Here is a 230,686-nt window from a genome sequence, read left to right on the forward strand (position 1 = left end):
GGTACGTACGCCCGCTCTGTGAAGCAAAGTCAAGGCATTAACTAACTCAGCATCCACTTCGACATCGTTCCAAATCTCCGTTCTCTTCGCTGCCACGGTCTGCTTCTCGCGTTCCGTCCACTGCATTAACTCCAGCTTGCGTCTTCTCCATAGATGGGCAGGCTGCTGGCTTAATAGTACTTCCTGTTCTTCATCTGAATCCATAAGGCGTTTCCTCCCGTTCCCCGCATGATCTCCGTCACATTGAACAACGAAAAGAGCACATCCCTGTGCTCTCTGCGTGGCCAAAGGCAAAGGAATGGCTGTGCCATTCCTCAGCATGTTGTATTATTGTACCTTTTTCGATGACGGGCATCAAATGGGTTCTCTTTTTTCGTAAATTCAACTTGTTAAAGTAGCAAAACCGCTATTCATTCAGTGCCAGTTTCAGTGCCTCCAAATTCTGCCGCATTACGCCGATGTAATCCATTCCTGTAGCAATTTCCTCTTCCGTCAACCCTTCAATCGGGTTCAATACTGCCGTTTTGGCCCCTACTTCACTGGCGATAGTCTCTGACACTTTGGATGAAACCAACGTTTCAAAGAAAATCGTCTTCACCTGATGCTCCTTGGCAAAATCAATAACGGATGCCATTTGCGCTGCGGAAGGCTCTTGTTCAGGAGACAGACCGGCAATCGGTACTTGCTGCAGACCGTATTCCTTTGCAAGATAACCGAACGCAGCATGCTGTGTGATGAAATCTTTACGTTTGCTGTCTGCTACAGCTGCCTTGAAATCCTGATCCAGTGCCTCCAGTTTGGCAACATAGGCATCGGCATTTTGCTTGAATTGCTCTGTATGTTCAGGCGCAGCCTGTGCGAGTCCAGCCTCGATATTTCGTACTTCCTTCACGGCAAGTGCAGGTGACAGCCAAACGTGGGGATCAAGTCCACCGTGATCATGATCATGTGTATGTCCTTCTTCTGCTTCGGCGTCATGATCGTGATTATGCTCCTCTGTTGTCGCTTCATCCGCATGGTCATGCGTGTCGGTTGTATCGGCATGTTCGTGATCATGCTCCTCTTCTTCCGATCCTTCCAGCAGATCGATCCCATGACTCGCTTCCACTTGAATGAGTTTGGCATTGCTCAGACTATCCGTAACTTGATCGATCCAGGATTCCATTCCCGCCCCATTATAAACAAGCACATCCGCTTTTTCGATGCTCGCAATATCCTGTGGTGTCGGCTCCCAATCATGTGGCTCCATACCCGCAGGAACGAGTGTATGAACATTAGCCAGATCACCCGCTACATTTTTGGTGAATTCATACATTGGATAAAAGCTGACTTCAACGTTCAGTTTGGCCTCTTCGGTCTCTGCAGGTGCTGGCGTGTTAGCCGAGCTGGTACTGGAATCGGAAGCGGACTGATTTTGTCCACAACCGGCTACGATAAGTGTAAGACTGAATAATAGTGCAAGAGCTGATTTTTTATTGAATTTCATGTGGCGTATTCTCCCTTGAATGTATGAATAGAGTTGCACGTTGTTGTTTTCTCTCTTTACGATGACGTTTACGGTTATATCGTCCAATCAGCTTTTGTGCTGATATACCAATCAATAGAAAGACCAACAGGATGAGAGCAATCGTTCCTCCCGGTGGTGTGTTTAGATGGTAAGAGGTTGTTAGTCCGCTAAAAATACCAATTAATCCAGTGACGACAGCAATAAGGATCGCTGCCGCAAAGCTGCGTGACAATCTCAGTGCCAGGGCAGCGGGCAGTACAATTAAAGCAGACACAAGCAATACGCCGACAATCGGCATGGCTGAAGCAACGGTCATTCCTGTCAGAATGGCAAATGCAAAGGATAAACCTTTAACCTGAATGCCTCCAATGGAAGCTGTCTCTTCATCAAACGTCAAATTGTACAGTGGCCTTCTGAGCACGATGAAAAAAATCAGTCCGATGACGCACACAGCCGCCATAATCCATAACTGCATATCACTAACGGCAACGATGGAACCGAACAGGTAAGAGCTGAATGTCTTGGACAGATTGGTTTTCAGACTCATGAGCACCACAGCAAGGGCCAGACCCGACGTCATAATGATCGCTACAGGCACCTCGCTATATGTCAGGTAATTTCGCCGGAGTTGTTCCACCAGCAATGCGCCGATAATCGCAATCGCAAATCCACAGATCACCGGATCTAGGTTCATCACAGAACCCAGGGCAACCCCTGCCAATGAAACATGGGACAACGTATCCGCCATTAGCACCTGCCGTCGCAGCATCAGATAGACTCCTAAAATTGGAGCAATGACTCCGATCAGTCCGCCTGCCCAGAAAGCACGCTGCATGAATTCGTATTCAAACACTGCCATTCCTCACTTTCTTGCCGCTCAAGAGTAATCGTCCGGTCCAACCGGTTGCCCATCTCTTCTAATCCGTGGGTGACCATAATAATGGTCAGTCCATGAACGTCTGCATAATGGCGCATCAGATCATAGAACCCTTCACGGCTGCGCCGATCCATGCCTGTAGTCGGCTCATCCAGCACGAGTACCTGCGGCTGGCCTGCCAAGGCTCTGGCAATGCAGATTCGCTGCTTTTGTCCACCAGATAGTTCTCCAACCCGGGCGTTGCGATATTCCCACATGCCGACTTCCCGCAAGCTGCGTTCCACAATGGCTTCCTGCTCGGATGTGAATCTGCGGAACAAGCCGAGTTTGCGGTAACATCCGGATCGCACCAGTTCGATCACCGTACTGGGAAATCCACTGTTGAATGATGCTACCTGTTGAGGTACATATCCGATGTTCAACTTACTGCCACGTACGGACTGCACATTCATATGTACCGTGCCGCTCCAGGGCTGTAACAGCCCCAGCAGCAATTTCAGCATGGTTGTCTTCGCAGAACCATTCGGTCCTGTAATGCCGACAAACTCCCCCACATGGATATCCAGCGACAGTTGGTCAATGACTGGCTCTTTGCCGTATCCGAATACCACATCACGCATGGAAGATAGAATCATGGCTTTTCCTCTTTTCGTAAATATTACGATTTAAAAACGACAAAAAAAAATTATCTTGTTTCCCGGTGAATGGTCATTTTCTTTAATCGTGGTGAATACTTCTTCAATTCGATCCGTTCCGGATGGTTACGCTTGTTCTTGGTTGTTGTATAGTTGCGATCTCCGCACTCGGTGCAGGCTAAGGTTACAATGACTCTCATGGATATGGCCTCCTTTGATCTATTTAATCGTAATAATTACTATTTAATGAGTTTAGTCCATGCTTTTATGTTTGTCAACCCTTCACCTACTAAAGTAAAATTTTGTATGCACATCACAATTTCATATGATATACTGCTTTGGTATCATTATAATTTACCTACGGAGGAACTAGATGAAGATCAAAAAATCAACTTTTATTGGGTCATTGGTAGCATGCAGTTTGGCATTCGGTGCCCTGGGTGTGGCAGCTTCAAACGGAATTCAGGATATTGAAGCAGCACTCGACAGCAACATTAGCTTTAAAGTAAACGGTTTGTCTTGGACACCCAAGAATGAAGCTGGAGACAAACTGAATGCATTGGTTTATGACGGTGATGTTTACTTGCCTGTAAGTACCACAGCAGAAGCATTGGGAGCCAACGTATCTCTGAATGTTAGCAACAAAGTTGTAAGTATTACTAATTCAGGTAGCGGTAAGTCTAGTAGTTCAAGTAATAATAACAGCAGTACAGGTACTAAAGGTTCTGAAGATTCAAGTAAAACAAGTAGTTCGAGCACTTCAGGCTCAATCAAGATGACTGGAACTGATGCTCAGATGATAGCCAAATTGCAAAAAGAATCTCTAACACTGATTAAAATGTATGGTAAAGCACTTAAAACGGGCAGTACTAGTGAGTTTGATAAATACATAGATGACAAAGTCATTGAAAATGCCGAGATTGACTTTTTTGATCGAGGCAAGCAGTATCAAAAAGATAAATTCAAGACTAAAGTTAAAGGTCTCATTGAAGCAAATGATAAAAAAACACTGACCAAATATGCAGATCAATTGATTAACATCAAATCAGCTGATTTTAAAGTGATTTCAATGAATGACAAAACCAAAATAAGTCAAAGTTACAAAGCCATTTATTATCCACAAGGGTGGACGGGTTCTTTTGGAGTATATCTTTCCTTTGTGTTTAGTCCGCAAAAAAGCGGCAACGGCGATTTTTATCTTGGCGATTTGTACTTTAGCTAAAATCCTTAATCCAATACAATCATTGATCTTCAGGTGCACCATTGAACTTGAAGATCTTTTTCTTTTCACTTCAACTCCATGCTGGAAATGGATCTTTCAGTTCTCGCCAGTTCATCAGCATCTCTTCTTCGGTTAGGAGTGTCTCATCTAACGTCCGTTCGATCTCCAGTCGGTCCATGTCTATCCCGATGAACACCAGTTTCGTAACCCGATCGCCCCACTGCTCATCCCAATCCGGAATCGGCGGAAGAGTATCACCAAAATGCATTTGTCGCTCTTCGTCACTCATCGCGCCTACCCACAACCCTGCTGGTCCCAACTGCTTGGATGTTCCCGCATGACTGAACGATACCGCCATATGGTTACGTGTAGCCAGCCACATTAAACCTTTGGAACGTACAATGGTCTCGGGCCATTTCGCAATCCAGCGAAGCAAACGCTCCGGATGAAACGGACGTTTCCGATGGTACACAAATGAGTGAATGCCATACTCCTCTGTCTCGGGTGTGTGTTCTTCCTTCATTAATTCGCGGATCCAACCCGCAGACTGGCTTGCTTTTTCAAAATCAAACCGTCCGGTATTCAATATCTCCCTCGGGTCAATCTGTCCATGTGTGGTGCGAATAAGTCGGGCTTCCGGCTGCATCGCGTGTAGTGCTTTCTCAAGTTTGAGTAATTCATCTTCCGATACCAGATCACACTTGTTCAAAATCAGCACATCACAGAATTCAACCTGATCCGTCAGCAGATGAACGATCCCTCGTACATCGTCCTCTCCGGCTTCCTGGCCCCGATCCTTCAACGTTTCTTTGGAATAGAAGTCGCGCCAGAACTGGGCAGCATCCACTACTGTCACCATCGTATCGAGCCGCGTAAATTTCGTTAAATCGATCCCCAGCTCTTCATCAATATACGTAAATGTCTGGGCAACGGGGACTGGCTCACCAATACCTGTCGATTCAATCAATATATAGTCAAAAGAACCATCCAGCGCAAGCCGCTCCACCTCTTTTAGCAAATCCTCACGCAGCGTGCAGCAGATGCAGCCATTGGACATCTCCACCAGCTTCTCATCAATACGTGACAATCCACCACCATCCCGGATCAAACCAGCGTCAATATTAACTTCACTCAGGTCATTCACAATGACAGCGACTCGCATACCCTCTCGATTATGAAGCACATGGTTAAGTAATGTCGTTTTGCCTGCGCCCAGATATCCACTTAAAACCGTCACCGGAACTCGGGGTAGTACTTGTTGTTGTTCTGTCATTTTAATTACTCCCTTCCATTTATCCTCTTAAAACTAAAAAAATCGGAATGCTATGTAGCTTACACTCTACCGATGGGCTGAAAAATAATCATTAATTAATAGTAATTATTACGATTAATAAAACAAACTATAACTGAACATCGTTTCTTTTGTCAACATTAGAAGTTTTTAAGGTCCAGATATGTAAATCGTAAAAATGTTGATTAATTACTGCGAACGAGTATGATGGGGACGGTACAAGCATATATTTTACCAAAGTTCCGGTTCTGGAGGTTTATCCCATGAAAATGGCAGCCAATCTTAAGCTCCTGTCATTCCTGATTCCCTGTGCATTTCTTGTTCCCGTGTTGATCACGATGGCTCCCAATCTGAAAGGAGCATGGAACAGCGAAGCCTTACAAAATATGAAAACAGTATTCATCAGCATTTTCCTCGAAGCCGCTCCCTTTCTGCTCATAGGGGTGCTGTTATCTTCGCTAATGCAATGGTTTGTATCTGAGGAAATGATTCGCAAACTAACGCCTAAGAACCCCGTCGGAGGTGTGCTGGTAGCGGGTCTGCTGGGAATCGTTTTCCCCATCTGCGAATGTGGCATGATTCCGGTCGTGCGACGGTTGATGCATAAAGGCATGCCCCCCTATATCGCGGTGACCTTTATTCTTAGCGGCCCTGTAGTAAATCCAATTGTCTTTACCGCGACCCTGCTCGCTTTTCCTTCCCATCCCGAAATTACGATCGCCCGTATGGGACTGGCCTTTGCTGTAGCAGCTGCGATCGGTGGTCTGGTGTATATGTTCGTCCGCCAGAATCCATTGCGTAAACCGAAGGCTACAGTGACGGAGGTCAAGACACATCCCGGATTTAAAATGGCACAGCCTCATTCCCATTCTACCGATCATGATCACGTGCACGATAAAAACTGGCGCAGCTTTTTCATCCATGCGGGTGACGAATTTGTTGATATGAGCAAATATTTGGTGATTGGTGCTCTAATAACAGCCTGCATTCAAACCTTTATCAGCCGCAGTGATCTCATTTCTCTGGGTAACGGGCCTGTTGCCTCCTATGCCTTCATGATGGGTTTTGCGTATGTATTGTCTCTCTGTTCGACATCCGATGCGTTCGTAGCCTCAGCCTTCTCTCACACGTTTGCGTTAGGGCCGCTATTATCCTTTCTCGTTCTCGGTCCAATGCTTGATTTCAAAAGCACATTGATGCTGCTCTCCACCTTCCGCACCCGGTTTGTTCTTGGCTTGAGCCTGGTGATTATTGCGTTGGTTTTCGCGGGATCGTGGTTGATTAACCTTTTGGCATGAGCATGTATGAATGTATTATCTGATCAAAAGAGGTGATTACATGAACCATCCTGGTTATACAGTGACCAAAGCTCCGGTTACCAAATCTCACCCTATCCAGTGGCATAACCTGATTCGTGCGCTGTGGATCGGCGGGCTCGCCTTATACATCATTCATTTGAATACAACGGATTCTCTTCATTATTACTTGGCGCCGACGATGCAGCGATTGCTACTCTGCTGCCCTGTTCCCTTTTTGTTCATTGCCGCCATCATGGCCTGGCACGGACTATTCGGTAATAGCCAGCTCCATTGCGACTGTGAGCATCCGCCTCCTTCAGGATGGGGACGCAGCTCGCTGATGTATGGATTGATTGCCATTCCATTAGTACTTGGTTTTCTTTTGCCGGATCAGGCACTAGGCAGTTCTATGGCCAGTCAAAAAGGCATGTCCCTAACCTATGGACCTCCGGAAATTCGGCGAAAAGAACCCTTATCTGATACAGTAGAACTGGACATTAAAGATCTATCCAAAAAAACTGCAAATGTTGAATCATCTGTGCCTGCCACGAAAGTACAATTCGTTCCCCCGGATGAGTACAGTCGTGAATTTGCCGAACTGGCAGAGAAGTTATATGCGGAATCAGTCATAAAGATATATCCTGAAATTTTCTCCGAGACATTAGGTTCGATCGATATGTTCCAACGACAATTTGCAGGCAAGGCTATCAGCCTTACCGGGTTTGTATATCGAGACAAAAGTATGGAGCATGAATCTCATTTTGCATTAGGGCGATTTCTCGTGATGTGCTGCCCAGCAGACGCGGCACCCTTTGGTGTGATGATTCATGTCCCGAATGCAGACAGCTATCCTACAGACAGCTGGGTACAAATCGATGGCACCATTGGTTCTGCTCAAGTGAATGGTGAGGACACCATTGAGATTCGGGCGACGAAGGTAACTCCGGTCGATCAGCCATCTACCCCATACATTTATACCAGTGCAGATTCAGTTGTGACGTATGATGAATTGCAAAATAAATAAGAAAAGCCCCGAAGCTATGGAATGCATAACTTCGGGGCTTTAAATTTTATTCCGGCATCAGGTTAACCTTGTATACCTGATATATTATTCAGTTACGATATCATGCACCAATACAGGAGCATCCGCATGATCTGCAATAGTAATGTTCTCTTTGATCTTCGCGATTACGTCTGCTACGTCTTCACGATTCGCATGGATGGTTACGAGTGATTCACCAGCTTTAACCTGGTCACCCACTTTTTTGTTGAGCATCAAGCCCACAGCAAGATCGATCTCGGATTCTTTTGTTGCACGGCCTGCGCCGAGCAGCATTGCTGCAGTTCCGATTTCATCAGCGACGATACCAGCTACATATCCGTCTTTATCCGCTGGTACTTCAACCAGATATTTCGCTTGTGGCAAGCGATCTGGGTGATCTACAACTGAAGCGTCTCCACCTTGATTTGCCAGGAAGTCCTTGAATTTCTCCAGCGCTTTACCGTTCTGGATCACTTCTTTCAATTTCTCCTCAGCATGCTCCAGGGAGTCTGCTTTACCAGCAAGGAATACCATTTGACGTCCAAGCGCCAGACAGAGTTCTTCCAGATCCTTCGGTCCTTTACCTTGCAGCGTAAGAATGGCTTCTTTCACTTCAAGCGCGTTACCGATAGCGAGGCCCAGTGGTTGGGACATATCGGAAATGACAGCCATTGTTTTACGTCCTACATTGTTACCGATGCTTACCATGGCATGTGCCAGTTCTTTCGCATCTTCTGTTGTCTTCATGAATGCACCAGCACCCGTTTTGACATCTAATACGATCGCATCGGCACCTGCTGCAATTTTCTTACTCATGATGGAGCTTGCGATCAGTGGGATGGAGTTAACGGTAGCTGTAACGTCACGCAATGCATAGAGCTTTTTGTCTGCCGGCGTGAGGTTGCCACTTTGCCCGATAACGGCTACTTTATGTTCGTTAACGAGGCGGATGAACTCTTCTTTCTCCAACTCGACGTGGAAACCTGCAACAGATTCCAGTTTGTCCGTTGTACCACCAGTGTGACCCAATCCACGTCCGGACATTTTGGCAACTGGAACATCCAGAGCAGCAACAAGCGGTGCCAGTACCAGCGTTGTAGTATCGCCAACACCTCCTGTGGAGTGCTTGTCTACCTTGATACCTTCGATTGCGGACAGATCAATGGTCTCGCCCGAGTTCACCATGGACATGGTCAAATCTGCGCGTTCCTTATCAGTCATATCCTTGAAGAATACAGCCATCGCCCAAGCGCTGACTTGATAATCAGGGATTTCGCCTTGTGTGTATCCTTGAACAACAAAATCAATCTCAGCTGTTGTCAGTTCTTTTCCGTCGCGTTTCTTAGCAATAATGTCTACCATTCTCATGATGATCTCTCCTTCGTTGTGGGTGATTTGTATAGAACACTTTGTTGTTAGTCCGTTACGGACCCGGATCGTTCTTTCGATCGCTGTTGTCTCCAAGTTTTTTTTATCCATTTTGTAATGGAGAAAACCTGGAGACAAAGGCGAACGCTTCGCTTCTACAGAATCGATTCCGATTCCTCCACTACGCTCGTGGAACAAAAGTTTCGATTAAAATCAATTGATACTGATAAATTAAGTGATTTTTACAGCGTAATTGCTGTTTCCAGTGCTACGACCATCATGTCGTTGAACGTTTTTTGGCGCTCTTCGGCGGAAGTCTCTTCACCTGTCAGCAAGTGGTCACTTACAGTCAGGATCGTGAGTGCGTTTACGCCAAATTTGGCTGCGAGTGTGTACAGTGCAGTTGTTTCCATCTCAACGCCCAGTACGCCGTGCTGCATCAATTTCTCAGTCACGGAACGATCGTCACGATAGAAGGAATCCGAGCTGAATACGTTACCGACGTGAATTTTCATGCCTTTGGCAGTTGCGCGGTCATAGGCTTCTTTCAGCAGTGAGAACGACGCGATGGGGGAGAAGTCATATCCACCAAATACGAGCTTGTTCATGCTGGAATCGGTACATGAAGCTTGAGCAAGGATAACATCACGAACACGTACATGTTCTTGCATACCTCCGCAAGTTCCGACACGAATCAGGTTTTTTACACCGTATTCGCTGATCAGTTCGTTAGCATAGATGCTGAACGATGGAATCCCCATGCCCGAGCCTTGCACCGAGATACGGTGTCCTTGATATGTACCCGTGAATCCGAGCATTCCTCGAACTTCGTTGTAACAAACGACATCTTCAAGGTACGTATCTGCAATAAATTTTGCACGCAATGGATCTCCTGGCAAAAGGATTGTTTCTGCGATATCTCCGGGTTTAGCTCCAATATGTGTACTCATGATTAAATCTCCTCCAGTTATCCATATGATTGAATGAAGGCCAGGAACCGGAACAGCCGAAGGTGTCCCCGTGGTTATCCTGTCCAACTTTATGTTTCAAGAAAATAACAGCTTTCCCCAAGTTCAGTTAAAGATAAAAATGTTGACTATTTCAAATCCTTCAGGAAGCTTGTGCCATATTCAGGCAGTTTCACTCCGAAGTTCTCAGCTACAGTTGCTCCAACATCCGCAAACGTACTGCGCAGTTCAAGCTTTTTGCCCCCACTGAAGCGTGGAGAGTACACAAGCAGTGGCACATACTCACGTGTATGGTCCGTTCCGCGGTAGGTTGGGTCATTACCATGGTCAGCTGTGATGAGCAGCAGATCATCGTCTGTCATTTTGCTGAAGATCTCTGGCAGACGAGCATCATACTCTTCAAGTGCTTGAGCATAACCTTGTGGATCACGACGGTGACCGAACAGGGCATCGAAGTCAACCAGGTTCAGGAAGCTGAGTCCAGTGAACGCCTCATCCATCGTTTCGGACAGTTTGTCCATGCCATCCATGTTGGAGACGGTACGTACAGACTTGGTTACACCTTCGCCATCGTAGATATCTGCGATTTTACCCAAAGCGATCACGTCAAATCCACCATCTTTAAGTTCATTCATCACGGTACGGCCAAAAGGTTTGAGCGCGTAATCATGACGGTTAGCTGTACGCTTCCAGTCACCCGCTTCACCTACAAATGGACGTGCAATAATGCGGCCCAGCATATACGGATCTTCAAGTGTAATTTCACGGCAGAACTCACAGATTTCATACAGTTCTTTCAGTGGAACAACATCCTCATGGGCTGCAATTTGCAAAACCGAATCCGCGGATGTGTATACGATGAGCGCGCCAGTTTCAACATGCTCTGCACCCAGCTCATCCAGAATTTCCGTGCCGCTGGCCGGTTTGTTACCGATCACTTTACGGCCTGTTTTTTCCTCAATGCGTTGAATCAACTCATCCGGGAATCCGTCTGCGAACACGCGGAATGGGGTATCAATGTAAAGACCCATCAGTTCCCAGTGACCCGTCATGGTGTCTTTTCCTCTGGATGCTTCCTGCATCTTGGTGTAAAAGGCTTTTGGTGCATCCGCTACAGGCACACCTTCAATGTCCTTAATATTGGACAGTCCAAGACTGGCCATATGCGGCATCTTCAATCCTCCGCGTTCACGTGCAATGTGACCAAAGGTGTCGACATCGAAATCATCGAATTCCGCTGCATCCGGCGCTTCACCAATTCCCACTGAATCCATAACGATCAGATGTACTCTTTTGAATGTTGACATAACTTAAGCACTCCTTCCAATAATCCGGCTTTTACAAGAACAGTCCGGCGATGATCGCAGACAGCACGCTGACAAGCGATGCACCGTAAAGCAGTTTCAGACCGAAGCGGGCCACCACATTACCTTGTTTCTCATGAAGTCCCTTCACCGCACCGGCAATAATACCGATCGAGGAGAAGTTGGCGAACGATACGAGGAAGACGGATACGATACCTGTTGTTCTGGCAGACAATGTAGTCTGTTTGGTCAGATCAAGCATGGCAACGAATTCGTTGGATACCATTTTGGTAGCCATAATACTTCCCGCTTGAATCGCTTCTTTCCACGGAACACCCATAATGAAGGCAAATGGTGCAAACACATAACCAAGCAGTTCCTGGAACGAAATGCCGAGCACTGCACTGAAGATCCCGTTAACCAGTGCGATCAAAGCAACAAAACCGATTAACATTGCTGCTACGACGATGGCAACTTTGAAACCATCCAAAATGTACTCGCCCAACATTTCGAAGAAGGATTGTTTTTCCTCTTCCTGTACTTCCAATATATCTTCTTCCTCGGAAACCTCATAAGGATTCACGATGGAAGCAATGATAAAACCGCCAAACAGATTCAGCACAAGTGCCGTAACCACATATTTCGGATCAATCATGGACATATAGGCACCGACAATCGACATCGATACCGTGGACATCGCCGAGGCACACAAGGTGTACAGCCGATGTTTCGGCAGCAACCCAATTTGTTTTTTCACAGAAATGAACACTTCAGATTGCCCCAATACAGCCGAAGCAACCGCGTTATATGATTCCAGTTTGCCCATTCCGTTGACTTTGCTTAATACCAGACCAATATATTTTATAACAAAAGGTAAGATTCGGATATACTGCAATATCCCAATGAGCGCTGAGATGACGACGATCGGCATCAATACACTGAGGAAGAACGGCGCGCCCCCACTGTCTGCACCAACGGTAGTCAAGCCACCGAATACAAATGAGATACCGTCATTTGCATAGCCAAGCAAACTTTCAAATACAGTCGCGAAACCGCCAATCAAAAACGTACCGATTTCTGTGTTCAACAATGCGTATCCCAATATAACTTGCAAAACAATCATGATAATTAGTGGACGATATCGGATCTTCTTCTTACCGTTGCTGACCAGATAAGCTAGTCCAAAGACAACAAGTATACCAAGAAGGGCAATTAGGAATTTCATTCTATCTCTCCTTTGAAGGTAGTTAAGCCGGATGATCATTCAGCTCAAAGGTTTCCCATATATGTGATGAATTAACCTTTCAGAAAACGGTTGAAGCGCTTACAATAAATTCGGTTTTTTATAATTCTGTTTTAATTAAAAATATAGAAAATTTGGATCAGCTTTAAAACTTGTTCTCCACATCCATTTATAGATATGAAGAACAAGTTAAACCCTTTTAAAGCATCCAAGCATTCCATCTAGTGGAATTTATCGAGCTAAGTTACTCACGATTTAATAATTAGATGTAGATTGTTCGCCTTGCATGATTTTCACACCGGAACTTGCGCCAATCCGAGTTGCTCCTGCATCGATCATTTTTTGCATGTCTTCCAGACTACGCACACCGCCGGAAGCTTTAACGCCTACATCTGGACCTACGGTACGACGCATCAAAGCGATGTCTTCTGGTGTTGCTCCACCCGTAGAGAAACCTGTGGACGTTTTGACAAAATCAGCTCCAGCTTTTACTGCTGCCTGACATGCACGTACTTTCTCTTCATCCGTCAACAGACAAGTTTCGATAATGACTTTCACCAAAGCTTTACCCGCTGCTGCTTCAACAACTGCACGGATATCCTGTTCAACAACGTCATCTTTACCATCTTTCAAAGCACTAATGTTGATGACCATATCCACCTCAGTAGCACCTTTAGCAATCGCGTCTTTAGTTTCGAATGCTTTGGTCTCGGAAGTGGAAGCTCCCAGAGGGAAACCAATAACGGTACAAATATCTACGCCAGTACCTTGAAGCTGTTCAGCAGCATAAGCAACCCAGCCTGGGTTAACACATACAGAAGCAAATTGATATTGTTTCGCTTCTTCGGTCAATTTGGCCATTTCACTTTGTGTTGCATCTGCACGAAGCAAGGTATGATCTATCATTTTGGCTAATTGTGGTGTAGTCAATTAAATCTCCCCTTATCTGAACTAGTTATTTTCTATATCCCTACCCTAACATGAACATATGTAAAAATCAATATGAACTTTTGTTCATCATTGAAATCTTAACACATTCCATGGAAACTTCATTAAACAAAAGGCTTCCCTCACCAAGATGAAATCGTACAGTATAGCTTCTGTCTAAGAAAGCAAAACATCCGCCCATGTCGCGTGGCAGATGTTGTCATCCATTGAATTATAATCGGAGCAAAGCCTGAGCTGTGTATTGATCTGTTACCAAAATGTTGGCGTAATGACCTTTGAGCGCAGCATGAATGGCTTCTATTTTACGTTTTCCCCCGGCCACGAGAATCGATTTTTCCTTATTTCGCAGCTCGGCCAGGTCAATTCCGACGGTTCTGTTGTTAATCTCATCACTGATCAAGCGGCCCTCGGCGTCAAAAAAACGTGAACAAATGTCACCTGCACCTGAATGCATCAGCAATTGCTGTTCTTCATCATTAAAGTACCCCAGTCTGAACAAAAGTGCATCTTCCTTCACTGTACCTACGGTAAACATGGCAATATTCGCCTGTCGGCCAAGCTCCACGATCCTGCCAATATGTCGGTCTGCTTCTACCATTTTTTTGACTTCAATGTTATCGAAGATCACGGGCAAAGGCAAATATCGGGGAACCGTATGGAAAGCTTCCGCAAATAAATGAACAATTTCTGCCGCATACGTATTCACGTGGGAATGACTTACGCCTCCCTTAAGTTGAACCACTTCCACGCCTTTGACTTGCTTGGGACGAAGCTGACGGGCTACGGCGTTCATGGTTGTCCCCCAGGTTACCCCAATAATGTCCGCATCTTGCACCGTATCTTGTAAGTAATCTGCTGCTCTTTTGCTAATATGTTTCAAAATTTCTTCATCACTCTTCAACGGGGCAAAACATACAAGCGCAGTATCCAGATTATACTTGGCCTTGAGTTCCCCGGCGATAATGTCGATATCCTCCAGCGGGTCCATAATTTCAATGCGAACGTAACCGCGATCTTTCGCATACTGAAGTAACCGAGATACCGTTGGACGTGACACGCCCAGCCTGACCGCAATATCCTGCTGGCTGTAATCCGACTGATAATACAATTTCGCTGCTTCAATGCTTAATCGTTGCTTCTCCAGATCCATTCCCATATGCGCTCATCTCACTCATTCCTATTATCGTTCGATTCACCTTACACCATTGTATTATACATGATTGAGTACCAGGTCACTATCCAGGTATAAAACGTTATAAACGATGCATACTACATCGGTCGCTTATTAATGTCGGCCCTTTTTGGCAAAAAACATCATAGAGAGGAAGAACCGAATGTCTACATTATTGTATATTACTGCCCATCCTCATGATCATGAAACTTCCTTCAGCATGGCTGCAGGTAAAGCGTTTGTGGATGCATATCGTGAAAGCCATTCCTCGGATGAGGTTATTCATCTGGATTTGTATCGCTCGGATATTCCTCATATTGATGCAGATGTATTCAGTGGTTGGGGGAAACTTCAATCCGGCAGCGAATTGACTTCTGAAGAAAAGGCTAAGGTTCAACGTTTGAATGAATTATCGGATCAATTCGCCTCTGCTGACAAATATGTTTTTGTGACACCGATGTGGAACTTCTCTTTTCCTCCAATTATGAAGGCTTATATCGACTCCATCTGCGTGGCTGGTAAAACGTTCCGTTATACGGAACAAGGCCCGGTTGGATTGCTTTCCAACAAAAAGGCACTGCATATTCAGGCTCGTGGCGGCATTTATTCCGAAGGGCCTGCGGCTCAGATGGAATCTGGTCATCGTTACCTGAGCATTATCATGTCTTTCCTGGGTGTTCCGAAGCTTGAAGGCATTTTTGTGGAAGGACATAACCAATATAAGGAACGGGCAGATGAGATCAAACAGCAAGCCATTGAAGAGGCACGTACACTCGCTAAACAGTTTTAACCCTTACTAAACAAATACAGCAACAAACACAAAACCCGCATGCCAACCCATGAATTATTAATTCCATAGGGCGGCATGCGGGTTTTTATTTTTTTATAATAAACGTTAGAGCTTTATTGATGTCCAGCGCTGGCACGGCTCATGGTTTCAAGTTTGCGAGTAATGGCATGGCGGTCCACTTTCAGTCCCCAAATGGCTTCAATAATCTGTTCTTTCTCTTCGGGACCCTCGGCATTTTTCAGTTGCATTAACAGATCATGCATCTGTTCGTTAATACCTTCAAATTGACTCCAAAGATCCTGTCTAACCTCGGTTGAATCCAGATGATGATTAGCATCCACTTCTTCTTTCAATGCTTGCAGAATGGCCTCTTTCCACTCCTCATCACCTAGCTGTTTCGCTATGTTCAGGAGATCCAGATAATCGTCAACAAGAAGTGAGTTCAGTTCAGCATGTGTTTTCATCGTTTATTGCATCCCCTTTGCATCTATTTACCCAGTATTATACTCGGTATTTCGGGATATGCAATACTTGTCGAAAAAAGTTAGTTATTGTATTAGGGACTATTGGATGATTATGGGTCAAAATGAGTGCTTTTTATTACCGAACTTTCGATCTATGTTTAGCTAAAAAGTAAGCTTGGTATGTTCTTGTACCCTTTCTATAAGCAACCGACACAATATAAAGCCGATTACCACATACACACCAATCATGCCCACAATGCCAATCCAACCCAGATGGCTGTAAAGTAGTCCCCCTCCAGTTCCGCTGACACTTGATCCCACGTAGTAGAAAAACAAATACAAGGCATTGGCCTGGGATTTATGCTGATCCGCCACGAGTCCAACCCAGCTGCTTGCAATGGAATGTCCTCCAAAGAAACCAAAGGCAAACAGGGCAAGTCCAATTATTTTGACCCAAAGTTCGGGATGAATGGTACAGACTGCACCGGCCAGTATAATACCTAGTGCGATTCCAAGGACATTCGATCTTCCATACCGATCAGCCAGCCTGCCCATCCAGGTGCTGCTCAACGTACCCATAAGGTACACAACAAAAAGGCTACCGACGATGGACTGGCTAAGATGATAAGGTTCTCCTGTCAATTCAAATCCGATGTAGTTGAACAACGTCACGAAGCCCCCCATAAGAAGAAAGCCCAGTCCGTACAGGCAAAGTAGACGTGGATTTCGACACTGTGACCACAAAAGAGGAATGATCTTTTTGAATCCAGGAGTCGCTTTGACAAAATGGCGGGATGGCGGGATGACAAGCCAGAAAATAACAGCCGCACATAGGCCAAGAATACCGATAAAACCAATTGCAGCACGCCAACTGAACCAGTCTGTGATCACACCGCTGATAAAACGACCAGCCATACCCCCGATCGAATTTCCGCTGATATAGAGGCCCATGGCATACCCTAGACTGGCAGGCTCAATCTCTTCGGACAGATATGTCATGGCTGTCGCGGGCAGCCCGGCAAGTGCAACTCCCTGGAGAATGCGAAGCAGAAGCAGCTCAGTAAATCCAGGGCTAAACGCGCTAATCATAGCAATAATAGATGAGACAACTAAAGCAGTCGTCATAATGAAACGTCTTCCCAATGAATCAGATAAGGAACCGATGAATAACATGGTCAGTGCCATGGCAATCGTCGTAACTGAGAGGGTAAGACTGGAATGTGCAGGCGAGATCGCAAATGCCTCGCTAATCTCGGGCATCAGGGGCTGGAGGCTGTATAGTAACGCAAAAGTTACAAAACCTCCGGCAAACAGCGCAAGACTAATGTTACGAAACGTCTTAGTTCCCTGCTGAATCATGATATTCCAACTTTCTCGGTAGGAAAGCTCCATGATCGGCTGCTGACTGATCGCTTGGCTGAAGCCTTCCATTAATCGTTATTTGATGAACAGTTTACGCTCCATATGAGTCAAAAACTCATATCCATCTGGAGTTACAACAACCGTGTCCTCGATTTGGAAGCCACCAGCGCCGAGCTCATAATATGGTACCTCCACACACAGCACCATGCCAGGCTCCAGTATGCGCTGGTCACCAGGAGAAAGAGTCATGTCGTCATACAGTTCCAAGCCAATGGCATGACCAACATGCTGTCGTCGGTAATGCGGAATTCCCTCACGCTGCACGCGAGACACAGCCGCATGAAAGACGTCGGAAGCCTTGACGCCAGGGCGTACGGTTTCAAGTGCCGTCTCCCATCCACTTTTTACTGCATTAAAATGTTTTTTCATCCAGGGAGTTGGCTCTCCTGCCACAACGGTACGCCCTGTATCTCCCCAGTATCCTTCCAGTTGCAAGCACAGATCAAAGCGGATCTGATCGCCTGACTCGATGGTATGAAAATAATTTTCGATGAGCGGCAGCGCACTGCGCGGACCCGCTCCTACCGCAGTCATTGCAGGAGTCCCACCTGCTTTCATCACAGATAGCCGATAATGGTCAGCAAGCTGCTTCTCATGAACACCGGCTGCGATCAGATCAATCAGCTCTTGCTCAATCCGTTCATTGACTTGGGCAGCCTGTCGGAGCTGCTCGATTTCGAAAGGCGTCTTAACCAAGCGGATTTGGCGAAATAGCTTGTACGCGTGAACAACTGCTCCTTGAGGCGCATCCTCCGTGATCCGTGCCAAAAGTTCAGGAGCGATTCGCATCTCATCGATTCCAATCGGTTGATTCTCGATGTCGAGTTGTTTCAGTGCAGCTTTAAGCGCTTCTATCGGCCCTGGATGAATGACTGTCGTTTGTAGCAGAGAGTAGAACAGATCAATGTCATCCGTAGAAGGTTTGCCTTCGATCGAACCTTCCACGAAGAAGTCACTGTAGGCAAATATATCTACTCCAGTGATACCGAATTGGGCCACAACGCCCAAACGATTCGTCGGAATGACGATACATGGTCGAGCGGATCGGTCGACAGGTAGAATGGCGTAAATCTGCATGGTCCAGTTGCTTGCGCGTAGCTGGGAGCCGATGACATAGTGAATATTTTCCGGAGTTGTTGCGATCAGGGCACGAAGTCCCTGAGTTTTCATTACGTCTTCCGCCCGGTCCCGGTTGAGACCCGAGCTGTGGGATATATGATTTGAATTGTTCATGATTCAGACCTCCTTTTGTTTTTCCTGCCCCCAAACAAACTCTCAAGTCCAGGTACTGAGCGCAATACCAGCTTGATGATCATGAAGAAGGCCAGTGCAAAAGCGATAAGTACGACAGATACAACAGCGATCGTCGGGTCCTGCCACTTTTCCATATAAAGAAACAGTTGTATCGGCAGAGTGTAGCTGTCCTGACGAAGCAGCAGTAGTGCAGCCTCTACCTGGTCAAAAGTGAAGACAAATGCGATTGACCCTGAAAGGAGCAGAGATAGTCTAAGCTGTGGCAATGTGATTGTAAAAAAGATACGCAGTGGCCCTGCTCCAAGGTCTGCTGCCGCCTCTCGGTGTGCGGGTTGCAGGTTGGCCATTGCACTGCCTACAAGTGTTAGCACGAATGGAAGCACGATGACCGCTTCACCCAAAATAAGAGCGAACAATCCGCCTGCAATATGCATTTTGGAGAACAAAATTAGATACGCAATACCAAGCGTAATTTTCGGCATAACCATTGGGGATACAAAAAAGGCTCTTAAGATGCCAGCACCCGGGAAAGGGTAATGTACGATAGCCAGCGCCGCAAGTGTTCCAGTAATCATTGCCAGCAATACCGCTCCAGTGGAGGCAATCAGACTGTTCTTGAATGCAACGAGAAATTGAGTCTGCTCTCCCAGATTCGCATACCACTTCAGGGTAAGACCTTCCGGCGGGAATTTACTTGCCGATCCGGAACCTACTGATGTCAATAGGATCATGAGCAGTGGCAACAGCAAATAAACTGCTACAGCCCCTGCAAATATATAGAGCAGCAATTTAGTGAACCTTTTCGACTTAACCATAAGCCTGCTCTCCCTTCCGGGAACGACGGAACATCAGCATTTCGGCTCCTTTATTGACCAAAAGTGAAACGATGATGGAAGAAACGAGCAAGAATATACTTGCTACCGCAGCCATCGGCCAGTTGGTATCCAGTGTTCGCTGGTAAATAAATACCGGCAGTGTCATGACTCTGCCTCCGCCAATCAGTTGGGGCGTTGTAAAGGCCGTGAGGCATAGCGTGAATACAATCTGTACCCCGCTAGCAATACCTCTCGCTGATAAAGGCAGGGTAATCGTGAGGAATGTCCGCCAGCTTCCTGCTCCCAGATCCTGTGCAGCCGCTTTTAGCGAAGCGTCACTTTGTGACAATACATTCAGGATCGGAAAGACCATGAACGGCAGAAAAATATGAACAAGAGCGACGACCACACCAGTCTCGTTATATATCATACTGAAGCCATCATCCGTGATTCCAAGTCGTATAAACAGCCAGTTTATGAAACCCTGTTTGGATAGCAGCAGCTGCCAGCCATAGGATCGAACAACCGCGCTGACCAGCAGCGGAAGAAACGTAAGCAGCAGCAACAATTGCTTCATGCCCGGTTTCTTCAGGCCGGCAATACAATAAGCTAGCGGGTATGCAAGCAGCAGGCTCCATAGCGTGACCTTGAAGGCAACGCGAAATGTGGTGCCTATCAGCTTCCAATAGTACGGATCGGACAGAAAAGCACGATAAGCATCCCACTCCCAGCCCCGGATGAGCTTGCCATTTTCATAGATATCAAAGCTGTACCTGCCAAAGATGAGCAGACCACCCAGATACACGATGCCCATCAGGGTCAGAGCGGGTAGCAGAAGAAGCAACTGGGTAATCCACCGGCGGTTTTTGGATGAATACAGATTCACGATCCGATCTGTAACCCGATTCATATCCCTTCCTCCTGTACCGGATTAAGCAGCAAAGGTTCGGATAACAAGAGCGCGTCCTCCGGATCAAAGCCAATCTGGATTGGCTCCCCCGGGCTAAAACGTGAGGCTCCTCGCTGATGCAGTACACTGGCCTGAACCAGAAACCCCTCAGCAATCTGGATCGTGTAACGAATATTTGCCCCGCCATACACTGCTTCTATGACACGTCCATCCAGCTTGTTCAGGCAAGGGTTCGCATCCTCTCCAAGTCGAATATATTCGTTGCGAATGGACAACGAGTGCCGGTCACCTATTAGGGCAACCGGGGTGTTCTCATTTGTCTTCACCAGCAGCGAATACCCGAAGCATTCAACCCGGATTCCATTCGTATCCTGTCCAAGCACCGTTGTTGCCAGAAGATTGGTATCGCCGATGAACTTGGCCACGAAGCTGTCTGCCGGTCTTTCATAGATTTCATCAGGCGTAGCATATTGCAGCAGCTTGCCAGCGCGCATGACGCCGATCCGATCTGACATGTTCATGGCTTCATTCTGATCATGCGTTACAAAGATGAACGTACCGCCGAACTCTCGTTGTATGCGTTTCAGTTCGCGCTGCATATCCAGACGCAGCTGCATATCCAGTGCGGAAAGTGGCTCATCGAGCAGCAAAACTTCGGGTCTGTTGATTAACGCGCGAGCAATGGCTACGCGTTGAGCCTGCCCCCCGGATAACTGGGAAACAGCTCGTCTGCCATAATCTCCGAGCTGTACCAGCTCAAGCATTTCGTGTACCTGCTTCCTGATATCGGCTTTCGGTAACTTCTTCACCTTGAGCCCATAGGCGATGTTGTTGAATACGTCCATATGTGGGAATAGCGCAAGCTGCTGAAAAATCATGTTGCTGTTGCGTCCGTAGGCCGGGATGCCGGTTACATCCCGACCTCCCAGCATAATGCACCCCTGATCCGGCTGCTCAAGTCCGCCAAGCATCCGCAGCAGTGTTGTTTTGCCACAGCCACTCGGACCTAACAGGGAAACGAATTCTCCCTTCTTCACCTGTAGTGACACATGGTTAACCGCTGCTCGCTCTCCGTAGGTCTTTGTGACTTCTCTTGTTTCAATGGAAATGAGTTCTTGTTCACTGCTCATCTCTGTTTCCCTCCCGTCCATAACGGGTTCGAAATAGAACCCGTTATCGTGGTTTGTCTGAAAACCATCATTTATTGAAGTTTGGTTTTGACGAGTCGGTCCCATAGATCCTTCCAGGAAGAGCTGTTTTGAGCAAGAACATCCCAGTCAGGACTAATCCCGTTGCTCTGTGTTTCCACGGAGAAGGAAGGATCGTCCTTGTATTTGTCCGGAACGGCAGCAGTCGTGCTGGTTACCGGTGTACCTGTTGCTTCTGCATATTGTGACAGCGCCTCTGCGCTCAGCAGCTCGTTGATAATTTCGTTGGCTACACGTGTCTGCTCAGGTGTTGACCCCTTCACAACCTGAAGTGTGTACGGGAAGGAAATGGCTCCTTCGCTCGGATACGCTACAGCGAGTGGAGAACCGCCGTCAATCCATGTCTGTGCAACCTGTGCACTGAAAGGAGCAATCAGAGCATCTCCCGACTCCAGAAGAGCCTTCAACTGGTCATTGGATGTAACCAATGTGCCGATCTGGTCACTGTGATCTGCCCAGAACTGGAATGCTGGCTCCGGATTCTCATACGATGCGCCAAGCTCCTGTCCTTTGACTGCAAGAAGTGGAGAGATATAGGAATAGAACATGTAGTCCCAAAGTGCCGTTTTCCCTTTGAATTCCTCGTTATCCCACAGATCATTCCAGCTTGTTGGCGGTGTTTTTACAAGGTCTTTGTTATAGACAAGCGCGAAGCTCGAAACTCCCCACACGACACCCTTGTTGTCAGGCTTGTGGAATTGCTCCGGGATATCCTTGATATTGGTCACGATGCTTGTATCCAGTGGCTCCCACATATCATCGTTCAAGCCTTTTGCCGTCGCATCTGCGTTGAAGTAACCAAAGTTGACAACTGGATTGTTGGGATCAGCCTGCTTGCCAGCGACCATTTTCGGATACATGACTGCATTGGATGATTCTTCAAAAGTAACTTCAACATTTGGATGCTCTTTGACGTAATTTGCAACCACTTCTTTTGGAACGACATCCTGATTGGAGCCAGCCCAGATAAACATGGTCAGTTTAACCTTGTCTCCGCTTCCTCCAGAAGAATCGGATCCTCCTGCTGTATTGCTGGAGCTACTTGCTCCACCGCATGCAGAGAGAACCAGTGTACCGGCCAGTGTCAGTGAGGCGAGACTGAGAAAGCGTTTCTTGTTTGATTTAAACATGAGAATTTCCCCCATCGATTTAGTTGGTTTTATGAATTTGACAAAAATTAATTCGTTTTTCCTTCATGTACCTTATCAATGCAATCCTATTTTCTGACGCAATCCTTCCATAATGCCTGATATCTCATGTGGAGATACGGATACGGTCGCAGTTTGCTTCTCCTCCACGGCTCCCATGGTCTGACGCTTCAGGTAGTCTCTGAGTGCCAGCGGAACATTCAGCAGCGCCTGATTCAGCGATACTTGCATCTCGTCAGTCCATATGGCCTCGAACTGTTTCCTTGTCCAGCCATAATCGAATTCTTCCTGCTGCCGTTCCCGCTTGGCCCGCAACTGTCTGGTCTCACTCACGTTCAGGTTCCGGCCTTCTATGACGACACCATACAGTTCAAGAGCTTTTTCCGTCGATACCAGTCCTCTTCTAACATCCTCCAGAACCAGCATTGGATCCCGATCAAATGGATCGCCATATCCACCTCCGCCCTGTGACAGGAACGTCACCGTCTCTCCGGGTTGGAGCAGCAACTCATCAATTCTTCCCAGATGGTGTTCACTTGCACGTCCAGCATTGAGAATCGCTTCCCCATGGGTACCAACACCTCCGCCAAGCCTGCCCCACGGATGAAACTCCATACGCTCCATATTTCTGGCGGTCATTACGGTATCTGGTGTAAGAATTTTGACACACAGGTCGATTCCGCTTCCACCACGGAAGGTTCCAGCACCAGCAGAATCAGCACGAAGGCCATAATGCTCTATGAGCACAGGCATTTCGGATTCTACTGTTTCCGCAGGAATGTTTCGAAGATGACCCACGGCAAAATCCATGCCATCAATTCCGTCCTTCATCGGTCTTGCTCCTGAACCGCCACATATCGGCTGGATCACGCCAACCTTTTTTTTGCCATCTGACGCATCTGTCATCGCCATCATAACGATGCATGCCTGTCCGGCTCCTGCGGCGGGAACCTTACTTGCCTGAGCTTTTCCAAGAGCACCTGTGATGACATCCATTAGCCGAATAAAGGTAGCTGCTCGTGCGCCAACCGCTGCCATCGGCTCCGGGTTGAGAACTGAAGCCGGTGGTGCATAATTTCGAACCATGCGAATCATGCCCGAATTCCATGGAATTGTTGGATCGAGCGTACGGAAATAACGAATGAGTGCGGGAACCAACATGTAATGCCCCTGTTGATTGTGGGTAGGAATATTGAACGAAGCTCTGACCTGAGGGTCGGTTCCGCTAAAGTCCAGATGAATATCACTGCCCGCGATTGTCATTTTGCAGCGCAATCGGATGGGATAACCGCCAGGACCTTTCTCCAGATAGTCCCAGAACTCATACGAACCATCCGGGATCTCCTGTACGATGGCGCGTGCCTTCAACTCAGCATATTCCAGCAATTGCTCAATACCCTGTTGAATCCGCTCTACACCGTAGCGGCCAATAAGCTCCTCTAGTCGCTGCTCCCCCCGATTCAAGGCTGCCATCAGTGCCTTGAGATCACCGAGGTTTTGCTCCGGAATGCGGCTATTGTCCAGAAACATGCGCAGTATCTGCTCATTAAGAACGCCTGCTTCATACAGCTTGACTGGCGCAATTCGAATGCCTTCCATATGAATATCGTAGGCGCTTGGAGATACGCTCCCCGGTACCTTACCACCTACATCGGAAGAATGAACGAAGCACATGCCGTATGCGATGATTTCCCCTTTGTGAAAATAGGGCTTGATCAGATGAACATCCGGTAGATGTGTCACCATGCCTTTGGTGGAATAAGGATCATTGCAGATGACCAGATCGCCTTCCTTCCAGTCTGCAATGCTGTTTATGGTCGCCGCAGCAGGGATGCCAAGGGACAGATTGTAACCCGTCTCCAATGGCGACCCAAACGTTTCCCCGGATGGTGACAAGAGGTAGGTTCCAAAATCGCCCGTTTCTTTAACAAAAGCGGTGAATCCCGTGCGCAGCACAACATTGGCCATTTCCTCCACCGCAGCCTGAATCCGGTTGTTGAAAATTTCAAGAAAAACCTTGTCGCCAATCATTGCTCCACCTCCCCAATCACATTACCGTTACCATCCCGGTATACCGTAAACCCAGGCGGGATGAAAATGGTTGTATCATATTCCTCCACAATAACGGGCCCAAGAATGGGCATATCCAGTGGGATCTGTCCCCTCTTTAGAACTTTTGCTATTCGCTGTTCGTGGTCAAAAGTGATGATCCGTTCTTCTGCTTCACTCTCATCGAATGGCAACTCTGCCGGAGATGCTGTGCTTTGGGTGGGCAGAATGCCAACTATGGTCGCTCTCAGACTAACGAACATCACATCAGCTTCCGGCTGGCTGATGCCAAACACATTTTGGTAGTACATATGGAATTTGATCCTTGCTTTCTCAGGATCGGCGATTTCTTCGGATGTGAGCGTAACCTCCAAATCAAAGGCCTGACCTTCGTAACGCATGTCGGCGCTGTATAAGCAATAGATATGTTCCAGTTTCACTCCGCCGCGGGCTTCCTCTTCAACCCAACTACGCCCTTGATGCTCCAGTCTGGTGTATAGATTCGCTAACTCACCAGGCTCAAGCGTGTGACTGCTTTTGTGCAAGGTATGAACGAAATCATTGCGAAGGTTGGCAACCGTGCAGCCCATGGCACAAAGTGTTCCTGGAGATGGCGGGATCAGCACTCGGCGGATGCCCACTTCACGCGCCATGAGAAAAGCATGCATCGGCCCAGCTCCACCATAGGCGAGCAGCGTAAAGTCCCGGGGATCAACCCCTTTGCGTGCCATGAGCGGAGAGAACTGGGCATACATATTGGCGGTGGCCACATCAAGAATGGCCTGTGCAGTTTGCATGGGACTTAGTCCAAGCCGTTCGCCAAGATTGCCCAGAGCACGTTCTGCAAGCTCGGGGTAAAGATTCATCTGTCCGCCAAGGAATCGATCAGCTTGCAAAATGCCCAGTTGCAGATAAGCATCCGTTGTTGTTGGCTCTTCTCCCCCACGATGATAGGAGGCTGGACCTGGATTGGCTCCTGCGCTTCGTGGTCCCACCTTGAGTACCCCTACGGAATCGAGCCAGGCAATTGAGCCCCCACCCGCTCCAATCGCGGTTACATCCACAGCGGGAATGATGACTGGAAAATCCCCAACCTTATTCTCGGTAGAATAGGCAGGCTCTTTATCGATGAGGGCAACATCAACGCTTGTCCCGCCCATGTCAAACGTGATGACTTGATGGATGCCGGCCTGCTCGGCAATATGGGTTGCTGCGATTACGCCGGAAGCAGGTCCAGACAGAAGAGTACGTACAGGCTCTTTGGCCGCTCTGGCCGCCGTCATGATTCCACCATTGGACATTGTGGACAGCAGATTGGCTTTCAGACCGTAAGCGCCAATTCCTTCTTGCAGACGAAGAAAGTATGATCCCATGCGTTCCCCAACATATGCATTCATGGCTGTGGCGAGTGTACGTTCGAATTCACGCTGCTGCGGCCAAATGGCACTGCTTCTGCAGAGAAACAGGTGCGGATGACGTTCCCTGATTAACTCTTCCGCAAGCTGCTCATGAGCAGGATTGACATAAGCGTGCAAAAAACTGATCGCCAAGGCAGTAACCCCCTCTTCCACCAGCTCGTCTACCGCTTGAAGCAGTTGCTTCTGATCCAGTGGTTGAAGTATGCTACCGCTCGCAAGTGCTCGCTCATCCACTTCCTTAACAAGATGTCTCGGAACAAGCGCATCGGTCTTGTCACCATACAGATTGGTTGTATCCTCGAGTCGTAGCCTCCGAATCTCGAGAATATCCCGGAACCCTTTGGTGACCAACAGACCTGTAACTGCGCCGTTACGCTCAATTAGGGTGTTAACCCCAAGTGTTGTTCCGTGCACAAACAGATCGATCTCATGAAGATCGACTCCGCTTTCCTTGAGCTGATCAAGTGCATTAAAAATCGCCTGTTCCGGAGCTGCTGCAATCGATGGCGTTTTCAGTGCCGCAATCACCCTGCCATGATTGTCCATAACTAGGGCATCCGTGAATGTGCCTCCGATATCTATACCTAATCGATAAATTGTTTTCACAAGTTCAACTCCTTTATCACCGGGTCTCATCCGAAGTTATATTAAGGTTCTGCATGGCAAAATATCGTTTGACATCCTCAATCATCTGGTTAATATGATTCACCATTGCCGCTTCAGCCTGTTCCGGGGAGCCTGCTGCTACTGCCTCCAGAATCCGCTGGTGGTCCACGACCAGTTCGCTACCTACTCTTTGCCTAATATAAGCTGTTTCCAGGAAATCACGGCTTGTCTCCCAGACGAGTTCAACCGCATGCAGCAGAATCTGGTTTTGAGCCGCATAAGCCAGTAGCCTGTGAAATTCCCGGTCTTCCTCGTAAGGAATAATATTCTGGGAAAGCAATTGATGCTGGGTAGCAATAGAGGCTTCCAGTAGCACTATGTATTCTTTGGAGGCTCGTTGTGCTGCCAGGGAAGCAATTTCCCGTTCCAGAGCCCTTCTGGCTACAAGGACATCGAGCAGAGCCTTTTCACCGGAATGGTTCAGCATCTGAATGAGCTGGGAATTTACACTTTTTTGCTGTAAATCCTTCTCCAGAATCTTGATTCGTTCCAGCCCCTGTTCTGTCAGAACCCTTCCCCTCCGGCCCTCCAGTATCGTGAAACCTTCAACGTCCATCTCCATAAGTCTTCTTCCGATTGTAGCCTGACTTAGACCGTACGTTTTGCCCAGGGTATGAACCAACGTGCTGGCCCCGATGGGAGCGCTCGCGTCCCGAAGCTGCTTCAGCAGTTCGTATTCCAACTCCAATTCGTTTAGCTCAGGACCCACTAAATTCACTCCTCATATATAAATAATTGTAGTTTTTTTTGTTGTTACTCACTGATGATTAACGACAGTATACCTTCAATCGACAATAATTTCAATAATTCTTACCCAATTACTATGTATTATTTTTCTCACCATGTACTCCCCGTTTGATCCAAAATAAAAAAAGAGCAATTCACATCCTGTATTCCAGATTTTTTTCTGGAGGACGTAATCTGCTCTTTGTTGAGATTACCTTTAAACTTCGTTTAATTATAAATATTCATTTACGACTTAAGTTGTTGCAGTAGCTGTACGCGGTAGGCTTCACTTTCAAGAGATTGGATCTCCTTGTATTCTTCCGCAGTAAGCACTTTAGGCTCCCCTGCTGCCTTGGCGATCATGTACACCTTGGCGCTTTCCTCCACCACCTGGGTGCGGTAGTAGGCTTCGCGCAGGTTTTTACCTGTCGTGACCAATCCGTGGTTAACCAGAATAAGCGCTGTGTGCTCTTCAACCTTGGCAGCCACCGCATCAGCAAGAAGTTTGGTTGTGGGCAGAACATAAGGAACAAAGCTAATATCGCCTACCAGTGCCGACTGATCAGGGAACAAATGAGGCAATTCATCGAAAACGAGACTCAGGGCGATGGTGTATGCCGGATGTGTATGCACAATGGCTTGAATGTCAGGGTTGACCCGATAGCTATACAGATGCATCAACACCTCGGAGGAAGGGCGTGTTGATCCGGCACGTGTCTCTCCTGTCGCAATATCAATCGCGATCCATTCGTCAGGTTCCAGATCCTCTAGTGCGTAACCACTCGGCGAAAGAAGCATCGTTCCTTCGAAACGGGCGCTCAGATTTCCCCCAGGTCCAACCACCAGTCCCTGAGCAACCGCTCTGCGGGCATATTTGGTCAATTCTTCCCTTACCTGTTGTTCAGACATGTTCTGCTCCACTCCTTTGATTTTTCTTTTTAAGCATTTTACAAAATGCTCATCTAATTGGATTTGCTCGCCAATGTTTGATTCAGGTTTTGGTATCTTACGTAGGCTTCCTGCCATCTTGCGGTGTCTTCTGGCTCATAGGTTTCGGGAGAAAAGGAAGAAGCCATAACTTCTCGCACCTCGGACAAGCTGCTCACTTCGCCATGTGCCAGAAATTGCAGCATGCAATTTCCGGCTGAAGTTGCCTCGGCAGGACCCGCTATCACCGGAATCCCTGCTGCATTCGCCGTAAATTGACACAATAAGCGATTATGCACACCGCCACCGACCATATGAATCACCCGTGGCCGAGTGCCTGTAATTAGCTCCAGTTCATCCAGAGTCTGTCTGAACTCCAGTGCCAAACTTTCGAGAATACAACGTACAATGGCTCCGGTCGTTTCAGGTATTGCTTGCTCGCTAACACTGCACTGTTGCCGGATTCGCTCTGGCATATCGCCTGGTGCCAAATACACCCCGTCTCCGGGCGATACATAACATTGGTGAGCGGTTGCCGAAGCAGCGAGCTGGACCAGTTCCTCATGGGTAAAACGTTGATTCTCCCGTTCCCACTGCCGTTTGCACTCCTGCAATAACCACAGGCCTGAGCGATTCTTCAAGGTTCGCACTTTGCCATTTACCGTGCCCTCATTGGTGAACCCTAGTTGACGACTACGATTATCCAATAAAGGAATGTCACGTTCCACGCCCATGAGAGACCAGGTGCCACAGCTAATAAAGGCAAATTCCGAATCTGTCGCAGGAATGGCTGCTAATGCAGATGCTGTATCATGTGAACCTACAGATATCACTTGCATCGGTTCAATCTTCAACTCTGCACACAAGTCATCCGTTAATTGCCCCAGCACCGTGCCTGGCTGTACGAGAGGTGGGAATAACGTCTCAGGGATACCCAGTCGGCCAATCAATTGTTCATTCCATCGAGCATCTCCGGCATGCAATAGTCCGCTTGTACTGGCAATTGTGTACTCGCAGGCCTGCTGACCAGATAGATAATAGTTAAATAAATCCGGCATCAATAACATGCGCACATCTGGCCGCAGACCTTCCGAGTGCTCGCGCACACTTCCAAGCAGTTGAAATACGGTATTTATCTGTTGTGGCAGGACACCGGACATGGAATAAAGCTCTTCTTCATTCACCATGCGCAGGGCTTCTTCCATCCACTTTGCATTACGCGATTCCCGGTAATGGCGGGGGTTGAAGCATAATCTTCCCTCCCCGTCCACTAATCCATAGTCGACTCCCCACGTATCCACAGCGATGGAACGGACCGGTTGGGAGATGCCTTGTATGCCCTTTACAATCCCTTGTTTCAGTTCGTGGAAAAGTCGCAGGAAATCCCAGTACAATCCATCTCCCAGGTGTACAGGATCGTTACTGAATCGATGCACTTCCTCTAACGAGAGCTTACTCCCGTCAAAGGACCCACGGACCACCCGGCCGCTTCCGGCGCCGTAATCGGCAGCAAGCACATGTGTTGCCTGAGTTCCCATCTCTAATGCCTCCTTCGCTTCCGCGACAAGCCGTTTGGATGTTAACGATACAACGGTCCAAAGACGCTGCATGCCCGGTAATCGGCACTTTCCGGTTCACTTGTGCCGAACAGTCCCCAGGCACGTGGACGGAAAATCTCGGATTCCGGTACATTATGCATACTCACTGGGATACGAAGCATGGAGGCCAGTGTTAGCAAATCCCCTCCGATATGTCCATAAGAGATGGAGCCATGGTTCGCGCCCCATTGATTCATTACTTCATAGACCGAAGTAAAAGCCCCTGAGCCCGTCAGAACAGGTGCAAACCAGGTGGAAGGCCAAGTCGGATCTGTCCGCTGATCCAGCGTATCGTGCACATCCTCAGGCAGGTCGACTGTGTAACCTTGAGCCACTTGCAGTACTGGCCCTAGTCCTTTAACCAAATTGAGACGCGTCATCGTAACAGGCATGCCGCCCTTGGTCAGGAAATCAGCCGAATAGCCGCCGCCCCGGAAATATTCCACGGATGCCGGCCGCCATGAGGTGGCTTTCAGGCAGTCCTGAACCTCTTCGTCTGTAATTTCCCAGAAAGGCTTGAGCACAGGCTCACCCGCTCTTGATTGTTGCCCTGTACCATCCAATGCCGCAGAACCGGAGTTGATCAGATGCAAAATACCGTCCTTTGCGTTTCCTTCCAGCTGGTGCCCTGTCACGCGTTTTACCGAATCCGGGCTCCAATAGGTGCGTACATCTGCGAAGATCTGCGCGGTATGTGTAAGCAGGGAACCAAATAACATCGACACACCATTCAGGCTGTCGTTCTCTGTTGCCACCAGATAAGGCGAGCGTTTGCCATTCCAGTCAAAGGAAGAATTCAGGATGGATTCCAGAAAATCTCCGTTGGGTGAATGATCTGTCCACTGTCGTTGTCCCTGAAACCCGGAGACAATCGCGTGGTGGCCCATAGATTCTTCAGTGAATCCCAGCTCCGCAAGCTTCGGATTGCCAGCCATCAGGTCACGTACGATCTGCGTCATTTTCACAACCGTTTCCCATTCATACTCTTTGCGTTTGCGGTCTGTCTGCAGATGGGCAGGATTGTTGTCCGGTCCTTCACTACAGTTCTCCTTCACCCATGCTAGCGCCCGCTTATACTCCTCAGGATCGTAGATTTCTTCTTCTATACGACGAGTCAGTTCACTCATATCCACATATTCGTTCCGCATGCCCAGATACTCCTGGAAAAAAGAATCGTTCACGATGGAGCCGGCAATACCCATGGATACCGAGCCGATAGACAGATAAGCACGTCCCTTCAAGGTTGCAGCGGCAAGACCCGCACGGCTGAAGCGAAGCAATTTCTCACGAACGTCATCAGGAATCGTCGTATCTCCTCCATCCTGCACATCCTCGCCATAGATACCAAAAGCCGGAATCCCCTTCTGTGCATGGGCAGAGAGCACTGCTGCCAAATATACTGCACCCGGACGTTCGGTTCCATTAAAGCCCCAGATGGCTGTAGGAATAGAAGGAGACATATCCATCGTTTCTGTTCCATAACACCAGCATGGTGTAACGGTAATGGTCACGCCCACGTTGGAGCGACTGAATAGTTCCGCTGCTGCCGCTGCCTCGTTCACACCGCCAATACAGGACTCGGCAACGACGCATTCTACCGGCGAACCATCGGGATACCGAAGTTCTGTTGCGAGCAGCTCGGCAACGGACGTCGCCATGCGCATCGTCTGCTCTTCCAATGATTCACGAACACCCTTGCGTCTTCCGTCAATCGTGGGACGAATACCAATTTTGGGAAATGCCTGTTTATAACGATAATCCTGATGTGTCATACTAAAACGTCCTCCTTCAATGGTTTCATAGAATAGGTACGAATTACTTGTGACTTGTCCGTGTGTATTTTGTTGGGGAAAATTATGGATTCTGTTCCTTCTCTTCACCGATACCCGAGGTAACACACTAGCATTGCATGCCAACGGTCAGTTCTTTTTCTCATTATGAATGCGTTTACAAATACTTGGTTTAATAAACCGCTCTATATTATTGACTCCGTTATGCTGTCCTATTATGGAGTGTGAAGGAAGCGATGTGAGCAAAATGAAGAGCGGTGAGACTGAAATAAATCAACTTTTTTTATGATTAGGGTTATCGGTAACCCTAAGATAGCATGAGCCTATCTTGCTGTCAATCGGCATTATCCTATAGAATGGAAAGACTATGTTGCGGAAAGGTTAGATCCTATTGATTACCATTTATGATATTGCCAAAAAAGCCAACGTCTCCGCCATGACCGTCTCCAAAGTCATTAATCAAACAGGTCGTATTAGTCCGGCTACACGCGAGCGTGTACAACAGGTCATCGAAGAACTTGGTTACATACCCAACTCGAATGCGCGCAGTCTTGTGCTGCAACGGACTCATATGCTGTCACTGCTGATTACGGATATTACGAACCCCTTCTATACAACGCTGGCCCGGGGGGCTGAGGACGCTGCAAATCTGCGTGGTTATCGCCTCTTGTTCAGCAATAGCGACGAGGATTACGACAAGGAGAAAAATTATGTGGAAACCATTCTGTCGACTCGCGTCGATGGTGTGCTGTTTGCACCTGCAGGGGACCGATCGCTGAGTCACTTGAAGCAGCTGCAGGAACGTAGCATTCCGTTTGTTATTTTGGACCGTACTGTCCCGGGAATTACATCTGATGTTATCGCTGGGGACAGCCGAGATGGTGCGCTTCAATTGATTCGTTATCTGACGAATCTCGGACATCGCTGCATTGCTCTGGTTAATGGTTCTTCCGAAGTTTCGACTGCGCGGCTGCGAGAAGAAGGATACATGGAGGGACTCCGGGAAGCCCAGCTGCCCTTTGATGAAGGATTAATCCTTCGAACAGGCTACCGGGATTTCAGCGATGAAGTGGGTATCGACAGTTTGCTTGCACATCAGCACAAACCTACAGCCATATTTGCAGCAAACAACATGCTCGCCATTGGCGTCATTCGACTTTTACGTAAACGGGGGCTGCGTGTTCCCGAAGACATCTCGGTCGTCTGTTTTGATGACCTGGATTTGGCTTCTGCCTTTGATCCCTTTCTCACGGTTGCTGCACAGCCTGCCTATGATTTTGGTGCCATCGGCATGCAAATGCTGATTGACCGAATTGAAGGCAAGGCTCCTGAGGAACCACAGACCGTCATTATGCCATCGGAGCTGCGTATTCGCGCTTCGGCCTCTGTACCTTGCGAATAAAGAGGAAATTCAATCGTAGACCAACCCTGACTTGAGAGAAACTGTTTTGTTGAAGCAAATACAAACAGGACGCATCGGAGAATATATCTCTGAATTGCGTCCTGTTTTTTTTATGAAATAACTCTTATATATATGGATTCTAGCCTTCAGATTGAAGTGCCAGAGCGACTTCTCGAACTAGACCCGGGAACCAATCCATTAATGCTTCGAATGTATATCCCGCCTGCTCTGCTTTGGATGTATCCATTGTCCAGGATTCCGAAATTCCAAAGGGTGACATGTCTTCTTTGATCGTTTCGGTCAATACCTGTGATTGCATGCCTGTTACCGTTTCGATCAAATGCATCATGGCGGAAAGTGTTATCGCCCCTTTGGACGCTGCATTCACAGGTCCAGTAATGGATGAATGTCCAAGCCAAGCGAGAAATCTCGCGGCTTCGGTGGAATTGATAAATCCAATCTCGGCGTTCGGATTGGGCATGCCGATAGGTTTTCCTTTTTGCACATGTTCAATATGAAAATGAAGTCTTCGCGTGTAATCATCAATCCCGAGTACAATTGGTATGCGCATCGCTGCCACCGGGAAATCCGCTTCCTGGAAAAATACAGCTTCCGCTAAACGTTTACCCTCTCCATACGAGAAATCTTCGTGGCTTCCGTATTGCACCGGGTAGGTGTATGGATCGAAATCGGCTTCGGTAAATCCAGGTTTGGGCTCTCCATATACCGAGAGCGTTGATGTCAAAATGTATCTTTGGGTACGTCCCGCAAAAGCTTCACAAGCCGACTTCGCGGCATCTGGCGAGTAGCAGATGTTGTCATAGACAATATCCCACATGTCGGTCTGGGCAACCTCGGCAAGAGATTTCGGGTCTTCACGATCCATTTTAATCCGGTTGACCTCAGGCCCAAAGTCTACATCCGTTTTGCCGCGAGTTGCGACTGTGATCTGAGACTTTCCTTCCCACAGCAAATGATCAACCAGACGTTTGCCGAAGAACCGTGTCCCACCAAGTATAAGTACTTTTTTCATCCGATAAAACCTCCTAACCTGTTCTGGTCATGCGTATCTTATTAAAACCTCCATATGAATGAAGTGCTGTCTGTGTTGTTGCAATTCAGGTATGTTTACCGGGATTTCACAATATGGAGCATAGTGTGTGCTCCCCGCTGGAATTCGTATGAAGTTTTCTCTTCAGAAGTAATATATCCGCGCTCTTCCAGTATAGCCTTTAGTTCATCCATGTGCTCATAACGTTTGCCAGACAAGTCTACTGTAGGGAAGATACGCAGCTCCCGCTTGGTTACTCGCAACAGCTCAAGGATCGTCTGTAGATGGAATTCGGTATTCAGGCGATCTGCATACGTAAACAGGAAATGTGCTGACAATGTTAGGTCGAATTGTTCATCGGCAAAAGGTAACTCCGGCAGTACAGAAGCCACATAACGGTCAGGGAAACGTCTCATATCTGTTACACAGTCAGTGATTGCACGTTTACGTTCTTCTTTTAAGCCATGGATCGAACCGAAATCATCCCATCTATATTTGTCTTGTACTTGTTCCATTTGTTTCATCGTATGTTCAATATCCTGAAGTCCCTTCACTTCCAGTTGGCCGATCTCATGTTCATAGGCAATATCCGTTGCCATGGGTTCTGCACCCCACTCTCGCGCATGGCTACTGAATGAACAAGCCCCACCTGGACAATCGAGAATGGACTTACCTTTAATCTCTTCTACGGTCAGGTTGAACATCTTCGTATATTCCTCGAAGGTTCGCCCGATAAAAATAATCTGTGCCAGCTCCAGGCCGGCTACTCTGCTCTTCTGCTCATCTCTGCTCATCTCGTCTCAGCTCACTTTCCAGAATTAATCGTTAGGAAAAACAAGACCAATCTGCTGCCGGATCTGATCCATCACCTGCATGGTAACGTAGGAACGTTCATACGTGTTCATATCCGATTCCTTTTTGCCCTGCTGAATCAGATTGACAAACTCCTCCACCTCATAATACATCGACGGATGAATTTGCTCGGCAGTGAGTTTTTCCATCGTACCATCATTGTAGCGTATCTCCGCATGTTCGGGTGAACCAATTTTGTCAATGAGGATGCTGCCGCGTTCGCCCATAATTTCACTTGGAACGTGAGAATTGGAGATTTTGGAGTACGTCACTACCGCTTCCATCTCATCATAATTCAGAATAACACTGCCTTGTCCATCTACCCCTGATTCCAGCATCAATGCCTGGGACTGAACTTGTTTAGGCTCGCCAAACAATGTAATCAATGGATAGAGACAATACACACCAAGATCCATTAACGCTCCATTAGCAAGATCGGGTTTGAACGCATTCAGGACGATTCCTTCTTTATACTTGTCGTACCGGGAAGAGTACTGGCAATAGCTCGCCACATATTTACGTACCGGGCCAATTTTATGTAGGTGAGATTGTACCATTTTGAACGAGGGAACAAGGGTCGATTTCATGGCCTCCATGAGCAGAACTCCATGTTCTTGCGCTGTATCAATCATACGACGGACCTCTGCTCCATTGGCGGCCAAAGGCTTCTCGCACAGTACATGTTTGCCGTTTCTCAGAAACAACTCTGCCTGCTCCGCATGAAAGGTATTCGGTGTAGCAATGTACACGGCATCGAGCCCATCACTCGCAGCCATCTCTTCGAGGCTAGTAAATCGAAGTGCAGCGTGATATTGATCTGCAAATGCATTAGCTTTATCTTCAGTTCTTGAGTACACGGCGGTCAATTCGAATCCTTCGACTTGTGCAGCGGCCTCAAGAAGTCTCTCTGTAATCCAGTTGGTACCTACCACTCCAAAACGAACCATTCAATCTACCTCTTTCGTAAATAAATTTCACAATTAAACAGCTTGCCATCCTGTACATTGTAGCCTATATTTCAACCAGATTGAAGGGATGTCCATTTCCAACATATTGATATCTTGCTTTTTTGTTTGAAACTTCGTCGATTCCCATAAATCAGGGGTATAATGAGACTTGAGGTGATTCTTTTGGAAAGTCACAATTCCTATCAATCAGATTCAGTTCCTATAGATGACAAACAGTGGAATGCCATTATCCACAACGATAGCAGCTTTGATGGAAAATTCTATTACGGTGTCAAGACAACAGGCATCTTTTGCCGACCTTCCTGCAAGTCGAAAGCACCCAAATATGAGAATGTCTCTATATTTAACAATCCTGAAGAAGCTTTGGCGCGACATTTCCGTCCATGCAAACGGTGCAAGCCAACGGGCGAGCGAGTTCCCGATCAGGAATGGATTTCCGTTGTAACAGACTATATTGAACATCATTATGCCGAGCCCCTTACACTTGATATTCTAGCAAATGTGAGTCACGGTAGTCCGTATCATCTGCATCGGGTGTTCAAACGGATTACCGGCCTAACTCCGGTGGAGTATATTCAGGAAAAACGAGTCACCGAAGCCCGGAAATTGCTTGAAAGCACCCGGCTTACCGTCACAGATATCGGTCGACAGGTTGGCATAGCCAATCCGGCGTATTTTATTACAGTATTTCGAAAACATACAGGATGCACACCTGCCAATTATCGTGAACAAAGGCGTGATCAATTATGAAGACCAGCTTAGTATACAAAGTACCCAAAACGTTGCTGAACAAAGGAACCGGGTTCCTTAATGGTTATACGCATACGCTGAATCCATACACAGGCTGCGCTTTTGGCTGTTCCTACTGTTATGTAAGGCAAATGCCCGTATCTTTATTTCGCAAAGAGCCATGGGGCAGCTGGGTTGATGTGAAACAGGAAGCCGCCAATGTGTTTGCCAAGGAGCTGAAGCGTGCGAAATCGAAAGGTAAAGTCACTATTTTTATGTCATCTAGTACAGACCCGTATCAGCCCGTTGAATATAAGGAGCAAATCACGCGGTCTTTGCTAGAAGTCATGGCTGAGCATCAACCCGATTTTATATTGGTTCAAACCCGAAGCCCATTGGTGACCCGAGATATCGATCTGCTGCAAAAGTTGGGTGACCGGGTCCGGGTTAGCATGACCGTGGAAACGGATCTGGATGATATCCGCAAGCAGTTCAGTCCTTCAGCTCCGCCAATCGCGGGCAGATTGCGTGCCCTGGAACAACTGCAAGATGCCGGTATCCCCACACAAGCTGCTATTGCGCCAGTATTGCCCAGCAGCGAAAGCTTTGCAGCCATTCTGAGGCCGCTTGTTGATCGTATATGCATTGATGATTACTTTATGGGAGATGGCAGTGAGGGCAAGCGAACCCGGAGACTTGGCATGAAGCCACTTTACGAACAAGTGGGCAAGGAAGATTGGTTCAGTCCTGAGGCATACAAAATGGTAGTCGAGCGAATGAAGGCGCATTTTGAGGAACATGAAATATGGATTAGCCAGGCAGGATTCGAACCCTAATCATGCTTGATATAAATTGAAAATAGCCCTGCTTCCCACGTATCGGGAGTCAGGGCTATACTTCTAACTTAATCGATTATTGATCAAGTGTGTATAATGGAAGATCTGCCGGCAGTGCAGCTGGGCGCTGACATGTGCTATCCATTTTATAAAAAGTCTGCTCATCCGAAGAATCATGGAACGCCCACATCGCTTCAAGCACATGGTAGGCCAGCTCTCCACTTGCTCTATGAGCACGTCCGCTGCCCACGGCATAAGCCATATCTGCAACACCGATGCCACGTGTATTTTCCTGATATCCTGAAAGAAGAGGAACCTCAGTCCATTCCTCATCACCTAGCAAGCGGTAACGAACTGGACCACCGAATGTGTTTGGATCAGGAACCTGTAGGGTTCCATGCGTGCCGTATACTTCAATCGGTGGCAACACACTTCCCCCAAATACGTCAAAACTCGTAATCAGCGTGCCGATAGCTCCCTGCTCAAATTGCAACAATCCGGCTACATGCGTCGGAATTTCAACAGGGATGCTCTGACCCCGCTTTTTCTCACTCGTGATCGTCCGCTGTTCCATCGCTTTGCCCGTCATGCCAGCAATGGACTTGATTGGCCCCAGCAATTGTACGAGCGCAGTCAGGTAATAGGGCCCCATATCAAACATCGGCCCGCCACCGGCTGCATAGTAGAACTCCGGATCTGGATGCCAATGCTCATGCCCACGGCTCATCATGAATGCGGTAGCGGCCACAGGTTTGCCAATGACACCATCCTCTACCACTTTGAGTGCCGTCTGAATGCCTGAACCAAAGAACGTCTCTGGCGCACAGCCTACCAGCAGCCCTTTGCGCTTAGCCGTTTCCAGGACCGCCTGACCCTCTTCACGTGTGACTGCGAGTGGTTTTTCCACGTAGACATGTTTGCCTGCTTCGAGCGCTCGCAAGCATACATCCGCATGAACGGCAGGGATTGTCAGATTGATAATCAAGTCGATCTCAGGGTCTGCCAAAATTTCATCTACCGTGTATACGTTAGGGACATGATAAGCAGCCGCCTGCTCCTCTGCCCTGTTCCGATCTAGATCTGCAACCGCTACAAGATCAAGCACCTCAAATCGGTGACAGTTCTCCATATAAATACCACTGATTTTACCGCAGCCAATAATGCCTACTTTCATTGTTTTCATGCGTGGACTCCCTTCGTGTTCCTAATTGATATAGCGCTTCCAAAACAACTCAACACCGCTTTATGTGGGTCAATATATTTATCTCAACGGATATGAATTAGGTTTAAATTAAATTAGTGATTTTGGTTATCAGCCATTCCTGTGTAAACTTCAGCCACTGCGTCCTTGCGGCTTTGCGCAAGTGCTTTGCCTGCGGCAGTCCATTTGAAACCACTACGCATCATTTCAGTAACTTGTTTCATCTCCACGATATCTGCATGGTGTCCGAGCGAGTTGTAGAACACGCGGCCTGCACCCCAGCGTTTGGTCCAAACGACTGGCATATCTACTGGGCCATTCGCTGCATGCGGACCGTTAACAATTGGGAAGCGTGTCGTTGCCAGCACTTCTACTGCAGGATCCACGTGCAGGTAATACTGTTCACTTTTCACCTGGAAATCTTCAATATGATCCAAGAGCGGACTGGAACCACGTTTCATGTTTACCGTGTACTCCACGCCGTCGTTCCCTGGATGCGCAACCCACTGCCCACCCGTCATGAACTGCCAGTCGACGTTGTTACGGAACGCATCACACATCCCGCCGTGAAGACCCGCAAGACCCACGCCGCTCTGAACAGCCGCAGATACGTTATTGACTAGTTCCTGTTCAATCTGTCCCATTGTCCACAACGGAACGATCAGATCCAGGCCCAGCAGTTTCTCTGCATCCGCATAAGCTTCCAGTGTATCTGAGACATCAACCTCGAGTTGTTCTTCCTTCAAAATGCGTTCAAAAATCGCTGCTACCTGCTCTGGTTCATGTCCATCCCAGCCGCCCCATACGATTAGTGCTTTGCTCATCACCCATCACTCGCTTTCCGGAAGTTAAGTTATTGTCATTCTCTATCGGACCTTATGCAAACTCAAGACCTCTCCGAGGTCAACATCCTAGCTTAAATCTAGCTTATTTATTTCAAATGAGTGCCAACATGATGTCCACTTCACAATTCAGTGGTTTAATGCTTACATTTCTTCTAGCGACACCCAGCGACGCTCTGTAACGGAACGTTCAACAGCTTCTAATACCGCTTGACAGGCAACCCCATCGTGGAAACTTGGTTCAGGCTGCCGTCCTTCGGAGATCGCGGTCACCAGTTCCAGCATTTCATGTGTGAACGTGTGCTCGAATCCAATCGTATGTCCCGCAGGCCACCACGCCTCAGCATATTTGTGTGCCGGATCAGTCGCCAGAACACGGCGGAAGCCCTGCACATCTTCATCGTCCTTCGTAAAATACACTTCCAGTTCATTCATCCGTTCAAAATCAAACCGGACGCTACCGAGACTGCCATTGATTTCAAACGAGTTGGTACTGCGATGACCTGCTGCAAAGCGCGTAGCCTCGAAGCTTCCTAGTGCACCATCTGCAAACCGTGCGAGGAACAACGTGGCATCATCTACCGTTACTTCGCCCTTCGGAGCATCTGCGTTCGAACTGCCTTTGGCACTAAGTCCGGTCATTTCCGAAGCCAGCGGCCGCTCTTTAATGAACGTTTCGCTCATCCCGATTACTTCCTTGAATTCACCCACCAGGAAACGTGCAAGATCAATTAGGTGTGCGCCGAGATCGCCATGTGAGCCGGAACCGGCTACTTCCTTTTGCAGACGCCATACCAGCGGGAACGAAGGGTCCATGATCCAATCCTGAAGGAAAAACGCACGGAAATGATAGATTTTGCCTAGGCGTCCGCTTTGCACCAACTCTTTAGCCAGCTGCACTGCTGGAGAGAAACGGTAGTTGAATCCGACCATGTGCGCAACTCCTGCTTCTTCAGCAGCCTGGAGCATTTCACGCGAATCAGCTAGCGACAAAGCCAGCGGCTTTTCACAGAACAGATGTTTACCCTGACGAGCGGCTTCCAGTGCGATTTCCTTATGGGCATCACTTGGAGCGTTAATATCGATCAGATCGATATCATCACGCCGCACCAGCTCGCGCCAGTCCGTTATACTTTCAGACCAGCCGAACTGACTGGCAGCCTCCTGAACTCCCTGCTCGTTCCGTCCACAGATTACAGACATCTCCGGCTGCAGCGGGGCAGACGGGAAAAACATCGGCAGACTGCGATAAGCGTTGCTGTGGGCTTTCCCCATAAATTTGTATCCAACCATTCCGACACGAAGACGCTTTGACATGGTCACTTCCTCCTTTGGAATATAACTAGCAATGTATTAATTACGGATTGAAGAGGCACGGATGATCAGCTCTGTAGGCAACAACTGCCTTGCTGTTTCTGAGGGAACTTCGGAATTCACTGTTGAAGCTGTTGCTCCCAGTGATCCATGAATAAGTTTGGATGCGGCCAGTTCTCCCATTTCATAAAAGGGAACCCTGACGCTGCTCAGCGGCGGAACCGCCATCTCGGCCGCATCGGAGTCATCATAACCTACAAACGCAGGGAAATCCTGAACCTTGATCCCACGCTCACGCAAACCATGCATAACACCGATTGCCATCCGGTCATTCGCAGCAAATACAGCGTCAATCTCGTTAAGCCGGGCTGCAATGGTGGCAGCTGCCTCCACCCCGCTTCGTCTGCCATAGTTCCCCTCCAGCAACAGACTGGAATCCATATTCATTCCGGCTTCATTCAGTCCGATATGAACGCCCTGAAGCCGCTCCTGACTGTTGGAATAACTATCCGGACCATTAAGAAAGGCGATATTCCGGTAGCCCTGATCGGTAAGGTGACGGATTGCCAGCCTGCTGCCCTCCACATGATCGGCATCCACTTCCATGAATGATTCACCTGCAAAGTGCTGGCTCATAATGCAAAAGGGATGTCCTTCCTGCTGAAGCCTCTGCATGGCTGCCAGTTCCCCATGATCATCTCGTGCGCCGAGAATAATGCAAGCATCCACTTTCTGACGGCGGAACAGATCCGTATAATTCATCACTTCACCCGGTGTCCTGAACATGACCAGCAGGTCCATGCCGTTGTCCCTGGCTTTGCTCCCAATGCCACTCAGCATTTCCGAGAAGAAATACGCCGAGAACAAGTGTGCTTTCGGGACGTAGGGCAACACCACGCCAAGGTTACCGCTTTTACTTCTCGCAAAGCTGCGGGCCAGTGCGCTGGGGACGTAACCCAACTGCTCGGAAGCTTCAATAACCTTACGACGGGTTTCCTCTTTAATAGGACCAACGCCATTAAGAACTCGGGATACTGTAGCTTCCGAAACACCGGCAAGATCAGCCACTTCTTTACGGGATGCCATGGATCTCACCTCCTTCATGTTTCCTGAACACCTGCCAAACCGATGCAATGTATCAAATAATTATGTACGCGCGTACATCTTCTCATGTGTTGTAACCGTTGTCAATGCTTTTAACACAAAAAAAGATGAGGATTTGTGTAAACAAATTCCCCACCTCTTGCTTACTATATAAACTGAACCAAAGAACATTTACACTTGCCACTCCGATGACAGAACAACCTTTCGATCGCTGTTATCCCCAGATTTTTTGAATTCCCGTTTTCAAAGGGAAAATCCGGGGATAAAGGCGAACGCTACGCTTCTTCAGGTTATTTCTGCCCTCTACGTTCTCGTGTAAATGTTTAGTTCAATTTATATATTCTCTTGTAACTTGTCCTATATAACCTTCTGATTCACATGCTTTCACACGCTTTCACATGGATTCATGATGGGGCAGACCAACTACAGTGCAGACCTACATTAGGTCGTCACACCGTTACCAACAGATGATTGACTGAACTCAGCCTGTTCCAAAATGGTGACATGACTTTGAATACGATCTGAAGGCTCAGGTGTAGATTGAAGCTGCCGCACTTTGTGCAGCACTTCCTTATTAGGAAGGAAATGCTGAGAACGGATGAAACGAATCGTTTTGGTTTTGGCACGCATGACAATGGAATCGGTCTCTGCCCGATCATCTGCGAGGTAACGCACTCCCCCAAGAATCTCACCAGGGGTAACACCAGTTGCTGCAAAAATAACATCTTCCGTGCCGATCATATCCTGCATCGTTAATACTTTGTAAGGATTGTCGATTCCCATTTGCAAGCAGCGCTGGAACTCGTCTGCGTTCGCAGGCATCAGGCGACCTTGAATCTCGCCTCCCAGGCAGGATAAGGCGGCTGCAGCAAGCACACCTTCCGGTGCTCCTCCTGATCCGACATACAGATCAATACCTGCCTCTGGGAACGCAGGTGCCATCGCGCCTGCAACATCACCATCGCTTAGGAACTTGATCCGCACACCAACTTTGCGCAATGTCTTGATCGTACTTTCATGTCGTACACGGTCCAGAATCATGACTGTCAGATCTGAGATGTTTTTGTTCAATGCTTCAGCGGCTTTCTCCAATGTCACCTCAACCGGATCTTCGATACTGACCTTGCCCACCAGAGCAGGCCCTACAGCCAACTTCTCCATGTACATATCCGGTGCGTGGAGCAGGTTGCCTTTTCCCGCCACTGCAATAACCGATAAAGCGTTGTTCAGGCCCTTGGCTACGATCTCTGTACCTTCCAAAGGATCTACAGCCACATCAACCTCGGGGCCCTCAGCGTTGCCGACTTCCTCGCCGATATACAACATGGGTGCTTCATCCATTTCTCCTTCACCGATTACCACCGTGCCGCGAATAGACACGGAATCGAACATGGCGCGCATAGCCAAAGTAGCCGCCTCATCTGCACTATTCTTGTCGCCCCGCCCCATCCAGGGTGCTGAAGCTAACGCAGCCAATTCTGTTACTCGGACAATTTCCAACGCCAGTTCGCGTTCCATTTTCCCCACTTCCTTTCCAGTTTCCAAAAGCATACATTGAAAGCGGTACTAAATCCATCGCAAATCCATATGAAATTGATCTAAAACGGGAGTAATAACCCGATTTTGAGAAATCACCCCATTCTGTCCCTCATCGATAAATGAACACATTTACACAGCTTTGAACATGCCATTTTACGAGTCTTATCCACCGTATTATATCTGGTTTGAAGCAGTATATTTCATCTTATATTTTTCGATATTCTATATTCATTGCGTTGAGTGTTTCTCAGGAATAAATCAGAGTTAAAATTTCGTATAACAATGGTTTATGAACATATAATTTGCAATTATAGAGAGGAATCTCATCCGTTCTCAAGTTCGTCGAAAACGATTTATAATAAGACCCCTACAACCGTCCTGTGCTCTTAAAGGAACAATATTGAAGACCATTTAAAAGAGGTTTTTTATTCAAAGATTTGAACTAAAAATTCACCTAAATCCAGCTGTATCCGCCCCTTAAACATGGTTAGCAATATAGATACAGCTTATGGAGGTCATCGAAAATAATAAGTTTACATAATAATTATTACGTTGTTAAAAATTCGATTCTTTTTATTTCCCCTCAAAAGGTCTATTTTTCCTCAGCTTTGTGTCCCACATAAATAAGATCTGACTCTTTGCTCAAACTATGTAGGTTAGCAGGTTTCTGCCTCATCCCCCAACATGGCAACTGCGATTTTCAGAAAATCCTCTTTTTGAATCTGCAAATGACCATATCTAAAATGATATCCCCAACGTGTCTGTCCCCGAGTAAGGATCAGTTGGTCCAGTAAATCAGCGATCTTCACCTGCTGACAAGGATAATACTGAACATTCCTCCGATACGGGACAAAGGAATCTGACACATGGTACGTGTACACCTGATCGTCTATTATGCGCCCTATGGCGGTGAATGCTTGAAGTACCTTGCCTCCTTGCATGCTTGTTCGCGGCGAATAATAGATCAGCCAGTCTCCTGCATTCATTTTGCGCAGAGAAGCTACCTTGCCGTGACAGAGCTGGGCGAAGCCCCCTTCCACCCCCTTTTCCACATGTGATGCAGACACAACGCCGATCCAGTATCGGTTTCCTTTTTCAGATTCAGCCTCAACATCTAACTGATAGGACAGAAATTCTCTCGTTTGAGTCTGCTGAATTTCTGTGCTATTTGCCATCAAATCATGCTTTTCCTTTTCCTGTTCATTCATCTCTGCACCTGTTCTTCCCATGCCTTCTTCAGACGCTCAAGCTGCAAGAAATGATGACGATAATGCATTTCGACCAATGCAAACCATTCCTCTGCATTCAAACCACCAAAGCTTGGATGTGCCAACGTACATTCCTGTGTTGTTTCTTCCAACAGCACTTCCAATCTCCGCATTTCATCCCTTACCTCATTAAATCCTTGAATTATTGATTCTCTTCCATCCGGTTGTAGTGGAGTATACTCAGGAGAATCAGGAACGTGGATACGTATCGGAGGAAAACTTGCTTGCGCAAAAACAGCTTCACCTGTTTCTGTTTTGCCCTGGTTTCTCTTCTTGCCCGAGTCCTCGTCTGCGCTTATACAAAGTTGAACATTGGCTAAATGCATTTTCATCGCAGACTGAATTAAATGCTGGTACATCTGGCCTATCGACCACTCAATCTCACTGGGTTTGTAGCTTAACTGAGCATCGCTCATCAGATCCAGTTCCTGCAAATAACGTTCCAGCGTCAGTTCAAAATCACGTCGAATCTCTTCGTTGTTCCTTGTTATTGTCGTTTCCATACAAATACACAACTCCTTCAATCGGTTATAAACCGATCATACACAAACACTACTGACAGCGTTATGTCAGTAGTGTTTAAGGAGATTGCTTGCTTCCTCGCGAATTCGAATTCTTAATGATTCGGGCTCCAAGACCAGAGCCGAGGCTCCCCATCCAAGTATCCAATGCAATACGTCTTCTGGATTCCTTACACGAAAATCTGCGTATAATCCATCTGTTTGCAGTTCTGCTTTCTCCATGTAGTAATTATTCGCTTCAATCACTCTATTTGCAATTCGACCATGAAACCAAACACGGACATGCACATCACGGTTGTCAGGTGGTGAGTAGCTGTGAATATTAAAACCTGGAGGAAGATCGAATGGGTCTGTGCTAATCTCCAGATCACTCATGCGGGATATACGAAAATGACGAATCTCCTGTCGCAAATCACATCGGGCAATCAGCATCCATGAGCCTTGCATCCAAAGCATCCCGTAAGGGGACGACATACGAACGGTCTTTTGTACGGTTTCATTAATAGTTCCATGCTTATGGTAATGAAACCGGATTTTGAGTTTATTCTGCATTGCCTTTCGGATGATTCCCATATGTTCGATCTCTCGCTCGTGTGTATCACTGTCCGGTGAACGAAGTAAACGGATACCCTGTTGTATCTGTCCCACCTCTTCCCGAAGAGGCACAGGCAGGATTGCTTCAATTTTCGAACGGGACGTAAAGGATGTACTTTTGTAGTAGTTATCGAAGCGCTGTTCGACAAAATCAAGCCCGATTAGAAGTGTAACCGCTTCTTCAGCTGTCAAGCTGATCGGAGGCAAAAAGTATCCTTCCATAAGTGAATATCCTACTCCGGGTTCTCCCACCACAGGAACTCCTGCCTCACATAACGCCTGAATGTCTCTGTATATGGTTCGGACACTTGTTTCAAACAAGAGGGCTAAATCTTCCGCACGTTGAACCTTCCCCCGCTGCAGCTCAAGTACGATAGCCAGCATACGATCCGATTTGTTCAAGAACACACCTCCTTGTATGTAATACTAATTACACTCATCTTCATTGGACATCTATTATAAGTAACATATGGACAATTGAAAAGCATACTAAAGAACAAGTCTTAATTATGGCCGCGTCGACCCATTTTCGTAAGGTGTTTCATTAAACCACAAAGACCAACCCGCAGAGTATAGGTTGGTCTATAAAAACTTTTATGATATTGAAATTCAGAGAAAGCTCGGACCTCACTACTTCCAGGATCATTGGGTAGAACCCCTCCTATCGTGCTCATCAATCACCTTGTTTACCGCTCGTAGTATTCCTCCACAATATCCGTATTGGAAGCCGCCTTCTTCCACAAAAGCCTGCTGAATTGGATGCAACTTCCCTTCCTCTTCACCATGTAACCCTTCAATTGTTGTTATTTCACTGCCAACACATTGATAAGACATAACGAGACAGGAAACCTTCGTAATAATCATCCTTATCTATCGTCCGTTAGAGATAGTTAGCAAGCAATATAGATACAGCTTATGAGTTAATCCAAAATAATAAGCTTACATAATAATTGTTACGTTATTTTAAGTTCATTTTTTTGATGTTTTCTTTTAAAAGGTCGATTTTCTCCCCATCTTTATTCACCACATAAATATGGTCTGGTTTTTTGTCCAAACTTTTACCGCTAATCATCAATTGGTGCCCGCCTTCTATGTTGTATTTTCGAATATATAATCCCGATCCTTCATCTTCATAAGGGTACGCTGCAAAATCATTCCATGTCAGGCTGTCTCCTTTCTCTGCGAGAGTATTTAGTTTTTTTAAGGGAATGGATGTACTCGCCCCCCCCTGATCATTATTTGCCTGACATCCTGAACAAAATGCAACCAAAAGCAACAATACTAAACTGAGTTTTCTAGGAATAAGTTTTGTCATTATTCTTCCTCCTTAAATCTTTATGTGGAATAATTTGTAATAAATATCTTGCTTTTATCACTATTGTACCATAACATAATTACCGTATATTACATTTTTTAGAATTTATTCGAGAGGGGGTTCTCTATTCATAAGCACAGTTGAGTTAAACACATTTCACATCGCATTTGGAATCAAAATATTTAATAAATTTCAGGAGGGGACGTAACAATGAAAAAATTAGTTTCATCTTTATTTGCAATGATCTTGTTATTCACACTAGCGTTACCTGTATTAGCTGAATCAAACAGTTCCAAAAAGGATACTTCTCCCGCAGCTGAAACTCAAACATGGTTGAATTGGTTTGACAAACTCACTAAAGAAGATCAATTAAAAGTAAGTTACAAACCAGCTGAATTAATATCTTTTAACGAGAATGCCCTCCTATCGTTACCTAATGTAGACCCATTAGCTTCTTTCGCTCCAGATACTAAAGAATGGTTGAACTGGTTTAACAGTTTAACAGAAGAAGAACAATTACAGGTGAATTATCGACCTGCTGAATTCGCCTTATTGAATAAAACAGAAGTCACTGTTCATGAAACCCAATACAACAACCAGACTATTGATTCTAAAACAAACTCAAATGATCAATTAACTCTTCAAGCTCTTGAAACAATGCCTACTGGTGGATATGAACACCCTTATTCTTCAAGTGCATGGGAAAATTTGACGGATAAAGCTAATTGCTATGCATACATGTTGAATACATCCACATATTCTGGACATAAATTACAACCAGGTGAACTGGCCGGAAAAGTTTTTACAAGTTTAACTTCTTCGAGCATCATTAGTGCCTCTAAGCTTGACATGCCATATTTAAATAAATCCCTACGAACTTCTACATATAGTGAAGTTCCTGGATACAGAGAGTACAAGGTAGCACTTGTTATTGCACCAAATTATGATTATCATTGGTACAGACAGGATGCTGATGGTGGGTGGTCACATAAGCGTGGGCTAACTGCTATTGATTTTAGAGATGCCAGTGGTAATTCGATTCGTAATCCACAAACAGCTGATCGTAATTATGGAAATGGTCTGAATTATTCGACTTGGGGCGGATGGTACATTATCAAATATTAATCGTTAGAAATAAAGACCGAGCGAAGCGGAGATATGCCCTCCAGCGCCCGGTCTTCTTTAATTCCGTAGTTCAATCACAGGTCAATTACTTTCTTCTCTTCCGTTGTTAAAATGGATGATGATAAACAGGTTTCTCCTGCGGTACGAACTGCACGAAGAATCCCTCCATATCCAGTGCAGCGGCACAGATTACCGCATAATCCCGTTTCGATCTGTTCCTGACTTGGCTGCGGATTGCGGTCCAAGAGAGCCTTAGTGGAAATCACCATCCCGGGTGTACAATACCCGCATTGGAAGCCGCCTTCTTCCACAAAAGCCTGCTGAATTGGGTGCAACTTCCCTTCTTCTTCACCATGTAACCCTTCAATTGTTGTTATCTCGCTTCCAACACATTGATAAGCCATAACGAGACAGGAATTGACCGGCTCTCCATCCATCAGTACCATACATGCACCGCAACGACCAACCTCGCAGGAAACTTTCGTTCCGGTCAGATTCAGTTGCGTCCGTAGTACATCCACAAGACGGGTTGTCTGGGAAATGTGCAATTGTTTCTCCTCGCCATTCACAACGGCTGTCCAGAAATCGCCCAAAGGTTCAGTCATGATGAGCTCACTCCTTCCTGAAGCAAGACGCCAATTGGTTTGATCAGTTGATCGCGCGGAACCGGCAAACGATTAACCCACACCCCTGTAGCCTGATGAATCGCAGCGGTGATGGCCGGAGCAAGCGCCACCGAACCAATCTCGCCAATCCCCCGTGGTCCAAACGGATCTCCCTCTGGCAGATCTTCAATTGCCTCCACCTCCAGGTTGGTGTGAATGTCGCGAATCGTCGGAATCAGGTAGGTGTCCAGATTGGTTGTCATATAGCGACTGTCTTGCATCACAGCATCCTCGGTCAATGTAAAACCCAGAGCCATTACACTTCCGCCTTCGATCTGTCCGATGAATCCCATTGGATTGATGACAGGGCCAGCAGCCACCACATGCCTCGTATCCAGTAATTTGGCTTCCCCGGTTAGCGTGTTTACCTCCACTTCTGCCGCTACTGCCGCATACGTATATAGATAATGCCCCCCCACAACATTGTCCGGCGTGGTCGGATATTCAAATTGAGTATCAAAAATCCAATCTACTGCTTCTCCATGCTTCACCAGATCAACGTAAGAAACAACAACTCTGGAATTCATCGCCGGTTCATTCGCTGTAACTTCTGGAGAAAGCTGTCCCTTGTGCCATACTCCCTCAATTCCAGTAATCAGTTCGGCAGCCGGAATTCCTGACAAAGCAGAGGCTACTGACAAGATTTTGGAGCGGAATGGTGTCTGTAATCGCTGAAGAGCCATCCAGGCCATCGTCGTTGAACGCGAAGCGGTGCTTGAACCACTGTGTGGCACTCGATCCGTATCCCCAATGATTATGCTTAGATCGGATGTTGAGCAGTAGAACAGATCGCAGAGCATCATTTCAAGCGTAGCAATAAGTCCCTGACCGAATTCTTCGTAGCTGAATGCCACCTCAATCTTACCTTCGGCATTCAGAGATAGACGCCCGCCCGCCGGATCGGGAATGCCATAACCAAGCCCTGCTCCGTGCATCGCGATGGCTGCACCCACTCCACGTTTAATCCAGGGAGGCAGAGCAATATCTGTTGGGGGATGCTGATGCTTTTGCCATAACTCCGAACGATCCAGCGCCTCCCATACTTGCGACAGACCATCCGTGACCAGAATCCGTTGATTTAGTGGCCCTGGATCGGTCTTTTCCCTCATGTTGCGTCTCCGAAACTCCCAGGGGTCTATATCCATAATCTCGGCGAGTCGATCCATCTGACCCTCCATTGCAAAGATCGCCTGATTTCCGCCAAATCCGCGAAACTCTCCCGACACCCCATTATTCGTATATACCGAGACACCCTCCACATCTACATGGGGAATAGAATAAGGTCCGAGACAGTGTTCTGTGCAAAAATTCAGGACGGGTGCCCCCAGCGTGGCATATGCTCCGGTGTCTGCGGTAATGCGGACTCGGTGAGCCTGGATCATGCCTTCACGGCTGATTCCGGTCTGCATTTCAATTTTCATCGGATGACGCTTTAATCCTGCACGTACGGATTCTTTGCGTGAATTGTGCATTTTCACAGGACGTCCGGACCTTAAAGCAAGCAGTGCCCCATAAGGCTGTACATTCAGCTCATCTTTCCCACCAAAAGAACCGCCTATCGGAGACGAGACCACCCGAATATCTTCTTCGGAACAGCCAATGATTCGGGCAAGCTGCATCCTGTCCTTGTAACCATGCTGTGTCGCCGCGTAGACATGGAGTCTCCCACTTTCATCAGGAACAAATAACCCGCCTTCCGTCTCCATATAGGCATGCATCTGGCGAGGGGTATAATACGTCTCACTCACAATATGTTCGCATGCAGCAAAGCCCTCATCTACATTGCCTCGTTTGATTTCGGTACGGTGCAGCACATTGCCGGGACCATGTTCATGGAGCTCAGGTGCACCGGGTGCCAGTGCAGCCTCTGGGCTGTCCAGCGGAGTCCATTCTTCATACTCAACCCGGATGGCATCCAGAGCGAGCGCTGCACGTTCCGGGGAGTCCGCAGCAACTGCGGCAATGGCATCACCGACATAACGAACGACATGCTCGCAAAATACAGGCTGATCCGGAGTTGCAATGCCAAACAGGTTCAAACCGGGCACATCTTTCGAGGTGAGTACGGCAAATACACCCTCTATAGCCTCCGCTCCGGTTATATCGATAGATAATATGCGGGCATAGGGGTAAGAGCTTCGAAGGACCCTTCCATGGATCATATCGGGCAGCGTCATGTCTGTCAGATATTGAAGCTGTCCTGTTACTTTGCCTACCCCATCTGGCCGCAGATGCCAGCGTTTCCCACTATTATCCCGATTCAACAGCATGATCTCTCTCCCCTTTCTCCCCTCAGAAGCTGTTGGGCTTACGCTTTGCTTCTCCAAAATGGTTTTCTTCTATGAGCGAAGTGCTTCCCAGAGTCCGGCTCCGAGCATATTACCTGCCGTTTGCTTACGGTACTGTTCTGTAGCAAATGCATCGCTATAAGTCACGAATTCCGAAGCTGCCGAGGCAGCTAGCGATGAAGCTTGCATAACAGAAGCCTCCACGCCAAGAAGCAACTTTTCCGACTCCGTAAGTCGCATGGCCATGCCTGAACCTCCACCTGCAGCGATCGCTATTTTATTCCAGCGGCCATCTGCATCCACTTCTCCGTGAAATGCAATCGTCACCAGCGATGCTGTAAAGGTCTCCCGCCGACCCAGCTTGCGGTAAAATGAAATTTCACGCGTCGCAGATGACTGCTCGCTGGTGACATCAGGGAAAGGCGTATGTTTCATCGGAATATGAATGGAAATTAACACATCATTCGGATTGCGACTGCCGTCACGACCACCGTTCAGCCAAGACGAAAGACTTCGCATCTCCATGCCGTTGTCCGTCATCCAGTACAGCTGTGCATCGTAGACAAGGAGTGCAGGGATCGAGTCACCGACTCCCGATACAATGTTTCCGCCAATTGTCGCCACATTCCGGATAGAAGGAGCAGCGATAGCATTCATTGCAGACTGTAATAAGGGCAGCTGTTGCAGATGAACGTCTGTGGCACAATGACTTAATCGCGTCAGTGCTCCAATGACCAGCTCATCTCCACCCACATATACGCCGCTTGCACCTGGAATACGGGCAAGGCTGATCATATGCTCAGGTACAGGAACAAGGCCGCCCTCCCACTGAGTACGCAATAATGTGGCCCCTGCTGCAAAACAATACTTCCCGGACAGTTCACTCTTTGAAGCTTGAAGCTCATCTAGATTAACTGGCTGCCAAACCGTTGGTTGTGCTCCAGACCCATATGCCGACATGACCATCCTTCCATCTCCCTTCTCTATCTGGAATCTGTCTGCGGGACGTTGGATATGAACGAATGATCCAAATAATTCTTCAAATCATATGGGACTGCAACAATAAGGTCAATTATCTTCACATCATTTTGGATAAATGTATAAATAGACTCTTTGATTTGTGCCTGATGCATTGTTTACTGCGATAAGCTAACACAAGCCATTTCATAACCAATTAGATCAAAACAATAAAGAGGCCAACCAGATGGTCTGGCTGACCTCATTACTGCGAGAAATAATACACAAGGAATCGCTCCTTCTGCCTTGATTTTCATTCATCTTATGCCATTCACATAATCCAAAATACGTTCCAGCTCTGGTTCGGTATCCGCATCCCAAAAGCTAAATTCAGACAAAGATACATGCTTGCCTGCATATTTGGGATTGCGCATGATTTTTCGCGCTCCCTCATCTCCGCTAAGCGACAAAAGAGGCCCCAGCATATGTTCACGAAAGGCGACCGGAGGCTTGCCTCCACCGCCATTGGTAGCTGCTGCATAATCACACAGTTTGTTGGAGGCTAACGACTCAGCAACCCTGTTAATATCTTGTGCCTGCAATAGCGGCTGATCTGCCAAAATTATCATCACACCTTCTGGCTTGTATGCTATAGCAGACAGAATGCCACAGTGAAGGGACATGGCGATACCGTATGCATAGTCGGTACAGATTGCAATCTGAAGCCTCGTGCTCGTATCTGGAGTACAACCATATGATGCTGCATTGAGCCACATGGAGGGGATCCACGCTAATGAATCCTCGGGTTTGACCACACAGATAACTTTCTCCAAATCGGATTTCAAGGCAGCTTCCAATGTCCATGCGGCCAAACATCTTCCATCAGGCATGACGATAGACAGTTTATCCCGCCCCATTCGGCTGCTCTTACCTGCCGCTAGCACGATGCCCGTCAGTCGCATGTGCAATCCCCCTCTGTACTTTGCGACGCTCTGCGGCAACAGCTGCTCTTTTACAGGCAATAAGTTCTGCTGCGATGCTGATTGCGATCTCTTCCGGTCCATCGGCACCAATGGTCAAGCCGACGGGTGAATGCAACTGTTTTAGTGGAGGGAGATCGTTCAGCAAACGTGCTGTTCGCGTTCTGGAGCCCATAATACCAAGGTATGCATAATTCCGATCCTCAAGTAATTCAAGAAACTCCCGTTCTCTCGGAAATTGATGACTCATCAATACGATATAATCCCCGCTTTGGATATCCAGTACAGGTATGATCTCACTTGGGAAACCGCGAACAAACTCAACACCCGGAAAGCGTTCAGCGGTGCAAAAGGTTTCTCGCCAATCTGCTACAACCACACGAAATCCTGCCGATTTGCCCAGACGGGCGACCGGGATTACATCATTTCCGGCTCCAATGATAATCAGACGGGGTTTGGGCACATATTTTGCGGAGATCTGTAAAGGGATATCCCACTTCTCCACCTCAGTCAATCCATGCCTCTGAAGATCACTCTCTCCAGAATTAGATGTGAGATCATCAGCTTCAGACGAATGAATAACGACCAATGATAGTCGCGGTGTCTCCTCTGTAATCAATGTGTTTATTGGATTTAGAGAAGCTCCCTTGACAGCTGGAGAAGAGTATAATGATGTCTGCCTTTCTGCACCCTCAGCGAGCTGAATCACATAATGAATCCGGGTGTATTGATCGTAGAATGAACGGGTTAGCTCCACAGCTGATCCAGATTGAAAATACGCATGCATATGGGACATGATCGACCTGAGTTCACCACATACCGGCTCTAGCAGCACTATAATTAACCCGCCGCAGCCAATCGTTTCTCCCCAGGACATATCATCTTCGGGACGCATATCATACTCCACGAATTCCAACTGCTGTGTATGCAGCACCCGGTCCACCCTGGCCTGCAGATCACTCTCCAGACAACCTGGACTGATACTGCCATACACCACACCTTCTTCGGTCAAAAGCATAGAGACTCCTTGCTTACGGTAAGCATGACCTTCTACCTTAACCGCTGTTGCGAGAACACAGCGCGGTTCCCGCCCTGCAATTGCACACAGATCATGCATTTCCATCGCGTCTCCATCCTTTCAGGGATTTGAATCCGAATCCGAAGAAGTGATTCTGGACCTTCCTAGCGTATATTGAATATCCAACTTTTGCTCAGATAGTTCATTGGGTGAGTTTCATACGGCTGCGTTCGATTAGATGCGTTTCATCAATCTTGCAATACTTTTATCCGATTCACGAAGCACAATGCCACGATCAATCGTTTGAATCTTCCGGTTTTGGAGCACGATGCTTCCATCAATAATAACGGTGTCTACACAGCTGCGAGTTGCGGAATAGACTACACGGGAATACACATCAGTCTCATAGGAAGGGTACGTATGAAAATCATCCAGATCCAGCAGCAATATATCTGCTTTTTTACCCACTTCCAGACTGCCGATTTCCTTGGACATTCCGAGCACTTCTGCTCCACCCATCGTCGCCATACGAAGCACCGTACGGGCGTCCATCACTGTTGGACCGTGAGGCACCTTTTGAATGAGCGCGGTCAGGCGCATTTCCTGGAACATATCCAGATTGTTGTTGCACGGCGCACCATCGGCACCAATCCCTACCGCAATCTGGCGATTCAGCAGATCAGGAATATCCGCTATACCTGAGGACAGTTTCATATTCGATCCAGGGCAGTGGGTGACTTTTACCCCGCGTTTGCGAATAATCTCCTTCTCTTCCTCACTCAGCCACACACAGTGGGCAAGCACCAGTCTTGGGGTAGCTAGACCGATATGATCCAGATAGACAATGTTGCGCATGCCACGCTCGTGTTCTACCAGTTCGATCTCGCCACGATTTTCGGAGGCATGGGTGTGCACTTTCACATGGTACTTATTCGACAGGTCACGCACCTCAACCAATAATTCTTCGGTGCACGAGACGACGAAGCGTGGACAAAACGCATACTGAATACGGCCACCGCCGAATCCATTCCATTTCTCCAGCAAATCGACACTTTGTTGCAGCGAGGTAGCCGTATTTTCACGCAGCGGTTCAGGAACTTCATCCCCGTGATCCATCATCACTTTACCGGAAATCACCCGAATGCCGCTCTGTGCCATCGCCTGAAAAGCCGAATCGGTATGATGCACGGTCTCCATATCCAAAATGGTTGTTGTCCCGCTGGAAATCAATTCGCCCAAGCCGAGCATCGCCGAGTAATAGACAGACTCTTCATCATGCGCTGCCTCAAGCGGCCAGATGCGTTGGCGAAGCCAATCCATCAGCTCCAGATCGTCCGCACGTCCACGGAACAAGGTCTGACATAGATGAATATGCGTTTGGATAAAACCTGGAAGCAGCACTTTGCCTCGAGCATCAATGACCTGATCTGCCTGAACATCGATATGCTCTGCAATTTCTTTGATTTTATTGTCCTCGATCAGCAAATCTCCCGTAAATACATCCTCTTCTGCATTCATTGTGACGAGTTGTGCACCTTTTAGCAGGATCGTTCCCATGATAATCTCCCCTATCCGTATCTATCTGCTTAATTTTATTAATTCTGATCCTGCACAGTTAAGATGATCTTCTTTGGATCTATGCATGATGCTTTACATAAATCACGCTACCACCCGATAGCCATGCCATCTCCCCTGGGATCTGCTGCCCCGCTAATCATGCCATCTTCACGGATGACAATCCCTTGTGACTGCCCCATAATTCCGTCCCACGGCGCTCTGGCTTCGACGTTATGTCCCCATCGGGCAAGCGTGTCACATACGTCGTCATGATAGCGGTTCTCTACTCTCAGCGTGTCACCCTCTTCACCCCAGGTACGCCCATACACCCAACGCGGTAGCCCAATGGCTTCCTGAATGTTCAGACCATAGTCCAGCACACCCGTAAGAACCGATAACTGTGTCTGGGGTTGGCCCTCACCACCTTGCGTGCCTACGAGCATATAAGGTTTCCCGTTACGAGTGACAAGACCCGGCATTAGGGTGTGGAATGAGCGTTTATTCGGTTCCAATACGTTAACGTCCTTCGGATCAAGTGAGAAAAAGGAACCGCGGTTCTGCATGATCACACCCGTATCCCCAGGCACATAAGCAGCGCCAAAATCAAAGTACAGGCTCTGAATAAACGAGACGGCATTGCCTTCATTGTCCACAACCGCTGCGTAAGCCGTATCCTGACCCATCATTTTGGACAGAAAAGGCTGTGCCACAGCAGGTGGAGCGGACTGAATCTCGTTCCATAATTCATCTCCATAAACCTTGGATAACAGATTTTCCAGCGGAATATCCCTGAACTCCGGGTCTGTGAGATAACGATCACGGTCACGAAAAGCCTTTTTAACCACTTCAACCATCAGATGATAGAACTCGGGGGACGTCCGCGCAACGGAAGAGAGATCAATATGTTCCAGCATATTCAACATTATCAGCATCGAGAAGCCCTGTGAATTCGGCGGCATCTGGTGAACTTGATAGCCACGGTAATCGGTAGTGATCGGCTTCACCCACTCTCCCTTGTGAGCCGCGAAGTCCGCTGGAGCGAGCATGCCGCCATCCTCACGAATAGCCGAAGTTAACTGCTCCGCCAGTTCCCCGGTATAAAAAACATCACGTCCACCTGCCTGAATCAGGCGAATGGAAGAGGCAAGATCAGGCTGCAAGAGTAGATCGCCTTCCTGCAAAAGTGTACCAAAAGGGGCAAATACCGCTCGCAGCGATGTATGCCCCATAATGAAATCCTCATCACGTTCCAGCCACAGGCGCAGATTTCGGGATACAGGGCATCCCTTTTCCGCATATTGCGCAGCTGGTTCAAGTAACTGTTCCCACTTTAACTTTCCGTAGCGGGACCAGACTTCCCACCATGCATCTACCATTCCAGGAACCGTAATCGCACTAAGCACGCCTCGTTGAGGAATGGCGCTCATCCCCATCGCTTTGAACGTATCAGCATGAATGCCTGCTGCTGAACGACCACTTCCGTTGTAGGCCGTTATATCACCACTTGTTCCATCGTGAATTAGAAAGAAAGCATCTCCGCCAAGTCCTGTCATGTGTGGGTAGACTACACCCAGTGCGGCACTTACAGCGACAGCAGCATCATAAGCGTTACCACCTTGCTGGAGGATTGCGCTGCCAACCGCACTCGCTAAATAATGTGGGGAGGTAACCATCACCTGTCTGGATATCGGCATCTGGTTCAACATAAGACGCCCTCCTTCCCGGCATACACATCCAGCGCTGCCTGCACGGCCTCGCCTGCTGGCAAGGCGTGACGATGACGCAACAGTACAGCTTCCAGTGCGCCCAGCACATGAAGTACATTTTTGCGCTGGCAGCTGAATCCCATCGTACCAATACGCCAAATCTTGCCTTTCAGTGGTCCAAATGAGCTAGCAATCTCAATACTGAAATCGTTCAGAAGCATGCTGCGTACCGACTCACCATCCATACCATCGGGTATTTTGATACAAGTCACCACCGGAAGTTTAGTGGACATTTCTCCATACAGTTTCAGCCCCATGCCCTGAATCCCCGCAACCAACGCTCGTTCATTAATCCGATGTCTCTGAAAACGGGCATCCAGACCTTCCTGAAGCAAAATTCGCAGTCCTTCGTGAAGACCGTAGAGCATCGAAGTAGCCTCTGTATGATGGTTTAACCGTGCCGAACTCCAGTAATCCTGCAATTGGCTCAGGTCAAAGTAATTACTGGCAATCGTGCGCCCTTCAGCCCGAGCACTTGTTGCATCGCGGAGGCCTCGTTCCACGGTTTTGCGGCTCTTCAGTTTCTTCTCCACACGGCTGTTATACGTTAATGGCGCCATCCCGGATGGGACGGACAAACATTTCTGCGTTCCTCCCATGACTGCATCCAGATGCCAGGCATCTGTCTCCACAGGTGTTCCGCCAATTGTGGCAACCGCATCAACCACAAGTAAAATATCCAGTTCACGACAGGCTTTGCCAATCTCGGCGAGTGGCTGCATTTGCCCGGTTGATGTCTCACCGTGAACCATCGCAACCAAACTCGGCTTATGTGCATGGATCGCCTTAATAACTTCTTCGGGATCAAATACCGTTCCCCACTCTGTTTCAAAAAAGATAACCTCGGCACCACATCGCTCCGAAATTTCAACCAATAGATGTCCGAAACGTCCATAGATGGGGATGAGCACCTTGTCCCCTGGCTGAATCAGACTGACCAGCACGGCTTCAATCCCTGAGCGGGATGTACCATCTACCGGATAACACCACTCATTGTCTGTCATGTATAGTTCACGCAGCATGGCCATCGTCTCATTCATCAGGGAAGTGAACTCCGGATCAAACTGCCCCAGGATCGGGAAGGATAATGCCCTCAGAACTCTTGGGTCGACTTCAACTGGCCCCGGTGTCATGATCGTCCGCAAGGACGGGGACAATTCTTTATAGTTGGACATCTTCACTCAACTCCCGTAACCGTATTTATAGAGTAACTGAACCAGAACCCGGAAACCTTTCATCAGGTCCTCTTCAGCTGTATATTCAAGGGGATTATGGCTAATGCCATCTTGGCTTGGTACAAATATCATCGCTGTAGGACAAGCCGGCTGAAAGATCTGCGAATCATGTCCTGCGCCGCTTGGCAAGTGCATATAGGATAATTGCTCCACTTCACAAATATCACGAATGTCTGACGTAATCTGTTCGTTCATCGGAATAGGTGTGACAGACAAGTGCTCCTCCCAGTTCAGTCCGAGCTGTTGCTCGGCTGCGATTCTGCTAAATTCCTGTAGCATATTGTGCCAGCATCGATCAATGCTCTCTTGCCTGATATGCCGGATATCGAGCGAGAATACGGCCCGGGATGCAACGACGTTACCCACACCCGGATCGGCTGTTATTCGACCCACAGTGGCTACAAGTGGTTCTCCCGCTTCAAGCGCAATGCGTCTTACGGCTGTGATCATCTCGGCTGCACCTGCAAGTGCATCCTTGCGCCAGGACATCGGTGTAGTTCCGGCATGATTGGCTTCGCCACTTACTGTAATGCTAAAGCGTTTCTGGCCTACAATATCCGATACAATACCAATCGAATGGCCCAATCGATCAAGGACCTGACCTTGCTCGATATGAAGTTCGATAAATGCACCGTATGTGTGTGAAGCCATTCTATAGCTACTATCTGGTCCAAAGCCTGCATCATGTATTGCCTGTGCAAAGGTAATGCCTTCTTGATCCTTCAAATGCTGAACTTCTTCCAGCACGCTTACCCCCGTTATACTTCGTGATCCCCAATAAGCGAAGGGGAATCGACTACCTTCTTCCTCGCATAGGGACACGACTTGAAGCGTTCGTTTGGGTGCCCCAAAATTTTTCTGTAGATACTCTAGCGCGAGCACTCCTGCAACTACGCCATATGCACCGTCATACTTCCCACCTTGTACCACGGTATCGATATGGGAACCCGTAACAATCGGCGCCTCTTCCATTCCTGTTCCTGAACCCGTACCGTGCAAAGTTCCATACAGGTTGCCCGATTGATCAAATTCAGGAGCCAACCCGTTCTCCTGCATTTTTGCCGCTAGCGCATGCTGTGCCTTACACCATGCTTGGTCGTACAAAAGACGTGTCACACCTCCCTGGGGATCAGCGCCATATGTAGACAACCAGTCAAGCATGCCTTGCAGCTGCACCTGCTCCAATTGCGGCAAAGCCTGGGTGGGACGTTCCGTACCGGAAGGCGTGTGTACTTCAAAGTCCGTCATGATACCCCTCCGTTCCTTCAACACCAACCGGAACAGATGAGTTAGCACGGATAAATCGTCCCACAGGTTCATCCGACAATCCTGTTTTTGAACTGTATACTCGTGTGCCCCGGCAGAACACCTCTGCAATGCTAGAGGAAAACGTGCTTCCCACATAAGGACTCTGTTTATATGTGTAGTGCAGGTCATCCGTATTTAAGGTGGTACTCTTCTCCCAATCAATCAGTACCAGATCCGCGTCCTTGCCGATGGCGATCTCACCTTTGTTCTCCAATCCAAGCCTTCTGGCAGGTTGCAGGGCCAGGACTCTTCCCAGCAAAGGAAGGGCTACATTTCGCTGAAGATGTCCTTCCTCCAACATGAGCAGCAGCGTACTTTGCGCACCCGAGATGCCACCCCAGATTTCAAAGAAATTATCAGATTGTTTCATCGATGGCGGACAGGGTGAGTGGTCGGATGCAATAACATCAATCAGACCTGCTGCCAGCGCATCCCATAACTGATCTTGCTCAACCTGACTCCGCAATGGCGGCGCACACTTCGCTACAGCTCCCAACCGGACAACATCCTCCTCTGTCAGAGTCAGGTAATGTGGACATGTTTCAGAAGTTACATCCAGCCCGCGCTGTTTTGCCTCTGCAATCAGATCAAGCGCTTCCCGTGTACTGATATGAACAAAATGAAGTGCACATCCGGTTTGCTCCCCATATTGCAGCGCTCGTGACACCGCCCGAACCTCTGCTTCTGCTGGGCGAGATTGCACGTAATCCATCGGGCCGATTCGTCCATCTGCAATACTCCTTGCCCCAAGTTCAGCAACCATCGCTTCGTCTTCCGCATGAAGCGCCAGTACATGGTTTAGCTTTGCAATCTCGTACATGCCATTCAAAAGTGTATCGTCATCCGCTCTGGCGAAGATGTCTTCCCCTTCTCCGCCAGGTTCGGACATAAATGCCTTGAATCCGGCCGCACCCATATCGGCCAAAGGTGCAAGCTCGGCCCGATTGCCGGGAACAAGTCCTCCCCAGAACGCATAATCAACATAGGATTGACCGTCGGCTGCTTTCATTTTCGACTCCCAAGCCTCCGGTCTAATCGTTGGAGGGACACCATTAAGCGGCATATCGACATACGTCGTAATTCCACCAGCAGCCAGTGATGCGGATCCCGATTTGAAACCCTCCCAGCTCGCGAGTCCAGGTTCATTAAAGTGAACATGTATGTCCACAGCCCCCGGCATCACTGTGAGGCCAATTGCTTCTATTATTTCAGTATCTTCATCACCCACCAGGTGTGAGGACAAAGCTGATATTTGTTCACCAGTAATCCCAATATCCAGTTCTTCCACGCTATCTCTCAACACAACCCGGGCCCCCCGGATGATCGTATCTAATCTTGTCATATGGATGACCCTCCTCTGATCAGAACTGGATTTGTATATTTCAGCTTCCCCGGTATGTACTGTAACCTCCAGGCGCAATCAACAGAGGAATGTGGTAGTGACTTGAAGCATCGGATACGGCAAACCGGATCGGCACAACCGTCCATAATACCTGCCCTAATTCTTCAAGAGATCGCTGTGCGTAATATCCCTCAACGTTGAAATGAAGCTCGTAGACCGCTTGCTCAAGCTTCCCGCCTTCAAGCAAAGGTGCATCCAGACGCCCATCGGCATTGGTCAACGATTCAGCAACTTTCATTTTGCTTTCCTTCTCGCCATTCCTGTGTAATACAAAAAGTTCAACCCGCACGCCTGCGGCCGGAACGCCCTTGGAAGTATCCAGCACATGCGTAGTAATCCGTCCTCCAGCTACCGACATCATGCCTCACCTTCTCTCTTCGAGCCCCTCTGGTCAGCCTCTAGATCATCCCTTGTCATTGAGAAACCCTGAAACCCATAAGGAGGCCTGGCCTCGGTGAATACTTTGCCTTCTCCTTCTTTTACTTCCTCCAGCACCGTTTCCCATGTCCGATTGTTGGATTCAAATGAAACCTCACTGAGCTGTCCAAATCGTCGCAATAGCCTTAGTCCAATCTGATAAATTAGATGCTGAATGGATGCCGAACGACACGCATGGAACACGGCTGCAGCTACATCTCTTACCTGCTCCGCCGCTACATAACGTCCGCGCTGATCGTCCATGCCATCTCTCGGGTCTTCGTAACGCCAATTGATATTCAGGAAAATGAACAGTGGACGGTCCCATGTCTCGGGTAAGGTGGTGTGCTCATCCTTGACGAAACCGGCAAATTCACTGCCTTTGACCTTAATCAGCCTGATATCTGCGACACCACTGAAATGATTGTTCAGTTCAACCTGATTTCCTTTTCGCTGCGCTTCAATTGCAGCCGTCGCGCGATCATTCTGGGAATAACGGAATACCAGCTCGCTTGCACGAAGGCTTCCTTCTCTGCGAACAGGCACATCTTCAAAAGGAATCTGATCTGCCGTCATTTGCACTTTGGTCATCTGCGGATATGTCTCCAGAAAACGTCGGCTAACGTAATCGAGAAAACCCTCCACCGTAGCTCCGTAGTAATCCGCAGCATGTTTCAGGATGAAATTCTTCATTGAATCCGTTGCAACGACGCGAGAGTTATCTCCTTCGATAAAAGAAGGCAGAAATTCGTCGCCTTGCACGGCTACTTTAATGTTTAATCCGAACAGGATATTATTCCGTCCGGTGAATGGAGATTCCGGGATGGGCTGAATACCCGTCAACGGTTTGGCGTATGAGCGGTACATCCATACATCTCCTTTGCCGTAATACATGGTCCGTTGCTTTACTTCGGATGGCTTAAATTCAATCTCATGTTCATGACCAATCTGCACCAGCCACTGCTCCAATCGAATGGAAGCAATCTTGAACACTTCCTTCAGGGCGGTCTGGAATTCCTCCTCTCTTCCTCTCCCATTGCGCTTCCGCATGGACTCCAGGATGGACTGAGCTGTGTGACCTTTCACGGCCAATATAAAAGGAAAGCCGAATTGGCTTGTATATTCTTTGTTTAGTTTACTAAGTTCGTGATATTGCTCCGACGAAAGTGAATTAAGCCCTGCACCAGCCTGTTCTTGAACAGAATTGCTGCTCATGCTGATCCGCGCACCGAGATCCGGGTGATTGCAAAGCAACTGCAACTTGACCTTCTCATCGGATGTCTGAACTGTGTTCTTCATGACATTCATCATGTGTTCAAAAGAGTCAAATGGCCGTGAAGGCCAGGAACGCTCCGCCACCCAAGGTGATTCTTCGAATAGTCCGCCAAACGTATGCACGAACTGTGTGATAGACCAGTTGTTAACGAGTTTAATGAAGTCGCCCATGTTAGAACCTCCGGTCTTCTGTGGATTGTTGTTTTTCATTTTAAGTGTCTCTCGATACTGCAACAACAATATTTACGTAATTTTGTAATATAACATAACATCAGTTATGTGATTTGTTAGCAATGCACGGGATTTGGTTGTTCAAATGTAATGAAAAGCTGAAAAACCGCACTTCCTCAAGGGAAATACGGTTTTATCTGACATGCCTGTTTCATTGTCATGCTGCACAACACTTGTTCTGGATAATGATTATGATATAAAAATTGTATTAGAGGGGTCTACTCTTCAGATTAATGATGCTGCGAATACGGCCTTGCCGTAGTTTTGTCCCGCACAAACTTACGGAAGGTGAACACGAGCTTTAATTTCAGCAAATCATTAGTCTTCTTAAAGTCCATTTGCAGCAAACTTCCGACTTTCTCCATCCGATAGGTAACGGTATTCCGATGCACAAATAGTTGCTTCGCAGCTTCGTTAATGAGTCCGTCATTCTCGATAAAAGATTCCAACGTATTCATCAGTACCTGATTGGGATCGCCGTCCCTGGCCAGTAAAGGCTCAAGTACTTTATTGCAGTAATTCTCCATGATGTTATCTGGAACATGTTGGAACACATAGGCGAATTCCAGCATCTCAAACTGGAGAGCCCGATCCTTCATACCGAATCGGCGAGCCAGTTGGCGAGTATCCAGACATTCCTGATAGGCTTCGCGTAGCGACTTCGGCTCATGCTTCATTTTGCTGATCCAGAAACGCGGTGAAGATGCTCCCTTGGCTTCCTGTGCTGCAAGAACATCCCCGAATCGATTAAGCAGGAATGCTGATAATTCCTCTCCATAATCCCGCCCCGTTGGACAGGTATAGATGGATAATATGCCATCTTCGATCTGAAAATGCTGTGAGGCCGTGAATTGCATAAGCGGATTGTACTGTAACTCGCGGTGGATCTGCTTCAGCAGCTTCCCCTCTGCAAAAACAGACGGTTCCAGCGTGATCAACACACATTGATAGGTCCCCTGGAACAGATGAACGCCTTTATTCTCGCTGAGCTTGGTGAGTTCATCTACCGTCATTTTGTTATCTAGATATTGGGTTAATAGTGTGCGCATCTCATCCTGAACGGTGGGGTTAATGTGTTCTCGATAGGTCATATCCATATAGAATGCCAGGACATCCGCAGCTTGCTGAAATAATTCTTCCTCTGCTCTAAGAGACAGCGCTGAGTCTGTAAAGACGAGCAAAAATCCGTATTCTTCATCATTCTGCTTGATGGGTACCCGGTGGCAGCTTCCCTGATTCCATTTCACTCGGTGCATGACGGATTTCCAGGGCCAACCTTGTACTACCGCATCTCCAGCAATACCTTCGCTACCATAGAGCAAATGTCCGCGGGAGCCAATAACCGCAAGTGGATAATTCAACACGGTAACTAGTTCGGCAAATACATTCCGATGCTGTTGCTGCTGCAATGCAAAGTGCATCAATTTTTTTTGTTTCTGCACCACCTCGTGCAGTAAACGATTGCTGCGTTCATGTTCAGCCTTGAATAACGCATTCATCTGGTCGGAAAATGTAAACTGAAACGGCAGTTCCAGCAGCGGTAACCGCAGTCGATCTGCTTCCTCGATAATCCCTTGCGGAATGGCCTGCCAGAAGCGGCCCAATTTAATGCCAAGCCCAGCACAACCGCGTTCGTTCAGGCGGCGCATCAAACGAAGTGCATCGGTCTCGTTGTCTTTCATAATAAATGCGGTTGTGAACAGCAGTTCTCCGGATTTGATCCAATCCGCTATATCTGGAGCGTCCATGACGTTAACGGATTTCATCATCCGCGAAGTCCCTTCCCCACCTGCAACCAGTTTGGCCTCAGACAACGGGTATACCTGTAAAGCCTCTTTAACCGTAAGCTGCATGGACATTACCTCCCATATATATAACGCATAAAGCGGTTTGTATCCTTGATCTGGATGTAACCAAAGGTTATTCACTTAATTTTACCCATTTTATTGCAATGAACCTTGAATGTTGTTAAGTATTATAACATCAATTTCTTTTTAATAGCTTACATGAGAAAAAATAAAACCCATGACACAATTGCAGCAATCGTTGCGCAACTGGCATAGGTTTTATTTTTGAGTTAATACATGTTGAATTACAAACAGGAAAGATCAGATTCCCAATGTTTCATGACTCAGCCATAATTTCATCCGGGACAGTACCTCTTTCATATTGAGCGGTTTGCTAATATAATCCGAAGCTCCTGCCGCGATACATTTATCACGATCTTCTTTCATGGCTTTGGCAGTCAAAGCAATAATAGGGAGCTTCTTGAGATTCAATCTATCACGGATCTGGCGAGTGGTCTCATACCCATCCAACTCTGGCATCATGATATCCATCAAGATGATATCCGGATTCGCTTCTCCGCTCTCTAACATCTCCAGACACTCGTAACCATTCTGAGCTGTTATCACTTTCATGTCATACTGCTCAAGCGCATTTGCCAAGGCATAAACATTTCGAATATCATCATCGACAACGAGAACCTGACGACCATTCAATAATGATTCTTCAAGTGGAGTCAGCAACATCTCGATTTTGGTTGAATTCATTCCTGAAGCACTGTTTATTTCAGGAGCAGTCACAGCAACCTCATTCAAGAACAATCTGGAGTTCTGCATAACCTCAGGCTCTTCCCTTCTAAGCGGGAGGAATAGGGTGAAGACACTTCCTTGTCCTTCGCGGCTCGTTGCCGAGATTGATCCTCCCAACAGATTGGCAAGGGATTGAGAGATCGACAGTCCCAGTCCGGTTCCACCGTATTTTCGAGCTGTGGCTCCATCGGCCTGTTTGAATGCATCAAAGATCTGCAGCAGTTTGTTCTCCGAAATACCAATTCCGGTATCACTAACCGAGAAAGCTATAACATCCGTCTCTGCTCCGTTCCCATCAGGATTGGACAGACTCACTCTGGAAATAGTTAAGGCCACTTCTCCTTCATTGGTGAATTTGAATGCGTTGGAAAGTAAATTTCTCAGAATCTGATGTAATCGCATCTCGTCGGAAAAAATCGTTTCCGGCAGAGGGCTTTGAAGCTGAATACGAAAATCAATTCCTTTTTGCTCAGCCGTTTTCAGGAAATATTGATTCATCGCTTCCGGCAGGCTTCCAAGATAGACATCATCCAAGTCCACTTCCATCTCCCCGGCCTCCACTTTGGAAAGATCGAGAATATCGTTAATCAGATTCAACAGGTCCTTGCCTGATGCATGGATCACCGAAGCATATTTCTGTTCTTCACTGTTTAAGTGCTGATGCTTGTTCTCAGCCAAAATCTCGGACAGAATCAGCATACTGTTCAGCGGAGTGCGCAGTTCATGCGACATATTCGCCAGGAACTCAGACTTGTAACCAGAGCTTGTCCGTAACTGATCCGCTACTTCTGCAAGTTCACTGGCAGAGGTCTCAGCCGCATTTTTCTGCAGTTCCAGACGCTCGTTCAACATGTGCAGTTCTTCTGTCTGCATATGTAACTCTTCCGTCTGAGACACCATCTCTTCGGTCTGTGCCTGCAATTTCTCCGATTGTGTCTGCAATTCTTCATTCAACACCTGGGATTCATCATACAAATGCTGTAATTCCATGCGTGTGACAGTGGAATGAAGCGAGACCCCGAAGATTTCGATCAGTTCGGTTAGCAGCTTTGTTTCTTTTGGTTCGATCTGCTTCATAGAAGCCAGTTCGATTACAGCTATCGTTTTACCTTCAAATACCACAGGTGCTACCGTGAGTGATGCAGCTGACGCATCACCAAGACCCGATGAGATACGAATATAATTTTGAGGCAAGTCGTTCATTTGCAGAACCCGCTTCTCCATTGCACTCTGACCGACTAACCCCTCACCCGGTGCAACGGATACTTTACCGAGGGAACGCTCTTTCTCTCCGTCTGCCGCATACGCAGCTACACGAATGAGACGATTCTCTTTCATCGCATATAACACGCCATAAGGTGCTTCTAGCAGGATCGCGACTTGGTTTAGGAACAAACGTGACAGTCCCTCCAAACTTGTAGGGTTTTGCAGGAGTGTAGCTATGCTGGCAACCCGATCCTTAAGTCGATTCTGTTCCTGTACCGTGTCCAGCAATAAGTTCGTCTCTTTACCTAAATCACCGACCTCATCTTGTGTACGGACAATAATACGCTGTGTGAGATTGCCGCCTTGAGATATGTCGCTGATGGTATGTTTGACTTCACGAAGAGTTTTGACGATATTGCCCGAAATGACAAGCGCTGCGGCAACAGATAATCCGGCAACGGCAGCCCATAAGGTATACATAATGGTAAGCAATGTGGAGCTTCGTGCTGCGAGCTCGGTCACCCGGCTTTCCGTCAGTCGCAACTCTGTATTGCGGAAATTCTCGAACTCGGATCTTAACAGATCAATTTCGCCTTTCCCTGGATCGGAATGGAAAAATTCAATGACTTTCTCCTGATCTCCTTGTCTCTTTAGGGCCACCGAGGCTGATCCGGCAACATCAATCCAACGGATAATATGTGTTTTGATGGTTTCCAGAGTCATCTGCTGGGATGGGTTATCACTAACCAGCTCATACAGTTCGGCATAATTGGAGTTCCACTGGGTTAGAGCTTGATTGTATGGCTCCAAATAACTTTCTTCCCCGGTGATCATGAATCCCCGCTGACCTGTTTCCATATTCAGAACATTTTTCTCAATGGCATTGGTCAGGTTATGCACTTCCAGGTCGTGGTGGCTGATAAAATCGATTTCCTTCTGCGATGCATCAATTTGGGCAGATAACACCAGCAAAACGGCACCAAATAACAACACAACCACTAGATAGCCCAATAGAATTTTGGAGCGTATCGTGAATCTTCTCTTTTTCGACAACGCAGAAACCTCCAATGAAATAAACAATTCCGATCAATTAAAAAAACAGTCGCATATGTAGTTTATATGTATACGTATAGACTGACAAGTATTAGTTCACGAAACCTCACGAGCTAAAAAAACGACCTGCGGATGCAGGTCGCTTGTTTATTAGAATGAAGTTCGCATGATAATGATTGATTAGGCTTTCGGGGCAATCATTTTCGCTGGATCAACATACTGATCGAATTGCTCTTCCGTAAGCAGACCTGTCTGCAAAGTGGCTTCTTTCAGAGACAGTCCTTCTTTATGCGCAAGCTTGGCAATTTTGGCTGCATTCTCATAACCGATGTGCGGATTAAGAGCAGTAACCAGCATAAGCGAATTATTCAGATTATGTTCAATCTGACTGAGGTTAGGCTCAATACCCACCGCACACTTATCATTGAATGCAACGATGGAATCAGCAAGAAGCTGAACAGATTGCAGGAAGTTATAGATAATAACCGGTTTGAACACATTCAACTCGAAGTTACCCTGACTTGCTGCGAAACCAATCGCCGCATCGTTCCCCATCACTTGCGTAACCACCATGGTCATCGCTTCGCTCTGGGTTGGATTCACTTTACCCGGCATAATGGAACTGCCCGGTTCGTTCTCTGGAATACGAATCTCTCCCAGACCACTTCGTGGGCCACTAGCCAGCCAGCGAACATCATTGGCTATTTTCATTAAGTCAGCTGCAAGCGCTTTAACTGCACCGTGAGCGTAGACCACTTCATCATGACTTGTAAGCGCGTGGAATTTGTTTGGCGCGGATACAAAATCCTTGCCGGTATGCTTGCCAATTTCCTTGGCTGTATAATCACCAAAGTCAGGGTGTGCATTAATTCCGGTTCCTACAGCTGTACCACCAATTGCGAGTTCTTTCATATAATTAACACTATCCCGGATCATGCGTTCACTCTTATCGAGCATCGCTTCCCAGCCGCTGATCTCCTGACCGAGTGTAATTGGCGTTGCATCCTGAAGATGAGTACGTCCAATTTTGATAATATCTTTGAATTGTTCCGATTTGTCTGCAAAAGTGGCTTTCAGCACCGCGATTGCCGGCAAGAGCTGATCTTCAACAGCAAGTACACCTGCAACATGCAGAGCCGTTGGGAATGTATCATTGGAGCTCTGGGACATGTTCACATCATCATTCGGATGCAGACGTTCTTCCTTGCCCTTTTGTTCCAGCAACTGGTTACCCAGATTGGCAATGACCTCGTTTACGTTCATGTTGGACTGTGTTCCGCTACCCGTCTGCCATACCACGAGCGGGAAATGATCATCAATCCGGCCTGCAATAATTTCATCAGCAGCATAAGCGATTGCATCCGATTTGGCAGCGGATAATTTACCTAATTTATGGTTACTGGCAGCAGCACTTTTTTTCAAAATGGCAAGAGCACGTACAACTTCCATCGGCATATGCTCGCGACCGATCGGAAAGTTCTCCTTGCTGCGCTGCGTTTGAGCTCCCCACAGCCTGTCGGCTGGTACTTTCATTTCACCTAACGTATCTCTCTCAATGCGGTATTCCACTTGCTTTTCCTCCTCCAAAAAGATGGTTTGGGTCTCTACAAAAATACGTATACATTCTTTTCTTCACAGCATCTTGCATCTGTTGATTCCAAAGTCACCTTTGGGATTTATGCAAAATGCTTTTATGAGCAAAGCTTGTGTATCTTGTCATATTATACATGATTGCCTGACTGGTTTTCACCTTTTCGACAAAAATGTAAGCGCGACGCAAAATGTCCGAGTATTTATTTTTGCGTTTTGATCGGATAAAGACGGCTGGTTTGCTCGAATAATTCTCCCGGCTCAAGACCAATTAGACCGATCTCTTCAGCAGGAATGCCTTGTACATTCGGAGCGTTAACCAGGTTCATCTGTGGCTCAGGACAGAAGAATCCGCCAGACATATTGTTATTCCAGATCATCCAGTGCTTGTATGACGTGCCTACATCGTATACCAACTTGTCACCGGTACGATGATCGGTAAGCTCCATATAGTTTCGCCCATTCTGCGGTTCTGCAGTGTAATGGTTGTCCATGGCTGCAAAAAACGGACTAACACCCTCACCCTTTAATTGCTCTTCCTCTGGTGTAAGCGGTTGAAATTGTCCCGTAGGCAAAGAACGTTCATTTAATTCACGACGCTGACCAATCGTTATTTTGGCCGTGTAATCGGATGCCTGGCTTTCCGGTGCAAAAGGTACGCTAATGGCTGTATGAAATGCGAACAAATTCGGCATACGTTCCTTCCCGTTATTGCGGACATTCAATTGCTGCTGAAGTCCCAGACTACTCAACGAATAACGGAGCGTTACTGTAAAGGTGAATGGCAGGTATTTGTAGAACACATGTCCTTCCTTCACTTCCTGACTAAGCAGAACATAACTCTCCAGCTCGTTAGATCCGTAGCCCTCAACCTTCCACTCGGCATCATGCAGGAATCCGTGCAGATGGTTGCCTGTAGCTGGTTCGTTTATAGGTAGTTGATAGACTTCGCCGTTCCAAGGGAATCGACCATCCTCATAGCGATTTGGTGGAGAAAGAATCGGAATACCGTAAACAGCAGGTGCAGCCATAAACTCGTCCATATGTTCCTGGTCTGGCTCACGCAAATAACGGAATCCCTGCTCTGTATCACGGAAAGCAACAAGGTTGGCACCCACGCTCGGAATAACAGCTGCTTCGAATTGATTAAAACGAAGCCAGACGGCTGGTATACCTCCAAATTGTTCTTCGAAAGCTGCATTTTGCTGTGTCATCGTTATATGTACCTCCTGCATACTAAGGTTATATTATACGGCTCGACTATATCATGACCACGCACAAAATACCAATCTATGATAGAGAACAAATTCATGATAGAACGACAAAAAAGACAGCTACGATGCTCCGTGGCTGTCTCCATCCCCTTATGCTGCCGTAATGGAATCATTCCAGATTTCAATGGAATACCCCTGTATGACATCGGCTCTATTAATCCACATATTTGCCGTGATCCGGAACGGCGGTCTGTTCAAAATCAAGATCGAGTCGCTCCAGCGAATCTCTCAGCATTTCTCCGGTTAAGGAATGACCGTGCCCGGTAACAGCAACTATGGGCTCCAGTCGTCGAATATGCTGAACTGATCGATGAGCCGCTTGCCAATCCGTCGTGAAATATGTGGGTGGACCGTGCAACTGTTTGTCCTGAAGCAGCACACTCCAGAGCGATTCCTGTTTCACAGTGACAATCGCGTCTCCCGCAATCAGGATACGGTCTTCTTTTCGAAATAGCGATACATGGCCCGGTGTGTGACCGGGAGTATGCAGCCATTCCCATCCAGAAACACCTGGGATTGAATGATCATCCGGCAGACTGAATATCCGATCATCGAGATTAATAGCTTCATTAGGATAAGCAAATGACAGCCGTGCCATCAAACCGCCATCTACAGTAGGGTCCGCCGGAGGGTAATCTTTCACACCTGTCAAATAAGGCAGTTCCAGCGGGTGTGCATACACCGGGACACCCCAGAATTGTTCGAGTTCGATGACGGTCCCTACATGATCAAAATGACCATGTGTCAAAATAATCGCAGACGGTGGACCAGGAAAGCGTTCAGTTGCAACATGAAGAATCTGATCAGTGAAACTGGCCATTCCAGTGTCCACGAGCACCCAGTTCCTGCTTCCAGGCTCCCCTATGAACACAACATTAACGAACAGTGTACGCAGACTGAGGATATCGTGCGCGACTTCTTCAAGTCCCGTCATTCCTGCTGTAATCAGATTGTCAGATGCCATTCACGGTTACCTCCCATTCAGGCGGATTGTCTCTCTGGTTCCATTCATCTGTCATAGACTTCCCTTTTCTGGAGTAACTATTCTTTATTCCCAATAAAATAGACGATGGACGCCCTGTTTCAGGCATACACCGTCTAGTATAATCAGCTACATTCCATATTAGAACAAGAACCTCTCGGTCCTATTATGCCGGGTAAGCATCCAGTGCCGCATCAAGCAGTTGATTGTACATATCATCATCGTTTTCAAGCAGCTCGTCCATACGCAGCAATTCATCTTCATCACCGGATTGTTCAGTGAAATGCAGACTATAGTCCCAATCCTTGCCGTTCTTGCTCATAAACGTAATCTCATAAACTGACTTTTCGCCTTCTGCACGAAAAACCGTATTTCCTACATAATTCTTCTCATCTTCACGACGCATCTCTGCACGAATAATCTCAATATTCACAATCGTTCTCTCCTTTAATCTCTCTTCAGTTGCAGGTCTCCACAATTTATGGTAAACCTAGTTTGGTAATTATTATTGGTTAATTGTACAATATATATCGTAGCAACGTATACCTTATTCAATGAGGGAACCTTACTGACTCCTTACATACCTGTAATGAGGACTATAATAACAAACAGCTACGACATTATACCAAACAGGAGGTACAAATAGCATGAACAATTTTGAAACGAATTTACAACAATATGCCGAACTGGCAGTCAAAGTGGGTGTCAATGTCCATCCTGGGCAGACGCTCGTCGTAAACGCACCCATTTCCGCAGCACATTTTGTGCGCCTGATCGTCAAAGCCGCTTATGGCACAGGTGCCAAGTTGGTCAAAGTAAACTGGAGTGATGAGGTTATTACACGTCTTCACTATGATCTCGCACCAGAGGAATCCTTCTCCATTGAACCAAAATGGTTTGCAGGGGAAATGACTGAACTCGTAGAAGAAGGTGCCGCCATTCTGCATGTTATTGCAGAAAATCCGGACCTGCTTGCCGGTGTTCCTCAAGAACGCATCGTGACTAGTCAGAAAGTTCGCGGTAAAGCGATGGAGAAATATCGTTCCTATCAGATGGCAGACAAATTCAGCTGGTCCATTGTGGCAGTTCCTTCCCCTGAATGGGCAGCCAAAGTATTCCCTGATCTTCCGGCTGAGCAGCAAATTGATAAATTGTGGGATGTCATCTTCAAAACCGTTCGCATTGGTGAGAAGGATGCTGTCGCAGAATGGAAAACGCATTTGCTGAATCTCGACTCCCGCGCAGATCTGCTTAACGAGAAGAAATACAAAAAACTTCATTATACTGCCCCTGGCACAGACCTGACGATCGAGCTTCCTGAAGGTCATCTGTGGGTATCCGGTGGAAGCATCAATGAGCAGGGACACGTCTTCGTTGCCAATATGCCTACAGAGGAAGTGTTCACCGCTCCACTGAAAACCGGAGTTAACGGTACAGTTCGCAGCACCAAGCCACTGAGTTATGGTGGCAACCTGATCGACGGCTTCTCCATCACTTTCGAAAATGGCCGAATTGTCGATTATACTGCTGAACAAGGACTCGATTCATTGAAAAGCTTAATCGAAATGGATGAAGGCGCACATTATCTGGGCGAGGTAGCTCTCGTTCCACATCAATCGCCAATTTCGGATACGAATATTTTGTTCTACAACACCCTCTTTGATGAAAATGCATCCAACCATCTGGCTATCGGTAACGCCTATGCCTTCTGTCTGGAAGGCGGCAAAACGATGTCCAAGGATGAATTGATCAGCCATGGCATGAACTCCAGTCTCACTCATGTGGATTTCATGATTGGATCAGGAGAAATGAACATTCACGGTGTCACTTCCGAAGGTAGCGAAGAGCCAATCTTCCTGCAAGGCAACTGGGCTTTCTAATTTAGACGATGTAAATGAGAGAGAGGGTCACTCCTCTCTTTTCCTGCGTATGCGGAGCATTCATGATATGGAGGAACTTGATATGTTGAATTTTGAACAAAAACTGGATCGTTATGCTGAACTGGCTGTAAAAGTTGGAGCCAACGTTCAGCCCGGACAAATCTTCGTTATCAGCGCGATGATTGATACAGCTGAATTCGTGCGTTTGTTGGTGCGTAAAGGCTACGAGGCCGGAGCAAAGAAAGTCATCGTCAAATATGGAGACGAAACTGTCAATCGGCTGCGCTTTGAAATGGCGCCTGAGGACTCTTTCCAAGATGCACCGAAATGGCATGCCGCTGAACTTGAGGAGCTGGCAGCGAACAATGCTGCGTTCTTGACCATATTGTCATCCAGCCCAGACCTGCTAAAAGGCATCGATCCAGAACGCATTTCCACCCATCAGCGTACATACGGACAGGCGATGTCCAAATACCGTCAGTATCAGCAGGCGGACAAAATGAGCTGGACAGGAGTAGCCTGTCCTTCGCCGGATTGGGCCGCCAAAGTCTTCCCTGACCTTCCCCCTGCCGAGCAGATGAAACAGCTCTGGGAAGCCATTTTTGCTGCTGTAAGAGCTGATCTCGAAGATCCTGTAGCGGCTTGGGAGCAGCATATTGAGCGATTGGAGCACAAAGCAGTTGCCCTGAACAGCAAAAAATATAAAACACTGCATTTTGTTTCTCAGGGAACCGACCTTACTGTTGATCTTCCTGAAGGGCACATTTGGGCGCAGGCTGGCAGCATTAACGAACAAGGTACTCATTTTGTAGCCAACATTCCGACAGAGGAAGTATTCACCGCGCCGGCTAAATATGGGGTAAACGGCAAAGTGTCCAGTACCAAACCACTCAGTTATGGCGGAAGTATCATTGATCGTTTCTCCCTTACATTTGAGAACGGACGCATCATTGATTTCCACGCCGAAGAAGGTCAAGATACCCTTGAAAGACTCATTAAAATGGATGAAGGTTCGCATTATCTCGGCGAAGTCGCTTTGGTGCCCTTCCATTCTCCAATCTCGGAAAGTGGTATTCTCTATTACACAACGCTATATGATGAGAATGCATCATGTCACCTCGCTATCGGCAGTTCCTACGCTTTCAATATTGATGGTGGCAAAACCATGTCAACCGAAGAGCTTGCAGCTCGCGGCATGAACTCCAGCATTACACATGTGGACTTCATGATGGGATCGCCGGAAACGAACATTTACGGTGTTACAGCGAATGGCGAGCGTGAAGCCATCTTCCTGAACGGCGATTGGGCTTTCTAAGCCATTTGTATCTGTTATTCTACGATTATTAAATAACACATAGAGGCTGCCCTACTAACCATAATTTACTGGTTAGTGAGGCGGCCTCTCTCTATTTCGGCTATACTTTTTCTGCTTCTGTCGGACTAACCTCCCATTGTATCGCTTCCATATAATGTTGTAAAATGAAATGATACCAATGTTTGTGGATTGTTCACCAGAAAGGAGAACATCATGGCCAATCGGCTCCAATTACTCTTAGCCTCAGATTTCCATAATTTGGGCCCTCAGCTTCAAGAAGAAGTGTACTACGAATACTATAATATGGTACATGGTCTCATCGTTTACATCATCAAAGAACGTGCTGCAGCAGAAGATATCATTCAGGAAGCTTTTATCAAAATCATTAAAAACAAACCTCTCTTTGACAACGAAGTCAAACTGAAAGCCTGGCTGAAGGTTGTCACACGGAATACCGCCATTAATTATCTGAGAAAAAATAAAAATAACCGTAACCAACTGGATACGGATAGTGTTTTTATAGATATGGAGACAATTAATCAGACGGCAGCTTCCGTAGAGAGCACGGTGGAGACTCAAATGATGAAGGAATCCATCGAGTTCTATCTGGAACAGCTTAAGCCGGAATACCGTGTACTCGTGGAGCTGCGCTGGAAAGAGGGTCTTTCCTATCGGGAAATGGCCGATCTGCTTGATACATCCGAAGAGATAGTGAAGCAACGTTTGTTCAGAGCCCGAGGAAGTATTAAGAAGAAATTACATAAGGAATGGGGTGGAAGTATTGAGCAAAGGCAAGTCCGATAAGCATATGGATTCATTTGATTCAGAGCTGGAAGACGATTTTTTTGATGCCGCGTTTGATATGGCTTTTGACGAGGCCTTCCATCAGGCTGTATCTGCCACCCCTGCTTCCCACACCGAACCCATGCGTCAATCCTGGCTCCGAGTTCAAAAGGAAATTGCCCGGGTTGGCATACGCAAGAAAAGAATGCGCACCATACGTTTATCTGTCATTGTTGCTGCGTCCGTGACCATCGGCGCCGTCATCTTCAGTATGCCTACCGGGACGCAAGCCGTCTCCCCTTTTGTACAATCCATCAAGGACTGGGGCAATGGTATGAAATCCATTGTTATCGAGGATCGTACTACTCATTTGGGCGCTGATCCGTCGACAGCCAAGACCCCTCCACCTCCTGAACGCGGAGTTAATGAAGCTCCCAAATTCTATTCTGGAGACGAACCACAAGAGGATGAAGATATAGTTCTCCCCTTCTATGAGACATCACATTTACTTGAAGCTGTTGTTGTAACCAAGGAAATAGCACGCTCGGGATTTATGGGTGATTTTTTGTTATCAAAAGCGATTCCCGAGCGGTTTACAAAGATCAAATTTGAGCTCATGCTGGATACCCTCAATCCCGTCAATCCGGAAGATTATTACGAATCTCAACGCATGAGGATTCGTTATAGCGGCGAAGGCAAAAATGGTGAAGAAGAAGTCATTCAGTTTGATTATGCCTATGTTTCGCCTGGTCAGATCATTGAGGGGCCCATGCTTCGCGAAACAAGTATCGTCAAATTGGCTGATGGCAGCAATGCATTTATGTACCTCGGTCCCCCCTATAATACCTTTCAATGGATGATGGGTTCTGTCAATATGAGCTTATTCGGAACCGTCTCGGAAGAAGAGATGACTGCCATTGCCAATGACCTGCAGGAACAAAAATTTCCAGGTAGTACTCGCAAGTAAATTAAAATAATACGTTGCTTGAAATATGTGTTGTCGTCTCAAGCTTGACCCCATCGTCGGCCGTGTGAAGACTGACGACTCGATAGTAATATCCGGTTATAACCGTCCACTTCGATTGGGCATTCAGGGTCTGCGTTTGCGTTTTCTTCTTGGAACCGGATTGATAGAGTATCCAGGCCGATCCCGTCCAGCGCTCAAGTCGATAATCGACTTGCAGCGATTTCATTTCCGAGAAGGTCGTTGTTGTTGTATTTACAACCGCAGTCAGCCCCCCTCCAGGTGTAACCGTCCCCTCTGCCTGATAAATATAATTTGGGGAAGACAACATATTAACACTTGGTTCCAAGGGCGGTGGTGGTGGAGTAAGCGCGTGAGGCTGGATACTTGGACTGGCTACAGCTACCCCGGCGGTTGGTATAGCAAGAATTATGGGTGCCGATAGTGCTGCAACAATCATGACTTTCAACATGGACGTTATTCTTATTTTCCGCATATGTATCCACCCTTCATTTTCCAAATTTGATTTTGTGTAAATATTAAACGGATGTAGTGGTTAGAAGGTTTCAAAAAAATAAAAGACGCTCCGACTTACATGTCGGCAGCGTCTTTTGGTTCTCTGATGCATCATCGGGTAAATACATACTGAATGGATGAAACCTAAATAATTCCATTCCGTATCCATAAGATAACGTTGATATGAAATTATTCTCACATGCCTCAGACCAAATGACAGGCTACAAAATGATCCGCTCCAACGTTACGGTACGCTGGAATTTGCTGCTTGCAGATATCTTTTGCCCATGGACAACGTGTATGGAACTTGCAGCCAGTTGGCGGATTCACCGGACTGGGGATATCCCCTTTAAGTACAATTCGTTCCCGTTTCAATTTGGGAATCGGCACAGGTACAGCTGATAGCAAAGCTTTCGTATACGGGTGCAGTGGATTGCCGAACAACTCATCTCTGGAAGCCGTCTCGACCATGGAGCCCAGATACATCACTCCAATGCGGTCACACAGATGTTCCACTACACTCAGATCATGCGAAATAAACAAGTAAGCAAGGCCACGCTCTTGCTGAAGCCGTCTGAACAGGTTAATAATCTGAGCCTGAATGGACACGTCCAGTGCAGATACCGGTTCATCTGCGATAATCAGTTTTGGATTTAAGATCAAAGCTCGCGCAATCCCTATCCGCTGTCGCTGTCCACCAGAGAACTCATGGGGAAAACGATCAATATGATAAGATGATAATCCGCAGGCTCCGAGTACCTCCTTGACGAGATCACGAACCTCGCTCGCGGTCGCCAATCCGTGATCCAATACAGCCTCCCCGATCGCATCACCAATACGTATGCGTGGATTTAGTGAACTATAGGGGTCTTGGAAAATAAGTTGAAGCTGCGGACGAATCTTCCGCACTTCCTGCATAGATAAATGATGCAAGTCTACACCTTGAAAACGAATCTGTCCCTCCGTTTTCTCTGTTAAGCGCACGATGGTTCTTCCCACGGTGCTCTTGCCACTTCCGGATTCACCCACTAATCCAAACGTCTCACCTTCATGGATCGTGATGCTGATATCATCGACCGCTTTCACATGGGCTACTGTTCGATTCAATAAACCTTTGCGCACTGGAAAATAGGTTTTGAGATGTTCGATTTCCAATAGAGGTTCAGACATGACTCAACGCCTCCTCATACAGCCAGCATGCAGCCTTCTGTCCGGGCCCAAGCTGCTTCAGCGTAGGCATTTGCGTGGTGCATATCGACATACAGTGCTCACAACGATCAGCAAAATGACATGAATCTTTTAAGGATAGTGGATCAGGTACATGTCCGGGTATCGAATACAATTCGTCCTGCCTTTGATTGATAATGGGCTTAGAGCGAAGCAATCCCTGGGTATATGGATGTTTGGGAGACTCAAACAATTGCACAACTTCCCCCTCTTCTACCACTTTGCCTGCATACATTACAACGACATAATCCGCCATTTCGGCTACAACGCCAAGGTCATGCGTGATCATCAGAATGGAGGTTCCTGACTGGGACTTGATGTGCTGTAACATATCCAATATCTGCGCTTGAATGGTCACATCCAGTGCGGTGGTTGGTTCATCCGCGATTAACAGCTTCGGGTTACATGAGATGGCAATGGCAATCATAATGCGCTGCAGCATGCCTCCACTCAGTTCGTGCGGATAGCTGTTTACAATCTGTTCCGGTCGTGAAATACCAACTTCGGCGATGAGTTCAACCGCTCGTGCACGAGCCTGCTTTTTACTCATTTTCAAGTGTACAATTAGCGGCTCCATCAATTGCTCACCGATCTTCAGAACGGGATTCAGAGAGGACATCGGTTCCTGAAAAATCATGGAGATGTCATTGCCCCGGATGGCGCGCAGCGAAGATTTACTTTCTCGGAGCAGATCCCGTCCACCAAAACGGATCGCACCGCCTACCACCTTGCCTGCCGGTTCTTCAATCAATCCCATGATCGACATAGCGGTTACACTTTTTCCACAGCCCGATTCACCAACGATGCACACCGTCTCCCCTTCACGCACATTCAGGCTTACGCCGTCGACGGCTTTGACATTGCCTTCTTCCGAGTAAAAATGAGTTTCAAGTTGTTCAATTTCAATCATATTTTGCATGAGGCGTGCTCACCTTCTCTTCTGTTTGGGATCTAATACGTCTCGAAGACCATCACCAAAAATGTTAATCGCAATAACGGTCACGAAAATGGACAGCCCTGGCGGAATCCATAACCACGGATGCTGTTGAAAATCAATCATGTTGTTGGCCGCATCGATCATATTGCCCCATGTAGGCGTTGGCGGCATGACACCGAGTCCAAAAAAGCTGAGTACTGACTCGCTTAGAATGGACCCACCGATATTCAGAGTCGCCATGACGATGAGCAGCGGGACAATATTGGGCAGAAGATGGTGAAGCAGTTTGCGACGGTCACGCAAGCCAAGAACAACAGCAGCCTGCATGAATTCACGCTCCCGCAAGCTTAACATCTGTCCCCGTACCATTCGGGCCATACCGGGCCAGTTGACAAAGCTGAGCATCAGCATGACGATATACATTCTGGAATCCGGTGGAACTTTCCAATCCGATAACAACGCGCCGAAAATGAACAGCAGCGGCAATCCCGGAATCGTAAGCAGCAAGTCGGCAATCCTCATAATGACCTGATCAACAATGCCACGATAATATCCGGCGATGGCTCCAAGCAAGGAGCCGATAAATACGGATAGAACCATGGAAGCCAAACCAACAGTGAGCGAGATACGACCAGCCATCAGCACACGGGTAAGCACATCCCTACCAAGCGCATCTGTACCAAGCCAATGATGAATGCCTGGACCTTGTTTCATTGCCGCCATATTGATCTTGTTATCGGTATAAGGTGAGAACAGCGGTCCAATGAAACAAGCCACAAACATCAACAAAACCACGATGAATCCGCCAACGGCAAGTTTGTTCTTGAGCAGTCTTCGGAGCGACAATTTCCATAAAGAAGACTTGGTAGGAACCTTTAAAGGTAAGGCAGCTTCTGCGGCATTTCTCGTTACAGACGATGAAGAGATTGTCATTTTCATAGCCCCCTATTGCAAACGGACACGCGGATCTGCGATGTGATAGAGCACATCAGACAGTAGCGTTCCAATGACGGTCAGGATGGCGATAAACATGGTAAAGCCCATCAGCAGCGGATAATCACGCAGTGAGAAGGACTGCATATATAACTGGCCGATACCGGGCCAGCTGAATATTTTCTCAATAATCAGTGAACCGCCGAATAAGGACGGCAGCTCGAATCCAATCAGTGTAATTGCAGGTAAAAGAGCATTGCGCAAGGCATGGGTATATAACACTTTGCTTTCTTTTAAACCCTTGGCTCGCGCTGTTCGAATATAATCCTGCTTGATCACATCAATCATGTTGCTGCGGAAGTAACGGGTAAGTGAGCCTACCCCAAGCAGGGTCATGACAATTACAGGCAAGGTCATGTGCTGAATCACCTCTTTGACATAGGCCAGACCGGTGGCATTACTTCCTGTAGTCATCATGCCGCCTGGAGGCAACCATTTTAAGTCAACCGCCAGCAGTTTAATCAAAAACAATCCGATAAAGAAGGATGGCACGGACATGGCTGCAAATATGCCTATCATCACGAAGGTATCGAACCACGAGTACTGCTTATAGGCAGCGATCACACCGATAATAACCGCGATGAACCAGGTCAGGAACGTGGTCACCGCAGCTAACAGGAATGAATTCCAGATATATTCGTTGAACAGCGAGAGTACTGGCTTTTGTTGTGCCAATGAATATCCGAAGTCCCCGTGTACAGCATTTTTCATCCAGATGAGATACCGTTCGATAACTGGCTTGTCCAGTCCGTATAATTCGCGCAGTTCGGCCTTGCGCTCAGGACTCAGCTTAATGTTGCTGGAGATGTAATCTCCAGGAGTAAGTGCATACAGGCTGAAAATCAGAACGGAAGCGGCCAGCAAAATAAGAACCATGTATGTCATCCGTTTCACAATGTAAGTGCTCATATCAGGCTCCTTATCAATGCGTCCCCTGCATCTGCGACATCGCAAACACAAGGGACGTTTTGTTTATTTCGGTATTGATGTTTCTTGATTCATACCACCGCTTATTTCAGAGACCATTCCGGCAAGCTGGTTGCAATCCCGCGGTATGGACTGACAGAGAGCCCATCGATCCGACCGTTATAAGCGTAAACTGTTTTTTTGTAACTGGTGAAAATGACAGGCAACTCATCGTTGAGCAACTGGTACAGCTCTTTGTATACTGCCTTGCGTTCCTCTATGTCTGTCGTAGCCAGACCTTTGTTGTACAGCTCTTTCACTTTGGGATTGTCGTACCCTTTCAGCTCACCATCCACAAATTGCAGTACCCCGTCTGAAGGATCCGTTAGCATCGGTGTGGAGAAGGAAGCCACGTCGTAATCGCCGCCCTCCACTTTGGAGACAAGTGAGTTGAAATCCGCGAAGACTTCAGGCTGGAACTGCACGCCAATCGCCTCGAAGTTTTCTTTGGCTACAGCAATGAAGATATCCGTGGCTGGACTTTTCGTTCCGAGGAAATGCAGGGATAACTTTTTCCCGTTTTTCTCACGGATGCCATCCGTTCCAGTCACCCAGCCTGCGTCGTCCAACAATTGATTGGCTTTGTCCGGATCATAGGCGTATGGATTAATACCTTCTTCCGTATAAGACCATGAAATAGGTGAAGTCGGGATGTTGGCAACAGCTCCTGCCCCTTGGTTGGCGTCCACATAGATGGACTGTCGATCCAGGCCATAGGTGATGGCTTGCCGTACTTCTTTTTCCTGAAGCTGTTCATGTTCCAGATTGAGCTGTAAATATCCGTATGTACTTGGTGTGTAAGGCAGAAGGTTGAGGTATGGGATATTTTTCAGCTTATCAATATTCTCCTGGGTAGCCGTGAACGAAGTGAAGTCGATCTCTCCGGTCTCAATAAACTGCCAGGTGTCTCCTTCCGATGTTTTATATATGAAATGCTCGGTTTTCGGTTTGCCCTTGTAGTAGAATTCATTGGCAACGAATCGGACTTCCTGACCCGGAATGAACTTTTCAAGTTTGTAAGGACCATTACCTACAGGTGTTGCATGAAGATTTTTAATGTATTCAAGCTTGCCGAATTGATAGTCTTTGCCGTAGTAGGCTTTGGACAACACCTCTGAGCCCAATGTAAGCAGAGCAGTTGCGTTTGGTTGTTCCAGTGTGACCGAGATCGTTAACGGATCAATGACCTTAATACCCTCAATGTGATCTGCCTTTCCTTCGGTATACGCTTTGCCGCCTTTCACCTTGGTGGAGAAAATATCAAATCCCCCGTCATACGACTTGTCATGCAGAATGGTCCATGTAAAAGCAATATCATCTGCGGTGAGCGCGGAGCCGTCACTGAACTTGGAATCTTTTCTCAGATGAAACGTGTATGTACGCTGATCGTCGGACACATCCCAGCTTTCAGCGAGATCAGGAACAGGCAATCCCTTCTCATCTACGGTCACGAGCGAAGCAAAAAGCAATGAAGCAACGTTGCCATCATATCCGCTCTGATGGAAGTACGGTGTGAAAGCCCCGCTGGGATCCGTAAGTCCCACAATAACCGTATCCGTCCGTTTTTTTGCCGTCTCAGGTAATTGATTCAGGTCCGTTGCCTGAAATGGTGCATCCAGTGCTGCTGAAACCGGAGTGGCTTGTGTACCCGGATTCGTTGTCCCGCTTCCAGCAGTAGTGGTCTCTGCTCCCCCACCTCCAGCACATGCCGATAACACAATTGCACTACTGATAATTAACGATGCCACGGATAAACCTTTCACTCTCATAAAATCCTCCCCAATTCATAAATGATCCATATTTTTCTCGCTCAGCCGTTCCTAATTCCCGAAATAATCCAGAATATATATAATTCCTATGAAATTAGTAAGGTATAAGTTCGATAAGCCCTATTATAAGAACCGCATTCGGTTCTGTAAATAGAGAACCACAAAAAAATATTTATATTAAACCCATTAATATCCACTTTAAAGCGATAAAATAGCCGTATGTTTTGCGCGGATTTCCTGAATAAATTTCAGTTCGGCCACAACAAACATACGGCTGTATCAGAGGAATACTTTTTTTCTAAAAACCACATTTTGATAAACGTTATTGCTCCAAATAATTCATGACATTCGGCAAAATCTGCTCCAGTGCATGAAGACGAAGAGAATACTCAACCAGGCTCTCTCCTTCAAAATGAGCATAGACCAACCCTGCTCCACGAAGCTTGGAAAGATGGTCATGAGTAATTCCTTTGGAGAGCTTCAAGTGACGAACAATTTCTATGAACGAACGCGGTCCCTGATGCAGAAAACGCATGATTTTCAGTCGGTTCTTCTCTCCCAAGCTGCGAATCACACGCAAATGATGGGTCGGAATATACTCATGGTCTCCCATATACAATCTGGAGGAATAATGGCACAGCAGAGTATCCCCAAAATGCAGGATGACATTTAGCGGCTGAAAATGAAATTGTGGTACAAGCAGCAGTCTCTCCAGCCCCTTTATGTCCCGGAACATCAAACCGTTGGTCGCATCGTCGAGTACTTTTTCCTGGGGAGATTGACTTAACTGTTCCTTGCGGTTCAGAACCTCCTGGCGCAGATGTTGTAAGATTACGGGATCAAGCAAGCTAAAATATTGCTCATTCCACCCGGTTAAGACATAGGTCATCTTAGTCTGGAAAGCAGCGATATCATCTGTATACGGGAAGCTGTACCGACTAAAAATGTCATGGAGTTCAAGCACTGTTCGTTGGCTGAACCATTCAATAAAATCCTCCGGCTCCTCGGCTTCCACTTGCAAACAGACAAGCAGATACATCCATTTCCAATCATCATCCACGTTCATATTTTGCAAGACAGCAGCAAGCTCAGGGGTTAGTTGCCCTTCTGTCTCTTGCGCCCAGGCTATAGATAAATCAATCTTTTTATGCGATTTTCGGCAAATATATGTATGCAAACTAGCCATGAATTCAAATACAGGCGTAAATCCAACCTCAATGCGATAGCTCAATCTCAACCTCTCCTATCTTGCAAAGTCGTTCCATTATACCCTGTTTGCAGCCGTGCATGCTACGATTATAGGGTAAACAAAAAGCCGCACAGTGAAATATTCCACCGTACGGCTTCTCAATAGACCGGATCTCCTGTCTCCAAAAATAATACCTTGGATCAGGCTCCTTCGCCTTCAACCATCAGTTCCAGCTTAATGACATTCACACGTGAAATCCGCTTATGTTCGGTCTCTTGAATAACAAAGACATATCCACCATACTCTACCGATTGCCCCACTTCTGGTGGGATGGCCTCTACTCTGGAGTATAACCAGCCGCCAATCGTATCATAATCCGCCCGGTCCATATCCAGCCCAAAGCGTTCACTAACCTCTTCAATCAGCATGAGGCCGTCAATGGAATATTCCATCTCATCCACTTTCTCAATTGATGGACGCTCTTGGTCAAATTCGTCCTGAATCTCGCCCACAATCTCTTCCATGATGTCTTCAAGCGTTACAAGGCCGGAGGTTCCTCCGTACTCATCAATCAGGATGGCAATCTGTGTCTTGCTACGTTGCATCCGCTTGAGCAGGTCACTGATGGGAGTGGAATCGGGTACTGCGAGAATCGGCCGAATCACCGAGATGGTATCTGTAAGCTGAGATCGCATCAGGTCTTTAATGTGAATAAAACCGATAATATGGTCTTTGTCACCGTTATAAACCGGATAACGGGTACGCATGCTTTCACTGGCAATTTCCAGATTTTCCAGCATGGACTGATTGGCATTCAGGCAGATCATTTCCGTCCGCGGAATCATAATTTCACGGGCGGTTGTTGCCGTAAAATCAAATATATTATCAACAAGTGCCAATTCAGTATTGTCAATTAAACCGCTCTTATTGCTTTCTTTCATCAGAATGCGTATTTCATCTTCACTATGCGCTGAGTCATGCTCCGAGGCCGGTGCCATGCGAAACACTCTCAGCAGGCTATTCGCCATACCATTCAATGCCCATATAAAGGGATACATTAATTTGTAAAAGAACGTAAGCAACGCCGCAGACCATAACGTGATCGTCTCTGATTTGCGGATGGCCATCGTCTTGGGAGCAAGTTCCCCGAGTACAATATGCAAAATCGTAATAATAACAAAAGCAATCGCAATGGAAATTCCGTGTACGTATACCGGACCCATTCCAAACGCAGTAAACACGGGCTCTAACAGGTGAGCAATCGCTGGCTCTCCCAGCCAACCGAGTCCAAGTGAAGCAAGCGTTATGCCCAATTGACACGCGGATAGATAAGCATCCATGTTGCGTACAATATTGGAAGCATAAATCGCATTTTTATTGCCTGTTTCCACCAAAGCTTCAATCCGGCTACCACGAACTTTGACCATCGCGAATTCTGCCGAGACAAAGAAACCATTCATCAATACAAGCAAAGCAATTAAAAATAAATTTAATATACTTGGTAAGGGGTCACTCAAATTATCATCCTATTCGCCGTCATTCTTCGGCAAATAGGTCCACCTCCTTCGAAAATGTAGGATATTTGCCATTCTGCCGCTCATATGCAGTTTCAACTTCCCAATGCGTTCACCTCCACCTTCTTCTGTCGAATGACAAGGATATGCTTCTTTTATTATATAATTCTACACTACACAGTCAATCCGTGTCCTATGACAACGAAATGATGCATACAGGCTATTTCATTAACAAATGTACCGAATACGCAGTTTTTTTTACGTTTTACTAACAAATATATGCATCTTCTTGCTTACAGTTTAACTTTTCTCTTACGCTCAGTTAATCATTCAGCGATATACTTCCAAATAGAACAACAATTTTTGATTCCGGAGGTATGTACATTGAAAAGCCATCATGCTATGAAATGGAATGCTCTACTACTCAGCGCGGCTGTTGCGATCACAGCAGTGCCCTGGCAGGTCCATGCTGAACCCGTATCTGCCCAGCTACAGACGACCCAGGCCGCATTTACCATTTTACCTATCGACCGCGCTCAGATTCTCGCAGGCCAAAAGCTGGATTTCCGGGTTGAGCTGAACGGTGCCAAGCTGAATTCGAAAGACATTAAAATTCAAGTTAATGGTTTGTCACCGGACAAATACTTCGGCAAGTCCGGAACATGGACAACCAGCACCGACCTGAGTACAGAATACACCATACGGGATGTTGCCTTCAAAGAGAGCGATTCCATCGTGGTAACCGCCGAAACGACTGCTACAGGCAAGCGTACATATTCACGGGTCGTATACCAAGTGTTCGATCCTTCCAAAGACACAGCCACACTGACAAACGGTGAGCAAGCCAAAAATGTCGTTCTGATGATCGGCGATGGCATGAGTGCCAATATTCGTACCGCCGCACGTGTTGTATCCAAGGGTATTAACGAAGGCAAATTCAAGGGTTGGCTGGAGATGGAACAAATGGATGCCATGGGTATGGTCACCACGTCTGGCATGGATTCCATCGTCACCGATTCCGCCAATAGTGCTTCCGCTTATGCAACCGGTCACAAAACAGCTGTAAATGCCGAGGGTGTCTACCCAGATAATACACCAGACCCTTTTGACGATCCGAAGGTGGAAAACATCGTTGAGCTGGTGAAACGGACACGTGGAATGGCTACCGGCCTTGTAACGACTGCGGATGTGACAGATGCGACACCTGCTGCGATGGCTGTACATACACGTAAGCGCGGAGAACAAGAAGCGATCGCCGGCATGTATCTGAATGAAGCCAATCGACCGGATGTAATTCTGGGCGGTGGACTGGAGTGGTTCCTTCCAGCAGCTGACGGTGGAAAACGCAAAGATGGACGCAATATTGTGGAGGAGTTCAAAAAAGAAGGATATACCTATGTTACAGATGCAACGAATCTGGACAAGTCTGCCTCTACCAAATCATTGCTTGGATTATTCCGCAAAGGCAACATGAACGTATATTATGACCGGGAGTATACTCAACCTAACAATGCAGAAATTGTGGGCAAGGATACAGATCAGCCAACGTTGATGGAAATGACCGACACAGCCCTTCAGGTGCTGGAACAGAACAAGAACGGATTTTTCCTGATGGTCGAAGGTGCATCAATTGATAAACAGGCTCACACGATGGATTTTGAACGTTCCGTATGGGATGCAATTGAATTCGATCAAACGGTTGGTCGGGTTAAGGAATATGCGAAGAAACACCCGGATACGCTCGTTATCGTCACATCCGACCATGGTCATTCCCTTACCCTCAACGGAACGTATAACACGGAAGCCGCCAAAGGTAAATCGGGCGACGAACTCCGTGAATTGATCGGCACATATGCTGATTCCAAGTTCCCGACGTATGTGGATGCAAACGGAGATGGCTTCCCGGATAATCCGGATTCCGAGTGGAAGATTGCTGTTGGCTGGGGCAATATGCCGGATAACAATGAGGACTATCTTGCTAATCCGGTACCAATCAGCCCTACCATTCAGGACCCTAACGTGAAGGACAAAACATGGTATATCGCTAACCCGGACAAAGACCCGGACGGTGTTCACTACACGGGTAACCTGCCTCATGATGAAGGCCAGGAAGTCCACACATTCGACGATGTGCCAATCAATGCCTCGGGACCAGGGTCCCGTCTGTTCTCCGGCTATCTCGATAATACGGATGTGTTCCGTAAGATGGTAACTGCATTGAAGTTGGATGCGTCCAAGTAGAATAACGGTTGAACTAACAAAAGAGTATCCTAGCTCATGCTCAGGCATGGCGGGATACTCTTTTTTCATAATTTTATCTATGATGAGGATTAGCTAGCATGTTTACTTAAAGCTTCGCTTTACTGCTTCTACTAATTTTATTCTGTTTCTGATGCCAACTTATTCTCTATAGGATCACTACGTTCCCATTAACGGTGTCCCAGCGCCACGGCGTGTCTTCCCCTTTGCCAATCTGAAGACCGCCAATCCAAGATGTATCATGTCTTAATAGTGCCCAATCTGCTTCTCCATTCAGCACTTGAATACCGAGTTCGGTCAAAGACAAGACACCGTGACGGAATTCATCATGATGCTGCTGGAAGTTAGGAAAAGCTTGTACACCACTTAATTGAAGTAAAGCATGAGGTTCCTCCGTCATTCTCTTCAGATGAGACCAGTACTCCAGATCACCCATTCCCAAGATATGCAATTGGTCTCCAACATGCTTGAATAATGCATAAGGGCTATCCACGCCCTCTCTTACGGCCTCCAGTGTGGATTGCTCAATTATGCCCAGTCCGTTCGATACAGAAGGCAGACGGGACAGGTGGGCCTTGAATGCAGCCTGTGCAAAAGGGAGCACCGATGTATTTTTCAGTAAGTAGTCCTTGTGATCCTGAATGTCAGATGATGCATACGCTCCCCAAAACTCGCTGCCAGCCTGGATTTCCTCTGCCCCCATCACATGCCAGGTACCTGATAAACGTCCGATCTGTGAGGGTGTGAGTTGCCCAAGTCCCCGAAAATGTTCTATTTCCGGATAGGTATCGATGCATAACAGATTCAGCTTTGTATTCTTCAGGTCCTGTTCCTTGAAATAGTGCAGCAAATACGATAGCATTGCCTGATCATAGAGGTCATACTCAAACCATAGGACGATCTCTTCGTGCTGATGGAATGACTTAAGTGTCTGCTCAAGTTCCTTGATTTTCAAATATTCAGTCTGTGGAATACTCAAGTGCTGCTCCAAATATTGTGCACGTTCACTTCGATCCTTCTCATTCCTCATATTTCTTGTTATCGGTCCAAATGTATAAAGCTCTCGCCAAACCAGAATTTCACCTTGAATCCCGCTTTGTCTTAATCGATCTGCCGCATGGTCACCATTCATAATGTGAAGCATCCCTTTTCCTCCTTCGTATAAATCACTAAATACTGAAATCACATCGGCCACAGGCAATGAACGTCTGAGCCTGGATCTGGCATCATACAACCGTTTCTTCAGAGCCGGAACATTAACCCCAAGGAATTCCGACATTTCCTTGAGCGAGTAGCCCTGAAAATAAAAGAGTTCAACAGCAAGCTGCATGGAAGTTGGCAAAATGGAAATCGAATCGCGCAGGAGGCGATGCACCTCTCCTTTCAAAGCCTGTTCTTCAGGATTATGAGCCTGATCCTCTTCCTGAATTACATCCTGAATCTCCAGGACCGGGACGGTGCCATGCTGCTTACGCCTCATTTGACGGTAACACTGTCTCTCCACGATGACTTTGAACCACCCTGGAAAAGCATCAGGATTGTCCAGTTTGGACAAATTCGCAAAGGCCTCCGTGAATGCCTCTTGTACTACATCTTCGGCCAGGAACGTATCCCCTAATTTTTGATAGGCGACAGCCAGTGCCATCCCGCGAAATTGCGTCACCAGCTGTTCATATGCCTCGGCTTCGCCATTGATTGCTCCATCGATCCATGTCTTCAATATGTTTTGCTCCTTCCTGTGCGCTTGCTGCTTGATGTATTTATCTTTAAGTGCCCTGATTTGAGAAAAAGGTTACTTCTGCTTATATTTAATTTTCTATTTGATTATGCTCTTTATCATCATATAGGAAAAGCTGCCCCGTTTGCGGAATAACATCCGCATTCAAGACAGCCTCTGTATGGCCGTATTATATTATGTTCTTTTTTTCCTACAGATTAACGTCTGCTCGGTTGTTGCGGATAGTTTCCGATCACACCTGGATATTGATACAACAACGGCTCATCGAATGTAGCGTAGTCGAAATTGACCATCAGAAGCATGATCCGTTTTCCGCTGTTCGGGTCACTGATGATGATATGGTCACGACCAGCGGCTTCCAGAATGCCTTGGAAAATGCGTGCATTCCACTCTTTGTTACCTTCGTATGTCATGTAGAATGTTCCACATTTCCCCAGGTTAAGCCGTAAAATATTTTCGATGTAGGATTGTTCAAACTGTGGCGCAGTTGTGGTTACAACTCCACCCGTAGGTGTCATTGGAGCACCGCTTGATACAAGCGGTGGTACGCCTGTGGAGCTAGGTGAAACCATGCCTGGTGTTGGGGACATCATCGGCATACCGTTACCGATTTTATATGATGTTCCTTGGACTTGCGAATTGGCCTGTTGGCCCATAACCTGTGTTGGTTGATAAGGCTGGTTAATCATAATGATTCCTCCCAAAATTTAATATACGGTTGGACAGTCTTCGCCTGTCGGACTGAAGAAACAATGCGCCTTGAAGCGGCCTGTATTTTGCTGGTCATACCAGGTTGGCGGACATTCTCCCACCGGACGGAAAAACCACAGGGAGTTGCTGGCTGGCCAGAAGCGTTCACCATTAATGACACGCTGTGCCAAGCGTATTTCCGATTGTCTTGCCCGTTGGTAGAAATATCCCTTTTGCGTAGATTCGAAGCCACCCGGGTTCTGAAACACCATTCGATTAATGTCCCGAATATCACCGAAATCCAAGCAATCGCCGAGCACCCGGTTTACACCCACATTGCCTACAAGCAGCATGCCTTGTTCGCCGTCACCTTCAGCCTCCGCTCTCATCAGTCTAGCGAGCAGCTTGACGTCTTCCGAGTTGGCTTTAATAACAGCCATATCCTGTTTCCTCCCTTGTTGAACCTCTTCATCACCGTATATCGTATTGTGCAGATGCCCATTCGGTGACACGATTTTATCTTTTTCCCATAAAAAAAGCCCGGAACCTCACCCTATGTGAAGTCCCGAGACATAACATTTCCTATATAACCTGCCTATTCAGGGCTTGGCTTGAATCCAGTAATCGTAAGCATGTACGATATTGCCTTTGTAGGCTTTATACTCGCTTAACAGATCGGGAAGCAGTGCCAGCTGGCGTTCCATTTCCGCTGCTCCCTTATCATAAAATGAAATATGTCTACCTTCAAAATTCTCTTTCAGCTCCACCGAGATCAACAGTGGTTTACCCAAACGATCCGCAATTTTCATTTCCTGACTGACGACGTCGGCAATTCCATTGGAGCCTTCAGCGATGTTACGGAATGCCATCAGAGATATGTGATCCAGTGTTGTGATCATGTATTCACTGACAGACATGTCTCTTCCCGGTAACGGGAACGTATCTAGCCAAACGGCCAGATCGGCACTCGTTTCGAGATCGCTGTCCTTTTTCGTCTCTTCATGGAAATAAGCAATATTGGAAGCCCATTCGGTCAGCAGTGTATCCCGATCATTTTCCCATTCAGGTAAGGTGTATGGTTCAATATCGAGATGGATTCCCTTAAAACGTTCATCCGGTTCAGATTCGGCGTTATAATTTTTCACATAATCGATCAAGCGCTGTATCCGTGGCCGATTTTCCTTTTTACCCCAGATTGGATGGCCGCCCATGGCATGAACCTCAATACCTTGAGCCTGTGCGCGTTTCACAAAACTGCGATAACTGGAGTACGGTTGATCCAAATCAAGCCGGACGTATAACCAATTAATGTTTTGCTCTTTGGCGAACTCCAGAATGTGATCTCCACCGTCATTCGTAACTTGAGAAGCCTGCCAGATATAGGTTCCCCGGATTTCCGGTTGATTGGATGGATTCTCCGGTAATGGTACTTCCTCTGGCTCCAGCTGCCCCCAGTACACGATGTCATGCACAGCTGAACCTGCGTAGGAAGCATGATCTGTGAATGCAGACGCCACTTCCTTTATGACACTCTCCAATTGCGCAGCGCCTTTTCCGGCAAACGTCGTGAACTCTTCCCCAGGCATAGGCTTGGTATTTACCCCAACGGTAATAGAACCATTTCTGGCGTCCGCCCACATCATTTCCTGTTCTACCAAACGTATAATTCCATTGTTTCCTTGCGCGCTGTCACGGTAAGCGAGCAGCGTAATATGATCAAATTGTCCGATAAACCAGTGTGACAACGACTCGTTATCCGCATCGTCAGTAGTTCTGCCACCCGTCACCGTGTAAGAATCCAACCAAAAAGGCAAGTCGACATTCACTTCAACCGCCCCAGCCTGCTTCACCTGCTCCAGCAAGAGCTTCATATTGACAACCCAGGATTGGACCAGCGGCTTGGCATCTTCTTTCCACTGTGGCAGTACATAAGGTTTGATATCCAGGTGAATGGCGTCAAATCGCTCTTCCGGCTTTGCAGCCAGGTTATAATTACTTACCCAGGACGCCAGCTTGAGCATTGGACCTTCACGACCACTCACTGCCCATGACGGATCTCCACCCAGAGCTTCAACTGCAATTCCAGCCTTGCTGGCTTTGGATATAAACGTATGATAGACATCCTCTGACAGATTCATATCCACATTCACATACAGTCTGTTAATCTTATGTTTAGCTGCATTGTCCAGCAGCTCATTTCCTCCATCACTGACAGACTTGGCCTGCCATACCCAGGCTGCTCTTATATCTGCGTCAGCCTCAGCAGTAGATTCAAAGCCTGTCATTATAATCCCTCCAATCAGCAGTAATAACCAAAACACTTTCCGGGATGAGTTCCCGAACATATTCTCCCTCCATTCCTGTACTGTGGTAAAATCACATTTATTATAGCAACCGAGTTACCAAAAACAAATAAGCCCAAGTGCTTAACTTGGGCTTATTTCTGCTATGTTTTCAAAAGTTTACAATTGACCGGAGAAATCCCGGTACTAGTCCTCATATATCATTTTTCGGGTCATGCCCCCGTCAATAATCAGGTTGGTCCCTGTGACAAAGGTATTGCTCGGATCGGACAAATATAAACAAGCGCGGGAGATATCCGAAGGAACACCTACACGCCCTGCCGGGTGCTGTTCATGGTCCTCTGGCTTCAATTTCTCCACATTTCCTGTCTCAATCCATCCCGGACTGATACAATTGACCCGAATTTTGTCTTTACCCAAGGATACGGCCATCGCATGTGTTAACGCCACGATCGCACCCTTGGATGCAGCATAGGCCTCTGTTTCCGGTTCTGACATCAACGCACGTGTTGAGGCCATGTTTACAATCGCTCCACCATTTTCGTTGTGTTTCATATGTTTGGCCGCTTCCCGGCTTGCGAGAAAGCAACTTCGCACATTGGTATTGAGTATATCGTCCCACTCTTCCAGCGTTAGCTCATAGGGAGACTTCCATTTGGAGACACCCGCATTGTTTATGAGCACATCAATCTGCTTGAATTCATCCATTGTCGTTTGAATGAGGTTGGTTATATCCTTCTCTTGACGTACATCACACTGGACAAAGATGGCTTCTCCGCCTTCATTGCGAATCGAAGCTGCCGCAGCAGCTCCTTCTGCTTCCTGATAGTCGGCAAGTACGACTTTAGCCCCTGCAACCGCATAGGCCTCAGCTACACTTCGACCGATTCCTTGGGCTGCTCCCGTCACAACCACGACTTGATCTGTAAATGACATCATCATTTCCTCCTCTATTGGGATGGTCCATTCATCACATAAGTCTACATCAACTCACCGAACATGGACCACAAATTGAATAAAGTCTCTTCTTATATAAAAACACGTTAGCCCCATTAAGAAACGCTTGTCCATAAAAGAATTAAAAAAAGCTTACGCCACTATGGCGCAAGCCAGCCGGTTTATCCGCGTACACGCTCTGAATACAAACGATTGTAGCGTTCAAAGCCTACATAACGCGTTCCCTTGAAAGAGAGTCGACCTTCATCTCCCTCGGCGCACAAGCCGTACTCATCACCATTCACTTTGAATTCGAGACGATCCCCGCTCTCCACTTCAAATGTGATGTAATAATGCGTACGTGCTGTACTTCCTGGTTCAGAGTGCGACTGACTCATCTGCATTCTCCTGCTGGTAATACGTGAAGGTACGGTAAGCAGAGGCTCTGAGTTATTGCGACCCCATCTCCATACTTCTTTCCCTACCGACAGAAGAACAATACCTATAATCAGGACAAATACTACCGGAAAGACGGTTCCAAAAAAATCAAACATCCAGGATGATTCAATGCCCATGTCTCTCCCCTCCGTTCATCAAACCTAGGACAGCCGGAGTCTTGACCCGTCTTCAGTAATATATATGCACGTTAACAGGGAACTTGTTATTTGGATTCAAATCCAATATGTATTAACATATCAATGCTGATCTTCCTAATGAATTCCTTGGCACCAACTGGGATAGCGCCTTGATGAATGAACGTTATCCCAGTTGAAGTACCTATCCCCTCTCTATGCTAATTGAGTAATAACCAGATGTGCCGATACAGGTCTTGTTCCGCCGGCAAGGGGGGTCATGGTTAGTGCCGTTGATTCTCCAGCTGGATTTCGTACAGTCAGTATGGAGTTAATTACTGTTGTTTGCACGATAGCCATCCCAGGCATTTGCGTTGTACCTGTTGCCCGACCGATTACGGTATAGGCGAGATCAGCGCCATTGAGTGTCAATATAAGTTGCCCAGCCTCGTTCATACTTCCTTGAAACAATACAAGATAAGAGCCTATTGCCGCTAGATTAAATGAGCTAGGTCCCGTTCGAGTAATTGTCGTTCCGCTCGTAGGGCCATCTTGTGGAAAGCTGATATCCGTGCCTGGAGCAACTGTTGCCGCATTATCAGGAGGCATCAGCGCAAAGAAATCAGCAAATCCCAGAACGCCTCCGGCTGCACCTGTAGCTCCAGTAACACCCGTTACTCCGGTGGCACCTGTTGGACCTGCAACACCAGCTGCGCCTGTCGCTCCGGTAGGCCCCGCTGGACCTGCCAATCCTGCAGCACCCGTAGCTCCGGTGGCACCCGCTGGACCTGCCACTCCAGCTGCGCCTGTCACTCCGGTAGGGCCCGCTGGACCCGCCACTCCTGCAGCACCCGTGGCTCCGGTGGCACCCGCTGGACCTGCCACTCCAGCTGCACCTGTCACTCCGGTAGGCCCCGCTGGACCTGCCACTCCAGCTGCGCCCGTGGCCCCAGTCGCACCGGGAAAGCCTTGCGGTCCAATAGCACCAGCTGGGCCCGGCACACCCTGAGGTCCTTGTGGACCCACAAGTCCTTGTTCCCCAGGAATACCCTGCACGCCCATCGGTCCGGCTGGACCAGCCAGCCCCTGTGGACCCATGGCTCCCGCTGGTCCAGGCTGACCTTGAGGTCCTTGTGGACCTGGAGGGCCTCCAGCCGGACCCTGAGCTCCAGGTGGTCCTTGCACCCCTTGCTGGCCTTGAATTCCCTGTACGCCCTGAGTACCTTGTGGTCCTGTTGGACCCGTAACCGTAGGCGTAATAATTTTCACTTTAGGTGGCGGACATTTTACCTGAACTATTTTTTTAGCCACCCTCACTTTGCAATCTTTTCTTTTAGATTTGCAAGGACATACCGTTACCTTTTTTCTCTTAGATCGCTTCTTCTCTTCTGAACTGCTCATCGTGTGGACACCTCCCTATAGACATAGTTTAACGTACGTATGTAGTTAGTTTGGTGTATGGACGAAAAACCATATTCAACTAAACTACAACCTATATTTAGGAAAAAGAGGCTATTAACATGGTAGATTAGCCCGATTATAGATGACTAAAATTAAAAAATGGCTCTGATCGTGATAGTATATAGTTTTGATTTATTATGTTTGACCAATTATTTATCTTTCTCTTATAAATCTCTTTCGTGATTTTGATTCCATAATCAAGAGGAAATCCGCACAAAAAAGAAACATCCCCGCTTGGAGATGTTTCCTAATAATCGGACTGTCCTAATCAGAACATTTGACACTTTTTCTATGAGTCTAAGCGTACATCAGATCCATGAATCCGCGTGTTACTTCTCCACCATCCGCTTGCTCCGGTTCATCTGCCTGTGCGTTTTTCGCCATGCAGGCTTTGACTTCTTCCTCAGTGGTACAACGGTTGGCATCATCACATGTGTAGCATAATTGGAGCATGTATCTGGTTAACTCGTCCGCCTGCGTGAATTGAGCTTGTTCATTCGTTCTCATGTTCATCACTCCCATCTCTTCTTGAATTCAATATAACATCATTTGAAGGGATTTATTGTGATTTAATTCACAAAGTAATTAAAATGAAAAGAAACCCGTAGGTTCCTTTTCTTAAGACGTTTTATGCGAACGCAGTTATAGTACTTTCCAACGCACACCGCCGTCTACGGTTTGCAGCAACAGTGATCTTTTGGCATCTGTATTTTCGACCAAAATCCAGCCTAGTTTCGAAGAAACCATTTGGAGCTTGACGATCTCAGGGTACTCTTTAAGAATGTTTTCCAATACTTCACTTGTAGGAAGTGCTTTCCAAGTCTTGCCGGCATCTTTCGTGTAATAAGTCTTGCCTTTCTGCATGACCCAGCCTTCCAAGGGATTTAGAAATGTAGGAGTCAGACCGCGATTGATTCCGGTTTGTTTATTCAGACTGAACGTTGATAACTGCCAGCTCTCTCCGCCATTTGTTGTGAAAAACCCGTTGAACTTGGTGCTTTCCCCTTGAGAACAGGAGATCGACATCCAGGCTGTTTGAGCTTCCCGTCCAAAAAACTGTGGCGAGCTGATGTTAAAATTACCACATCCGTTAAATTTATTTCGGTCAAAGAATGACGGGCCCGCCTTCCAATGTTGGCCACCGTCCGCTGTAACGTACAATTTCGGCGTACCGAACTCTAGAGCGGTCAAGAACCCGTGATCCGAGTCCGAGAACGTCATCCCCGTGGAATAACCCCGTGTAGGGATCTCTGCAGATGCTGGTTTACCATCTTCGTCACTCGAAGTCATCTGATTCCAGGTAATACCGCCATCTTCGGTAAGATACAATTTCTTGTCTTGCTTGCCAATGGAAGTATCCACTGTTGTCAGTATCCAGCCTTTTTCAGGAGAAACAAATGTAATGGCCGTCACTTTATCCGTCTTCGATAAGGAGGACAGACTCCAACTCGCTCCACCGTTATTCGTGCGCAGCACCATCGTATCTGTTCCGCCCATTCCTTCACGAACAATCCATCCATGTGTACTATCTACAAAATAAATGCTTTGTCCATATTGCGGATTAGCCGGAAACTGAACATTTTCCGAAGGTGAGATGTTGGTCCAGGTACTTCCCTGATCCTGAGTATAATACAGACGCAGGGCGTTCCGCGTCACTCCCCACGCTAATCCACCGTTACCATTAAGCAACTGGAAATCGGTTAAACGGGTCTGAATTTGATATTTGGCTGTATCCGAAGCTTGTGTACTGTTTGCGGGGGGAACAACAGTTAAGGTCTGGCCCATATTCCCGTTATCTTCTTGCTCCTGCGGCGGCTCTGCCACCGGGGTCTCTCCCGAATCGGTGCAAGCCGCCAGCAGAGCAGCTATACCGATAGACAGCAATGCTGTCCGCGCGATTTTGATCCATTGCGAACGCAAGTGGTTTCCACCTCTCTCATCCAATAAGCAGGCGCGCATGCCTGTCCATTCATGTTGTTTTTACGATTCATTTGAATCCACTGCTCCTATTCTACCACAAACGTTGTCGAAAAGGTTCATCTCCACTCTCTGGAAGCAGACAGCGATCATTTTACTGCATCTGTTTCTTGTATAAAACATAAACCAGGTTTTCGACGAAATCCTCCGTAAAAAGACATGAAATGTGAAAAAGTTTATAGACATGGCTCGCTTTTCGCACGCTTATCCCTTAATATGGATGGAAGTATACCCCAAAAAGGAGAGGATATGAAAATGGTAAACAGTGCAGCGCTCAAACCAAGTCGTGTCGTTATTGTAGGCATGGGTGCGGTGGGAACAACAACGGGATACACGCTGATGTTAAGACAGCGTTCGTCCGAGTTGGTATTTGTGGATGTGAATCATGATAAGGCTACCGGCGAAATGCTGGATATGAACCACGGTCTCCCATTTACCGGAGGCGTTAAAGTATGGGCAGGCGATTACTCCGACTGCAAAGACGCAGACATCATTATTATTACTGCAGGTGCTTCCCAAAAACCAGGAGAGACTCGCATTGATCTACTGAAGAAAAATGCAAGCATTTTCAAAGAGATCATTGAACGTATTACTGAGGTTAATTCCCATGGTATTCTTTTGATTGCAACCAATCCTGTAGATATTTTGTCCTATACTTCTTGGAAACAGAGCGGTTGGCCCGCTTCACGCGTAATTGGTTCTGGTACTTTGCTGGACAGCGCACGTTTCCGTTATCTTATTGGTAAAAACAAAGGAATTGATCCACGCAGTATTCACGCTCATATTATCGGGGAGCATGGCGATTCCGAAGTACCGGTATGGAGTCTCGCCAACGTTGCAGGAACGAATCTGGATCTGGATGAAGAAACACAACAAGATATCTTCGACCGGACCAAAAATGCAGCTTATGAGATTATTAATGCCAAAGGTGCCACTTCCTATGCAATTGCGCTCGCTTTGGACCGTATTGTAGCTGCCATTCTGGGCAATGAAGGCTCCGTACTGAACGTTTCCACATTGCTGGAAGATTACAATGGCGTATCCGATGTATATTTGGGTGTTCCATGTGTAGTTGATCGCAACGGTGTACGTGAGATTCTGCCACTTCCTTTGAATGAGACGGAGAAAGTCGCTTTCCAAGCGTCTGCCAACAAATTGAAGGAACAGATTGCCGGACTGGAGTAAATCCAATTCCAGGCCTGTGACTAATCACGTTATTTAATAATGATTAAATAGCGTTAAGGTTGTATAACTAAAGGACCACCTGTATCTTCATTGCGAAGATGCGAGTGGTCCTTTGGTCTTATTAATAGCTTACACTGTTGTATATCGTTAAGTTTCAATTGAAGGTCAATGTCTGGGTAGTATATCACCCTATTTCATATGGAAAAGAAAAGTAAACATTGATTTCAATTTAAGTTTACATAATAATTATTCTGTAACAATAAAAACGGAATTATTTTGTAATTTCAGATCACCTCTCATATTTCCATTAAATGTATTAATACTACTCTACCATGAAATTACAAAAAACCTGTCACGTGGACAGGCTTTTCTATCATTACTTTCTTCTATTATATAAACAAAGCTTATCTTTTACATATCAGCCACAAACGCAGGAAGTTTTACATCCAGCAAGGCCATCGCTTCCTCCTTCTCCCGGCTAGTCACGTGGGTGTAAACTGTGGTGGTTTGAATGGAGGAATGACCCAGCAACTCCTGAACCGTTCGCAGATCTGCTCCACGTCTAAGCATCATGGTCGCGAATGAGTGACGCAGTTTATGACTGGAGTAGTTCACACGCTGATTGGAGGCTGATTCCTGCTGAAAGCGTTCAAAGGTTTCGGTCGATATAAGCTGAATACTGCGAATCGACAATCGTTTCCCCTTTTGCGAGACGAATAATGCCTCTTCCTTCGCCCGCCATGGGTCCAGCCGCTCCTGAAGAGCCTGGGATAACAGTTCGGCAACCGTCTCAGGCACAGGTAGTGTACGCCATTTCCGGCCCTTACCGAATACGTCCAGCGTTCGTCGTTCCGCATTATAGTCTTTGCAGTTCAAGGCATGTACCTCTCCGACCCGCAATCCCATGTATCCCATGAGCAGAAAAATAGCCAGGTTTCGTGTACGATACTTGCCTTCGACCGATTGCAAAAATCGTTCCAAACCGCTTTCATCAAGGAAGACGGGGGCCCGATTTTGCTCGGTTTTGGATTTCTTGATTCCGAAAGCGGGGTTATTGGTAACCAGTTCAAGCTCAATCAATGACTTATAAAAACAGTTCACCGCTGCGTGTTTCCGATTCCGTGTCGAGTCACTTACCCCTCGTTCCCGAGCTCGGGACAAGAAGGATAACACATGAAGTTTTTTGACCTGCTCCAGTGACTTTCCATGAATTGAGACGAGAAATTCGGCAACATCACCTGTGTATGATTTTACCGTATGTCCCGTGTAGCCCGCATCTTTCATCCATATGTGAAAAGCTTCAAGCTCATCCGCGTATTGCTCCTGGATCTCTTCGGTCATCATCTGTGTTCGTCACCACACTTCTATTTATTAATCTACAATTACGACATCGATTAGTGGAATGATCGCTTCGGGTTGTCCCTCACTGCGGGTGAGTACAAATGAAGGTAGTGGATTTTCGTGCAGTCCATTCACTGATTCACAGATCTGAACATACAAGTCCATACGCAACGTCTCGCCTTCACCCGGAACATCAATTACAGGCCACGCTTTCTCTGCACAGGATGGCCAGTATGCCAATTCGTTTACCGGCACGATACTTAATTGTTTAATTTCAGGATGCACACGGTATATTCCCGTGGTCTGAGGTTCCTCACCCAGCTTGTCTACCGAAAGTATAGTTCTCGAATGTTCATCCGGAGCCGAATATATCGAATAACACCAAGGTGTTACTCCCCAGGCAATCGCCATGAGACCTTCCTCAAGCAAGGTGTCCGAAAGGTCACCCTCACTGAATTGTTCAATCAGATTATGGCTTCCAGAACCGATCAGATCTTCTACACGTTTCGCCATACGAGGCAGATCTGCGAGAATAAAGCCACCACTACCGTACGAGTCAAACACATGATTATCCCGTGTCCAGACCGTCTCGGGTACTTCGTTCATCTGCACAACTTCGGCTGGAAACAGACATATCGCAACAGTTACCACCTGAGCATATTTCACCATGGCATGCTGCTCGGGCTCCAGTGGTCCCTCTGCGATGCGGGGTGTTTTGACATGCAGTGAAATTCGCAGCTCGTACTCCCCTTCTGCAAAGTCACCCAAATTCAATACGATCGGATGATCTATTCCTTCAATGGGAGTGAGTGAGCATGTACTGTCTGGTCGCAGGGTAACTGCATATTGTACAAATCCCAGCTCCTCCCCATATATGATAATGGCATCTTGCCGATCCGGCGGTGCATCCATATACTGCGCAACAACCGATACCTTGCGTCCATCCTTCAAACGGCGCTGCGGATCAATATCCAATTGAAATTTGTTTGTGTCATCTGGATGTGAAAGGATTAGCTTTGTCTCGGCAAGTACGGCTGAGTCAGCCAATGCAAAACCGAAATTCGAATTATGGTGATGTTGATTGGTATGTAATGGTGTGTTCATGATACATCCCCTCTCCTATGTCTGATGGCATGTCACACCCCCAAATATATGTCATATTTGCCCTGACCGCAACCCCGGTTCCGCTCACAAGGATAGATGTATTACTTATTAGATACCCATATATAACCTTATATATTACCATTTTTTTCGCATTACACGTACTGCTCTCACAAAAAAAGCCCCATACCGCGCCGCTTTGGCGATGCAGTATGAGACAATGCAGTTGACTCTATTAACGTATAGTTTCAGTGTGACAAATTAATTTACTAACCTTTCACGATATCTCTAAAATTTAGAAATCAGCTATGACAGCTATTTCCCCTTTGTTGTTTTGAACGTCTCCGATATACGCCGTGCCGGATTCAAATGACTGTGATGACGACCGTAGGCAAAGTAGATGATTAAACCAATAATTAACCACCCGAAGAACGTAATCCAGGTCAGAGCTGCAAGACGTGTCATGAGATACATACAACCAACAGCACTCAGAATAGGAATCAATGGGACGAAAGGTACGCGGAATCCCCTTTTCAGTTCCGGGTTGTTTTTACGCAATACGATAATTCCCAGACTTACAACCGCGAAAGCAAACAGTGTTCCGATGTTGGTCAACTCTGCCAGATGGCCAAGTGAGATGAATCCCGAGAATAAAGCGACGATGATCCCAGCAACCCAAGTCCCCGTAGCAGGTGTTTGGCTTTTGCCACTGACTTTGGAAAATACCGGAGACAATAGTCCGTCCCGTGACATGGAATAAAGTAAACGCGTCTGACCATACATCATAACAAGTAATACCGTAGTAATTCCCGTAATCGCTCCAAGCGAAACAATCCAGGACAATCCTTTCAACTGCACAAATTCAAAGGCAAAGGCAACCGGATCACTCACATTCAGCATGTGATAAGGTACAATCCCTGTCAGGATCAACGATACAACGATGTAAAGCACGGTACAGATCGCAAGAGATGCAATAATACCGATTGGCAAGTCCCGTTGAGGACGTTTCACCTCTTCCGCAGCAGTAGAGACCGCATCGAAACCAATGTAAGCGAAAAATACCGTTGCCGCCCCTGCGGTTACTCCTGAAATACCAAACGGAAGGAACGGTTGCCAATTATCCGGCTGCACATAGAACACACCCACACCGATAAAGATCAGCACCACGATAATTTTAATCGCTACCATGATTCCGTTGGCACGAGCAGCCTCTTTCACCCCTCGGGTGAGCAGGAATGTAATGATTAACGTAATCACCGCTGCGGTGATATCAAAATAGGTTCCTTTTTCAGGACTAAATGCACTAGTGAGCGCATGGGGTAATTGCAACCCGAATCCAGACAATAACGTTTGAAAATATCCAGACCAGCCGCTGGCAACAGCCGCACTTGCAAATCCATACTCCAGAATAAGATCCCATCCGAGAATCCAGGCAATGACTTCGCCAAAAGCGGTATAGCTATATGTATACGCACTTCCTGAAGCAGGCACACTGGATGCAAACTCCGAGTAACACAATGCAGCGAAAGCGCAGATAATACCTGCCAGCAGAAAAGAAAGTACCAAACCGGGACCTGCATATTTTGCGGCAGCAACACCAGTTAATACAAAGATACCCGTACCGATGATCGCACCTACCCCGAGGGTCATCAGATCAAGCGGACCCAGAACCCTCTTCAACATGTTGCTTTCGTTATCTCCGGTGGCAATCGGTTTTTTTCTAAATAGGGAAGATCGATTCTGGTTTTGGTTCATACACAGTTTCCTCTCGTATTGAAAATGATGAAAGTGTCTCTTTACTTCAAATATTTTGTTTGAGTCATCTGTTCTATGAAAAAGTCCTTTGTTCTATCTTACCGATCAACTACAAAAATCTATCGATTTCTACACTTTGTCGCGTTGCTTTGTTAAATTTATTTTTGGGTGAAGGTATATTTTGTGCGTTCTCGACGAAATTTATCATGATCTGTTGGACAGGGGAGAATATGAAAATCGATTTAAAAGAAAACTGCGTATAATTTATATTATGCGCAGTTTTTTAACAGCTTTTTCCTTTACCAAAACATCATAAACTTGTTGTTACATGCAACTGTGCAATACAGTGCCTTTTCGCCTCTTTTTGCGGTTTATCGCTTGCTCCCCTGTCATGACGTACCATGAACAGGTACGCCAAAGAGCCGCATATTCCTATGCGGCCCATCACTTGTAACGCCATTAGATCTATAAGCCAGATAAGAACATCCACTCTATTCATTCCGGAAGAGAATCACTCTTTCACTCACACGGATCATCTAACTTATGAAAATACAATTCGCTCTGCATCCGACATCTGATATTGAGATAGCAGATATTCCTTGCTGTCTAAAGCCTTCCGCCGAACCTCGTTCAGATCGACATGCAGCAGCTTGCCTTCGCGCTTCACCGGCCGACCTGCTACAAACACGGTATCCACATTGGATGGATTGGCAAATTGAACGATGGCTCCAACCGGATCATGCACCGGGAACAAGTTAAGATCGGTGGTTCGGATCATAATCAGATCTGCTTCTTTACCTGGCGTAAGTGTACCGATCTTCCGCTCAAGTCCCAGAGCCTTCGCCCCAGCAGAAGTTGCAAATCTTAGAACTTGACTGGATTGAAGATTAAGCTCGCCAGGCATTTCACCCTGCAGCAAAAGTTGTTCATTTTCACGGGAACGTTCAGCTTGAAGTGCAAATTTCATCTGGGAGAACATATCCCCACCCGTCGATGTTACAACATCGACTCCGAGCGTTGGAGTTCCTCCATTTTCAAGGAAGTACCCCGTTGCCGGATACCCATGCCCCATCATCATCTCTACTTCTGGTGTGACGGACAGTGAGGCGCCGCTATCGGCCAACATTTTATACTCATCCGTATCCATCGTATTTCCGTGTACGACGTTCAGACCTGGGCTCAGTAAACCAGCCTCATACATTTTACTTATCGAACGATCTACGGATCCCCAGCTTCCAAAGCCAACATGCATTGAACATATCGCATCAAGCTCTTGAGCAAGCTGAATTTCCTTCACTGTGGTATCCCAATGGCTGAACTCCGGACCACGAATTGCAAGGCCGAACGTGAGAAGCTGATCCCGTGAAGAAAAATACTGTTCCTTGACTCTTCTCACATCATTCGAATACGTCAGCTTGCTCTCTCTGTTCCAGTAGGGCGTCTCACCCGGTAGACCATAAGCGAACACCGACCGAATACCCGCATCCTGAAGTCCGCGAATCAGTTCATCCGTATGCTCCGGGGAATACGGCATACTCCAGTCAAGCACCGTGGTCACTCCTGCATTAAGCGCTTCCAAAGAACCGAGCAAATTGGCGATATAGCTGTCTTGTGGCCGGAGTTTACTTCCCATCGCTCCATAGTAGAGATTCTGCAGATAGACCGGAAGTGACCAGTTGGTTCCCGCTGTTTTTACAAGTGATTCCCATACATGCCGGTGCGTATCTACAAGTCCAGGGAGTATGATCATCTCCGATGCATCTATTACTTCCGCTTCAATACAACTCAGGTCGGGCCGGATAGCAGTTATAAGAGAATCCTCAATAAGAACGTCCGCCCGTTTATACTGACCCACCGACGAATCCATAGACAATACACAACCATTTTTCAGTAGATAACTTGTCCCCACAAGACACATCTCCAATCATTGTTTTTTGTTGAATATACGCTTGAATCCCGGATGTTAATCTCTGATGATGAAATGACTAGCTGAAATATTTTAAGTATATAACTATTATATAGAAGAGGATGGAAACATTCAATTTTGATTACAAAAAACCATTGAACATTTCCCGGTTGTCGAAAAGTACCGCAAATCACTCTGTGCATACTCCTTACTCTCATACACTTTACTCTTGCTGCTGATCATTCTTCTGTTTTGCCCTAAATCTTCTAACCTTCATCAGATTACCACACATCTTGTCATCACAATACTTCTGGGTTCTGCTGCGCGTATCGTCATAGAACATCCAGCGACAATCCGCATTGTCACAGATACGAATCCTTCCCCCATCCCCTTCAACTACAGTGATGGCAAAATCGGCTGCAACCTCCGCCATGACCTGCTGCCATTGATTTCCTACAGGGATAAGCGAAAGATTCAGTCCCTCATCTCCAGCGTTCAGTCTTCTTATTACCTGACCTTCCTTCATCATGGCGTTTAGCCATTCCAGGTCTTGGTTCGATAATGCATTTCCGCCAGATAAACGAGTTGCAAGAGCCTGCAATTCATTTCTGAAGTTCCTCAGTGCTCCCTCCTCTTCAGAAGAAGCAGGTACAGATGCATTCAGTTGCCATTGTTTGAGAAATCCTTGCTGCCATTCGGTTTTGCCAAGCCTGTCCTCTGAACGATCCCCACCACGCCAGTCATGGTAATCACTGTTCACAAAATCAGTCCATAGTCTATCCATACGTACCTCCGCTAAAATGTAACTACCTAGATTCAAAAAGATAGTTACAAACATTCATGTTTGGGTTATATTAATTGTAACCACATTTAAGCACTTTAGCTAGTTACCATGAATTCATTTTAGGGAGGAAAAATCAATGACTACAACAGCAACAGAACTATTGCTCATTCAGAAAGATGATACCTGGGATCAATGTAACTGGATTGTACCTTTATCCAAGGCACTCGAAGGACTGACTGCTGAACAAGCAGCCTGGGTTCCATCAGCCGGTGGATTAAGTATCTGGCAGTTGGTTAACCATATGTATTACTATAATCATCGCTTGTTGAGTCGTATTCAGGGCACAACACCCTCTGGTGCACCTGCCGAAAACAATGAATCCACCTTCGGAGATCCGGGCGACCCTTCTGATACTGCTGGCTGGAGTGTACTTGTGCAAAATACAACGCAATTAGCCAGACAACTTCGTGATCAGCTCGCTTCATTAGAAGAATCCGATCTTGAAGCCCCGTACATGGATACAGATGAAAAATGGGCACATGAGCTTGCCCGCTGGGTACTCCACGATGCGTATCATGCAGGACAGATTGTATTATTACGCAGACAACAAGGAAGCTGGAATATCATATTCTAAAAAAACACTTGAACTGCTAGCGCTTACAGGAATAAGATGGACTTATTAATGTTACAGCTTGTTCAATACACAATATAATTGAATAGGATCTTCGGGGTAGGGTGCAATTCCCAACCGGCGGTGATGTTCTTCGGAACCAGCCCGCGACTCGCTGTTTGACCCGATGTAGGGATTCAGCGACTGACTTGGTGTGACTCCAAGGCCGACGGTAAAGTCCGGATGAGAGAAGATCAACACATTGACATGCCGTTACGGAAAGGCTTATTTTCGTACGGCATGTCAATGATTGAGCCCCCGTTTATTTGGTGTATACCAAAACGGGGGCTTTTGTCGATTTTGCCAACTGAAGATTCCGTGTTCTGACGAAGGAGTCCTGAATATGGAAAAGACACAACCTGCATCAACAGTTTACCGCAAGGAACGAAGTAATACCGGATTCTGGCTCGTCGTGCTCGGCGCCGCCCTTTGGGGTGTAGATCCACTGTTCCGTATTATTTTGCTCAAAACGATGACCTCCACGCAGATTGTACTGGTGGAACATATTATTGTCAGCCTTGTGGCGATTCCCGTGTTATGGAAGTTCCGGGCCGATCTGAAAAACCTGCGTGCTCGCCACTGGATTGCCGTGATATTTATCTCCTGGGGAGGATCTGCTCTCGCCACGGTATTGTTCACCCTGGCACTTACGCATAACGATCCCAACACCGTTTTGTTATTGCAAAAGATGCAGCCGCTATTTGCGATTGTTCTGGCTAAGCTGCTGCTGAAAGAAACATTGCCTCGCCGCTTCGGTGGACTGTTTATCATTGCACTTGCAGGAACATACCTGCTCACGTTTGGATTTACCCTTCCCCTTGGCAACTGGGACAATTGGGTTCATGCAGGTAGCCTGTTATCACTGGGTGCAGCTGCATTGTGGGGCGGTTCAACAGTTATGGGGCGGCTGATGCTGGGGCAAACCCGTTATGAAACGGTCACCTCTCTGCGCTTTGTCGTAGCCTTGCCACTGCTGATCTTTATGACGTGGAACGAAGGTGCTGCCTGGACATTCCCTTCCGCTACAGGTGAACAGGCGGCTGTAGCACTTAATATTCTGGGTCAGGCATTACTGCCAGGGTTACTGAGTCTTCTGTTATATTACAAAGGGCTCTCCTCCACCAAGGCCTCAGTCGCAACGCTCGCAGAACTGAGCTTCCCGATGGCCGGTGTACTGGTAAACTGGATTGCATTCCGCACATTAATTACATGGGAGCAACTGGTGGGCTTCATCCTCATCTGGATTGCCCTATTCGCCATCTCCAAACAGCAAGAACGATCAGCGACTCCGGCTGACGGTGCACCAAAGCTCCGTACGGATTGAATTTTATATAAAAGCAAATCAATTAAGGCACTGGACATCCTTTGAGATGTTCAGTGCCTTTTGTCTTTTCGCTATTCCGGTGGTACGATGACTTATGGAATAGTAGATTAAGTCAATTTAGAGAGGAAAGATCATCATGTCTTCGTCTTCATCATTTTCGTATACATCTTACGATGCTATAGGTTTGGCTGAATTGGTTCGCGCACGGGAGATATCTCCTGTCGAATTGCTGGAAGCGGCGTATGCACGCCTGGAAGAAGTGAACCCGCAGCTCAATGCAGTCATTCGTACATATGAAACACGTGCACGTCAGGAAGCGAGTATAGTTCGCCCGGGAGAGCAGCCCTTTGCCGGCGTGCCCTTGTTATTGAAAGATATCTCTCAATCCCTGGAAGGTGAAATTCTCACCTCGGGTTCTCGTCTTCTCAGTGAGCATCGGGCACAGCGGAATTCTAATTTCGTTTCCCGTCTGCGCGATGCAGGCTTCATTATCATCGGACATACCAATACACCGGAATTTGGCCTGAAAAATATTACTGAGCCCCGTCTTCACGGTCCAAGTCGAAATCCATGGAATATTAATCATTCGCCAGGTGGTTCAAGTGGAGGCGCCGCAGCTGCAGTAGCCTCGGGTATTGTACCCCTTGCGGGAGCCAGTGACGGTGGCGGTTCCATCCGAATCCCTGCTTCATTCAGCGGCTTGTTCGGACTAAAACCTACACGAGGACGGACACCTGTTGGACCAGGAGTTGGTCGTCAGTGGCAGGGTGCTTCGATTGATTTTGCCTTGTCCCGCTCCGTTCGCGACAGTGCTGGTTTACTGGACACACTGCAAGTGATTCAGCCCGAAGCTGCGTTTCATGCTCCCCTCTTTCCAGGCAGCTACTTGGCTGATATGAACTATCCTCATCAACGCAAACTGAAAGTCGCTTACACGACAGCTTCGCCTGTAGGAACACCTGTGAGTAATGAAGCCAAAGAAGCTGTATATAAGACGGTTTGCTGGCTGGAAGAACAAGGTCATGAGGTTGAAGAAAAGCTGAGTCCGGTTAATGGAGTCAAATTGATGGAGAACTATTACATGATGAACAGCGGCGAAATGGCGGCGATGATCTCTTCGATGGAACGTTCTATGGGCAGATCATTAACATCTGATGATATGGAGATCGAGTCCTGGGTTCTGACTGAAGCCGGCAAAAAAGTATCCGCTGCCGAATTCGTACATAGTCTGGCTGAATGGGATGTTGCCGCAGCTCAGATGTCCACATTGTTTGAACGCTATGATTTTTATGTCACACCTGTCAATGCTTTTCCGGCACCCAAAATCGGCGAATTGACACCTCATGATGAACAAATTCAGCATCTGATGCGTATTAGCGATTTGGACAAGATCCAGCAGCAGCAGTTGATTTATGAGATGTTTGAACCAAGTCTTACCTACACTCCGTTCACTCAGCTCGCGAATCTGACGGGTCAACCCGCCATGAGTGTTCCTGTGCATCTGACTCCTGAAGGCCTGCCCATGGGTGTACAGATTATGGCAACCAAAGGCCGTGAAGACTGGTTGCTTCATCTGGCTGGTCAGCTGGAAACATCCGAACTATGGGTCGGCATGAAGGGTAATCCACTGTTTCCAGCATAAACGCTGAATACAACCTGTATCATTTTCAATGTGAGCCTTATGTTTGCCAATGTGCATGAAAGCCATGTCAGCTCCGCATACTGAAAGCAAAAACTGCGGAGGAATGTGACGAATGAATATGAATACAACGGAACGCCATAAACAGTCTGTTCGTATCCCGGCCAAAACGGGTTATGCCGTCAAGGTAAATAAAGGTTCATTAATTCGTGTGACCGATTTGGAGGGTCAGCAGGTCGTTGATTTTGTTGCATATGATGCTCAAAATGCCAATAATCGATTAGACCCAGGTGTAACGATGGACGTACTGCGGTCCTACCGGATCAAACCAGGACAGTCCGTGTATTCCAATCAATATCAGCCGTTGCTTAAGATCGTTCGTGACACGGTTGGTGTTCATGATTTTTTTAACTCCGCCTGTCGTCCGGAAATGTATGAAGTATTATATGACAAAAAGGATCATGCCAGCTGCTATCATAACCTAAATCAGGCTCTTGAACCGTTCGGGATCTTGCCACCGGATCAGCATTATCCATTTAATCTGTTTATGAAATCGGTTGTAGATGATCTGGGCAAGATTGATGTCGTAGCTCCTGATTCGCGTGCTGGTGATTATGTGGAGATGGAGGCATTGACCGATCTGGTTGTCGGTTTATCCGCCTGCCCATGTGAAGAAAGCTCATGCAACGGATATCATTGTACAGCCATTCAGCTGGATGTAGAGTCCTTATTAGATTAAGCGACGCACAGCTTGTTCTAATTTGCTCCAGACGGGAATACGATGACTTGTACCCATATGTGTGTGACTTACCGGTACAATTCGTCGAACCCGTTAAGGAGTGAACGCGTATATGTCTGTACTGTTTAGTTATATTATTCTGGGAATCTCACTATCCGCTCCAATTGGTCCGATCAATGCCGCTCAGTTGGATCGCGGAGCCCGCCACGGATTTATGCATGCCTGGATTCTGGGACTGGGAGCCATGTTTGCCGATTTGGTGTACATGCTTCTGATCTACTTTGGAGTTGCCCATTTTCTGGACACACCTTTCATGCGCTCTTTTCTTTGGTCTTTTGGCAGTTTTATTCTGGTGTATACCGGTGTGGAAACACTTTCCAAGTTAAAAGACGGTATCCAAACCTCTTCTACAGCAGAAGCGAGGGTTGGGAAATCTTTTGTCTCTGGCTTTCTCATGGCCCTGTCCAATCCCCTGAATATTTTATTCTGGCTCGGCATTTACGGCTCTATCCTTGCTACAACCGTGAAGCATACCGACACCGCTCATCTGCTACTATACAGTTCTGGTATTTTCATAGGAATCCTTGTCTGGGATGTCATCATGGCTGGCATGGCTAGTCGATTTCATAAACGCAGCAACGAAACCGTTTTGCGCTGGATCTCCATTATCTCAGGGATCTGTCTGATCGGATTTGGCCTGTACTTCGGTTTTGAAGCAGTACGATCTATCTTTTTCTGACATAAAAACTACACTGGACAGTCACCCAACGCCATCCGCATTAATACGTTAACGGTATCATGTGGAATGGAGTTGGGGAATCCATGGCAGAGCTGTACAGTGCCGATGAAATAAATGCATCATTCAAAGGTCTGCCCGAATGGCAGCAGGACGCTTATTCAAAATTTTCCAATATGATTGCAGATGAGGATAATACGTATCCTTGTGTACCCGGACGGATGGGTTTTCTCTCCGGACATTTGAGATACGGATTCACCAGGGATCCGCGTACACAAGCTTCTGCTGAAGACATGGCGGAATTACTTAGTCAATATGGACCCGTATCCCGGGATACGGGACATTATGCTTCTTTGGTTGTCATTTGCGAGACACCGGATGATTTGAGAAACAACACAACAGTTGAGCAGTATCAGTCCTTGTTCTGGGAGATGCTTAACCGGGTAAGTTCACTGGATACTGCCTCCTGGCCTGAACATATTTCGACCGATCCGCATGAAGCCACATGGGAATTTTGCTTTGGCGGGGAGCCTTACTTTTGTTTCTGTGCCACTCCCGCGCACGAACTTAGAGCCAGTAGGCACTTCCCTTATCTTATGTTTGCTTTTCAACCACGGTGGGTGTTTGAATCGATTAATGACAACACACCTCTTGGGAAGAAAATGAAAACCTTGATTCGTAAGCGTTTGGCTGCCTATGATGCCGTTCCTGCTCATCCTTCGCTCATGTGGTATGGGGAACAGGATAATCTGGAATGGAAACAATATTTCCTGCCCGATGACGAGCAGGCCCCTTCCAAATGTCCTTTTATGCGCATGAAGCAAGCCATTAGTAAATTAACGAAATAGCTGATACGAGACACTAATTCAGGATTTTGATGGCTCAGTAGATGGCGAAGGTTGCGGTTTTCGTACTTTGTTTACAATGTAAGTAATCAAGGCTATCAATACAACAAGACCTATACTTGCCAGCAGACCTCTTCTGCTGGCTTTTTCCATAGCCGTGCCAGCAACTGCTGCAAGTATAAGGACCATGGCGATCCATACTTTGATGCGATTCCAACTTGTTGGCTTCATTTTCTTGATATACGTGATACAAATCAGAAGCCAGGTATACATTAATACCAAGCTGCCTGCGGTTGTTACATATTCGAATAGGCTCTTAGGCATCCATAACGCCATGAGAGTAGAAAGAATTAATCCGGCCGCTGTGCATCCTAATGCATATAGGGGCATGTTCTTTTTTCCCCAAGTCTTCGTAAACATCTTCGGTGCATCTCCGTCTTCACCCAATTTAACCAACATGGACGTAATCGCATAGATTGAAGCGACCATCGTGGAGAACCCGGCGATAATCAAAATTCCATTGAGAATATGAACCACGACCGTAAATCCAATCGATGACATCGCTTTGACGAGAGGACTCTCGTCTGGTGTTAATTTAGCAGCAGGAACCAGAAGAAGGATTAAGGCAATCGCCACAACATACAGCGTACTGACGGTTAATAACATCACTCTGCCTGATTTCACTGCATCTTTAGGTTCTTTCAGCTTGGCTGCCATTAAACCCATGACCTCAATCCCGGCAAAGGCAAAAAAGGCATAAATAAACCCGGTCCACACGCCTTTTATTTTGTGAGGGAACCATTCATTCGTTATTTTCTGCGGCGTAATCTTCACATCTAACCAGCCCAGACAAGCCGCTGCTGCAATCGCGATAAAAGCAACCGTTGCAGCTAACTTGATTACGGCGAGTACATTTTCTGTTTGAGTTAACCCTTTGGCTCCCAATGCGGCGATGAACAATCCAATACATGCGTATACTGCCACAAACACCCACAACGGAAACTTGGGAAACCAAAATTGAGAGAATAATCCGAGAGCAGTTAATGAACTGCCCATGATCAGCATTTCGGAAGACCAATACATCCATCCGCTTCCGAAACCGGCCCATGGGCCGAACGCTTCACCGGCATATGTTCGAAAAGCCCCTTCTTTCGGATCTTCTGCCGTCATCTGAGCTAATGCTCCAAATACAAAATAGGTCCCCGCAGCAGCCAGCACCAAAAGTACAAGCACGGATAAACCGGACCAATGAATAGCCAGACTTGTTCCGAGGAAAAATCCGGTTCCCAGCGTACACCCTGCTCCAAATAAGGAAAGACTAATCCAGCTCAGTTTCTCTTCTTCTTTTTGATGCACATGACTTTTCATATGTATCCTCCTTCATGCGTACCCCATTACGGTTTACATATGATGGAGGTTTTATGTCATTAAGGTAAAAAGAAATGAAACTGACTTAAATAAGTTTACATAATAATGTTTACGTTAACTATACCTATTTCTTGCCTAACAACTGTTGAAGATCATCCATTTCTATCTTGGCTTCCGGTTGGAAGTCCTCACTTTTTACATATTGTGCAAGGCTGTAAAGTAACTGGCGCCCTTCTGTCTGTTTAATCAATTTATCATAATTTAGTGCCCCAACAAGCAGCTTACCTTTTCCAACTTGGCATTCAAACAGCAGCCCTAGCTTATGATTACGTTCAAAATTATCGATGGTTTGAACGAAAGGTTGAACATTCTCTGCTACCTTATCCAAAATAACAGACCGTGAATTCATAACGATATGCCACCAAGGATAAGTGGAATGGGTCTCACTTGGAAAGTGCTTCAATGCAGGGTGTGAGTTATTGATTAGAAGGCCTAGTGTGCCGACGGGAACTTGCTTGTTCATGCTTTCCGAAATGGATCGGAACATCGGATAACACCAGAAATCGGTACAATATGTGCCTTCGACTGAACTGTCGTTATCTTCGAGTGTTGGGAGCAGCAGCACGCTCTCACCTTTTTCAAGTAAGGCAATTACTTCATCGGACAATTCCTTATAAATATAGTCTTGTTCAATAGCTGTCACATCATGATCAGGGTATACCCATAGGTCATATTGTTTCCGAATATCGGTACCTGGAATATGCAGGGATAGAGTGATTGGCGTCATCTTTTTCACATCAGGCAGCTTGAACTTTATTTGACTTATTTCAAACCAAGTTTCTCCAGAGACAAAAGAAATCTCGTCTTTTCCTTGTGCAATCCGCTGATCCGAATCACGCATTTCCCACTCCACAGTCTGACCCCTCAATGAATCTGTTCGGTAGTACCTTAATTGAATATGGGCATTGAAATCTTCACCCGAATTGTAGTTAAATTTCTCGAATCGGGCCAGAAGCACTGCATCGGAGCAATACGTCCTCCACTCCTCGGGAGTAACCACCCCTTTCGAATCCATGAAGGCATCCAAAATACCTACCAGTGCGGTCCCCTGTCCACTAAAATCCTGAAGATCGAGCAATTGAAATCCTGCCAGATGATTGGATCGAAATGCCGCCTCAAGTTCTTCCTTATAGCAGGCTACTGCAAGTTTGCCAGAGCTTTTGAAAAAGGGTTCAGCCAGATGTCCCATTCCTTTGGATTGCAATCGTTCCCGAAACACCTCGAAGTTTTTTGCCTTCAGCGATCCGGTATACTTCTCGATCTCTTCATAATTCGGGTACATGGCATATTGTCCAATTTCATGGGAGATGACGGGTAGATGCGGAATGAGCTGTTCTTCAACAGAAGCGGCTTTCACGGTCTTGGCTTCCGTTCCATATTGAATTTGAATTTCCGACTCTTCTGCTTGAATTCCCTCACTCTCCGAAACTGTTCCAACGGGCAAGATCATGTCGTCGTAGTCCTTCAGAGTACCAGGCACGTCGGTTTGAACATGACCCAACGGAGCATCACACATGGCATAGGAGCCGCGGAAAAGTCTATCTTTGGAAAAACGTACGCCACAGTAAAAATCTTCTTCCTCTAGAATCAGCGGAGTGAACTGAAAATTGTTTGAACCCTGGGTGTACAGATGGCGTGGATCAAATGCTCTGTACGCTTTAATAATGGCATTCAGTCTTTCTTTACTGCCCCAAAGTTCATTACCGAGTGACATCATTACAAAAGAAGGGTGATTCCCAAACGCCTTGAGCATGGCAAAGCCTTCACGAATAAGATAGTCCTGTTCAGCCTGATTGTGCTGTGGGTCGAGTTCATCCGTGATTGTACCCCAGAATGGCAATTCAGGTTCCATATAGATGCCAAGCATATCTGCAGCGGTGAACGCTGCTTCAGGCGGGCAACAGGTATGGAAACGATAATGATTTATACCATATGATTTGGAAATGCTCAGGATTCGCAGCCATTCATCCACATCGGTTGGCGCGTAACCTGTAAGCGGGAAGATTAGACCATCATGTTTTCCACGAAGAAAGGTCTTTCGACCATTGATGGTAAAAGCATCTCCATTAGCTTCAAAATCTCGCAGTCCTGTTATGATTTCGGTTGTATCCAGCACATCGCCATGTTCCCCCAACAGAGTAAGGGTCAGCACATACAGATGTGGATCTGAATCACTCCAGAGCAATGCGTCGTCTCCCATCTTGTAGAGCACATGAACTTCGTCCTGGCTGCATGGATAAGTTTGCTCAATCACCACATGATTTCTGTCTGATGCTATATATCCATGAGTCTCTTTTAAGAGGGGCTTGAAGGTTTGCGCAGTAACGGACAATACAGTACCTGGTATCGATGTGGACAATGTACTTGTGATTCTGAATGTTCGCTCTGTAGCATTGGGATAGATCTGTACCTCACCCAAGTGCACATCGTGGTAAAAATGAAGCTCCAGCTTCCCGGTAATTCCGTTCCAGTTGGTCTGAGTATCGATGGATGTAAGATGTCCGCCTTTCGTCGGATATTCCGTATTATCGACTCGGATGGTGAGGGTGTGTTCTCCCTGCGATAGCCCTTCCGGTAAGCTGTATATATGGGGGGTGTTAAGACTATCCTGTGCTCCAACTTCTTCACCATCGACCCATAACTTGGTTATGCGCGTGCGTTCCAGATACAAACTGCATTTCTTGCCAGCAAGCGTTGAAGGTATATCAATCTCCCTTTTCAGCCACACCCATCCTTCATATGCATATTCATCAGTCAAAGACCCGATGTGAGCCACATCATTCTTTCTTCCTTTGCGTGCATGAGAAGTCGTGTTCGGCAGTGTTATGGTATCGTCAAATGGGCCTTGAGCGCCTTGTTTATGTTCATCCAGTTGAAGCTCCCAGCTTCCCTGCAAGTTCATTTTGGTTAACATGATCTTAGCTCCTCTATACTTTATGTATGCAATCTATTCTTCAGTTTACGTATTTCTATTATATAACTGTAATCTTAGTCCACCCATATAATAAAATTTATGCTGAGTATAACAATATGGAAATAATCAAAAGCTTATCGCTGACAAGTTCGTCTCTATAATGACTTAGAAATTCAAAAAAAGTCGCCTAAAAGGCGACTAGTGCTACTTATTTGAGTAGTTCAATTCTCATACGCTGTTAGATCTGACAGTCCCGGCATGTTTACTGGGTTGTATAGGCCTCTGATTCCTCATACAAATCCGCTGGCAAGGCCTGTATGAAAGGCGACCAATCGCCCGCCATGTACAGATGAAGGCGATGCATAGCTCGCGTACAAGCCGTATAAAGAAGTTTGCGTTCATTGTCGCGGCTATAAGCTCCAGACGAAGCATCATAGACCAAGACTGCATCGAACTCAACACCTTTGGCAAGGTACACAGGAATGACCATTACACCTTTTTCGAAGTTGAACGTTTCCTTTGTAACGAGCTGTAAAGCTTCGCCTCCTTGAATCTGTAACGATTCATAGGCCTTGTGGCTTTCGGCGGCGGTCTTCGTAATAATAGCGATGGAATCAAAGCCCTCAGCTCTTAGTGACGCGATATCTGCGACTATTTGTGCATCCAGCTGCTCTCTGTCGTTGCTTCTCGTCAGCAGGGGCTTTGGGCCTTTTCTTTCAAAGGGTACAATTTCATCTCCGTCTGGAAGCATCGCTCTTGTGAATTCAACGATCTCCTTCGTAGAACGATAACTGCGTACTAGGGAGAAAAGGCTTGTTTCGGCTTCACCGTAGAGACGGACTAGTGGTGAATCAGCTGCGGCCAAATTAGTAGCCTGCGTGAAGATCGCTTGCCCGAAATCGCCGAGCACGGTCATACGGGCTCGGGGAAACAGCTTTTTGAGATATTCATATTGAAATGTTGAATAATCCTGACCTTCATCAACGAAGACATACTTGATTTCCGTGTTTGTCCGGACACCTTCTATCATTTCTTTTACATACAAATAGGGAGTCGCATCTTCATGGAACAACGCGTTTTGGAGCAGGCTTTCCTTGGTTTGACTGCATATCTCAGGCCATAGCGAGGGGATAACCGTAGCATTCGTTTTCTCCCGATAAGTGGCTTCGTCAACAAACAATTCGCCATATATACCTTTGATATCAACAAACGAGAATTTCTTGATACCTTTTCTTAGTGGGCTAAACCGTTCTTTCACGATCTTGCGGCCGAGCAGTTCCTCCTCCTTCTGGGCAAAGTCAAAGTCACCTTCATCTTCTCGACGCTTCTTACTTATTTTCTCACGAATTTGGGCGTACTGTTCCGCGATATCAAATACTTCCTTATCTTTATGCAGTACTTCGAAGATATCCGCATACTGATCGTTGTCGAGATAATTCAATTCTTCCTGTACCCACGATTCTTCACGTTCCATACGTTCCAGGGAAGCCAGCTCTTTCAGCAGCCACTCCTGCAAGAGTACAACGCGATTTAGCAAGGGCAGGGAACGATCATAACCGTAAAATTTGTCTCTCATTTGCTCCGCAGTAATCAAATCACGATTTCGAAACCGAATGCTGTTGAATCGCATGCCTTCCTGCCCCAACCAGTTTCCATAGTTCTGCAAGGCCTGCAAAAAAGCATCAGAAGCTTTATATTCGATTCCCTGAAGCCGCGCCTCATAGCCTGGAGTTTCATGCGCGGTCAGTACATATTCAATCTGATCAAAGACATCCTCCGGACGCAACGAAGAGCCGAGCCAATAGTCGAGAAATTGTTGAAAAGTAGTCTGCTGCATATTATCTTCACCGAGCTCCGGAAGGACAGTGGAAATATAACTGCCAAACATCGGATTCGGTGAGAACAGGACGATCTGATCAGCACTGATCGTCTGGCGGTGTTTGTACAATAAGTACGCCACTCGCTGCAAGGCTGCCGAAGTTTTACCGCTACCGGCTGCTCCTTGTACGATAAGCATTCGGCTTGTGTCATTACGGATAATGGCGTTTTGTTCCTTCTGAATGGTTGCCACGATGCTTTTCATTTGTGAATCCGCACCTTTGCCGAGCACTTGCTGCAACAATTGGTCTCCAATCGTTTCATTTGCATCAAACATATTGCGGATTTCTCCGTTATGGATCTGAAATTGCCGTTTGAGCTCTATTGTGCCATCGATTCTTCCGATCGGCGTCACATAGGACGCTACACCGGGGGAAGAATCGTAGTACATGCTCGCGATCGGTGTACGCCAATCATAGATCAGAAAGCTCAATCCATCTTGGTCGACAAAAGAAGATACGCCGATATAGATCTGATCGGTGTGGGCCAGACCTTTCTCCTGAAAGTCGATGCGGCCAAAATAAGGGGACGGGAGCAAACGTTTCATGTTATTCCATTGCTGCGTCAACCGCATGTGACCACGTTCCCGCTCGGCCAATACCGCGGACTGCTGGTTAATGGTGTAGAAGGTCTCTTCGAAATCTTCGTGGGTGCTAGTGTTGATCGTAACTTCTTCCCAAAAGCGCTTGCGAATTTCCGTAGCCTGGTCATGCATTCCGGCAACCTTTGGCTCCAATTCTGCGATTTTGGCCTGCAGTTTGTTCCTTACAGACTCCAGCCGTTCCTGTTCCAGCTGCCAATCTTTTGTTTGCATCTCTCTAACCACTCCTTTTCCTATTTTTTGGATGAAAAAGAGCATTGACAAATCAAAATTCCAGATGTAAAATTAAAGTAGGGATAAAATAAGTACATACTTTAATTTTGTTTGTCAATGGCGCTAACGATTATATCATAGCGTTATTTTTCGTTCAATTCTTTTTTTCGTTTGCCAAAAGATGGCCTTTGAATTTATCAGGGGGTCATCTTTTTTCGTGTGTATTGGGTTTCCCTCTCCCTCATTCCCTAACCGGACAAATGAAAGCACATAATGACAGGTTCTTGAATCAGTCTTCATCTATTATAAGAATCAAGGAGTGGTTAACCGTATGAACTGGATCGAATCATTACAGCTAGCTATTGCATATATGGAAGAACATTTACTCGAAAATATGACAATGGAGCAAATTGCAGCACAAGCTCATATTTCTCCCTTTCATTTTCAACGTACGTTTGCCTTATTAACTGATGTTACCGTAGCCGAATATATCAGACGAAGACGATTAACATTGGCAGCAAATGAACTTATACAGAGTGATCACAAAATCATTGATCTGGCGCTCAAGTATGGCTATGACACTCCTGAATCTTTCTCCAAAGCTTTTCGGAGGCAGCACGGAATTGCCCCCAGTGAAGCGCGTAAGAACAGTACTTCTATCAAATCGTATAATCGTTTGGTTATTCATTTAAGTCTAAAAGGAGCAGAACCGATGAATCACAGAATTGTTGAACAAGCTGCGTTTACATTAGTAGGGATAAAGCAGGCTTTCTCTTATATTGATGGGGAAAACTTACGAGGCATAGCCAAGATGTGGCAGGATGCGTATACGAGTGGTAAAGAAGATCGTTTATTTGAATTGAATAATGGTGTAATTCAAGGATTATTAGGTGTCTGTGTGGATCAGAACGAGATTCAGGAGAAGCAGATGGAATACTGGATTGCTACGTCGTATGATGGTGAAGTACCTGAAGGATTATCATCCTTTACAATTCCAGCTTCCAAATGGAGTGTCTTTGAAGTCGAAGGTCCAATGCCGGAGAGTATGCAGCGTTTATGGAAGCAGATTATTTCTGAATGGTTCCCTTCCAACCCTTACAAGCATGCGGGTATACCTGAACTTGAAGTATATCCAGGACCTCACCAGCTGCCTCAAATCTGGATACCGATAAAATAAAGAGAATGAGAATTATAGTATCCGTTCTTGCCCTCCATTCGGACAAGAACGGTATCCATCTCCATTGAACACTTCACTTCATTTTAACGATGACCTTTCCTTTGGCACTTCCACCTTCAAGATACTGAAATGCTTGCCCGACATCCTTGAAATCATAAACCTTATCAATCACCGGTTTAATGAGACCTTCCTCCAAGTAACCCTTTATTCGCTCTAATTGCAACCCGCTTGGTTTCATAAACAGAAAATGATATCTTGCTTGGTTTTTCTTCTCAAGAGTTGTAATCTTATGGCTCACAATCGATAACAGTGCTGTCTTTAACCAGCCTAAGTTGGCTTCTCGCCCGAATCTCGCGTTCGGCAAACCGGAAATAGATACTATTTTCCCATTCGGCTTAAGTACTTGGAAGGATTTTTCCAGCACCTCGCCTCCTATCGTGTCATACACCGCATCATATCCCGACAGTATTTCTTCAAAATTTTCTTTACGATAATTGATAATACGATCGGCACCAAGGGATTGGACCAATTCGTAACCTCTATCGCTGGCAGTAGTGGCAACATAAGCTCCCATTAATTTGGCCAACTGGATGGCGAACGTGCCAACCCCTCCTGATCCTGCATGAATTAATATTTTTTGGCCTTTCTGAAGGTTCAAAATATCGTAAAAGGCTTGATATGTCGTAAGACCGACCAGTGGTATGGATGCTGCTTCTTCAAAGTTTAAGTTTTGGGGCTTCAGCGCGATGTCTTCTTCATGGACAGCAATGTATTCAGCCAAAGTTCCAATTCTGTCTTTACGAGGTCTGCCATATACCTCATCTCCAGGTTTATAAGCGTTTACCTGTTTACCCACCTTGACCACAACACCGGAAAAATCATTTCCAAGGATCAATGGCATCTTGTAATTCAGCAGGAGCTTTACCTTGCCCTCTTTTATTTTAAAATCAATCGGATTTAAGCTTACTGCATGGATTTCCACCAATACATCATGATCTCCGATTTGAGGAATAGGCATTTCTTTCTGTATCAAGGGAACATTCTTCCCGTATTTCTCAATTACCATGGCTTGCATTTAAATCACTCCATTACGTTTATGAGTTTAAACATATGAACATATTATATCTAGCACGTTAACAAATCAAGCATAATATCGAGATATCCAGACTGGAAGCTGGGATAAGGCTTACCTCTCTTCCAGTCTGAAGTCAAAATCCATCGTAATACGCGTTAAATAACATACCATAATCTTAGGAGACAAGGACCGCACAAATCTTTTTAATTCGGGTCAGTTAGCGGTAAACATCCTGCCAGAACTGCTCCACCGTCAGGGTGGTTACTTACCATAAGTTCGCCTCCATGTTGCTTCATCATTCGTTGTGAGATCGTTAATCCTAATCCACTGCCTCCAGTTGCACGACTTCGAGACGTTTCCCCACGATACAGAGGTTCAAAAACGCGCTCTAATTCTTCGAAAGAGAAGCCAGGTCCGGTATCACGGATAATAAACCTGATTTTATTGCCGTCTTTAAAGCATTGGACTGTTATTGCGCCACCTGATGGCGTATATCTAACGGCATTCTCCAATATATTGTTCATCGCACGCTCCAATACATACGAATCTCCGTTAATACAACAACCGTCAGTTAATTGGTTTAAGATAGAAATATGTTTCTGCTCAGCTTGTGGACTCACACTCTCTATCGATCTTCGGAGGATCTGTGTTAAATCTAGCGTTCTCGTGTTAAGTTCACTTTCTAAGTACTCCATTTTTGTAAAAGTGAAGAGGTCCTCAACCAATCGATCCAATTGAGCGGATTTCTCTTTGCATACGGCAATATATCGGGTGACCTTCTCCGGTGACTGAGCTATTCCTTGTTCCAATCCATCCAAATACCCCCGCAAGGCAAACAACGGTGTGCGTAAATCATGTGCAACGGCTGCGGTGACAAATCTGCGTTCTTCCTCAAGCTCCACTTGTTTACGGTGGGATTGTTCAAGCCCCTTCACCATAACTTCGAATCCATCACGGACTTCGGCAATTTCCGTGATTCTGGATTTAGGTAATTGGACTTCCCAATGTCCTGCTGCAATTTGTCTGGCCGCCTCGCTCATTTTCTCAAGAGGTTTAAGGAGGAATCTTCTCATTTCAACTCCAACCACAAAGAAAGAAAGCAGCAGTCCGAAAAATGCTGCAATCGTTGGAACTCCGTTGGATTTAGGAAGATAAAGAACAACCCTCCCCAGCAATTCCCCCTCCTTTATGACAGAGAACTGTTCGGTCGACGAGAATCGACTGTGACGCTTCGGGCTGGAACGATATATTTCCGAATTAGACGCAGATTCAATCTCCACATCCATCTTTGCTTTGCTCAACTCAGTATGAAGTTCGTTTTGCCAACCGGTATCCGTCCATTTATCCGTACCAACTTCAATCATGTGGATCATCTCACTGAGATGTCTTTGCAGCGTTTCATTTTGCTGTTGGCTTGTAGAGATGCTAAACGACTGAGTGTCCATAAAGTGAGCCGTGACAAAAAAGATCCAAGGCAATGTAAGCAAGAAGAATAAACAAAGCATAGTAAATGTACGAATACGGAGTTTTCTCATGTTACACTCCCTCAAAACGGTATCCTACTCCCCACACGTTGATGAGGAATTGTGGATGGTTTGGATCGGATTCAACTTTTTCGCGAAGCCGGCTAAGATGAACCCGAATGGTATGCCTGTCGCCTACACCTTCCCAAAACTTTGCAAGCAGTTGTTCGTAGGAGAAAACCTGCCTCGGGTGCTCCGCAAATAATCGCAACAACTCATATTCTTTAGGTGTAAGCTCGACTTTTCCCCCTTCGACCAGGACTTCTCTTGCAGTCAGATTTAACTGGATGCGTCCATAATCCAAGATCTTCCCTTCCATGGGTTGCCTGGAAGTAGTGCGCCTTAACACGGCTTTCACTCTGGCAACAATTTCCCCAGGCGAAGCCGTTTTGACGATATAATCATCTCCTCCGAGCGTAAGGCCACGGATCTTGTCCACATCATCACTGCGAGCACTCAAGAAAAGGATTGGAACATTGCTGTCCCCTCGAATTCGACGGCATAGCTCAAATCCGTTTTGTCCCGGCATCATAATGTCCAGTACAATGCAATCTATGGAATGCTGTTGCAGTATGGCCCAAGCTTGTTCCGTATCACAAGCAGTCTTTACGTGAAATTGGTCATTCTCTAGAAAGTCCCTTAATAGCTCGACGATGCTCTGATCATCATCTACAACAAGTATCGTATGATACATACTCATGCTTATCCCACCTCTGCCATCTAGTTTATCATTTTTTCTTCCTTTACCAAGTCGAGACTAAATTCTGTGATGATTTGTTTATAGTTTTGTGACCTTTCTAGGACTTCCTTTGAGATATTCGTTTGTTACGATTCTAACTGTGAGTACGGACGACTTAAAGATAAGGGGATGGATGAAATGTTAACTGTTCAGATCGTGTTATTTGATGGCTTCGACCTATTGGATGCTGTTGCACCTTACGAAGTATTTTGCGCCGCTTCTATGCATACCGACAACGCCGTAAGAGTAGAGATGGTCACGGCTGAAGGTCCAAGACCAGTGACTAGTGGTATGAATGGTTTGACAATTGAAGCGAACAACACTCTTGACCCGGAACGTGGGGGTATCATACTTGTGCCTGGTGCAGCCGGTAATGTTGAAGGAGATGGTCCAGACTCGATTCCTACCATTCTTGGTAAAGCCATGAATACGGAATTGACTACAATGATCAAGACAGCTCTCGACCACAAAGACATCTTAGTCGCTACAGTCTGCGGTGGTTCCCTCTTGTTAGCTATGGGAGGACTCCTGGAAGGAAGATCTGCTGTAACACATCGTTTGGGTATGGATTTACTTGGTGCGACTGGGGCAATTCCTGTCCCGGCACGCGTAGTGGATGATGGTAATCTGGTTACTGGCGGCGGTGTGACCTCGGGGCTTGATGTTGCGTTGTATCTGGTCGAACGTGAACTGGGGCCACGTATCGCACACGAGATAGAGCAGTTGTTTGAGTATGAGCGAAGAGGAACCGTTTGGAGAGCAAAAGGCATTGCACCCAGCACTCACAAGTCGTTGACGGACAACGAACCGAACATTGTAATGAATCAAACGGTAGTGACCTCTGGCATATTGCTTAATGAGAAAACTCAGACAACCGTCTTTGATGGGAATTGGGACACAACAATCGCTACACCTGTCGGTAAACTGGAGGTCAAACTCTACATAAAGACAATTTCTGATGTGATCCAGGGCACAGCAACACAAGGTAACGAAACAATCCCATTTATGAACCCTGTACTCTGCGACAACAAGTTGACCTGGAGCCTGTCAATTACTAAACCTATGCGTTTGAATCTGAAATTCGAAGTTGCCGTGGATGGAGATAAAATGAATGGAATCGCTAAGGCTGGCCTTCTTCCTGCTTCCAAATTAACAGGAAAACGAATAAACTAGCCTGGTTAGCTATGTGCACAAAAAAGAGTTTCGGGGGTTGTAGTTTGATATGAAGAAACGAAGAACGTTATACGGATGGCTGGCCTGCGTCAGTATTTTCTTTATTGTGTATGCTCTAGTGAAGAACTATTGGATAGACCCTGAAGCTTCAAGCTTTTTAAGCCATAAGACCGGTTCGAAGCGCGAGCTTCATCTTCCGATCTGGCTGAATGTCATGTACGTTCATGTTGCGTTTGCATGTTTGGCCATGGCGTCTGGATTACTCAACTTCTCTAATCGGATTTTTGAAAAGAGCCGCAGGTTCCACCGTATAAACGGTTATGTTTACATTGTGTCCGTAGCGCTTGTTGTACTGACTTCCGGTTATATGGCCCCTTACGCTACTGGAGGAAAAATAAGCAGTATCGGTTTCAATGCGCTTAATATCATCTGGCTATTCATTACAATTACCGCTCTCATTCAAATTAAACAGAAACGAATGGTTCAACACCGGAACTGGATGATTCGAAGTTATGCCTTTTGCTTCACGAACATGTTGATTCACCTCATCACTTTCCTTTTTCATCTGGGATTCGGGTTGGCTTATGTTACAAGCTACACTATAAGTATTTATGGCTCTATTGCTTTGCTGCTAGTTATTCCAGAATTCATCATCAGAATGAACTTCAAATTGAAAACAGCCTACGAATAATTTTTCGGAGGCTGTTCTGCATTCTAGGTTGCATTTGCCATGAGTGGAGCTTTACTTAGTTAACATCAGCTTACTGTGGCAGTCAAACGGATCACGGTTAACTCCGGTTTTGCGAAGAAGCGAAGAGGCATTCGGGTGGTTCCAATTCCTCGGTTGACATATAGCTTTAGCGGCTTGCTTTTGCCTTGCAAAGAGTATAGTCCTGCGACATATTTGTGAGCTAATGCAGTTGTGATAAGCGGTTTGATCAAAGGAATTCTGACTTGCCCTCCATGGCTATGGCCGGACAGCTGCAGGTCAATCGGATATGCGCTCAATTGATCCACAACATCCGGTTCATGAACGAGTAGCAGGTTGAAATCCTCTTTACGGAGCGATTGCAGCGTACGCTTAACTTGCGGCTTTCCAAGCAAAAAATCATCGAGTCCGGCTATGTTTATTTTATCCCCTGTGGCGGTACGGATCGTATGCACCTCATTGACCAATACGGTAAATCCCGCGTCCTCCATGTATTGCTTATACTTTTGGCTGCCGCCGCCTCCCCTGTCGTGATTTCCGTAAACCGCATATTTTCCGAGAGGGGCATTTATTTTCGCTAACACTTGCTGTGCTTTCTTTCTATTTTCCGAGCCAAAGCGTGTGTAATGATCCATTAAATCTCCATTGAACACCACGATATCTGGCTTCAGACGATTCATACGATCAACTAAAGATTGAAGCTGAGCCACCGAATAATCGGGACCCAAATGGGTGTCAGAGAATTGCACGATTTGAATTCCATTCATAGATATTGGCACGAATTCATTGTCGATATCCAGGCGAGTTACTGCCAGTGCTTTAGGTTCAATCTCCCTTGCATAACAGCCGATCCCTAATAGAACAAGCAATAATGCAATGGTGACCTTTCTCCATTTCACTTCGTCAGGCTTTCCTTGATCTCATTCCAAATCGGATTGTCTGCCGTACCGCGTACTGGCTGCTCTCCTTTTTCAATGGCATCCCAATACTTCCAGTTGGGCTTCTCACTGCCTAATTCATAGTCCATCCCATCCCATGTATCTTCACGAAATGCATAGAAAGCCCAATGCCATCCGTATTCATTAAAGATAGATATCAGATCCGCCATGTAGCGATCTGCACCTTGAACCATTCGGTTCGTTCCGAATTCCGAAGCTATAATCCGGTTCGCAGGTATGTTATGATCAGAAGCCCACTTGGCGACAGGCTCGACAAATTGTTTCAGAGTCTGACGGTTAAACTCTTTTTCCGTCTTATCATCTCCAACCTTTACGCTCCCCGGATAAGAATACGTAAATCCTTTTTTCTTGTTCTGGCTTGTCATCTCATAAGGCTCATACATATGAAAAGCATACAGCACATTAGGATCATCAATCGGTTTCAGATACGTAAAGGCCCAAGGTGTTGCGTAGAGCCCCGAATCCAGAATGATGGGAGTTGTCTGGTCTACCGTCCTGATCTCTTTGGTTATCGTGTCATAGAGTGAATTCAGATCAGCTGCGGTATGTTCCACTTTGGTATACCACTCTGAATAATCCTGCGTCCAGAAGTCATGAAAACCCGTACCCGTTTCCGGATGAGGCTCATTAATCAGGTTATAGCCGATGACGGCAGGATGATTCTTCAATCGTTGTGCAAGATCCTTCCAAAACTGAGCGGCCTGCTTGTGATATTCAGTATTATTCCAGATCCGATCATCATTTTTGGCCCCGTTGAACTGCCGCCAACGATCTCCTGGTAAGCTAAGCACCGTAATAATCACTTTCATCCCTTTAGCTTCCGCGGCGTCCAGATCCGCTTTGAGTCGGGCAAAATCTTCTTCCACGATACCTTCGTACTTATCCGAGCTGCCTATCAAAAAATCTGCGTTAATATTGGCATCTGGCTTGTCGTTAAACAAAAAATCTCGATCCTTACTCCACTTATCGGGCGCAAGCCGTACAAACTCTATGCCCTGTTCCTTGGCTGCTTCATAGTTGTCAGGGAGGGATGTGGAGTTCATAAAATTAGTCCCTTTTCGCTGTTCATTCCAATAGCTCATTTTCTCCGAAGGAACGGCCTCCTTCTCCTCCTGACTGCTGTTCATCCCTGAAATCTCCAATGGCTTTGGAGAAGCTGAATTAGAACTGCATCCAGCTAGTGCAATCAAAATGGCCGCTGAGAGTAAAACATTTTTTCCGATAGGCCAACTCGATTTGGTTGATATTTTCTTCAAAGTCAATCACCTCGATAGCCATCTTACCCGTTGTCTGTTACGCCAATATGACAAAACGAGCTATTATCCAATCGGAGTTCCATCGGGCAGTTTGATATCTGGTTTTAACAGAACGACATCCCCTTTATCGGGTATTCCTCCCAGAACCAATACTTCTGATTTAAACCCGGCTATCCGGCGCGGTGGAAAGTTGACTACCCCTATGATTTGTTTCCCGATCAGTTCCTCGGCTGCATATCTTTTAGTAATTTGTGCACTAGAATTTTTTATTCCAATGTCTTGTCCAAAATCAATCTCAAGTTTGATCGCCGGCACTTTCGCTTCTGCAAAAAACTCAGCTTTTGTAACGGTTCCGACGCGAATATCCAGTTTCAAAAAATCATCAATGGTAGCCATATATATATTCTCCTCTTCTACTTGTCTAATGGTTAGAATAATTCCTGTAAATTCATGTCAAGTTCGATACTCAGAAACGTTAGAAGTGGTATAACGCAATGATTTTGCCAAAAAATAAACCCCCATGCCGAGTACGGTCATCATCCCGCCTATAAACTGAAACAGAGAGATGGTTTCTCCCAGAAATACAAAGGCGAGTATGATGGCAAGAACAGGCTCTCCAATAATACCCACAGATAAAGTCGTTGCGCCTAAAGATTTCAATAATAGATTAATTAGTAATTGTCCAAAGATGGTTGGAATTATGGCAAGCAACAAGAAATACATCCAATCTGAAGTGTTATATCCGGTCAGGGAGATATGATTGAATAGACTGTAGATAAGCAAGACACTTCCCGCAAGGAAGAAAACAATAACGCTGTACACATTTGCATTGATTTTATGACTTACTTTTTGTCCAGCAAGCATATATGCCGAAACCGCGATTGTACCTAATAAAGATAATCCATCTCCGATCAGTGCCTCTCTTGACACCCCGATGTCGCCCCATGCGATAATGACTGATCCTGCAAGAGCAGTGACCATGCATAGGATGGTAACCATGTGTGCTCGTTCCTTGAAGATGAAGTATGACCCGACCATTACAAATAAGGGCTGCAACGATAAAATGACCAAGGAACTTGCAACAGAGGTATGCACCAATGACTCCATCCAAAATAAGAAATGTAACCCGAGAAAGAGTCCGGCTAACAACACAACACTCCAATCTTTTTTGTTCATCTTAAGGTTTCGAAGACTTTTCCAAGGTACAAAAGGAAGCATTAGTATTACGGTTATGAACAATCTGTACATCCCAGCTACAGAGGTTGGCGTCTCTGAGGACTTTATCAATATGGAAGAGATTGAGATGGACAAAATGCTGATAAATAGCAGCATGTACGGATGAGGCGGATACAACGATTTATTCATTTCTAAACTTGCTCCTTCAAAATGTTCTATCCAAATTCTGTGCACAGGATTATAGTGATAAAACAAAGATTGGATATAATAATATCATCGTTAATGTTTTAATTGTGTAATAATATCGCTATATTATATATAAATATCATCATTCGAAAGGATACATTTAAATGTCAAAGCAGCTTCACGAGATGATCCTTTTCCCTGATGCTTCATTTCCATACATTATGTACACAGCTAATTCCGAGAAAATTATTCCTGAAGGTAGAGGATTTAATGACCTGCATTGGCATGAAGAACTACAGATTACATTGGTTACTCAAGGAAGGTTAGTTATACAGGTAAACGGTATGGATCATGAGCTATTGGCTGGTCAAGCTATCCTAATTAATAAGGGAGTTCTGCATGTTACGACGCATCTGACCCACAACGGACAATATGTGAGCTTTAATTTCCCTGAAAAGCTATTAGCCTTCTACGCGGATAGTGCCATGGAGAAAAATTATGTATTACCTTATACGGACTCTGCCCTGGTTTCGCTAGTAATCAAGGGCGATGTAGAATGGCAACAGATTGTGCTAGATATGTTATGGGATATGAAAAAGAGATTTGATATGAAAAAAAAATGGGGATGGGAATATGAGGTTTCCATCAAAACCGTACAATTGTGGTTAATTTTGATTCATAATATTACGCTTTCCTCCGAGGAGGCGCCCAAATATGTAAAACTTCAGCAAGAGCGCCTTCAACTCATGCTCAGCTTTATCCATCAGCAGTATTCAACGAATATTACCCTGCAAGAAATTGCTGATACAGCACATCTGAGCATCTCGGAGTGCACACGGAGTTTTAAGAAGACCATTCATATGACACCGTATGATTACTTAATTAAGTACCGGATCAAAAAGAGCATGGAGTTATTAATTTCAACCGATTATACAGTAACTGAAATAGCTCATAGGGTTGGTTTTAACCATGTAAATAACTTCATTCAGTCTTTCAAAAAACATCAAAACCAAACGCCTAAGGGTTTTCGGAATTCGAGTAATGAGATCAAACATTAAAGAAAGAATTGATCTGGTGCAATTACTTCACTTTTCTTTTAACAGGAATATGCAGGCACAAGCAGCAAAGGCAAGTATGCCGCTCGCGGCGCTTGAGATGGAAAAAGCTCTTATATAATCCCCAAGGCCGGCCTCGTCAAGGGGCAAACGCAGTGCGGCAGAAAACAACATGCTGATCATTGCCACCCCCAATGTGTTTGCCAAATACATAAAGGTCGTGAACAGCCCTGATCCGGTTCCTGCTGAGGCTGCTGGCACGCGATTCAAGATCGTATTGGCGAGTGGGGTTGTGGCCATGCCCAGACCAAGCCCGTACACCAAGAGAATCAATATATTGTGGAAATGGAATAAATGAACGGCATCCGTATGCAAAGACCACATCAGCAAAAATATACTTCCACCCATGGTAAGTGTCCCTGCTTTCAATACCGTATCCCCCCACCTTTTCCCCATCCGCGAGGACAATAATGAAGTGGCAAAATATCCAAGGCCTAGCGGCAGAAAAACAAGACTGGTTGATTGAACATCGAAATGTAATCCCGCTTGAACATAATAATTTAAGATGAAGAAAAAAGAGAACATGCTCAGATATACAACGATTTCTGTGATGATACCTATCCGAAACGAACCAATTTTGAAAATGGATAGCTCCATTAACGGCGTGCGTCCTTCCTCTTCCCTCCGTTTCTGCCGAAGAACGAATAGGATCAGTAGCAAGAGTGAACCAAACACACAGCCCCAAGTCCATATCGGCCATCCTGATTTTTGCCCAATCGTCAACGGATAAATGAGCATAAGCAAGCCAAGCATGACCACAGCAGTGCCGAGCCAGTCAATACTCTGCTTGTAATGTCCCCGTGATTCGGGAATGATGTGGAGCCCTGCTAGTACAAGCAATCCTATAGGCACATTGAATAGAAAAACGATCCTCCAGCCAAGATTGAACAGGTTCCAGTCCACTAATATGCCACCTAATATGATCCCAAGTGTAAAACCTACACCGATAACAGCACCATAGATGGCAAAAACAAACCCTTTTTCGCTCGCCGGAAAGCTGCTCTGTATAATGGACAAAACCTGGGGTTGGATCATCGCTGCCGATAGACCCTGGATGACACGAATGACAATGAGCAGCGTTGGATTAGAAGCTAGGCCGCCGAACAGACCCATCAAGGTGAAGCCCAATACACCAATCCACAACATGCGTTTTCGACCATATACATCGCCCAGTTTCCCACCCAGAATCAATGCAACTGCAAGTCCTAACGAATATCCAGAAAAAATAAGTTGGGCCTCGCCAAAGCTTGCTTTTACGCTCGACTGCATCATTGGAAGAGCCACCTGTATCATATAATTGTTCAACGAAATCAGCAGTGTCGGCAACAAAATCAGGACTAAAGCCATCCAACGGCGCGGGTCCACCTGAGGTGCCGTGTATACATCTTTTATAACTGTTGCAGATGATTTATGCATGATCATGATCCTCTCCTATCCATCTCTAATTGATAATAATTATCAGTTATTGATGGAAAGAGGGTCTACCTGCATAGGGATTTTCTATCCCTATAAAAGGAGCACGGGCAATTCAGAAGGAATCTCGACATGATCGCCATGTCTGAAATTCCTTCTGAATTGCCCTAATCGGTTTTTATATCCCGCTGAGGTAACATTTTGAGGTGCTCACTGGGGTTATATCCATAAATTTTACGAAAGGCTGTCGCAAAATTACTGACATTACTGTAGCCAACGGATACCGCCGTTTCTCCGACATTCATTCGCTGTACTTCCATATAATAAAGCGCCATTTCCATTCTTTGCTTGCGTACCAGCTCAAATACAGTCATGCCAAAGCGTTCGCGAAATCCCTTTTTAAGCTTGAATTCATTGATCCCGACCTTTCTGGACAGCTCCTGAATGGAAAAGGGTTGTTCAAAATGGCGAATAACCAATTCCCTGGCATAATCAAGATTCGCCAGATCATCACGGCTCAGGAAGCTTTTTTCATTTAGCACCTGATGCCCTTCTACTTCACCAAATAATGCAATCAATTCCATGGATTTGCTCTCCATGTACAACCTTTTCAAGGCTCCATTATACGTGCAATTCAACATATCCGAAACACATCGATGAATCTCTGGTGTATTGGGATAGTTATCAATGTTCCCTTTATAACGCTGCAACCAGGATTGCATTTTCTGCTCCTCGGTTATATCTGCCGCGTAATGCAACAGTTCCTGCGGGGATAAGCGAATTTCAAGCATATGATGCCGGACGTCCGCTTTTTTCTCTTCATATACCAATTCATCCTCGAAAAATAACACGTTGCCTGTCCAATGATGGGTATAGCTTTCCTTCCCTTCCCACTCACAATAGATATTGCCATTAAGACAATAACTTATCTCAAATAACGGACAAGCCTCCTGAATACGAAGTTTCATATCCTGGACATAGGTCACATCGGTTATAACAATTTCCATACCCGGACGGATACGTGTTCTGTGTATGCTTCCTTGGCCTATCTCTTGCGGAATCGTAATATGCTGCTCCCATGTCTGAAGCCGGGATTGTGCTTGTATCAGACCCGTAAATTGATCAAAAAGGCTGTGTACCTCGCTGTTAACTATATTTAGAGTCAAAAAGACACCTTCTTATATCCATTTGGAAATCCTGTGCGCTACTTCCTCTTTGCTAAATTCAATATTTCCCGAGGCCTATAGATAGGAATATATATACCACAAAAATGGAGTTTATCAAAGATGAATCAGGCATGTGTTAGAAACAACACCTGAGAACGCATGGGACCTTATGACTTAAATCCAACATTAAGTCCATATACCGGATGAGGCACATACGGCTCTTCCAAGCAAGCTATTTCTTCTGATGTTAATGCAATCGACAGAGCTTCAACTGCATTTTCGAGATGAGATGTCTTCGTAGCGCCAATAATCGGAGCTGTAACCGGAAAATAGGAAACGGAATTCAATGCTTTTGGGGCTTCTCTAAACTACGTTAGTGCTCTGACAACTTCTCCACTGGAGCCATTTTCCGTCAAGGAAGCAAGATTAACAATTTTATCAACAACTGAATCCGGTTCCTTCTCACCCCTTGGATTTTGTTCAGTTCTCAAATTGCCCGGATCGAACATATTAACCAATATTCCATGTTTTGCTTCCTCAATTGCTATCGTTCTCATTAAAGCCTCCAGCCCTGCTTTGGCAGCTGAATATGCCCCGAATCCCGGATAGTTCAGATTGGCCATTATGGAAGTAATGGATACAATGCGTCCGTATTGCTGAGCTCTCATGATCGGAAGAAATGTTTTGGTCACCAAAAATGGACTATATAAATTGAGGCGGATGTTATCATCCCATGTTTCCAATATCATATCATGAATGGGGATGTGCGCACCTGTACCCCCTGCGTTGTTGATCAATACATCTATCCGTCCTGTCTGCTCCAGCACTTGGTCACGGAGGCGCTGAACGTCATCCTGATCCGTTATATCCGCGGGAATGATCAAAGATTGGCCTCCTGAGTTTTCTATAATTCGTGCCACATCCTGCAATTTTTCTTTTCGACGTCCAACTAAAACAACTTGTGCTCCCTCTTCAGCCAGTTTTATCGCCACAGCTTTACCAAGGCCGGTTCCTGCACCTGTAAAAATGACTACTTTATTCTTCATCAATACCATCTTCAATCCATCCCTCAGATTGTTATTATGAAGCGAACAATTTGAATCATTTTCTAAAATGGCGTACTTAAAGGATAAGAGGAGATCTCTCCACTTAACATCTATTAAATATTAAACGGAGAGTTCTCCTCTTGTCAACATTGTGACTTTAAGACAAGTGTCAGATATGGCGAATGTGATGGATGGTTTCTATAAAAAGAAAAACAGCCCCGTGATTAGGGCTGTAGGGCTGTTCATTGAAAATGTATGTGCACTCATCGTTCAGAAAGGATCATCTGCGAAACAGAGTCACGTTCGACACACTGTATATTGATCCTGTAAGTAGACTCAACAGCCTCTCCTTTTAACATTTGAATGAGTACATGTCCAGCAAAGGAGCCTGCGTCTGTTTTGGGTTGTCGAAAAGTCGTAAGAGGTGGATTTAAGTATTCGGATACATGTATGTTGTCAAATCCAATAATGGATAGATCTTCGGGTATGGAGACCTGATGTTCTTTAAAAGCCTCTAAGCCTCCAATGGCCATTTCATCATTCGCAAAAAAGACTGCCGTTGGAAGCTCTCCCTCCATTAGCAACTTAGCTGCGTTGTAGCCACCTGTTTTCAGAAATTGGCCGCCAAGTCTCCAATTCTCATTCTCTTCCACCCCTGCTTCATGCATAGCTCTCAGATAACCCTGATATCGCATCAGATTACAATCCGAACTTAAAGGCCCGCTAATATAGGCTATTGCGCGGTGACCTTTATCCAGAAGAAAACGGGTTGCCATATAACCACCTTGCTCATCATCCATCAGAACATTTACAATATGCTCACTATGGAGTTCCCGGTCCATCACTACAATAGGAAATCCCGTTTCGGCAGCCTGCAACAACAACTCATCTTCAATATTTTCAGCGATTACAATCACGCCGTCCAGCCTTCTCTCCCTGATAAAGCGTGCAGCTGTCGATCGCTCTCCGCCTAAAGAGCTGCATACGATCAAGTCGTATCCCTGACTTATGGCGCTGGATTCAATCCCACTCACCAAGTCGGAAAAATAGGGGACGGACATATCATGAACAATAACACCAATCGTTTGTGTGTTTTTTCGCTTTAATTCGGATGCGGCTCCATGCTTGATGTAATTAAGCTCACTTGCTGCTGCAAGTACTTTCTGTCTTGTGTGCTCACTTACATGTTTTTTGCCGTTGAGTACATAGGACACGGTTGAACTCGCGACACCCGCTAACTTTGCTACGTCTTTAATCGTTATCATTAAATACTCCCCAAGAAGACTGTTATTGGTTCACTGACACATGAATTCTTATATCTTTCACCGCATTTTAACACAGTCATCTTGGGAAGTGCACAAAAAGTTACAATACAATCATTCTGAAATTTCAAAATATATTATCGATCAGGTCCAAATACAAGATTGGCAGATTGTTTGGCTTGTTCAATAACCTCCATCACCTTCTCGCTATGCTCAAGCATAGCTGTGACTTTCTCCAGATCTTGTTCACGAATCATACGCTCGAATTCAACAAACTCGTCATACATGCGATGAGGATGATCCTTAATATCTACCCGAATCGGCGTTTCCTTATGAAGCGCAAGATCAAAGGATTCACATTTGTTGGCCGAGCTCATCATATGGATATATCCTTTATTCCCTTGGATGTTCATTGCATTAGGGGCTGTGCTGTCTTTGGAGCCTATGCAAACACACTTGAACTCACCGTAGTCCAAAAGCAACATGCCTGAAGTGTCAATTCCGCGTTCCACGTTGGCCCAGTATTCCACCTTCTTCGGGCTTCCGAAAAGCCCTACGACCAGATGAATATTATACAAATTAATATCCATCAAGGCTCCACCAGACATTTCCGGATTAAATGCTGGCAGCACTTCTCCAGCCTGAAAAGCCTCATAGCGGGATGAATATTGGGAATAGTTACACTCCACAATTTTGATGTCACCCAGTTTGCGCAGATTCTCCTTCATGGACAAATAGTTCTTCAAATATTGGTTTGTGATGGCTTCGACCAACACTAGCTGTTTTTGCCGTGCAATCTCTTTAAGTTCAAGAAATTCTTGCAGGTTGGAAGTGAACGGCTTCTCACAGATAACATGTTTGCCGCCCAATATCGCTTCTTTGGCATATGCATAATGAAGATGATTCGGAAGCCCGATATAGATCGTATCCACTTCATCATTCGTAATCATTTCGCTATATTCTAAATGTATTCGACCAATTCCATACTGCTCTTGCAGAGTCAGCAATTTATCCAGATGACTAGGTCTGGAACATATGGCCCCCAAGGTAATCGCAGGAATTTCATGAATAAAGCTCAATAGATCCTTTACAATCATTCCAGCTCCGACAATTCCGAGTTTCATATTAGTTACACTCCTCCATACCTTTTTCTAATATTTCCATAACCGCGATCGTTTCTTGGTCTTGAATAACTTTTTCTTTGCCATGGTTGATGGCTTCATAGATATCGTCGTACACTCTTGCATAATCGCCTTGTTCAGAAGTTACTTTTTCTTCATGATAGATTCCTTCTTCATCCAGATACGTCAGTACGCCATAGTGCTGAGGCATATCCTTACCAAAATCGGGATGTCCTTTGGGAAGATAAAATAACTTCAGATGTTCCTCTTGACGATCCTCAGTTTGTTTTACGAATACCCCCTTTTTGCCGTATACTACAAAACTCGGGCGTGGCTTTAAGCGGAAAAAGCTGGATTTGACTGATACTTTCAGCGAAGAATAATAAAAGTCCAGATCGAAATAATCATTCATTCTGCCAGGACCCAGCAATTGACGAACATCGTAATGTATCTTGTCCGGTTGCCCGAAATAGGATAATACCTGATCAATGGTGTGAACACCGTGCCCGTATAAATAACTTTTGTATTTGGAAAAATGGGTGGTAGCATTCGGAATCTCCGGTCGAAAATAATCGTAATGCATCTCCACTTCCAGCAAATCGCCAAGCTTTCCTGATTCAATCACTTTCTTGGTCGTCAGAAAATCCGAGTCATATCGTCGGTTCTGATAACATTGAATCAAGAGATTTTTTTCTTTGGCGTATTGGAAAATGGATTCGGCTTCTTCTTTGGTCAGCATAAAAGGTTTTTCAACAAGTACATGTTTTCCGTGATCGAGTGCCCTCTTTGCATACTCATAATGGGATTCGGTATGTGTACAGACCACGACCAACTGAATGTCATCGTCATTCATTAAAGCTGCAAGATCATCTGTATACAGAACACCAGGAGCCTTCTCCCACTCCGTTTTCTCCGGATGACGGGCGTATATCGTTTTTACTTTCAAATGATCCCGATTCAATGAAAAAGGAAGATGATAACGATTTGTACTTTTGCCATTGCCAATATAACCGATGGTTAACATATGAATTCCCCCTTAGGCTCTTTTTCATTTATTATAGAAGAAGAAAATCCTCCGGAGGAGCTTTGAAGAAATTACGGTACATTTGACCAATAATTCGTATTTCGGATGCCCTCTCTTTAAACAAAATGTTTACTGGACGCTCTACATCAACGTTATTTCAATGAATCCGGGGTGAACCTGTTGAAAATATTGACCCAATTAACAGACATGAACAACTTTACACCAAATGAAAAAAGCATTGCTTCTTATATTCTGACTCATAAGGAGCTAATGCTTCACTTGAATATTCAAGAGCTTGCCAAAGCTACATACACGTCACATTCTGCCATCAATCGATTGACTCATAAGCTTGGACTTTCGGGGTTTAAGGAGTTCAGCATTAAGCTTGCTCGAGAGTTTCAACAAGATGCTCAGAACATCTCCAATATCGATCCCAATTATCCGTTCGCTCTCGGTGAATCTTCACTCCAGGTGGCAAAAGATATAGCTGAACTAATGAAAGAAACGATTGAGAAAAACTTTGCTTTTATGGATGAAGCCTCTCTAACAGAAGCAGCCCATTTGCTCGATCAGGCGAAACGAATCTTCATCTATGCGTTGGGGGATTCTCAGATTCGCGCGAAGAGCTTTCAGAATAAATTGATTAAAATCAATAAATACGTCGTGATCACAACAGAGCTATCTGAATGGGCCTACCACACCATAAATCTTACCCCACAGGATTGCGCCATTTTTTTGACCTATCATGAAAAATCGCCCATTTTCCTAAAGGCAGCCCAACATTTCTCGCGTGAAAAAATTCCATTTATTACGATTACCGCGAATCATCAAAGTGAGTTGGCCAAAATGAGCACGATCTGTATCCAGGTGCCGAATGACGAAACAAAACATGCAAAGATCGGTACATTTTCATCACAAATTGCCTTTGACTACGTATTAAACGTGATTTATTCCTGTATTTTTCAAATTGACTACGCCAATAACATGCAAATGACTACTTATTCGTTGAAGAATTTCAATTTGGATGAGTGATATGAGAGGTCCGGGTGTAGAACCAGGTAATTACAACATACCAAAAAACCTTCAAGAACGAAGCCTTGAAGGCTTTTTGGTATGGTTTTAGAGTACTTTCTCCAGGAAGCTGATCGTCCGTTCATTTTTTGGATTTCCGAATATTTCATCAGGAGTGCCCTGTTCTACAACATATCCACCGTCCATGAAGACAACCCGATCCGCAACTTCACGGGCAAACCCCATTTCATGGGTCACGATAATCATCGTCATACCTTCGCTCGCAAGATCCTTCATTACACCAAGGACTTCGCCTACCATCTCGGGGTCGAGCGCCGAAGTTGGTTCATCGAATAACATAACGTCCGGATTCATGGCAAGCGCACGAGCGATTGCTACGCGCTGTTTTTGTCCGCCCGAAAGTTGGTTGGGATAGCTGTCAGCTTTATCCGACAAACCAACCCGATCCAGCAAACGAAGTGCCGTATCGCGTGCTTCCTGTTCTTTTAAAATCCCAAGTTCTCTGGGTGCAAACATGATATTTTTGAGCACGCTGAAATGAGGAAACAGGTTAAAATGCTGAAATACCATACCTATGTTCTCGCGAGCTTTGTTAATGTTCGTTTTGGGATCATTTAGATCCCGATCATCTACGATAACCCGTCCAGCTGTGATCTCATCTAACTGGTTAATGCAGCGCAAAAACGTACTTTTACCTGAACCTGAAGGTCCAATGACACAGACAACTTCACCTTCGTTGACCGATATATCGATGCCCTTCAACACATGATTCGTGCCAAAACTTTTCTTTAATCCTTCAACGTTAATTTTACCCACGACGAACCCTCACCTCCAGGTAGTCAGCAATTTTAGTCAATGTGATGATAACAATTAGGTACATAATCGCAACAGTCAACCAAATGTCGAAAGAGGCGAAAGTTCTTGCGATGACAATCTTACCGGATTGCGTCAACTCCACCAGACCAATGACGGACAAGATCGACGTATCTTTCAATGTAATAACCATCTGATTAATAAATGAAGGAATCATAACCCGTATGGCCTGAGGGATTACAATCTTTATCATCGCTTTGCGATAAGGAAGTCCCAATGAACGGGCAGCTTCCATCTGTCCACGATCAATCGATTGAATACCCCCGCGTATAATTTCCGTTACGTACGCCCCTGCATTCAGACTCAACGTGAGAATGGCGGCCAGGAACAGTGGCATGGTGAAGCCCATGGCCTGAGGAATCCCGAAATAAATAAAGAATGCCAAGACGATCAACGGTATCCCGCGGAAAATATCCACAAATACAGTAGCGACCCCACGAAGGAACTTATTTTGACCCACTTTCATAAAGCCAAAGATCAAGCCGATGATAAAAGCGAAAAACAGCGAAATTATCGTATATAAGAGGGTATTTCCCAAACCTTTGAACAGTGCCGGCAGAGATTTTTGGACTAATTCCCAACGACCTTGGTTTGCGACAACGGCATTTTCACCAAGATATTTCTCGGTAATGCGCTTAAATTCACCGTTAGCCTTGATATTCACTAATCCTTCATTAAACATTTTTAGAAGTTCCTGGTTTCGCCCTTTACTTACTGCAAATCCGTAGGAAGCCCCGTCTTCTTTCTTGGTCACGATTTTCAAACCGTTATTCTGATTTGTCCCAAATCTTAGAACTGGTTCATCTTCAAAACATGCAATCGAGTTTCCAGTTTTCACATCATCATACATTTGCGAAGAATCGTCGAATGGAACAATGGTAAAACCATATTTTGAGGCGATGGATTCAGCAAAGCTGTATCCTTCTGTGCCCGTTTTCACGGCGACCTTTTTTCCGCGAAGATCTTCGTAGCTTTTTACAGTATCATTATTGGCACTAATCCCCATAACAACGCCTGATTCATAGTAATGCTCTGAGAAATCAAACTTTTGTTTCCGTTCATCTGTAATACTCATCCCGGCAATAACGCCATCCACCTGATTGGACTCAAGAGCTTGCACAGCCGCATTAAATCCCAGGGCTTTGATTTGATAATTAAAGTTCTGGTCTTTGGCGATCGCATCCAGCAAATCCATATCGATGCCTACATAATCCCCGTTTTCATCTTGATATTCAAACGGTGCAAATGTGATGTCCGTACCGATCACATAGGTTTTACCTGAATTGGAGTTTGCATTGGCATCCCCCGACCATCCGGATAACCCCGCCACTAGGAGCAGAATTAGTGATAGTACAAAAAATGAGACCTTGGTTGTTTTCATATGTCCTCCTCATCTCGGTGTTCTCCGAATCCTAATCATTTTCTTGTCATTGATGTTACTGTCGTACATTTTTAGGTGTCTTTGCACATTATATTGTTATTATTTGCAGTATATTAACAATCAATGCTTTCCCTAACATTCTTCACTTTCCTCCGCAACGTTTTATTTGACATCCATTTAAAGGTCCACGTTATATTTACCCTTCAGGACTACTTTTAAAAACCTAAATTGAACTTAAATAAAAAAAGTCGCCATATAGGCGACTCTATAACAAACAATATGATGATCTTCCGATGACAATTGCCAAGGTATTTAATCTTTCTTTATAAGAATGAACACTTCGGGTTATTCCTCAGCGAATAATTTTGAAAGTGGATTTTCCACTTTTTTATCCAGGGTTACCTTGCCCGTCTTGTCCAACATATAGTACTGATAATAAGCGCTGCTGAATCCAATGGATTGCTGCATCTTCATCATAAATGGTTCAAGACTCCCACTGCTCAGATGATCTTCATTCCAGAAGTAGTGCAGCATCAAACGATTTTGATTATAAGGGTGTTTGATCACATAGGCTCCAGCAGCAGACGGTTGGTTCATAGTCGTTTTCCATTGAAACCCGATATGGGTAGCACGGTCTATAATGCTGGATTTTAATGCTTGTACAAAACCATTTGATTTGGCGTTACCAAGTACAATCAGGTTGCTGGTAGCCAGTTCTTTTTTCATTTTTTGCTTCAATTCCTGCCGGTCCTGGATCAGGTCATACTTCACTCCGGTTAAATCCATAAGAGTTGTCAGTTGGTTTACCATAGCTTCCTGTTGTTTGTTCGCTGCCTTGCTCACCTGATCACTGAGCACAATGGCTAATCGCTCACCTTGAAGGGCTTTATCCATCACACGGCTCATCGTTTCAAAAGGTAAATTCGGAACCTGAGTTAACGCTGATCCATACAGCGATTGAAACTGATCATGCAGGTATGCCGTTTTCTCCTCATTCGACAGTTGATACTCGGGCTTCAGCGTAAAATTAGGCTCATATAAAGCCGTCTTCATATCATCTCGCGCCTCTTTCCCCAGTACATCTTCTATCGTTTGCAGAAGTCCGTCAATCGTAGCGTTTTGGTACACATAACGTTTAAAATACTCTTTCATAAAAGCATCGAATTTCTCTTCCCCGACGGAACGGTACAATTGGTATATCGCTTGACGGCCTTTATCGTAATAAACTGGGCTTGCCCAATCTCCCACCTCGTCATTAGTTGAAGCAATAGCCTTATCCACAGTGGAATCGTCAAATTGGATGGACTTGAAGCCATTCATCGTATCCCCCTGCTTCTCAGAAAAATACACTTTGGAGAAATCTGCAAATCCTTCGTCTAGGAAAGACTCTGTCTCCGAGTTATTCCCGATTAACGCATGAAACCACTGGTGCGCGATTTCATGCACAAATACGGTGTCCTGGTCTGGAGCAGAATTTATTCCGATTTGCCCCATTTGGATAAGCCTTGAATACTCGATAGCTACACCTTCTACATATGATTCAACAATCCGGAATTCAGGATAAGGGTATTTACCGTATTTATCACTGAAAAAATTAATGGCTTTGAATGCTTGATCAACATACCCATCAACGATTTTTTTCTTACCTGACTGGTTGTCAAAATAATAATACTCTACGGTGAGGCCATTCCGGGTTACGCTGTCCACTTTGAAGTTTGGGCTGGCAAAGAAAGCAAACTCCCTCGTATTCTCGGCTACGGTGGATACCACTTTGCGTCCAGTCTCTGCATCATCCCGTGTAGTTATCGTACCAGGCATAACTACCTGATATTGATCGGGAACATTGAACTCAACTTCATAATCCGCGGAAGTATAATAATCCGTTTCGAATGTTTTACTATAAGGTTTGCTATCCCATTCATGCTTGGCCTCATCATAGACTGACATTACAGGGAACCAATGAGCCCCATTGATAATATCTTTGTAATACGATAACCGCTGTGAGCCATAGGGAATCTTCAGATTAAAGTGGACTTGAACCGACACGGATTCACCAGGCTGAAGGGGTTGCTCCAATTTCACCGACATCGCTTGGTCTTTATTACTGAAATCAAGGGCTTGCCCACCGGTCGTCACCTTTTCAATATCAATTCCTCCAAGAAAGTCTTCCGGTTTCTTATCAGGATTATTTTTGCTAATCTCTTCATTGGAATGTTTAAACATGGTCGTCTGTGTCGATTCCGAAAGGTTGGCATCAGCATAAGTATGAAAAACCAGTTGCTTCAATGTATCTTTGCTTGTATTTCGGTAAGTAATGGATTCACTCCCCTCTATGGTCATCTTCTTCTCATCCAGCCGTGCTTGAATTTGATATTGGATAGGCACTTGAGCCTGAATATCTTTTGTGGCCTGTGAAATAGCAGATACAGGAGCTGCATTAGCGGCAGCACTACCCGTACTTATGATTGGGCATGCGGTCAGAATCATAGCGAGTGCGCTGATGGCTGTTATTCTGATTCGATTTGATGTGTATGAACGTGAATGATTGATATAAATCTCTCCCTCGAATGATTTTTGAAGCTCAGAGGCAAGTATAGAAGATCAACCTTACACTGGATTAATGCGTATCTTAAATTTCGTTTAAAAAAAGAAGCTGTTTGTATTAAATGAGCACGCTATATCGGATTGTCTCCGCTTCAATTTCGAAAGCAATATATGACTACGTAATGATGTGAATTATGAGATTCGACACTATATCGTCTGCGTTGCGGATGATTTCTGGCGTCGTAAGGTCATGATGATTAAAGATGCAGCTAATACCGTCAGGATGATTCCGAGCATTTGAAATCCTATAAAACTGAATGTGTCTCCCATGACAATTCCAATCAACAACGATGACAAAATGGTCCCCAGATATCTCGATGTATTAAAAATACCTGAAGCGACACCGATCATATCTTTGGGTGTGCTCTTAAACAAAGCCGCCTGCATACCAACACTGTTGAGCCCATTACTTATACCAAATACAGCTAAGGGCAAGATGACATTCACCACTGGTGAAGTCTTATCCAATGCCACAATCAAGATGGACCCGAACGTCATTAACACCGCTGAAACGATCAAAGCTGGCCGTGTACCTGATTTGTCAATCCAACGTCCGGCAAAAGGAGAACTGATGAGTGAACATAAACCGAGGGTTAGCATCATTAGTCCTGTATGAACTTCGTTCAGATGGCGTACCTGCTGTAAATAAGATGGCACACCAAAAAACAGAGCGTAAAACAGAGTGTTAACCAGCATAAATTGTACATTAACCCAGGTCATTTCAGGATATTTGGCAAATACTTTCAGCGGAATAAAAGGGGAGGCTGTTTTCAATTCATGTCGTATAAAACTTGCTAATGCAAGCAAACCGATCCCCCCTACCATAAGGTGCCAAGTTAAAAGATGTCCGGTTGATTTAACGGAAAGCACGCTCATTAGCAGAGTCACCAATGCGACTGTGAACAAGAGTATGCCTGGCGCATCAATCAGTAGGAACCATTTCTTCATGGACATGTCACCATGGTTGGTTTTGAGGGTCGTTTCTTTGGGAATGGTTTTCCAGGCGAATATAAAGCTTGCGATCACCAATGGATCAATACACCGCCAATAAAAGGGCCTATCGCGGCTGCACCGGACAGGAACATCGCAAGGATAGACAGGGCAGCAGCCTGCTTCTCAGTAACGTGGATTCTTACAATCGCCATTCCGACGGCTACCATCATGCTTGTGCCAACAGATTGAATGATCCGGAATACGATAAGCCAAGAAAAGTCTGGAGATAACGGAGCTAACATGGAGGAACCAAAGACAACAATCAGACCGATAAGGAATATCTTTCTGCGGCCGAACAGATCACTGCACTTGCCCATGACCGGTTGAGCCACAGCACTTGCAATGTAAAAGGAAAAAATAATCCATGACACGGTCGTAACATCAAGTATAAACTCCTGTTGTAGTCTTGCAATTGCTATAGATATCATGGAGGAATTGAGCGGATTCAGCATGATTCCCAAGCCCACAGATATCATTAACCATATATTTCGAGCATTCATTATGTATATCCCTCCTTCTTCTGTTGTCATCTTAATGGAATCCCTTTATTTATTCCAACGCATTTTATGTTATGATTTGATGAACTAAAAGGAATAAGAGAGTGGTGCGAAATGGAACTTCTTCAGCTACGCTATTTTCTGACGTTAGCCCGATGTGAACATGTTACAGAAGCTGCGGGTAAGCTGCATGTCACTCAATCCTCACTGAGCAAGACGATACAACGTTTGGAGGATGACTTGGGTGCACCGTTATTTGATCGATTGGGCAGAAAACTGCGGTTAAACGAATTCGGAAGAACATTCCTTCGACGGACCGAAAAAGCCCTATTCGAATTGGAACAGGGAAAACAGGAAATTGCTGATCTCTCCAACCCGGATCACGGTACACTTCAATTGGCAGTTACTACAGCAAGCACATTACCAGGAATCTTGCGGGAATTCCGAAAAAATAAGCCGAATGTTCAGTTTCATGTACAAATGGTTACGTTGGAAGACATGTGCACGCTTCTCCACCGAGGCGAAATTGATTTTTGTCTGTCTTCCCCTCCAATCCAGGGAGATGATATCGAATGTCAGATGCTGTTCCAGGACCCAATTGTAGTAGCTGTGCCTCTCGGTCATCAATATGCGGATCGAAGCAGCATCACATTAGAAGAGCTTAAGGATGAGTGGTTTGTGGGGGTGAAAAAAGGATATGGTATTCGTGATCTGGTGGACTCCAAATGTCAATCCGTCGGATTCGTACCGAAGTATGTTTATGAAGGAGATGAGCCTGCAAGATTAACTGCACTTGTGGAGGCGGAGATTGGGATTGCCTTTATACCCAATACAGCAAGAAACCCGCAGGAACGAATTGTATATCTCCGGATCGAGGATCAGAACCTGGTGAGGGAAATTGCTTTATTGTCACATAAAAACAGATATATCTCGAAAGCAGCTATCGCGTTTCGCAGCGTAGTCATAGATTATTTTGGTGCAATGTGCAAACCAATTGCTGAATGACCATTACAAAGACCCCGCTCACCGACGTAAGTGAGAGCGAGGTCTTTTGTTATTGGGTATCCGCCCTGCCTATTTCCGCCAAAAGGTTGAACAGTCTGCCTTCTCTGTGATGTTGAAATCAATCATTCTTTCCAGTAATGAAAAATCAACCGGTCCATCCCACCGGATACGTACCAACTCCTTGGTGTGCTCATAACCGGCCTTCACAATTTCATCGGAAAAATGATTAATCCCAGCCTTTTCAGGCGCCACAGCCAAATGATGTTTGGATACACTAAATCCAATAATAAATGTGCCATGATCGGTAAACATGGGCTGATTCCACGCTATTTTTGGTACTAAATTGGGGTGTTTCTTGATAATCCATTCTAAAACTTCTTCCGTACGATCCCGATGTCCCAGGTTATCAATTCGTGCTAGATATTCTGCAAAAACGTCCATATTATCTTCTCCTAACCCAGATTTATTTCGCATACTTCATCTCATATTATCATGAAAATGAAATTGAAAAACCCTTTGGGCCAGATTCGCCAAAGGGTTGAAAGAATATATATTACTCAAGGACTACTTCACCGAAAGCAGGCTGTCCGAGATAAATTTCAGCTGACCTTCAAGCGATACAGGGTCGTTGTATGTATCGGAGGTCGGATCAAGCTGGAACACATGGCCCTCTTTGACCGCAGTTAGGTTTTTCCACACCGTATTATCATAAACAATCTTCGGATCGGTTGTATCTCCTGACCACGGGCTGGTGAAAATGATGTCGCCTGCATATTCCGGTAACACTTCCATCGAGATTGAGGCCCAGCCTGTGCCACTATCAATTGCCTCTGTCTGAGCCCTTTTTGGTGCCTTCAGGCCAAATTCGCCATAGAGTATTTCACCACCACGACCGTAATTATGACCAAATACAAATAATCCTTTGGCGTATGGATTCAAAATGGAAACTGTACGATCTCCCACAGCGGCAAGTATTTTTGGCTTGAGCTCCTTGATCTTCGCTTCCCATTGCGAAATCCAGTCTTTTGCCTGGGCTTCTCTATTGGTTAGTTTCCCCATCTCCAACATGAGATCCTTGAAATTGCGCTTACCATATTGTAACTGTACCACTGGTGCAATCTGCGACAACTTGTCGAGACCCTCCATACTGGTGTATGCGATGATCAGATCAGGCTTTAGGCTGATCAGTTGCTCGGCTGTTGGCTGCTCTCCCAGATCTGTTGCCCCCTCACTTTTGAGCTGATCATTGATGTACTTGTTGTTTATGGCGCCTGACGTTGCACCGACGACTGGAGCATCAAGTGCAACAAAGTACCCTGTTGAAAATGCGGTCAGATCGATAATCCGCTTCGGATCCACAGGTACTTCCACTTCACCTGCATCTGACTGATATGTAACGGTCTCTCCCTCGGCACCTGTTGTGGTAGCGGCATCAGACGCAGAAGTGGAGTCGGTTGATGATTCCGTGTCCGCAGCTCCGGTTGTTGTGGTCTCCGTTGTATTGCTTGTCGTTGCGGACTGACCGCATGCACTCAGTACAAGCAATATAATGAGAGCAGCCAAAAGCCATATCGAGTTTCTTCTTTTCAGCAAAATAAACCCACCTTTTTCAAATGATATTGATAATCGTTATCAACGATACCATGCAATAGTACATTTGACAAGATGCTTTCATATTCGACAAAAGACAAAACAAAAAAACACCCACTAAGGCGGGTGTTTCGACGCATAAAAATGATTTTCAAAACAAACTGCTTCCCCGGTACATTAACGGTTTAATCATTTAACCCTTTACCATCCAGAATTTGCTGTGTAGATTTCTCAACCCTTGACACGCGTGTTTTGGATTGCTTTGGTTGCGAAAAATAAAAAAGGTATGCCCGTTGACGTCCAGGCGTCAATGCTTCAAATACCGTTTTCAAAGCAGGATTTTCATCCAGTTTAGTTTGAAACTCTTCTGGAACAGCATATTCTGTATTCTTTTTGAGTGCCACTTTCAATCCGGCCTTTTCAACCTCAATGGCTTCAAGAATGTACTCTTTCAGGATAGTTTCCATGTCAACGATTTGTTGAAGATTGGTGAACCGGATCTGGCGAGCAGCTTGTACATTTTCTGTTTGTTGAATTAGAATACCCTGCTTATCCTTTAACAAGGCTCCTTTATGGAAAAGAAGCGCACAATACTCCTTAAATCCATGTATGATAACGATGTTTTTATTCTCCAAAGTGTAACAAGGATGCATCCACTTATAGTCTTCTGTCAGGTTGCAGGAAAGAGCGATCTCTCTTAGTTTCTCCGATTCTTCTTTCCACTTCTTTGCTTTGTTTAAATATTCATCCACCTTGGGATTTGTTTTATTAGTTGTCATCAGGGACCATCCTTCATCATGCTAGTCATATTATTGTGTTTACTAAAATAATTCTTCTCTTACATATGATTGCCAAGAGAAAGCAGTTAATTTCATTCGAAACCATGTAGTGTCGCTTAAATATTATGACACCATTTGGCGTCTGGTCAACACTAACTATTATTTAACTCATATACATATGTCCTTTGTCCCACCTCTTATCCCTTACTAGAAAGCCGATAATAAAGAAATCAAAGTGAGAAAGCCCCTAGGATTTGGCGTATTGTAAAATTGCCGCCGCTGCACGGATTCGTAGGTCCTCTTCTTCGCTATGCAATGCCTTTTTTAGAACATTGAGCGCTTCTTGAATAGTGCCTTCATCTACTCTAACTGAAGAATCATTATTTCCTTCATTGGTTTCAGAGGTGATCGAAACCCAAGGTTCCAGTTGAGCCTGAGAAATTGGATGTTCGAATTTCGCAATGATTGAATAATGACTTACAAGTGAAAGTACTTTGTCACTTAACTCTGCTAAGGGAATACGTCCTAGCCAGGTAACACCTCGTCGGTGGCATATGTATTCCTCTCCGGTTCCGTTGGAATCATCGTAAAAATAATCACCCAAATCCCCTACATATGTCCATTCATCATCGTTTATTAAGACATAGTCCCCATCCTGCATGATGTAGACAAAAGTATGGAGCGTATCCAGGACATCACGAAGTTCTGCCTTTCCTATCCTGTAGCGTTGAACTAGTTGCGCTTTCCATTCTTCTGTAGGCTCGTGCTCCAAATCTCCTGTCGCCGGCCAACCAATGCCGATAAAGTTATTCTCCAGGAACGACGTGGTCCAGTCGATCTCTTGTAGTGTAGATTGTATATGAAACAGATTCATATGATTTCTCCTCTATAGTGATTTCAGGATTTAAGACTAAGTATATACTCCAGACATTCGTCTCTGCATTAAAATCAATCAAAGATTGAACTTACTATATATGTTCAACTAAACATTTACACGAGAACGGAGAGGACAGAAATAACCTGAAGAAGCGAAGCGTTCGCCTTTATCCCCGGATTTCCCCTTTTAAAAAAGGAATCAAAAAAATCTGGGGATAACAGCGATCGGAAGGTTGTTCTGTCATCGGAGTGTCAGTGTAAATATTCATTAGTTGAACTTATATAGCTAGTACAAACCTGACTCTGGTTCCGCAGCATCCATTCAATACTTGACTACCTACTACACGTTGTAGTAAATTGTATCTACTACGTAGTGTAGTAATAACCTTCGATATGGACGCATAACGAAGTTAAGGAGTGTTCACCGTGAACCATCTTCAAAAATTATCGGATACTGAAATGGAGCTGATGGAAGTGATCTGGGAGTGTGAGCCACCTGTCACCTCCACCGAACTGCTGAACATGTTTTCCCAAAGGGGTAAAGCTTGGAAGGCGCAAACGATCTCCACCTTTCTCTCTAGGCTAGTAGACAAAGGGGCCCTTACAGCTACAAGGGATGGACGTACCAACAAGTATGTTCCCTGTATTTCGCCCGAAGACTACAAGCTATTGGAGGCACAACAAGTCCTGGATGGATTATATCAAGGCTCTGTAAAAAATTTGATTTCAGCTTTGTATGATGGTGACAAGCTTTCTGATCAAGACATTGCAGAGCTGAGACAATGGTTTTCAGAAAAGTAGGTGTAGTCAATGAATAGCATTCTTGTATTACTGTCTACGCTGACTGTTGCCGGAAGTGTCGTTGTCGCTTTCATTCTGTCTTTGCGCCTTGCTCCCTTTCAAGTCATTCCTGCAAAATGGCGTTTTGGAATTGGGAAAATGGCTTTAGTTTTGTATCTATTGCCCATCTTTCTGGTCTTTAATTGGATTTTTTCGTTGTTCACATCCAGTACTACAGTAAACGAGTTACCCTTAAATGTTCAACAAGTGTTACCTGGAGCATTCAATCCGACTCCTGCCATCCAGGTACAGACCATTTCAGCCAATGTAGCTCTCGCTTTAATATGCTTATGGGTAATCGGGGTCATAGCTTTTGCAGCATGGCAAACATATTGTTATCACAGGTTTCTCAAGACATTAAAACTTACGCGAACTATCGTTCCGAAGAACAGTGAAGTTGCGATGCTGCTCCCTGTAATCAGGGAGAATCTGGGTCTCAAGAGCGAGGTTCGGCTTGCTTACAGCGCTCTAATTCGCAGTCCTTTTCTAATTGGATTGAGGAAACCTACTATTTATCTGCCTCTGAAGAATTCTGAAAGTATGGATATCGGTATGGTGCTCCGTCATGAACTGATCCACTTGAAAAGGAAAGACCTATGGATCAAGGCGCTTATATTAGTAGCCCGTGCATTGCATTGGTTCAATCCATTGGTTCATTTGCTTTCCAAAGATATTCATACATGGAGTGAACTGTCCTGCGATGAAGAAGTTGTAAAGGGAATGACCCTTGCGGATCGTAAACGCTATGGGGAAACCATCCTGAACGTAGTGGCAGGATCAAGGAATTTACCTATACAATTCTGCTCCTCTTTATCCGGGGACGGCAAACAACTAAAAAGGAGATTAAATTTTATGCTTAACGTAAAGAATGTGAACAAGAAAACCTTTGTTATAGCGATATCGACGCTATTTGTTGTTGGTGCAGTTAGTACAGTGACAACGGCTTGGGCTTCCAGCAATACTCCGAGGGTGGTTGCGAGTGAGGAAGCTTCCGCGGTAACGACTCCATCGCAGCAAACTGCTGTCCGTGAAGAAGCTCCTGCAGTAACACGTCCATCAGCTCAAGCGACAGCTCGTGAGGAAGTTCCAGTAGTAACACGCCCATCAGCTCAAGCGGCAGCTCGCGAGGAAGCAGCTAGGGTAACACGTCCATCAGTACAAGCGGTAGCCCGTCAAGAAGCTCCTGTAGTAACGCGTCCATCAGCACAGGCAATTGTGCCTGAAGAATCTCCTGTAGTAGCACGTTCGGCAGCACAACCCACAGTTCGTGAAGAAGCAGCTGTAGTAGCTCGTCCCTCGGCTCAAGCGGCAGTTCGTGAAGAGGCTTCTGTAGTACCCGCGCAAGAATCTTCCCGTCATTAAAAGCATTTTCATGAAATTACAAAATAAATAGGCTTATATAAAGACTCCAAGTAGCCTTCGTTCAATTGTTGAACGAAGGCTGCTTCATTATTGTAGAAAAGATTAGTTTCGCTTGAGACTAACCGGCTACCTTCTCAAACGACAAAGACCAACAACATTTTGTTGTTGGTCTTGCCTGTCTTTTCTTCTCCGTTCAGCTTGCCTCATCACCCATAACTATGGTGACTGGCCTCGACACGACCCCAATCGCGGAAACGGCTGTTTTATTACTGTTCTTTATACACACGTACATAATCCACTTGCATAGTTGCCGGGATATCGGACGCGTTCGGAGTACGGCCACCGTCGAAGTTTCCGCCGACTGCCAAGTTCATAATGAGATAGAACGGCTCATCGAAAGGAGCATTCGGATTGTTCGGTGCAGCTGTGGAATACCACTGCTGGTTAGTGACTTTATAGAAAAACTTGCCGTCTACATACCATTTAATGTTGTCCTCTTCCCAGACTACCGAGTATACATGATAATCATTGGCAAAAGTTTGCCCTTCTGGGAAGTGATAATCGCCACCCGAAGACTGGTTCACCGGCCATTGTCCGCCAAAATGTACGGTACCGCTTACAGACCCAGGTAGACGTCCTCTTGCTTCCATAACATCGATTTCACCTGATGCAGCCCATGTGCCGTATACAGAATCTTTTGGAAGCATCCACAGTGCTGGCCAAACGCCATCACCTGTAGGAAGCTTAGCACGAAAATCTACTCTGCCGTACTTCAAGGAAAGTTTATCCTTGGTGTTAATCTTACCTGAAGAATACTGTGCAAACCGATTCGGATCCTGCGGGAAAGATTTGCTATCATTCATGGCTTTGATATTCAGTTTTCCGTCCTGTACATATACATTTTGGGTGCTATTGGTGTAGTGCTGCAGCTCTGCATTACCCCATCCCCAAGTAGCCGGATCGTTATTGAGATAATATCCTGTTTCATAGTTCCATTTACTTGTATCCAGCGTAGTTCCGTTGAATTCATCCTGCCAGATGAGATTCATGCCCGCGATAGCTGGGTCGGTTGGTGTTCCGATGGAGATATCCTCTTGATCGGATACATCCGGACGCGGAGCATTTGGATTACCGATGAAGGTATAGTTGACGAAGTTGTTGCCAATATTTCCACCCGCCTGTCCGTTCAGCGGATATCCGATACGGATTTGCATATTTTCCTGGATTGGCTGGAACCAAAGACCATAGATATAATCGGCCCAGTATCCCCACTGGTTGGCATCAGACATATTGTTGTAGCCATTAGCGGAGTATGCAAACTTGCTCTGACTGGAGTTACTCAACTCCACCCATTGCCCATTGATGTTAATCTGGTATACAAAGTTGCCCAGTTCCTTGGCGATTGGCGCACCCCCATCAATTTTGGGAAGTGGAATTCCAATGGAACCATTCGCATCTGCTGTGAAGGTTGTTCCTTCGTATGGCGTAATGACATATGAATTTCTTGTAGGTTCATTAAACGTAATGGTATAAACAAGGTTAGCTGAAGAAGTCTTTGATTCCAATTTGACGTTGATCGACTCCGTTACGTTAAACCAGTACCCTCCACCACCGTCGGTGAATTGGCCGAAGTTATGATCATAAATCCAGCCGCTAGCTGCATTATTGTCAATATCAATCCATGTGCTACTGTTTACAGGTTTTACATACACCTTCAAATCATCCGCTACGGCTTCATAGGTTACCGCAGAATCATTGTTGAACGTTGGATATGTAAAGCCTGCACCGCCGGTGAAACTTGCTGTAATTTGCGGCCCTTGTGTCGGATTCATCGCTGTGATGGTTGTTTTGTTAATATTTTGGAATACAAGTTGGTATTCAAGCTTAACACCATTTGCTTTGGAGTACAGCTGAATTTCGGTTGTTGCGGAAAGGGTGAACCAATAGCCATTGAAACCACCATCGCTCCAGTGCCCCCAGTTTTGGTTATAGATATAACCTCCGGCTTGATCAATATCAACCCAGTTGTTACCGACTTTCACATTGACCCCCACATCACTGTAGACATCATTCCACGTAGCGGAGCCTCCATTGAACTTAGGCATAACAAATCCGTAGCTGGCTTTGCCAACGCCTGATTTTGAAATAACAGGTCCATCTGCTGGTGAGAAGTACTCCATTGAGGTAACTGTCGTTCCAGCTGCTTGAACTTTTGAAGTTGGCAGCACGCCAACACTAGCCAGCATCACAACCACTAAGAACAAACCAAGTACCTTTTTCATAAACCGTTTCTCCGTAAAGTGAGATGGTTTCATAATTGCCCTCCTTTGATAGGATAATAGTTTCTCCCAATCTATGCGTATAAAGGTAATCGCTTACATCGGGGAATATCTTTATTCTATCGAATAGGATAATCTGCTGAAAAGGTACAATTATTTTTGTTATATCCCAATTTTTTGGGTTTTGATTCAATTTATATATTTGTACTGTGATATTGCACTTCACGTTCTACCTTTTGGCGCATCATTTGTCGATACTCTGTGGGTTGAATTTCCATCACAAGGCGGAACGCTCGCGTAAAGCTTTTGTAGCTTTCATAGCCTACCATAGCAGCAACTTCAACAATCTTATGATCGGTTTCGGCTAGGAGACGCCGCGCTTTATCCATACGTACATCTCTCAGGTATTCGGCAAAACCTTTGCCAATGTTCTTCTTGAATAGATTTGAGAAATAGGCGTAATTAAGCGACACATGATTGGATACCATCGCGAGGTCCAGCGGCTTATGATAGCTCTCGTGTATAAAACGGATGGCTTCATTTAAATCCTGAGAATTGCGATAACTGTGCTTATATTCAAAATAGAACTGATTCAGTCGAAGCAGCTGCTGTTGCAGGGCTTGAATATAATCGCGAATCCCCGGATAATCAAAGAGATTACGCAAAGATTCAAGATCCAGCGCTTCTTCACCCATGTAGGGGCGAATTACTCGTTCGTATTCCTCCATCATCTGCACTGTGGCACCACAGAGCTGTTGGGTATAGCGAATATGATAGCGTTGCAGCACATTTTTATGAAATATTGCGGAAATGCCCTGAGCAATTTTACCACTATCGTCGGTCCCAACAGACTGGAACAGTTCATAAAGCTCTTCATAGGGGAGTTGCCACTGCTGCTCCATATGCTCAATAGCTGCTGGCAGGATGATATATTGATCTGGAAACAGATAACTATGGTGGAATAGCTCATGTACTTGTGTATAGCTGCCGGGCAACATCTTTAATCCTTGCTGCGGGTCAGTCATAACGGTTATGGCATCGATCATTCCTTCCTTGAGTGCCGCTGGCAAAGCATCCGGATCTATCGTTGCATCCACTGAGAGGATCAGATACGGGCTATGTTGCAGGCAAACGCAACCTTTTCTGCCGAACACACCATAAGCAATAGCTTCCATGCTATGGACGCTGCTGGAACCCGGCTGGTTGATCCAACATTTCTCTCGCAGCAAACATAAGCGATAATTGTGCCAAAGCGAAGGATTTTGTTCCTGGATTTGGAGGATCCAAGCCTCATCGTTTAATGCTCCCCGCATAAACATTCGTAATTCTTTACGATCAGTCTCTCGGGCGAGATGGGAGATATGCTGTATGTTGTGCGTAAGAGCCTGCCGTGTCTGGATTTCTTGCCATACATGCTCTAGTGAAGTTTGCAGATCCTCTCGCTTCAGAGGTTTTAACAAGTATCCCTTTGCCCCAAGTTCGATGGCTTTTTGAGCATATGTAAAATCACTATAACCGCTAATAATGAGGTATTCCACCTCGATGCGCTCCTCTTTGGTCTGTGCCATCAGTGCCAGCCCGTCCATGTCCGGCATCATAATATCAGTAATAACAATGTGAATGTTATGCTGACGCAAAAGGATTAGCGCCTCCATCCCACTTGCGGCACAGTAAATATTGTTCAGCTCCAGAGGAAATTGATGCAGCATCGCCTGCAGACCGTCACGGATGTGCTTTTGATCGTCCACAACCAGAATATTGATCACTCCTACCACCCTCCAAGATTTACATTTTCCCAAGGCAAATGTATCGTTACACAGGTATAAACGCCCTGAACACTATCAATCCAAAGACCGCAATTCTCTCCATAATGAAGCTGCAGACGTTTATTCACATTTTCCAAACCAAGTCCGTTCTTGCTGGTAACAATCGGCGAATCCGAGTCTCCCCGCAGTGCCGCTTGCAGTCGAACTAACATCTCCGGGTCTAACCCCTCTCCATCATCTTGTATCTTAATAAGTAAGCGTTCATTCTCCACTGAAACGGTGATCTGAATACACACACTCCCGCCTGATGGTGCAGCGTGATGCACTGCATTTTCAACGATAGGCTGCATGCACATTTTAGGAATTGCATAGCGGAGCACCTCCTGCGGGAGATCTGCCGTCAACATGATGCTGCCGCCTTCCATTAAATTAATAAATTGAATATAACTTTGAATGTTGGCAAGTTCCTCGCGAAGCGCAACCGTATCGCTGCGCCACTGCATGCTGTAGCGAAGTTGCGAACCTAATGATACCAATGAATTCGCAATAGCAGGTTGTCGTTGAACCTCCGCGAGCATTCGAATAGATTCCAGTGCGTTATACAAAAAATGAGAGTTGATCTGCGAATGCAGTGAATGCAGCTGTGCGTTTTTGGCGATCAATTGTTTATCCACGACCTGTGTCATCAGACGTTTAACCTCATGTAACATTTTGTTGTAGCTCACAGCCACCTCATCGATCTCATCCCCTCTTTCGTTCTCATCTAGGCCGGTATCAATCGTTGCATCCAGTTCTCCTTTTCGTACCTGACGCATTGAAGCCAGTACGCTGTCCAGCCGTCGGAAAATGCGCCGAGTTGTATGTGATACGAGCAGCATGATGAGCAGCAGAACACATAATGTAATCGTTACCACAAATGCATACCAGCTGCGTGGCCCCTTCATCAATGCCTGATGGGAGGCGATATCGACCACATAAGTGTTTAGCGGAGCGATATAGCGGTACAGTGCATAGTAGCTCTGATCACCTACCTTAATCTTAACGGGACTTTCCTGTGGCAGTACATCCAGCTGGCGATGAATACCGCCAAGGATTTCGTCCAGTCCTTCTCCGGCTTTTCGAGAAAACTCATGCTGGGGATTATAGACATATTGGGGAGGATCGCTTTCGTTCATCAAAACAGAAAAGAAGTCTCCCTTGCTCTCCTGGAGAAGGTCGCTGAAAAACATACGGTGCGGAACGCGAATTTCCATAATACTAGGTCGTTTTTTCTCCTGACCCTGAAGGCGAACCAGCCGGTAATAGGATAGCGTATGTTCACCATCCTTAAAAGAAAATAAGCGGTAAGCCGCACCACCTTCATCCCGAAGCTTTGCCCAGTAATCCTGCGGCCAAAATTTCTGATAATGATAGATTTCAGGCCAGATTTCATATAAGTTCGGGTTATCCACGTAAAAGCTGAGCTCACTGATCATTGCATTACTTTGAATGATGTTTTGCATTTGCTCAAATTGGTTTTGCTTAAATTTCACCAGTCGTAGTCCATCCACAAGCATATTGGAATGAATAAAATCCACAAATGACTTTTGAGTGAATGCCGTGTTGGAAGCGTTCTCAATGATATCCATTCTGCTGCGCAATTGTTCGTTTAGCCATGAAACGTGGCTGTTGCCCGCTGACATAGCGTCCTTGTATAGCTGGGTTTCCTGCATGCGAATATATAAAAAGGATACTAAAATAACGGGTATGGCAATCATCAGGCTAAACGCCAGAAACAGCTTTTGGGATATACGGGCATTGCGGTAAAGTTTCCTCATTCTAGTCAGTAGGTAATTCACTCTGAAATCCGCACCACCTTTGTTATACCATATATTACAAGTTAGTCGATAGAGAGCGAGGTTGTTAGGGAATGATTATTCAGCCATCTTGGCTTTTCTCGCTTCCAGCTCGGTCTGACGGTATTCCATTACCTGATTAAAACCGTAATTCACACGGCGGGCCAAGAAATTTTCGAAAATTTTATCAAAAGCAGCTTCATCTTTGGCAGTAATCAGTTCAGGCAGAACTTCTTCCCAATTCTGAGAAATACGCGACCAGGATAAGGCTATATCGGAATCTCCTACAGGATCTATTCCCTTATAGATGCCGCTGTCCATATCCGCCTGTTTGTTCGCGAACTCCTCCATTTGCTTAACGGATAGCGCCTTTTCTGGTCTCCACTGGTTAACGAAGGCAGGGTTGCGCAGCATCCAGTAGGTATCCATGATACCGTATTCCTTTTCCAGACGCTCCCTATCTGAGTCAAGCAATTGGACCATTTCCGCCGTCAACTGCGGTTTGCCATCCCTCATTGCCCATGTTTCGCCTTCTTTACCCAGAAATACATCCCTTTGGCCTTCTTCACTCGCTAAATAGCTCAAAAATCGGATGGCTCGTTCAGGGCTCTTGGTGGATTTGCTAATCATGGTAACCATCCAACCGTCCATGTTACCAGGGAACAGTCTGGCGGAATCACCTTGACTGTTTTGCGGGCCATCCACAGCGATGTAGTATGAGTTTGGATATGCACCTGCCGCCAATATCGGATTGATAGCCGCCATGCCAGTCCACTCGCGAATCATCATAAAATAACGGGAATTACTGGTTTTTTCCTCTACCTGAGCATTCGAATCTACTAGAAAATCCACATTAATCAGGCCACGCTCATAAGCTGTACGGAAGGTTTTCAACCAGGTGATATAGTCTGGGTCGGTCATACGGTCGTTAAATTTCCCGTCCTTTTCATGCGGAATAGCCAGCAGGTTTTGCAGGTACTCGGTCATCCCATAAGAGACATTCCCCTGAGCAAAGAAGGGACTAATGAGCTGACCTTTATACACAGAATACTGATCTTTTAACAATTGTAATGCGTTCAGAAAGCCTTCCGGAGTGCTCAAATCGGGTCTACCCATAGCCTCATAGAGATCCTTTCTTACCAAAAAGGTTTGGTTCGCAGCCGTCAAACCGGTTGTCTGCATTAGGCTGGGACTGAATGAATCATTTGGAATGCCATATGTATTTCCGTTTTCCTGACGATACCACTTCAGTGTACCGTCCCCCGCGACCTTGAAAAAGTAGGGATCATATTGCTCCGCCAGTTCATTTAAGGCATATACCTGATCCCCTTCCCACAACTTATGAATCGCACTTTCCCACGAGCCTATTGTCATCAAATCCGGCAGCTTACCGGAAGTCATCATGAGCGCAATTTGTTCGCTGGCTTCGCCGGATGGCACTTCGAATTTGATGTTAACACCTGTTTTCTCTGTTACAACCTTGGAGGTCGTGCTTTCACCCCATGTGTGACCATACCAGTTCGCGCCCACAAACCAGGTCAAATCCACAGGCGTGGTATCAAGCTTCCATGCGGGTTCATCGGGGTTCGACTTGTATTCAATCGGCTGTTGTTTAGGATGAATGGGCTGTGGGAGTGATGGATTTTCAATTTGCTCTGATTGGGAACACGCGGCCAAAACCAGCATTAAGATTATGGTCCCATAGATGACCATGCTGTGCTTAATGGAACCGGGTTTCATTCCACATCCTCCTTTCTTGACTACAGTTGTGAATTAACCTTTGCATTAATCATCCTATAACCGATTTTACTATCCTTGGATCGAAATGGAAATGCCGCTGGCTACCTAAATATTGGTTTAGATAATTCCGAACTCAGGCACGGCTATTTAAAGAGGATTATTACTCTTTAAATAAAACAAAGGCAGCTGATTACTCAGCTACCTTTGTTTTATTGCCTTCGGGAGAGTCTTCCCGTTAGGTTATAAGTCTCACTCGTAAGCGCCGATATTCACAGCAGCCCCCTGTACTCTCGCTTTCCCCTCAATGTCCAGTGTTCCGATAATTGCGTTGTCCGTGTTCCCGGCATCAATCGCTGGAGATGTAGACTGAAGATGGAAATCGTATCCTGAAGCATTCACAAATTTGGGATCGATGAACAAGGAATGCGCGTCATTGCCAGTTCCCGTTTTATAAGCGGAGAATCCTGTGTAATCTTTATTTTTCCAAGTCCAGCTGGCTCCATTGCTTCCGGCAGGGGCGAAATAAAGATTATAATCCACAACGTTTCCGGAATTTTTGGTGTATTCATTGTAAATCAATACATCTGTAGAGCTTGCTACGAAAATGTTGTTCTTAATGACGTTATTTTGTGTGTCGTATTGAACGTAAAGCTGGCCGCTGCCATCGCCAAGCGTGTCATTTTTGTATACGGTATTGTTAACGATCTTACAGTTTACTGTAGAGCCGCGTTTGGTATCATACCCGCCCATCGCGATGCCGGTGAGTCGGTTGTTGTAGACTGCGTTGCTGCGAACAGTAATATTGCTGGTAGATTTACCGGCATGCTCGGACGCAATCTCGATACCGATATCATTGTTGTAGCTGTAGTTCTGTTCAATAATACTATCCTTGCCACCATCGACATAAATGCCATCGGCCGCATTACTGTTATTCGGAAGTGACTTCCCATACGAAGGATTATTATTGGAAGAGATATTGTAGACCTTGTTGCCCTTCACGAGTCCGTTCCGTACCTGATCGTAAGTCGTATTCGGCGCTTTACCCTCATATCCGATGAGATCAATGCCGATGTTGTCGTTATCGTGGATGACATTATTCGTCACTGAGAAGGTGTCCACGTTACCGTTGAGAACCAGGGATTCGCTGGAGCCGAGCACAAGATTATACAGTTCATTACCATTAATCGTAATATCGTGAATGGATTCCGGTGCCTTTGTTCCATATACGGCGATCCCATGTGCGTCCCGGCCAAGGAGATCACTGCCGGTTGGGGTGGCCGTGTTTTTGATATCATGGACTTTGTTACCAGACAAATTGATGAAGCTACCTGATCCGTGAACATAAATGCCTACGGGCATGACGTCCTTGGTAACTGTAGTATAATTGCGAATTTCAAATCCCTGAAGGGTAACGTAATTCACATCGGTCAGGTCAACCAACCCTTCAATCCCACTAACCGAAAGTCCTGTACCGTCAATAATCGGAGTCTCCGTGCCATCGTTAGTGAATACAATCGGCCCCTGTGAAGCGGAGCCTGAGCGGGTGATCTTCAGCTTCTGGTTGTACACACCGCCACGAACATGCACTGTACTGCCTGCAGGAACAGCATCCGCTGCGTGCTGGAGCGTCTTCCATGGCGCGCTGCTCGTTCCCGCACTGGAGTCATTTCCGTTTGTCGCTACGTAGTAATCTGTGCCTGCTGCGGCAGCAGATGAGGACCATTCAATGCCTGAAACCAGTCCTATCCCTACCGCCATACTTAATCCCACCAGCAATGTTTTACCGAATTTCAACATATTCTCAACTCCCTTTGATCAATTTGGTTGTGTTAGATTAAAATCAGGATTTATTGTTCATGCTCAGCCTGCAAAAGAAGAACAGCCTCCATTGTCGGCAAACTCCCTGTGCCACCAATGCCAAGTGTGGACAATGCTCCACATGCATTGGCAAATCGCAGCAGTTCATCACTTCGCATCCCAAGCAAGTATCCATATATGATTCCTGCGTTGAAACAGTCTCCTGCCCCTGTCGTATCGACGGGTGTCAAAGTGTAAGATCCGGCCGATATTCTACTTTCGTCCAGTTGACGTAGTGTAGCGCCTTTTGACCCTTGTTTGACCGCTACAATTCCTGCCACATCAGGAAGCATGGAATCAAGCACATGGCTTACCCCAGCGGCAGGGAAAATGTGCAGCAGTTCATCCTCGCTGGGAATAAACAAATCAGTTACTGTCAGTAGTGCACTTATGCCCTCGCGGTCCCATTGATTGGATACATCCCAACCGGTATCAAAAGACGTTCTGATTCCATCTGCCCGCAATCTTGTAAAGAGCTCTCGCCAATGAGGTCTCATTCCATCCTGCAAATAATAGGAACCAAAATGAAGATGTGCGGCCTGCTGTAGCAGGGACTCCGGGATATAATCCGGTGTTAACAATGGGATACTGCCAGCGTAAGTTAACAACCCGCGGTCATCGGGTGTGGAGAGCGACAGAGTTACACCTGTCTTGATGCCAGACAATCGGGTAACATGCTCTGTATTTACGCCCATACGCTGCAGCTCAGCTATACAGAATTTTCCGAAATCGTCATCTCCCACTACGCTAACGAATCTCACATCCGCTCCCAGGCTTGCCAGCGCACAGGCCGTAATTGCTGAAGAGGAACCAAGTACAATCTCGAAGCCATCAACCATTTTCTCCCGATTCCATTCCGGCATGACATCCGTTCCCGATACAATGACGTCTACATTTAGCTCGCCAGCAATGACAACAACGGGACTTGTGTGCTGTCTCTGCATCATTTCAATACCGGAACAAATCCCTGTTCCGCCTCATACAGTTCATCGAACATACTTCCGATCTCCTCCAGGGAGCATACAGCAGCAGTTAGTGGATCGAGCATCAGTGTATGGCGAGCCATTTCCCTGTCACTCCTCCGCACAGCTTCCACTGCCAGGTCAAAAAAAGCCATGTTCGAGCGGCACAATGCGGCCAAATGCTCGGGCAGTCTTCCAAAGCGACAAGGCTGAATGCCTTTCCCATCAACGAGACAGGCCACTTCCACCACACCATCAGCCTGCAGATTTTCAATCAGCCCCCGGTTAGGAACGTTACCATAAATGACCTTCGGCTCATTCTTCAATACTGCTTCGATAATCATGGCTGCATATTCATTACTGGATTTCAGCTCAAGCGGTGCCGTTCCCTCAAGCTGTGAAACGATCTGCTCATCATTCTCTGTCCGCCAGATCGGCCAGTTGTCAGCGTAGAATCCAGTAGCTCCGTTATAACCTGAGTTGCAGTGCTGGTCGATAAGTGATTGGCGTTTACGGTAATACGGGATATATTCCGAGAAATGGCCGCTGGATTCCGAAACGAATGCACCCAGGTATTTCATCGCATCAAAGCGGACCGGGTCCTGCCGCAGCAGTTCAGGAGTTTGTATTTTCTCCAGTAATACTGGATACAGATCTCTCCCGGCGTGGGACAGCTCCACGAACCAGGACATGTGGTTAATACCTCCGGCTTTCCATGACATCTCTTCATATGGAACTCCTGCATATTCAGCCAGTTGAGCCGACGTGTTCTGGATAGAGTGGCATAGTCCCACCACCGGAATGTCCGTAATGCGGGAAGTCAGGAGTGTAACCGCCGACATCGGGTTGGTATAGTTTAGAATGATGCAGTCTGGGCAGAGCGCTTCAATGTCCCGCACGATCTCCATCCAGCTGGGAAGGGTACGGAGTGTCTTGAACAGTCCCCCTGGTCCCAGCGTATCGCCAATGCACTGCTTTACCCCATATTTCAGCGGAATTTCATATTCATAACGAACCGTCTCCAGCCCGCCTACTTCAATTTGATTAATCACGAACTGTGAACTGCCGATGACCTCTCTACGATCCGTAGAGGCAATCACCTCCCACGTCTTCCCTGTCTGTTCCACGATCTGAAGCACCAGCCTGCGTGCCAACTCAAGCCGCCGCTCGTCAATATCAACCAGGGCAATAGTGCCACCCTCCAAGCCTTCAATCAGCAGGATATCCATAGCGATCTCTCGCGTAAATGCACTGCCTGCTCCGATAATTGAGATTTTAGTCATAACTCTTCTCCTCACCCGTTATTTCATGCCCGTCATAGCTAGGCCTTTAATAAATTGCTTCTGGAAGATCAGGAACATTATAATAACCGGTATTGTAATCAATACCGCAGCTGACATGACGACGTTGTAATTGACCTGGTGCGTTCCGTTAAAATAGACCAATGCCAACGGAACGGTCATCTTGCTCTCATCATTTAATACAATCAGTGGCCACAGATAGTTATTCCAGGAGTTCATAAACGTGAATATCCCCAACGCTGACAACATCGGCAGAATAAGCGGCATAACGATGCGAAGCATCAGCCTGAATTCGCCAGAACCGTCCATCCTTGCTGCCTCCAGCAGCTCCTGTGGAATCTCTTCTATGAATTGTTTAGCCAGAAATACGCCGTAGGAGCTAACCAGATTGGGCAAAATAATCGCCAGCAAATGGTTAACCAGTCCAAGCTCAGCCGTGATCAGATACGTGGGAATCATAATAACCTGAAAGGGAATCATCATGGTTGCCAGGATCAGAATGAACAGCAGTTTCTTACCTCTAAACTGATGCTTGGCAAAGACATATCCGGCTAGAGCGCTTGTAAACAAGGTCACCACCGTTATGATGACGGAAGTCATCAGACTATTCAGCAGCCACGTGACAAACGGCGCCTCGCTAAAAACCGTTCGGTATCCGTCCAGACTCGGCTTACTTGGAAAAAAACCGGCGGAACCTGAGACGATGTCCATGTTACTTTTCAGAGATGAAAGTACCATCCAGACATAAGGCAAAAGCATAACACAAGCTATAACTGCAAGAACTGCAATAGTAAACCCTTCCCACAGGCTGAATTTACGCGGCATCGGCTTCTACTCCCCTCTCCTCTTAATGTTCCCATTGCGTGCGTCCCCACCGAAGTTGCAGCAGCGTCACAAGCAGGATGATCATTAGAAATACGGTTGCCATAGCAGATGCGTACCCCATATTGGAGCTGGAGAATGCCTGTTCATAGATTTGCAGTGACAGCACTCGTGTTTCGTTGAAGGGTCCGCCCTTGGTCATAATCTGAAATTGTGGGAAGGCCTGAAAATAGGAAACAACTGTCGTGATGGAAACAAACAGCAACGTTCTGCGCAGCAATGGCAGTGTGATGTGAAGAAAGACATGCCATCGGCCCGCCCCCTCCAGCGTCGCTGCTTCATAGTACATATCCGGGATAGAATCCAGTCCAGCAATGAAAAGAACGATATTATAGCCAATATCAGCCCACAAGGTCATCATAATGACGGAGTAGAGCGCATAATGCGGATCACTGAGCCACTGGATCGGCGCCATATTCATCTTGGCGAGAATCATGTTGAACAAGCCGTCATTGTAATTAAACATGGTATTCCATACGATGGCCGTTCCCGCCAGCGGAGCGATCGTGGGAAGAAAGAATATAGTCCGAAAGCCATTTTTGAGCCACGGGATGCGGACTCGCTGAATCGCTGAAGCAATCAAAAGCGTAATGACAATGTTGATCAATACGGCAATAAATACAAATTTGAAGGTTACCCACAGTGACTTCAGAAAGATGGAGTCCTGGAACATGCGAATATAGTTTTCCGCCCCCACGAATATCGCGTTTGAGCTGAGCGGGTCATACTTGAATGCGGATAAGCCCAGGCTCCATGCGATGGGAAGGAAAGCAAACACCCCGAACAGAAGCAAGATCGGTACGAGTGAGATGATGATGAACCTTCGTTTTGCCCTGTAAGCTGTTGACTTTACCGCTGGGTTAACCTTGTCCGCCTTGTTGGTAGATATAGCAGTACTCATGCCCCAGCACCCCTATCACTTATGTTGATCCTGATTATCGTTGATCGTCTGTTCGATGTTAGCCAATCCGTCCTGGACACTCTGTTGTCCACTAGCCATCAGCTGGAAATTGTCGTTAACCTGCTTGAAGAAGAAATCCCGGTCTGCTATTGGGCCGATCCATTGACCTAACGCCAATATGTCCAGCGAAGGCTTTAGATGAGGATTGTTCTTCAGGAATTCCGGGTTTTCGGCAATTTCTTTTTTGGCTGGTACAGTAAAGGTGTCCGTATTCCAGGTCGAGAGGTTGTCCTTCTCCGAGATGAATTGGATGAAATCAAGCGCAGCCTCCTGCTGTTTGCTTTTCTTGGATACCGCAAGCCCCCAACCGGATTCGGCAGCAAAAACGGGTGGATTTTCCGTAAAGGAAGGCACGGAAACGTATTCAAAATCATCAACCTTATAGTTGTTCTGTCCCGCAGCAATCGTCCAGGGACCGCGATAGGTCATGGCTGATTTCCCCTGAAAAAAATAGTCAGAGGTATCCAGCTCACCGCCGAACGTGGTTAAATCCGCAACTTTGTCATCGGCCACGAGCGAGACCAAGGTGGACATTGCTTTCTCCGCCTCCGGTGAGTGGAAATTAACATGTTCGTCTTCACCCATAAAACTTGCACCTTGCTGCAAAATAAGGGATAAGAAAGTAAACGTAATATTGTCTGCTGATACAAAATCGAAACCTTTGACTTTGATTACATTGTTCTCACGGACAGTCAATTTTTTGGCGTAATCCACAAGCTCTGTCCAGTTGGACGGTGCGTGTTCGAAGCCATGGTCTTTGAGCATTTGCGGATGAATCAACATGCCGCCGTTCTCAATGTTGTATTCAAGTGGCAGCCCGTATAACTTGTTGTCTCGCAAATATCCCCCAAGGGGAGCATCATAGTACTCTTTTTTTACATTTTCACTATCAGGGATTTCGACAAGCAGATCGTTCTTGGAATATTCGGGCACCCACGTGCCGAAAAATTCGGCAATATCGGGTGGTTTCTTCGCGGAGAATGAAGCTTTCAGCTTCTGGCTGTATACATCATATGGAAAGGTCTGATACTCGATCGTTATATCGGGGTGTAAGGTCTGGTATTTGGATATTAATTTCTTGTATGCGCCCACAATGGCGTCTTCCTGATGACTCCAAAAGACCAGATTCACCTTACCTTGCGGGTCTGCGGATGTATCGCCGCCTGAAGAGGAGGAGCTGGAACAGCCCGCTTCAGCGAATACAACACAAACCATCGCAATGATCAGCATAAACTTGGAAAAATGCATTCGCATATCCTCCCTTGTCCTGCAAATTAGCCAGCATATGAAGGGAAGGGCGTTTGAGTATTACGCGTATTTAAATAGAAGCAATGTGGTCTGTAGTTGTATGTATCGCAATCTGATGCTCCCGGCACGCCTGCTCAAACCATCCCTCCGGCTGTTTATTCGTAATTACTCCTGTCACCTGAGTTAAGGGAGCAATCGTAAACAAAGCACTTTTCTCAATCTTGCTTTGATCGAATACAGCATAAACTTCGCTGGAACGTTCCATTGTTAATTGGGCAATACGAGCTTCAAGCTCGGAATGCATCGTAAAGCCAAAATTCTGCGTTACTCCGTCCACCCCGAGAAACATTTTCGTAATGTTAATTTTGTCGATCACACTTTCTGCCAGCGGACCGCATAACTCGTAGCTTTTAGACCGCATAACGCCGCCAATGACCACAACCTGAATATCTTCGGCATCAGCCAATTCATAAGCAATATTCACCGCGTTGGTGACAATCGTAATATTACGGTGCTTTTTGAGTGCTTTCGCAATAAAGAACGTCGTTGTACCGCCCGTCAGGCAGATAATGTCTCCCTCTTTAACAAGGGCAGCGGCCGTGGCAGCGATCCGTTCCTTATCCATCCGTCGGAAATCGCGTTTTGCTGCAAAAGGTAGCTCCGATACCGCCGACGTCAGGCCCCCTTCATATATGGCTCCCCCATTTGTTCGAATAATCTCGCCCGCTTTTTCAAGTGCGTCCAAGTCACGTCTTGCGGTTGCTTCCGAGCAGCCAACCGTCTGGACAATCTCTTGCAGCGATATTTTTCCATGCGATTTAATCAGTTCCAATGTTTGTGCTCTGCGCAGTTCACCCTTTGAATATTGCATAAGTCTCTCCTTTAATATGTCTGGGCCTGCATGATATCCGTTAACTTCAGCCCGTGCTAGCTCTATTGTGTAGGATGAAAGGATGGATTGCAATATGTCGACGTGAACTGCATCCCATAAGAAAAGTATCTCTCTAACGGTTATTCATGAGGGATATGAAGCTGATTTTCAAAACCTTCAACCATCATAAAGGTATAATTTGCACCTGATGTTCGTACTCCTCAAACAGAACATAGTCGATGTCACCTGCTTTAGAAGACATTGCATTCGTAGCAGCAGCCGCGACAGCCGTACGCAGTCTGGACTCATCCGAATCGCCGCGCTCTCCTGCATATGCCATGCCGGCAACAAAGGCGTCTCCGCAACCTACCGTATTCACAGGCTGAATGGTTGGCGGCTTCACCATATATGCTTTTCCGTTTAAAATAGCCAGAGCACCGTCACTGCCGAGTGTTATGCACACCTCATCAATGTCTTGATCCGCCAACCTGTGCGCTGCACGGGCCCATTCGCTCACTTTTCTTGGCTTCTGCCCCAGCCATTCGGCCAGCTCCTGCTCATTCGGCTTCACGAAATGGGGTGTTGCACTCAGCCCAATGGTGAAACTTGTTCCACCTGTATCCAGAAAGGCTCTCGCGCCTGCTGAACGAACAATACAAATCAGTTCTGCGTACAAAGTGTCCGGTGCACCTGGGGGTAAGCTTCCAGACATAATAACTGCACTAGACTGGATGGCGAGCTCCTGTACTTTTTTCTTGATCGCTTCAACTTCAGCTTCTGACATATTTGGACCCTGCCCAAGCAGCTCGGTAGAGCTACCACTGGAATCATCCACAATGTTGAGGCAGACTCGTGAGTCTCCCGCTGATTGGATAAAAGCAGTCCGTATCCCTCGTTCAGTCAGATTTCTCTCAATAAATACACCGTTATTGCCGGCAATAATGCCTGTAGCTGTGACTTCACCGCCGAGCTGCCGGATCACCTTGGCTACGTTATTGCCTTTGCCACCTGGCTCATTAACCTGTCTTGTCACCCGATGCACTTGGCCTACGCCAAACTTGTCAACGTACAACGTCCGGTCGATGGCCGCATGGAGTGTGACCGTGGTAATCATCGAACTACGCCGGCTTTGCCAGTGCTTCCGCATAACCGTATTTTCTCCATGGCAAGCCGTTTAACTGCTTCCTTCGCCGGAGCCATGTATTTACGTGGATCATTCTCTTCTGGATGGATTAGAAATACATCTTTGATAGCTTCGGAAAAAGCAATACGCAGCTCTGTGGCTATATTTACCTTGGACATCCCCAGTGCAACCGCCCGATGAATCTGTTCAGCTGGTATGCCCGAACCACCGTGCAGCACCAAAGGAACCGATACTCGATTCGCAATGGTTTCAATTCGTTCAAAATCTATGTTCGGCTGTCCCTTATAAATACCGTGTGCGGTACCGATTGCTGGAGCCAGTGTAGTTACACCAGTACGTTCAACAAACTGCACGCAATCTTCCGGATCTGCTAGGGAAGCATGCTGTTCCTCGACGACAATATCGTCCTCAACGCCGCCAACCTTACCAAGCTCAGCCTCCACGTTTACGCCAGATGCCTGGGCAACCTCCATCACTTTACGGGTTAGGTTCACATTTTCTTCAAAAGGATACATGGATGCATCGATCATAACGGAGGTATAACCTGCTCGTATGCATCGGATAATCGTTGAAAAATCAGTGCAGTGATCCAAATGAAGTGCGATGGGGATATCCGTCAAGTCCGCTGCGGTTTTAGCCGCATGAGCAATGTAATCTGGTCCCAAGTGGTTGACTGTGCCCACCGTAGTTTGAATAATGAGCGGTGATTCGGTTTCTACAGCCGCTTCAACGACAGCCTGAAGCATTTCCAGGGTATGAACGTTAAATGCAGCGATGGCGTATTGATCCCTGCGAGCTGTTTGCAGCATTTCAGTGGACGAGATCAGTGGCATATCCATTCCCCCTTTTAAGGTTTCGTCGTTACATAGCGACGATTTGAACGATCCTGCACCTCCCTTCACGGGTCAGATGAGTATGGGAAACATTTGATAATATCTAGCTTGTGATCATAATAATCTTTTTATTTGATTAAATCAATCATTATTTTGGAAAACTATTGCAATTTAGAGGGATATAAAGGCATAATTATGATTAACACAATCATCAAACTATATATTTGATCGAAAAGATCACAAACTGAAGTTATCAATCTAAATCATTCCCGGGAGGTATTTTTATGAGTTTGACGTATCGTGAAGTAAAAGAACAATATAAGGCCCTACAGCAGACCTACAACTATTTACTGGCCAAGCGCACGGAATTTACTGCCTTTGTCCAAGCTCAAGCGATTACCTCCGTAACCTTTGTTGGCGCCGGGTCCAGCTATTGCTTGAGCGAAGCGGCCGCTTTTTCCTTCCGTTTGCGTGCTGGCCTGCCTGCAATGTCACTTGCCGCTGGTGATCTCATGCTCCATGCAGAACGCTATCGTCCCATGCTGGAGGGTAGCCTGATCATAGCGCCGTCACGATCTGGCAGTACGAGTGAGGTCGTTGAAGCATTGCGTTTACTTCAGTCCGATCAACGTATTCCATTATTAACGATTTCTTGTGTAACGGGCTCGCCGTTATCCAAAAACGCTGATTTCCCTCTGGAACTGCCCTGGGCTTTCGACCATAGCGTTTGCCAGACCCGCACAGTAACCAATCTGTATGCAGCCAATCTGCTGCTTGCCGCTTTTCTTGCTGGTGATGAGGAGCTGATTATCGATATGCAGGAAGCGATTCATCAAGGTGAAGCCTACATGGCACGTGTAGAGGACAGCATCCGCCGTGTCTCCGACTTCAATTGGACGAATACAGTCCTGCTTGCAGACGGTGAACTACAAGGCCTGGCAGCCGAGGGTGCCATCGCTTTGACCGAAATTGCCAAGACACAAGCCCACGCATACCATCTTCTTGACGTTCGGCACGGCCCGATGGTCACCGTGGGTTCGGATACTTTAGTGATTGCTGCCTTGTCGGACAGCGGTATTGAGCATCAACGCAATCTGTTGAGGGATATTAAGGAGCGTGGAGCCACCATTATTACATTTGCCGATCGGGCGATGGGCATCCCGCAGGAGTTCATCGACCTTGAAATCACAACTAGTCATCCGCTTAATACAGCGGTGCGGGGTATTCCTTTCATCTTCATCTCGCAAATCGCTGCTTTGGCTAATGCCGAACGCCATGGTATTAACCCGGATCAGCCCGATGGGCTGGTGGCCTGGGTCAAGCTATAAAAGATAGCTTTGTTCTTTCAATTGGCTTGGAAGGTTGGAAAAGGGGAATTTCAGAGGGAGATTCAAAGACTTCTATTCAGCAGAATAGAAGTCTTTTACTTGAAGGTCAAAAATCAATTTCATGCGTCCCGTGAGATAATTAGGCAAACATTTGATATGAATGATATAACGCTAGAATGATGATTTGGTACATAATAAACCTATAAGAAGGAGGGCTTTAACATGGAAAAAGTAATACTTAACAATGGTGTGGAGATGCCCATTATGGGTTTTGGTGTTTATCAAATTGCAGATCAAAATGAATGCGAACAAAGCGTTTACGATGCCATTATGGCAGGATATCGCCTGATTGATACAGCTGCCTCATATCTGAACGAAGAAGCCGTTGGTCGAGCCATTAAACGAAGTGGTGTCCCAAGAGAAGAATTATTTATTACTACAAAGCTTTGGGTTCAGGATACGGGATATGAAAACACTAAAAAAGCATTCCAAAAATCTCTGGATCGATTGCAATTGGATGTGTTGGATCTGTATTTAATTCATCAGCCTTTTGGCGATGTGTACGGCTCTTGGCGCGCTATGGAGGAATTGTATCGTGAAGGAAAGGTCCGTGCTATTGGAGTTAGCAACTTCCAGATGGATCGTCTGATCGATTTAATCATTCATAATGAGGTAGTTCCTGCGGTAAACCAGGTTGAAACACACCCTTTCTATCAACAAATCGAAAGTGCTGCTTTTATGAAAGAAAATAATGTTCAGATTCAATCCTGGGCGCCTTTTGCTGAAGGAAGAAATGATCTTTTCCAGAATGATGTATTGCTATCCATTGCGAAAAAGGTGAATAAATCTGTTGCACAGGTCGTTTTACGCTGGTTGACACAAAGAGAAGTCGTTGTCATTCCGAAGTCAGTTCGTAAAGAGAGAATTGTTGAGAACTTCAATATCTTTGACTTTGAATTAAGCCAAAATGATATGGAATCAATTACTGCATTAGATACGAATCAAAGTCTGTTCTTTTCTCATAACGACCCAGAAATGGTGAAGTGGCTCGGTACACGTAAACTTGAAATCTGACCCTTTCTATCGATAAAAAAGTCGCCATTTCTGGCGACTTTTTGTGTTCATGCCCTATTGAACTGTTTACTACAATCCAATAAACATATTTCTACTGAACGGTCCCCAATTTCCACCAGTGAATCCGGATCTCCCCTCCAAATTGACAAAGCATGGAAGCAAAATATAAAGAACACCCATAGTCGCGTTAACATTGAAGGTTATAACAAATCTCGTTTTGGAATTATTAATAGGAGCGATCATCCCCCGATCAGCACGAATCGAATTTTCTTTCCCGATGGCTTCTCCCATTCCTAGACTGGCTATATCTGATGGACTAGCCATATTACTTCTTATCCAATAGTTCGATATGTTTGTTGCGGATGCTAAATCCGCTGGCTGATCGTACGTCACTACAATCTGATTGGATGCGACTTGCCTAACCTCCACAACTACAGGATGAGGAGTCATAGCTTCCCTTTCTCTCCCGCCCACGTTCTCGATCCAATAAGGATGTGATGTATTCGAATGATGATTAATTGACATTAGATTAATTCCCTCCATGACTGACTTCAATAGTCATTTGTCCTGAGATAATGTATGTAGGTAAATGACCAATGGTGTCTTACAAAGCACCCCAGATCACAACCAGCCATAGCTTCAAATCCTCAGCACCAAAAAATACACTTCACACAATGATAAAGTGTTTAGTGTATTTGGTGTTAGCCTATTACTCTAATATAATAATAGGGTTGACGAGTATATTAAATTACATTATTTATTTAAAATCGGTATTTCCCCTAGCAGGTTCTTCAAGTTGATTGAATCCCATGGCATATGCTCGGTAATACCCAATCCCACAACATCTGTTTCTTCCGACAATTCTTTGAGCAGATGAAGGAGCTGAGGAATTTGCAAGCTTCCCGCAGGAGAGTACGTATAAGGGCCTTCAGGATTAGCGAATAATAACGAGCGAAAAGCCTTAGGATCAAGCACATCTAGATCCAGGTGAATAGCCAGATGCTTAATGCCGCTTTCTTTGATCCACTGTTTGATGGATGCTGTACTTTTCGTTAATTCTTCGACTCCGGCAGTTTTAATGCCAAGTCTTTGAATCATTTCAGTATCTGATTCTGCAGTCGTTATACCTAATCGTTCAAACGCTTCTGAGATCACTTCGTCTTCCTGTTCTGTAGGTGTTGCCAACCCCGCGATAAAGACATTTTCAGGTTTTAGAGGGATTTTTACATGTTTTGCAAACTCTTCATCCCCTTCTCCCAAAAGATTACCCAGAGGTAACGTATGTCCGTTATCATAACCCGCGTAACCAACCAAATCACTGTGCGCGTCGATCCAGATTAAGCCTAATTCTCCATTATACCGTTCGTTTAAATAGGCAAACGGAGCTTGTTCGACCAAGCAATCCCCACCAAACATGACGATACGGTCAGGCTTGTGAGCATGAATAATATGCTGGGCTGCTTCCAATTGTTCAATGAGCTGTTTTCTCCCATTTACACCATCCTCGTTTTTCAGTGGGGTTCCATCATATGCTTGTACAGGAACTTGAATCAGGGGTTGATCATTATCAGGAGCCAGCCAGGCAAGCAGTTCCGCCCCAAAAGAGTAGTTAGGATTATTTCCCCCTTGCCATTGTGGCATTAACAGACGTATTGTTTTTTGATTCATGTTTTTCTCTCCTTTACTTCAAAGTAAGGTTAGTATAAACTGAACGCAAATCAAAAAGTAGTACGCACAATTATGACAGGTACTACCCGAAAGGATAGCATAAATATGAGCATGGCTGAATATCAAGGTAAGGTTAAACATATTCAAGATACGCCTTTTGGCTACACATTGTCTGTCATTGGCGGCAAATGGAAGATGGTCATCATTTATCTTTTAGCAGAAAACCAACCGGTACGCTTCAATGAACTGAAAAGACAAATTGGAGCGATTACGTTTAAAACACTGAGTTCACAACTAAAAGAATTGGAAGCGGATGGTATGGTCGAACGGAAAGAGTATCCACAAGTCCCGCCTAAAGTCGAGTACAGACTGACCGATAAAGCCGAAACGTTATTGCCCGTTCTGGAAGGTTTATGTGAGTGGGGAGTACAAAATCAAAGTGAAAGAGATGTGTTGGAGGATGATTAACTTTAGAAATAAAACCTATCGCTGTACCTCGGAAATTGTTATGAGCTTACTTAGCGGCAAATGGAAAATTTCTATACTCAATCACTTAACTAAAGGTCCCATTCGGTTTAATGAGCTTCAGCGACTTCTTCCGGACGCAACTCAACGCATGATTACAATGCAGCTCAGAATGCTTGAAAGCGACGGCCTGATTATTCGCAAGGTCTATCCGGTTGCACCGCCAAAAGTAGAATATTATTTGTCCGATCTGGGCGAGGAACTGGCCCCCATGCTACAGATGTTGTGCAAGTTTGGTACGACTTATATCGAGAAATTCCCCGACGAAGTATCCTGCGACAATGATGACTCTCGCCGCGACATCGCTAATGTAAATTAAAGTAGTCGTAATTAGACGGCAGCAGCTCTGTACGAGTACGCTGCCGTCGTCATATCATCTGTCACGAATGGTTTATAGCATTACAACACCAAAAATTGCGTTCCATACCCCTTCCCAGAAACCAAAGCTGCTTCCAGCTCCTCTTGATCTCCTTTGTCCACTAACACCACATTTTCGGGATACAGCTTGCCTAACAAAGCCCACTGTACAAGTTCATTTCCGCCTGTTGGTATGATATGGACTCCATTATCCGTATTTGTCACCAATCCGGAATGCGACAAAATGTCTGCTACCTGATGAATGCTGGTCGATGTTCGCTTCACAGTAGCATCCTTGGAATGGTTGTTCTTTTCAGGCCGATATGAAAATCGATGTCCCCTGAAGAGCTGACCGAGATCCACACTAGATTCTACACTAGATGATACATGACCTTCCCTCTCCAGTCTGAAACGCAAGGTCGTTCGATCTGAATCTGTATTCGGAAGCAGCCGTGCGATGGATGGAAGATCACTATGATCCTCTGAAATGTGAAAGTGATCCTTGCTGCCAGGTATACCCGTTCCTGCTTCGTCGCGTGGTGCAGCATAATAATCGTCATATTCATATTCGAAAGAGATGGCAACTAAATCTTTTGTATCTTCAGTCTCAATGGTTTGTACCGGATGCCACTTCAGAAGATAACGTGCAGCCGTACCAGCCGACTCTCCCAATCCAGCGGGCAACACAGTTCCCAAAGGATATTGAAAGCCGTAACCAGCAGAGGTCAAACTCGAGCTAAGCACACTCTGTGCATATTGAACAATCGCCTTGTGAGTTAATTCCTTCCCGAGCAATTGAGTTAAAAAGACCTTACGGGCAGGCTCCAGAAAACGTAATCCTTTGAATTGCGTGTGTTCCATGACTTCAAACGGTACTTGTTCCCAATTGGCAAAGGGAAGTAATGCATCCCGCAGCAATACAAATTGGTGCAAGTATTCATTATATAACTGCATAACTCTTGGTCCCCCAGCGGGACCCCAAACCTGAGCAATAGTTTCCGGTATCAGGGTATGACCATAGCAATGACTTCTAAATTCCAGCTCTCCTAGGGTTTCCGGTCCATATTGCGCCAGTGCCCTCTTTTCAGAATTAATCTCTCGTGCCCAGAGAACCAATTGTTCACCGATACGTGCCGCCTGTGCCGTAACTTCAACACCTGCCTTATCCTTCAAAGCCAAAGGTCCAAGCGGTAGTGATGAAAGATCACCGGAGATCGCCAAATTGGCCTGAAGGCTGTCCAATAACACCGAAGGATTACCTTCTATCGGTTCGCCCAGCTGAACCAGTATCGCCTCAAGCAGTTTATCCAGCTCTATGACGACCTCTTTTGCTCTATATATGCCATTAGGCAATTTCCAATCCAAAGCCGCATTCTCTCCTGGTCTAATTGAATCCTGTGGATATGTGCCAATGAGAGACTCCACATCTATTGCGTTTCCCCATACGATCCGTTTATCTTTCAAGTGAAGTTGATACGCTGGCATTTTTCCCACCCCTTCAGTACGATTTTTATATTGAACGACAATTCAATTTGCCCTTCGAATGTTAGATTATCAGGTGCCCTGATCGTTGAATAGTACGCACTTTTTTGTATGATCCGATCATTTTTGTGTCGTAGGATACTTTTTGATCCTGCAAAATAAAGGGTCGATTTGTACGACAAACAATGCATCACCTTTCTGATCCTGTGCATTAGAATGAAATACAAGCATTTCAAAAAGAGATGCCCCAGCTAATCTGCATTAGCGTGGGCATCTCTTTATGTTCAACGACCTACTTTGCAGCATATAGGGCCGTCTTAAACTATTTGGGTACTTTACAACGTTTCGACTATTCTCCGCGAACAACACGAAACCCCTGATCCGGACCAAAACCATTTGCATCAAATTTGCCTCGAAAAGCGATCTCGTTATTGTTGACACCACCGATCCAGCCCCCGCCTTTTATTACCCGAAATGAAGCAATTTGGCTCTCAGCATCGCTGTACCAGTCCCAGCACCATTCTCTTACATTGCCAGACATATCGTAGATTCCAAGCTCGTTGGGCTGTTGGGTACCAATCGATTTGGTTTTGGTTTTGTTGCTCTCTATGGCAGGCCAGTTCCAGTCTCCAGTTAAGATTTTGTCCCCGGCGTTCTTCCAATACCATGCGACTTTGTCGGCGTTGTTGCTGCCGCTGTATGTGTAATTCTTGCTCTCCTGACCTCCGCTTGCGGCATATTCCCATTCCGCTTCTGTAGGCAGTCGGTAACCGTTAGTTCCCTCATTAATCGTTACTGTCCATTTTATATTATCGTTATCATTCTTATTATTCTGGTCTTGGGTATCCTTATCGATGTTGTAATGCGGCTTCAAGCCCTCTTGTATACTTCTTTGATTGCAATACTCTACCGCATCATACCAACTCACCATTTCTACCGGTAATTGATCTCCTTTGAATCCGGAGGGGTTATTTCCCATGACATCTTCCCACTCTTTTTGAGTTACCTCATATTTCCCGATATAAAAGTTAGACAGGGTCGCATTTCTTCCAGCAAAATTGGACTTGTTGTTCTTAAACGTTCCACCTTGCACGAATACAAGGTTATCCTCCGGTTCGGGTTTATCCTGCGAACAAGCACTCATCACTACCATTATTGCTATTAAAAAGAACATTAATAGCTTTCTCATTGAACAATCTCCTTTAAACTAATGGGAAAATAATTGGCTATGATACCTATCATTTCGTATCCGGCAACGTCGAAGGCCATTTGTCTGGCTGAAACGGCCTTCAACATATCCGGACTGAAAGTAGAACTGAGGAAAAGGCATTGAGCCTGTCCTTAATGCATAAAAATCTGTTTTACTTACGTTAAATGGGGTTGCTTACCGTGGATTACTTACCACACCGTTACGTTGGAACTTCCACTGCTTTGATATCCTTCTGTCGCTAACACCTGGTATGACCAACTGCTACCCAGATTCATTCCTTTACTTGCCCATGCGTTCACATGGTTGCTGAATGTAATAGCGGAGTTAACTCCGGTCGCTCTCTTCGATTGTCTTACGCTCCAGTACTGGGCAAAGGTTTGTGTACCGTCAATGGAAGGTGCATTGTATCGCATCGTTGTATAGATGTCATATGTTCCTCCGTCACTGGTGACAGTACCTTTAAACGTTCCTGTTGGTCGGTAAGTGCCCCAGCTATCTACAACGTAATATTCAATAAGTGCATTTCTTGTCCACCCGTAGAGTGTCAAATAGCCATTGCCGGATGGAGACCAAACCCCAGCATTATAGTTAATTGTCCGGTTTGGAGATCCAACATTCCAGCCTTTACCAACAACAAAGTTCCCCGTATTTTGCCATGTCACACTGTAATTTCCGCCCGACCCATTCACAGCATTAACCGTACCGCCGCCATCGGTCCAATTCTGCCAATAATCTGTCGCTGCACTTGAGGTTGCTGCAAACACGCCAAAACTCATGGAAGCCGCAAGAATGACCGTCAACATTTTTTTGCTAAATTTAAACATACTCTACCTCCCAATATGATTGTATTTGCCTTATCGACTGCTTTCGTCTGATTCTCGGTTGAAGTTCTCAATTACCATTTGATGCAATTCTTTTTTTACTTTTACCTCCTTTCTGACTAAATTATAGAATGATAGCGGTTACATAAAAACCTGACAAACTAAAGATTAATCTCTAATATGTTTAGATTTATGTCTGTTTTCCTTCTAAAAATCGACTTCTACCTACAGGAAAACAAATATGCAAAAAGCCGCCCAGAAGGGCGGCTGTGAAAGTGATGCTGAGGATATTAGTGATGGATAGACTACACATTAATAAATTATTTTAGCATTACGGACCAGTCCGGGTCTTTGTACCTTTTATCCACTACACGTCTTACCAGGATAAGTTCCTCCGGGATGTGGTCTAACCCCATAATTCGATATTCATAAGGCTGTTGATGATTGCGATCCCCCATGCTAATAAACCCCTCTCTCCAATTATCGGTAAGCGTATTTTTTAAAGTTGACGCTCCCCTCTTATTAACGTCATACTGCTTGCCTGCTGAATCGTATGCTTTCCATTCTTCATTGTTTATTTCGTTATCCATTTCCCCGTAGAACGATACGGCTGTTTCAAATGTGGCATCAGGGTTTTGTGAGTCCTCAAGCGACGTCCCAACCAACTCTATGCGGTCTGTTAATATTTGAAAAGATTTGGGTTCTATCAGCTCCGATGGCCTAAAGGAAATTCTGCTACCGTCTGTTTCCGCGACCGAGTAACCATCCAAAATAAAACGATATGGTTCATGCTCTGGCAAGTACTTGAAAATATAACTCCAACAAATCTTCCCGTCTCCAATGACTGCATAATCAGTAGACATCAGACTAACCATGTCACCATTCTTTCTCGAATTTACCGAATGAATTTCTTCATTCTCTTTAGTTTCAAAGTGAAAGCTCAACATCTGCTTTTCCCATAAATCACCGGGTGACCTTGCCATTGCAGCATCATTAAGTTCAGTCTCCAGTTCAAAACGAACTCCTTGCACCATTCTCGTTAACCTCTTTAAAGTGACTGTCATTCCGTGTGGCGTTGTGTAGCTACCAGACAATTCTTCTATTTTCGTTTGCTGGTTAGCCTCTCTCATATCTATATCAAAGCTAAAGTTCCAATCTCCTTCAATGGAAGGCTCATTCTTGTTGCCAAGCGTCTCGATATTCCCTTCTATCGTAATCTTGTCTGTCTCCAATGGCTCATTGAAGAAAGCAACCATATAATAAAAATCATTTGTGTACCCCATATCGTACATGGTGTCCAAGTCTTTACCGTTAGCATCTTTAATTGTAATGTTGTTCAGATCTCCAAGGAGTAACTTATGGCGATCGTGCTTACCTTTTTTATCAAAGAGTTGAAGAGCCAGCGTCACTCGGGTAGGGTCTGCAACTGCTTCATCAATTACCAGCGTATAACCTTTGTCCTTGACTTTAATGTGAGGATTATGCACTAGTCCCAATTCTTGTGCCCGCAAAAGTCCAATATCCGGGTTATCCTTGGCAAATAAAGACCGGATCATCTCACCAAATGTTGGTACGGAATAAATCGAAACCGCTCCTAGGATGAAAAAGAGGGCTAAAGCTGCTGCTGCCCATCTCCATTTTTTATGGGGATATTTCTTTTTTACCTTCTGCTCCGAAATGGAGGAAAGTGCGTTATCCATAGCAAGTTGTACTGTATCTGGAATGATCAGGTCTTTTCTTTTAGCATTTAATAATTGCTTAATCTCACGGTCAACCGGATCATGAAAATTCATATTTGCCCTCTCCTTCCCCTAGAACGAGCTCTGATAATTGTCGTCTGGCCCTGAATAACCTTGACTTTACTGTTCCTTCAGAAACTTCAAGCACTCTAGCTATTTCCTTGACCGATAAGTCCTCGATATAAAAAAGTGTCACGATGGTTTGAAGCTGTTCATCCAATTCGTCAATTACCTCAAACAGCTCAATTTGTTCAAAATCCCCCTTATAAGATGTCTTTCTCATATCATAAGGGACAAGGGATACTCGCTTTTTTTTCTTAATAATCCGATTACACTCATTGATTAAAATCCGAATGATCCAAGTTTTAAAATAAGTTGGCTCTTTCAGTGTATGTACATTAGAAAAAGCTTTAGCAATGGTCTCCTGTATCGCATCTGCACAATCTTCATCCGTTTTAACGATTGATCTTCCTATAACAAATAGGCTTTGTTGAACAGCACGTATTAAAAATACAAAAGCTTCCTTATCTCCTTGTCTTGCAAGTTCGGCTTTTTCTGATAAATCCACCAATGCTCCCCCTTTCCTTCATTTCTTCTATTGATTAGATCATCCTATACTTGGTTTGGTTCACGAGAAAACAATAATCTTTTTTTTCAATTCTACCCCGTATCTTTTTAATGACTTGATTCGTTTACAAAGAGATACTATTTCTTTCTACGGAGGATTAATATTATGGAAATTTCAAAGGGAGTCGAAATGCTCCATCTGGACTATCATGGGAATGTGATACACCCTATTCTTTTAAAGGATCAAGAAATGACTATTCTAATAGACACTGGTTTTCCAGGTCAATTTAAGGATTTACGTGTGGCAATGGAGAAGGCTGGCGTTTCAATAGACCAATTAAATGCAGTTATTTTGACCCATCAGGATGTCGATCATATAGGGAATCTACCGGAGATTTTACAGACGCGTGGCAACGCTGTTTATGTATATGCACACGAATTGGATAAGCCGTACATCCAAGGGGAACTGCCTCTGATAAAAGATGGTCACCTGGATAATCCGCCAAAGGGCACAGTAAACCATACTTTAATAGATGGTCAGGAACTGCCGTTTTGCGGCGGGATTCGCGTTATTCACACGCCTGGACACACACCCGGTCATATCAGTCTTTATTTGAAGGAAAGTAAAACTCTCATTGCCGGGGATTCCATGTACAGTGTAGAAGGTATACTTGGTGGAATTCACGCCCCGACTACACCGGATATGAACGCAGCAAAGCTCTCGTTGAGAAAATATGCAGATTTCGATATTACATCTGTCATTTGTTACCACGGGGGATTAAGTAATGTAAATGTGAAAGATCAGATAGCAGCACTCAACCAAGATTAAATTTTCAATATACACTATCGGTGAGTATTATTCAGTTATTTTAAAACCAGACTGCTCATTTTGCTGTCATTATAAATCATAAAGACGCTTCTTCAGGTGCTCGCCACCCGTGGGAACGTCTTTTTTCGTTGAAGAGAATAAGCAAATCATTGGACATTTTTGTTGCAAACCCATAATTGTTCGTATACAATAAAACAAATTAGTTGTTCTATAAATATAGAACAAGAAAGAACAGGGGGGAATTCGAGCTATGAACTACAAAGTGGAAGTTGATTTCGCGCCCATTTATGAATGTGTAAGCAGCCTGACGGTTTTCATGAGTAAACAGAATCATAATGCTCTGGATGCTGGAAAACTATGGGTCAGAGAAGTACAAGATCGGTTCGCACCTGCCAAACTACAACAAATGCGGGAGACGATGAAACTTGTAGATGATTTTAGCCTTGCACCTTATATTTGGAGTTGTCCCGGTGAACGCTCAGTGAGTAGTTTTTTGGATTGGCTTGAAGACCTAACCACGGGCCAGCTATATGACATCGCTGCTAATGTGAAGTTGTCCGTTCCCTCCAATCTCCCGGAACTGCGCAGCCGGACATCCGAAGCGCTGCGTGAATGGGATACCCACTATTTCAGCCAAATTGATTCGGCGATTATCGAAGGTCTCGCCTTAGAAGCTGAAACCAGACGGTCCAGTTTAAACGGAACCAATGACTTAGAGGTCTATGAGGAGGCAACAGAAGGTATGCGTCTATACCCCACCCCTCTGCTCAAACAAGTGATTCTAATCCCTCAATATCATGCTCGTCCCTTTGTCACCTCAGCCATCTTTGATGAAGTGATTTTCACAAGTTACTCTGCCGATATTCTCCCACCAGCAACGGGTCGGCCTGAACATCGGTTGTTGCGTCTAACGCGAGCTTTGTCCGACGAGACCAGATTATATATCCTCCGCCTGTTGGCTGGAAGGCAGTTAACATTCACTGAGATCGTTAGCGAGGTTAAACTTTCTAAAAGTACGGTTCACTACCACCTGATTTCATTAAGGGCAGCGGGGCTTGTCATCGTGCATTATAACCAGAAAACGACCTCTTACAGCTTGCGTTTAGAAGCTCTCAACAAGCTTTCGGAACAGATTTCAGCTTATATTGAAGAATGATGATCATGCCCTTTAACCTACGCACACGGAGGAACACTCATGCTTAAGCGCAGTTATTATGGTTTACTAGCGACTGTCACTCTGAGTTCATTTGGTGACGTATTTGGTCTTCTGGCTATGGAATGGCTTGTCTATGAAATAACTGCATCTAAGATGGCCATGGGTGCGATGGCACTAAGCTTTAGCATTCCAGAAGTGGCCATTCGGTTGCTCGGCTCGCCGTTAGCCGATCGGTTACACCGAGGGCGGTTCATGGCAGTGCTTGCTTCTGTTAGGTTGCTTGCTCTCTTATTACCGCTGAGTCTGGGACTCGCAGGACACTTGCAATTATGGCATCTTTTCCTGGCCGCAGGACTAAGCGGGGCATGTTCTGCCCTATTCATGCCCACCGCAATGGCAATTATTCCCGGAGTATCAGATAAACACAAATTGGTGCGTGCATTCGCGGTAATCGACGGCTGCCGTAATGCAGCTGCTTTGTTGGGCCCAGCCTTAGCCGGAGCTCTTACTGCCGTAGCTGGGGCGTTGCCAACGCTGGGCATCAACGCCGTTTGTTACACCGCCGCCATTGCCACGTTGCTCTATCTGCCCACAATGCAGAAGCCAGTAGCAGCTAAGTCCTCATTTTCAATTAAGGCTTATTTCAGAGATATCCATGAAGGTTTCTCCTTTTATCGTAGTTTCCCGGCCATGCTTTCGATTATGGGAATGGTTTCGATCAGCAACATGTCTTCTGTAGCGATCTGGACGATGATGATTCCTTTTGTTCGTGAAGTGTTAAATCGGGATGCCGCTGCTATGGGTACACTCACCACTGCTTCAGCATGTGGCACATTAATAGGACTTTTGGTCATCTCGTGGATGGGTGAAATCAAAAGACGACGGACAGTTATGTTGTGCAGCCTAGCCGCCATCGGGCTTTTTAACGCCTTACTGGGCCTATTCCCGAGTTATCCGTTTGCGCTCGTTGCCTTATGTGCCGCTGGTGCAGCAGGACCTTTCTTTGGTTCTCTCAGTTCAGCTTTGCATGGTACACTTGTCCCCGGACCTCTTCAAGGCCGAGTCAACTCAATACGGTTCCTCATTGGTGGCGGACTACAGCCTGTAGGTGCTTTTGCAGGTGCAGCGGTTGCAGAACTCTATGGTCTGCCTTTCTTATTCTTGTCTTTGGGTCTGCTCCCCTTGCTTTGTTCGGTCGCCGCAGCTTTCCTTCCCAACCTGAAGAATTTAGATGGTGATTTATCTGCTTTACAGAATAGAACACAATTCAATTCTCATAACAAGGTAATTAACACATTATAGAAATATCATTTTTCTAAAATAGGTGAATCTCTGGATTAGTTGTGTGTATCCGCTATAGCTGACTTGTAATCTACAAATCGGATACACACCGCACAAAAAAGAACGACAATCCCGATCAAGGTTTTGTCGTTCCTCATTCATTTAAATTTTCTTTCCTATATCTTCTACGCTACAGCAGTTCGAACTGAAGCTGAGGTTCTGTTATCTCAGTTTTCCCTTCCAGCTGTACAGCGCCATATCCCAATTCCAGAACCGCAGCAATTCGCTCGTTGCCTAACAGGCCAAACTTTTCAGCACGACTCCGGTCGTACATCCAGTCATGCAACGTACTGCGCACACCCAGGCCCTGTTCATGGGCAAGCAAACGAAAATTTTGGATCAGACAGCAGACAGCTGCAAAGTCCTCTTCCCGCTTATGATGATCCGCCTCTTCCTTCACCAGAACCAGAAGATACGCTGGAGCGTGCTCCTGCATTCCCTGCATGAGTTTCCCATTACGATTATCGGCAAAAATAAATCGCCACGGCTCACGAAGTCCATCATTTGGCGCCCACACGGCGTGATTGAGCAATTCAAGGATTAGCTCCTGTGATACCGGTCGATCCAAAAAATATTTCGGACTGTGTATGCCCCCTTGCAGATCGGACAATTCCATATTTACATCCTCCCTTCTACGTAGTCTGACCCTGAAATACAGTCCACTTTTGCTCAGCTGGTGTTCTTTTCCGGCTTCTTGGCGCTTTGTCGTAATATCCCATATGAAGAATGCCAACAAATCTTTCATCCTCACGCAGTCCAATTCCTTTGAAAAAGCCTTCATTCTGAATCATGGACTCTGTATCCCACAGCATTCCTAACCCTTGTTCCCATCCCAGCAGTTGGAAGCTCTGCATCATCCCGCAGGCAGCCGCATAATTGCGATCATTGGTCAGACGATCCGGTCCTACAGTCGACATAACAATGACATGAGCAGGAATATCGGTAAACCTCTTTTTAAACACATCCAGCAGTTTTCCCGGAATCAACTTGCCGAGCTTGCTCTGCGACATCTGTTCCAGCATGCAGTCCACCAACCGTTTGCGTGCTTCGGGGGTTCCGGCATAAACGACACGCCATGAGCCAGCTTCAACAGATGGTTGAAGCCGCGTAGCCTTGTGCAGCAATTCAACAACCAACTCCTTTTCCACCGGTGTAGAATTACATTTACGAATACTTCTGCGTTTCCTGATCAATTCTGCCAGACTCAAGTGTTTCACTCTCCTTCAGTTTATCTGGATTCCATATCCATGCTGCTGTCTTGAAGAAATTGAAGTATTATTTTCAGCTCCGGTTCCGAATATTTGTCCAAAGAACGATAGAACCGTTCAGCCTCAAGTACATGTAAACGTTCATGCAGTTCAAAGATCTTTTTGCCTTGTGGTGACAACCGGAAATAGCTCTCCTTTTTGTTGTCATTCATTTTCGTACGTTTGACGAATCCTTCCTCCAGCAGTTTGTTGCCGATCTTGGTAATACTCGCTTTGGACAAATTCATCGCCTCAGCAATCCCTGTGTTGTTAATAGGCTCATGCTTGCCAATGCAATCTATCATATGAACCGCGGTCAAATGCTGAGGGATTTTGTCCATGCTTTCCCGCTGGGCGATACTTAGAAAATGTTCAATTTCCGTATCCTTGTGATTCTCATATACATGTAAAAACCGGATAAATTGGTCATACAGTAACTGTTTTGTTCGATCGTTTGAATCCATTCTTCAATCGCTCCTTATTTACTTTTAAACAATAAAAAAACCTTGAATGATTAAACTAATTCAGGAAATTAATCTGAAATAGTTTACTTGTCAACAATATATCATGAGTGAGAACAGTTATCAACTATTTCCTCTGGTAAAAGAAAAAAATTAGAATTAAGCCCTAGGCTACCTTACTGCTTGGGAAATGGCATCTTACATACAGAAACATTTTCTATTTTGATAACGTCTACATATTCAAATAATTAATCCTTAGTGGAGGAGCCTATGTTTAAAAAAATCACTATTTCCTTGCTGACAACGACTCTGCTCATCCTGCCGAGCTTTGCGGCTACCGGGGAAGCTGCAAACCAGTACATCACAATGGATACTGGCATGCTACAAAATAATCGTGTTCTAATTCCGTTACGGGCAGTGTCCGAAAACTTGGGAGCGGAAGTTAACTGGAACAAAGAACTAAAAAATATCACCATGACCAAAGGTGAAACGACAATACTTTTGACCATTAACTCTAAAAAGATACTGGTTAACCAAGAGGCAGTTTCTCTGGATGTTCCTGCGGAATTAAACGATAACACCACCTATGTCCCGGCGCGGTTTATCAGTCAAACTTTAGGCGCTGACGTGCAATGGAATCAACAAACCAGCCAAGCAACTATTACTCTTGATGGTAAGCAACTACAGGTAACGATGGCAAAACCCAAAGTGCAAGTGCCCAATACAAAGAGAATAACGGCCAAACAACAGCAAATCTTCGTTGACAAATTAAATGAAGCGACAAATCTGTCGTCGATTAAGCAAATTCGGACGTACTTTAGCACCTATTTTACAGATCGTTTTATCAATCAAATTATTCAGGATAAAGGGCTGGAATATGACTTTAAATTCAAAATCATTAGCCAATCCAGCCTGACTTACCCTGACAGTAATACAGCTAGATTAAGTCAATACTCGGGTTCTAGTTCCGTTTACGGTAACAAGGAAACACTCTACCGAAGTGCCACACTCGTCTATACAAATAAGGGCTGGAAAGTAGATCGTGTTGAATTTTCATTAATAGACGAGATACTTAATCCTTAAGATCATCTCTCTCTATAAGAGAAATCCATTAACTATTGAACAATTTTGCTTTTTCAAGTACTATCAATCTAAACAATTTAAACGATCATATGTAACTGGCGAACACGGTGAACCGTGAGGGAGCATATGGTTTTGTAATAAGCCGTACGCCTGGGCAGAGGTAAGGAATATTTATTTCCTTGCCTCTTTTTTATGTTGAAAGGGCGATGTGAAAATGAGTACTGACAAACTGATCTTGAATGGACAAACGGTAGCAGATTTTATGAAGGAAGACATGGCCTCGAAGGTTGCCATTCTTAAGGAAAAAGGCATTCAGCCTTGTCTCGCTACAATTCTCGTCGGAGATGATCCTTCTTCAGCGACTTATGTGCGTATGAAAGGAAATGCTTGTGCTCGCTTAGGCGTGCAATCCATTAAGGTCGTTCTTTCTGCGGATACCACCACGGATGAATTAATTCAAGAAATAAACAAGCTAAATGATGACCCTTCCGTACACGGTATTTTGCTTCAGCACCCTGTCCCGAATCATATCGATGAAAGAGCAGCTTTTGATGCCATTAGTATCGAGAAAGACGTTGACGGTGTTACGACTCTCGGTTTTGCACTTAATGCTTTTGGAGACGCAGAATTCCCTTCCTGTACACCACAGGCTATTATGCGTATTCTGGATTTCTACAATATTCAGATCGAGGGCAAACATGCGGTAGTCATCGGAAGAAGTCCAATTCTGGGCAAACCTGTCTCAGCCATGCTGCTAAACCGGAATGCAACGGTGACGACCTGCCACTCCAAAACCGTGAACCTGGAGGAAATCGTGAAGCTTGGCGATATCATAATTGCAGCCGTCGGCAAACCGCTCTTTGTTAAAGGAGATTGGATTAAACCAGGTGCTGTCGTAATTGATGCTGGTTATAACAAAGGCAACGTCGGAGATGTGGATTACGAAGCTTGCTTTGTTCCTTCTTCAGCAATTACACCTGTACCAGGCGGTGTTGGTCCTGTAACGATTGCGACGCTCATCGAACATACGATTAAATCTGCCTACAAGCTGTCTGAAAATGCATAATTGAATTAGCCAAAAAACAAGGTCCCTCCAGTTGACGAGGGGCCTTATTTGTCTTTGATTAAGCACGAATTGAAAATAAGAAAATATATAGATCTTTTTTTCTCTTTTTACAAACGGACCATATCTATATTATTATGAACAAGGCTTAGGAAGGAGATAAACATAACTTGAAACCTTTAGTACAGCTCCTGCATTTTGGTTATCATCAGGCGATGAGTTGCATTTTTCCTGTGGCGATCTTTGGAACGTTGGCCCTTTCTAGCGTAATTCAGATACCCTTTCTTTATCGCTATGATGCCATTCTGCTTGTTTTATTAGCAGTACAATACCTTATGTACCGGAGCGGATTGGAAACACGTGATGAAATCAAAGTCATATGTATATTTCACGTGATTGGATTGGTACTGGAGATGTATAAGGTGTGGATGGGATCCTGGTCATACCCTGAGCCTGGTTATACCAAGCTCTTTGGCGTTCCCCTTTATAGCGGATTTATGTATGCAAGTGTAGCAAGCTTTATGTGCCAAATATGGCGCAGATTGCGTATGGACATGACAGGCTGGCCTGGGTTTGCATCTTCGGTTCTGTTAGGAGGAGCCATCTATATCAACTTTTTCACACATCATTTTATTCCCGATTTTCGTTGGTGGTTGACCGCTCTGGTATTTATTGTTTTTCGTAAAACATGGATTATCTATCGGGTACGATTAACTACCTATCGAATGCCGTTAACGCTCGCTTTTGTCATCGTAGGTTTTTTCATCTGGACTGCTGAAAATATAGCTACATTTTTTAACGGCTGGAAATACCCTGACCAGCATGACTCCTGGCAACTGGTCAGTTTTAGCAAGATCAGTTCGTGGTTCCTTTTGGTGATTATTAGTGTCATCATTGTGGCCCAACTGAAATATGTCAAAGCTAATCGAAAATATGAGTAGGAGGATACAATGGAAGACTTTATTTTGTGGTTGAAATATGTGTTATTAGGTATCGTACAAGGGGCTACAGAGCCTATTCCGGTTTCTTCAAGCGGACATTTGATTATCGTTCAACGACTGCTTGGCATGCAGCAGAACGGATTATCCTTTGAAATTTTGACAAACACAGCCTCACTGATTGCCATTATGTTTATTTTTCGGGAAGATATCAAAAAACTTATTGTAGGAGGCTGGCGATTTCTAGTCTCTCGCAATGCGGAGTACAGAGCAGATTTTATGTTTTGTCTATACATAATCATAGGTACCCTGCCTGCTGCGATTGGGGCTGTGCTATTCAAGGATAAAATTGAAGAAATATTCACTTCTGTCTATACGGTTGCGATTAGTTTACTGATCACAGGGGTTGCGCTGTGGCTTATTCGAAACCTTCGCGGGCGCAAAAGAGATGGGGATTTGTCTGCGAAAGACGCAGTACTGGTGGGTCTGGCTCAAGCGGTGGCTCTTATTCCGGGAATAAGCCGCTCTGGTGCAACAGTGATTGCATCTATTGCTGTCGGGATGAAACAAGAAACGGCGTTGAAATTTTCTTTTATGCTCTACATTCCGATCAGCATTGGCGGGGTAATATTAGGGGCTTCTGACATTGTAACCGATCCGCACCGAGCGCAGTTAGCTATACCTTACATTTTAGCGTTCATTACGACCCTTATCGTAACCTACTTTTCAATGAGATGGTTCATGGGAATTATGGCAAGAGGGAACTTGATTTACTTTTCATACTATTGCTTCGTAGTCGGAATTCTTTTACTTATTTTTTTGTAAACCCGAATTTTCCTTGTAACGTATAAGGGAACAACCCTAAACAGTGGGTTGTTCCCTTTTTATTGTCTTCCAGACTTGACGATCTCGCCCTACTCGCAGGTTCCGTACGAACACTCTTTAACGTTCTCCAAGAACCATGGCGCCCATGCCATTCGGATCATCCATTTGTTTATGGGTTACGATTTCTCCTTTATCGTTGAATCCCTTCATTTCATACGGAATTGTTGCAGACGAGGGCAGTGATACAAACCAGATTATGCTTTCCGGCCCCACCTCAACCAACTTGGCTTCGGCAACTACTGGTTTCTCATTTCCCTCAAACTCGACTGTTACACGCTGAATAGCCGGGTCTAATATATGTCCAAACAGCATAGGGAAAGGTGTCGATATGTGACTCAATTCAGGTATGCTCATGTAATCCAGTGCAGACGTGAATTGAGATGATTCACCAATGGAATATCCGCCACCCCATGCCCACTTCCATCCGAATATTATTTTCCGAGCATACTCCATCTGAAGATTGCTGTTATTTTCCTGACCCGTTTTTTGTTTGAACAAAATTATGCCGCCGTCTACCGGTTCTTGATGAATGATTTGTAATGAATCATCATTATTTCTAAACTTTCGGATCGCTTCTTCAGCAGTTTTTCCTATAGGAATATGCATGGTTTCACTCATTCCCATTGCTTTGGACATGCGCCGATCGGCTAGTCCGCCAGGTCTGTCATTAACATAAACAAATGCGATGCACGTTATGAGCAAAAGTAAAATGACTATCGCAGTAATTCGAATGATTCGTTTTCTTCGCATTTTTGGCATTACGATGTCCATTCACTCCTTAAGATGACGATGACGACTATTCGCCCTGAACCGTAGATAAGGAAACAAGGACCGGACTAGCGAAATCGGAAGCTTCTTCCCCTTTGGGATTGTGAAGACGGAATAAAAAAGCGTCACCTTTTTCTGATTTCCAGACCATATAATCGTTTATCCCTTTTTCACCTGAAGCTTGAAGATATAGCTCGGCGAAACCAAGCAGGTGCTCAATCAACTCGCCACTATAATCAGTCACCGCACCGAATTTTTCCAAGTTCTCTTGACCAGTTGTCTTAAGCTTTTCCAGATCATAATCTGAGGGCAGTGGTTCAATATCCACATAGTAGTCCGGATTGCTTGTCAGCGACAAGCGGCCTTTGGCAGCATCAAAAGAAAACTTCTCGAACACGTACAATGTAAAACCTTCCCCTTGATGCAAGGTGGCCGTTTGTGATGAATTCCCCTCCCCTGTCATCAAATCAAAACTTTCTGTTTGCGGTCGTGTCGTTTCAGATGTTTCCTCATTTTCTGTGGTTGGAGCTGTAACCGACTCATTTGTTGGTGCTGATGGTTCAGAGGTTGCAGGCAGCTCTGTTTCTCCAGAGCAAGCTGTAAGTGCAACAAACATAACGAGTATCGGGATTTTAATAAAAACAGAACGAAGTTCTTTCAATTGTATCACTCCTTACAAGTTTAATGGTCAATATGTTATTACCCATGGAAGCGCATGGAAACCATACGATTGCCCCTACTCACTCCATTCTCCACCTGAACAATATGTTATGTTTAAAACGAAAAAAAGTCGCCATAATGGCGACTTTTTACGTAATTTAGATTGTACAGATTGTAAAATTAATTGAACTTATAGGTCCAAAATGCTTCTCTTCCAAACCGATTTCGGATTTGTTCATCGTCCAATTTCCCCTTGCCGACAAGTTCCGGCGCTTGGAATTGTGAACGGTGAGCTCGAATCGACGCCATTTTCTTGGCAAGGAATCCGCTCACGTCTTCAATCACATCCGCTTTCCCGATACTCTCTTCGTGATTGTTCGAGAATGCGCAGCAGTACACAATAGGTCTCTCCTCTGCGGGCAATCGACCAATCGTTCGCGTAACCGCGGCTCCGGTTGCATCATGATCGGGATGCACACTATACCCCGGATAGAAAGTAATGACCAGTGAAGGGTTAAGCTCCTTGATCAGGGCTAAGATGTGGCCATCTAGCAGCTCAGGGTCTTCAAACTCGATCATTTTATCATGAAAACCGAGCATCCTTAAGTCTTGAATACCAATCGCATTGGAGGACTCTATGAGTTCATCCTTACGGATTATTGGCAAGGTGACCCGGTTGGCAAATGGAGGGATGCCCATATTACGTCCCATCTCCCCTAGAGTCAGGCAAGCATAAGTGACTTGAGCACCGCCTTCTATGTACTTCGCCAACGTTCCCGAAGCAGTGAATGCTTCATCATCGGGATGGGGAAACACAACTAAAATGCGCTGATGTTCAATCTGTTTGTTATTCATGCTTATTTGATCCTCCGCTTTCATCAGAACAATTCCCGACTAAGTTGTAAAGCTACAACCAGCTTTCCTTGACTATCGTGACCAGCCAGAATGAGTCGTTCTTGTTCCAGCTCGTCAATGTGTGTAAGACCTTCAGCGTATATCCAGCCGTGAGTGGTTTTTAAACCAACTCGGTATGGGCCTGTGCCCGAGATAGATCCTTGCGTATATCGTATGACCGCATTGGAAATGAATGCCGACCCCGGATGCCTTGTGCTATCGAAGTGACTGGCGTAAGCACCTGACGTGAGTTCGAGGTGTAAATATAGGTCCTGATCGAGAAGTTGATTGATCCGGTGTTGGATGTCTTGAGGCTCTATTGGCTGCATGGCGGCCTCCTTTTTAATAAAAAGTAACGTTCTACATCCATTTTAACATATGTCCCGTGAGAATAAACATGGAATGAGTGAGCGAATGTTTGGAATACTCTCTATTTACTGTTTTCTAAAGAATCCTCTTCCTTCTGCACGGGTTCGGAGCACTCTCTTCTTAACAGGGCAATTTCATGTCGATAAGGTGCACTTTTATATTTTATTTTGCCAATCGACGGGGTCTCAAGCAGTTTCGGAATTGACACGAGCTGGGGATGATGTACGATATAATCCAAAGTCTGAAGTCCGATATGTCCGTGCCCAATGTTTTCATGGCGATCTTTCCTCGATCCCCGCACATTCTTGGAGTCATTGATATGCAGTACTTTTAATCGATCAAGGCCAAGCACCTTATCAAACTGCTCAAGTACCCCATCAAAATTATGAACAATATCGTATCCGGCATCATGAACATGACAAGTGTCCAGACATATGGAAATCCGTTCATTCCGCTGCACGCCATCGACAATCTGTGCCAGTTCTTCAAAGCTTGTTCCGCACTCTGTTCCTTTTCCCGCCATCGTCTCCAACGAAATCTGTACCTCCGGGTGATTATCGTCTTGTAATACTTCATTTAATCCCCGGATTATTTGTCGAATACCGATGTCCAATCCAGCATTTACGTGGGCCCCGGGGTGAAGAACAAGCTGATTTGATCCCAGCGCTGCCGTTCGTTCGATCTCGTCTCGCAGGAATTGTACGCTAAAATCAAACACCTCTCGTTTGCAACTATTCGCCAGATTAATCAGGAATGGAGCATGCACGACAATATTGGAAATGCCATGCTGCTTCATGTGCAAATGACCTGCTTCTATATTATATTGCGAAATAGATTTTCGTTTCGAATTCTGCGGTGCGCCAGTGTACATCAGAAAAGTAGATGCACCGTAAGAAGCGGCTTCTTTACTAGCCTGAAGAAGCATCTCTTTTCCTCCAAAGGATACATGCGATCCAATCAGCAGATCACTACTTTTCATCATTACCAACCACCCTCTCCTGTCGAATCCATCATTCAATTATCAATGAAATGGGTTGGATTGGCTAATGGGAAATGACGGTGATGAAGGAGATCAGAGGAAGGCATCATTTGGTCGCAATAGTTTATATCGTTTAAGGCAAAAAAGCCGCCAATTGGCGGCTTAATATGCATTCCAGTTCTCGTTACAACGATTTGCATTCTCAACGTTTGGCTTCCGGGTTCAGGGAGTAACCGATACGTTATTGAAATGCGTATGCTTGTTTGCCGTTCTAACACCGATTTTGCCATGCGTGAACGGATTCAGGCTGTTGTCCGTATAATCGATCTTCGGAGTAACCATATCATCCACATAAACTTTGATGTTTGTACCATTAACGGCAACTTTCATATGATACCAGGTATTGGTGGAATATGATTGCGCGTTGCTCTTGAGGAGCGCCCAATTATAATTCATCTTGCCCAGACTGACTCCGCTTGTGGTCAGATAGGCGTAATATCCTTGTAAAGCATCATAATTGTTCTGACCTCGTTCTGTGCCGTGGGATGGATTGGACACTCTGACAAGTAACCCCCCATCTCCCCCTGAGTCAATCATCTTAATATCCGCCTCGACCGTATAATCTGCCCATCCTGAATCTCCAAATGTAGATTTGGCAGGTCCGGTGCTCGCTGCACTGTATTCACCATTCTCTACAGCCCAGGTTCCTTCAAACCGTGTCCATCCATTATCGTCGCCGTCGTTAAAATTATCACTTACACTTGTCACATCAACATTCTTCTGAAACGTCATTCTTGAGAAATCAGCCTCGCCTGTTACGAATTCAACCTTTAATTCCCGTTGTCCAGCATTTAAATAAACCTTTTTCTTGGAGATATTTTTCCAATTATCCCATCCGCCCGTATTAGGTACATTGACGATACCCGTTAAGTCGGTCGAACCATCCCACACTCGGATCTGAGCCCCGTCCAACGAGGTAGCCATGCGAAAATCAATATCGTAATATCCACTTGACTCCACGTTTACTTTGTATTTATACCATTCTCCCGTCTGATTCCAGCCCAAGTTGTACAGTCCTTCGTTATTCAGGCGAATATCCCCGGCATCGGTACGATAAGCCCCGCCCAGGTTCCCAGCCGTTGTATCGTGATAAGCGACACCCTCGCCTCCTTTCATATAATGAACGGCCTCGATTGTGCCTGGAATCGGCTTGGAGGCATTCCATGCACTGCTTCCGTTCACATCATTGTTAAAAGCAGTATAGCCGAAGTCCGCATGTGTATCCTCTGTCAGAACACCAATTTTGCCTGCTCCTACATTGGCGGTACGCGTTGCTTTGAACATACCATCTACGTAGTATTTAAACGTTGATCCCGATTTTTCTATCCGTATGTTATGCCATTTCGAATAATTGAAGTCGGCAGGCAGATCGAATGTTTGCCAAGCCTGATCCACTCCGTTAATTCGGAAAAATGTCTCAAGTCTTTTGTTTTTCGAACTGATCAGCGCAACACCGTAATTGTTCTCATTCGTATAGGAGAATGTAGCGCCGTATCTCGGATTGGTGGACGTTCCCCGATTCATTTCCTTCATGTTAAATTCAGCCGTATAATCCGATGCGCTGCTCGAAGCCGTCACTTGTTTATACCAAGTTGAGCTGCCCATTGAATTTTGCCACATGAGTTCCTGATTGTAGATGCCCCAATTACCACCGTTCACGTTGGACCAATTACTTCCGATTGCAGTACGATCGAAGTAGTCATAGAAAACAGGCATTTCTGGATTGGGTTGATCCGTTGAAGTCGGACCTTGCACGATCATCTTGTTGTTATTCCATACAATTCGGTCCATGTTCAGATGCCGCAGCGGTCCAATGATTCCGTTACCTTCCAAATTGTGATACATCATATAGTGAGTGTCCAGATTAGGTCCTGTTACTACAGTGTTGTGTCCTAATCCCACGGTTGGACCCTCTGTACGAATTAATACCGGGTTTGTGCTATCAGTAACATATCCGGACCTCGGACCTGTCGTGCTAACTGCCACATCCACCCGATATCCTTTGCTAAATACGTGGTTACCTGTATAGGTCATATAGTATTTTCCATTTCGTTTGAAGACGGTTGAACCCTCAGTCCAGCCTCCCATCCCCACGCCTGTAGACGCACTCACTCCGATCTCAGTCGGACTGCTCATCGGTGCTGCATCTATGCGGCCCTGTGCTGCGTGATAGAAGCTGAACGAGCCATCATCGTCAATGAACACATTACCGTCAATCGACTTTCCAAGGTTGCCCGTTACTACATTGAAGGGTCCGGTAGGACTTGTGCTGCTCAGCACGTAATGTCCTTTTCCGGCAGGTGATGTATACATGTAGAACATGCCATTCCAGTAAACAACTTCAGGAGCATAAGCTCCGTGCGTAATGGGATCTGTTGCAGCTAATCCACGGTACGACCAATTCACCAGGTCTTTGGAGCTCCAGACTTTGACACCGTCGTCCGTATCTCTTGTGCTTACATACAGGTAATAGTATCCATTAAATTTCAATACATAGGGGTCCCCGAGTCCATATTGTCCCCATTCATCCGGTAACATTTGCGGATTTTGATAGGCTGTGGCAGGGAGTGGCACTGACGAAACCATTAATAAAATGACCAACAGCGTGAACATGAATCGACGACTCTTCCTCACATGATTTCCTCCTAGTCTGTTTTTTTGTTACCGCTTACAAATACATCAAGGTTCTCTACGTGCGCTTCTGTCTTACATCCGAAGAACTTGTTTTCTTCTGCACAACGGCTAACCGTCATAACCGTATGTACAGACATAATCGAGTCTCTTCATCGGGTGTTGAAATCTAGCATAAAGTAAGAAGTTACAAATAGAAATAACATTTCGTTGTCATTTATTTGGCATTTTGTTGGAAAAAAGTGCTTATTTTTTATTAGAACTCACTCGTTCATATTTACAAGAAAAAACCTCAGGAAAACTCTCCTGAGGTTTAAACGTCTATCCCGTTTCTTACGTATTAATCCAACAACGGGGTAACGGTGAGGCTTAAAAGATTGATCTCACCATGTCCACCTGAAATTTGGATTGTGTTAACATTACCCGGCTCCAAAGGAACGGTGATATTGGTGATTCCGCCGAACTCCTGCAAACCGCCAGTGGATAGCGCATTCAGCAAAGAATAGTCCTGGTCATTAATCGTCAGATGCAATTTGGCTAGTCGTTCACCAGTCGCATAATGAAGCTCAATCGATGCTCTTCCGCCTTCGCCTCCATCTATATTCTTAAACAAGGCGTACGCTTCTGAGGATTGAAGATTCCCGACCACGGTTTGACCGGATTGCAATGTCCTGATTTCAGCTCCACCAAAAACATGACAAGCTGCACCTGCATAAACTTTCTGTTGCCGTGCAGGAACCGGGGCTGGACCAACGGACGATACACCTTCCCTTGTCTGAACCACAGGTCTGATGGAACCATCTTCATCGAACTCCAGATAGTCGATACATACGCTACGCAGCGTACCTTCTCCAGAGATCGCTTGATTGTGATAAAAAAGATACCATTGCCCTTTGAATTCTACTACAGAGCCATGGGTCGTGGAACAGCCTGTCGGCTCCAGAAAAATGCCTCGGTACGTCCATGGGCCAAGCGGATTCTCGCTTGTTGCGTATCTCATACGGTTGTTGTCTTCCAGATTGTCCGCATAGCTAAGATAATAAAGATTGTTTCTTTTGAACACCCAGGCCGCTTCATGAAAATCCTCAAGTCCTTGCATTTCTGTCATGCCGTTCTCCAAGGACATCATGTCTTCATTGAGCTTGCCTCCCAGACAGACACTGCCGCCACCATAATAGATATAAGCGCTGTTGTCGTCGTCTACAATTACGCACGGGTCAATCAGTGCAAACCCGCCAAGTCCCTCGATATACCCTTGATCCGTAAAGCCATGCGCTGGATAGCGACTGGTGGCAACCCCGATCTTCCAGGAATCATTCCAGTTCGAATCACTTGGATGCGGATAATAGAAGTAATAGGTCCCATTCTTGTATGCACAGTCAGGCGCCCACATGAAGCCGCCCTCCGGTCTGCCCCAGGAAACGTCGTTTGAACGGAGTATTTCCCCTTCGTCCAACCAGTGAACCATATCCTCCGAGGAGAAAACATGATATCTGTCCATGAGATCGCATCCTCTGGCTGGGTCCATATCATGAGATGCGTAAATGTAAATTTTACCGTCGTTCCATACATGGGCCGAAGGATCTGCTGTATATATAGATGTGATTGCTGGATTCATGGATGTAGTCTTTTGGCGTGTGGTTTCGAAGCCAATATTATTAGTAGTCATTTTAATCCTCCTGAACGTATACGAACTTGTTAAAATCATGCCCTTTGGGCTCTATTGATGACTTGTTGGATGGTTTGCCGTCACTGGAATCTGGTTTTTGAACATGCGATTGATATCCCCTGCAAGTCGGAGATAAAAGTCTGAAGATACGGCAACACCGTCGGCATCCAGCGTTAGAAAATATTGATTGGTTGGAATCATGGAGCTGTTCTCTGCCATCTTGGCAATAGCCGTACCTTCATCGTACTCGTCAAACATAGCGATATATCCGGTATTGATACCGATGCTCTTCAGATTGTAGGCCTGCCTCCACATGAAGTCTCCATGCAGACGCGGATTCTCGTTTCTTGGGCCACCAGTCATGTTCGACCAAGCCGAACCCGGCCAGATCACTGGCTGATAGTCAATTCCATTTTGCTGTGTGAAAGCCAGATCAGGTTGAAGCTGATTCGTTTTGAAGCTGTCCGCTTGCTGAATATTGCCGAAGCGGGCAACGGACCAAGGCGAGATCATATCCAACGATTTGTAGACGTTCATAAAATCAGATCGAGAGTCGTTATTTCCCGTTCTCCAATACGTAGGTACGCCACCGATGACATAGATCCCCTGGTTTTTGAACCAACCGATCAAATCGGCCGCCTCTGCTGCAGTACCCGGCCGATCCGTGAAGCCAATACCCCAGATGCAGACAACCATTTTGCCATTCTGCTTCGCATAGGCCGAAGATGATGGCAGGTGCATGTTGTTCACAACATTGGTCGTCCAGTCATGCTTAACTGCTTGTACCCAATTGCTCGCATTCATGCCCGTAATGTCATACATGACATAGAACTTGCGATTATAAGATTCCGCGGCATTTTTAACCTTGACGGCTACGCTGTCCCGGTTGCTTTTCCAGTTGTTAGGTGTGTCACTCTCATCTGCGCCGAACCGTTGCAATGCTGCACCGTCGATATTGTAGGTTTGCATCCACTCAAAATGTTTGTTGACCGTCTCCTGATCGTAAGAGGAGAACAATTTGGCAGGAGAACCATTACCGAGGTTCGCCAAACTTGTCTGATACAGCTTTGAATATTCGCGAATGTCTGGATACAACTCGAAATTCACGTTGCCATTTGCTGATGGCGCACTGCTATTTTTGGACCAGTGCACCCAGCCCCCGTTCGGTGAACCGTCTCCGGCTGCGTTGAACCAGCCTTGATACCCGGCATACAGCTTGCCTACGACATCGCCACCGCTGCCTGCGGCGGAAGCACTGAACTTGAACCAGAGTAGATTGAATAAATTGCCGGTTCCGCCCGTGAATTTAAGATAGACTGTGTGTACACCAGTGGCACCACTGATTGACCCGGACTTCGTTTGCCAGGATTGCCACCCGCCCGTAGCTGGAACAGCAACAGTTCCCGCGAGTGTCCCGTTTAGGCTATCCAGACGGACCTCAATCGTAGCGCCACTGTTATTACTGGCTACTCTCACGTCGATTGAATTGGCACCGCTGCCAAAATCCACATTGTTGAATACAATGTAATCGCCGTTGTCGATAAATGCGACATTTTGCCCGCCCTCGCTGGAACTTTCCAGTTGGCCACCGGATTGACTGTTATAACTGGAAGCCTGCGTTTGATTAAACGCGGAAGCTGCCGATACGATGGAAGGTGAAATAGACAAACACAACGTAAGAATCAATAATGCCGCACTTGCAAAAGCCAAAACCTTCTTGTTTTTTTGCATGAAATTTAGCATATTATCCCCCTATTCATTTTAGTTGCGCATAAGCTACTCCTGTTCTTCATCCGCCCACGAATGCTTCGGGCCCCAGGACAGAAGCTCTTTCACCATTCCATTACTAACAATGGCTTCTCGACTAGAGAAAGGTGTCCGTAGATCTTTTACATTAGGATAAAAGGTGGCGAGCAATTCTGTCGTTTGCCGATCACTTAACGTATCATTAGCGGTAACATTAACGTGAACAGCCCCATCATAATCGGCGTGCAGAGCAGCCAAACAAGCATCCACGGCATCCCTGATATCAATGTAGCTCCACAATATGTGCTTGAACGTTTCCGCCTTCGCAATAGCCAGATGTCCGTACTCTCCCGGTCCCACAATCATTGAAAAACGGAGGGAAATCACCTGTATCCCACTTCTCCGATGAAACATCTCTGCAGTGACCTCATTAACGATCTTGGACAGGCCGTAACATTCCTGCGGCTGTTGCGGATGCTGTTCATCCACCGGGAAATAATCGGGAGCGAAGGGTTTGTTGGCCCAGGCAAATCCGTAGGATGATTCACTGGAGCCCATGACCACCTTTTTTATACCGAGCAAAGAGGCTGCTTCCAGCACATGGTATCCGGAAAGTGTATTATTAGCGAAAATATAGCTGTGAGGGTAGTGAAGCGGCGCAGGAATCGCTGCTAGATGGATGATCGCATTTACTCCGGCAAGCGCTCCCACGACTTGACCATAATCGTTCAGGTCGACAATGATCTGTTTGCAACGCACCCGGTCTGACAGGTGTTTATCCAGCGATACGACATCATGACCTTGTAATTGCAGCTTCTCAATGACTTGTGAACCCAGCTTTCCGCCTCCGCCTGTAACTGCAATCGTCTTCATTCCTATATCTCTCCTGTCTGTTCTTGTCACTTCGTTAGGGTCGCACCAATGTCCCATCCGCTTTGCGGTCTAGAGGATACGGCCGATGATATTTGTTGTGATCCCATGAGTCACTTAGTAATGATCTGGCCTTCACTTCATCCAGTTCAATGCCCAGTCCCGGTTTATTGGAAGGGTATAGATATCCTCCCTCTCTGACGATATGTCCGGGGAATGCCTGCAACTCATGAGGTTTAAAATGATTGATTTCCTGGATACCAAAGTTCCACAGGGCCATATCCAGATGGACAGCAGCTGCCTGGTTAACAGGATCATTCTCCCCACCCTCCTGCCAGGCTGTTCGTACTCCGTAGGCTTCGCCCAGCGTAGCGATCTTGCGACAAGCGCTGATTCCGCCTGCTTTCGATACCCGAACTCTGATAAAATCGATCAACTTCTCTTGAATCAGACCCGTCCACTCCTGAGGATTAACAAATAATTCTCCCACTGCCTGCGGCGTAGCACTCTGTTGACGAAGCTGTCGATACCATCCGATCTGTTCCGGAGCAAGTGCATCTTCCAGAAAGAAAAGATGATAAGGTTCAAGCCGCTTCGACAGCTGAATGGCATGAATGGGGGATAAATGCTCATGCACATCATGAGTAAACTGAATCCCATTACCAAATTCCAGGCGCAACTTCTCGAACATGTCAGGGATGGCATGCAGATACGCATGTTCATCGAATACAGGACCGCTGCTCCAGGGCTCGCGTGGCAAATTCGCGTCCTTGCCGCTGACAAATCCCCCGCCACCGTAACCTCCCATCTGCACTCGAATGACCGTGTATCCTTCTTCCATAAAACGAGATACGTCTTCTTTCAGCTCGCTGATATCAGCACCTCCGGCATGGCCGTAACAGGGAACTGCCGAACGGCAGGCCCCTCCTAACAATTGATATACCGGCAGATTCGCTTCCTTGCCCTTGATATCCCACAGGGCCATGTCAATTCCACCAATGGCCGTATGAAGTATTGCCCCATTTCTCCAATATCCGCTCATATGCATGAGATGCCACAAATCTTCAATTTGGGATGCATCCCTTCCCACGAGTAATGGTGCCAGCAGTTGTTCGATGACCTGTACCACCGCTTCGGGATTATAAATATCGGAAGCAGAACCCAATCCGTGAAGACCATCTTGATCCGTCGAAATCTTCACAATGGTCCAGCTTCCGTCGTGTCTTGTACGTATGCATTCTATCCGTGTAATTTTAGCCATGTGTTCCCTCTCCTCATCTGCTCCATTTCAATCCTATCGGAAGATTTAAGGCAAACGGTTGTATAAACGATACAGCAGCACTGCGGTCTCAGCACGTGTCATTGTATCTTCCGGATGGAAGCTGCCATTGCTTCCTTCCATCATTGTTGATTTGGTTAATGAATCAATGGCATCGCGGGCATATGCCTTAATCAAATGAGTATCTTTATAGTCATTCAGACCGGATTCACCTTCAGGAAGAGGCTGCATCCCGATAACTTGCATAGCTCGGTAGATCATAACCGCTGCTTCTTCCCGGGTAATTGGAGACGCTGGCGAGAATCGATCCGCGCCTGCCCCTTGAATGATGCCCAGCGTTCTTGCGGTATTCACGGACTGTTCGTAGTAAACATGCTCAGGTACATCCGCGAAGCGTTCCACCTTGGTTCCCTGATCTGGTTGTAATTCTAAGGCATTGGTAAGCAGAGTTACGAAATCCGCTCGGCGGATCATGGATTGAGGCTGATATTCTGTCTTTGTCATTCCACGAATAACCCCTTTGTACACTAGAACTTCGATGGCATGGCGGGCCCATGATAGCTGCTGTATATCCTGGAATGTTCGATTATCCTGAGTGATTGCATAAACTCCGTTTTGCCGTGTTTTGAAAATCATTTGTTCCGATTTTTTATTGAACTTCCCATTTGGAATGGAGATCATTTGCCCGTCATCCGCGATACGTCGTACTGCCAGTTTTTCCGGGTCCAGCAGTTCAGTTACATTAGGCTGATAGGGTAAACTTACTGTGATTGGCGTAATGGAATTTTGCCATGCAACGGGTTTTCCATCCGATATCACAGATAATGAAATCGCAGGCCGCTCCCCTAAGTCTGATTTCAGCTTGGCACTCCAAGTGCTTCGTTCAGCCTTACTTAATTCCAAGGTAATACGCTCTCCAATCGTTCCTTGGGGACTAGCCAGCAAATGGCTCGGAACCAGCAGCACTCCCCATGCTGTTCGAATCTCCAACCAATGGGTAGATGGTGTTTCCTGCAAAAAGCTGGATGGAAGTGTCAGAGCATACCCTTCAGCACCATCCACGGATTCGATGTCTACTATCAGCTTCTTTTTCCCGTCCTGATCAGGGGTGATGCGGTTGAATGCATCCTCCATCATCTTGTTGGTGAGCTCGGCTGTTGCCAATGCAGCAGCTTTATCCAGCTTGGGCAGAAGCTGCATTGTAGCACCAGGAGCGGCAGGTATTGCTTCATTCTCCCCTCCAGTCGGAGAGCCCCCTCCAGCACTTGGCTGCGAACCCGAGCCTGGCTGTGGATTGGGTCCCCCAGGATTCGGATTGGAACCTGATGTAAGAGCAGCGAGTCTTACGAGTAATGAGGACTTCAACTTACCGCCCGGTAGCAGAGTGACAAAGTTGGTTGCTGTATCTATAGAGGTAACATCTTTCTTTTGCTCCGCAGTACGAACACTCGACTCGGCCGATTGCTCCAACAATGTCACGTAATCACCCGTAAGCAGATACAAGTTTCCGAATAAACGTGCATCTTTACTTGTACCGATCCCTCCATTAAACTCCATAAATCCTGATCGTCCTTCGCCATCGTTTTCATTGACAAGTAATGCAAAACCGATAGGTTTGTCAGGTTGGAATGAATATCCTTCCTGATGAAGCGCTGCAAAAGGCAGCGTAATTTGATAATGAGTAATATGAGTCGTCTCGTCCCGGGTAATGTTTGCTGAAGCGGATTCTAATAAACCTGTAGCAACCCCTTCTGGAGCTCTCCATCTCCATTTCGTGATGACACCTTCCTGATTCAGTGCAAAACCAAGCTCATTCACCTGTTTGCTGGCCGCACCATCCTCTTTGCCAAGGTCAATACCGAGCTGTAAACTGTCTCCTTGCCATATATCGCCATTGATATTGGATTGATGGTGAATATCGTCCTTGACGTCCACCTTGAGAACCAAATTTTCCGCATCCCAACTTGCTTTAGCTTGAATGCTGAGGTCATTCGGACCTCCCCAGCTTCCACCGACACTGTTGTAATGCTCCGGACTGGAAACCTCAATGAATGGCAGCGTTCCAACAGCATTTTTTTGTGCCGCAAAGGATTGTGACAGCTTGACTGAAGTCTCATAACGGAACCCATTCTTAAGCGTTATTCTGAATTTGAGCAAGTCACTTGATATATAGGGAAGCGCCACATCCATGCTTTTCCCAATGCCCAGCCCCTCAAATCGTACTGGCTTAAACATCGCCTGATACACACTCGGTTCAATCAGTTCGATCTGCCCTTTAAGCAAAGCCTCACCTGCAACATTAGTCAAAGTCAGCATGCTTCCGGGATCACCTGGTCTGGATGGATCATACCCAAGCTGGTTCAGTTTGAGTGCCAAAGGAAATAGATTGGTACCCGTCACTTTTCCAGGAGGGGCTTCATTCTCCATCTGAAAACCGCCATTAAACAGGTTGTTGGATATCACCATCTTCTCTACGTTTGGACCTGCAACCACATGATTCGTACGTGGCTGTTGAAAATAGGAATTGTAGAGGGTAATATCACCACCGATTGCATTAATGCCGATTTCACCAACGTTTGTGAAGTTTCCCTGCTGTATACGGATATCTCCTCCGTGAATATCAAAAGACCTTGTTGTGTCTCCCCACATGGACGTATTGAAGAACACTGCTTTGGAACCAAAGTCTGGCCCAACCTCCACGTATACCTTGTCTGTTGTACTCATGGAAACAAGCTCTGTGTTGATAAACGAAAGACCCGCTGTTCCCGCATGTTGCAATACGGCGCCCTTTTTACTGCCATCCGTGCCATGACCAATAACGACGGCTTCAGGCCCTCTTCCATTCTGTTCTTCAAAATGAATACCATACTTTGAACCGTATACAAATGTATTGAAAATAACCTGATTCGTGACATCCCCAATACGGAAGGCGTCCAGATTCTCTTTTTGATAATTCCAAATTTGATTAATTTCTTCATCATTCGATGGATGATTCGGATAATTGTTCCGACCATAATAATGCGGATTGAACTGCACATTCCGCATGTATCCTCCGTCTGACCCGCCACCAAGATATATGCCTTCCTTGAGCGGTGATCCCGCTACATAATCGATATAATGACCACTTGTATCATGGGTGCCCAAGTCGACAGCCTGATAGGGATTAACCAAGGTTGTATCGATCAGGTATACGTTTTCACCTTGACCTTGCACAGTCCATGCATAAGGCTTCACCGGATTGGTATCAGACCATGTTTGTTGATCGTAATAGACGGATAATCCGCGTAACCCCGATGCTTGCTTCAGCTGAATGAAGGCATCGGCATCCGGAGCATTTTCGCCATAGTTCGTAAAAATAACGGTTCCATTCCCGATCGTATGATGAGGTACATCATAATTGCCCCGCAGTTCTACGGCAGTCGGGACCACCAAAGCCTGCTCAACGCGGTATATGCCAGCCGGCATATAGACCGTTCCTCCACCTGCAGCTTCGGCATCATTCAATGCCTGTTGAATGGCTTGGGATGAATCCGTATTCCCTGTGTTATCAGCCAAATAGGGCTGGCTCACTACGTTAAACAATTCGCGAGTACCCGGCTTGGGCTGCACAGCAATATCTACTGAAGGAACATTAGGGATCGTTTCCAACACCAAATTTTCTTCCTGATGGATGTTCAGTTCCGCCGAGGTACTTTCATCGTTCATTGCAAGGTTGCCTTCGTGTCCGGAATGTATGGCATTGATTGTTGCCACATCTCCCTGAAGAAGCAGGTGCCGATCCGGCTTGGCGAAGGTAGAACTGCCCAGTATAAGCGAACCACTCTTCGCAACTATGGCATAATCTCCGCTTCCTTCACCCCAATTCACGAAAGAACTGCTCTCAAAGGACAACGTTCCACGCCCTTCATTCACAACCGCATGTTTGGGCTCCCCGCCCACCGTTACGCTGTTAAACTGCGCAATGGAGTGAAAGCCTTCCGTTGCATAAATGGCAACAGGATTCGGACCAGCACTCGCTTCGAATTGACTGTCTGTCACCAGCAATCCATAATCATTGACGCCTTCAATCTTCAACGCTACGTTGCAGTCTTCGATCTGGATTTTGTACAGCTGCGCATTGGCTGTTTCAAGGCTTCCGGTTCTTGTCGTGATTCGTATCCCTGTCTTATAACCCGAGATATGAATATTCGACATGTACTCCCAGTCCGAGCGCCCCATTACGATACCTTCGGATTGCATTATCATATATTCACGCAATTGAGACCGTTCAGGTGCTCCTGGCAAACCAGAGTTCGCCCATACATCCGGGGACAGGTGAAGCTCTTCCAGTCTCCCAATGTCTGTTGTGAAATCCAGAAAGATACCGGTTTTCAGTGTGGTGCCGTATACATCCTTCACATAATGAAGTTCGTTCCATTCCGGGCCAATCTTAATCCCCTGGTACGCATTGACGAGTGTTACATTTTTCACCGTAGCACTGTCACCTGGAAGCTGTTCCATCGTCCATGGATAGGCCACCGGGTTATTCATATTCTGTTCGGGATACCAGATCGACACATGTGTTACCCCACTGGAAGGCTCAATCTTTATGAAGCTGTTCCCGTTAGCTTGACCTTTGCCGCCATATACAGCAAGGATTGTGCCTTTGACTAACCCGCCATGCTCGTCGGGATTCCCCCAATCTCCGCGAAGTGTAACGCCTGTTGGAATAACCAGCTCTCCGGTTAATTTATAGGTTCCGGATGGTACGAACACAACTCCGCCGCCTTGATTTCCGGCTATTGCAAGGGCTTCTTTGAAAGCTTGAGTATCGTCCGAGACACCGTCCCCTATTGCTCCATAATCGGTTACGCTCCGATCTGCAATGACGATATCTGATGTAGGGAATTCCGTATCATAAACCTTCGTCTGAGTACCTCCCTGTTGCTGAGGCTGCTTATGGACAGTTACTTTCGCCAGATGAAGTTCCGGATTGTTGGCTGGTGCCCCTGCACCGCTAACCCCGATTCGGAAATCCGCATCATGGGTGCGGTTACCGAAATTGGCATCGCTGAGCTTGAAGGTATGTGTCTTCCAGGTTCCCGTATTTTCATACCGGAACAAAGGGGCATCCTTGAAATTGGATTGCTTCGAATCGTATTGCAGAGACAACGCTCCACTATCGCTATCGTAATATTCAATAGTGACGAACACGTCCTGATCGGTATTTTCAAACAAATATTCATCCGCAACATTAAAGTAAAAATACAGGATGTTATCGGCCGGATTTGTTGGATTCACCGTCTGATTGGTTTTCCAATAATCCTTGCCGTCAAACGTCCCCACTTGAAGACCTGCTGGAGGTCCATCGCCGGGACGAGCCGTTATGCCCTGCTGCACAGGAGTTTCCCCCAACGTAATACTTACCGAGTCAGGTGACACATCATTTAGATGGACGTCTCCCTGTTCAGTAACATCTTCCCCCTCTGCTGCCGCGTGTGTGGTTGCTGGTGTGATGTATAGCCCTGAACATAACATGACAATAGTCAACAGCACTGAAATGGTACACCTGGCACCTAACCATAATCGTTTGTTCACAATCGTACCTCCCATTAACTTGATCATGTAATCAAGCTGCACGAAAACAGGGTTGTCGTATGTGGAACATGATGCATCCGTTTTCAATTCGCAGCAGTGGAGAGAACTCCAAGACTGAATTGTTTATTTTAAACGTGTTGTGGGTTGAATGCCGATCGTCTGAATTTTTGCTGATCCCACATTCAAAGCATAACTTCCCTCATCCGCTACTTTCATGGCTTCACCTTGATCTTCAACAATTGTACTTTCGTACACTTCCTTAGCCTCAAACGAAGGCGTTACCTTCAGTGAAGTCGTCTCCGATGATACATTGAACACCCTGAATAGCATGTCATCATTTGCCTCGCCCCGTTTAAGCGCACTAAAAGCGAGATGATCACCCTCCCATTGCAAAAACTCGTGGGTAGCGGGTAACGCACCACCATGTACCCCTGTCTGTTGAACAGTCCAGGGAACCGGGAACTGATACGCCTGCACATAAGCATTGGACTTAATAACATCCAGATCATGTGAGATGAGCTCCATTTCCAGAATGTGCTGTCCGAGACATTGGGCCTCCGGCGTTGCAAATACTCCCCAATCCCCAAGCTCACGTACCCCACGCAGCAGTGTCACAGCAATGGTATTCTGATTAGCCAATACTTCGTACTCATTAAGACCTTTATTCGCAATCGTCAGCCCTTCACGACCATTGCTGATACTGACAAATGCATTTTGATGCTGCGCATTGCTAGGATTTCTCCATTCCGCTTCCGGCTGTATCGGGCGTTGAGCCAGTTCGTAAATAGAGTCGACGGTAACATGACTTGCTTCGAGTCCCGTTTGGAACAACATGCGGATACGATGATCCTGAACCGTGTTATCGATATAGCTTTTAATGCCAACCGAACGTCCCGTTTTTTCAAGGCTTAGCTCTGTACGAATGCTCACTTCTCTAGTTTCGTCCAGCCGGCGGGATTTCCGGTAACGAAATGGAACCATGGAGCGGATCTCTTCATCCAGCAGTTCATCAGCGCCTACCGGGAGCTTCCAGTTATGCACGATCTCATAAACGGCTTTCAGGGGTGTATGATGTACCAGCTTAATCTGGGCAGGAAGTCCCTGCGTAGTTAACGGAGCTTCCTGATCCGGTTGTCTGTACATATACTCATTTCCGATATCCCCCGTATCCTCATAAATACCAAGCCCTGTATAATTACGACCGTTCACTTTATCCAACATGGTAAACGATCCATCCCCCGCAATCTCGATCCGCACATAATCGTTCTCCATCACTTGCTCTTCTGTAACAAGTTCAGTGGTAGTCAGTTCGCTAAGCGCATTCTCTCCAGAAACACTCTTAGGCACAAGAGCAAAACTATGATATCCAAAACCAGGGATGTTCTGGACATGAAGCTCTACATCCACTTGATATGCCCAGTAAGGTTGACGGAATCGATCATCCGGCAAATCATATCCAAATGTCGGTCCAACGGGTGTGATCACGGATTCCACTTGCATGCCTTCCGCGTTCAATACAACCCAATCGTTCGGGTCAAAGGCTTCATATTCGCGCTTAAATTCCTGATACTTTTCATGCGGAGGCTGGTGGTCAAAGTAACGTCGCTCAACGTCCATCCTAGTTACAATTACATTGGATCGACGATGTCCCGAAGTGTTAAACACTACAAAAGGCAACGCACAATCTGCGTCAAAACCAGATGTATCCACGGATTCGGCTATTGTACGAGCACTCTGAACCGATATGGCTTCAGCCACTTCTTGCGATTTGGCAAATCGGGTCATCATTTCCCTATGAACCTCGTCAACACTGCACCCGCAGATGCTGTCATGAGGATGATTCTTCAGTAACGTCTTCCATGCATATAACAGCTCATGCCGTGGATAAATGCCTGTGTACAGAGAGGCCATGACTGCCAGCGGCTCAGCCACTTTCTCCAGTAACGTCTGGCTTTTTACATTTTGCTGTTTGATATACACCCTTGCTGAAGCAGTATTTACAAGTGTGATCCAGCCGTCGGTCCATTGGCTTCGAAGTTCACCGCGAATGACGTCCAATGATTGTGGTTTCGCTTTTTGCAAAGCCTGAATGTACTCGGGAAAGCTGGAATGACGAAACGTCACGTCTGGCATAATCTCGGTGGCTGTTTTTAACGCTTGTGTCAGATCCTTCTGGAGCGGCTGATGATCGCATCCGTTCATGAACAGGAGTTCGGAACTTGAAGCAAACTCTTCTGCTGCAGCCAGTTTTTCGGCCCAGTAAACTTTCGCCTTCTCTGGTTCCACCGGAATTTCCATGCCATTGTTGTACCAATTGGCGAACAGGATCGCCAGTACACGAGTACCATCGGGTGATTCCCAATACATCTCCGAGTATTTGGAGGTATGTTCATTGCCAGACTGAATTTCGTTATTGAATCCAACTGGCTTCACTCCACGTCCATATACAGCTACCTCAATGCCTGCTTGGCTAATGAGTTGTGGTGCCTGACCCATATTGCCGAAGGAATCCGGGAAATATCCGATTTTCGCATATCCTCCCATTTGTTCTGAAGCTTGAATACCAATTAAAAGATTGCGTGCATTGGCTTCACTGCTGACGAGGAATTCATCTTGAAGGATGTACCATGGACCGACAATCAGCTTGCCCTCTTCAATTAACTGGCGAACCTGATTCGACCTGTGCGGCATGATTTCCAGGTAATCCTCCAGCACAATAAACTGCCCATCCAGATGGAAATTCGTAAATTCCGGGTCATTTTCAAACGTCTCGATTAAATCCTCCATGAGCTGAACAAGCAACATTCGGTGCTTCTCGAAGGATAGATACCACTCCCTGTCCCAGTGAGAATGTGCGACAATATGTGCGGTTTTTGTAGTCATTCATTTCATTCCAATCTTGTATGATTTAGTTGTTGTGTATTTACATTTTCACTGAACCTACCGTCATGCCCTTGACATACATCTTCTGCATGAACGGGAAGGCAAGCAGGATTGGAATGACCGTAATCAAAGCCCCTGCCATGAGTTCATTCCATTTCTTAAATGAAGATGAATCCAAATACATGAGTCCCATTGGTAACGTAAACATATCCCGGCTATCCACGATGATCATCGGCCACAAAATATTGTTCCAGCTTCCGATAAAGTTCAGAATCGCAATGGTTCCGATAGCGGGCAACGCCAATGGCAGATAGATTCTGTAGTAGATTTTGAAATTGTTGCATCCATCCAGGACGGCGCTTTCGTATAACTCATGTGAGATTGTGCGGAAGTAGCTGGTGAATAGAAAAATGGCGAAGGGTGCAGCACCATTAATCATGGGCAGAATCATGCCAATATACGTGTTTTGCAGCCCCAGATTGGTCATATTGATATATAGCGGAATCAATGTGGTTACACCTGGAACGAGCAGCAAGGCAATAAACGTGTAATAGATGAATTTTTTGCCCCGATAGACAAATTTGGCAAACGAATAGGCCATCATGGTATAGATGAGAATAACGCCTATAATCACGACTGCACTTACGATCACGCTGTTGATGAAAAACTGATAGAAGTTCAATTTGTTCCATACGTCACCAAATGTGGACCACAATGGTGCAGCTTGTGGAAACGGACTCTGTGGATTGGCTAGTGCATCCTGTGATGTCTTCAGCGAAGTGCCGATCATCCAGACAAAAGGATACAGGCAGGTCAATCCGTACAAGATTAGAATGATATGCTTAATATATTTGACCATGTGCTCCTCCTTTTAGATGTCTGCCTTGAATGAGCGAATACTGAATATGGCAATGGCACCTGTAATCAGAAATGATACCCACCCGATTGCGCTGGCCAGACCATAATCATTGTTTAGAAAAGCTGTACGGTATACGAGTGTACCAATAACCTCAGAACTGCCAGCCGGTCCGCCGCCCGTCATGATGAACACATTCTCAAAGGCCTGAAAGGCTCCGTTCACCATTTGAATGACGGCAATAAGCGTGATTGGCTTCAGTAACGGCCAGGTAATTTTCAATATCATCGTTGTTTTCTTGGCACCATCCACACTTGCTGCTTCATACAGCGTCGGATCAATGGAAGTCAGACCAGCGTAATACAGAATCAGCGTTCCAGGCAGACCGCCCCAGATTGATGTCAAAATAATACCGAGTAAAGAAGTAGATGAACTCCCCAGCATTCCACCAGGTACAGCAAGGAAATCCAAGCCCATCCATAGGAAGAGTGAGTTGAATGCTCCACTAGGTTCAAACAAACCTTTCCATACATAAAAGATAGCCACACCAGATGCGATCATCGGCAGAAAATAAATCGTCCGGTACCACGTTGCTGCCTTCGTATTTTGCAGCACAAAAGCCAGCACAAGTGCGATTGGAACGACGACCACAACCTGTGAAACGGCAATAATCAGATTGTGCAGAACGGCATTATAGAAATTCCGGGTTACAATCGGATCATCACCGAGCAGGAACTGACGAAAATTCGCCAGACCTTCAAACCTTGCGGTGGAAAAATCAATCCCGGACCAGTTATAAAAGCTGAGCATGATCGAGAATCCGACCGAATACACGCCGATGGCTAGAAACAAAAGCACGCCAGGCAGTAAAAAGAGATACGGCATCCACTTATTTCGACTTTTTATCATGATCAATCACCTTTTGCTCTCAATTTGGCAATCGACAGCCCCTTACGGGGCTTGCCGATTGCTTTGGTGTTCTAGTTCCCGCTCGCTTTCAGACTTTCCATGGTGTCGTCGAATTTCTTGGCGACTTGTTCAGCAGTCATCTTTTTCTCGATCATGGATTGCATGGACTGGGCATACACTTCCCACTCTTTGTGCTTGCCACGGTACGTATTGATCGCTGGTGAAGCTTGACTGTATGGACCAGGCTCAGCAGCGAATGCATCTGAAATTGATTTCAAGTTCGGATCCAAATCATTTGCACGATCGCCCAGATTCAGCGCAGGTACTGTATACGCCGCATTAGCAAAAGCAACAGCAGCATCCGGATCCCCTGTCAGGAATTTAATGAAATCAAGCGCTTCAGCCTTGTTCTGCGAATCCTTATTCACTGACAGCATCGTTAACGTGAATGGATCAGTCGTCCAGCTGTTAATTTTCGATCCTTCAAGCGGTGGTACCGGGAAGGTGAAAATATCGTCAGGACTCATTCCCATAGCCAGTAGCGTAGACATCGTGAAGGAACCACCGAGATCGAAAGCGGCTTTGCCAGCAGCAAACGCCTGGTCTGCTCCATCAATATCCGTTGACAAAATTCCCGGCATAAGCAGATCTTTGTTTGCCACTGTCTCCATCGCTTTCACTACCGGCAGATTTGAAGGGTCGCTTAGTTTGGACTTTCTTTCGAGCAGATCAATATAACCTTGAGGTTCGTTCAGCATGATTGACAGTGCCGAACCGGCCCAGTTCTCCCACAGATCAGGTAGCTTTGCACCAAACACAAGCCCAGGTGTACCCGTTTTCTCTTTGATGGTCTCCATCATGGTGACGAACTCTTCCCATGTTTTTGGCGCTTCGGCTGTCAGCCCTGCTTCTTCGATCAGCTTCTTGTTACCATAGAAAGTAAAGAATCCTCCGATATCAAGCGGCAGTCCGTAGAACTGGCCAGTCTTCAGTGACTTTTGAATTGTGGTGGCGTTCTTGTCTTCTTTCCAGGAATCAACCTGGCTCTGTGTGACAATGATCGGGTCCATTGCAGCACTGTAGTAGCTGTTCAACAGATCATCACTCACTTCACCAGACAGCTCGAGTACCGAGTTCTCGATGGAATCGCCCGCCGTTGCCCACCAGTTCACGATATCCGGCAAATTTTTGGAGTTGGCTGCTGCCTGGAATTTTTGGCGATACGTATCATCCGGTGTAAAGGTCTCGAGTTTGACTTTGATTCCTGTTTTCTCTTCATACAATTTCGCGGCTGCTTCAATCCCTGGCGTGTAAGCTACCTTCCACGTCCACATCGTCAGTTCTTTGCTGGCTTTGGGTTCCGTCCCCCCGGACTGCGCATCACCGCAAGCGCTTACAATGAGTGAGAAAACAGTTAACAAAGTAACGATCATGCCTGCTCTTTTTTTCATCCTTCAACCACCCTTATCTTTAATTTTGGATCGTTCTTAGCTTAATGAATATTCCACGGCAACCAATTGGTGTTAAAAACCGCTGCACCCCCTTTTTTCGAATTAAGGAACACTTGAGAATAAATTTGTGGCATAGATAAGATTGTGAAGGCTCATTGGAAACGCTTTATCCAACAAACTTTAAAAACAATATAAACAACATACTTTTACTTGTAAATGTTTATTTTTAGATACAACTTAACAGAATGTATTTCTAATAAATTGTTTATTCATAAGGTTTTTTTATCATATTTGTTCGTAATTTCAATCTTCTTGTCTTACTCACTTGTTATTGATTTTTAGCACTTGTATATGTTGTATTATTATAATATATTTAGAACGAACTAATAGTGAATGGAGATAAAATGCGATGGTGAGAACCTTCAAGCCAATGTACAAGAAAATCGAGACTTATATCATTGACCAGATTCGAAGCGGAAATTGGAAACCGGGCAGCCGAATTCCTTCCGAAAATGAACTGGCTGAACAATTCAGTGTGAGCCGTATCACGGTGAAAAATGCCCTTACTGCTCTAGTTGATAAAGGAGTGGTCTACCGACTTCAAGGCAAAGGCACCTTTGTTAACGATCACAGTCCAGAGGAAATTCATAATATCACTTCAGCGGTAAAAGAGCAGCTCACAGTACCAACAATCGGGTTCCTTCTCCCCCGTCTTGACAATAGGTTCACCGCCAATCTGCTGAGCGGAATTGAGGACACCCTTTCAGAGAATGGCTATCAATTGTTATTTGCCAAGACGAATGATTCACAAGAGACAGAGATCCTCAAAATTCAGGAAATGAAACAGGCAGGCGTCAGAGGACTAATTATCTATCCCGTTGAGGGTGAGCACTATAACAATGAGATTCTTGCGCTTACGCTAAATCGCTTTCCCCTTGTCCTTCTGGACCGCAATCTAAAAGGGGTGGAGACCAACTCCATCAGCTCGGACAACCATGAGGCAGCTATTCAGGCAGTTAAGCATCTTCATGAGCTTGGGCACAATCGAATTGGCTTTATTTCCACTCTTGCTGAGGGGACATCAAGTATTGAGGACAGATTGCATGGGTATGAGAAAGCCTTGGAGGACCGTCATATTCTGATTGATCGCAGTATACAGATGACACGTCTGGCCATGAGTGCTAGCGATGAAGAGGTTATCATGATGATTCAGAAGTTTTTACAGGCAAATCCGCAGATGACGGCCCTTCTATCCTCCAATTTCAGCCCTCATGTTATTCAAGCGGCGATGCAGATGGGAATCTCTGTACCAGAAGATTTATCTGTCGTGTTCTTCGATGATGTCGAATTTCCGGATTTCTGTATCATTCCGCCCACGGCTGTTGTACAGCAGGAACTTGAACTCGGACGAGAAGCGGGCAGAGTCATCCTGAAACAAGTGGAGAATCCAAACAGTGAGTACCTTCAAGTTAAATTACCTACGATGCTTATTCCCAGACAATCAACAGCAAAGGCGAAATCATAGCCACCGTTACATGGTGTTCAACAGGATGAATTTTCTGAAAACGTTTATAGTGGCATTAGATAAAGCCATTTCAATGCCTCAAATTGTTTTCCACATAAATCGAAGGACCCTTCCATTTCAGAAGGGTCCTTCGATTTATGTGAACCATGACTATTGTAAATTTGCGGAAGTAACATCCTTCCAATGATTATTCGTTCCTATTTCAGCATGCTTTCCAACAAAGGCCATGCTTGCCTCCGAATCATTCATCAATTGATATCTCATCCAAGCTGTCAAATAACCTCTATGCTGCCCGCCATCCTGCTCTATCGCTGTATGTGCAGCGCCCTTAGCCATGGCCATCAAGACCGGAAGATCCGGACTGGTATTGTTCAAGGCCAATTTGTTGGAGTCTGACGGGGAGATGATGAAATCTCGGGTTCCTCCTATAACAAAAAATGGAACCTTCAGCGCTGATGTGTCATACACGTCCTCTGGATCACAATATTTCAGCTCAGGCAGAGCAATCGATACAACCGTTTTGATGAGATCCCCGTTCTCAAAATTCGTGTGAGCGTTAATCACACCCGTTGATCCCTGCGAATGCCCTGCCGCACCGACCTGATCTTTTTGAATCCTGTGATAGAACGGGCTGACCGTCGCTTCATTTTCACTGAGCATATATTGAATTGCAGCCATAATTTCTTTTCCTGTACCCGTGGTTTGACTGTATGTATCAATGACAATAAATCCCCAACTGGCCAGGTGTCTTAACAACTGATCATAATTGTCAGGTAATGCCCCGGTTCCGTTGCCCCAAGCGATGAGTGGGTGCAAAACATCCTTTGATTGCGGAGAATAAATCCTGTACAGCTTCTCGCCTTGCTCGTCCTTGATCTCCAGCGTATCTACCTCGTACGTGCCGGGTAGAGCATATTTTTCTTCAACACTTCCGGCTTCAAAAGTAGCCGATACCGAATTTACCAGGAAGAAGGATAATACGCAAAATGCAGCGATAAAAATACCGATAACACCTGTTATCCATAGAAACCACTTGCTCCGAATTACTCTTTTCACTTGTGGCATACAATCTCCTCTCACATTAAAGCGGTATTCGTACGTAAAACATACCACAGGTATAACGCTTTTTGTTTAGAGATATTTTTGTTACATCAACCTTTCCGCATTTCATAATAAAACACCCACGAAAAACTGAACATGTCTTCATGAAAAGCTTTCGATATGATGTTTCTTAGTTAATGGTCAATACTTCCAAATGTATGACTTGCAATATTAGGAAAACATGCTAATATAAACTTAAACACTGTTTAAAACATTGTTTAAATAACTTTATTGGAGGTTTTACATATGGAACCAGACAAGAAAAGTGAAACAAAAGAAAAGATTATGCAAGCCACACTGGAGTTCACCAAACAAAGTGGATTTGAAGGCATCACCATTCGAAAAATTGCCGAAGCCTCTGGCACAAATGTATCCCTGGTTAATTATTACTTCGGCTCCAAAGAAAATTTGATCAGTGAATCTATTAAAATGATTCTGAGTAGCTTCCAGCATACCTTTGTTATACTCGATGAATTATCCATTCCCGCCCGAGATCGATTAAAGCAATTCTTAGTGGATTATTTACAAGTCATCCGTGAATATCCCGAATTGTTATCCAGAATTATTCTTATGGGTTCAGCAGATTTCTCATCTCAACAGGAATACGGTTCATTCTTAAATTTATTGGGGTTCCCCAAAGTTCAAAATACGTTAAAAGAGATAACCGGAGAGCAACAACCGGAACGACTGACCACAATGATGACGCAAGTTTTCGGGGCGCTTTTTCTCCCGGCACTTATGAGTCCTATTCTGGAAAAAGGAGCTTCTGTGAAGATTGCTCCGATAGAAGCACAAATTGACTTGCTCTTTGAAAGATACTTTCATTAAACAACATTGATGGAGGCGATTCAGTTGAACATGTTAAGAAAACATTGGCAGGACTTGGGATCGATCATTGCATGCCTTGTATGTATTTATCTCATCTTGGATTGGGGAACACTTCCGCGCATTAACAGCATTTTATGGTTAAGCTTTATTGCCATACTCCTGCATCAATTTGAAGAATATCGATGGCCGGGTTACTTTGCAGGTTTGTTTAATAAAGTTTTGTTCCAAAGTAAAACACCTGAGAGATTTCCGTTAAATCAGCAGTCAGCGATGATTATTAATCTGATTATCGCCTATGTGTTTTATTTACCGCCTGTATTCTTCCCTTCCGTTGTATGGCTGGGTCTGGCACCTATATTAATGGGATTTTTCCAGATTATCTGGCATGGCATCTTCGCTAATATAAAAGCAAAAAGCATATATAATCCCGGATTATTTTCAGCGATATTTCTGCATTTGCCAATTGGAATCTGGTACATTAAAAGTGCCTATGAACAGAATATGTTAACACCAACAGACTGGCTTTGGAGCATGATTTACTTTGTCGTAGCTGTCTATGTTTTAATTGTTAAAGGCAATATGTGGCTAAGAAACAAAAACTCCGTTCATCCTTTTTCACAAAAACAATTAGGATCTTATACTAAAAAATAAACCTGTGACTTCAATATAAAATAAACGCATCGAGTCTATGGATTCGATGCGTTTTACGTTTCTCTTTTGAAATGATTATATTTCAAACTTGAACTTTTCTGAAACTTCCTGAAGACGTGATGCCATGCGAGCAAGATAAAAAGCAGTAGAGCTGATTCCAAGACATTCATTTAAGTAACTTCCTGTACTTCTATCCCATTGAAAAGAAATGGAGCATTCATTAAATATTCTTTGATACACGCTTGTGCGTACGGCTGCTCATCAATTAATCGTGATGCTTCTCTAGGATCGGAAGAGTGGTGGCTGTAATTCTCAATTATGCACATGATAAAGAAACTTTCCAGAACCTCAACATAATCTGTTGGCAGTGTCCTTACACTTTCATAACCTCTGATGAACTCCAAACGTTGTGCGGGAAAAAGCCCTAATATTGTGTTTGCTATATCGTAAAGATAATATCCGTAGCCACATCGTCCAAAATCAATTGGATTAGGTTGTTCATCGTTGAATACGATGTTACCAATATGTAAATCTCCGTGGATGATTCCGTAATGCTGTGGATTCTGATCCAAGTCTGCAAGTTGGGATAATATTTTATGGGATGCTCTCTGATACGTCTTCCATGCCTGATCGGATAAAAACCTTGTATAATAACGTCTCAGTTTGGTCATATCCACTTTAAAACTCTCTTCTCCCCATATGGGACGAGAAAAATCAACAGATGGTACAAAACGGGTAATTGCTTCATGGAGTTTTGCGGCCATAGAGCCCATACGGTATGCACAACGTTCATTAACCTCATTTCCATCCATATGCTCTCCGTCCACCTAATTCATCATCGTGAAATAAAAGTACATCCCCTCTTCTTCTGCCTCTATGAACAAAACATACGAGCCATCGCGACTCGCCACACCCTGAGGTACGTGGAGATCATCAGATGTGCCCAATGATTGAAGCAAAGTAAGTTCTGAACGGATAGCCTCTTTACTTAGCCGATTGGAATGAATGCGAAGCAAATAGCTTTTCGATGGAGCTGTATCGACTTTGTACGTGATGGTGTCTGACAACTGAATGAAATGTATACAATCCCATGCTAATTCATACTGATCTAATGCCCTTAGACAAACGCTTCTTGCCTGAAAGAGCAAACATTCAAGTTCTTCATGTGTCCCATTTTGAAAAAAAGTCATCATTATCCTCCTCATCATCATCCGCAAGTGAATCCAGATGTACAACGAATTATACAGAACAGACCATTGGGGGCGTATATAACAAACGATTATAAAACATCTTCTACATAACGAAGGGCATTTCCAACACAAAAAAAGCCGCCATTTCAGGCGACTTTCCTCATGAACAGAAAAAAAGATCTTAAGAGGTTGGTAGATCCGTTTGAGTCAACTGGGCTGAAACTTCCCATAGACGACGGGCTTGCTCAGGGTCGATAGCATAGTCCTTGACTCCAAAGAAAGCTCCGTCCGCAGGAGCTGGCTCACTGATGTCACAATCCTCGCAATATACTCCACCTTTTCCATCAAGTTGTGGAGTTGTCGCTGCCCATACTTGCGTTGCTGCCCCTTGCTCAGGTGTTTTAAAGTTTGGATTAGCGACTTGACCAGACTCATCAATCCAGCCCAATGCGATCATTTCCTCTTTCGGCATATGTCGTTGCAGCGGCGTCAGAATGCCACCGGGATGTACAGAGAATGCACTTACGCCCTGATCTGCACCACGTCTATCCAGTTCGACGCTAAACAGAATGGTTGCTGTTTTGGACTGTCCATATGCAGGGAACTTTTCATAGCCGTTCTCAAATTGCATATCGTCCCAGCGAATTGCTGAGAAATGATGCCCTGTTGATGCAACGGAAACAACCCGTGCGCCTCCTTGGCTGACGAGTGCCGGCCATAATAAGTTGGTCAGGGTGAAATGTCCAAGGTGGTTTGTAGCAAATTGAGCTTCCCAACCCGGGCCTACGCGAGTCTCTGGACAAGCCATAATTCCCGCATTCAGGATCAACATGTCGATACTCCGGTGGCTTGCCAGAAAACGCTCGGCAAAAACACGGACGCTAGTGAGATCTGCGAGGTCCAGTTCATCAATCTCTACATTAGCGAGCCCTGCAAGAGCCTCTTTGGCGATAGCTGGCCGACGTGCGGTCACAACAACCTTGGCTCCAGCACGAACGAGTGCACGTGTAGTTTCCAGTCCCAATCCGGAATATCCACCCGTGACGATGGCAAGTTTTCCGGATAAATCCGTGTTATTCAATACTTCCTCAGCTGTCGTCCGATGGTTGAATCCGGAACCGATTTTATGTTGTGAGGTTTTTGGCTTATTATCCTGGTTCATCAAAATAATCTCCTTCCAGATGTGTCTTCTTCAAGTTTACAGCTTAGAGTGCCCTCTAAGTCAAATATAACGAATTCACCTACATCAATGCTCCAAACCTTTGCTAATACAAAAAAGCCCGGTTCATCACCGAGCCTATAAACAAAAGTATAAGGTTGTATTTCTATTATATTTCTATATACTTCACCCATTGCTCATACAGTTCAGTCTCACTGCATTGAAAGATCCCTTTGAAATCTAGAGGATTGCGAATCAGTTTGTTTAATGCCTCTATCCCGTATCGCTCAACCACAAATTCCACCATCATATAAGAGAACTGAAAACCTTTCATCGTTTCAAAATCCCACGTATCGTTATTTAATTCATCAAAAGTTGGAATCGACTGGTTGCGAATGGTATCTTTCGTTGAACCTTTAATGAAATCTTGGGACATCTGTTTAGCTTCATATCCACCAATACCCTGTCTTATCCATTTGGGAGCTGCAGGATTAATGTCGCTGATTAGCCACATGGCAAACAAGTGGACTGTGCCTTTCAGAATGGATTGATACGTATGCTCCGGTCCCGGGTTCAATGGAGAGACAATTTTCAGAGTACGCCCTTCATGTGTGCCCATAAACCAATTGGGGGCATCTGTTTCTCCGACAGCTTGATGAAACGTTGGCAGATCAGGATAAATTTCAATAACTACCTTTTGTGATAGATGATGTTTATATTTGGTCGACACTCGCTCAACACTATTGTTGAGCTCATCGAACAAATCTTGATGCACTTTCTTCGTACGATCATTCGTATCTTGGTTTTCACCTTTATTTACAATGGAAATCAGTTCATGAATAGACATGATGGCAATATCCCCCCACTCTTTCAGTTCTTTTCTTAATTTCTCCAATGCCCGGTACAGTCTGTTCTTTACTGCGCTTTCCCGTCGTCCAACTATCTTGGATATTTCAGGCAAAGTGCAGTCAACGAAAAAGCGTAATGCAATAATCTCCTGATCAATCTCATCCAGCTTTTGCAACGCAGAGCCAATATCAATGCGAATATCAACATGTTTCGTAAATTCAAGAGAGATCGACTGCGATTCATAATCTGTAAAATCATAAGGAGATTCTTTTTGTCGCGATAACCTGCGATATTCGTTCTTCACCGTGTTCTGAGCAATCTTAAAGATCCAGGTGAATAAATTTGAGCTTCCTTTAAAACTGTGAATATTTTCGACTGCTTTCAAAAATACCTGTTGGGTCAAATCGTCTGCAACCAACGGGTTCAATTTCAGTGAGAAGTATTTGCTGATTCGTTGACGATATTGCTCATACGTGTTCTCAAAGATGGTAATACTTTCCTGTTCATCCGGATAAACAGGTTTCGTGTCATGAGCTCCTGACATGGTGGGGAACCTCCTCTTGATTTACATATAATTAGACACCGGAGGAAGCAAAAAAGCCACGCATGAGAAAAATAATTTTGACTCCCTCACCTCTTTGATATGAATTCTGCTAACTTTTGAAGTAGAAAATAAACAAAGGCAGCCGATCGCACTGACCGGCTACCTTTGTTCTTTAATGAAACATAAATTTTAATCCTTGCTTATTTCAGCTCGATGAAGCTTTTAATTGAGTCTGCATGAAGACCAGTTCCTCAGCTAATTTTTCTAGCCGACTTAAGGCTTCAGTATCTTTAATGTTATTCTCAGCATCAAAATGATCACTATTCAGATATACATAGCTTGGGGCGACATAAGAGCGGAAAAAGCCGGCAATCGGTTTTAATTGATTTTCCACTACCAAATAATGCTGATAGGTGCCCCCGGTTGCTATAAAACCCATCACTTTATTGTAAATGCTCTGCACGGGCAGAAGGTCGAATACATTCTTCAGTACGCCTGTCAGAGAGGATTGATATATTGGTGTGCCGATAACGTAAAAGTCAGCATCAATCAATTTTTGGACCACCAACTGGGTGTCTTCATTGTATTCCTCCAACTTGCGACCATCGCAAAATTCGATCCCTTTATAATCTCTTAAATCTATGAGTTCCACTTCAATTTCTGGATGATTATTTTTTACGAATTGGAGTACAGCATCCACACCCACTGGTGTCTTTGATCCAATCAGTGACCCGGATAATCCGATTAATTTCACAACATTAACCTCCTATGATTTCTTCTTCATCATCAAACTATTCCATGGTTTCCAACGCACATTCCTTCATCACATGAAGCATGCTGCCTAGGGTGATTTTTTCTAACTGCTGCATTAACTGCTGTTCACTTTCTATGAAAATGTTTGCGAGCTGAATATCTACCTCTGCTGTTAAATTCCCTTTTTTCATAATGGATGGTTTGGGGATCTGAAGCGGCTTGGAAGACACCAGGGTGTACACATCTTTCAAGGTTATCTCATACGGGTCTTTAGACAAAACATAACCACCGTCAATACCTTCTTTTGACTTAACGTATCCCACTTTTTTGATCGAGCTAAGGACTCGGCGTATCCTCGCCGGGTTCACCCGAATCCTTTCAGAGATCTGAGTACTGGTTAACTTCTCATTTTCATGTGAACTAAGGAGAACCAGAATATAGATGACAACACTTAGCTCACTGTTCATAGCTGCCTACTCTCCCAAGATAATGACTTCCGTCTCCAATTCAATATTAAATTGATCACGTACTGTTTTTTTAATTAATTTGATTAATTCCAAATAATCCTCAGCAGTGGCGTCATCTGCATTAATGATAAAACCAGCATGCTTCTTGGAAATTTCCGCTCCCCCAATGCGAGTGCCTTGTAAATTACACTCTTGAATGAGTTTTCCGACATAATGTCCCTCTGGACGTTTGAATACACTTCCGCAAGAGGGAAATTCAAGCGGTTGTTTGGATTCCCGTTTAAACGTTAAATCCTGCATGATACTCGAAATGACATCCTTATTCCCTGGTTTAAGCTTAAATTCCACTTCAAGGATGATGTATTGATCCGTTCGAAAGATACTGTTTCGATAACCCAGCTGCATGTCATCTCGGACCATGTTTATCAGCTCTCCGTTTTTAGTAACCACTAGCGCTCGCTCAACGACCTCATCCATCTGACCACCGTAAGCCCCCGCATTCATATATAAAGCGCCACCTGTACTTCCGGGTATTCCACATGCAAACTCCAGACCTGTTAAGCTGTTGTGCAAAGCAGTACGTGACACATCAATAATGTTGGAACCGCTCTGCGCGACAATCTTGTCACCATAGACTTTAATCTGATCAAATTCGCTCAGAGAGAGCGTTATTCCACGCACACCCTGATCTTTAATAATGACATTTGATCCTTTTCCAATGATCGTTAGAGGGATTTGATGTGTTTTTGCAATGTTAACCACGTTAATAATTTCTTCTTTCGTTGTGGGATGGATAAGTATGTCTGCTTTACCACCCAGCTTTATATACGTGTGGTCTTTTAATGGCTCATTCCATTTCAATTTTTCCAAAGGTATGTGATTCTCAAAAATATTCATGACATTCTCTCCCTGAGTTGAAAAGACATGATTGCACGATCGGCAAATAGAAAGCTCCTTCATTGTATGTTTAATATGAGATATTGGTTGAAAATATTCCGTCATCCTGACAATTAATCACATTTTTTGACCTCACCACGGTAATTCGCCATTCGGAAACTGGCCCCGCATCCACATGAAACTTTTGCATTAGGGTTATTCATGGTGAATCCCCCTAACATTCCACTTTCTTCGTAATCAATCTCAAGTCCTTCAATATATGGAACCGTATTGGTGTGAACCAATATACGAAATACACCTTTATCTAATAAGATATCCCCTTCTGCTTGCTGTTCATCTACGATAAGGCTATAGGATAAACCACTGCATCCCCCCTCATCGACCCCGACCCGAAGGAAAGAATTCTGGGTATCCGTACTTGCCAGGATTTCAACGATTTTTTCTGCTGCTGCTTCACTGACCTGAATCATTGTTATACCTCCTTGGAGCGTATTTTTTGGCTAGCCGGTTGTTTTTCAAACGCAGCCCATTAAAATCTTAATGATTTCTTCAGGACTCGTATATGCATTAAAATAACGACAACCTGTTGATTGCAGATGGATAGGAATATCCATAAGTTCCAGCGACCCGCTATACAATATCACTCGATATTTCTCGGGAAATTTTTCTATAAGCAGCTCAATATTGTCCACATTCATATCTACGATGATCACAGAATTATCCGGAAGTTGATCCATGTTACTACCGATCACATCACGAGTAGCGTCCAGTACATGTAACGACGCCTCGGTTTGAATCAACAAACTTAAACTTTTAACAATGTGATGCGTATCGGATAGGATTAACACATGGTTCATTCAGAAAACCTCCGGATAAAATGATGGCAATCGCAGGATATTCCTTTGCGTTAATTCATGTTTGTAGTAAACCATTCCATCAAGCAAGGTATGAAAGCAGCTAGAGCGACCCCTTTGGGTGTAAGTTCATACATGATCTGTATGGGATGTGTTAGGGCTTTTCTCTTCACCAACTGATCATTCTGAAGATCTTTTAATCGTTTGGAGAGGATCGCTTCTGAGATGGAAGGCACATTTTCGTAAATTTCGCTGAATTTCTTAGGACCTTGCGAAAGAGTACATAGGATATGGATCGTCCATTTCGTTCCGATAATACGATAGGCTGTGAAAAGTTTCTCGGTATCCGAAGTCAACATCGCATGAACACACCTTCCTTGGCTTACCCCCGTTTATTTGTTTTTCAAGCCTAACGATTGCAGTCCCGTTCTTATTTGGTCTGTTACTGGTGCAATTCGAGTACTGGCAATCAAGCTCAAGACGATTAACACCAGATGAAAGCCCATCGTTACGATTAATCCTGATTGCAATGACATCCCGCCAGCTTGACACACCACCAGGATAGAACCACCGATCCCGATGACTACGCCCGGTGTAAATGAATCTGCAAATTGCAGATTTGCCGAGGTTTTGCCAACGCCTTCCTCTCCTGTTTGGGAAAACGCCACAACACCGCTAATCGGATGTGCCAATCCAATGCCTATTCCAGCTATGATTTGGCCTATAACCGCTGCGGTAACGGTCACAACAGGAACCCAAAATACGATGGTAATTCCGATGGCAAGCAGGAGTACACCAATAATAATTCGTGTATGACGTCCACGACCCTGATCTGCCGAGTCCCAACGCCCTTGCATATAAGCAATGACACACCAGCTCAGTGCAGCGCTTGCTACAATTAAACCAGCCTGAGAAGGTGTAATGCCTTTCACCTCAATTAAAGCTAATACCAAGAAATTTTGTGTACTGGTATAAGCAGCGAAGAACAATCCACGCGTAGCGAGTATAGCGGGCATACCTCTTCGCAAAGCAAGGGTTCCCTCCGGCAGCAGTTTGCGCAGTGGGTATACCATCAGAACTCCCCCAATAAAGACGATAACAAATCCAATAATTGACGGAAGCTTTCCAAGTCCCACTAATAAAGTTCCCGTACCTATCGTTAATAGCAGTGCCATCCAAGTAGCGGCAGATCCTTGCTCCCCTTGTGAAGGCTGTGATTTTAATTTCGTAAAGGCAGGTAAGCTAAGGAGCGCTGAAACCAACAGGATCGGTAGAATCCCCCAGAACACAAAGCGCCATGACCACTGATCTGCAATAAGGCCTGCAACGTATGGACCAAGCATGGACGGAAGAACGTAAGCTGTACCGAATGCGCCCAGTATTTTGGCACGTAATTCGTCAGGATAACTTAAGGAAATGGCCGTGTACACGCAAGTCATCATAGCTCCGGCCCCCAAACCCTGCATGGCGCGTGACGCGATCATGGTATACATATCTCCTGCAGTTGCGGCTGCGACCAGTCCGACAATAAACAATAGAAGTGCGAGCGTAAATGGTACCGCGGGTCCCCTTCTATCAATAATCCGACCAACAACCAAGGTGCCTATAATCTGTGCAAGCAGATATGTACTGAATATCCAGCCAAACAGGTTAAGACCGTTCAGGTCTCCAGCAATGGAAGGAGCAATTGTCGTTACCGACAAACCTTCAAATCCAACAGCCATTACTGACAATATAATTCCTATGGATAATGCAAAATAACGCGGACTGAAAATACTTTGTGAATGGGACGACATGGTATGTGACCTCCAAGAGAATTTTATGTATACATCGTATCCGGATACTTAGTAAACATTTTACTTTACAAAGTTTAAATTACAGTTCGCCTTTGACTTTGTCAATGTATTTGTTTAAAATGTATGAAATAATGAAGATTCAGTTGCTTAAAAAGGAGGTTCACCATGAGCCGGGATCAAACGAAAAAGGATGCCTCAACCAGTACCCGAAAAGCAATCATTAACCTGCTTAAACAGCAAGGTGGAATGGATGTTGTGGCACTCTCCTCCCAATTTGCGTTATCTGGAATGGCTATCAGGCAGCATTTAAATGCACTGAAAGAAGAAGGATTGGTTACTTTCGAAGAAGAAGCTCGTCCCATGGGTCGACCAACTAAGCTATGGAGATTAACCCCCGCTGCTGATCGTTTTTTCCCTAGTGGATATTCGGAGTTATCCGTCAGTCTGATCAATTCCATGAAAGAAGCTTTCGGAAATGAAGGGCTGGACAAGCTCCTCAATGTTCGGAATAAAAATATGCAAGAACAATATCTTCAGTACATTGGTGATGCATCCGGCGTGAAGGAAAGGCTGGAGAAACTGGCTGAAATTCGAACAAATGAAGGCTATATGGCCGAGGTTAAGGATCAAGGCGATGGTAGCCTCTTATTTATAGAGAAGCATTGTCCCATCTGTGAAGCTGCAGCAGTATGTACCGGCTTATGTAAGAATGAATTGCATTTATTCAAAACGGTTCTGGGGGATCAAGTTCATATTGAACGTGGAGAGTATATTTTGGCTGGAGGAAGAAACTGCATATATACGGTTAGAGAATATCATTCGTAACCAAACAAACTTGCATAACTATATAAAAAGCCGCCAACAGGCGACTTTCTGAATGGTTACGTTTTGTTCCCGTTAAATCCAGAAAAGGATTGTATGAGAAATTAATTAATGGAATGAATAAAACGATGAAGATGTTCAGCTAATAACTTTGGCTGTTCCATCGCAGCGAAATGCCCCCCTTTATCCGCTTCCTCCCAGTACGTAACATGATACACACGCTCTACCCAGCTTTGTGGAGGCATCGGCAACTCCTTGGGAAATACGGAAACCCCTGTTGGAACAGTAATGCGCTGGCCTTCCGTGAAATGCAGTGGCATTTTGCCACCTTCAGTATAGATTCGCATGGAAGATGCAATTGTATTGGTAAACCAGTATATCGAGATATTCGTGAGGATATGATCAAGTGAACAGGAACTCTCAATATCTCCTTTACAGTCACTCCACCCCCGAAATTTTTCTACCATCCAGCTGGCAAGACCTGCCGGGGAATCACTCAGTGCAAAAGCCAAAGTTTCTGGCTTGGTTCTATGAAGGGCGCTATAAGCGCCTTCTCGTTCCGACCATTCCGCTACGGAGTCAAGGTATGTGCGCTCTTCTTTGCTCATCGAAGGTGTATTCTGAGTAAGTGGTGGCCTGTAGCTTCCAGGAATATAATTAAGATGAAGTCCTCTCACCCGCTCAGAGTAGATGAAGGCTAACCACGTTGAGACTCCTGCTCCAATATCCCCTCCCTGTACAAAATACCTTTCATAACCCAGACGATCCATCAGTTTCGCCCAAAGTGTAGCTACATATTTGGAACCTACCCCAGGCTGAGTGGGTTTACTCGAAAATGCGAATCCCGGCAAAGAAGGAATAATCACATCAAATGCGTCTTCAGCCTGTCCACCATATAATGATGGGGTTGTTAGATAAGGAATCAGTTCTAACATTTCTACGAATGATCCTGGCCAACCATGAGTCAATAGCAGCGGCCGTGATGAAACTCCTTCACCTCGAACATGAACAAAATGTATATCGAAACCATCCACGTTCTCAATATATTGCGGGAAACGATTCAGTCTTGCTTCTTGCTCGCGCCAGTTATACTCCGAACTCCAGTAATCCACTAATCGCTTCAAAAAGAAATGATCTGTCCCCAAAGCCCATGGTTCTTCAGAGAATCGAGAGGGCCATCGAACCTGTTTCAATCTGTTAGATAAATCATGTAATTGTTGCTCTGGAATAGCGATCTTGAACGGTTTCATTTCAATTATCCTCCTACGTTTTGAGTTAAATAAAAATACGTATCGCTGAGTATGTCAACAACAGACACATCAGCAATCGAAATGACCTGTCATGGACAGTTAGAAAGGTTTTGAACATGGAGCCAAACCCCGACCATACAAGTAACGACAACCATCCCAGAAGGATCGATAAACTCAAATAAATAACAAGACTCCCGCCAGAAGGTGAAGAAGGCAAAATGAAAGCACTCATCACCGTTAGAAAAAACAATATACTTTTGACATTGATAAGTTGGAGCATAACACCGGATAAAAATGACGATTGCACATCCCTCGAATCCTTTTCCGAACTTTTATTCCCCATCATAAGCCACACCAGATAAAGCATATATGCTGCACCAGCCCATTCAAAATACGGCCCTACAACTGGCAACCAGTGATATAGGCTTGTTGTAAATACGCCGCTTATGATCCCCAATAAGCCAAACCCCGCTAAAATACCACCATTAAATCTCCATGATCCAATAAAGCCAAATTTCCGTGCCTCATTCATCATCAAGATGTTGCTTGGTCCAGGTGTTATGGAGGTCACGATCACATACGTTAGAAATGCTACAATATTCAAGCTGTACCCCCCAATGAAATCATTTACGATCTGAAGGACTTTATTGTATGATGAATTAAACCCTTAATAAAATCGAAATCATTAAAAGCATTATCATTTTTATCGATACATATCTCAAGCTAAGGAGAACTTGGATGGAAATTAGACATCTTGTCACATTTCAGACGATTGTCGAGGTTGGAAGCTATACCGGGGCCGCATCCCAATTGGGCTACACACAATCCACGATCACGGCTCATATACAGTCCCTCGAAGAAGAGATTGGCGGGGAGCTTTTCACATACGAAAAAAGACAATTGAAGCTTACGCATCTGGGGAGGGAATTAATACCGCTGGCCGAAGATTTGCTGGCAACTCATGATCAGATTAAAAGCATAAGAAGCGAACAGGAAGTTAAAGGTATATTAAGGGTAGCTGCACCAGAGTCTTTAACAATTTCCAGATTAAGTCCGATCATCAAGGAGTATTCATCGAAATATCCTCAAGTTCAATTCATCCTTACCAACGGTACATGTGAGCAAAACCAGGTTGATTTGATAAGCGGGCGTGTAGATGTAGCTTTGATGGTGTACCCGGAGGTGCATCCGGAAAAATGCATTCATTACCAGCTAATCGAGGAAAAAATAGTACTGGTTTCCAGCAATGACGGCCCGGAACATTTTGATGCGTATAAACTGGAGAACAACCCCACCTTTTTTATCACCAACGAAGAAGGATGCAGTTATCGAACCATGTTTGAAAAATATCTTGTAAAACATGATATTCCTCCGTTTCAAACGATGGAGTTATGGAGCATTGAGGCCATCAAACAAACCGTTATGAGTGGACTCGGCTTTTCTTTTTTACCTTACATGACAGTTAAAGAAGACGTGGAACGAGGAAAACTTAAGATTGTGAGTCATTCCGAACAGTTTGACCCCATTTACTCCCATATGCTGATTAAAAAGAAAAAATGGCTATCTCCAGCCGTTAAAGCTTTCAGTGAGCTTGTTATAAAATCAATCAGTGTATCAGAAAACGAATCGGATTTGATCCATTAAGCTTATAGATATATGGAAACGAAAAAAGAACCTTGGGCTCAGCTCAAGGTTCTTTACGTTCACTTGTATAGTGAAAAACAAGTTTAGAAGATGGTTGGCACCATTCCCCCATCCATACGGATTGGAGAACCTTTGAATGCCGATGCATACGGACTGCATACAAATGTGGCCAATCTGCCAATCTCAACAGGCTTGATAAATCGTTGGATTTCGGATTGAGGCAGGTTTTTGCGCATAAAATCCTTCTCTTTTTCTAAAAAAGTCATCGATTCATCAGGGTAGATGCTCTCAATGATTTGTTGCACATTTTCAGAGAGGGTTGGTCCTGGCATGATTGTATTGACGGTAACTTCTGTTCCTACCGTTAATTTCGATAAACTTTTGGACAACGATAATAACATGGATTTGGTCATGCAATACTGAGGCATTTGTCCTGAAGGCATAATGGCTTCTTCACTCGCAATAAAGATCATGCGGCCATAATCATTTTGCAACATTTTTGGCATGTAAAATTTGGACAATGCATTTGCAGCGAGCACATTCGTACGGAAGTATTTCTCCCAAACCTCATCGCTGATATCCTCATATTGCATCATTTCATAAATCCCCATATTGTTCACTAGGATATCAATTTGGGGGTATTTTTCAAATAAGGCTTCTCTTTGACCAATGTCCGCCAGATCAGCTGTAGCTTTTTGAGGTGAGGTAGCAGGAAAATCGGACTTCATTTCATGAACCATGCGCTCAACCTCTGCATCATTTCGTCCATTGATGAGCACATTAACCCCTTCTTTGGCAAGTTCAATAGCAATGGCTTTCCCTATCCCCTTCGTCGATCCTGTAACCAAAGCTGTTTTACCGTATAAACCCATATCCATATCAACTACTCCTTTTATTTTCTTGTAGCAGCAAGCTGAATCGTTATCATGTTATAAACAGTCTTGTGCTCCGGATAGGATTTATATTACCTTGTCTACATAGCCGAGTAACTAGCGTGTTGCGCCAAAGTTCTTGCATAACACGCCAAATGATATAAAGCATTCAGTTAATGAAGAGTTGATGATTCTTGCGGTCCTTCGGATAGCGAATTCGTTCCTAAATATTCCGTACGCCAATTCGTTGGCGTATCCCCTTCCCATGAACGAAAGGCACGATAGAACGAATTCTGGTCTTCATATCCAATTAAGAAAGCTACTTCTTTAATATCCAATGTAGGGTCGGCCAAGTACGCTCGTGCCTGCTCATGTCTGGCTTGCGTCAACAGATGCTTGAAGCTTGTATGCTCTTCTGTAAGCCGGCGCTGCAAGGTCCGATCGCTCATACCCAATTCCTTGGCAACGACTTGAATGTCGGGGCGACCTCCTGTGAGACTGCGTTTCATAATCCATTTGACCATCTCTGTAATAGAACGACTGCCCTGCTGTGCATCCAGCGATCGGTCCAGCGCGGGAGTAAGAATCTCCAGCAGCTCTTCGTTATATGAAAGAAACGGACAGTCCAAATCTTTACGATGTAAGGTGAGCCGGTTACATGTTGCACCAATCCGAATTGGGCAGCCAAAATAAGTCTCAAGGGTTTGAACATCACCCATGGTGTGCGAAAATTCAACTAACCGCGCAGTCAAAGGTTGACCTGTTCCCCGGCGCCCAAGTTCGAGGAGAAATGCCAGTGTAACTCCAACCAGCAATGACGGACCTGGCTGTTCGTTAGACCATTCCAGTTCAATTGAACAATCATCGCCCTCCTCAGTGATACGCAAGATTTCAGGGGGACAAAGTTGTTTG

201 protein-coding genes, 2 pseudogenes and 2 riboswitches (2 of these 205 only partly in view) are annotated in these 230,686 nt (G+C 45.6%); of the genes and pseudogenes, 44 read left to right on the forward strand and 159 right to left on the reverse strand.

The genetic code is table 11. From position 1 onward, the window contains the following. The 5 genes from CRO25_RS18290 to rpmG all read right to left on the reverse strand — a co-directional run. Positions 1–204, reverse strand: the start of a protein-coding gene (locus CRO25_RS18290) for a hypothetical protein (protein WP_079695961.1). Its footprint begins 273 nt before the window's first position; 204 of the gene's 477 nt are visible here — the first part of the coding sequence; it begins with the start codon at positions 202–204; the stop codon falls past the left edge of the window. Positions 205–406: 202 nt separating this feature from the next. Next, positions 407–1,486: a metal ABC transporter substrate-binding protein gene (locus CRO25_RS18295; protein WP_079695962.1), complete on the reverse strand. Its 1,080-nt coding sequence runs from the start codon at positions 1,484–1,486 to the stop codon at positions 407–409. Further along, positions 1,473–2,366: a metal ABC transporter permease gene (locus CRO25_RS18300; protein ID WP_079695963.1), complete on the reverse strand. Its 894-nt coding sequence runs from the start codon at positions 2,364–2,366 to the stop codon at positions 1,473–1,475. The genes CRO25_RS18295 and CRO25_RS18300 overlap by 14 nt, the downstream gene beginning before the upstream one ends. Continuing rightward, entirely contained in the window at positions 2,312–3,019 is a 708-nt protein-coding gene (locus CRO25_RS18305; protein WP_079695964.1) for a metal ABC transporter ATP-binding protein, read from the reverse strand. The genes CRO25_RS18300 and CRO25_RS18305 overlap by 55 nt, the downstream gene beginning before the upstream one ends. A 50-nt stretch (positions 3,020–3,069) precedes the next feature. Beyond that, positions 3,070–3,219, reverse strand: coding sequence for a 50S ribosomal protein L33 (gene rpmG, locus CRO25_RS18310; protein ID WP_024631975.1), 150 nt, complete (start codon positions 3,217–3,219; stop codon positions 3,070–3,072). A 173-nt stretch (positions 3,220–3,392) separates the two neighbouring features. Between rpmG and CRO25_RS18315 the strand changes: the two genes are divergently transcribed. Beyond that, positions 3,393–4,241 (forward strand): stalk domain-containing protein, encoded by an 849-nt coding sequence (locus CRO25_RS18315; protein WP_072732938.1) that lies wholly within the window; start codon positions 3,393–3,395, stop codon positions 4,239–4,241. Positions 4,242–4,311: 70 nt separating this feature from the next. Here CRO25_RS18315 and CRO25_RS18320 read toward each other — a convergent pair whose 3' ends face one another. Beyond that, positions 4,312–5,514, reverse strand: a complete 1,203-nt coding sequence (locus CRO25_RS18320) for a GTP-binding protein (protein WP_079695965.1) — start codon at positions 5,512–5,514, stop codon at positions 4,312–4,314. A gap of 281 nt (positions 5,515–5,795) precedes the next feature. Between CRO25_RS18320 and CRO25_RS18325 the strand changes: the two genes are divergently transcribed. After that, a complete protein-coding gene (locus CRO25_RS18325) occupies positions 5,796–6,830 on the forward strand; it encodes a permease (protein WP_079695966.1) in 1,035 nt (344 codons plus the stop codon). A gap of 40 nt (positions 6,831–6,870) precedes the next feature. After that, entirely contained in the window at positions 6,871–7,854 is a 984-nt protein-coding gene (locus CRO25_RS18330) for a TIGR03943 family protein (RefSeq protein ID WP_079696158.1), read from the forward strand. Positions 7,855–7,938: 84 nt separating this feature from the next. Here the strand turns inward: CRO25_RS18330 and CRO25_RS18335 are convergent, their stop codons facing one another. The 6 genes from CRO25_RS18335 to CRO25_RS18360 form a co-directional block, all read right to left on the reverse strand. After that, entirely contained in the window at positions 7,939–9,240 is a 1,302-nt protein-coding gene (locus tag CRO25_RS18335) for a pyrimidine-nucleoside phosphorylase (protein WP_064638097.1), read from the reverse strand. Between the two features lie 242 nt (positions 9,241–9,482). After that, positions 9,483–10,190, reverse strand: a complete 708-nt coding sequence (gene deoD, locus CRO25_RS18340; RefSeq protein WP_076288673.1) for a purine-nucleoside phosphorylase — start codon at positions 10,188–10,190, stop codon at positions 9,483–9,485. 146 nt (positions 10,191–10,336) lie between these two features. Next, positions 10,337–11,515 carry a phosphopentomutase gene (gene deoB, locus CRO25_RS18345; protein ID WP_063563895.1) on the reverse strand — a complete coding sequence of 393 codons (1,179 nt, stop codon included), beginning with the start codon at positions 11,513–11,515 and terminating at the stop codon, positions 10,337–10,339. A gap of 31 nt (positions 11,516–11,546) precedes the next feature. Continuing rightward, complete coding sequence (locus CRO25_RS18350; protein WP_053780590.1) at positions 11,547–12,737, reverse strand: NupC/NupG family nucleoside CNT transporter; 1,191 nt, start codon at positions 12,735–12,737, stop codon at positions 11,547–11,549. Between the two features lie 273 nt (positions 12,738–13,010). After that, positions 13,011–13,661, reverse strand: a complete 651-nt coding sequence (gene deoC, locus CRO25_RS18355; RefSeq protein WP_063563980.1) for a deoxyribose-phosphate aldolase — start codon at positions 13,659–13,661, stop codon at positions 13,011–13,013. Between the two features lie 253 nt (positions 13,662–13,914). Next, a complete protein-coding gene (locus tag CRO25_RS18360) occupies positions 13,915–14,853 on the reverse strand; it encodes a sugar-binding transcriptional regulator (RefSeq protein WP_063563981.1) in 939 nt (312 codons plus the stop codon). 184 nt (positions 14,854–15,037) lie between these two features. On the opposite strand from CRO25_RS18360, the gene CRO25_RS18365 reads away from it, so the two are divergent. After that, complete coding sequence (locus CRO25_RS18365; protein ID WP_063563896.1) at positions 15,038–15,664, forward strand: FMN-dependent NADH-azoreductase; 627 nt, start codon at positions 15,038–15,040, stop codon at positions 15,662–15,664. 113 nt (positions 15,665–15,777) lie between these two features. Here CRO25_RS18365 and CRO25_RS18370 read toward each other — a convergent pair whose 3' ends face one another. From CRO25_RS18370 to CRO25_RS18430, 13 genes are all read right to left on the reverse strand, one after another. Next, a complete protein-coding gene (locus CRO25_RS18370; RefSeq protein ID WP_063563897.1) occupies positions 15,778–16,128 on the reverse strand; it encodes a hypothetical protein in 351 nt (116 codons plus the stop codon). 162 nt (positions 16,129–16,290) lie between these two features. Continuing rightward, positions 16,291–17,487: an MFS transporter gene (locus CRO25_RS18375; protein ID WP_079696159.1), complete on the reverse strand. Its 1,197-nt coding sequence runs from the start codon at positions 17,485–17,487 to the stop codon at positions 16,291–16,293. Positions 17,488–17,565: 78 nt separating this feature from the next. Continuing rightward, a complete protein-coding gene (locus CRO25_RS18380) occupies positions 17,566–18,783 on the reverse strand; it encodes a Xaa-Pro peptidase family protein (RefSeq protein ID WP_079695967.1) in 1,218 nt (405 codons plus the stop codon). Beyond that, a complete protein-coding gene (locus CRO25_RS18385; protein ID WP_079695968.1) occupies positions 18,780–19,619 on the reverse strand; it encodes an ABC transporter permease in 840 nt (279 codons plus the stop codon). Before CRO25_RS18385 ends, CRO25_RS18380 begins: the two co-directional genes overlap by 4 nt. Beyond that, positions 19,612–20,529 (reverse strand): ABC transporter permease, encoded by a 918-nt coding sequence (locus tag CRO25_RS18390; protein ID WP_079695969.1) that lies wholly within the window; start codon positions 20,527–20,529, stop codon positions 19,612–19,614. Before CRO25_RS18390 ends, CRO25_RS18385 begins: the two co-directional genes overlap by 8 nt. After that, the gene (locus CRO25_RS18395; protein WP_079695970.1) at positions 20,526–21,659 is read right to left on the reverse strand and encodes an ABC transporter ATP-binding protein; all 1,134 of its coding nucleotides are present in this window, start codon (positions 21,657–21,659) and stop codon (positions 20,526–20,528) included. Before CRO25_RS18395 ends, CRO25_RS18390 begins: the two co-directional genes overlap by 4 nt. Before the next feature lie 71 nt (positions 21,660–21,730). Further along, positions 21,731–22,867 (reverse strand): PotD/PotF family extracellular solute-binding protein, encoded by a 1,137-nt coding sequence (locus tag CRO25_RS18400; RefSeq protein WP_079695971.1) that lies wholly within the window; start codon positions 22,865–22,867, stop codon positions 21,731–21,733. 75 nt (positions 22,868–22,942) lie between these two features. Then, positions 22,943–24,916, reverse strand: coding sequence for a hydantoinase B/oxoprolinase family protein (locus CRO25_RS18405; RefSeq protein WP_079695972.1), 1,974 nt, complete (start codon positions 24,914–24,916; stop codon positions 22,943–22,945). After that, on the reverse strand, positions 24,913–26,958 hold the full coding sequence (locus tag CRO25_RS18410; RefSeq protein ID WP_079695973.1) for a hydantoinase/oxoprolinase family protein: 2,046 nt from the start codon (positions 26,956–26,958) through the stop codon (positions 24,913–24,915). Before CRO25_RS18410 ends, CRO25_RS18405 begins: the two co-directional genes overlap by 4 nt. A 16-nt stretch (positions 26,959–26,974) precedes the next feature. Then, entirely contained in the window at positions 26,975–27,727 is a 753-nt protein-coding gene (locus tag CRO25_RS18415) for a FadR/GntR family transcriptional regulator (protein WP_090950051.1), read from the reverse strand. A 263-nt stretch (positions 27,728–27,990) separates the two neighbouring features. After that, positions 27,991–28,653, reverse strand: a complete 663-nt coding sequence (locus CRO25_RS18420) for a class II aldolase/adducin family protein (RefSeq protein ID WP_079695974.1) — start codon at positions 28,651–28,653, stop codon at positions 27,991–27,993. A 53-nt stretch (positions 28,654–28,706) separates the two neighbouring features. Then, positions 28,707–30,209, reverse strand: a complete 1,503-nt coding sequence (locus CRO25_RS18425; protein ID WP_079695975.1) for a rhamnulokinase family protein — start codon at positions 30,207–30,209, stop codon at positions 28,707–28,709. A 41-nt stretch (positions 30,210–30,250) separates the two neighbouring features. Continuing rightward, a complete protein-coding gene (locus CRO25_RS18430; RefSeq protein ID WP_079695976.1) occupies positions 30,251–32,041 on the reverse strand; it encodes an L-fucose isomerase in 1,791 nt (596 codons plus the stop codon). A 409-nt stretch (positions 32,042–32,450) separates the two neighbouring features. Here CRO25_RS18430 and CRO25_RS18435 point away from each other — a divergent pair, with 409 nt between their 5' ends. Further along, positions 32,451–33,461, forward strand: a complete 1,011-nt coding sequence (locus tag CRO25_RS18435) for a LacI family DNA-binding transcriptional regulator (RefSeq protein ID WP_063563908.1) — start codon at positions 32,451–32,453, stop codon at positions 33,459–33,461. Between the two features lie 139 nt (positions 33,462–33,600). Here CRO25_RS18435 and CRO25_RS18440 read toward each other — a convergent pair whose 3' ends face one another. From CRO25_RS18440 to CRO25_RS18450, 3 genes are all read right to left on the reverse strand, one after another. After that, a complete protein-coding gene (locus CRO25_RS18440) occupies positions 33,601–34,494 on the reverse strand; it encodes an NAD-dependent epimerase/dehydratase family protein (protein WP_064638142.1) in 894 nt (297 codons plus the stop codon). A 95-nt stretch (positions 34,495–34,589) separates the two neighbouring features. Continuing rightward, entirely contained in the window at positions 34,590–35,306 is a 717-nt protein-coding gene (locus CRO25_RS18445) for an SAM-dependent methyltransferase (RefSeq protein WP_079695977.1), read from the reverse strand. Positions 35,307–35,330: 24 nt separating this feature from the next. Then, positions 35,331–36,311 carry a Gfo/Idh/MocA family protein gene (locus CRO25_RS18450; RefSeq protein ID WP_079695978.1) on the reverse strand — a complete coding sequence of 327 codons (981 nt, stop codon included), beginning with the start codon at positions 36,309–36,311 and terminating at the stop codon, positions 35,331–35,333. A 174-nt stretch (positions 36,312–36,485) separates the two neighbouring features. On the opposite strand from CRO25_RS18450, the gene CRO25_RS18455 reads away from it, so the two are divergent. Both CRO25_RS18455 and CRO25_RS18460 read left to right on the forward strand, forming a co-directional pair. Beyond that, positions 36,486–37,082 (forward strand): bifunctional transcriptional activator/DNA repair enzyme AdaA, encoded by a 597-nt coding sequence (locus tag CRO25_RS18455; RefSeq protein ID WP_306291816.1) that lies wholly within the window; start codon positions 36,486–36,488, stop codon positions 37,080–37,082. Further along, complete coding sequence (locus tag CRO25_RS18460; RefSeq protein WP_079695980.1) at positions 37,079–37,897, forward strand: radical SAM protein; 819 nt, start codon at positions 37,079–37,081, stop codon at positions 37,895–37,897. The genes CRO25_RS18455 and CRO25_RS18460 overlap by 4 nt, the downstream gene beginning before the upstream one ends. Before the next feature lie 76 nt (positions 37,898–37,973). Here the strand turns inward: CRO25_RS18460 and CRO25_RS18465 are convergent, their stop codons facing one another. From CRO25_RS18465 to CRO25_RS18510, 10 genes are all read right to left on the reverse strand, one after another. Beyond that, positions 37,974–39,080, reverse strand: a complete 1,107-nt coding sequence (locus CRO25_RS18465; RefSeq protein WP_079695981.1) for a Gfo/Idh/MocA family protein — start codon at positions 39,078–39,080, stop codon at positions 37,974–37,976. Positions 39,081–39,193: 113 nt separating this feature from the next. Then, entirely contained in the window at positions 39,194–39,922 is a 729-nt protein-coding gene (locus tag CRO25_RS18470) for a ThuA domain-containing protein (protein ID WP_079695982.1), read from the reverse strand. Between the two features lie 162 nt (positions 39,923–40,084). Further along, positions 40,085–41,257 carry a Gfo/Idh/MocA family protein gene (locus CRO25_RS18475; protein ID WP_063563916.1) on the reverse strand — a complete coding sequence of 391 codons (1,173 nt, stop codon included), beginning with the start codon at positions 41,255–41,257 and terminating at the stop codon, positions 40,085–40,087. 36 nt (positions 41,258–41,293) lie between these two features. Further along, complete coding sequence (locus tag CRO25_RS18480; RefSeq protein ID WP_176854364.1) at positions 41,294–42,340, reverse strand: LacI family DNA-binding transcriptional regulator; 1,047 nt, start codon at positions 42,338–42,340, stop codon at positions 41,294–41,296. 459 nt (positions 42,341–42,799) lie between these two features. Next, entirely contained in the window at positions 42,800–43,876 is a 1,077-nt protein-coding gene (glpX, locus tag CRO25_RS18485) for a class II fructose-bisphosphatase (RefSeq protein WP_079695983.1), read from the reverse strand. 677 nt (positions 43,877–44,553) lie between these two features. After that, a complete protein-coding gene (locus CRO25_RS18490; protein ID WP_256863681.1) occupies positions 44,554–45,105 on the reverse strand; it encodes an EVE domain-containing protein in 552 nt (183 codons plus the stop codon). Then, on the reverse strand, positions 45,102–45,668 hold the full coding sequence (locus tag CRO25_RS18495) for a DinB family protein (RefSeq protein ID WP_079695984.1): 567 nt from the start codon (positions 45,666–45,668) through the stop codon (positions 45,102–45,104). The genes CRO25_RS18490 and CRO25_RS18495 overlap by 4 nt, the downstream gene beginning before the upstream one ends. A gap of 66 nt (positions 45,669–45,734) precedes the next feature. Beyond that, positions 45,735–46,682, reverse strand: a complete 948-nt coding sequence (locus CRO25_RS18500) for a YafY family protein (RefSeq protein ID WP_079695985.1) — start codon at positions 46,680–46,682, stop codon at positions 45,735–45,737. Positions 46,683–46,922: 240 nt separating this feature from the next. Further along, positions 46,923–47,144: a 2Fe-2S iron-sulfur cluster-binding protein gene (locus CRO25_RS18505; RefSeq protein ID WP_079695986.1), complete on the reverse strand. Its 222-nt coding sequence runs from the start codon at positions 47,142–47,144 to the stop codon at positions 46,923–46,925. A gap of 94 nt (positions 47,145–47,238) precedes the next feature. Continuing rightward, positions 47,239–47,595, reverse strand: coding sequence for a hypothetical protein (locus CRO25_RS18510; protein ID WP_072732914.1), 357 nt, complete (start codon positions 47,593–47,595; stop codon positions 47,239–47,241). A 210-nt stretch (positions 47,596–47,805) separates the two neighbouring features. Here CRO25_RS18510 and CRO25_RS18515 point away from each other — a divergent pair, with 210 nt between their 5' ends. After that, entirely contained in the window at positions 47,806–48,720 is a 915-nt protein-coding gene (locus CRO25_RS18515; RefSeq protein ID WP_072732913.1) for a hypothetical protein, read from the forward strand. Positions 48,721–48,794: 74 nt separating this feature from the next. Here CRO25_RS18515 and CRO25_RS18520 read toward each other — a convergent pair whose 3' ends face one another. From CRO25_RS18520 to CRO25_RS18605, 18 genes are all read right to left on the reverse strand, one after another. Then, positions 48,795–49,325: a (2Fe-2S)-binding protein gene (locus CRO25_RS18520; RefSeq protein WP_079695987.1), complete on the reverse strand. Its 531-nt coding sequence runs from the start codon at positions 49,323–49,325 to the stop codon at positions 48,795–48,797. Beyond that, on the reverse strand, positions 49,322–51,655 hold the full coding sequence (pucD, locus tag CRO25_RS18525; RefSeq protein ID WP_079695988.1) for a xanthine dehydrogenase subunit D: 2,334 nt from the start codon (positions 51,653–51,655) through the stop codon (positions 49,322–49,324). The genes CRO25_RS18520 and pucD overlap by 4 nt, the downstream gene beginning before the upstream one ends. Positions 51,656–51,724: 69 nt before the next feature. Further along, positions 51,725–52,639, reverse strand: a complete 915-nt coding sequence (locus tag CRO25_RS18530) for a xanthine dehydrogenase family protein subunit M (RefSeq protein WP_079695989.1) — start codon at positions 52,637–52,639, stop codon at positions 51,725–51,727. A gap of 308 nt (positions 52,640–52,947) precedes the next feature. After that, the gene (locus CRO25_RS18535; RefSeq protein ID WP_177031119.1) at positions 52,948–53,592 is read right to left on the reverse strand and encodes an NTP transferase domain-containing protein; all 645 of its coding nucleotides are present in this window, start codon (positions 53,590–53,592) and stop codon (positions 52,948–52,950) included. Further along, positions 53,558–54,733: an XdhC family protein gene (locus tag CRO25_RS18540; RefSeq protein WP_079695991.1), complete on the reverse strand. Its 1,176-nt coding sequence runs from the start codon at positions 54,731–54,733 to the stop codon at positions 53,558–53,560. Before CRO25_RS18540 ends, CRO25_RS18535 begins: the two co-directional genes overlap by 35 nt. A 129-nt stretch (positions 54,734–54,862) precedes the next feature. After that, entirely contained in the window at positions 54,863–56,185 is a 1,323-nt protein-coding gene (locus CRO25_RS18545) for a 5'-deoxyadenosine deaminase (protein WP_063563926.1), read from the reverse strand. Between the two features lie 107 nt (positions 56,186–56,292). Next, positions 56,293–57,891 carry a gamma-glutamyltransferase gene (ggt, locus tag CRO25_RS18550; RefSeq protein ID WP_079695992.1) on the reverse strand — a complete coding sequence of 533 codons (1,599 nt, stop codon included), beginning with the start codon at positions 57,889–57,891 and terminating at the stop codon, positions 56,293–56,295. Further along, complete coding sequence (locus CRO25_RS18555; RefSeq protein WP_079695993.1) at positions 57,885–59,126, reverse strand: alanine--glyoxylate aminotransferase family protein; 1,242 nt, start codon at positions 59,124–59,126, stop codon at positions 57,885–57,887. The genes ggt and CRO25_RS18555 overlap by 7 nt, the downstream gene beginning before the upstream one ends. A 6-nt stretch (positions 59,127–59,132) precedes the next feature. Next, positions 59,133–60,434, reverse strand: coding sequence for a Zn-dependent hydrolase (locus tag CRO25_RS18560; protein WP_079695994.1), 1,302 nt, complete (start codon positions 60,432–60,434; stop codon positions 59,133–59,135). Beyond that, positions 60,421–61,836, reverse strand: coding sequence for an allantoinase AllB (allB, locus tag CRO25_RS18565; RefSeq protein WP_079695995.1), 1,416 nt, complete (start codon positions 61,834–61,836; stop codon positions 60,421–60,423). The genes CRO25_RS18560 and allB overlap by 14 nt, the downstream gene beginning before the upstream one ends. A gap of 40 nt (positions 61,837–61,876) precedes the next feature. Beyond that, complete coding sequence (gene uraH / locus CRO25_RS18570) at positions 61,877–62,254, reverse strand: hydroxyisourate hydrolase (RefSeq protein WP_063563931.1); 378 nt, start codon at positions 62,252–62,254, stop codon at positions 61,877–61,879. Further along, positions 62,254–63,798: a factor-independent urate hydroxylase gene (pucL, locus tag CRO25_RS18575; RefSeq protein WP_306454173.1), complete on the reverse strand. Its 1,545-nt coding sequence runs from the start codon at positions 63,796–63,798 to the stop codon at positions 62,254–62,256. Before pucL ends, uraH begins: the two co-directional genes overlap by 1 nt. 251 nt (positions 63,799–64,049) lie before the next feature. Further along, positions 64,050–65,672, reverse strand: a complete 1,623-nt coding sequence (locus CRO25_RS18580; protein ID WP_079695997.1) for a PucR family transcriptional regulator — start codon at positions 65,670–65,672, stop codon at positions 64,050–64,052. A 255-nt stretch (positions 65,673–65,927) separates the two neighbouring features. Then, entirely contained in the window at positions 65,928–68,672 is a 2,745-nt protein-coding gene (locus tag CRO25_RS18585; protein ID WP_079695998.1) for a CHASE3 domain-containing protein, read from the reverse strand. 180 nt (positions 68,673–68,852) lie between these two features. Beyond that, positions 68,853–70,241 (reverse strand): class II fumarate hydratase, encoded by a 1,389-nt coding sequence (gene fumC / locus CRO25_RS18590; RefSeq protein WP_079695999.1) that lies wholly within the window; start codon positions 70,239–70,241, stop codon positions 68,853–68,855. A 224-nt stretch (positions 70,242–70,465) separates the two neighbouring features. Beyond that, entirely contained in the window at positions 70,466–71,476 is a 1,011-nt protein-coding gene (locus tag CRO25_RS18595) for an aldose 1-epimerase (RefSeq protein WP_079696000.1), read from the reverse strand. Positions 71,477–71,690: 214 nt separating this feature from the next. Beyond that, positions 71,691–72,500 (reverse strand): MBL fold metallo-hydrolase, encoded by an 810-nt coding sequence (locus tag CRO25_RS18600; RefSeq protein ID WP_079696001.1) that lies wholly within the window; start codon positions 72,498–72,500, stop codon positions 71,691–71,693. Positions 72,501–72,684: 184 nt separating this feature from the next. Further along, positions 72,685–72,951 (reverse strand): hypothetical protein, encoded by a 267-nt coding sequence (locus CRO25_RS18605; RefSeq protein WP_079696002.1) that lies wholly within the window; start codon positions 72,949–72,951, stop codon positions 72,685–72,687. 214 nt (positions 72,952–73,165) lie between these two features. Here CRO25_RS18605 and CRO25_RS18610 point away from each other — a divergent pair, with 214 nt between their 5' ends. The 4 genes from CRO25_RS18610 to CRO25_RS18625 all read left to right on the forward strand — a co-directional run bounded on the left by CRO25_RS18610 (position 73,166) and on the right by CRO25_RS18625 (position 77,463). Beyond that, positions 73,166–74,398 (forward strand): aminopeptidase, encoded by a 1,233-nt coding sequence (locus CRO25_RS18610; protein WP_079696003.1) that lies wholly within the window; start codon positions 73,166–73,168, stop codon positions 74,396–74,398. A gap of 82 nt (positions 74,399–74,480) precedes the next feature. Next, positions 74,481–75,713: an aminopeptidase gene (locus tag CRO25_RS18615; RefSeq protein ID WP_079696004.1), complete on the forward strand. Its 1,233-nt coding sequence runs from the start codon at positions 74,481–74,483 to the stop codon at positions 75,711–75,713. A 213-nt stretch (positions 75,714–75,926) separates the two neighbouring features. After that, positions 75,927–76,517 carry an RNA polymerase sigma factor gene (locus CRO25_RS18620; protein WP_079696005.1) on the forward strand — a complete coding sequence of 197 codons (591 nt, stop codon included), beginning with the start codon at positions 75,927–75,929 and terminating at the stop codon, positions 76,515–76,517. Positions 76,518–76,521: 4 nt separating this feature from the next. Beyond that, the gene (locus tag CRO25_RS18625; protein ID WP_179800942.1) at positions 76,522–77,463 is read left to right on the forward strand and encodes a hypothetical protein; all 942 of its coding nucleotides are present in this window, start codon (positions 76,522–76,524) and stop codon (positions 77,461–77,463) included. A gap of 1 nt (position 77,464) precedes the next feature. Here CRO25_RS18625 and CRO25_RS18630 read toward each other — a convergent pair whose 3' ends face one another. From CRO25_RS18630 to CRO25_RS18665, 8 genes are all read right to left on the reverse strand, one after another. Then, on the reverse strand, positions 77,465–77,956 hold the full coding sequence (locus CRO25_RS18630) for a hypothetical protein (RefSeq protein ID WP_079696007.1): 492 nt from the start codon (positions 77,954–77,956) through the stop codon (positions 77,465–77,467). A gap of 224 nt (positions 77,957–78,180) precedes the next feature. Continuing rightward, positions 78,181–79,146, reverse strand: a complete 966-nt coding sequence (locus CRO25_RS18635; protein ID WP_079696008.1) for an ABC transporter ATP-binding protein — start codon at positions 79,144–79,146, stop codon at positions 78,181–78,183. Then, complete coding sequence (locus CRO25_RS18640; protein ID WP_079696009.1) at positions 79,139–80,122, reverse strand: ABC transporter ATP-binding protein; 984 nt, start codon at positions 80,120–80,122, stop codon at positions 79,139–79,141. The genes CRO25_RS18635 and CRO25_RS18640 overlap by 8 nt, the downstream gene beginning before the upstream one ends. Before the next feature lie 9 nt (positions 80,123–80,131). Then, on the reverse strand, positions 80,132–81,073 hold the full coding sequence (opp4C, locus tag CRO25_RS18645) for an oligopeptide ABC transporter permease (protein ID WP_079696010.1): 942 nt from the start codon (positions 81,071–81,073) through the stop codon (positions 80,132–80,134). Positions 81,074–81,085: 12 nt separating this feature from the next. Then, positions 81,086–82,042 carry an ABC transporter permease gene (locus tag CRO25_RS18650; RefSeq protein ID WP_063563946.1) on the reverse strand — a complete coding sequence of 319 codons (957 nt, stop codon included), beginning with the start codon at positions 82,040–82,042 and terminating at the stop codon, positions 81,086–81,088. 101 nt (positions 82,043–82,143) lie between these two features. Further along, positions 82,144–83,868 (reverse strand): ABC transporter substrate-binding protein, encoded by a 1,725-nt coding sequence (locus CRO25_RS18655; RefSeq protein WP_079696011.1) that lies wholly within the window; start codon positions 83,866–83,868, stop codon positions 82,144–82,146. A 322-nt stretch (positions 83,869–84,190) separates the two neighbouring features. Beyond that, the gene (locus CRO25_RS18660) at positions 84,191–85,099 is read right to left on the reverse strand and encodes a helix-turn-helix transcriptional regulator (RefSeq protein ID WP_256863682.1); all 909 of its coding nucleotides are present in this window, start codon (positions 85,097–85,099) and stop codon (positions 84,191–84,193) included. Between the two features lie 158 nt (positions 85,100–85,257). Continuing rightward, positions 85,258–86,574, reverse strand: a complete 1,317-nt coding sequence (locus CRO25_RS18665) for a hemolysin family protein (RefSeq protein ID WP_064638226.1) — start codon at positions 86,572–86,574, stop codon at positions 85,258–85,260. Between the two features lie 381 nt (positions 86,575–86,955). Between CRO25_RS18665 and CRO25_RS18670 the strand changes: the two genes are divergently transcribed. Next, a complete protein-coding gene (locus CRO25_RS18670; protein WP_218670783.1) occupies positions 86,956–88,812 on the forward strand; it encodes an alkaline phosphatase in 1,857 nt (618 codons plus the stop codon). Positions 88,813–88,978: 166 nt separating this feature from the next. Here CRO25_RS18670 and CRO25_RS18675 read toward each other — a convergent pair whose 3' ends face one another. The 9 genes from CRO25_RS18675 to CRO25_RS18715 all read right to left on the reverse strand — a co-directional run bounded on the left by CRO25_RS18675 (position 88,979) and on the right by CRO25_RS18715 (position 98,450). Further along, a complete protein-coding gene (locus tag CRO25_RS18675) occupies positions 88,979–90,550 on the reverse strand; it encodes a sigma-70 family RNA polymerase sigma factor (protein ID WP_079696012.1) in 1,572 nt (523 codons plus the stop codon). Between the two features lie 215 nt (positions 90,551–90,765). Continuing rightward, a complete protein-coding gene (gene gerQ, locus CRO25_RS18680) occupies positions 90,766–91,257 on the reverse strand; it encodes a spore coat protein GerQ (RefSeq protein ID WP_063563951.1) in 492 nt (163 codons plus the stop codon). 18 nt (positions 91,258–91,275) lie between these two features. After that, the gene (locus CRO25_RS18685; RefSeq protein WP_063563952.1) at positions 91,276–91,698 is read right to left on the reverse strand and encodes a cell wall hydrolase; all 423 of its coding nucleotides are present in this window, start codon (positions 91,696–91,698) and stop codon (positions 91,276–91,278) included. A gap of 159 nt (positions 91,699–91,857) precedes the next feature. Continuing rightward, positions 91,858–93,543 (reverse strand): hypothetical protein, encoded by a 1,686-nt coding sequence (locus CRO25_RS18690; RefSeq protein WP_256863683.1) that lies wholly within the window; start codon positions 93,541–93,543, stop codon positions 91,858–91,860. A 204-nt stretch (positions 93,544–93,747) separates the two neighbouring features. Then, entirely contained in the window at positions 93,748–94,497 is a 750-nt protein-coding gene (locus CRO25_RS18695) for an SDR family NAD(P)-dependent oxidoreductase (RefSeq protein ID WP_079696014.1), read from the reverse strand. 182 nt (positions 94,498–94,679) lie between these two features. After that, the gene (locus tag CRO25_RS18700; RefSeq protein WP_053781910.1) at positions 94,680–95,072 is read right to left on the reverse strand and encodes a DUF2500 domain-containing protein; all 393 of its coding nucleotides are present in this window, start codon (positions 95,070–95,072) and stop codon (positions 94,680–94,682) included. Between the two features lie 213 nt (positions 95,073–95,285). After that, complete coding sequence (locus CRO25_RS34165) at positions 95,286–96,380, reverse strand: collagen-like protein (RefSeq protein WP_306291817.1); 1,095 nt, start codon at positions 96,378–96,380, stop codon at positions 95,286–95,288. A 447-nt stretch (positions 96,381–96,827) separates the two neighbouring features. Next, positions 96,828–97,037 carry a hypothetical protein gene (locus CRO25_RS18710; RefSeq protein ID WP_079696016.1) on the reverse strand — a complete coding sequence of 70 codons (210 nt, stop codon included), beginning with the start codon at positions 97,035–97,037 and terminating at the stop codon, positions 96,828–96,830. A gap of 135 nt (positions 97,038–97,172) precedes the next feature. Then, complete coding sequence (locus tag CRO25_RS18715; protein WP_079696017.1) at positions 97,173–98,450, reverse strand: hypothetical protein; 1,278 nt, start codon at positions 98,448–98,450, stop codon at positions 97,173–97,175. A gap of 312 nt (positions 98,451–98,762) precedes the next feature. On the opposite strand from CRO25_RS18715, the gene CRO25_RS18720 reads away from it, so the two are divergent. Further along, positions 98,763–99,692 carry an L-lactate dehydrogenase gene (locus CRO25_RS18720; protein WP_063564963.1) on the forward strand — a complete coding sequence of 310 codons (930 nt, stop codon included), beginning with the start codon at positions 98,763–98,765 and terminating at the stop codon, positions 99,690–99,692. A gap of 411 nt (positions 99,693–100,103) precedes the next feature. Here CRO25_RS18720 and CRO25_RS18725 read toward each other — a convergent pair whose 3' ends face one another. The 5 genes from CRO25_RS18725 to CRO25_RS18745 form a co-directional block, all read right to left on the reverse strand. Then, positions 100,104–101,036: a tyrosine-type recombinase/integrase gene (locus CRO25_RS18725; RefSeq protein ID WP_072732885.1), complete on the reverse strand. Its 933-nt coding sequence runs from the start codon at positions 101,034–101,036 to the stop codon at positions 100,104–100,106. Between the two features lie 27 nt (positions 101,037–101,063). Further along, entirely contained in the window at positions 101,064–102,137 is a 1,074-nt protein-coding gene (locus CRO25_RS18730) for a hypothetical protein (protein ID WP_079696018.1), read from the reverse strand. Positions 102,138–102,449: 312 nt separating this feature from the next. Beyond that, positions 102,450–103,889, reverse strand: coding sequence for an amino acid permease (locus tag CRO25_RS18735; protein ID WP_079696019.1), 1,440 nt, complete (start codon positions 103,887–103,889; stop codon positions 102,450–102,452). 541 nt (positions 103,890–104,430) lie between these two features. Continuing rightward, a complete protein-coding gene (locus CRO25_RS18740; RefSeq protein ID WP_256863684.1) occupies positions 104,431–105,798 on the reverse strand; it encodes an amidohydrolase family protein in 1,368 nt (455 codons plus the stop codon). Positions 105,799–106,018: 220 nt separating this feature from the next. Next, on the reverse strand, positions 106,019–106,579 hold the full coding sequence (locus CRO25_RS18745; protein WP_079696021.1) for a CGNR zinc finger domain-containing protein: 561 nt from the start codon (positions 106,577–106,579) through the stop codon (positions 106,019–106,021). 136 nt (positions 106,580–106,715) lie between these two features. On the opposite strand from CRO25_RS18745, the gene CRO25_RS18750 reads away from it, so the two are divergent. The 6 genes from CRO25_RS18750 (at position 106,716) to CRO25_RS18775 (ending at position 112,535) form a co-directional block, all read left to right on the forward strand. After that, positions 106,716–107,213, forward strand: coding sequence for a DinB family protein (locus CRO25_RS18750; RefSeq protein WP_079696022.1), 498 nt, complete (start codon positions 106,716–106,718; stop codon positions 107,211–107,213). Positions 107,214–107,296: 83 nt separating this feature from the next. Beyond that, a riboswitch (FMN riboswitch) is annotated at positions 107,297–107,448 on the forward strand. Between the two features lie 144 nt (positions 107,449–107,592). Beyond that, positions 107,593–108,573: a DMT family transporter gene (locus CRO25_RS18755; protein ID WP_063564970.1), complete on the forward strand. Its 981-nt coding sequence runs from the start codon at positions 107,593–107,595 to the stop codon at positions 108,571–108,573. 136 nt (positions 108,574–108,709) lie between these two features. After that, positions 108,710–110,215, forward strand: coding sequence for an amidase (locus tag CRO25_RS18760; protein WP_079696023.1), 1,506 nt, complete (start codon positions 108,710–108,712; stop codon positions 110,213–110,215). Positions 110,216–110,327: 112 nt separating this feature from the next. Further along, the gene (locus tag CRO25_RS18765) at positions 110,328–110,951 is read left to right on the forward strand and encodes an urea carboxylase-associated family protein (protein WP_256716779.1); all 624 of its coding nucleotides are present in this window, start codon (positions 110,328–110,330) and stop codon (positions 110,949–110,951) included. 112 nt (positions 110,952–111,063) lie between these two features. Beyond that, positions 111,064–111,690, forward strand: coding sequence for a LysE family transporter (locus CRO25_RS18770; RefSeq protein WP_063564972.1), 627 nt, complete (start codon positions 111,064–111,066; stop codon positions 111,688–111,690). An 83-nt stretch (positions 111,691–111,773) separates the two neighbouring features. Continuing rightward, on the forward strand, positions 111,774–112,535 hold the full coding sequence (locus CRO25_RS18775; protein ID WP_079696024.1) for a YqcI/YcgG family protein: 762 nt from the start codon (positions 111,774–111,776) through the stop codon (positions 112,533–112,535). Positions 112,536–112,553: 18 nt separating this feature from the next. Here the strand turns inward: CRO25_RS18775 and CRO25_RS18780 are convergent, their stop codons facing one another. The 3 genes from CRO25_RS18780 to helD form a co-directional block, all read right to left on the reverse strand. After that, positions 112,554–113,900 (reverse strand): amino acid permease, encoded by a 1,347-nt coding sequence (locus tag CRO25_RS18780; protein ID WP_079696025.1) that lies wholly within the window; start codon positions 113,898–113,900, stop codon positions 112,554–112,556. Between the two features lie 124 nt (positions 113,901–114,024). Beyond that, on the reverse strand, positions 114,025–116,874 hold the full coding sequence (locus CRO25_RS18785; RefSeq protein WP_079696026.1) for a glycoside hydrolase family 2 TIM barrel-domain containing protein: 2,850 nt from the start codon (positions 116,872–116,874) through the stop codon (positions 114,025–114,027). Between the two features lie 262 nt (positions 116,875–117,136). Beyond that, entirely contained in the window at positions 117,137–119,566 is a 2,430-nt protein-coding gene (gene helD, locus CRO25_RS18790) for an RNA polymerase recycling motor HelD (RefSeq protein WP_079696027.1), read from the reverse strand. A gap of 331 nt (positions 119,567–119,897) precedes the next feature. On the opposite strand from helD, the gene CRO25_RS18795 reads away from it, so the two are divergent. Then, positions 119,898–120,743: an AraC family transcriptional regulator gene (locus CRO25_RS18795; protein WP_079696028.1), complete on the forward strand. Its 846-nt coding sequence runs from the start codon at positions 119,898–119,900 to the stop codon at positions 120,741–120,743. Positions 120,744–120,816: 73 nt separating this feature from the next. Here CRO25_RS18795 and CRO25_RS18800 read toward each other — a convergent pair whose 3' ends face one another. The 3 genes from CRO25_RS18800 to CRO25_RS18810 form a co-directional block, all read right to left on the reverse strand. Beyond that, entirely contained in the window at positions 120,817–121,818 is a 1,002-nt protein-coding gene (locus CRO25_RS18800; protein WP_079696029.1) for an NADP-dependent oxidoreductase, read from the reverse strand. A gap of 203 nt (positions 121,819–122,021) precedes the next feature. Further along, positions 122,022–123,353, reverse strand: coding sequence for a cell wall metabolism sensor histidine kinase WalK (locus CRO25_RS18805; RefSeq protein ID WP_079696030.1), 1,332 nt, complete (start codon positions 123,351–123,353; stop codon positions 122,022–122,024). Between the two features lies 1 nt (position 123,354). After that, positions 123,355–124,041, reverse strand: coding sequence for a response regulator transcription factor (locus tag CRO25_RS18810; protein WP_079696031.1), 687 nt, complete (start codon positions 124,039–124,041; stop codon positions 123,355–123,357). A gap of 177 nt (positions 124,042–124,218) precedes the next feature. Here CRO25_RS18810 and CRO25_RS18815 point away from each other — a divergent pair, with 177 nt between their 5' ends. Both CRO25_RS18815 and CRO25_RS18820 read left to right on the forward strand, forming a co-directional pair. Then, positions 124,219–125,253, forward strand: coding sequence for a DJ-1/PfpI family protein (locus CRO25_RS18815; RefSeq protein WP_079696032.1), 1,035 nt, complete (start codon positions 124,219–124,221; stop codon positions 125,251–125,253). Positions 125,254–125,302: 49 nt separating this feature from the next. Next, on the forward strand, positions 125,303–125,944 hold the full coding sequence (locus CRO25_RS18820; RefSeq protein WP_079696033.1) for a DUF2306 domain-containing protein: 642 nt from the start codon (positions 125,303–125,305) through the stop codon (positions 125,942–125,944). Between the two features lie 65 nt (positions 125,945–126,009). On the opposite strand, the gene CRO25_RS18825 is transcribed toward CRO25_RS18820, so the two are convergent. From CRO25_RS18825 to CRO25_RS18840, 4 genes are all read right to left on the reverse strand, one after another. Further along, complete coding sequence (locus CRO25_RS18825) at positions 126,010–126,861, reverse strand: metallophosphoesterase (RefSeq protein ID WP_079696034.1); 852 nt, start codon at positions 126,859–126,861, stop codon at positions 126,010–126,012. Next, complete coding sequence (locus tag CRO25_RS18830; protein ID WP_079696035.1) at positions 126,858–128,048, reverse strand: glycoside hydrolase family 5 protein; 1,191 nt, start codon at positions 128,046–128,048, stop codon at positions 126,858–126,860. The genes CRO25_RS18825 and CRO25_RS18830 overlap by 4 nt, the downstream gene beginning before the upstream one ends. A gap of 192 nt (positions 128,049–128,240) precedes the next feature. After that, entirely contained in the window at positions 128,241–128,573 is a 333-nt protein-coding gene (gene csaA, locus CRO25_RS18835) for a chaperone CsaA (RefSeq protein WP_079696036.1), read from the reverse strand. Positions 128,574–128,630: 57 nt separating this feature from the next. Beyond that, positions 128,631–129,542: a DMT family transporter gene (locus CRO25_RS18840; protein WP_079696037.1), complete on the reverse strand. Its 912-nt coding sequence runs from the start codon at positions 129,540–129,542 to the stop codon at positions 128,631–128,633. A 161-nt stretch (positions 129,543–129,703) separates the two neighbouring features. Here CRO25_RS18840 and CRO25_RS18845 point away from each other — a divergent pair, with 161 nt between their 5' ends. Next, the gene (locus tag CRO25_RS18845; protein ID WP_079696038.1) at positions 129,704–130,597 is read left to right on the forward strand and encodes an AraC family transcriptional regulator; all 894 of its coding nucleotides are present in this window, start codon (positions 129,704–129,706) and stop codon (positions 130,595–130,597) included. A gap of 27 nt (positions 130,598–130,624) precedes the next feature. On the opposite strand, the gene CRO25_RS18850 is transcribed toward CRO25_RS18845, so the two are convergent. The 7 genes and pseudogenes from CRO25_RS18850 to CRO25_RS18880 form a co-directional block, all read right to left on the reverse strand. Beyond that, positions 130,625–132,076: an MFS transporter gene (locus CRO25_RS18850; protein WP_256863685.1), complete on the reverse strand. Its 1,452-nt coding sequence runs from the start codon at positions 132,074–132,076 to the stop codon at positions 130,625–130,627. Positions 132,077–132,234: 158 nt separating this feature from the next. Further along, the gene (locus CRO25_RS18855) at positions 132,235–133,233 is read right to left on the reverse strand and encodes a helix-turn-helix transcriptional regulator (protein WP_079696039.1); all 999 of its coding nucleotides are present in this window, start codon (positions 133,231–133,233) and stop codon (positions 132,235–132,237) included. Between the two features lie 167 nt (positions 133,234–133,400). Then, positions 133,401–133,559: pseudogene (locus tag CRO25_RS33945) on the reverse strand (aldo/keto reductase); the annotation flags it as partial. Between the two features lie 42 nt (positions 133,560–133,601). Next, positions 133,602–134,279, reverse strand: a complete 678-nt coding sequence (locus CRO25_RS18865) for an SDR family NAD(P)-dependent oxidoreductase (RefSeq protein WP_256863686.1) — start codon at positions 134,277–134,279, stop codon at positions 133,602–133,604. A gap of 263 nt (positions 134,280–134,542) precedes the next feature. After that, on the reverse strand, positions 134,543–135,544 hold the full coding sequence (locus CRO25_RS18870) for a LacI family DNA-binding transcriptional regulator (protein WP_063564991.1): 1,002 nt from the start codon (positions 135,542–135,544) through the stop codon (positions 134,543–134,545). Positions 135,545–135,678: 134 nt separating this feature from the next. Beyond that, positions 135,679–136,665 (reverse strand): Gfo/Idh/MocA family protein, encoded by a 987-nt coding sequence (locus tag CRO25_RS18875; protein ID WP_063564992.1) that lies wholly within the window; start codon positions 136,663–136,665, stop codon positions 135,679–135,681. Between the two features lies 1 nt (position 136,666). Then, the gene (locus CRO25_RS18880; RefSeq protein WP_079696042.1) at positions 136,667–137,686 is read right to left on the reverse strand and encodes a Gfo/Idh/MocA family oxidoreductase; all 1,020 of its coding nucleotides are present in this window, start codon (positions 137,684–137,686) and stop codon (positions 136,667–136,669) included. Between the two features lie 180 nt (positions 137,687–137,866). Here CRO25_RS18880 and CRO25_RS18885 point away from each other — a divergent pair, with 180 nt between their 5' ends. Further along, on the forward strand, positions 137,867–138,718 hold the full coding sequence (locus CRO25_RS18885) for a MurR/RpiR family transcriptional regulator (RefSeq protein WP_072732862.1): 852 nt from the start codon (positions 137,867–137,869) through the stop codon (positions 138,716–138,718). Between the two features lie 87 nt (positions 138,719–138,805). On the opposite strand, the gene CRO25_RS18890 is transcribed toward CRO25_RS18885, so the two are convergent. The 4 genes and pseudogenes from CRO25_RS18890 to CRO25_RS18905 all read right to left on the reverse strand — a co-directional run bounded on the left by CRO25_RS18890 (position 138,806) and on the right by CRO25_RS18905 (position 145,069). Continuing rightward, positions 138,806–139,534, reverse strand: coding sequence for an amino acid ABC transporter ATP-binding protein (locus CRO25_RS18890; RefSeq protein WP_072732861.1), 729 nt, complete (start codon positions 139,532–139,534; stop codon positions 138,806–138,808). Beyond that, positions 139,527–140,972, reverse strand: coding sequence for an amino acid ABC transporter substrate-binding protein/permease (locus CRO25_RS18895; protein WP_072732860.1), 1,446 nt, complete (start codon positions 140,970–140,972; stop codon positions 139,527–139,529). Before CRO25_RS18895 ends, CRO25_RS18890 begins: the two co-directional genes overlap by 8 nt. Positions 140,973–141,317: 345 nt before the next feature. Further along, a complete protein-coding gene (locus CRO25_RS18900) occupies positions 141,318–143,459 on the reverse strand; it encodes a M1 family metallopeptidase (RefSeq protein WP_097115795.1) in 2,142 nt (713 codons plus the stop codon). A gap of 264 nt (positions 143,460–143,723) precedes the next feature. Beyond that, a pseudogene (locus CRO25_RS18905) lies at positions 143,724–145,069 on the reverse strand (MFS transporter). A gap of 111 nt (positions 145,070–145,180) precedes the next feature. Between CRO25_RS18905 and CRO25_RS18910 the strand changes: the two are divergent. After that, a complete protein-coding gene (locus tag CRO25_RS18910) occupies positions 145,181–146,071 on the forward strand; it encodes a LysR family transcriptional regulator (protein ID WP_079696044.1) in 891 nt (296 codons plus the stop codon). A gap of 69 nt (positions 146,072–146,140) precedes the next feature. Here CRO25_RS18910 and CRO25_RS18915 read toward each other — a convergent pair whose 3' ends face one another. From CRO25_RS18915 to CRO25_RS18930, 4 genes are all read right to left on the reverse strand, one after another. Then, a complete protein-coding gene (locus tag CRO25_RS18915; protein WP_079696045.1) occupies positions 146,141–146,512 on the reverse strand; it encodes an iron chaperone in 372 nt (123 codons plus the stop codon). Positions 146,513–146,635: 123 nt separating this feature from the next. Continuing rightward, positions 146,636–147,664, reverse strand: a complete 1,029-nt coding sequence (locus CRO25_RS18920; protein ID WP_079696046.1) for an ABC transporter substrate-binding protein — start codon at positions 147,662–147,664, stop codon at positions 146,636–146,638. 182 nt (positions 147,665–147,846) lie between these two features. Continuing rightward, the gene (locus tag CRO25_RS18925) at positions 147,847–148,440 is read right to left on the reverse strand and encodes a YdeI family protein (RefSeq protein ID WP_079696047.1); all 594 of its coding nucleotides are present in this window, start codon (positions 148,438–148,440) and stop codon (positions 147,847–147,849) included. A 247-nt stretch (positions 148,441–148,687) separates the two neighbouring features. Beyond that, positions 148,688–149,314, reverse strand: coding sequence for a hypothetical protein (locus CRO25_RS18930; RefSeq protein WP_079696048.1), 627 nt, complete (start codon positions 149,312–149,314; stop codon positions 148,688–148,690). A 428-nt stretch (positions 149,315–149,742) separates the two neighbouring features. On the opposite strand from CRO25_RS18930, the gene CRO25_RS18935 reads away from it, so the two are divergent. Together CRO25_RS18935 and CRO25_RS18940 are read left to right on the forward strand one after the other, a co-directional pair. Beyond that, positions 149,743–150,117: a BlaI/MecI/CopY family transcriptional regulator gene (locus CRO25_RS18935; protein ID WP_063565003.1), complete on the forward strand. Its 375-nt coding sequence runs from the start codon at positions 149,743–149,745 to the stop codon at positions 150,115–150,117. 9 nt (positions 150,118–150,126) lie between these two features. Then, positions 150,127–151,518 carry a M56 family metallopeptidase gene (locus CRO25_RS18940; RefSeq protein WP_079696049.1) on the forward strand — a complete coding sequence of 464 codons (1,392 nt, stop codon included), beginning with the start codon at positions 150,127–150,129 and terminating at the stop codon, positions 151,516–151,518. A gap of 266 nt (positions 151,519–151,784) precedes the next feature. Here the strand turns inward: CRO25_RS18940 and CRO25_RS18945 are convergent, their stop codons facing one another. The 13 genes from CRO25_RS18945 to fba all read right to left on the reverse strand — a co-directional run bounded on the left by CRO25_RS18945 (position 151,785) and on the right by fba (position 169,197). Next, a complete protein-coding gene (locus CRO25_RS18945) occupies positions 151,785–153,833 on the reverse strand; it encodes a glycoside hydrolase family 16 protein (protein ID WP_256863688.1) in 2,049 nt (682 codons plus the stop codon). A 158-nt stretch (positions 153,834–153,991) separates the two neighbouring features. Then, positions 153,992–155,563, reverse strand: a complete 1,572-nt coding sequence (locus tag CRO25_RS18950; protein WP_143806562.1) for a response regulator — start codon at positions 155,561–155,563, stop codon at positions 153,992–153,994. A 2-nt stretch (positions 155,564–155,565) separates the two neighbouring features. Continuing rightward, the gene (locus tag CRO25_RS18955) at positions 155,566–157,380 is read right to left on the reverse strand and encodes a sensor histidine kinase (protein WP_079696051.1); all 1,815 of its coding nucleotides are present in this window, start codon (positions 157,378–157,380) and stop codon (positions 155,566–155,568) included. A 96-nt stretch (positions 157,381–157,476) separates the two neighbouring features. Beyond that, on the reverse strand, positions 157,477–159,138 hold the full coding sequence (locus tag CRO25_RS18960) for an extracellular solute-binding protein (RefSeq protein ID WP_079696052.1): 1,662 nt from the start codon (positions 159,136–159,138) through the stop codon (positions 157,477–157,479). A gap of 249 nt (positions 159,139–159,387) precedes the next feature. Beyond that, a complete protein-coding gene (locus tag CRO25_RS18965; RefSeq protein WP_079696053.1) occupies positions 159,388–160,935 on the reverse strand; it encodes a right-handed parallel beta-helix repeat-containing protein in 1,548 nt (515 codons plus the stop codon). Positions 160,936–160,985: 50 nt separating this feature from the next. Beyond that, the gene (locus CRO25_RS18970) at positions 160,986–161,939 is read right to left on the reverse strand and encodes a carbohydrate kinase family protein (RefSeq protein ID WP_179132210.1); all 954 of its coding nucleotides are present in this window, start codon (positions 161,937–161,939) and stop codon (positions 160,986–160,988) included. Further along, on the reverse strand, positions 161,939–163,240 hold the full coding sequence (melA, locus tag CRO25_RS18975) for an alpha-galactosidase (protein ID WP_079696055.1): 1,302 nt from the start codon (positions 163,238–163,240) through the stop codon (positions 161,939–161,941). The genes CRO25_RS18970 and melA overlap by 1 nt, the downstream gene beginning before the upstream one ends. An 18-nt stretch (positions 163,241–163,258) precedes the next feature. After that, entirely contained in the window at positions 163,259–164,083 is an 825-nt protein-coding gene (locus tag CRO25_RS18980; protein ID WP_079696056.1) for a carbohydrate ABC transporter permease, read from the reverse strand. 22 nt (positions 164,084–164,105) lie between these two features. Continuing rightward, positions 164,106–165,041: a carbohydrate ABC transporter permease gene (locus CRO25_RS18985; protein ID WP_063565013.1), complete on the reverse strand. Its 936-nt coding sequence runs from the start codon at positions 165,039–165,041 to the stop codon at positions 164,106–164,108. A 15-nt stretch (positions 165,042–165,056) separates the two neighbouring features. Then, complete coding sequence (locus CRO25_RS18990) at positions 165,057–166,349, reverse strand: ABC transporter substrate-binding protein (protein WP_079696057.1); 1,293 nt, start codon at positions 166,347–166,349, stop codon at positions 165,057–165,059. Positions 166,350–166,419: 70 nt separating this feature from the next. Then, on the reverse strand, positions 166,420–167,220 hold the full coding sequence (locus CRO25_RS18995) for a DeoR/GlpR family DNA-binding transcription regulator (RefSeq protein ID WP_079696058.1): 801 nt from the start codon (positions 167,218–167,220) through the stop codon (positions 166,420–166,422). Positions 167,221–167,404: 184 nt separating this feature from the next. Beyond that, positions 167,405–168,367 (reverse strand): 1-phosphofructokinase family hexose kinase, encoded by a 963-nt coding sequence (locus CRO25_RS19000; protein WP_079696059.1) that lies wholly within the window; start codon positions 168,365–168,367, stop codon positions 167,405–167,407. Further along, positions 168,331–169,197: a class II fructose-1,6-bisphosphate aldolase gene (gene fba / locus CRO25_RS19005; RefSeq protein WP_063565016.1), complete on the reverse strand. Its 867-nt coding sequence runs from the start codon at positions 169,195–169,197 to the stop codon at positions 168,331–168,333. Before fba ends, CRO25_RS19000 begins: the two co-directional genes overlap by 37 nt. A gap of 284 nt (positions 169,198–169,481) precedes the next feature. Between fba and CRO25_RS19010 the strand changes: the two genes are divergently transcribed. Continuing rightward, a complete protein-coding gene (locus CRO25_RS19010) occupies positions 169,482–170,525 on the forward strand; it encodes an SIS domain-containing protein (protein ID WP_079696060.1) in 1,044 nt (347 codons plus the stop codon). A 222-nt stretch (positions 170,526–170,747) separates the two neighbouring features. Next, positions 170,748–171,599, forward strand: a complete 852-nt coding sequence (locus tag CRO25_RS19015; RefSeq protein WP_079696061.1) for an aldo/keto reductase — start codon at positions 170,748–170,750, stop codon at positions 171,597–171,599. A gap of 69 nt (positions 171,600–171,668) precedes the next feature. Here CRO25_RS19015 and CRO25_RS19020 read toward each other — a convergent pair whose 3' ends face one another. Further along, complete coding sequence (locus CRO25_RS19020; RefSeq protein ID WP_306291819.1) at positions 171,669–172,124, reverse strand: hypothetical protein; 456 nt, start codon at positions 172,122–172,124, stop codon at positions 171,669–171,671. Between the two features lie 228 nt (positions 172,125–172,352). Next, entirely contained in the window at positions 172,353–173,267 is a 915-nt protein-coding gene (locus tag CRO25_RS19025; RefSeq protein WP_072732842.1) for an arginase family protein, read from the reverse strand. A 105-nt stretch (positions 173,268–173,372) separates the two neighbouring features. Between CRO25_RS19025 and CRO25_RS19030 the strand changes: the two genes are divergently transcribed. Both CRO25_RS19030 and CRO25_RS19035 read left to right on the forward strand, forming a co-directional pair. Continuing rightward, on the forward strand, positions 173,373–173,735 hold the full coding sequence (locus tag CRO25_RS19030; RefSeq protein WP_063565019.1) for a helix-turn-helix domain-containing protein: 363 nt from the start codon (positions 173,373–173,375) through the stop codon (positions 173,733–173,735). Beyond that, the gene (locus CRO25_RS19035; RefSeq protein ID WP_063565020.1) at positions 173,728–174,111 is read left to right on the forward strand and encodes a helix-turn-helix domain-containing protein; all 384 of its coding nucleotides are present in this window, start codon (positions 173,728–173,730) and stop codon (positions 174,109–174,111) included. The genes CRO25_RS19030 and CRO25_RS19035 overlap by 8 nt, the downstream gene beginning before the upstream one ends. A gap of 80 nt (positions 174,112–174,191) precedes the next feature. Here CRO25_RS19035 and CRO25_RS19040 read toward each other — a convergent pair whose 3' ends face one another. The 5 genes from CRO25_RS19040 to CRO25_RS19060 all read right to left on the reverse strand — a co-directional run bounded on the left by CRO25_RS19040 (position 174,192) and on the right by CRO25_RS19060 (position 179,969). Further along, a complete protein-coding gene (locus CRO25_RS19040) occupies positions 174,192–175,634 on the reverse strand; it encodes a hypothetical protein (protein ID WP_079696062.1) in 1,443 nt (480 codons plus the stop codon). A gap of 346 nt (positions 175,635–175,980) precedes the next feature. Next, positions 175,981–176,820 (reverse strand): SUMF1/EgtB/PvdO family nonheme iron enzyme, encoded by an 840-nt coding sequence (locus tag CRO25_RS19045; protein ID WP_079696063.1) that lies wholly within the window; start codon positions 176,818–176,820, stop codon positions 175,981–175,983. Between the two features lie 209 nt (positions 176,821–177,029). Beyond that, positions 177,030–177,665, reverse strand: a complete 636-nt coding sequence (locus tag CRO25_RS19050; RefSeq protein ID WP_072732839.1) for a glycoside hydrolase family 11 protein — start codon at positions 177,663–177,665, stop codon at positions 177,030–177,032. A 317-nt stretch (positions 177,666–177,982) separates the two neighbouring features. Beyond that, positions 177,983–179,455 (reverse strand): DUF4179 domain-containing protein, encoded by a 1,473-nt coding sequence (locus CRO25_RS19055; RefSeq protein WP_079696064.1) that lies wholly within the window; start codon positions 179,453–179,455, stop codon positions 177,983–177,985. Then, complete coding sequence (locus CRO25_RS19060; RefSeq protein WP_064638412.1) at positions 179,442–179,969, reverse strand: sigma-70 family RNA polymerase sigma factor; 528 nt, start codon at positions 179,967–179,969, stop codon at positions 179,442–179,444. The genes CRO25_RS19055 and CRO25_RS19060 overlap by 14 nt, the downstream gene beginning before the upstream one ends. 165 nt (positions 179,970–180,134) lie before the next feature. Between CRO25_RS19060 and CRO25_RS19065 the strand changes: the two genes are divergently transcribed. The 3 genes from CRO25_RS19065 (at position 180,135) to CRO25_RS19075 (ending at position 183,255) form a co-directional block, all read left to right on the forward strand. After that, a complete protein-coding gene (locus CRO25_RS19065; protein ID WP_079696065.1) occupies positions 180,135–180,797 on the forward strand; it encodes an MBL fold metallo-hydrolase in 663 nt (220 codons plus the stop codon). A gap of 250 nt (positions 180,798–181,047) precedes the next feature. After that, complete coding sequence (locus tag CRO25_RS19070; protein WP_079696066.1) at positions 181,048–181,953, forward strand: helix-turn-helix transcriptional regulator; 906 nt, start codon at positions 181,048–181,050, stop codon at positions 181,951–181,953. A gap of 39 nt (positions 181,954–181,992) precedes the next feature. Continuing rightward, on the forward strand, positions 181,993–183,255 hold the full coding sequence (locus CRO25_RS19075; protein WP_079696067.1) for an MFS transporter: 1,263 nt from the start codon (positions 181,993–181,995) through the stop codon (positions 183,253–183,255). Between the two features lie 169 nt (positions 183,256–183,424). Here CRO25_RS19075 and CRO25_RS19080 read toward each other — a convergent pair whose 3' ends face one another. Genes CRO25_RS19080 through CRO25_RS19090 form a run of 3 tightly spaced genes read right to left on the reverse strand, consistent with a single transcriptional unit; the run spans position 183,425 to position 185,005 of the window. Further along, on the reverse strand, positions 183,425–183,910 hold the full coding sequence (locus CRO25_RS19080) for a nitroreductase family protein (RefSeq protein WP_079696068.1): 486 nt from the start codon (positions 183,908–183,910) through the stop codon (positions 183,425–183,427). Positions 183,911–183,926: 16 nt separating this feature from the next. Then, positions 183,927–184,502 carry a nitroreductase gene (locus tag CRO25_RS19085; RefSeq protein ID WP_079696069.1) on the reverse strand — a complete coding sequence of 192 codons (576 nt, stop codon included), beginning with the start codon at positions 184,500–184,502 and terminating at the stop codon, positions 183,927–183,929. A 20-nt stretch (positions 184,503–184,522) separates the two neighbouring features. Continuing rightward, complete coding sequence (locus tag CRO25_RS19090) at positions 184,523–185,005, reverse strand: MarR family transcriptional regulator (protein ID WP_063565031.1); 483 nt, start codon at positions 185,003–185,005, stop codon at positions 184,523–184,525. 267 nt (positions 185,006–185,272) lie between these two features. Between CRO25_RS19090 and CRO25_RS19095 the strand changes: the two genes are divergently transcribed. The 4 genes from CRO25_RS19095 to CRO25_RS19110 all read left to right on the forward strand — a co-directional run bounded on the left by CRO25_RS19095 (position 185,273) and on the right by CRO25_RS19110 (position 188,911). Further along, positions 185,273–186,085 (forward strand): stalk domain-containing protein, encoded by an 813-nt coding sequence (locus tag CRO25_RS19095; RefSeq protein ID WP_079696070.1) that lies wholly within the window; start codon positions 185,273–185,275, stop codon positions 186,083–186,085. A gap of 81 nt (positions 186,086–186,166) precedes the next feature. Beyond that, positions 186,167–186,248: riboswitch (ZMP/ZTP riboswitch) on the forward strand. 51 nt (positions 186,249–186,299) lie between these two features. Further along, positions 186,300–187,151 (forward strand): bifunctional 5,10-methylenetetrahydrofolate dehydrogenase/5,10-methenyltetrahydrofolate cyclohydrolase, encoded by an 852-nt coding sequence (locus CRO25_RS19100; RefSeq protein ID WP_063565033.1) that lies wholly within the window; start codon positions 186,300–186,302, stop codon positions 187,149–187,151. 167 nt (positions 187,152–187,318) lie between these two features. Continuing rightward, a complete protein-coding gene (locus CRO25_RS19105; RefSeq protein ID WP_079696071.1) occupies positions 187,319–188,089 on the forward strand; it encodes a DUF817 domain-containing protein in 771 nt (256 codons plus the stop codon). A gap of 9 nt (positions 188,090–188,098) precedes the next feature. Beyond that, positions 188,099–188,911 carry an undecaprenyl-diphosphate phosphatase gene (locus CRO25_RS19110; RefSeq protein ID WP_063565034.1) on the forward strand — a complete coding sequence of 271 codons (813 nt, stop codon included), beginning with the start codon at positions 188,099–188,101 and terminating at the stop codon, positions 188,909–188,911. Positions 188,912–189,028: 117 nt separating this feature from the next. Here CRO25_RS19110 and CRO25_RS19115 read toward each other — a convergent pair whose 3' ends face one another. From CRO25_RS19115 to CRO25_RS19185, 16 genes are all read right to left on the reverse strand, one after another. Further along, a complete protein-coding gene (locus tag CRO25_RS19115) occupies positions 189,029–189,721 on the reverse strand; it encodes a hypothetical protein (RefSeq protein ID WP_143806563.1) in 693 nt (230 codons plus the stop codon). 46 nt (positions 189,722–189,767) lie between these two features. Further along, a complete protein-coding gene (locus CRO25_RS19120) occupies positions 189,768–190,409 on the reverse strand; it encodes a hypothetical protein (protein ID WP_372828955.1) in 642 nt (213 codons plus the stop codon). A 170-nt stretch (positions 190,410–190,579) separates the two neighbouring features. Beyond that, positions 190,580–191,254 (reverse strand): bacillithiol biosynthesis deacetylase BshB2, encoded by a 675-nt coding sequence (gene bshB2, locus CRO25_RS19125; RefSeq protein WP_079696165.1) that lies wholly within the window; start codon positions 191,252–191,254, stop codon positions 190,580–190,582. 23 nt (positions 191,255–191,277) lie between these two features. Then, positions 191,278–191,622 carry a YojF family protein gene (locus tag CRO25_RS19130; RefSeq protein ID WP_024631702.1) on the reverse strand — a complete coding sequence of 115 codons (345 nt, stop codon included), beginning with the start codon at positions 191,620–191,622 and terminating at the stop codon, positions 191,278–191,280. 101 nt (positions 191,623–191,723) lie between these two features. Further along, positions 191,724–192,644, reverse strand: a complete 921-nt coding sequence (locus CRO25_RS19135) for a deoxyribonuclease IV (protein WP_256863689.1) — start codon at positions 192,642–192,644, stop codon at positions 191,724–191,726. Between the two features lie 219 nt (positions 192,645–192,863). Next, the gene (locus CRO25_RS19140; RefSeq protein WP_256863690.1) at positions 192,864–195,335 is read right to left on the reverse strand and encodes a family 43 glycosylhydrolase; all 2,472 of its coding nucleotides are present in this window, start codon (positions 195,333–195,335) and stop codon (positions 192,864–192,866) included. A gap of 11 nt (positions 195,336–195,346) precedes the next feature. Beyond that, the gene (locus CRO25_RS33950) at positions 195,347–195,472 is read right to left on the reverse strand and encodes a hypothetical protein (protein ID WP_256863691.1); all 126 of its coding nucleotides are present in this window, start codon (positions 195,470–195,472) and stop codon (positions 195,347–195,349) included. Between the two features lie 200 nt (positions 195,473–195,672). After that, complete coding sequence (locus CRO25_RS19145) at positions 195,673–197,001, reverse strand: family 43 glycosylhydrolase (protein WP_218670785.1); 1,329 nt, start codon at positions 196,999–197,001, stop codon at positions 195,673–195,675. 51 nt (positions 197,002–197,052) lie between these two features. Further along, on the reverse strand, positions 197,053–198,744 hold the full coding sequence (locus CRO25_RS19150) for a carbohydrate-binding protein (protein WP_079696075.1): 1,692 nt from the start codon (positions 198,742–198,744) through the stop codon (positions 197,053–197,055). Positions 198,745–198,777: 33 nt separating this feature from the next. Then, positions 198,778–199,620: an NAD(P)-dependent oxidoreductase gene (locus tag CRO25_RS19155; protein WP_079696076.1), complete on the reverse strand. Its 843-nt coding sequence runs from the start codon at positions 199,618–199,620 to the stop codon at positions 198,778–198,780. 34 nt (positions 199,621–199,654) lie between these two features. Beyond that, entirely contained in the window at positions 199,655–200,878 is a 1,224-nt protein-coding gene (locus CRO25_RS19160; RefSeq protein ID WP_079696077.1) for an enolase C-terminal domain-like protein, read from the reverse strand. A gap of 45 nt (positions 200,879–200,923) precedes the next feature. Further along, a complete protein-coding gene (locus tag CRO25_RS19165) occupies positions 200,924–206,473 on the reverse strand; it encodes a glycosyl hydrolase family 28-related protein (protein ID WP_179132213.1) in 5,550 nt (1,849 codons plus the stop codon). Between the two features lie 123 nt (positions 206,474–206,596). Continuing rightward, positions 206,597–209,356, reverse strand: coding sequence for an alpha-mannosidase (locus CRO25_RS19170; protein ID WP_079696079.1), 2,760 nt, complete (start codon positions 209,354–209,356; stop codon positions 206,597–206,599). Between the two features lie 40 nt (positions 209,357–209,396). After that, positions 209,397–210,215: a carbohydrate ABC transporter permease gene (locus tag CRO25_RS19175; RefSeq protein WP_062319098.1), complete on the reverse strand. Its 819-nt coding sequence runs from the start codon at positions 210,213–210,215 to the stop codon at positions 209,397–209,399. A gap of 12 nt (positions 210,216–210,227) precedes the next feature. Beyond that, entirely contained in the window at positions 210,228–211,121 is an 894-nt protein-coding gene (locus CRO25_RS19180) for a carbohydrate ABC transporter permease (RefSeq protein ID WP_024631712.1), read from the reverse strand. 71 nt (positions 211,122–211,192) lie between these two features. Continuing rightward, positions 211,193–212,572: an ABC transporter substrate-binding protein gene (locus tag CRO25_RS19185; protein WP_079696080.1), complete on the reverse strand. Its 1,380-nt coding sequence runs from the start codon at positions 212,570–212,572 to the stop codon at positions 211,193–211,195. A gap of 430 nt (positions 212,573–213,002) precedes the next feature. Between CRO25_RS19185 and CRO25_RS19190 the strand changes: the two genes are divergently transcribed. Next, the gene (locus CRO25_RS19190) at positions 213,003–214,097 is read left to right on the forward strand and encodes a GntR family transcriptional regulator (RefSeq protein WP_218843446.1); all 1,095 of its coding nucleotides are present in this window, start codon (positions 213,003–213,005) and stop codon (positions 214,095–214,097) included. Positions 214,098–214,247: 150 nt separating this feature from the next. Here the strand turns inward: CRO25_RS19190 and CRO25_RS19195 are convergent, their stop codons facing one another. Beyond that, positions 214,248–215,162: an alpha/beta hydrolase gene (locus CRO25_RS19195; protein ID WP_079696082.1), complete on the reverse strand. Its 915-nt coding sequence runs from the start codon at positions 215,160–215,162 to the stop codon at positions 214,248–214,250. Positions 215,163–215,444: 282 nt separating this feature from the next. Between CRO25_RS19195 and CRO25_RS19200 the strand changes: the two genes are divergently transcribed. Both CRO25_RS19200 and CRO25_RS19205 read left to right on the forward strand, forming a co-directional pair. Beyond that, complete coding sequence (locus CRO25_RS19200) at positions 215,445–216,026, forward strand: TetR/AcrR family transcriptional regulator (RefSeq protein ID WP_079696083.1); 582 nt, start codon at positions 215,445–215,447, stop codon at positions 216,024–216,026. Between the two features lie 24 nt (positions 216,027–216,050). After that, positions 216,051–216,677 carry an HXXEE domain-containing protein gene (locus tag CRO25_RS19205; RefSeq protein WP_097115796.1) on the forward strand — a complete coding sequence of 209 codons (627 nt, stop codon included), beginning with the start codon at positions 216,051–216,053 and terminating at the stop codon, positions 216,675–216,677. Between the two features lie 170 nt (positions 216,678–216,847). Here the strand turns inward: CRO25_RS19205 and CRO25_RS33955 are convergent, their stop codons facing one another. The 12 genes from CRO25_RS33955 to CRO25_RS19255 all read right to left on the reverse strand — a co-directional run bounded on the left by CRO25_RS33955 (position 216,848) and on the right by CRO25_RS19255 (position 225,186). Beyond that, positions 216,848–217,489, reverse strand: a complete 642-nt coding sequence (locus tag CRO25_RS33955) for a phosphotransferase enzyme family protein (RefSeq protein ID WP_257018684.1) — start codon at positions 217,487–217,489, stop codon at positions 216,848–216,850. A 15-nt stretch (positions 217,490–217,504) separates the two neighbouring features. Then, positions 217,505–217,867, reverse strand: coding sequence for a hypothetical protein (locus CRO25_RS33960; RefSeq protein ID WP_256863694.1), 363 nt, complete (start codon positions 217,865–217,867; stop codon positions 217,505–217,507). Between the two features lie 181 nt (positions 217,868–218,048). Then, entirely contained in the window at positions 218,049–219,029 is a 981-nt protein-coding gene (locus tag CRO25_RS19215; RefSeq protein ID WP_079696084.1) for an SDR family NAD(P)-dependent oxidoreductase, read from the reverse strand. After that, entirely contained in the window at positions 219,029–219,220 is a 192-nt protein-coding gene (locus CRO25_RS33700) for a hypothetical protein (protein ID WP_170867790.1), read from the reverse strand. Before CRO25_RS33700 ends, CRO25_RS19215 begins: the two co-directional genes overlap by 1 nt. Further along, a complete protein-coding gene (locus tag CRO25_RS19220; RefSeq protein WP_079696085.1) occupies positions 219,196–220,419 on the reverse strand; it encodes an RNA polymerase sigma factor in 1,224 nt (407 codons plus the stop codon). Before CRO25_RS19220 ends, CRO25_RS33700 begins: the two co-directional genes overlap by 25 nt. Positions 220,420–220,624: 205 nt before the next feature. Beyond that, positions 220,625–221,173, reverse strand: coding sequence for an NADPH-dependent FMN reductase (locus tag CRO25_RS19225; protein WP_063565051.1), 549 nt, complete (start codon positions 221,171–221,173; stop codon positions 220,625–220,627). 37 nt (positions 221,174–221,210) lie between these two features. Then, a complete protein-coding gene (locus tag CRO25_RS19230) occupies positions 221,211–221,639 on the reverse strand; it encodes an Rrf2 family transcriptional regulator (RefSeq protein WP_063565052.1) in 429 nt (142 codons plus the stop codon). Between the two features lie 6 nt (positions 221,640–221,645). Beyond that, the gene (murB, locus tag CRO25_RS19235) at positions 221,646–222,536 is read right to left on the reverse strand and encodes a UDP-N-acetylmuramate dehydrogenase (RefSeq protein ID WP_079696086.1); all 891 of its coding nucleotides are present in this window, start codon (positions 222,534–222,536) and stop codon (positions 221,646–221,648) included. Between the two features lie 113 nt (positions 222,537–222,649). Further along, positions 222,650–223,006, reverse strand: coding sequence for an iron-sulfur cluster assembly accessory protein (locus CRO25_RS19240; RefSeq protein ID WP_063565054.1), 357 nt, complete (start codon positions 223,004–223,006; stop codon positions 222,650–222,652). 45 nt (positions 223,007–223,051) lie between these two features. Next, on the reverse strand, positions 223,052–223,393 hold the full coding sequence (locus tag CRO25_RS19245) for a hypothetical protein (protein ID WP_079696087.1): 342 nt from the start codon (positions 223,391–223,393) through the stop codon (positions 223,052–223,054). A 50-nt stretch (positions 223,394–223,443) separates the two neighbouring features. After that, the gene (locus tag CRO25_RS19250) at positions 223,444–223,749 is read right to left on the reverse strand and encodes a helix-turn-helix domain-containing protein (protein WP_063565056.1); all 306 of its coding nucleotides are present in this window, start codon (positions 223,747–223,749) and stop codon (positions 223,444–223,446) included. Between the two features lie 33 nt (positions 223,750–223,782). Further along, positions 223,783–225,186 (reverse strand): MFS transporter, encoded by a 1,404-nt coding sequence (locus CRO25_RS19255; protein WP_079696088.1) that lies wholly within the window; start codon positions 225,184–225,186, stop codon positions 223,783–223,785. Between the two features lie 165 nt (positions 225,187–225,351). Here CRO25_RS19255 and CRO25_RS19260 point away from each other — a divergent pair, with 165 nt between their 5' ends. Further along, complete coding sequence (locus CRO25_RS19260) at positions 225,352–226,011, forward strand: metalloregulator ArsR/SmtB family transcription factor (RefSeq protein WP_079696089.1); 660 nt, start codon at positions 225,352–225,354, stop codon at positions 226,009–226,011. 101 nt (positions 226,012–226,112) lie between these two features. Here CRO25_RS19260 and CRO25_RS19265 read toward each other — a convergent pair whose 3' ends face one another. Further along, positions 226,113–227,258, reverse strand: coding sequence for an epoxide hydrolase family protein (locus CRO25_RS19265; RefSeq protein WP_079696090.1), 1,146 nt, complete (start codon positions 227,256–227,258; stop codon positions 226,113–226,115). Positions 227,259–227,283: 25 nt separating this feature from the next. Continuing rightward, positions 227,284–227,862 carry a LysE family translocator gene (locus tag CRO25_RS19270; RefSeq protein ID WP_079696091.1) on the reverse strand — a complete coding sequence of 193 codons (579 nt, stop codon included), beginning with the start codon at positions 227,860–227,862 and terminating at the stop codon, positions 227,284–227,286. Between the two features lie 134 nt (positions 227,863–227,996). On the opposite strand from CRO25_RS19270, the gene CRO25_RS19275 reads away from it, so the two are divergent. Beyond that, positions 227,997–228,902 (forward strand): LysR family transcriptional regulator, encoded by a 906-nt coding sequence (locus CRO25_RS19275; protein ID WP_079696092.1) that lies wholly within the window; start codon positions 227,997–227,999, stop codon positions 228,900–228,902. An 83-nt stretch (positions 228,903–228,985) separates the two neighbouring features. Here CRO25_RS19275 and CRO25_RS19280 read toward each other — a convergent pair whose 3' ends face one another. Then, complete coding sequence (locus tag CRO25_RS19280; RefSeq protein ID WP_079696093.1) at positions 228,986–229,780, reverse strand: SDR family NAD(P)-dependent oxidoreductase; 795 nt, start codon at positions 229,778–229,780, stop codon at positions 228,986–228,988. A 167-nt stretch (positions 229,781–229,947) separates the two neighbouring features. Next, positions 229,948–230,686, reverse strand: the 3' portion of a protein-coding gene (locus CRO25_RS19285) for an AraC family transcriptional regulator (protein ID WP_079696094.1). It continues 308 nt past the right edge of the window; the window shows 739 of its 1,047 coding nt (coding positions 309–1,047); the start codon falls outside the window, past its right edge — the gene reads right to left on this strand; the stop codon is at positions 229,948–229,950.

The organism is Paenibacillus sp. RU5M (assembly GCF_900221055.1).
Taxonomy (GTDB): Bacteria; Bacillota; Bacilli; order Paenibacillales; family Paenibacillaceae; genus Paenibacillus; species Paenibacillus marchantiae.

Bases quoted from the DNA above. Each gene is read 5' to 3' on its own strand.
- CRO25_RS18295 (WP_079695962.1), bottom strand. From the start codon at position 1,486: ATGAAATTCAATAAAAAATCAGCTCTTGCACTATTATTCAGTCTTACA.
- CRO25_RS18300 (WP_079695963.1), bottom strand. From the start codon at position 2,366: ATGGCAGTGTTTGAATACGAATTCATGCAGCGTGCTTTCTGGGCAGGC.
- CRO25_RS18305 (WP_079695964.1), bottom strand. From the start codon at position 3,019: ATGATTCTATCTTCCATGCGTGATGTGGTATTCGGATACGGCAAAGAG.
- rpmG (WP_024631975.1), bottom strand. From the start codon at position 3,219: ATGAGAGTCATTGTAACCTTAGCCTGCACCGAGTGCGGAGATCGCAAC.
- CRO25_RS18315 (WP_072732938.1), top strand. From the start codon at position 3,393: ATGAAGATCAAAAAATCAACTTTTATTGGGTCATTGGTAGCATGCAGT.
- CRO25_RS18320 (WP_079695965.1), bottom strand. From the start codon at position 5,514: ATGACAGAACAACAACAAGTACTACCCCGAGTTCCGGTGACGGTTTTA.
- CRO25_RS18325 (WP_079695966.1), top strand. From the start codon at position 5,796: ATGAAAATGGCAGCCAATCTTAAGCTCCTGTCATTCCTGATTCCCTGT.
- CRO25_RS18330 (WP_079696158.1), top strand. From the start codon at position 6,871: ATGAACCATCCTGGTTATACAGTGACCAAAGCTCCGGTTACCAAATCT.
- CRO25_RS18335 (WP_064638097.1), bottom strand. From the start codon at position 9,240: ATGAGAATGGTAGACATTATTGCTAAGAAACGCGACGGAAAAGAACTG.
- deoD (WP_076288673.1), bottom strand. From the start codon at position 10,190: ATGAGTACACATATTGGAGCTAAACCCGGAGATATCGCAGAAACAATC.
- deoB (WP_063563895.1), bottom strand. From the start codon at position 11,515: ATGTCAACATTCAAAAGAGTACATCTGATCGTTATGGATTCAGTGGGA.
- CRO25_RS18350 (WP_053780590.1), bottom strand. From the start codon at position 12,737: ATGAAATTCCTAATTGCCCTTCTTGGTATACTTGTTGTCTTTGGACTA.
- deoC (WP_063563980.1), bottom strand. From the start codon at position 13,661: ATGATAGATCATACCTTGCTTCGTGCAGATGCAACACAAAGTGAAATG.
- CRO25_RS18360 (WP_063563981.1), bottom strand. From the start codon at position 14,853: ATGGATCTGGAGAAGCAACGATTAAGCATTGAAGCAGCGAAATTGTAT.
- CRO25_RS18365 (WP_063563896.1), top strand. From the start codon at position 15,038: ATGTCTACATTATTGTATATTACTGCCCATCCTCATGATCATGAAACT.
- CRO25_RS18370 (WP_063563897.1), bottom strand. From the start codon at position 16,128: ATGAAAACACATGCTGAACTGAACTCACTTCTTGTTGACGATTATCTG.
- CRO25_RS18375 (WP_079696159.1), bottom strand. From the start codon at position 17,487: ATGATTCAGCAGGGAACTAAGACGTTTCGTAACATTAGTCTTGCGCTG.
- CRO25_RS18380 (WP_079695967.1), bottom strand. From the start codon at position 18,783: ATGAACAATTCAAATCATATATCCCACAGCTCGGGTCTCAACCGGGAC.
- CRO25_RS18385 (WP_079695968.1), bottom strand. From the start codon at position 19,619: ATGGTTAAGTCGAAAAGGTTCACTAAATTGCTGCTCTATATATTTGCA.
- CRO25_RS18390 (WP_079695969.1), bottom strand. From the start codon at position 20,529: ATGAATCGGGTTACAGATCGGATCGTGAATCTGTATTCATCCAAAAAC.
- CRO25_RS18395 (WP_079695970.1), bottom strand. From the start codon at position 21,659: ATGAGCAGTGAACAAGAACTCATTTCCATTGAAACAAGAGAAGTCACA.
- CRO25_RS18400 (WP_079695971.1), bottom strand. From the start codon at position 22,867: ATGTTTAAATCAAACAAGAAACGCTTTCTCAGTCTCGCCTCACTGACA.
- CRO25_RS18405 (WP_079695972.1), bottom strand. From the start codon at position 24,916: ATGATTGGCGACAAGGTTTTTCTTGAAATTTTCAACAACCGGATTCAG.
- CRO25_RS18420 (WP_079695974.1), bottom strand. From the start codon at position 28,653: ATGTCTGAACAACAGGTAAGGGAAGAATTGACCAAATATGCCCGCAGA.
- CRO25_RS18425 (WP_079695975.1), bottom strand. From the start codon at position 30,209: ATGGGAACTCAGGCAACACATGTGCTTGCTGCCGATTACGGCGCCGGA.
- CRO25_RS18430 (WP_079695976.1), bottom strand. From the start codon at position 32,041: ATGACACATCAGGATTATCGTTATAAACAGGCATTTCCCAAAATTGGT.
- CRO25_RS18440 (WP_064638142.1), bottom strand. From the start codon at position 34,494: ATGAAAAAAGTACTTATACTTGGTGGGACACGGTTCTTCGGCAAACGT.
- CRO25_RS18445 (WP_079695977.1), bottom strand. From the start codon at position 35,306: ATGAGCAGAGATGAGCAGAAGAGCAGAGTAGCCGGCCTGGAGCTGGCA.
- CRO25_RS18450 (WP_079695978.1), bottom strand. From the start codon at position 36,311: ATGGTTCGTTTTGGAGTGGTAGGTACCAACTGGATTACAGAGAGACTT.
- CRO25_RS18460 (WP_079695980.1), top strand. From the start codon at position 37,079: ATGAAGACCAGCTTAGTATACAAAGTACCCAAAACGTTGCTGAACAAA.
- CRO25_RS18465 (WP_079695981.1), bottom strand. From the start codon at position 39,080: ATGAAAACAATGAAAGTAGGCATTATTGGCTGCGGTAAAATCAGTGGT.
- CRO25_RS18470 (WP_079695982.1), bottom strand. From the start codon at position 39,922: ATGAGCAAAGCACTAATCGTATGGGGCGGCTGGGATGGACATGAACCA.
- CRO25_RS18475 (WP_063563916.1), bottom strand. From the start codon at position 41,257: ATGTCAAAGCGTCTTCGTGTCGGAATGGTTGGATACAAATTTATGGGG.
- CRO25_RS18480 (WP_176854364.1), bottom strand. From the start codon at position 42,340: ATGGCATCCCGTAAAGAAGTGGCTGATCTTGCCGGTGTTTCGGAAGCT.
- glpX (WP_079695983.1), bottom strand. From the start codon at position 43,876: ATGGAACGCGAACTGGCGTTGGAAATTGTCCGAGTAACAGAATTGGCT.
- CRO25_RS18490 (WP_256863681.1), bottom strand. From the start codon at position 45,105: ATGAATGAACAGGAAAAGGAAAAGCATGATTTGATGGCAAATAGCACA.
- CRO25_RS18495 (WP_079695984.1), bottom strand. From the start codon at position 45,668: ATGGAAACGACAATAACAAGGAACAACGAAGAGATTCGACGTGATTTT.
- CRO25_RS18505 (WP_079695986.1), bottom strand. From the start codon at position 47,144: ATGATTATTACGAAGGTTTCCTGTCTCGTTATGTCTTATCAATGTGTT.
- CRO25_RS18510 (WP_072732914.1), bottom strand. From the start codon at position 47,595: ATGACAAAACTTATTCCTAGAAAACTCAGTTTAGTATTGTTGCTTTTG.
- CRO25_RS18515 (WP_072732913.1), top strand. From the start codon at position 47,806: ATGAAAAAATTAGTTTCATCTTTATTTGCAATGATCTTGTTATTCACA.
- CRO25_RS18520 (WP_079695987.1), bottom strand. From the start codon at position 49,325: ATGACTGAACCTTTGGGCGATTTCTGGACAGCCGTTGTGAATGGCGAG.
- pucD (WP_079695988.1), bottom strand. From the start codon at position 51,655: ATGCTGTTGAATCGGGATAATAGTGGGAAACGCTGGCATCTGCGGCCA.
- CRO25_RS18530 (WP_079695989.1), bottom strand. From the start codon at position 52,639: ATGGTCATGTCGGCATATGGGTCTGGAGCACAACCAACGGTTTGGCAG.
- CRO25_RS18535 (WP_177031119.1), bottom strand. From the start codon at position 53,592: ATGCGACTGACGGGCATCGTGCTAGCGGCAGGTAAGAGCAGCCGAATG.
- CRO25_RS18540 (WP_079695991.1), bottom strand. From the start codon at position 54,733: ATGGAAATGCATGATCTGTGTGCAATTGCAGGGCGGGAACCGCGCTGT.
- CRO25_RS18545 (WP_063563926.1), bottom strand. From the start codon at position 56,185: ATGGGAACGATCCTGCTAAAAGGTGCACAACTCGTCACAATGAATGCA.
- ggt (WP_079695992.1), bottom strand. From the start codon at position 57,891: ATGTTGAACCAGATGCCGATATCCAGACAGGTGATGGTTACCTCCCCA.
- CRO25_RS18555 (WP_079695993.1), bottom strand. From the start codon at position 59,126: ATGTCCAACTATAAAGAATTGTCCCCGTCCTTGCGGACGATCATGACA.
- CRO25_RS18560 (WP_079695994.1), bottom strand. From the start codon at position 60,434: ATGACGGACTTTGAAGTACACACGCCTTCCGGTACGGAACGTCCCACC.
- allB (WP_079695995.1), bottom strand. From the start codon at position 61,836: ATGACAAGATTAGATACGATCATCCGGGGGGCCCGGGTTGTGTTGAGA.
- uraH (WP_063563931.1), bottom strand. From the start codon at position 62,254: ATGTCGGTAGCTGGAGGACGGATTACTACGCATGTGCTGGATACTTCC.
- pucL (WP_306454173.1), bottom strand. From the start codon at position 63,798: ATGAAAAACAACAATCCACAGAAGACCGGAGGTTCTAACATGGGCGAC.
- CRO25_RS18580 (WP_079695997.1), bottom strand. From the start codon at position 65,672: ATGCAGCTTACGGTTAAAGAGGCTTTACAGGTATACCCGTTGTCTGAG.
- CRO25_RS18595 (WP_079696000.1), bottom strand. From the start codon at position 71,476: ATGACACAGCAAAATGCAGCTTTCGAAGAACAATTTGGAGGTATACCA.
- CRO25_RS18600 (WP_079696001.1), bottom strand. From the start codon at position 72,500: ATGGCATCTGACAATCTGATTACAGCAGGAATGACGGGACTTGAAGAA.
- CRO25_RS18610 (WP_079696003.1), top strand. From the start codon at position 73,166: ATGAACAATTTTGAAACGAATTTACAACAATATGCCGAACTGGCAGTC.
- CRO25_RS18615 (WP_079696004.1), top strand. From the start codon at position 74,481: ATGTTGAATTTTGAACAAAAACTGGATCGTTATGCTGAACTGGCTGTA.
- CRO25_RS18620 (WP_079696005.1), top strand. From the start codon at position 75,927: ATGGCCAATCGGCTCCAATTACTCTTAGCCTCAGATTTCCATAATTTG.
- CRO25_RS18625 (WP_179800942.1), top strand. From the start codon at position 76,522: ATGGATTCATTTGATTCAGAGCTGGAAGACGATTTTTTTGATGCCGCG.
- CRO25_RS18630 (WP_079696007.1), bottom strand. From the start codon at position 77,956: ATGCGGAAAATAAGAATAACGTCCATGTTGAAAGTCATGATTGTTGCA.
- CRO25_RS18635 (WP_079696008.1), bottom strand. From the start codon at position 79,146: ATGTCTGAACCTCTATTGGAAATCGAACATCTCAAAACCTATTTTCCA.
- CRO25_RS18640 (WP_079696009.1), bottom strand. From the start codon at position 80,122: ATGCAAAATATGATTGAAATTGAACAACTTGAAACTCATTTTTACTCG.
- opp4C (WP_079696010.1), bottom strand. From the start codon at position 81,073: ATGACAATCTCTTCATCGTCTGTAACGAGAAATGCCGCAGAAGCTGCC.
- CRO25_RS18650 (WP_063563946.1), bottom strand. From the start codon at position 82,042: ATGAGCACTTACATTGTGAAACGGATGACATACATGGTTCTTATTTTG.
- CRO25_RS18655 (WP_079696011.1), bottom strand. From the start codon at position 83,868: ATGAGAGTGAAAGGTTTATCCGTGGCATCGTTAATTATCAGTAGTGCA.
- gerQ (WP_063563951.1), bottom strand. From the start codon at position 91,257: ATGATTAACCAGCCTTATCAACCAACACAGGTTATGGGCCAACAGGCC.
- CRO25_RS18685 (WP_063563952.1), bottom strand. From the start codon at position 91,698: ATGGCTGTTATTAAAGCCAACTCGGAAGACGTCAAGCTGCTCGCTAGA.
- CRO25_RS18690 (WP_256863683.1), bottom strand. From the start codon at position 93,543: ATGACAGGCTTTGAATCTACTGCTGAGGCTGACGCAGATATAAGAGCA.
- CRO25_RS18695 (WP_079696014.1), bottom strand. From the start codon at position 94,497: ATGTCATTTACAGATCAAGTCGTGGTTGTGACGGGAGCAGCCCAAGGA.
- CRO25_RS18700 (WP_053781910.1), bottom strand. From the start codon at position 95,072: ATGGGCATTGAATCATCCTGGATGTTTGATTTTTTTGGAACCGTCTTT.
- CRO25_RS18710 (WP_079696016.1), bottom strand. From the start codon at position 97,037: ATGAGAACGAATGAACAAGCTCAATTCACGCAGGCGGACGAGTTAACC.
- CRO25_RS18720 (WP_063564963.1), top strand. From the start codon at position 98,763: ATGGTAAACAGTGCAGCGCTCAAACCAAGTCGTGTCGTTATTGTAGGC.
- CRO25_RS18725 (WP_072732885.1), bottom strand. From the start codon at position 101,036: ATGATGACCGAAGAGATCCAGGAGCAATACGCGGATGAGCTTGAAGCT.
- CRO25_RS18730 (WP_079696018.1), bottom strand. From the start codon at position 102,137: ATGAACACACCATTACATACCAATCAACATCACCATAATTCGAATTTC.
- CRO25_RS18735 (WP_079696019.1), bottom strand. From the start codon at position 103,889: ATGAACCAAAACCAGAATCGATCTTCCCTATTTAGAAAAAAACCGATT.
- CRO25_RS18745 (WP_079696021.1), bottom strand. From the start codon at position 106,579: ATGGATAGACTATGGACTGATTTTGTGAACAGTGATTACCATGACTGG.
- CRO25_RS18750 (WP_079696022.1), top strand. From the start codon at position 106,716: ATGACTACAACAGCAACAGAACTATTGCTCATTCAGAAAGATGATACC.
- CRO25_RS18755 (WP_063564970.1), top strand. From the start codon at position 107,593: ATGGAAAAGACACAACCTGCATCAACAGTTTACCGCAAGGAACGAAGT.
- CRO25_RS18760 (WP_079696023.1), top strand. From the start codon at position 108,710: ATGTCTTCGTCTTCATCATTTTCGTATACATCTTACGATGCTATAGGT.
- CRO25_RS18765 (WP_256716779.1), top strand. From the start codon at position 110,328: ATGAATATGAATACAACGGAACGCCATAAACAGTCTGTTCGTATCCCG.
- CRO25_RS18770 (WP_063564972.1), top strand. From the start codon at position 111,064: ATGTCTGTACTGTTTAGTTATATTATTCTGGGAATCTCACTATCCGCT.
- CRO25_RS18775 (WP_079696024.1), top strand. From the start codon at position 111,774: ATGGCAGAGCTGTACAGTGCCGATGAAATAAATGCATCATTCAAAGGT.
- CRO25_RS18780 (WP_079696025.1), bottom strand. From the start codon at position 113,900: ATGAAAAGTCATGTGCATCAAAAAGAAGAAGAGAAACTGAGCTGGATT.
- CRO25_RS18785 (WP_079696026.1), bottom strand. From the start codon at position 116,874: ATGTTAACCAAAATGAACTTGCAGGGAAGCTGGGAGCTTCAACTGGAT.
- helD (WP_079696027.1), bottom strand. From the start codon at position 119,566: ATGCAAACAAAAGATTGGCAGCTGGAACAGGAACGGCTGGAGTCTGTA.
- CRO25_RS18795 (WP_079696028.1), top strand. From the start codon at position 119,898: ATGAACTGGATCGAATCATTACAGCTAGCTATTGCATATATGGAAGAA.
- CRO25_RS18800 (WP_079696029.1), bottom strand. From the start codon at position 121,818: ATGCAAGCCATGGTAATTGAGAAATACGGGAAGAATGTTCCCTTGATA.
- CRO25_RS18805 (WP_079696030.1), bottom strand. From the start codon at position 123,353: ATGAGAAAACTCCGTATTCGTACATTTACTATGCTTTGTTTATTCTTC.
- CRO25_RS18810 (WP_079696031.1), bottom strand. From the start codon at position 124,041: ATGAGTATGTATCATACGATACTTGTTGTAGATGATGATCAGAGCATC.
- CRO25_RS18815 (WP_079696032.1), top strand. From the start codon at position 124,219: ATGTTAACTGTTCAGATCGTGTTATTTGATGGCTTCGACCTATTGGAT.
- CRO25_RS18820 (WP_079696033.1), top strand. From the start codon at position 125,303: ATGAAGAAACGAAGAACGTTATACGGATGGCTGGCCTGCGTCAGTATT.
- CRO25_RS18830 (WP_079696035.1), bottom strand. From the start codon at position 128,048: ATGAACAGCAGTCAGGAGGAGAAGGAGGCCGTTCCTTCGGAGAAAATG.
- csaA (WP_079696036.1), bottom strand. From the start codon at position 128,573: ATGGCTACCATTGATGATTTTTTGAAACTGGATATTCGCGTCGGAACC.
- CRO25_RS18840 (WP_079696037.1), bottom strand. From the start codon at position 129,542: ATGAATAAATCGTTGTATCCGCCTCATCCGTACATGCTGCTATTTATC.
- CRO25_RS18845 (WP_079696038.1), top strand. From the start codon at position 129,704: ATGTCAAAGCAGCTTCACGAGATGATCCTTTTCCCTGATGCTTCATTT.
- CRO25_RS18850 (WP_256863685.1), bottom strand. From the start codon at position 132,076: ATGATCATGCATAAATCATCTGCAACAGTTATAAAAGATGTATACACG.
- CRO25_RS18865 (WP_256863686.1), bottom strand. From the start codon at position 134,279: ATGAAGAATAAAGTAGTCATTTTTACAGGTGCAGGAACCGGCCTTGGT.
- CRO25_RS18870 (WP_063564991.1), bottom strand. From the start codon at position 135,544: ATGATAACGATTAAAGACGTAGCAAAGTTAGCGGGTGTCGCGAGTTCA.
- CRO25_RS18875 (WP_063564992.1), bottom strand. From the start codon at position 136,665: ATGAAACTCGGAATTGTCGGAGCTGGAATGATTGTAAAGGATCTATTG.
- CRO25_RS18880 (WP_079696042.1), bottom strand. From the start codon at position 137,686: ATGTTAACCATCGGTTATATTGGCAATGGCAAAAGTACAAATCGTTAT.
- CRO25_RS18895 (WP_072732860.1), bottom strand. From the start codon at position 140,972: ATGAAAACAACCAAGGTCTCATTTTTTGTACTATCACTAATTCTGCTC.
- CRO25_RS18900 (WP_097115795.1), bottom strand. From the start codon at position 143,459: ATGATTCTGACCGCATGCCCAATCATAAGTACGGGTAGTGCTGCCGCT.
- CRO25_RS18910 (WP_079696044.1), top strand. From the start codon at position 145,181: ATGGAACTTCTTCAGCTACGCTATTTTCTGACGTTAGCCCGATGTGAA.
- CRO25_RS18915 (WP_079696045.1), bottom strand. From the start codon at position 146,512: ATGGACGTTTTTGCAGAATATCTAGCACGAATTGATAACCTGGGACAT.
- CRO25_RS18925 (WP_079696047.1), bottom strand. From the start codon at position 148,440: ATGACAACTAATAAAACAAATCCCAAGGTGGATGAATATTTAAACAAA.
- CRO25_RS18930 (WP_079696048.1), bottom strand. From the start codon at position 149,314: ATGAATCTGTTTCATATACAATCTACACTACAAGAGATCGACTGGACC.
- CRO25_RS18940 (WP_079696049.1), top strand. From the start codon at position 150,127: ATGAATAGCATTCTTGTATTACTGTCTACGCTGACTGTTGCCGGAAGT.
- CRO25_RS18945 (WP_256863688.1), bottom strand. From the start codon at position 153,833: ATGAAACCATCTCACTTTACGGAGAAACGGTTTATGAAAAAGGTACTT.
- CRO25_RS18955 (WP_079696051.1), bottom strand. From the start codon at position 157,380: ATGAGGAAACTTTACCGCAATGCCCGTATATCCCAAAAGCTGTTTCTG.
- CRO25_RS18960 (WP_079696052.1), bottom strand. From the start codon at position 159,138: ATGAAACCCGGTTCCATTAAGCACAGCATGGTCATCTATGGGACCATA.
- CRO25_RS18965 (WP_079696053.1), bottom strand. From the start codon at position 160,935: ATGTTGAAATTCGGTAAAACATTGCTGGTGGGATTAAGTATGGCGGTA.
- CRO25_RS18970 (WP_179132210.1), bottom strand. From the start codon at position 161,939: ATGCAGAGACAGCACACAAGTCCCGTTGTTGTCATTGCTGGCGAGCTA.
- melA (WP_079696055.1), bottom strand. From the start codon at position 163,240: ATGACTAAAATCTCAATTATCGGAGCAGGCAGTGCATTTACGCGAGAG.
- CRO25_RS18980 (WP_079696056.1), bottom strand. From the start codon at position 164,083: ATGCCGCGTAAATTCAGCCTGTGGGAAGGGTTTACTATTGCAGTTCTT.
- CRO25_RS18985 (WP_063565013.1), bottom strand. From the start codon at position 165,041: ATGAGTACTGCTATATCTACCAACAAGGCGGACAAGGTTAACCCAGCG.
- CRO25_RS18990 (WP_079696057.1), bottom strand. From the start codon at position 166,349: ATGCATTTTTCCAAGTTTATGCTGATCATTGCGATGGTTTGTGTTGTA.
- CRO25_RS18995 (WP_079696058.1), bottom strand. From the start codon at position 167,220: ATGCAATATTCAAAGGGTGAACTGCGCAGAGCACAAACATTGGAACTG.
- CRO25_RS19000 (WP_079696059.1), bottom strand. From the start codon at position 168,367: ATGCGGAAGCACTGGCAAAGCCGGCGTAGTTCGATGATTACCACGGTC.
- fba (WP_063565016.1), bottom strand. From the start codon at position 169,197: ATGCCACTGATCTCGTCCACTGAAATGCTGCAAACAGCTCGCAGGGAT.
- CRO25_RS19010 (WP_079696060.1), top strand. From the start codon at position 169,482: ATGAGTTTGACGTATCGTGAAGTAAAAGAACAATATAAGGCCCTACAG.
- CRO25_RS19015 (WP_079696061.1), top strand. From the start codon at position 170,748: ATGGAAAAAGTAATACTTAACAATGGTGTGGAGATGCCCATTATGGGT.
- CRO25_RS19020 (WP_306291819.1), bottom strand. From the start codon at position 172,124: ATGTCAATTAATCATCATTCGAATACATCACATCCTTATTGGATCGAG.
- CRO25_RS19025 (WP_072732842.1), bottom strand. From the start codon at position 173,267: ATGAATCAAAAAACAATACGTCTGTTAATGCCACAATGGCAAGGGGGA.
- CRO25_RS19030 (WP_063565019.1), top strand. From the start codon at position 173,373: ATGAGCATGGCTGAATATCAAGGTAAGGTTAAACATATTCAAGATACG.
- CRO25_RS19035 (WP_063565020.1), top strand. From the start codon at position 173,728: ATGATTAACTTTAGAAATAAAACCTATCGCTGTACCTCGGAAATTGTT.
- CRO25_RS19040 (WP_079696062.1), bottom strand. From the start codon at position 175,634: ATGCCAGCGTATCAACTTCACTTGAAAGATAAACGGATCGTATGGGGA.
- CRO25_RS19045 (WP_079696063.1), bottom strand. From the start codon at position 176,820: ATGAGAAAGCTATTAATGTTCTTTTTAATAGCAATAATGGTAGTGATG.
- CRO25_RS19050 (WP_072732839.1), bottom strand. From the start codon at position 177,665: ATGTTTAAATTTAGCAAAAAAATGTTGACGGTCATTCTTGCGGCTTCC.
- CRO25_RS19055 (WP_079696064.1), bottom strand. From the start codon at position 179,455: ATGAATTTTCATGATCCGGTTGACCGTGAGATTAAGCAATTATTAAAT.
- CRO25_RS19065 (WP_079696065.1), top strand. From the start codon at position 180,135: ATGGAAATTTCAAAGGGAGTCGAAATGCTCCATCTGGACTATCATGGG.
- CRO25_RS19070 (WP_079696066.1), top strand. From the start codon at position 181,048: ATGAACTACAAAGTGGAAGTTGATTTCGCGCCCATTTATGAATGTGTA.
- CRO25_RS19075 (WP_079696067.1), top strand. From the start codon at position 181,993: ATGCTTAAGCGCAGTTATTATGGTTTACTAGCGACTGTCACTCTGAGT.
- CRO25_RS19080 (WP_079696068.1), bottom strand. From the start codon at position 183,910: ATGGAATTGTCCGATCTGCAAGGGGGCATACACAGTCCGAAATATTTT.
- CRO25_RS19090 (WP_063565031.1), bottom strand. From the start codon at position 185,005: ATGGATTCAAACGATCGAACAAAACAGTTACTGTATGACCAATTTATC.
- CRO25_RS19095 (WP_079696070.1), top strand. From the start codon at position 185,273: ATGTTTAAAAAAATCACTATTTCCTTGCTGACAACGACTCTGCTCATC.
- CRO25_RS19100 (WP_063565033.1), top strand. From the start codon at position 186,300: ATGAGTACTGACAAACTGATCTTGAATGGACAAACGGTAGCAGATTTT.
- CRO25_RS19110 (WP_063565034.1), top strand. From the start codon at position 188,099: ATGGAAGACTTTATTTTGTGGTTGAAATATGTGTTATTAGGTATCGTA.
- CRO25_RS19115 (WP_143806563.1), bottom strand. From the start codon at position 189,721: ATGCGAAGAAAACGAATCATTCGAATTACTGCGATAGTCATTTTACTT.
- bshB2 (WP_079696165.1), bottom strand. From the start codon at position 191,254: ATGAATAACAAACAGATTGAACATCAGCGCATTTTAGTTGTGTTTCCC.
- CRO25_RS19130 (WP_024631702.1), bottom strand. From the start codon at position 191,622: ATGCAGCCAATAGAGCCTCAAGACATCCAACACCGGATCAATCAACTT.
- CRO25_RS19135 (WP_256863689.1), bottom strand. From the start codon at position 192,644: ATGATGAAAAGTAGTGATCTGCTGATTGGATCGCATGTATCCTTTGGA.
- CRO25_RS33950 (WP_256863691.1), bottom strand. From the start codon at position 195,472: ATGTCTGTACATACGGTTATGACGGTTAGCCGTTGTGCAGAAGAAAAC.
- CRO25_RS19145 (WP_218670785.1), bottom strand. From the start codon at position 197,001: ATGACTACTAATAATATTGGCTTCGAAACCACACGCCAAAAGACTACA.
- CRO25_RS19150 (WP_079696075.1), bottom strand. From the start codon at position 198,744: ATGCTAAATTTCATGCAAAAAAACAAGAAGGTTTTGGCTTTTGCAAGT.
- CRO25_RS19155 (WP_079696076.1), bottom strand. From the start codon at position 199,620: ATGAAGACGATTGCAGTTACAGGCGGAGGCGGAAAGCTGGGTTCACAA.
- CRO25_RS19160 (WP_079696077.1), bottom strand. From the start codon at position 200,878: ATGGCTAAAATTACACGGATAGAATGCATACGTACAAGACACGACGGA.
- CRO25_RS19170 (WP_079696079.1), bottom strand. From the start codon at position 209,356: ATGACTACAAAAACCGCACATATTGTCGCACATTCTCACTGGGACAGG.
- CRO25_RS19175 (WP_062319098.1), bottom strand. From the start codon at position 210,215: ATGGTCAAATATATTAAGCATATCATTCTAATCTTGTACGGATTGACC.
- CRO25_RS19180 (WP_024631712.1), bottom strand. From the start codon at position 211,121: ATGATAAAAAGTCGAAATAAGTGGATGCCGTATCTCTTTTTACTGCCT.
- CRO25_RS19185 (WP_079696080.1), bottom strand. From the start codon at position 212,572: ATGAAAAAAAGAGCAGGCATGATCGTTACTTTGTTAACTGTTTTCTCA.
- CRO25_RS19190 (WP_218843446.1), top strand. From the start codon at position 213,003: ATGTACAAGAAAATCGAGACTTATATCATTGACCAGATTCGAAGCGGA.
- CRO25_RS19195 (WP_079696082.1), bottom strand. From the start codon at position 215,162: ATGCCACAAGTGAAAAGAGTAATTCGGAGCAAGTGGTTTCTATGGATA.
- CRO25_RS19200 (WP_079696083.1), top strand. From the start codon at position 215,445: ATGGAACCAGACAAGAAAAGTGAAACAAAAGAAAAGATTATGCAAGCC.
- CRO25_RS33955 (WP_257018684.1), bottom strand. From the start codon at position 217,489: ATGGATGGAAATGAGGTTAATGAACGTTGTGCATACCGTATGGGCTCT.
- CRO25_RS33960 (WP_256863694.1), bottom strand. From the start codon at position 217,867: ATGACTTTTTTTCAAAATGGGACACATGAAGAACTTGAATGTTTGCTC.
- CRO25_RS19215 (WP_079696084.1), bottom strand. From the start codon at position 219,029: ATGAACCAGGATAATAAGCCAAAAACCTCACAACATAAAATCGGTTCC.
- CRO25_RS33700 (WP_170867790.1), bottom strand. From the start codon at position 219,220: ATGGGTGAAGTATATAGAAATATAATAGAAATACAACCTTATACTTTT.
- CRO25_RS19220 (WP_079696085.1), bottom strand. From the start codon at position 220,419: ATGTCAGGAGCTCATGACACGAAACCTGTTTATCCGGATGAACAGGAA.
- CRO25_RS19230 (WP_063565052.1), bottom strand. From the start codon at position 221,639: ATGAACAGTGAGCTAAGTGTTGTCATCTATATTCTGGTTCTCCTTAGT.
- murB (WP_079696086.1), bottom strand. From the start codon at position 222,536: ATGAATATTTTTGAGAATCACATACCTTTGGAAAAATTGAAATGGAAT.
- CRO25_RS19240 (WP_063565054.1), bottom strand. From the start codon at position 223,006: ATGATTCAGGTCAGTGAAGCAGCAGCAGAAAAAATCGTTGAAATCCTG.
- CRO25_RS19245 (WP_079696087.1), bottom strand. From the start codon at position 223,393: ATGAACCATGTGTTAATCCTATCCGATACGCATCACATTGTTAAAAGT.
- CRO25_RS19250 (WP_063565056.1), bottom strand. From the start codon at position 223,749: ATGTTGACTTCGGATACCGAGAAACTTTTCACAGCCTATCGTATTATC.
- CRO25_RS19255 (WP_079696088.1), bottom strand. From the start codon at position 225,186: ATGTCGTCCCATTCACAAAGTATTTTCAGTCCGCGTTATTTTGCATTA.
- CRO25_RS19260 (WP_079696089.1), top strand. From the start codon at position 225,352: ATGAGCCGGGATCAAACGAAAAAGGATGCCTCAACCAGTACCCGAAAA.
- CRO25_RS19265 (WP_079696090.1), bottom strand. From the start codon at position 227,258: ATGAAACCGTTCAAGATCGCTATTCCAGAGCAACAATTACATGATTTA.
- CRO25_RS19275 (WP_079696092.1), top strand. From the start codon at position 227,997: ATGGAAATTAGACATCTTGTCACATTTCAGACGATTGTCGAGGTTGGA.
- CRO25_RS19280 (WP_079696093.1), bottom strand. From the start codon at position 229,780: ATGGATATGGGTTTATACGGTAAAACAGCTTTGGTTACAGGATCGACG.